We start from the raw sequence: 222,070 nt of genomic DNA, 5'->3' as shown, positions 1-222,070 counted from the left end.
ACAGCACCGCGATGTCGATCTCCGGGTCGAACACCACCACGGTCGCCTCGTACGACTGCCCGTTCACCTCGACCTGCGGCGAGTCGACACCGGCCACCACGTGCGCGTTCGTCATCACCCGCTGCGGCGCGTAGACGAACCCGCTGCCCTCGAGACCACGCGAGCAGTTCGCCACGCCGGTGATCTTGGCGATCCGGGTGTACGCCGCGCGGACGGCGGACTGCCGGGCGATCTCCCCGTCCGGCGGCTGCGTCTCCCGGATCCGCTCCGGCACGAACGGGTCGAGGAACCGCGGGAACAGATCGGTGTTGACCACGTCGTTGAACGCCTGCAGCGTCTGGTCGGCACGACTGGGCAGAACCTGGTCGACCTTCGCCAGCACCTGCGAGCCGCGCACCGCGGACGTCACGCTCGGGATCCGGGCACCGCTCACCGCGACCCCGAGCACCCAGGACACGATCAGGACCGACACCGCGGCCAGCGCGGCGCCGCCGAGCGCGTCGACGAACTTCACCGGGCGCCAGGACACCTTGTTTCTCAGTCTGGACCCGAGTACGGCGCCGAGCGTGCGGCCGATCGAGGCCAGGATCACCACCAGCACCAGGGCCGCGAACGACACCGAGACGCTCGGCGAGAAGTTGTCCAGCACCCGCGGCACGACCCAGACACCGACCGCGGCACCGCCGAGCAGGCCGAGGGTGGCGCAGGCGCCCAGCACGAAGCCCTCGATGTACCCCGAGATCGCGACCAGACCAGTGATGATCAGCAGCGCGTAGTCGAGCTTGCTCACTCCACACCTTCCGGATCGTGACCTCTCGACCGGCCGAGGTCGTGCTCGATGGCGGTCAGCCGCCGTACGTCCTCGGACCGCCGTCCCTCGCTCCGCCAGGCCGCCTCGACCAGCCGGTCGGGCAACGGTACGACGACCGAGGGGTCCCAGTCGCGCGACCATCCACCCAGGATGAGCAATTTGTCCAGCAACCCGGCGGTGAAACCCCAGATGTAGAGCTCGCCGATGGTGAACGCCGGACCGGTGAACCCAGAGGGGTGCAGGCAGCTGATCCGGTTCGCCGGATCGGCCAGCGCGTGCACGGACACGGTGTGCACCGACGCGACCTCGGCCGGGTCGACGACCGCCACCGGCGACGGCTCCCGCCACCAGGCCAGCACCGGCGACACGCCGAAGTTGCTCACCGGCACCCACAGCGCCGGCCAGACCGCGAACGGCACCACGCCGGCCGGGTCCAGCCCGGTCTCCTCCTCGGCCTCGCGCAGCGCGGTCCGCACCAAACCGGCCTCACCGGTCCCGTCCGCCGGGTCGACACCACCGCCGGGGAACGACATCTGGCCGGCATGCCGGCGCAACGTCCAGGCCCGCTCGGTGAGCAGCACCTCCGGCCCGTCGTTGCCGTCAGCAAGCAAGATGAGTACGGCGGACTTGCGCACGGACGGATCGTCCGGCGGCAGGAACCTGGATAGCTGGTTCGGGTCCACCTCCTCGGACGCCTTCGCCAACGGCCTGAGCCAGCCCGGGACCTCCACACCTTCGAAGGTCATGGGGTTACCCCCAGCTTCTCCTGCACCAGCTGGTCGAGCTGCGACTGGGAGGTGAACGCGCCGTGGTGCACGTGGACCACCACGCCGTCCTTGTCGACGAACGCGGTCACCGGCGGGCCGCCGATCTTCAACGGCTGGTGCACCGCCTTCTCCGCGTCGACCAGGTGCGGGTAGGTGAGCTGATGCTCGACCGCGAACTTCACCGCCAGTTCGGGCCGCGGGTCGTCGTAGTCGATGCCGATCAGCTGGAGCTTCCCGGCGGACTTCTTCTGCAGCTCAGCCAGGTACGGCGCTTCGTCCCGGCAGGGCGGGCACCACTGCGCCCACACGTTGACGAGCAGCGGGCCGCGCAGGTCGGCGAGCCGGATGTCCGGGCCGTTGCCCAGGCACGGGAGGCTGACGTCCGGGAGCCCGCCGCTGACCGGCGGTTTCGAGGCCGTCGCCGGGCAGGCGGTGAGCTTCTCCGCCCCGGCCACCGCGGTCCGGCTGGTCGAGGCCGCCGGTTTCGGGCCGTCGGCCTGCTCGGGTCCGCACGCCACCAGGCCGATCAGGGCAACCAGTCCGACGATCAGGCACAGCGGCGTACGGGATCCGAGCTTGTGGTTCACGCCGGGACCTTCACCAGCTTCGCGGCGACCTCGGGGTCGGTCGGGCCGGTGCCGTACGACGGGCACCACTGGGCCACCGGGCAGGCGCCACAGGCCGGCTTCTTGGCGTGGCAGCGGCGGCGGCCGTGGAAGATCAGCCGGTGCGACAACATCGTCCAGTCCTTCTTCGGGAACAGGGCGCCGATGATGTGCTCGACCTTGACCGGGTCCTCCTCGGTGGTCCAGCCGAACCGGCGGACCAGCCGGCCGAAGTGTGTGTCGACGGTGATGCCGGGGATCCCGAACGCGTTGCCGAGGACGACGTTCGCCGTCTTGCGGCCGGTGCCGGGGAGCTTGACCAGCTCCTCCAGCCTGTCCGGCACGACCCCGTCGTACTCGTCGACCAGGGCCTGGCCGAGTTTGATCACGCTGTTCGTCTTGGCGCGGAAGAAACCGGTCGGCTTGAGGATCGCCTCCAGCTCCTCCCGGTCGGCCTCGGCGTACGCCTGGGCGGTCGGGTACTTCGCGAACAGGACCGGGGTCACCTTGTTCACCATCACGTCGGTGGTCTGGGCCGACAGGATGGTGGCCACCAGCAACTCGAGCGGGTTGGTGAAGTCCAGCTCGCAGTGAGCGTCCGGATACGCCTCGGTGAGCACCCGGTGCATCTTGCGGGCCCGGCGGACCAGCTGCGCCGGGGTCTCGTCGGCGTACACCGGCGCCTTGCGGGGGAGCTTGACAGGCGGCCCGGAAACCGGCACTGCGACACGCTGGGATGGCATGGAGGCAAGCCTACGTGGCGGTGCCGACACCCGAGGGGCTACGGTTTTGGGGCAACCGGGTGGTAACGGCCCGGTGCCGGGCGAGGCCGGACCCCGCCCGTCAGTCGTGGTCGAAGGTCCGAGGAGGCCCAAAGGTGGATGCCGCAGTACTCCGACAGGCACCGCTGTTCAGTCAGCTCGACGACGAGGCGGCCGACGCGCTGGCCGCGTCGATGACCGAGAACCGGCTGCGTCGCGGCCAGGTCCTGTTCCACGAGGGCGACTCCGGTGACCGGCTGTTCGTCGTGGTCGAGGGCAAGGTCAAGCTGGGCCGCACCTCCGCCGACGGCCGGGAGAACCTGATCGCCGTCCTCGGCCCCGGACAGATGTTCGGCGAGCTGTCGCTGTTCGACCCGGGTCCTCGGTCCGCCACCGTCACTGCCGTCACCGACGCCTCGCTGATGTCGCTGACCCACGACGAGCTGCTCCGCTGGCTGGCCGGCCGCCCCGAGGTGGCCCGCGGCCTGTTGCTGCAGCTCGCCTCCCGGCTCCGCAAGGTCTCCGACGTGGTGGCCGACCTGGTGTTCTCCGACGTACCCGGCCGTGTCGCCAAGGCCCTGCTGGACCTGGCCAGCCGCTTCGGCCGGACCGCCGACGACGGCGTCCACGTCCACCACGACCTCACCCAGGAGGAGCTCGCCCAGCTCGTCGGCGCCTCCCGCGAAACCGTCAACAAGGCCCTCGCCGACTTCGCCTCCCGCGGCTGGGTCCGCCTCGAACCCCGCTCCGTCGTACTCCTCGACGTAGAACGCCTCCAACGCCGCGCCCGCTAGGAACCGAGGTAGTCCAGCTGGGCGCGGACCGAGCGTTCGGCGGCGGGCCAGAGGGTGGGGTCTACGTCGGCGTAGACGTGTTCGACGACCGCTTCGGGGGTGGTGTGGCCGGCGGCGACGGCGGCTCGGACCTGGTCGAGGCGTTCGCGGCGGTGGGTGATGTAGAAAGTGAGGACGTCGGTCGGGTCCTCGATGACCGGGCCGTGGCCGGGGAGCAGGCGTTCGACGCCGGCGGCTGAGTTGGCGAAGGCCCGGAGGCGGTCGAGCGAGTCGAGGTAGGGGCCGAGGGCACCGTCCGGGTGGGCGACCACCGAGGTGCCGCGGCCCAGGACGGTGTCGCCGGTCAGCAGCGAGCCGTCCTGCGGGAGCCAGAAGCAGACCGAGTCCATCGTGTGACCGGGCGTCGGCAGGACCTCGACCCGGAGGCCGCCGACGGTGATGACGTCGCCCTCGGCGAGTGCGTGGGCGTGGTCGGTGGGGATGCGGAAGGCCGGATCCACCGCACGAACCCCGCAGCCGGCCTGATTGGCGAACCACGCGGCACCCTCGGAGTGGTCCGGGTGCTTGTGCGTGAGCAGTACGACGGCCACGTCGCCGGCCGCATCCAGCACGGCCCGTAGATGCTCCTCCAGCATCGGGCCGGGGTCGACCACCACCGACTGGTCGGCGTCCGGGGCCCGCAGGATCCAGGTGTTCGTCCCGTCCAGCGTCATCAGTCCGGGGTTGTCGGCCCGCACCAGGGTGGCGAAGTCCGTGACGGCGTTCGACCGGGGCGGTGGGGCGGCGAAGGTGTTCATCCAGTCTCCAGATAGGCCTGGTCGCCGTCGACTCGCACCGTCGGCAGGATCGGCCGGATCTCGCGCTCGCCGGCCGCGGCGAGGATAGCGGCCACATCGGCGTACGGCGTGAGGTCGCGGCAGCAGACGTACGTCGGGGGAAGCATCAGCAACTCGCCGGACTCGACCGCGTCGACCGCGTCCGCCGGACGCATCCAGGCGACCTGGTCGGACTCACTCGTCACGTCGCGGGTCACCTGGCCGGCCGGGAGGGCGGCGACGAAGAAGCGGGTGTCGTACCGCCGGGGCTCGAACTCCGGGGTGATCCAGTGCGCCCAGGCACCGAGCAGATCGGCCCGCAGCACCAGCCCACGCCGATGCAGGAAGTCGGCGAACCCGAGCTCACGGGTCTCCAGCGCAACCCGGTCGGCCTCCCAGTCGTCACCCGTGGTGTCCCCCACGACCGCTTCGCCGGACGAGCCGGCGAGCAGCACACCGGACTCCTCGAACGTCTCCCGGACCGCGGCCGCGACGTACGCCGAGGCCGTCGGCTCGTCGCAGCCGAGCCGGTCGGCGAACCAGGCCGGTGACGGCCCCGACCACGAGTCGGCGACCGTCGCGTCGGTCGCGTCGACCCGGCCGCCGGGGAACACGGACATCCCGGCCGCGAACGCCATCGTCCGCTGCCGCCGGAGGAGGTACACCTCCGGCCCGGCGGCAGTGTCACGGAGCAGGATCACCGTCGAGGCCGGCCGCGGCTCGGCCGGCGTCCGACCTTCGCGGACGAACTCCAGTGCGGCCGAGGCCATCCGGCCGGACAGCAGTTGCGACTTCAGGTCCCGGATCATGCCGTGGTCAGGCGACCTCGACGATCAGTTCGACCTCGACCGGAGCGTCGAGCGGCAGGACCGGGACGCCGACCGCACTGCGGGCGTGCTGACCGGCCTCGCCGAACACCTGGCCGAACAGCTCGGAGGCGCCGTTGGCGACCTGCGGCTGGCCGGTGAAGTCCGGAGTCGACGCGATGAACGCGACCGCCTTGACGACCCGCCGTACGTTCGCCAGGTCACCGATCTCGGCCTTGACCGCGGCCAGCGCGTTCAGCGCGCACTGCTGGGCGCACTGGCTGGCCACCTCCGCGGTGACGGCGTCGCCGACCTTGCCGGTGGCGATCAGGGTGCCCTCGCGCAGCGGCAGCTGGCCGGACGTGTAGACCAGGTTGCCGGTCCGGACCGCGGGCACGTAGGCGGCGACCGGCTTGGCCACCTCGGGCAGCTTCAGGCCGAGCTCGGCCAGCTTCTCCTCGGGGTGGCTCATTTCTCTTCGATCTCCCGCTTCAGGTAGGCGACCAGGGATTCCGGGTTCGGACCCTGGACGACCTGGACCAGCTCCCAGCCGTCCTGGCCGAAGTTGTCCAGGATCTCCTTGGTCGAGTGGACCAGCAGCGGCGCGGTGAAGTACTCGAACTTCTTCATGAGAGGGACTCTAACGGGCTGTGCAGACACCTTCCCCCGCCCCACCACCCGGTCGAAACCAGTGTGCTGTGGGCCACGCCCTACGCTGGACCGTATGGCGAGGCTGCATGTGGTCACCGGCAAAGGGGGCACCGGGAAGACGACTGTGGCGGCTGCTATGGCGCTTTCGCTGGCCGATCAGGGCAAGCGGGTCCTGCTCGTCGAGGTCGAGGGGCGGCAAGGGCTCGCCCAGTTGTTCGACGTACCACCTCTGCCGTACGTCGAACGCCGGATCGCCCACGGTCCGGGCGGAGGCGAGGTGTTCGCGCTGGCCGTGGACGCCGAGGCCGCGCTGCTGGAGTACCTCGACATGTACTACCACCTCGGCCGGGCCGGGAAGGCGCTCGACAAGGTGGGCGCGATCGACTTCGTCACCACGATCGCACCAGGTCTGCGCGACGTACTGCTGACCGGCAAGGTCTACGAGGCGACCCGGCGGAAGTCGCACGGGCGGCTCGCGTACGACGCTGTCGTGCTGGACGCACCGCCGACCGGGCGGATCGCGCCGTTCCTGAACGTGAACCACGAGGTCGCCGATCTGGCCAAGGTCGGGCCGATCCGCAACCAGGCCGACGCGATCATGGGCATGCTGCGCTCCGACGTGACCCGGATCCACCTGGTCACGCTGCTCGAGGAGATGCCGGTCCAGGAGACGCTGGACGCGGTCGAACAGCTGGAGGCCCTCGACCTGCGGGTCGGGTCGATTGTGGTCAACATGGTTCGCAACAGTCCGCTCGACGACGACGCGCTCGCCCTCGCGGTCAAGGAGAAACTGCCCGCGACCGAGCTCAGCAAGGGGCTGCGGGCAGCTGGTGTTGCCGCCGGCAAGGAACTGGTCACGACGCTGATGGCGGAGGCGCGTGACCACGCCGTCCGGGTCGGGCTGGAACGTGAGAACCGCGACCGAATAGATGCCCTGGGCAAGCAGGTGACCGAGCTGCCGTTGCTGCCGGAGGGGATCGACCAAGGCGCCCTGTTCGACCTGGCCGAGGAGTTGCGCCGATGAACGGGCTCGATCTGGACGCACTGATCGACGATCCGGCCACGCGCATCATCGTCACCTGCGGCGCCGGTGGGGTCGGCAAGACGACGACGGCGGCCGCGCTGGGCCTGCGGGCCGCCGAGCGCGGGCGGAAGGTCGTCGTACTCACCATCGACCCCGCCCGGAGGCTGGCGCAGTCGCTCGGGCTGACCGAACTGGACAACATCCCGCGGGCCGTGGCCGACGTGAACGCCGCGAACGGCGGCCGGCTGGACGCGATGATGCTGGACATGAAGCGGACCTTCGACGAGGTGGTGCTCGCGCACGCGACGCCCGAGAAGGCCGAGCAGATCCTGGCGAATCCCTTCTACCAAGCGCTTTCCTCGTCGTTCGCCGGCACGCAGGAGTACATGGCGATGGAGAAGCTCGGCCAGTTGCACAAGCAGGCCGAGCGCAGCGGCGACTGGGACCTGATCGTGGTGGACACCCCGCCGTCGCGGTCGGCCTTGGACTTCCTGGACGCACCCGAGCGGCTGGCGTCGCTGCTGGAGGGCCGCTTCTTGCGGCTGCTGCTGGCGCCGGCTCGCGGGCCGTTCAAGCTGATGTCCGCCGGTGTGAATCTGGCGATGTCGGTGATGAACAAGGTGCTCGGCGCGCAGGTGCTGACCGACGTACAGACGTTCGTCGCGGCCTTCGACACGTTGTTCGGCGGTTTCCGGCAGCGGGCCGAGCAGACCGTGGCGCTGTTGCGGGAGCCGCACACCGCCTTCCTGGTGGTGGCCGCTCCGCAGAACGACGCGCTGCGGGAGGCGTCGTATTTCACCGAGCGGTTGCGCGAGGAGGGCATGCCCCTGGCCGGCGTGGTGTTGAACCGGGTGACCACGACACACGCGGCGGAGTTGTCGGCCGAGCGGTCGCTGGCCGCGGCGGAGCGGCTCGAGGAGGGTGACAAGTCTCCGCTGACGGCCGCCGTACTGCGGTTGCACGCCGACAAGATGCAGCAGGTGGTCGGGGACCACAAGCGGGCCGACCGGTTCCGCCGCGGGCACCGCTCGATCCCGACCGTCGAGGTGCCGGCGCTGGCCGACGATGTCCACGACCTCACCGGTCTACGCCAGATCGGCGATCTGCTCACGGCCTGACGGTCCGTTTCACCCTGAGCGAACGATCGTTCCCCTCGGGAATGACCTGATGGGGACTGCGGTTGAGCCTGTCAGACTCAATCTTGAAAAGGGTGTGACAGCGTGACCGATACGTTGAATCTTCCCGTTCTGCCGCTGGACGACGTCGTGGTGCTGCCGGGAATGGTGGTGCCGGTCCGACTGGCCGACACCGAGGCGCGCGCGGCGATCGACGCGGCCCAGGCGTCCGGTCAGGACAAGGTCCTGCTGGTTCCGCGACTGGACGGGAAATACGCCAAGGCCGGGACGCTCGGTGAGATCGAGCAGATCGGCCGGCTGCCGGGCGGTGCCCCGGCTGCCGTCATCCGCGGTACGGCGCGCGTCCTCATCGGCGCCGGGACCACCGGTCCGGGCGCCGCTCTCTGGGTCGGCGCGACCGTTCTGCACGAGATCACCGACGCCCGCTCGGCGGAGCTCTCCCGGGAGTACAAGACCCTGGTGACGTCGGTGCTGCAGCGTCGCGGCGCCTGGCAGGTCATCGACTCGGTGAAGCAGGTGAGCGACCCGGCGGAGCTGTCCGACCTGGCCGGCTACGCGTCGTACCTGACCAACGAGCAGAAGTCCTGGCTGCTGGAGAACGCCAATGTCTCCGAGCGGCTGGAGAAGCTGATCGGCTGGGTGAAGGACCACCTGGCCGAGCTCGAGGTGTCCGAGACGATCCAGAAGGACGTCCAGGAGGGCATGGAGAAGCAGCAGCGGGAGTTCCTGCTGCGCCAGCAGATGGCCGCCATCCGCAAGGAACTGGCCGAGCTGGACGGCAAGGCCGAGTCCGAGGAAGAGGACTACCGGGCCCGCGTCGAGGCCGCCGACCTGCCCGAGCACGTCCGCAAGGCCGCGCTCGCCGAGGTCGACAAGCTGGAGCGGACCGCCGAGCAGTCCCCCGAGGTCGGCTGGATCCGGACCTGGCTGGACACGGTCCTGGAGATGCCGTGGAACGAGCGGACCGAGGACAAGTACGACATCCGCGAGGCCCGGGCCGTGCTGGACGCGGACCACGCCGGTCTGGACGACGTGAAGGAGCGCATCACCGAGTACCTGGCGGTACGGCGTCGCCGTGCGGACCGTGGTCTCGGTGTGGTCGGCGGACGCCGCAGCGGCGCCGTACTGGCCCTGGTCGGTCCGCCCGGTGTCGGTAAGACCTCACTGGGCGAGTCCGTGGCGCGGGCGATGGGCCGGAAGTTCGTCCGGGTCGCGCTGGGCGGTGTCCGGGACGAGGCCGAGATTCGCGGTCACCGGCGGACGTACGTCGGTGCGCTGCCGGGCCGGATCGTCCGGGCCATCACCGAGGCCGGCTCGATGAACCCCGTCGTACTGCTGGACGAGATCGACAAGGTCGGTGCGGACTACCGGGGTGACCCGACGGCCGCGCTGCTGGAAGTGCTCGACCCGGCGCAGAACCACACCTTCCGGGACCACTACCTGGAGGTCGAGCTGGACCTGTCCGACGTGGTCTTCCTGGCCACGGCGAACGTGCTCGACTCCATCCCGGCTCCGCTGCTGGACCGGATGGAACTGGTGCAGCTCGACGGGTACACCGAGGACGAGAAGGTCACCATCGCCCGTGACCACCTGCTCCCGCGTCAGCTGGAGCGGGCGGGCCTGACGGCGGACGAGGTGACCATCGACGACTCGGCGCTGCGGGTGCTGGCCGGCGAGTACACGCGTGAGGCCGGCGTACGGCAGCTGGAGCGGTCGATCGCGCGGGTCCTGCGGAAGGTGACGGCTCGACTGGCCCTGGGTGAGGACGTCGGCTCGGTGACCATCGGCGCCGGCGACCTGAAGAGCTACCTGGGCACACCGAAGTTCACACCGGAGTCGGCGGAGCGTACGGCGCTTCCGGGTGTGGCGACCGGATTGGCCGTGACCGGTGCAGGTGGTGACGTGCTCTTCGTCGAGGCGTCGCTGGCCGACAAGGAGACCGGCCCGACCGGGGTCACGCTGACCGGGCAGCTCGGTGACGTGATGAAGGAGTCGGCCCAGATCGCCCTGTCGTACCTGCGTTCGCACGGTGCCGAGCTGGGGCTGCCGGTCGGCGACCTGGCCGAGCGGAACGCGCACATCCACGTTCCGGCCGGTGCGGTCCCGAAGGACGGACCGTCGGCGGGTGTGACCATGACGACCGCGCTGGCGTCGCTGCTGTCCGGACGGCCGGTCCGCTCCGAGGTCGCGATGACCGGTGAGGTGTCGCTGACCGGACGGGTCCTCCCGATCGGTGGGGTGAAGCAGAAGCTGCTCGCTGCCCACCGGGCCGGGCTGACCACGATCCTGATCCCGAAGCGGAACGAGCCGGACCTGGAGGACGTGCCGGAATCCGTGCTGGCGGAGCTGACCGTGCACCCGGTCAGCGACGTCCGCGAGGTCCTCGACCTGGCGCTCGAACCGGCCCAGGTCGACGCACACCAGTACGCCGCCTGATCGTCGTACGAACTGGAGGGCCCGAGCGTCGTGCTCGGGCCCTCATCCTTTTGAACGAAAGTTCTCCGGGGCCCACCGAAAAGCGTGACCGAAGTCACAACCGACGCGGTAACCCACTAACCCGATCCCGTAGTCTCTATAACCATGCGCGTACGGGAGAAGGGCGACCGGGGAGTCGTCCAATCGGTGGTTCTGTTCCTCGGGGTGAGCGTGCTGTCGGGGGCGTTGGCCGCCGGTCTTGCCATCCCCTTCGCCGGCCTGGCCGGCTTCACCACCGAGAAGACCCACGAGACGCTGCAGGAACTGCCGCAACAGTTCGACGAGGTGCCGCTCAAGCAGAAGAGCACCATCCTCGCCGCCGACGGCAGCCTGATCGCCACCCTGGCCGAGCAGAACCGGGTGCCGGTCAAGCTCAGCCAGGTCGCGCCGATCATGCAGAAGGCGATGGTCGCGATCGAGGACGACCGGTTCTACGAGCACGGCGCGCTGGACCTCAAGGGCACCCTGCGCGCGCTGCTGCGGAACCAGTCCGAGGGCTCGGTGCAGCAGGGTGGTTCGAGCATCACCCAGCAGTACGTGAAGATGAGCCTGGTCGAGAAGGCGAACACGCCCGAGGAGGTCGCCGCCGCGACCGCGGAGACGTACCAGCGCAAGGTCGCCGAGCTGCGCTACGCGATCGCCGTCGAGAAGGAGTACTCGAAGAACGAGATCCTCGAGAAGTACCTGAACCTGGCCAACTTCGGCGACGGTGCCTGGGGCATCGAGGCCGCCGCCCAGCACTACTTCGGGGTGCACGCGTCCCAGCTGAACCTGCAGCAGGCGGCGTTGCTGGCCGGCCTGGTGAAGAACCCGACCGGGTACGACCCGACCAACAACATGAAGCGCGCCAAGGACCGCCGCGACCTGGTGATCAAGCGGATGCTCGAACTCAAGGTCATCTCGGTCGCGCAGGCCAACGCCGCGCTGAAGACGCCGGTCGTCGACCTGAAGAAGATCAAGCCGAACAAACTCGGCTGCGCGAACTCGAGGTACCCGTTCTACTGCGAGTACGTGGTCGCCCAGCTGACCAAGAACCCCGCGTTCGGCAAGACCGAGGTCGACCGCCGGAACTACCTGAAGACCGCCGGCCTGACCATCCGTACGTCGCTCGACCCGAAGATCCAGCTCGCCGCCCAGAAATCCATCGACGAGCACTCGCGTCCGACCGACCAGGCGATCGCGGCGATCACGATCGTCGAACCCGGCACGGGCCTGGTGAAGGCGATGGTCCAGAGCCGCAAGTACGGCAACAAGCGCGGCCAGACGGCGTACAACTACAACGTCGAGAAGTCCTATGCCGGTGGATACGGCGGCTTCCAGAACGGCTCGACCATGAAGGCCTTCACGATCGCAGCGGCAATCCAGAAGGGCTTCCCGCTCAACTACAAGATCAACTCGCCCAACCGGATCGACCTGAGCGGCAAGAAGTGGAGCACCTGCGACGGGACTGTCACGGCCGAGCGGGGCTACGACCCGAGCAACTCGACCCAGAACGTGCCGGTGCCGACCATGATCCAGGCGGCGCAGAAATCGACCAACACCTACTTCCTCTTGCTGTCCCAACAGGTCGGTCTCTGCCCGATCGCCAAGGTCGCCTCCTCGCTGGGAATGTACGACGCCCAGTCGAACGAGCCGCTCGGCCAGTACCCGTCCATGACGCTGGGCGTCGGGTACGTGACCCCGCTCCAGATGGCCGGCGCGTACGCAGCGTTCGCCGCCCGAGGCATGTACTGCAAGCCGTGGCTGGTCACCGCGATCAAGGGCCCGAACGGCAAGGCGATCAACACACCTGGAGCGGACTGCAAGCAGGCATTGGCTCCTGAGGTGGCCGACGGCGTCAACGCCGTACTGCGCCAGGTGATGGAGCCGGGCGGCACCGGCTCGAGGCTCAAGTTCGGCAAGAGCGACCTGGCCGGCAAGACCGGAACGATCCAGGAAGCCAGGGCGGTGTGGTACGCCGGCTACTCCACCAAGCTGGCCGGAGCGTCAGTCGTGGCCGATGCCTCGCTGCCCTACGACCCGCTGCAGGGCCAGACGCTGGACGGTCGGGACATCAACGACCCGTCGGGTTCCGGCACCGCGGGTCCGTTGTGGATGACGGCGATGCAGGGGGCGCTGCGCTACTACCCGACGACGAAGTTCGTCGCGCCGTCCGACAAGACCGTGCGCGGTGACGTGAAGGACCTGCCGTTCGTCAACGGCATGAACCCCGAGGACGCCGCCAACAAGCTCCGCCAGGCCGGCTTCCAGGTCGCGATCGCCCCCGGCACGGTCAACTCCGAGGAGACCGCGGGCACCGTCGCCTACACCACCCCGCGGCAGCGCGAGGGCGCCCCCGAGGGCTCCACCGTCACCATCCATATCTCCAACGGCAGCAAGAAGAACCAGCCGACGCAGCCGGCCACCACGACCACGACCCAACCCCCGGCAACCACCAAACCGCCGAACAACAACCCACCCACCATCAACCCCAACTGCCCACCGTGGAACCCGAAGTACCCCAACTGCGGCGGGGGCGGCAGATAGCGAAAGAGCCTCGTCCACACCCGGACGAGGCCCTTCGTCGTACGGCGTCAGGCGCCCAGTTGGCGTTTGACCTCGGCGGAGACGACGGAGCCGTCGGCCTTGCCCTTGATCTTGGGTTGGAGGGCGCCCATGACCTTGCCGATGCCGCGGGGGCCGAGTTCGTCGGCGCCGGTGGCGGCGATGGTCTCGGAGACCAGGGCGACGATCTCCTCCTCGGTGAGCTGCGCGGGCAGGTACTCGGCCAGGATGTCCGCCTCGGCCTGTTCCTTGTCGGCGAGTTCGTCGCGGCCCGCGTCGCGGTAGGCGATGACGGACTCGCGGCGCTTCTTCGCCTCCGAGCTGAGGACGTCGACGATCTCGGCGTCGGTGAGCTCACGGGCCTCCTTGCCGGCCACCTCCGCCTTGGTCACGGCGGTGAGCGCCATCCGCAGGGTCGATTTGCGGATCTCGTCGCGCGCCTTCAGGGCGGCGGTCATGTCGTCGTGCAGCCGCTGCTTCATACCGGAGTTGGACATGATCACGATTGTGGCAGGCTGGTGCAATGAGTTTCAGCGGGCTTGCCGCCACCACCCTGAAGGCCGCGGCGGTCGTCGGCGCCGTCGGTGCCGCTTGTGTCGCGTACGCGGCCGGGATCGAGGTGCGCTGGTTCACGCTGCGCAGGGTGACGGTCCCGGTGCTGCCGCAGGGTGCCGAGCCGCTGAAGGTGCTGCACCTGTCCGATCTGCACCTGATGCCGACGCAGGAGCGCAAGATCGCCTGGGTCAACGACCTGGCCGCGCTCGAGCCCGACCTGATCGTCAACACCGGTGACAACCTCGCCCACGAGCGCTCGGTGCCGCCGCTGCTCCGGGCGTACGGCGACCTGCTCGACCTGCCCGGTGTGTTCGTGTTCGGCTCCAACGACTACTGGAAGCCGCACTTCAAGAACCCGGGCAAGTACCTGCTGCCCGCGAACAAGCAGCGGCACAAGCCGCACGGCCCGGACCTGCCGTACGAGGAGATGCGCCGGGCCTTCACCGGCGCCGGTTGGACGGACCTGAACAACGCCAAGGCGACGCTCAAGGTGAACGGCCTGCGGCTGGACTTCGCCGGCACCGACGACCCGCACATCAAGCGGGACCGGTACGACGAGGTCGCGGGTGAGGTGGACCCGGCGGCCGACCTCTCCATCGGTGTCACGCACGCGCCGTACCAGCGGGTGCTGAACGGTTTCGTCGGCGACGGGTACCCGCTGGTCCTGGCTGGCCACACCCACGGCGGCCAGTTGGCGGTGCCGTTCTACGGCGCGCTGGTGACGAACTGCGACTTGGACACGTCGCGGGTGAAGGGCCTCTCGACCTGGGGCCATGCCGGCCGCCAGGCGGCTCTGCACGTCTCGGCCGGCCTCGGCACCTCGCCGTACGCACCGGTCCGTTTCGCCTGCCGGCCGGAGGCGACCCTCCTCACCCTGGTGCCCCGGAACAATCCGATTTCGTCCCAGCCCTAGGCGCATGTAAGCTATCCGAGGCTTCGGGCTGTGGCGCAGCTTGGTAGCGCGCTTCGTTCGGGACGAAGAGGTCGCAGGTTCAAATCCTGTCAGCCCGACCAATCGAGGGCGGTGACTCCGGTCACCGCCCTCGTGCTATCTGTCCACGCTGCAGCGATCGCGCACTCCCTGGGTGCCGCCTGATCCGGATAATGTGCGGCCATGAGCCACCAGGACGACGGCGGGATGCCCGAGGACCTCGAGGCCGTCCTGGAGGCCGCGGACGAGGACGCCGACGAGGACGCCGCGGAGGAGGCCGACGAGGGCCGGTACGACGCCCCTCCGTTGCCGCCGCCGCTGATCCTGGCGGTCGTCGGGCTGCTGTGCGGGTTCGCGACGATCGCACTCGTCTGGTTGAGCGAGCGCGGCTGTGAACGGGTCCGCGACACCACGAACTGCGGTGCGCTCGGCCTCCCGTTGCTGGTCGTGATCGTGGCGGTCACCATGGTGCTCGGCGGGCTCGCGCTGAGCCGGCTGGCGATGCCGCACCCCGCGGTGGTGGCGTTCCTCGGTGTCGCCTTCATGCTGATCGTCGTCCTCGCCTTCCTGACCGAGCACCTGTCGTCGCCTTGGGCCCTGGCCGTCATCCCGGCGCTGACCGCGATCACCTTCCTCCTCGCCAACCTCGTCGCCCGACTGCTGGAGCGTGCCGATGCCTGACCTGCCCGTCTACGACTGCCCGCGTACGCCGACCGCCCCGAACCTGGACGGGACCCTCACGGACCCGGCCTGGAACATCGCGCCCTGGACGACGCCGTTCGTCGACATCACCGGCGACGGCCCGGTCCCGCGGTTCCGGACCCGGGCGAAGCTCATGTACGACGACGAGTACCTGTACGTCGGCGGGCTGCTCGAGGAACCGCACGTCTGGTCGACGATGCGGGAGAAGAACACCAAGTTGTTCGAGGAGAACAACTTCGAGCTGTTCCTCGACCCAGACGGCGACGGGCTCAACTACTACGAGTTCGAGATCAACCCGCTCGGCACGATCTGGGAGCTCACCCTGCCGAAGCCGTACGTCGACGGCGGCGTACCGGTGGACCCGACGAACCTGCCCGGGCTGCGGACGGCTGTCCACATCGACGGTACGCTCAACGACCCGTCCGACATCGACACCGGCTGGTCGGTGGAGATCGCCGTACCGTGGGCCGAGCTGGCGTCGTACAACGAAGGCCGGGCGACCCCGCCGGACCAGGGCGACGAATGGCGGATGAATCTGATGCGGTGCGAGTGGCCGCACGAGGTGGTCGACGGTGCGTACGTGAAGGGCACGGAGCTGAGCTTCTGGGTCTGGTCGCCGCAGCACGTGGCCGACATGCACCGACCCGACCGCTGGGGTGTGTTGCGCTTCTGACGCCCCGGTGACCGAGCGTTAACCCGCCGGGGTCACAATGAGCTACGTGGACTCAGGGGGTGACCGGTACGGCGATCAGGTCGTGAGCGCGATCGAGCGCGCCTGTGAGAAGGACCCCCGTACCGCACTGCGACTCGTCGCGAAGTACTCCACCTACTGGTGGTCCCACGGCCTCCAGGACGAGGCTGCCGCGGCTGCGGAGCGTGTGCTCAGCATGGTGGGCAGATCCGTGCCGGTCGGCCTGGACGAGGAGTACCTGCTGGCAGTGCTCCACAGCGCCTCGTCAGCCGAGCAGGAGCAGCTGGAGTTGGCTCAGCAGATCGTGCTCGCCACGACCGGGCCGTTTCGGTACTCCGTGACCGTGCTGCTGTGGTCGCTGGTGTTCGGACCGTTCGAGTCCCCCTCAGTGGTGGAGGACGTGCTGACGCGGAACGAGACAGGTGATGCCTGGGCTCGCGCGGCTGTCGAGCTCTGTCGCGGGTATCCGGGGCTGACCAACCTGCCGCCGGGTGAGGCGGCTCAGGCGCTGCGTACGGCGCTGGGACGCTTCCGGATGCTTGACGACGCCTGGGGAATGTTCCTGGCACTGACTGCGCTCCAGCAGACGGTGGATGACCCACTGGACCTCACCACCGAGGCTTTGGCGCTGGCGGAGCGGCTCGGCCTGGAGGAGGAGACCGGTCTGCTGCTCTGTCAGCGGGGTGACCTCCACCGTGCCCTCGGGAAGGTCGAGGACGCTCGCGAGGACTACGCCCGCGCCCTGGAGGTCGGCGAACAGGCCGACCTCCCTGAGACGGCCGCGGCGGCCCGGATCGGTCTTGCCCGCACTGCCCGCCTCTGCGGCAACCTTCCCGCCGCACGGGCCCACCTGTCTGCCGTCCTCGCCTTCCCGGAACTCGAGGACGCCCACGTCGAGGCGATGCACGAACTCGCCGTACTGAACGCCTCCGAGGCCTCGGCGTAGGCTCCGGCCACACGTCGTTGTAGGACCGGGGCACACCCTGTGGCGGCGACCACAGGAGGTGGCTCTCGCCGGACTCGCGGGTGGCTGGTTAGAGTCGACAACGACCCAGCCCCGACACTGCAACGGAGCAGCCGGATGGACAAGACGTACGACTCGCCGCAGGCCGCGGTCGACGACATCGGCGACGGCGCGAGCCTCGCGGTCGGCGGCTTCGGGCTCTGCGGCAACCCGATGGAGTTGATCCGCGCCCTGCACGACAAGGGGGTGACCGGACTGCGTGTGGTGTCGAACAACTGCGGTGTCGACGACTGGGGTCTGGGCATCCTGCTCGCGGACAAGCGGATCGCCAAGATGACGTCGTCGTACGTCGGGGAGAACAAGGAGTTCGCCCGGCAGTTTCTGTCCGGTGAGCTCGAGGTCGAACTGACCCCGCAGGGCACGCTGGCCGAGAAGCTGCGAGCCGGCGGCTGCGGGATCGCGGCGTTCTACACCCTGGCCGGCGTCGGCACCCAGGTCGCCGAGGGCGGGCTGCCGCAGCTGTACAACACCGACGGCACCGTCGCCAAGGCCTCGGAGCCGAAGGAGACCCGGGAGATCAACGGCAAGACCTACGTGCTGGAGGAGTCGATCACCACCGACTTCGGCCTGGTGCACGCGCTGAAGGGCGACACCCACGGCAACCTGGTGTTCGACCGGAGCGCGCGGAACTTCAACCCGCTGGCCGCGATGGCCGGCCGGATCACCGTCGCGCAGGTCGAGGAGCTGGTCCAGCCTGGTGAGCTGGACCCGGACGAGATCCACCTGCCCGGCGTCTTCGTCCAGCGCGTCGTTGCCGTCGGCAAGGACATCGAGAAGCGGATCGAGAAGCGCACCGTCCAACCCCGCGAGGCCTACGAGGCCCAGCGCGAGAAGCTGGAGGCCTGAGATGCCACTCACCCGTGAGCAGATGGCCGCCCGCGCCGCCGCCGAGCTGGAGGACGGCTCGTACGTGAACCTCGGCATCGGCCTGCCGACCCTGGTGCCGAACTACATCCCGGACGGCGTGACCGTCGTCCTGCAGAGCGAGAACGGCATCCTCGGCGTCGGGCCGTACCCGGTCGAGGGCGAGGAGGACCCGGACCTGATCAACGCCGGCAAGGAGACCGTCACGACGATGCCGGGGGCATCGTTCTTCGACTCCGCGCTGTCGTTCGGGATGATCCGTGGCGGCGCGATCGACGCCGCCATCCTGGGCGCCATGCAGGTCTCGGCCACGGGCGACCTGGCGAACTGGATGATCCCGGGCAAGATGGTCAAGGGCATGGGCGGCGCGATGGACCTGGTGCACGGCGCCAAGAAGGTGATCGTGCTGATGGAGCACGTGGCCAAGGACGGTTCGCACAAGATCCTCGAGGAGTGCGACCTGCCCTACACCGGCCGTGGCGTGGTCAACCGGATCATCACCGACCTCGCCGTCCTCGACGTCACCGAGGACGGCCTGAAACTGGTCGAGCTCGCCGACGGGGTCACCTTCGACGAGCTGCAGTCCAAGACGGGCGCACCGATCAAGCAGTGAGCGGTACGCCGGTCGGCCGACGAACGGTACGCCGGGGCGAGTCGCCGCCGAACAGGTGACTCCCCTGGCCCCGCACCTGTGACGCCTGGCGAAAGTCGGGTATGACGGAACGCATGGAACTGGACGTGTTCGTGATCGGCGGGGTCGGGATCGACACGATCGTGCGTGTGCCGGAATTGCCGCTGCCGACGGTCGAGACGATCCACGTCGAACCGGTCGAGTCGTACGTCGGACACACCGGCCACGGCGTCGCACTCGGCTGTCACCTGCTCGGGTTGCAGGCCGGTCTCGCGGACGTGATCGGCGACGACGCCGAGGGCCGCCGGATCCTGCAGTTCTACAACGACCTGCGGATGCCGCTGCACGTCGCCCTCCACCCCAGCGGGACGCGCCGGTCGGTCAACCTGGTCGCACCGGACGGGCGGCGGCTGTCCCTGTACGACGGCCGCCACCCCGCCGGCCTGCGGGTCGACCCGGACCTCTGGCGGACGAACGTCGTACGGGCGCGGCACGTGCACGTGTCGGTCATGGACTTCGCGCGGGACGCACTGCCCGACGCCCTCGCCGCGGACTGCACGATCTCCACCGACCTGCACGACTGGGACGGCCGGAACGACTATCACAAGGACTTCGCGACCGCCGCCGACATCGTGTTCGTCTCCACGAGTGCGCTGCCGGACGACGCGATCGACTGGATCTTCGCCAACGGCCGGGCCGAGGTCGTGGTCGCGATGGCCGGCGCGGACGGCAGCCACCTGCATGTCCGGAACCAGGAACCGCAGCACATTCCGGCCGTCGAGCTGCCCGATCGCCCGGTGGTCGACACCAACGGCGCCGGTGACGCCTACGTCGCCGCGTTCCTGGCCCGCCGACTCGACGGCGTCAGCTGGTACGACGCCGCCCACGCGGGATCCGTCGCGGGCGCGTGGGCCTGTGGCTCCCCCGGCACCCACACCGACCTGATCACGGCCGAGGACCTGGCGGTTCGGAGCCGGACGTTCTGACCGTCAACCGCGGGTCATCGGCGGGTACAGCGTGGTGGCGGCGCCGCGGCGGAAGAGCTGGGCCGGGCGTCCGCCGTCGCGGGTGGTGGTGGCGCCGACCGGTTCGACGAATCCGGGGGTCTTGGTGACCTTGCGATGGAAGTTGCGCGGGTCGAGCGCCGTGCCCCAGACCGCTTCGTAGACACCGCGCAGTTCGGAGATGGTGAACTCGGGCGGGCAGAAAGCGGCGGCGAGCGGTGAGTACTCGAGCTTGGCCCGTGCCCGCTCCACCGCGTCGGACAGGATCCGGTGATGGTCGAACGCGAGCCGTCGCGGGTCCTCCAGCACCTCGGTGACGCCGACCCAACTGGCCGACGCCGCGTCCGTCCCCGCGACCGGCGCCGGCAGGTCCGGCACCAGCGCCAGGTAGGCGACGCTGACCACGCGACCCCGCGGATCCCGGTCCGGAGCGCCGTACGTCGCGACCTGCTCGAGGTGGATGCGGTCCGACGACAGCCCGGTCTCCTCCGCGAGCTCGCGGCGGGCGGTCTGCTCCAGATCCTCGTCCGGCCGCACGAATCCGCCCGGCAGCGCCCAGCGACCCCGGTACGGCGCGATACCGCGGCGGATCAGCAACACCTGCAGGGCGCCGTCGCGAACGGTCAGGATGACCAGGTCGGCGGCCACGCCGAGGGGCACGAAGTCCATGGCAGAGCACTCTAATCGTCAGCTTGACGAAAAGCCACCGACCCCCTTATCGTCAATTTGACGACAAAGAGGAGAACGACCGATGGCAGACATCACCCGGTTCCGATTCATCAGCCACCTGCGGGCCAACCCGACCACCCATGTGCGGCACCTACGCAACGGCAGGCTCGTGCACGACGGCGCCGGGCAGGCGTTCTGGTTCCGTGCGCTGAACTCGTCGCTGAGCGAGATTCCGGTCGACGACCGCGAGCAGCCGCTGTTGTTCCACGGCCGGACGCAGGACTTCCAGGACGTCACCGTGCAGGCGACGGTCACGTACCGGGTGATCGACCCCGGACTGGCCGCGACCCGGCTGGACTTCGGCATCGACCCCTACACCGGGCTGTGGCGGTCGACGCCGCTCGAGCAGCTCGGCGGTCTGCTGACCGAGCTGGCCCAGCAGACGGCTCTCGACCTGCTCGCCAGGATGAGCCTCACCGAGGCACTGTCCGACGGCATGACCGCTCTTCGCCGCGCGGTCAGCACCGGGCTGCGGGAGGACCAGCGGCTCACTGGGCTGGGCATCGGCGTCGAGGACGTTCGCGTGGTCGCCGTACGGGCCGAACGCGACGTCGAGAAGGCGCTGCAGACGCCGACGCGGGAGATGGTGCAGCAGGCCGCGGACAAGGCGACGTACGAACGGCGGGCGATGGCGGTCGAGCGGGAACGGTCGATCGCGGAGAACGAACTGCAGAACCAGATCGAGCTCGCCCGGCGCGAGGAGCAGCTGGTCGACCAGCGCGGTCAGAACGAGCGGCTCCGGGCCACCGAGGCGGCCGCGGCCGGGCAGATCGAGACCGACGCCGCCGCGGCCCGGAAGCGGACGCTGAGCCAGGCCGAGGCGGACGCGAAGCGGGTGATCGGTGCCGCCGAAGCGGCCGCGGAGAAGGCGCTGCTGGAGGCGTACGCCGAGCTGGACCAAGGGACGATCCTGGCGATGGCGATCAAGCAGGGCGCCCTGCCGGAGATCGGGACGCTGAACCTCACGCCGGATCTGCTGACCCCGCTGCTGAGCAAGCTGACCGCCGGGGAGCGCGCATGAGTACGACGCTCGTCCGGCCGGCGACCGGTGTACCAGGATGAGCCTCCCGCCGCGGGCGGTGCTGGTGCACCGGGCGACCGAGCTCACCGAGCTGGTCGCCCGGCACGGGACGCGGCAGCAGGCCGGGTTCTTCCTGGCCGGCCGAGGACGTGACCTCGCCGAGCTCGACACCCGCCACCAGGCCCAGCAGGAGGCGCTCGCCACCGTCTCGTCCGCGATTCCGCTGGACTGGCGCCGGGCCGTTGTCGAGCGCAACGACCTGGACCGGTTCGGATTCGGGCCGGAGGACGTGGTGATCGCGGTCGGCCAGGACGGTCTGGTCGCGAACGTGGCGAAGTACCTGGACGGTCAGCCGGTGATCGGGATCAATCCCGAGCCGGGCCGGAACCCCGGCGTGCTGGTCCCGCACGAGCCGGCCGCGATCGCCGAGCTGCTGGTGACGCAGCACGTCGTGGAGCGGACGATGGTTGCCGCCGGCACCGATGACGGACAGCAGCTGGTCGCGCTCAACGAGGTCTACATCGGGCACCGGACACACCAGTCTGCGCGCTACCGGCTGAGCTCACCGGACAGCCTGCCGGAGCGGCAGTCCTCGTCCGGCATCCTGGTCGGCACCGGCACCGGGTCGACCGGCTGGTGCCGGTCCGCCTGGCAGGAACGGCGCAGTCCGCTGCCCCTTCCCTCGCCGACCGACCCGACGCTGTGCTGGTTCGTCCGCGAGGCGTGGCCGTCGCCGGCGACCGGGACCGACAACACCGAGGGGCTTGTGAAAGCCCCGGACACCTTGACGATCACGGCCGAGTCGGACCTCGTCGTCTTCGGCGACGGCATGGAGTCTGACACGTTGACCGTCACTTGGGGTCAGCGCGTCGACGTCGGCGTCGCCCCGGTCAAGCTGCGTCTGGTTGTCTAGAGGACGCGATCGTCACCTGCCACGCGGAGTACAGGCGCCGGGCCGACCCACCGACCGGTTCGACCAGACGTGAACGTCATGGGAGAACTAGACCTCTTTCGACGGCTGGATGATCAGGTCGGGGAGGTTCACGTCGCGCGGACGGCCGACGACGTACGCGATCAGGTCGGCGACCTCGGAGGGTGGCACGGCCGGGAGGCTGGTGCGGAGGTCGTCGACCATCGAACGCAGCTCTTCCGGGAACTGATCGGCCAGTTCGGTGCCGTCGATCATGCCGGGCTCGACGTTGGTGACGCGGATCCCCTCACCGGCGAGCTCGGTCCGCAGCGCCCGGGACAAGTAGCTCACACCGGCCTTCGAGGCGCCGTACGCCGCCATGCCGGGCATGAAGCGGTCGGCGGCGATCGAGGAGATGTTGACGAGGTCGGTGGTCCGGGTCGCGGCCGACCGCTTCAGCGCCGGCAGGAACGCGTGCGTGACGGTCAGTACGCCGCTCAGGTTCACGTCAACGGTACGACGCCAGTCCTCCGCGGGCGCGTCACCGAACGGGACCACCTTCATCAATCCGGCGTTGTTGACCAGCAGATCGAGGTCGCCGAAGCGGTCCTGCACGAGGTGAGCCGCGTGGGCGACCTCGTCGGGGTCGGTCACATCGGCCGGTACGACGAACGCCGTACCGCCGGACTCCGAGATCTCGGCGGCGAGCTTCTCCAGGCGGTCGCGGCGGCGGGCCAGCAGGGCGACCGCGGCGCCGTCGGCGGCGAGACGGGTGGCGACGGCGGCGCCGATTCCACTGGCGGCGCCGGTGACGAGTGCGATGCGTGAAGTTGTCATGGCTCCACATTCCGACGGTGGCCGTCGGCGCAGAAGGTCCGCCTCGTCCCTAGGTCTGGCAGTACCACCCAGGTCGTTCGCGGCCCGGGGATACTGGTCGTGTGAGTGCGCGACCACAGCTGGGAGAGTTCCTGCAGACCCGCCGGGCCCGGGTGCGGCCGGAGGAGGTCGGTCTGCCGCCCGGTCGGGATCGGCGGGTGTCCGGGCTCCGCCGCGAGGAGGTTGCGATGCTGGCCAACGTCAGCGTCGACTACTACATCCGGCTGGAGCAGGGACGGGCCGAGAATCCGTCCGCGGCGGTGCTGACCGCGGTCGCGGATGCGCTGCGACTCAATCAGCCCGAGCGCGATCACCTGCGGTCGCTGGCATGCACCGCTCCACCGGCGGTCCCACCGCGGGCGTCCGTCCGGCCGCAACTGGAGGCCATGATCCAGGCGATGCGCGACGTACCGGCGATCGTGGTCGACCGGTTGAGCACCGTGCTGGCGTGGAACCGCGGCGCCACCGCGGTGATCGCGGACTTCGACGCCCCGCAGAACCGGAACCTGGCCCGCCTCTACTTCCTGGACCCGCACGCCCGGGAGTTCTACGCGGACTGGGAGACGGTCGCGCGGGACGCCGTCGCACTACTCCGGCGCACGTCGGCCGAGTACGCCACCGACCCGGAGCTGGCGGCGCTCGTCGACGAACTCCGCGCCGCCAGCCGCGATTTCGACCGTTTCTGGACGTCCCAGGACGTCACAGCCCGCTCGCACTGCCCGAAAGTCCTGAACCACCCCGTCGCCGGCCAGCTCACCTTCTCGATCGAATCGCTCCAGGTGCCCGGTGACGATGGGCAGTTCGTCCTCACCTACACCCCGGCCGACCCGACCACCCAGGCCGCCCTGGAAGCCCTGCTCGCCGCTCAGGCGCCGTTGAGTGGGTCGTACTGGGGAGCGAAGCGGAAGTAGTTCCAGTCGCTGAACGTGAGAGGGACCTTTCCGAGGCCCTTGATCACCGTGCTGGTGCCTGCCGCGTGGCCGACGGCGTACAGGTAACCGTTCCCGGTGTCCCGGTCGATGCCGAGCACGATCGACCCGGTCTTGCCGCACGGGGCCGCGATCAGCTGCTCGAAGACCTGCCAGCTCGAGGTGCGCACCGGCGTCACCACCGGCTTGAGCGGGCTCGACGTGGGGATCTTGACCGTGTACAGCCCGCCGGCCCGGTTGTTGGCCAGGAAGGTGTCGTACGTCGGCGTCGCGGCGATCAGCGCGAACGACTTCATCGTGCTGAGACCGGTGACGTACCCGGTGTTGCGGAACCCGCTGCCCAGATCCGTCCAGCGCCCGAAGCGCCCGTACTGATCCTGCTGGTACAGCATCGTCCGAGTCGGCGCGCTGGTGGCGGAGGCCCGGTACTGCGACTGGTGCAGGAAGCGGCCGCCCCAGCCGTTGCCGATCCGGCGCATCACGGACGGGCCGACGAGCTTGCCGTCCGGCCCGATGGTGTACCGGTTCTCGTACAGGTAGCCGGCGCCGTACACGACCTTGCCGATCCGGGTCGTCCTGCCCGCGCCCGCAGGGATCGCAGTGAACGTTGTGGGCTGGCTGACGCCGTACGGCGGTGTGTACACGTTGGGTGTGGTGATCACCGGGCTGACGGTCGGTGGCGCAGTGGCGCTGACGACTCGGCTGTTGTGACCCCAGTCCTGGGTGAACGAGCCGAGTCCGAGCGCACAGGCCGCGGTCACCGCCACCGGCGCGGCCTGCGCCGGCTGAACGGCCGGTCCGAGTATCAGCACCAGCGCCGTGGCGCCGGTGACGCTGATGGTTCTGCGGTGCATCCCGGATTCCTTTCGATCCCCGAACGGACTACTCGCTGTTGAGCGCGTCGGCGAAGGACGCGGGACCCCAGCGGAAGTCGACCGGGTCGGGGAAGGTGGTGGCGACCTGGCCGATGCCCTTGATCACCGTCGACGTGCCGTTCGCGCGGCCGACGGCGTACAGGTAACCGGTCTTGGTGTCCTTGTCGATGCCCAGCAGGAGCGTGCCGTACTGGCCGCACTTTGCGGCGATCAAGGATTCCAAGCCCTGCCAGGTGCGGGTGCGCACCTGCTTCACCACCGGCTTCATCGGCGTGGCGACGGGGATCCGGACCGTGTAGAGCGCGCCGCCGTGGGTGTTCGCGAGGAAGGTGTCGTACGTCGGCTGCTTGCTGATCAGCGCCATCGTCTTGACCGCGCCGAAGCCCGGGTAGGAGCCGGTCGCGCGCCAGCTGCCGTTCGCGATGCGCCAGCGGAACAGCACGCCGTCCTTGCGCAGGCCGTAGAACTCGGTCCGGGAGCCGTACGACGCCCACTCGATCAGGCTGAAGTTCGACCAGCCGCCGCCGATCCGGGTCAGGAAAGCGCCCGGCGGCTCGACCTGGTCACGACCGTCGACGGCGTACCCGCTGCTGTACAGCGTGTCTCCGATGACCACGTACCCGTGTCGCACACTCCCGGCACCGGACTTCGGGTAGTCCTCGAAGTGGCTGCTGATCCGGACCTTCCCCGGTGCGTACACCCCGGCGGACGTGCTGTTGCGATTCAGCGACGGAGGCGTCGTCGCCGAGATGACCTTGAACGTGTGTGCGCCCGTGGCGGTCACCGAACCGGCCCACGCCGTACAGGGTGCGGTCACGGCCGTCCCCGCCGCCTGAGCGGTCGCCGGCACCAACCCTAGCCCCAGCACAGCCCCACACCCGACACCCATCAACCGTCGCCACATGTTCCAGCTACTCCCTCGCCCTCGACTCGAACTGTCTCGCATCCACTCGATGCGCCACCAACCCCAGAAGTTGCGGCGAAGTAGTGCCCCGGCTGTGCGACTCACCTCGGCCGACCGCCCCCGCGAGACCGTACGCTCTCGGGCAACCAGGTGGTGATCACAAACCTTGAGAAGCCGGACGGAAAGGCGATCTGCGATGCCCTCCGGGCGCGCCTGCTCGAGGCGCGGCGACCGTCCGCCGGCGATGGCCGACCGGTCGCGGCCGAGCCGGACGTCCTCGATCAGCTCGCGAAGCTCGGTGAGCTGCATAGTGCCGGAGTGCTCACAGCCGCCGAGTTCGCGGCGAAGAAGGCCGAGCTGCTCGACCTGATCTGATCCGATGCCTGCACAGCCGGCGGGCGCCACGGGCGTCCACCCGACGCCCCGCCGGGCGGGTCAGCGGGCGAGTTCGGCGTAGGCGGCCAGGAGGGTGGCCGAGTCCTTTTCCCAGTTGAGGTCGGCGGCTGCGGTGCGGATGCCGTCGGCGTAGGTGGGGTAGTTGTCGATCAGGTCGCGGACGGCTGTGGCCAGGGAGGCCGGATCGCCTGGTTTGTAAAGGGTTCCGAGCTTGTACTGCGTGACGACCGCCCGCATCTCGGGTAGGTCGGCCGCCACGACCGGGACCCCGGCGCGGACGGCGTGGAAGAGTTTGTTCGGCAGCGCCAACCTGTGGTTCTCGCAGGTGTCGGTGAGCGTGACCAGCGAGATCCCGTAGGACCGCAGCGTGTCGTCGACCTCGTCGATGGAGCGCTCCGCGACCGTCTCCACCGGCCCGAGGTCCAGCCGGTAGTTCGGGTCGACCGACCCCATCAGCACGGTCCGGAACGGCGCCAGTCGACGCGCCGCGGCCACCACGGTCGGCAGGTCACGCCCGGCTCCCACCCGACCGGCGTACAGCAACCCTTCCGGCCGATCCGGCAGGGCCGGTACGTCGTCAGCCCGCGGGAACGTGTTCCGTACGACGCGAACGTCGGTCAGTCCACGTTCGCGCAACCGCCGCGCGATCCCGTCCGAGACCGTGATCACGAACCGAGCCTTCGACGCCAGGGAAACCTCGAACCGCCGCCCCAGCGCCCGCCACACCGGCGTCGGCCGACCAGGCAGAGCCCGGTCGAACCAGAGCTCGTGACTGTCGTAGACCAACGTCGCCGACCACTGCTCGGCGTACGTGGCCGCCAGTTCGAGCGTGTTGAAGTCGTGCGCGTGAACCACGTCGAACGGCCCCGCGGCGGCCACTCGAGGGGCCGCCGCGGTCCGCCACTGCTTCTCGGTCCGGTTCCGGTGCTCCGGCAGCAGCAGCCACCGGCCGAACCGCTGGACCAGCACCTTCGGCCCGTTCCGGCCGTGGCCGACCGCGGGGCCGCCGTTGCTGCCCCGCAGTCCGGCCGAGCGGGAGACGGACTCGACCGTGACGCCCGGCCCGACCTCGAAGTTCTCCGGAACGTCGCGGCCGATCACGTGCACCACGTGACCGCCCCCGGCGAGAGCCGTCGCCTCCCGCAGGATCCGCGAGTCCCCGGCGATCGGAGACTGCGCGATCATCAGAACCCGCATGTCACCGTCCGCCAAGGAACGGCAGCAGCACCTCGACCGACCTGCGCCCGTCGTGCACCTCGCGGACGTACTCCGGACCCGCGTCGGCGATCTTGCGGGCCGAGTCGCGCTCGGCGACCAGCCGCTCGATCACCTCGGACAGGTCGTCCGGGGTCGCCTCCGCGATCGGCAGGTCGGTGGGCAGCAGGTCGCGGACCGGCTCCGCGATGTGCCCGACGGTGACCCGGCCGGCCGCCATCGCCTCGCAGGCGAACACGCCGTACGAGCCGAGCAGCAACTGGTCGACCACGATGTCGGCGCTGCGCACCATCTCGGCGAGCTCGGCGTGCGGCACACCCTGGACCCGCTGGTACTTGATCAGGCCCCGCGCATCCAGGTCCGTGAGCACCGGGTCGACGTACGCCGATCCCTTCAACGCGCTGGCCGACGGCGCGTGCAGCACCACCGGCACCTCCCGCTCGAGCACCGGCTGGGTCGAGGTGAACTCCTCGACGTCGACGGCCAGCGGCAGCCAGATGCCGTCCTCGACGAACTCCAGCAGGTCCGGCGTGGTGACGAACACCGGGCCTTCGTAGCCCTCGAGGTGCCTGCGCATCAGGTCGTTCGCGGCCTGCAGCCGCACGGTCAGCTCGTCGTCGGCGTTGCGGAACGGCGACCACCGGTACTGCGCCCGGTGCTGGGCCGGGTCGCGGATCTCCGAGCCGTGGAAGACCAGGCCGTGCTTGATACCCGCCTGGTCCAGCATCGGTACGTCGGTCGTCCACATCTGCCCGCGCTGCTGGCCGAACATCGGCCGGCCGGCCTCGAACAGCACGTGGGTGACCTCGCGCAACGCGTACGCCGTCAGCTCCAGCTGCCAGCGCAGGTCGGACCGGTACTGGCGGTAGGTCCCCGTGCGGTGCACGCGGAAGTCGAACGCGCCGCTGCCCGTGGTCAGCGACTCCGCCTTCAGGTCCGGCACTTCACGCTCGAGTGCGGTTGCCCACAGCCAGGCCTGCCCGGCACTGTTGACCGGGCCGAGCAGCAACCGGCGATGCTTCTTGACCACGCGGCCACCGGGCTGGACGACCTCCAGCTGACGGCCGACCAGTTCGCCGTACAGACCGCGCAGCTTCGCCGCCTGCCCGGCCCAGGAGACCTCCTGCTGGTAAGCCGGGTCCGCAACCCGCTCGCGGTAGGTGTCCAGGTCACCGAGGACCGTGCGCACCTTCGACGCCAGATCGTGCGCGTCCGCCGCGACGAAGACCTCGCCGATCCGGGTCCGGTCGACGAACTCCTTCATGCTCGGCATGTCGCTGACCACCACCGGCAGGCCGGCGAAGGCGTACTCGAACAGCTTGTTCGGCAACGCCATCTCGTGACTCGGGTAGCGCAGGATCGGGATCAGCCCGACGTCGGCCGTCCGCAGGAACGCGACCACCTCGTTCGGCTCCACCGGGTCGAGGCAGTGCAACCGGTCCTGCACCTCGAGTGTCGCGGCCTGCGCCTGCAACTCCCGTACGGCGTCCGTCGCGACGCCCGGGACACAGACGACGGCCAGGTGCACATCCGGCAGGTCTACCAGCGCCTGCACAGCGGTCTCGATACCGCGGGCCCGGGTGACACCACCGCTGTAGACCAGCAGCGGGACGTCCGGGGGCAGTCCGATCCGCCTGCGGATGTCCGGCGCCTCGACCGAGACGTCCGACGGGTTCGGCGTGTTCATGATCACGGTCGGCTCGCGGTCGAGCTTGTGTTCCTGCTGCAGCCGCTTCGCGATCGCCGGGCTGACCGTGACCACCCGGTCCGCCTGGCCGATGTACTCACGCTCGTGGTTGGCCCAGGCCGCGATCGAGCGACGGGTCCGGGCGCCGTACCGGGACAGGCCGGCCACGTACTCGTGCGCGTCGTAGACGACCTTCAGGTGCTTGCCGCGCAACTTGGCCCGGCCGGCCGCACGGGTGGCGACACCGATCACGTGCATGTCGTGCGCGTGCACCACGTCCGGCTCGAGCCGATCGATCAGGTCACCGAACGCGATCTCCAAGTCCAGCGCCTCGGGGTGCAGCGCGCGCCACGGCGCCGGCCAGGGCAGCCGGTGGATCACCCCGTCGTACGCCCGCCAGCCGAACTTGAACGGGGCGTCGGCCTTGTTGCCGATGCCCTTGCGCACCCAGGTCGCCTTCTTCGCGGCCTGCCAGCGGGCCCGGCGCGCCAGCCGGGTGGCGACCCCGAGCTTGAACTTGACCGGGTTGCCCTTGCCCGCCTTCGCCGCCGCGATCGCGTGGCCGGAGTCGGACTTCAGCTCCTTCAGCTCGGCCTGGATCCGCTGGCTGCGGGCGACGTACGTCGACTTGTGTTTGTACCCCACCAAGGGCGGCCGCCAGTCCCGGCGGGCCTTCCGGCTGCGTTTCCGCTCCTCGCGCAGGCTGAACGGCACGGCCACCCGGACGATCAGCGCGCCGTCGAGCATCTCCCTCGACGGCAGACCGCTGGCCGAGACCCCGAGCACAGTCACCTCTGCTCCGGTCTCGGCCAGTGCTGCGGCCTCCTTGCGGACCCGACTGTCGTTGGTGACGTCGTTGGCGACCATCATCACGACCCGCAGGTCGGCAGTTGTCACTGTCGAACCGACCTTCCGATCACAATCCGGCGCACGCCCGCCCAACGAGCCGGGTCGGTACGGTCACGGCCGTCGACGAGCACCTTCACGCCCGGCAGGTCCGCCGGGCTCAGCTGCCCGTACTCCGCGTGGTCGGCCTGCAGCACGGCCGCGTCCACCGGAGCACCCAGCGCGTACGGCGTGAAGCCGAGCTGCCGGAGCTCCTCTTCGGTGTACAGCGGGTCGTGCACGGATACCTCCGCACCACGGGCCTTGAGCGCCTCCACGGCCGGGAAGACCCCGGAGAACGCGGTCTCCTTGACACCACCACGGTACGCCGCGCCGAGCACGACCACCTTGGCTCCGGCCAGGTCGCCGTACGCGCCCTCGAGCAGACCGACGGTGTACTCGGGCATGCCGAGGTTCGCCTCGCGGGCGGCGCGGACGACGGTGGCCTCGGGGTCGGTCCACAGGTACAGCCGCGGGTAGACCGGGATGCAGTGGCCGCCGACCGCGATACCGGGCCGGTGGATGTGGCTGTAGGGCTGCGAGTTCGAGGCCTCGATCACCTGGTGCACGTCGATGCCGTGCTCACCGGCGAACCGGGCGAACTGGTTGGCCAGGCCGATGTTGACGTCGCGGTACGTGGTCTCGGCGAGCTTCGCCAGCTCGGCCGCCTCGGCCGAGCCCAGGTCCCACACGCCGTTGCCGCGCTCCAGGTCCGGGCGCTCGTCGAAGTCGAGCACGGCCTCGTAGAACGCGGTGGCGCGCTTGGCGCCCTCCTCGGACAGTCCGCCGACCAGCTTCGGGTACTTGCGCAGGTCCGCGAAGACACGACCGGTGAGCACCCGCTCCGGCGAGAACACCAGGTGGAAGTCCTCCCCCTCCTTCAGGCCGGAGACCTCCTCCAGCAACGGCTTCCACCGGTTCCGGGTGGTGCCGACCGGCAGGGTGGTCTCGTAGCTGACCAGGGTGCCCGGGCTCAGGTGCTCGGCCAGCGACCGGGTGGCGTTCTCCATCCAGCCGAACTCCGGCTCACCGGTCTTCTCGTCGACGAACAGCGGCACGACCAGCACCACCGCGTCGCTACCGGGGATGGCGTCCGCGTAGTCGGTGGTCGCCCGCAGACGGCCGTCGGCCACGGTCTCGGTGAGCAGTTCGGCCAGGTGTGCCTCACCCGGGAACGGCTCCTGCCCGGCGTTCACCTGCTCGACCGTCTTCGGGTTGATGTCGACGCCGACGACCTGATGACCCTTGGCGGCGAACTGGACCGCCAACGGCAGCCCGATCTTGCCTAAGGCAACAACACTGACACGCACAGGAACTCCACTAGGTAGTGATTCTTCATCGGGGACCTCGCAGCTTCCGTTCCAGCGGGTGCTCGACGAACTTGTACAGCAGCCACGAAGCGAGGATCGAGATGGCGCAGACACCGGCGTACCAGGTCAGGTTGGACCAGCCGATCGGCCCGGCCACACCGTGGTACTCCTTGATCGCGTACAGGATGGTGGCGTGCACCAGGTAGAAGGCGTACGACCACTGGCCGAGCGCGACCAGCGGCTTGCTGCGCAGCCAGGACCGGCCACCGCGGGTGTCCCGGGCGGCGACGGCAAGGATCAGGAAGCCGTACAGCAGGGTGAGAACTTCTTTCTGGCACAGTCCCATGGTGACCGCGAACGGAAACTGCGCCGGGTGCTCACCGGAGTAGTACAGGGTGAACAGGCCGCCGGCGGTGACCAGGAACGCGAACCACACCGGGATCCGCGGCTTCCAGCCGGTTCGCAGCGCGATCGCCAGGCCGATGCCGAACAGGAACGCGACCGAGTGCAGGATCGGCTGCGGCAGCACCGGTACGACGTCCCGGTTGTGGAACAGCGCCAGCCGATAGGCGCCGCCGGCGACGAGCACGGCCGCACACAGGATCAGGCCGCCGGCCACCTTGAGCTTCTTCGTGGCCCGCCAGACGAACGGGAAGTACGCGTAGAAGAAGGCTTCCACGGACAGCGTCCAGCCCGCCGGGTTACCGCCGTACAGCACGGTCGGGTTGTTCGACCAGCCCTGCAGCAGGAACGCCGACAGCACCAGCACGGTGACCGAGACCGGCTTGATCCAGGCCATCCCGGCCGGCGGCTCGAACCGGTAGAACACGAAGATCGCCGCGAGCAGGGTGAGGAGGTACAGCGGGACGATCCGGGCGAACCGGCGCCGGTAGAAGGTGCGGATCTTCGTCCCCGGCTGCGCCGACCAGGTCAGCACGAAACCGGACAGCACGAAGAAGAACGTGACGCCGGACGTGCCGTACTTCAGGAAGTCGTAGACCGGCAGCGGCGCCAGGTTGGTCATGTGGTGCGCGAACACGAAGAACGCCGCCCACCAGCGCAGGCCGGTGAGCGACTCCACTCGCGGCAGCCGCTTGCTCGGCTCGGCCGGCGGCGACCCTGCCTCCCCTGGGAACGCGCTGACCGGAGCGCCGGGCGGCACCTCCGCCGCACCGGCCTGCCGATCGTCCGCCGTGGCGACCGCCGACCCGCCGTGGTCCGGGGCGGCATCCGCCGCCCCGCGCCCTTCGCCGGCGGCACCTGCCGGCACGGCAGCGGCCGCCGAACCGGTGAGGTTCGGCGGCTGCGTCTGGTCTTCTTCGGCGGCCTTCGTCATGTGGTGGTTTACTCCGTGAGAGCGGTGACGACACGCTCGGCGGCGTGGCCGTCTCCGTAGGGCATGGGGCGGTCTCCGCCCGGGACCGGCCGGGCGGCCAGCTCGGGCAGCTTGCTCACGTCGGACGTGAGGACGTTCCAGCCGTCCTCCAGCGTCTCGACCCACTCGGTCTCGGTGCGCAGCGTGGTGCAGACCCGGCCGAGCAGGAAGGCCTCCTTCTGCAGGCCGCCGGAGTCGGTGACCACACCTGCCGAGCCGAGCACGGCCGCGACCATCTCCGGGTAGGCCAGCGGCTCGCGGACGTGCAGCGAACCGTCCGGACGCTCCAGCTTGATGCCGTGCTCCGCGCACTTGGCGACCAGCCGCGGGTGCGCCAGCAGCAGCACGGGGTGGCCGGCGTTGGCCAGGCCCTCCACGATGGCGGCCAGCCGCGCCGGGTCGTCGGTGTTCTCGGCCCGGTGAATGGTCGAGACGACGTACTTGCCGGGCTCGACACCCTCCGGCAGGTCCAGCGGCTTGTCCTGCACCGCGTCGCGGACCCGGAAGCACACGTCGGTCATCACGTCGCCGACCAGCCGGGCCCGGTCCTTCAGGCCCTCGTTCGCCAGGTGGTCCATCGCCACCTGGGTCGGGGCCAGCAGGATGTCGGCCGCGTGGTCGGTGAGGACCCGGTTGTGCTCCTCCGGCATCCGCCGGTTGAACGACCGCAGCCCGGCCTCCAGGTGCGCCACCGGCAGGTGCATCTTCACCGCCGACAGCGTCCCGGCCAGCGTCGAGTTGGTGTCGCCGTACACGAGCACCCAGTCCGGCCGGTGCTCGTCCAGTACGGCGTCCATCGCGGACAGCATCGCGCCGGTCTGAACCCCGTGGCTGCCGGAGCCGACACCGAGGTGGACGTCCGGGGCCGGGATCCGCAGGTCGGCGAAGAACACGTCGGACATGTTCTTGTCGTAGTGCTGGCCGGTGTGCACGATCACGTGCTGGTGGTCGGTGGCGGCGAACGCCTCCGCCACCGGCGCCAGCTTGACGAACTGCGGTCGTGCCCCGACGACGCTCAGGACCTTCATGACTCGGCGGACTCCCCGGCGATCGTGATGGTGCGGTCCTCGGCGGCGGACTGGATGACGGCCTCGGCCACCCGGACGGTGGTCAGACCCTGCTGCAGCGTGACGATGTCGGCCTCCTTGCCGAGCACCGCGTCGCGGAACGCCTCGTGCTCGGTGCGCAGCGGCTCCGGCTTGCTGATCGCGTAGCGGATCATGTCGCCCTCGCTGACCCCGCGGAAGTGCGCGACGTCGTCCCACGCGGTCTGCACGGTGCCGTTGGCGTGGAAGGACAGGTCGGCCAGCAGCGTGTCGGCGATGAACGCGCCCTTCTCACCGGTGACGACGGTGAGCCGCTCCTTCATCGGGGACAGCCAGTTGACCAGGTGGCTGGTCACGGTGCCGTCGGCCAGCCGGCCGGTCACCGCGATCAGGTCCTCGAACTGCCGGCCGCTCTTGTGCGCGCTCTGCGCGGCCACCGCGGCGAACGGCGACTGGGTCACCCAGGCGGTCAGGTCGATGTCGTGGGTGGCCAGGTCGAGCACCACGCCGACGTCGGCAATCCGGGCCGGGAACGGGCCCTGGCGGCGGGTGGTGATCTGGTAGATGTCGCCCAGGTCGCCGTTCTCCAGCCGCACCCGCAGCGCCTGCAGCGCCGGGTTGTACCGCTCGATGTGGCCGACCGCGCCGATCACCCCGGCCGCCTCGAACGCCTTGGCGATGTCGGTCGCCTCGGCCGAGGACCCGGCCAGCGGCTTCTCGATCATCGCGTGCACACCGGCCTCGGCCAGCGCCTTGGCGACCTCGGCGTGGTACTGGGTCGGGACCGCGACCATGCAGTAGTCGATCCCGGCCGCGATCAGCTGCTCGATGTTGTCGTACACCGGACGGCCGCCGGCCACGCCGAACTTGTCACCACCCGGGTCGGCGACGGCGACCAGGTCGACGCCCTCGAGGGAGGCGAGCACGCGGGCGTGGTGCCGCCCCATCATGCCCAGGCCGATCAGTCCGGCTCTCAGGTTCGCCATGTCACGCACCAGCCTTCGCCACGGTGTTCACCGCGGACACGATCCGGTTCAGGTCGTCCTCGGACAGCGAGGGGTGGACCGGCAGCGAGAGCACCTCCGCCGCGGCCTTCTCGGTCTCCGGCAGGTCCAGGTCGCGCTGGAACGACGGGAGCCGGTGGTTCGGGATCGGGTAGTAGACACCGCAGCCGACGCCGTACTCGTTGCGCAGCGCGTCCGCGAAGCCGTCGCGGTCCTCGGTCACCCGGATCGTGTACTGGTGGTACACGTGGGTCGCCTCCGACGCCACCGCCGGCACGCCGACACCCTGCAGGTTCGCGTCCAGGAAGGCCGCGTTCTCCTGCCGCTGCTTGGTCCAGCCGGCCAGCTTGGTCAGCTGCACCCGGCCGATCGCGGCGTGCAGGTCGGTCATCCGGTTGTTCAGGCCGACCAGCTCGTTCTCGTACTGCTTGAGCATGCCCTGGTTGCGCAGCAGCCGCATCCGGCGCTCGATGTCCGCGTTCGCGACCGAGTTCATGCCGCCCTCACCCGACGTCATGTTCTTGGTCGGGTAGAGGCTGAACATGGCGAACTCGCCGAAGGTGCCGACCGGCGCGCCGTTCCAGGTCGCGCCGTGGGCCTGCGCGGCGTCCTCGTAGATCTGCAGGCCGTGCTTGTCCGCGATCGCCTGCAGGGCGGTCATGTTCGCCGGGTGACCGAACAGGTGCACCGGCATGATCGCCTTGGTCTTCTCGGTGATGCTCGCCTCGACCGACGCCGGGTCCAGGCAGTAGTACGTCGGCTCGATGTCGGCGAACACCGGGGTCGCGCCGGTCAGCGCGACGCTGTTCGCGGTCGCGGCGAAGGTGAAGGAGGGCACGATGACCTCGTCACCCGGGCCGACGCCCGCGGCGAGCAGGCCGAGGTGCAGACCCGACGTGCCCGAGTTCGTCGCGACGCACGCCCGGCCGGAGACCAGCGCTGCGCCGAACTCCTGCTCGAACGCCGCCACCTCGGGGCCCTGGGCCAGCATGCCGGACTGCATCACCCGGTCGACGGCCTCGCGCTCCTCCTTCCCGATGATCGGCTTCGCGGCCGGAATCGGCTGCACCATCAGTTCTCCTCCATGTCCTCATCGGCCGGCCGCAGCCGTCCGTCGGTTTCGATGTACATCTCGCCCGTGGTCGGGCACTTCCACTCGCCGTCGCCGACGTCGAGCAGCGGGACCCCGGCCTTGCCGACCCACTTGATCCGGCGGGCCGGAACCCCGGCGACCAGCGCGAAGTCTGGCACGTCCTTGGTCACCACCGCACCCGCGGCGACGGTGGCCCAGCGGCCGACCGTGACCGGCGCCACGCAGACGCTGCGCGCACCGATCGAGCAGCCCTGCTTCAGGGTCACGCCGACCGGCTCCCAGTCGTGGCCGCTCTTCGGCGTACCGTCCGGGTTCACCGCGCGCGGGAAGTAGTCGTTCGTCAGCACCACGGCCGGGCCGATGAACACCCCGTCCTCGAGCGAGGCGGGCTCGTAGACCAGGGCGTAGTTCTGGATCTTGCAGTTGTCGCCCATCCGGACCCCGGTCCCGACGTAGGCGCCGCGGCCGACGATGCAGTTCTTCCCCAGCACCGCGTTCTCGCGGATCTGGGCCAGGTGCCAGACCGACGACCCCGCACCGATCTGGGCGCGGTCGTCGACGTCGGCGGATGGCGCGATGCGGGACGTCACAGGATCTCCTTCGAAGTGAGCCAGCTGGTGAGTGCCTGGGCCGAGCGGCTTCCGTCGTGCAGCTCCGCCACGTAGCCGGGGCCGGCGGCCGCCCGCTCGGCGGCGGCGTCACGGTCCGCGATCAGGCCGGTGACGACGTCACCCAGGGTGTCCGGGTCTGCCTCCACGATCGGCACCTCTCGCCCAGTCAGACTACGCACCTTCTGGCGCACACTTTCACCGACGTACGACACGACGATGCGCCCGGCGGCGAGGGCCTCGGCGGCCGCCACGCCGTACAGGCCGATTCTGAGCTGGTCGACAACGATGTCGGCGTCACCGATGACGGTCGCCATGTCGCTGTGCGGTACGCCGGTGATGCGCCGGTACTCGATCCGGCCGTTCTGGTGCAGACCGGTGAGGACGGCGTCGATCACCTCGGTGCCCTTGAGCTTCGCGTTCGACGGGACGTGCGCGACGACGGGCTTGTCCTTGCCGAACAGCGGACGGGCGGCCTGCTGCCACGGCGCCGGGTCGATCGCGACCGGCAGCCACTGGGCCTCGGGTACGTCGTCCAGCAGGTCGACCGTGGACACGAACACCGGCAGGCCGAGGCTCTCGACGAGCTCGGCGTGCCGCCGGGCCTGCTTCTCCAGCCGCTCGGTCAGGTCGTCACCCGGCGTGAACGGCGACCAGCGCTCGCGCTTCGCGTGCCGGCTGGGCAGGCGGATGTCGGAACCGTGGAACACCAGGCCGACGTTGAGCCCGGCCGCGCGCATCGCCGCGATGTCGGCAGACGCGTCCGGGAAGCCGCGCGCACCGAACAGCGGGCGCAGCGACTCCACCAGGACGTGGGTGAACGAGTTGACGACGTACTGCTCCTGCGCGCGCTGCCAGCGGGGCTGGCCGAACCACGCGAGCTGGACGCCGTAGTCGGTGGCGAACTGGAACTGCCCCTTGCGGTGCAGGGCGAACGAGACGGCGCTGACCTCGGGCAGGGTCCGGGCGGCCTGCGCCCAGGCGTAGCCCTGGCCGGCGGAGTTGGTCGGCCCGACCAGCATCCGCGATCGCGTCGTCGCCACCGGCGGGAACGCCGGCAGCTGCGCGTACGAGTACCGCAGGCCGCGCAGGCGCCGCCGGACCGCTCCCGCGGTCCGGGCGAGTGGCGCCGGCAGGTGCTCGCGGATCGAACGCGACACCGTCATCGAATCACCCATTACCTGCCGGTGCCTTCAGCATGTCCAGCTCGCGGCGGGCGGCCGGGATGCCGAGCACCACCGGGGTGCTCGCCTTCCGCTGGCCGAGGTTCCAGCCGGCCCAGATCGCACCGGCGTCCAGGGCGACGACGACGTCGGCCTGGTCGATCGTGCTCATCACGTCGCGGCGGCTGAGGATCCTCGCCCAGTAGGTCTTGCCGAGGTCCTTGCCGGCCCGGTTCCCGCGCAGGAACTTCACCGGCGCCGAAGTCTTCACTGCCTTCGGCACCACCCGCCCCGCAACCTTCCGAACCCGCCGATACCGCCACTGCAGAGCCTTCACTACCCGCTTCGCCCCCGTAGGCCGCGGCTTCGCCGCAGCAGCAGAGCCGGCGCCTGCGGCGCCGGCTGTGGAGGGAGCCGCCCCGGTGCTGGTAGCAGAGCTCTCGTCGCCAGCGGTCTTTTCCTCGACGGGACCGGCGGCGGCCTCTCCCGCCGCATCGGCGGGGACCTCAGCCGCAGCCGGCGCGACGTCGGCTTTGCCGACGACGGACTCCGGCTCGGCGACGGCTTCGGGGGCTATGACGGCGTCTGTGGAGTCGTCGGTCGGGGTGGTCTCGGCGGGCGGCTCCGGGATGGTGGGGGCGGCCGGCATGCGGCCGGGGCCGATGAGGGTGAAGGAGTTGACCTTGTCGGCCACCCAGCCGGCCGGGGCCACCCAGCCGACGACGTCCAGCGTCACATCGGGTTCGCCGAGGTCCTCGCGCACGGTGTCGAAGTACGCCGGGGGAAGCCGGCGGGTGCTCAGCAGTACGACCTTGCTCACGCCCGAACCCCCTTCACAGCCGCGGCGAGCGATTCGATCCGCGGATCGAGTTGCAGATCCCGCCGGAACGACGCCCCGAACTCCCGCGCCTTCGCCCGGATCCCTTCGTCGGCCGTCCGGGCCGCATGCGCCGCCTCGGTCAGCGCGGTCGCGATCGCCTCCGGTGTCACCTCCGACACGGGGAACCACAGCGGATGCCCGCGCAGTACGTCGGACGCCGCGTTCTCCGGGTCGTGCACGGACACGATCGGCAGCCCGGTCGCCAGGTACTCGAACACCTTGCCGCTGGTCACGTACCGGCCCTTGCCCAGCATCAGCAGCTGGACGTCGAACTCGTCGTACGCCTTGGCGATCTCGGCCTTGCCGACCGGACCCTCGTAGCTGACCCCGTCGTCCTTGGCGTTGTTGATCGTGGCGAGCATGTCGGCCCGCGGCTGGGCGTAGTACCCCAGGTAGCCGTGGATCCTGGCCCTCGCACCGGCGAGCTCCTCCGACGACGAGCGGGCGATCTGCCAGCCCTCGACGAACTCCGCCAGCGGCACCTTCGGCGACACCGTGCCGACGTACCCGAACACCAGCGGCCGGTCGGTGACCGGGCCGCGGTCGTCGGTGTCCGGCACCAGGTCCGGGTCGAAGCCGTTGGCGACGGTGTGCATCTTGCCGGCCTGGGCCGGGTAGAGCTTCTCGTGCCAGTCCTTGATCGGGTCGTTCACGAACCAGACCTCGTGCGCCGACTCGACCAGCTTCTTCTCCCACTTGGCCGCCCGGCTGTTCGGCTCGTGCAGCCGGTCACCGGTGAAGACGTCCAGCAGCCACGCGTCGCGGTAGTCCATCACGTACGGCACGCCGTGCTTCTTGTGCAGCCGGTACGCCGCGGTGAACGCGACGTGCGGGTTGGCGGTGGCGACCGTCAGGTCGACCTTGTGCGCCTGGTGGATCCGCTCGGCGGCCTTCTCGATGATCGGCCGCCACGGCCCGTACCCGGTCTCCGGGAACGGGATCTGGTCCTGCTTGGTCCGCCACTTGCTCCACAGCTTCGGGTTCGAAGCGCGGGTCTTGGACCACTTGCGCAGGTCGGCCTCGAGGATCGGCCACTCGAATGGCACCCGGACGACCTCGACCGACGGGTCGACCCGTTCCTCCAGGGTCGGGTCGGCACCGGTGAACCGGTGGAAGGTCTCGCGTTCGGCCGTCAGCACGGTCACCTTCCAGCCGAGCGCGGCGAACCGGTTGGCCGTGGCCAGGGCCCGGTAGACACCGCCGCCTCGGCAGGGCGGGAAGCCCCAGGCGACGTACAACATGTGTGGGCGGTCGGTCATGCCCGTCCTTTCGGAAAAGATGGGCCTCTTAGCAGGTCGAGAATCGCGTCGGCCAGTTCGTCGTACGGCGTGGTCGTGGGCAGGTGGTCGGCCGCCCACTGCAGCGCGTGGTCACGCAGTTTCTCCAGCTCACCGGGATCCGCGGACCAGCGCCGAAGGACATCGGCCGCCTCAGCCACCGAGTCCACCAGGACTCCGCCACCGGACTCCTCGATCACTCTGCTCTGCCGGGGCAGCCGGGTGGAGAGGACGGGAAGACCGCTGGCGAGGTACTCGTAGATCTTGGACGGCATCGCTTCCACGAACGCCGGGGTGGGCTGCAGCATGGCCAGGCTCGCCCAGGCGCCCCGGGTGAGACGCCACGCGTCGGCAGGTGGTTGGCGGCCGTGCAGCCTCACTCGGCCGGCCAGGTCGGGCCGCTCGATCCGGGCCTCGAGCTCGGCCCGGTCCGACGGTGCGACCGGGCCGATCAGGTCGAGTGACCAGCCCGTCGCCGCGGCGACGGTCTCGACCATGTCGAACAGGCCGCGGCTGGCCCGGAGGTCCCCGACGTACACGGCCCGCGGCGGTCCCGACGGCGGCGCCGGGGCCAGGAACGGCAGGTAGGGGAAGTTCTGCACGACCAGCCGGCGCTTCGCCTCGTGCGGGGCGAGATGCGAGTCGGCGACCACGGTCAGGTCGGCGCCGGCGGCGAGTTTCGAGCTGGCCCGGACGATCAGCCGGGCCGGCAGACCGGCCGGCCCCTTCGCCCAGGCCCGGTCGGCGAGCAGCCGGCCGTAGTCCTCGTGCACGTCGGCGACCATCTTGCGGCGGCGCACGGTGGTGACCAGGCGGGTGATCGGAATCATGTCCGGGTCGACCGTCATCACCACCTTCGCGCTGGTCCGCCACGGCAGCACCGCGGTCCGGGCCAGCCGCTGCACCAGGTTGCCGCGCGGACCGGCGTGCACGGTCGCACCGGCCGGCCCGCCCTCGGCCTCGCCGAGGCCCCAGAGCTCGACGCTGAGGTCCCGGTGCTGCAGGGCCGCGGTGATCTTGTGCAGGCGCGCGTCCGCCACGTCGTGACCGGTCGTGATGATCCCCACGTCCGGCGCCGCGCTGCGTGCCCCGGCATCGGACATGGTTACAGGTCCTCGAGGGAGACGGATTCCGCTTCGCCGACCTGGAGGAACTTGGTGTACGCCGCGATCACCTCGTCGGGCTCGCCGCGCATCATCACCTTGCCCTTGTGCAACCAGATGCAGTCGCTGCACAGCTCGCGCACACTGCTCATCGCGTGGCTGACCAGGAACATGGTCCGGCTGTTGGTGACCAGGTCCTTCATCTTGGCCGCGGCCTTGGTCTTGAACTTCGCGTCACCGGCGGACAGCGCCTCGTCGATCAGCAGGATGTCCGGGTCCATGTGGACGGCGACGGAGAACGCGAGCCGGCTGAACATGCCGGACGAGTACGTCCGCATCGGCATGTCGATGAAGTCCTCGAGCTCGGCGAATGCGGCGATCTCCTCGTACCGGGCCTGGATCTCCTTGCGGCTCAGGCCGGCCGCCAGGCCGCCGAGGACGACGTTCTCCCGGCCGGACAGGGCCGCGTTGAAACCGACGCCGAGGGACAGCAGGGTGGAGACCCGGCCGTGCACCTCGATCCGGCCGGAGGTCGGCGGCAGGATGCCGGCGATGGCGCGCATCAGCGTCGACTTGCCGGCGCCGTTCGCGCCGATGATGCCGATGGTGGTGCCGTGGTCGACGTCGAAGGACACGTTCTGCACGGCCTTGACCTCGCGGATGGCCCGCTCGCCGCGGCCGAACCGGACGATCGCGCTCTTGAGCGTCGGGACCCGCTCGAACGTGGTCCGGTAGGTGATGGACACGTCCTGGACCTTGACGGCGGGGACGCCGGGCTGGGTCTTCTGCATCGGCTTCTTCTCTGCCTCAGAGACGGACAACGAACTCACGCTCCCTCGACATGAAGAACAGGCCGCCGATCAGGGCCGCGGCGAGCGCCCAGGCCGTCGCACCGATCCAGATCTCCGGCTTCGGGATCGTGCCGCGGACCAGCAGGTCGGTCCAGCCACCGAGCAGGGAGTAGAGCGGGTTGAACTGGATGAAGGCCTGGAACTTCTTCGGCGCGTCCTCGGCGAACCACAGCACCGGCGACAGGTACAGCCAGATCCGGACGAAGTACGGCAGGAAGCTGGTCGTGTCGCGGAAGTACACCTGCAGCGCGGCGAAGATCATCGCCATCCCGGCGCCGAAGATCGTCAGCAGGAACAGGAAGACCGGGGCCAGCAGCATCTGCCACTTCAGTGGCTGCCGCATGATCAGGTGGATCGCACCGTAGACGACCAGCGTCGGCAGGAAGCGGAAGAACGCCGTCCGCAGCGCCGACAGCGGCAGCAGCATCCGCGGGAACGACATGTTCATCAGCAGCTTGCCGCCGCCGACGACACTCGACGCTCCGGTCGTCATCGCACCCGAGAAGTAGTAGAAGGCGAACAGGCCCGCACACAGGTGGACGAACCGCTCCGCCGCGTCGTCCCGTGCGCCGGCGCCACTGAGGATGTCGACCAGGACGTAGTAGACGCCGGCCAGCAGCAGCGGGTTCAGCACCAGCCAGATCTGGCCGAAGAAGGTGTTGGTGTTGGCCGCCCGGATGCCGGTCCGGGACATCTCGGCCGCGAACTCCCGCCGCTGCCACAGCGCCTTGAAGTAGGGACGCAACGGCGGCAGGCCGACCTTGTGTGGCTCGTACACGTGCACCGACGGGTTGAACTCCTCGTCGACGCTAGTCGCGTTCATTCAGGCGACGCCTCTCTTTGCCCGGTGTCCGACTGGGGCTCGGCGGCTGCCGCCCGGTACGACGGCGGGCCACGCAGACCGGGAAGCAGAGTAGCGGATCGGCGTCAATGCCGACGACACAGTGGTCCTCCATAGTGAGCAACGACGTACAGACGGCTACCAAACGTCGCGCCCGGCCCTGTGGGTCGCCCTTCGCCGATCGTTATCTGGAATATACATTTGACAGCCTTCGACGGCCAAAACGCCTTCCACAGCACGAAAACTCCGGCGGTTTCATGCTCATGACAGCAGCGTGCGAACAACAGCGATCAAGGTCAAATCGCGGTCAATTCAGTGGTACGACGTCCGCCGTACCGGCGAAGTTCGCACGGCCGGGGCGTGATGCGTCACACCGGGACGGTGGCCGGCTGCGGTGACCGGTGGGGCCCCAGGGGGTGCTTCCTGGCCGGGGCGAGCCGGGCGGAGGACGTCAGGTCCCCGCTCCCCATGGACAGCCTCACCATCCACGGAGCTCCGCTCGGCACCTCCCGGGGCCCAGGCCGCGTCCTGGCGGACGCGACCCGCACCGGCGATCCGGGCGCCGGTCCGCCGTGGGCGGACGCGGACCGGGCATGCGCCGGATCGGCGGGCACGATGACCAGGGCGGCGGTCATCGCACCGAGGGCCTGTCCGCACAATCCCCGCGAACTCCGCGCGGAGCGTGCGGGGGCAGGCCCGAGGCCGGTGACGGAAGACAGCCGCTCCGCGGGGCGGACGTAGTACGACGGAGCGCTGGGAACGGCGCCGAGGCGAGCGGTGGGGTGGTGCGCAACCGGTCGCATCGGACTCTCCTCCTCATCGGCCTCACGATGGAGATGCACAGTTTGTACACCCTCAGGCACAGTCGGTGATGGCACTAACGTGCGAGGGCACCGATGCGCCGGGATCGAGACCCAACCGAAACGGGCTCCGCTGACGTGGCAACGAACTCGGGCCAGAATTGGAACAGCAGCCCGGCGGCGCTCAGGTGGTCCGTCGCCGGGCTGCTGGACCTCAATTCTCGCTCACAACCGCGCGGAAATGGTGGCCGGATGGTGACACGGCACAAGAATGCTGACAGGACAACAAATATTGCCGAGTGCATTCACGACGCCACGGACAGTGCATACTGCGCTGGAACGGCCGTCCTACCCTGGAGGGGCGGTAGCAGACGGTGACCGCACTCGGAAGGGAGGGGACGATTGTGAGCAGCACCGACACGGAGCGTGCCGCCCATCTGCGCGTGCTCGGGCTCAACGACGACGAGATCAAGGTCTACCAGCACCTGCTGCGGACCGGCCCGTCGTCGATCACCGAACTGGACGAGGCGGTCCCCGACCTCGAGGCCACCATCGACGCGACCCTCGGCGGGCTGGTGCAGGCCGGCCTGGCCCGGCGGTCCGGGTCCGACCACTCCCGGTTCCTGCCGGTGCCGCCGGACGCCGGCCTGGAGGCGATGACCCTGCGCCGCGAGTCCGAGCTGAAACAGGCCCGGATCGAGGTGCTGAACGCGTACGACGAGTTCCGCCGGACCGTGCACAACGAGTCGACCACGCACCTGATCGAGGTCGTCACCGGCAACGCCATCGTCGAGCGGATCCGCCAGATCAAGGGCGGAGCGCAGCGCGAGATCCTGGCCATCGACTCCCCGCCGTACTACATCGGCGGTCCGAACCAGGAGGAGATCGACCACCTCAAGCGCGGCGTGTCGTACCGGGTGGTGTACTCGCCCGAGTCGGTCGAGGTGCCGGGCTACCTGACCGAGAACATCCTGCCGTGTGTGGAGGCCGGTGAGCAGGCCCGGGTGCTGCCCGACGTCCCGGCGAAGCTGACCATCATCGACGGCTCGATCGCGTTCGTGTCGATGTCGGTGCGCGACACCGACGTGAACCGGTCGCTGCTGATCATCCGGCCGAGCAGCCTGCTGACCGCGCTGATCGGCATGTTCGAGCTGTGCTGGCGCAACGCGCTGCCGCTGCACGCCTCGGTCGGCACCGAGGACGATCGGCTCGAGCCGATCGAGCGCCGCCTGCTGGCCCTGCTCGCGACCGGCGCGGCGGACGACACCATCGCGCGGACGCTCGGCATCAGCCGCCGTACCTTCTTCCGCTACCTCGAGCGCCTGATGAACCGCACCGGCGCCAGCACCCGGTTCCAACTCGCCCTGCACGCGGCCCGGGAGAACTGGCTGTAGCTCAGTTGCCCAAGACAACGAAGGGCTCCCGGCAGACGCCGGGAGCCCTTTGTTTCAAGGCTTTCAGGATGCCGCCGCGGCGGCGAACTCCTTCGCCACGACCTCGGCGATCTGCGCGGTGTTCAGCGCGGCGCCCTTGCGCAGGTTGTCACCGCAGACGAACAGCTCGAGCGCGTTCGGCTCGTCCAGCGACTTGCGGATCCGGCCGACCCAGGTCGGGTCGGTGCCGACCACGTCGGCCGGGGTCGGGAACTCGCCCTCGGCCGGGTTGTCGAACAGCAGCACGCCGGGCGCGTCCCGCAGTACCTCGCGGGCTTCGTCGGCGTCCACTTCCTGGGTGAACCGGGCGTGCACCGACAGCGAGTGGGTGGTGATCACCGGCACCCGGACGCAGGTCGCGGACACCTTCAGGTCGGGCAGGCCGAGGATCTTGCGCGACTCGTTGCGCACCTTCAGCTCCTCCGACGACCAGCCGTCGTCCTTCAGCGAGCCGGCCCACGGTACGACGTTCAGCGCCAGCGGAGCCGGGAACGGCCCGAGCGCGTTGCCGATCACCCGCCGTACGTCGCCCGGCGTGGTGCCGAGGTCGCGGTTGCCGGCGACCTTCATCAGCTGGTCGTAGAGCGCGTCGATGCCTTCCTGACCGGCTCCGGAGGCGGCCTGGTACGACGCCACCACCAGCTGCTCGAGCTCGTAGCGGTGGTGCAGCGCACCCATCGCCACGATCATCGACAGCGTCGTGCAGTTCGGGTTCGCGATGATGCCCTTCGGCCGGTTCCGGGCCGCCTCGGCGTTCACCTCGGGCACCACCAGCGGGACGTCCGGGTCCATCCGGAAGGCGCCGGAGTTGTCCACCACCACGGCGCCCTTGGCGGCCGCGACCGGCGCCCAGTGCGCCGACACCTCGTCCGGTACGTCGAACATCGCCACGTCGATGCCGTCGAAGGCGTCCTCGCTGATCGCGACGACCTCGACTTCCTCGCCGCGGACCTTGAGCCGTTTGCCCGCGGAGCGCTCGGACGCGATCAGCCGGATCTCTCCCCAGACGTTCTCCCGGGTCGAGAGCAGGGCCAGCATCACCGTCCCGACGGCGCCGGTCGCCCCGACCACCGCCAGCGAGGGCAGGCCCGTCCGATCCTCGATCGTGTTCTCCACAGCGCTCACAGGTGTCACCGTCCAGTTCCTCCGTACACGACAGCTTGGGTGTGCTCGTCGTCCAGGTCGAATGCGGTGTGCGCCGCGGTCACGGCGGCGTCCACCAGGTTCTCGTCCACGACCACCGAGATCCGGATCTCCGAGGTGGAGATCATCTCGATGTTCACGCCGGCGTCGGCGAGCGCGGAGAAGAATTTCGCGGACACGCCCGGGTGCGAGCGCATTCCGACACCGACCACCGAGACCTTGCCGATCTGGTCGTCGTACAGCAGTTGCTCGTAGCCGATCTCGTCCTTCATCCGGGCCAGCGCGGACATCGCCCGGGCGCCGTCGGCGCGGGGCAGCGTGAAGGAGATGTCGGTGCGGTTGGTGGCGACCGCCGACACGTTCTGCACGATCATGTCGATGTTGGTCTCGGCGCCGGCGACCGTCTCGAAGATCCGGGCCGCCTCACCGGGCTTGTCCGGCACGCCGACCACGGTGATCTTGGCCTCACTGCGGTCGTGGGCCACGCCGGAGATGATCGCCTGTTCCATCTGATTCAGTTCCTTCGCATCGACGACCCAGGTGCCTTCCTTCTGCGAGAAGGAGGAGCGCACATGGACGGGGACGTTGTAGCGCCGCGCGTACTCCACGCAGCGCAGGTGCAGCACCTTGGCGCCGCAGGCGGCCATCTCGAGCATCTCCTCGTAGGAGATCTTCGGAATCTGCCGCGCGGCCGGCACGATCCGCGGGTCCGCGGTGAAGATGCCGTCCACGTCGGTGTAGATCTCGCAGTAGTCCGCCTTCAGCGCAGCGGCCAGCGCGACCGCCGTGGTGTCGGACGCGCCGCGGCCCATCGTGGTGATGTCCTTGGTGTCCTGGGCGACGCCCTGGAACCCGGCCACGATCGCGATGTGGCCCTCGCCCAGCGCCTCCTCGATCCGGCCCGGCGTGATGTCGATGATCCGCGCGTTGCCGTGCGCGGAGGTGGTGATCACCCCGGCCTGTGAGCCGGTGAACGAGCGCGCCTCGTACCCGAGGTTCGCGATCGCCATCGCCAGCAGGGCCGCCGAGATCCGCTCACCCGAGGTGAGCAGCATGTCCAGCTCCCGCGGCGGCGGCAACGGGGAGACCTGCTGAGCCAGGTCCATCAGTTCGTCGGTGGTGTCGCCCATGGCGGAAATGACGACCACCACGTCGTTCCCGGCCTTCTTCGTCGCGACGATCCGTTGGGCCACACGCTTGATGCAATCGGCATCGGCGACCGAAGAACCGCCGTACTTGTGCACGACGCGTCCCACAGGTGTGTCTCCTCAAACCACTGGTTGCGGTACGCCGTGCGGCGTTGCACCAGGCGTAGTCTCGGGCCTCATTCTAGCCGTGACTGTTTCGTTGCCTACCCGTTGACCAGCAGCCGAACCGGCTGTCCGGCCGATCCGCGGCCTGCGCGGAGGTTCCGCGGCCGGGACCGGCGCCCGCCGGAAACCGTCCGGCCGACGCGGACCCTTGTTCATATAAGTCATCACTGAAATACTGCGGTCCGTGCATGCGTTCGACATCCTCGGCGACCCGGTCCGGCGCCGGATCCTGGAGCTGCTGGCCGACGGCGAACTGCCGGCCGGCAGCATCGCCGCGACGATCCGGGCCGAGTTCGGCATCAGCCAGCCGGCCGTCTCCCAGCACCTCAAGGTACTGCGCGACAACGGCTTCGCCACCGTCACCGTCGACGGCACCCGCCGGCTGTACGCCGTCGACCCCGGTCCGCTGCGCGAGATCGACGGCTGGCTGGACCGCTACCGCAAGTTCTGGGTCAACCGGCTGGACGCACTGGAGACAGAGATCCACCGCGGCCGCCGGAAATAGCGGCCGGAGAACAAACCGGGCGGACCGTGCATCTGGGTTGGTAAGCAGACCCAGAGGAGCAGTGAATGCGCAACATCGTCGCCAGGCTGTGCATGTCGCAGGACGGCATCGTGGACCGGCCGGAGTACTGGCTGCCCGAGTCGAGCCTGGCCGGCGTGCTCGACGAGTTGGTGACCGGGACGGAGACGGTGCTGCTCGGACGGACCACGTTCGAGCAGTACGCCGCTTCCGTGGCCCCGCACGACGATGCCGCCGTACCGCTGGATCGTGCTCGCAAGCTCGTGATCGCGTCCAGGCCGGTGATCGCGCGACCGCGGACCGAGGTCCTGCAGGGAGATCCGCACCGGGTGTTGCGGGCGCTCAAGCACGTGCCCGGTGCCGACCTCCACGTGGTCGGCAGCGTGAAGCTGGTCCGGTCGCTGCTGCGGTGGCGGCTGATCGACGAGCTGTCGCTGGTCGTACATCCGGTCCAGGCCGGCTTCGGCTCGCCGCTGTTCCCGGACCGGCGTGGACTGCGGCTGATCTCGATGTGCGCGGGCGGTAACGGCGTCCTCGAGGCGAACTACCGGATCGACTACGCCGCGGCCGCGACCTCCTCGAGGTCGGCATCGGCCGGCCGGTGGGGTGGGACGTGGAGCACCGACAGTGTCGCCACCAGCGCGAGCACGGCCATCAGGACCCACGCGTAGCGGACCCCGAAGACCTCGACCACCGCACCGGCGACCGCGGACCCGACCGCGGAGCCGATCATCCCGCCGCTCAGCATCCAGCCGAAGATCTCGGTCTGGGCCGAAGCCGGCGTCAGTACGCCCAGCCGCTCGTAGATCGCGCCGATCGTCGGCGCGATCAGGCAGCCGGCGGCGAACAGCATCAGCGCCAGCGCGACCACGGACGAGGTGGCGAAGACGCAACCGGTGACCAGCACCGTCAACGCCAGCATCCGCCGCCAGACGTACGAATCGCGCCGGCCGGGCAGGGCGCCGCCGACGAGACCGCCGATCAGGCTGCCGAGCGCCGCCACGGTCTCCAGTACGCCGGCGATCAGCCGGTTGCCGTGCTCGTCGGCGAACGCGACGATGCCGAGCGACATCGACGCGAACCCGGTGACCATGCAGGCGAACGCGACCAGCAGCCCCAGCCGGTGGCGATGGAACACCAACTGCCGCGCGGTCGGCCGCGGCTCGTCGGACTCCTGGTGTGAGGTGCCCGGCCGCTGCTTGAGGCCGAACCACCAGATGGCCGCCGCAGCGGTGACCGCACACGCCAGCAGACCGGCTCGCGGACTGGCGAAGCTCACCGCCACTGCACCCAGCATCGGGCCGACGACGAACAGCAGTTCCTGGGCGGTCGCGTCCAGCGCGTAGATCGCCCGCAGCCGCGCACCCTGGACCAGCCGAGGCCAACTCGCCCGCAACGCCGAGGTGACCGGGGCGACGAACATCCCGGCCAGCGCAGCCGCGAACGGCATCGCCCGGTACCAACTGTCGGGCAGCAGCGCGACCACGGCCATCAGGACGCCCCACGCCATACCTGTGCCGATCAGGACCCCGCGCGCCCCCTTGCGGTCGGCTCGGCGCGCCCAGACCACGCTGGCGATCGCCGTACCGACGGAGTAGGCACCGGCCACGACGCCGGCCCAACCGAAGTTGCCGGCGGCATCCTTGGCCAGGAATGCCAGCGGCACCATCGTCGCCATCACCGGCATCCGCGCGATCAAGGCCGAGGCCAGCAGCGCCATCACGCCATGCGTCTTCCAGAGATCGCGGTACGCCGTCAGGTCCATGGACCGCATTCTGTCCTGACAAACCGGTTCGCGCGTCGGGAATTCTCCCTATCCGGACGCTGCGCGAGTATGCGAACATATGTTCGTGTCGAACGGTACGGCGAGCATCCTGCATGCCGACCTGGACGCGTTCTACGCGTCGGTCGAGCAGCGGGACGACCCGCGCCTGCGCGGCCGGCCGGTCATCGTCGGCGCCGGCGTGGTGCTGGCCTGCAGCTACGAGGCCAAGGCGTACGGCGTCCGGACCGCGATGAACGGTGGACAGGCACTCCGCCGCTGCCCCGGCGCGATCGTGGTCGAGCCCCGGATGTCGGCGTACTCGGAAGCCAGCAAGGCGGTCTTCGAGGTCTTCCAGAACACCACACCACTGGTGGAGGGACTGTCGATCGACGAGGCGTTCCTCGACGTGGGCGGGCTGGGGAAGATCGCCGGGACGCCGGTGGAGATCGCTCGACGGTTGCGAGCCGAGGTGATGTCACAGGTCGGGTTGCCGATCACGGTCGGGGTGGCGCGGACGAAGTTCCTGGCCAAGGTGGCCAGTGGGGTCGCGAAACCGAACGGTCTGCTGGAGGTGCCGCCGGACCGCGAGCTGGAGTTCCTGCATCCGCTCGACGTCGAGCGGCTCTGGGGTGTGGGTGAGGTGACCGCGGAGAAGCTGCGGAACCGCGGGCTCACCAAGGTCGGCGACGTCGCGATGCTGCCCGAGGCCGCGTTGGTGGCGATGCTCGGGCGGGCGTCCGGGCGGCACCTGCACGCGCTGGCGCACAACCGGGATCCGCGGCCGATCGAGGTGGGCCGGCGGCGCCGGTCGATCGGGTCGCAGCGCGCGCTGGGGCGTTCGCCGAAGTCGCCGGACACCCTGGACGCCGTGCTGGCCGGGCTGGTCGATCGGGTCACGCGGCGGATGCGGACGGCGGGACGCGCCGGGCGGACGGTCACGTTGCGGCTGCGGTTCGACGACTTCAGCCGGGCGACCCGGTCCCACACGTTGCCCCAGGCAACGGATCAGACGCGGGCGATCCTGGTCACCGCGCGATCGCTGCTGGCCGCGGCGCGGCCGATGATCGCCTCCCAGGGGATCACCATGATCGGGATCTCGGTCGGCAACCTGGAGAACGAGGCCGCCCTGCAACTGGCCCTGCCGTTCGACAAGGCGTCGAACGACGAACTCGACAGCGCGATGGACAAGGTCAAGGACAGGTTCGGCACCAACGCGATCACCCGCGGCATCCTGCTCGGCCGCGACCAAGGCCTGACGGTCCCCATGCTGCCGGATTAGCTGTGGCGAGCTGTCAGGAGCGCGGGTAGCCGATCTCGGCGATGCCTTCGGCGAGATCCGGTAGGCGGCGCACACGGTTGAGCGACGTCACGACGTACTCCGTGAGCGGCATCAGCGCGTAGACGTGCCGGATCGGCTCGAGCTCGAGGGCGACCTCGTAGTAGTCCTCGGCGAACGTCAGGTACGCCTCCGGCCGGCCGTCCGCGACCACCTCGAAGAGCCGATCGGCGCCGTCCTTGTCGACGCCTTCGACCGGACCACACCGCCATTCGGTGTCGGCCGTCGTACGCCAGAACGCCACCGTCGCCCGCGGCGACCCCATCGGGTCCCAGAACGCCTTGTCGTCCCGCGCGTGATGGAACACCTCGGGCACACCGTCGATCAGTCCCGGCCACGGGCGCATGTCGTTCACGTACGGCGACATCGGCGACTCGTGGTCGAACCCGTACGCGAACGCACCGTCGGCGGAGAACACGATCGAGTACTCGTTCCCCATCCCGTCCCGCATCAACGCGGTCTCCTCGGTCTCCGACCACCGTGCGTCGAACGAGAAGCAGTTCGTGTACCCGTTGTCGTTCAGGATCAGATCGAGAACGGCGAGCGCGCGACTGACCCGCTTCACGGTCTGCACGTCGGGCATCCGGCGGATCACGTCGAAAACTGACACCGGGCCATTCAACCGGCCCTGGGAGTCATGTCTCAACCGGACAAGGTCTCGTCTCAACCGGCCTAGGTCTCGTCGAGGTAGCGGCGGCCGTAGCCCATGATCGCGGCGCGGACCTCCTTCAGCTTCTGCCCCCGCTTCTTTACCGACTGGCCGTGCGCAACCGGGAAGAGCTTGTACGCGCCGTCCCGGCGGCGCGACACCGGGACGTCGACCGGGCCCTGCAGCCAGGCCACGACCCACGGCCTGCGGAGATCCCCTTCGATGCGGATCTGGCCGACCGAGTTCCACGGCACGGTGAGCTCGCGATCGCCGCGTCGCACGGTCAGCGCGGCCTGGCTCAGCCGCAGCTCGGCGGGTCGCCTGAGGACGAGGCGCCAACGGCGTACGGCCACCACCAGGCAGACCAGGCACAGCAGGTCGACGAGCACCTCGGCGGGGAGGGTCTCCCGCTCGAACGAGAACTCGCGCGGCGCCAAGGCGAGGGCGAACAGGGTCATGATCACCGCGACAACAGCCGGGCGCGTTCGCGTCGTGGTGAACGATTGCTCTTGCACACAAGCCTCCTGACCGGGGATGGAGTCCTCAACGTAGTGGTTGAGGACCCGCTCGCGGACCGGTCAGGAGCGGGCCTGTGGATAACTCGTCAGCGGCGCTGGACAACCTCTTCGGCGACCTCGACCAACTCGCGATCGGTGGCCTCGGTCTCGGCGTCGTGGGCCGGCTCCAGCCGGTCGTGCGCGATCAGCGATTGGATCGCCCGCAGTACGGCGCTCGCCGCGGCACCCCACGTGGACACGTACGAGAACTGCCACCACCACAGGGCCTCGATGATCCGGCCCTCCTCGTAGTGGGCCAGGCCGTGCACGAGGTCGGTGGCGATCGCGGTCAGGTCGTCGGACAGCCGGTTCACGGTGATCTCGGGCGGAGCGGCGTACGGGTCGAAGACCTCGGCGTACTCGTCCAGGCCTTCGAACAGCGCGGCCAGCCGGTCACGCATCGCGTCCAGGTCCGGGTCCGGGCCGGCGTCGCTCTCGAACCGCTCCTCCGGGACGAAGTCCTCGAACGCGCCGAGCCGGCCGCCGGCGAGCAGCAACTGGCTCACCTCGAGCAGCAGGTACGGCAGCGAGGCGAGACCCTCGTCGACACCGTCCTCGTCCGGCTGCGCCGCGATGTCGCGCACCGAGATCAGGAAGCTTCGCACCTGGTCGGCGATCTGCTCGGCGAACTCGGTCAGGTCCTCGGAGTCCGTGCCCAATGCGCGTTCCGCAATATCTGTTGGTTCAGTCATCGATAGATCGTCGCCCTTCAAACGCCCGTCCGAGTGTGACCTCGTCGGCGTACTCGAGATCACCGCCTACTGGAAGTCCACTAGCCAAACGTGTGACGCGCAACCCCATGGGCCGGAGCAACCGGCTCAGGTAGGTGGCGGTCGCCTCACCCTCGAGGTTCGGATCGGTGGCGAGGATGATCTCGGTCACCTCTCCACTGGCCAGCCGCTGCATCAGTTCCTTGATCCGCAGTTCGTCCGGTCCGATCCCCTCGATCGGCGAGATCGCCCCGCCGAGCACGTGGTAGCGGCCGCGGAACTCGCGGGTCCGCTCGATCGCGACCACGTCCTTGGCCTCTTCGACCACGCAAATCAGGCTCAGGTCGCGGCGCGGGTCGCGGCAGATCCGGCACTGCGCCTCCTCCGCGACGTTGCCGCAGATCTCGCAGAACTTGACCTTCTCCTTCACCTGCACGAGCACGTGCGCGAGCCGCCGTACGTCGGTCTCGTCGGCCGCGAGCAGGTGAAACGCGATCCGCTGTGCCGACTTCGGACCGACGCCGGGCAACCGGCCGAGCTCGTCGATGAGGTCCTGAACGGCCCCCTCGTACACGTCAGCCCGGGTTCTGACCGGCCGAGCCGGCCCCACTACCCGGGTTCACAAACCCGACTCCGCCACTGCTCTCGTTCCCGGGCTTTGGCGCCGGCGAGTCACCCGGCTTGGACGCGGGCGAGTCACCCGGCTTGGACGCGGGCGAGTCACCGGGCTCGGGCGCGGGCGAGTCACCCGGCTCGGACGCGGGCGTCGTCGTACCGGGCAGGCTGAAGCCGGCCGGACCGCCGGCGCCACCGAATCCGGGGATCTCCCCGCCGCCGAGGCCTTCCAGCCCACCGGCCAGCGGGCCCATCGCGCGGGCGGCGGCCTCCTTGGCGTTCTCCGAGGCGTCCCGGACGGCGGCGACGATCAGGTCGGCCAGCGTCTCGGTGTCGTCCGGGTCGACGGCTTCCTTCTTGATGTCCAGGCTGAGCAGCTCACCGGTGCCGGACACCAGCGCGGTGACCAGCCCGCCACCGGCCGACCCCTCGATCTCCTGGCTCTCCAGGTTGGCCTGGGCCTCCATCAACTGGTTCTGCATCGCCTGAGCCTGCGCGAGCAGATTGGACATGTCGAAGCCCCCAGCACCGCCACCGTCGAACACCGCGATCTCCTCGTCGAGCCGCCACCTGCTACCGAGCCTCAACCCTAGCCGGTCCGCCGGACAACCCCACGCCCCGCCAGAAACCGACCTGTCTCCCCAGGTTATCCACAACGCTGTGGACACCTCCATCCACACCCCTGTGGACACTGTGGATACCCCCGGCCGGCCACCCACACCCCACTGTGGACACACTCCTAAGTTCGGCGTCGTACCTGTCAGGGCTAAGGCTGCTCCCAGCCGGTGGTGGCGACGTAGTCGGTGTACCAGGTCGTCAGCTCGACGAGCGGGCGGAGCGCGTCGGTGATCAGGTCGACGCTGTGGGTGTCGATCGGCTTCTCGGCGTAGACAGATCGGCGTCGGAGAAGCGCTGCACGCGGGTGGTCAGGTGAACACTCACGCGGCATCCGACGCCCGGCAGGTCCGGTCAGCTCGAAGCCGTCGCGAACAAGCCGCTCGACCAGCGCATCGAGCTCACGACCGCTGTCGTCGGCGTCGACCATCGCGCGGAACAACCGCACCTGATCGCCGGTGGGAGACGCCGAACCGCCACCGAGCACGAGGCCGTCGAGGTCGAACGTGAGCGAGATACGGATCCTGCGGGCAATCCACCACGTTGCAGAATGGCGCTGCCACGCGGCCGGATGGTCCGACAAACCGCTCAGCCAGAACCTGCCGAACTCCTCCTTCTCGTCGAGCTCGTCGCACAGTTCCTGCAGCGGTCCGCGGACCAATCGCTCCACGTCGCCCCGGTGCCTCTCCAACTGCCCGGGGCTCGGATCACCCTCGAGAGCAGCCAGCTCATCGAACGCCGCACTGCTCCAACCCCGAAAACCCATAGGGGCAATCTCCCACCGCCCACCGACAGTCCGCCCGGGGTTGCGTCAGACCGCCGTCAGTTGGCTTCCACGGTGATGATCTGCGCGCCCAGGGTTTCGCGCAGGAGGTCGGTGTGGGAGCGGGAGCCCTCCTCCTGCACCAGGTCGTCCCCCGCGATGGCGTCGGCTTCGTCAGTTGGGCTCTTCGGTGATGATCTGCGCACCCAGGGTTTCGCGCAGGAGGTCGGTGTGGGAGCGGGAGCCCTCCTCCTGCACCAGGTCGCCCTCCGCGATGGCGTCGGCTTCGTCAGTGGGCTCTTCGGTGATGATCTGCGCGCCCAGGGTTTCCCGGAGGGGGTCGGTGTGGGAGCGGGAGTCCTCCTCCAGCACCAGGTCGTCCTCGCCGATGCCGTCGGCTACGTCAGTTGGGCTCTTCGGTGATGATCTGCGCGCCCAGGGTTTAGCGCAGGAGGTCGGTGTGCGACCGGGAGCCCTCCTCCAGCACCAGGTCGTCCTCGCCGATGCCGTCGGCTTTGTCAGTTGGGCTCTTCGGTGATCTGCGCGCCCAGGGTTTGGCGCAGAAGGTCGGTGTGCGACCGGGAATCCTCCTCCAGCACCAGGTCGTCCTCGCCGATGCCGTCGGCTACGTCAGTTGGGCTCTTTGGTAATGATCTGCGCACCCAGGGCTTCGCGCAGAAGGTCAGTGTGCGACCGCGAGTCCTCCACCAGCACCAGATCGTCCTCGCCGACGCCGCCGGCTACGTCAGTTGGGTTCTTCGGTGATGATCTGCGCACCCAGGGCTTCGCGCAGAAGGTCAGTGTGCGACCGCGAGTCCTCCACCAGCACCAGGTCGTCCCCCGCGATGCCGTCGGCTACGTCAGTTGGGTTCTTCGGTGATGATCTGCGCGCCCAGGGTTTCGCGCAGAAGGTCGGTGTGCGACCGGGAGTCTTCCTCCAGCACCAGGTCGTCCTCGCCGATGGCGTCGGCTTCTTCCTCTGGGCTCAGCGGGACCTCGGGGGCCGCGGGAGCCGCGGCGGCTCTCCGAGCTTGCTCGGCAGCGACGGCGGCTTCGGCTGCGCGACGCTTGCCGGCGGCCTGCTCGGCGCGATCTCCCTCGGCCGCCGGTCGGGCTGAACGGCCAGGCCGGACTGCCGGACGCGAGGCTGGGTCGTCGTCCCAGGGGTCCGGCTCCGGGGGTACATCGTTCCTCAGGTCCGGTGGTTCCTGTACGGCGATCGCCGCGGCCGGACCGTCGGACCATTGTCCGGTCCTTCCCGAGCTGCTGCCCGGCCCGGCGCTTCCCGAGCTGCTGCCCGGCCCTGCGCTTTCCGAGCTGCTGCCCGGCCCGTCGAAGCTGTTCGCGGGGTTGCCCGGGTCAGATCCCGCACGACCGGAACTGCCCGGTGAGACGCCGTCGCCGCCCGAACCGCCCGCGGCCTGGCTGCCTGACCGATCCGACGCTCCCTGCGGGCCGCCTCCTGCAACTCCGCCCGCGCCTCCTGCAACTCCGCCTACGCCACCTGCACCGCCACCGGCCGCACCCGCAGCGCCGCCCGGTGCGGTGGGACCGCTGTGCGGGCCGCCGGAGCGCTGGCTGCCACCAGCGCCGGCTCCGGGGTCGGTGGAGGGGTCGACGACTGCTTCGATGCGGCGGTTGAGGCCGATGGTGTCGATCATGGCTTGGCGGAGGATCTCGTCGCTGCCGGATCGCGCGAAGCTCTCGCGGGCGCCGGCGTTCACCAGGCCGAGCGTCAGGGTCTGGTCGTCGATGGCGATGACCTGCGCGTTCTGGCTCAGCATGATCCACGCGAACCGGCGCTTCGCCTTCACCGCCTCGAGTACCTCAGGCCACAACCGCCGAATGTCCGCCAACCCCACGGACCCCGCCGACGGAGCCGCGGCCGCCCCCGATCCGCCTGCGCCGGCATCGGATCCAGCTGATTGCGCCGCAGCCGGCGTCGATGAACCAGACGGCTGAGCACCAGACGACGGGCCGGCCGCAGAGCCCGGCATCCCCGAACCGGCAGCCGCCGAGCCAGACGCCACCGGGCCGGCACCTCCTGGGCCGGCACCCCCTGGGCCGACACCCCCTGGGCCGACACCCCCTGGGCCGACACCCCCTGGGCCGACACCTTCTGCGCCGACACCCTCTGGGCCGACACCTCCTGGGCCGACACCTTCTGCGCCGGCACCTCCTGGGCCGGCACCTTCTGGGACGGCCGATGTAGCCGAGTGCGTCGTACCGGTCGACTCGTCTGCCCATGCGCCGGTGCGCCCCGCCGTACCAGCGGCTGCCCCATCGGCACCGCGACCGGCGCCACCTGAACCCGCCCCACCGCGAGTCGGCCTTCCGGACGTCGCAGCTGCAGGACCCGCCACACCGCCAGTCGGCTGTCCGGACGTCGCACCCGCAGGACCCGCCACACCGCGAGTCGGCTGTTCGGACGTCGCACTCGCAGGACCCGCCCCACCTGCGCCGGTGGGTGCCGTACCGGCAGCTGTGGCAGCGGCGGGCGCATCACCGCCTGCTGTCGGAGTCCCGCCGCCTGCACCCGCGGCGGCGCGGGCTGCGGCTCGGCTTGTGGCGGCGGCAGGGTTCGGGCCGGCCGCGGGGGCAGCTGCGTAACCGGTCGACTGTTCCGCGTCCGCCGTACCGGGGACTGCGATGGCTAGGCGGCGTTCCAGCCGGTCGAGGCGGGCCTGGATGCCGTTGGTCGAGTCGTCGGCGCCCGGGAGCAGGACCTTGGCGCAGATGAGCTCCAGCTGCAGCCGCGGCGCCGTAGCCCCACGCATCTCCAGCAGACCGGCCGCGACGATGTCGGCGGCGCGGGTGAGTTCGGCGGAGCCGATCCCGGCGGCCTGGGTCTGGAGGCGTTCGCCCTGGTCTTCGGCGGCCTCGATCAGGCCAGAGACGACGGCGTTCGGTACGGCGGACAGGACGACCAGATCGCGCAGTCGCCGGAGCAGATCCTCGGCGAACCGCTTCGGGTCCTGCCCGGTCTCGATCACCTTCTCGATCGTCTCGAACACGGCCTTGCTGTCGTGCGCCGCGAACCCGTCCACACACGCGTCGAGCAGCGAGTCCGGCGTGAAGCCGAGCAGCGCGACGGCCAGCTCGTACGTGACGCCGTCCGGCCCTGCGCCGCCGATCAGCTGGTCGAGCACACTCAGCGAGTCACGGACCGAACCGGCACCGGCCCGCACCACCAGCGGCAACGCGGCCGGCTCGATCGCGACACCCTCGGACTCGCAGAGCGAGGCCATGTAGTCGCCGAGCACCTTCGGCGGGACCAGGCGGAACGGGTAGTGGTGGGTCCGGGACCGGATCGTCCCGATCACCTTGTCGGGCTCGGTGGTGGCAAAGATGAACTTCAGGTGCGGCGGCGGCTCCTCGACCAGCTTCAGCAGGGCGTTGAAGCCCTGCGTGGTCACCATGTGCGCCTCGTCGATGATGTAGATCTTGTAGCGGCTCTCCACCGGCGCGAAGAACGCCCGCTCGCGCAGGTCACGCGCGTCGTCGACACCACCGTGCGAGGCGGCGTCGATCTCGATCACGTCGATGCTGCCGGGGCCGCCACGGGCCAGGTCGGTGCAGGACTTGCACACCCCGCACGGCTCGGCGATCGGGCCCTTCTCGCAGTTGATCGCGCGGGCCAGGATCCGGGCGCTGGTGGTCTTGCCGCAGCCGCGTGGGCCGGAGAACAGGTAGGCGTGGTTGACCCGGTTGTTGCTCAACGCGTTCCGGAGCGGCGCGGTGACATGGTCCTGCCCGATCACCTCGGCGAACGTCTCCGGGCGATACCGGCGGTACAACGCAAGGGGTGCTTCCACGCCCGCAACCCTAGCGCCGCCCGCCGACAAATCCTCCCCACGCCCGGATATCCACAATCCCACCCACCACCGGGACCTTCCACCCCCGATGGATCAGTACTGTGGCGCGGGTGGTGGGTGGTGACGAGAGGCAGCGAGAGGCTATTGGGCGGGCGCGGCGCGTGCTGCCCGAAGATGAGCGGATCCTGGGTGTCTACCTGGTGGGTAGTTACGGGAGCGGGCAGGCGGACAGGTTCAGCGATGTCGACGTGCACTGTGTCGTCGCCGACGACGCGGTGGACTGGTTCGACGAGAACTGGGCGGACGTACTGCGGAAGATCACCGGACCGACCGTGCTCGCCGATCGGATTCCCGGGATCACGGGTGGTCTCGGTATCACGCCTGACTGGCTGCACGTCGACCTCGTCATCCACGCGCTCAGTTCGTTCGACCGATTCCAGTACGACGGCGTCCGCGTACTGTTCGACCGCGACGGCACCCTCTTCCCGGACGGCGACCAACCTCCGACGGGCGGCCGGCCCGGCACGCCGTACTGGCCGGAACAGGCCGTCAAGCTCTTCTTTTACTTCCTCGGCAACCTGGTCACCGTCCTCGGCCGCGACGAGCGCATCGTCGCCAACCAGGGCATCGGAGCCGTCCGCGACCAGCTCATCGCGCTGATGCTCGCCGAGCGCGGAGTACGCCGTACTGGCGGAGCGAAACGGCTCAACGCCCTACTCTCGGACGAACAACGCGCCACCCTCGAAGCCATTCCCGCCGCCGGCTCCGACCCCACCGACATCATCGCCGCGAACCGCTACATCGTGCGCGAGTTCATCCGCCGCGGCACCGCCTTGGCCGAGCAGACCGGCCAGCCCTGGCCACAAGCCTTCGTGGACGCCACCCTCACCCACCTCCACCGACACCTCAACGTCGACTTCACCTAGGCCCCGTGGCGCGCGAAGTCGACGGCCTCAGCGAGGAGTGTGCGCCACAGCTTCCGGTCGACCGTGGGAATCGATACCCACTCGCGGAAGACCTTGCCGGCGGGGGCGAACGGGTCGCCGGTGCCGGTCTCGATGAGCTCGGTGACGCGCTCACCGGATAGCTTCACGACCAAGGCACCGGCCTTCTCGTCGTACGACGCGACGAACCGCCCGGCAAGCCGCACGCACGGATAGCCCATCATGGTGGCGCGGCCGATGGCGGGGTCGTAGAGCAGGTCGTCGGTCAACTCGTCGAACAGGTCGCCGGCGGCGTCCCCGCCGGAATGCTCCGACGGGGACGGGCCCTGCGTGTATTTCGCCATCAGGCTTTCGGCGGGGTGAAGACGCCGAACTGGTTGCCTGCCGGGTCACGGAGGTAGGCGAAGGTCGGGCCGCCGGGGCCAGGATCGAGATGCTTGCTGACGACCGAGCCGCCAAGCTGCTCCGCGTCGGCGCAGGTCGCCTCGACGTCGGCGACCAGGATGTAGAACACGGCGTGGTTCGGCATCTGCCCGCCGGTTCCGAAGATGCCTCCCATCGGACCGTCGGCGCCGGAGGCCTTGATGTTGCGGTAGTCCATGCCGCCGGCCGCCGCGGGGCCGTCGGCGTCGAAGGTCCAGTCGAAGAGGCTGCCGTAGAACTTCTGGGCGCCGTCGGGGTCGCTGGTCGCGACCTCGAACCAGGCCAGGGTGCCAGGAGCGGGGGTGGTCATGGGATCTCCTTCTGCTCGGATCACCCGCCGCAGCGACGGGCTGAATTCACCGTCTCGCGTCCTCGCGACAGCCCTATGTCGGTGTTTGGCAGAAGACCTTCCGGACGCAACGCCGACGCCGGCAGCTTCGTCTCGTAGCCGTCGACGATCGGCTCCGGCGCGACGCGTGGCGGGCGGGGCGGGGACGGCGTTCGCTCGGCTGCCGTGATCCGGTCCATGCGGAACACCCGGTCCTCTTCCCTGAGGTGACACCAGGCGGTGAGGTAGGACCCGTTGGGCCCGACCACCACATGCTGCGGCTCGATCTCCCTGGTGGTTTCGACGCCGCCGACGTCGATGTAGTGGATGCGCAGCATGTGGTTGTCTCGCACCGCCCGCCAGATGGTCTCGGTGATCTCGGCGTCGGGGTCAGGCACCAACTGGACCAGGAGCCGCACCTTCTCTGCCGTGCTGCGCGCCTCTTCCAGGGCTCGCTCCGGCATCGCGGCCACGATCTTCTGCAGCGCACTGCGGGCATCCCGCTTGAACAAGACGTGCTCGCTGCGGCTCAACGCCACTGCGACGGCGGCCGCCTCGCGTGGTGTGAAGTTCAACGGCGGCAGGCTCATCGACCGGTCGAGCGTATAGCCGCCCCCTCGTCCTTGCTTGGTGGCCAGCGGTACGCCGGCTTGCCCGAGGGCGCTCAGGTCGCGTTCGATCGTTCGGACGCTGACCTCGAAGTGCGCGGCCAGTTGCGGAGCCGTGCGTCCGCGCGGTCCCGCCGCACGCAACTCCTCGACCAGGGCGTAGAGGCGGTCGATGCGGTTCATGATCGGAGCGTAAACGGGAGCATGGACATTCCCGGCTGTCGCTTTCAGCAGGCACTGTCGAGCCTCCTCGCTCGCTCACACTCCCCTGACCCATGACGCATCTCCTGAGCTCGGCGCCGGCTCGCGAGCCGTGAACGTCGGCGACCCCGGCTACTCCAGGTGGTAGTCGGCGAAGCGGGTCCGCAGGTCCTTCTTCGAGAACTTGCCGACTGACGTCTTCGGAACCTCGTCGATGAACTCGACGGCGTCCGGGAGCCACCACTTCGCCACCCGCGGACGCAGGTACTCCAGGATCTCTTCACCTGTTGCCGTTGCGCCTTCCTGCAGGACGACGCAGGCCAGCGGGCGCTCGTCCCACTTCGGGTGCGGTACGCCAATCACTGCCGCTTCCTTGACCGCGGGGTGGGCCATCAGCAGGTTCTCCAGCTCGACGGAGCTGATCCACTCGCCACCGGACTTCACCAGGTCCTTCGTCCGGTCGACCAGCCGCACCGAGCCGAACTGGTCGATCGCCGCCACGTCTCCGGTCTTCATCCAGCCGTCTTCCGTGCTCAACTGGACGCCTTCGTCGGGCCGGTAGTACTCGGCGGCGATCCACGGCCCGCGGACCTGCAACTCACCGGTCGCCTCGTCGTCCCACGGGAGCGGCGTGATCGTCCCAGGCTCGACGATCCGCACCTCGACACCCGGCAACGGCTGCCCCTGCCGAGCCCGGAGCCGTGCCTTCTTGTCTTCGGGAAGGTCCTCGTACCGGGCCGGCACATGGGCCGCAGTCGCCACCGGGCTGGTCTCCGTCATCCCCCACGCCTGCAGGATCGGCCGGCCGAGCTTCTCGCGGAACGCCTCCGACAACGCCATCGGTACGGCGGAACCGCCACAAGGAACCCGCCGCAGCTTGGGCAGCTCGACCCCGTCCAGCAACGGCAGCAGACCCTGCCAGATCGTCGGAACCCCGGCGGCCAGCGTGACCTCCTGCTCCTGCAGCAGCTTGAGAATCCCCTGCGGAGACATGTCCGGCCCGGGAAACACCAGACTCGCCCCGGCCATCGGAGCCGCATGCGCCAGACCCCACGCGTTGGCATGGAACATCGGCACCACCGGCATGACCGTGTCGGTCTCGGTGATCCCGAGCCCCGCGTTGGTCAGGACACCGATCGAATGCAGCCAGGTGGACCGGTGCGAATACACGACGCCCTTCGGATTGCCCGTCGTACCGCTCGTGTAGCACATCGCGGCCGCCTGGTTCTCGTCGTCGACGCGGAAGTCGACCGGCTCGGCCGCGCCCAGCAACTCCTCGTAGTCGTGGAACCGTGGATCGTCCGGCACCTCGACCCCTTCCGCGCCGGCCGGAAGGTCGTCCATCACCACGACGTGCCTGAGCAGCGGCAACCGATCGAGCAGCGGCAGGAAGAGCCCGAGCAGCGATCGGTCGACGAAGACCACCTCGTCCTCGGCATGGTTCGCGATGTACACGACCTGATCGGGGAAGAGTCTGATGTTGAGGGTGTGCAGGACCCGGCCGGTGCAGGGCGCGCCGAAGTACAGCTCGAGGTGACGGCCCGAGTTCCACGCGAAGGTCGCGACCCGGCCGTCCGCGCTGATCCCGAGCGCGTCCAGCACGCCGCCGAGTCGTCTTGTCCGCAGGGCCCACTCGGCGTACGTCAGCTTCGACGGCGCAGGACCGCCGGTGTAGACGGTCTTGTCCGGGTAGAACTGCTCAGCCCGGCGAAAGATGGTGTCCAGGGACAGCTGGTAGTTCTGCATCAGACCCTTCATGCGAACACTCTGCCAGCCGCGATATGCCCTTGACCATGACCTCAACCGGACTTTTCCACGCACTCTTCCGCACTCGCGACCACCACGCCCCGACAGTTAGCGCCACAAGCAGGACAGGTAAATGTCATGACACACATGTCGTGTAATGTGATGGTCGTGAAGAGGGTCGAGGAGCTGCGTTATCTCGTGCTGGCGATCCAGCGCGAAGGCAACCGGCTGCTCGCCGCGGAACTGCGCCCGCTCGGCATCACGCCTTCACAGGCCGAGGTACTGCGGGTGCTGCGCGAGCACGGACCCTTGACCCTCAATGCGCTCGGCGGACTGCTGGTGTGCGAAACCGGGAACAGCCCGAGCCGCCTTGTCGATCGCCTCGTCGCACAGGGTCTGGTCAAACGAGGCATCGACAAGGCCGACCGGCGTTACCTCGCACTGAGTCTGACCCCGCAGGGCCGCGCCCTGCACCGGCGCGTCGTCACCGCGGAGAACAGAGTGCACCGGACCATCGAGAACCTCGTCGCTGGCCAGCCCCTCGACGAGACCATTGCGACGCTGCGCGCCGTCGCCGACGCCTTCCCCGCCGGAGCCGCCCTGGCCCGCCGGCGCGGCCCCGAGTACGACCACGCCCTCGCCCAGGAGAGATAGTCATGGAGCAAGCCACCGACACCATCCCTGCCAGCCCGGCGGCGATCCGTCATGTCCTCCTGGACGCGCTGGCCCTACCAGAGTGGAACGAGGCGTTCCTGCGCATCGACGGCCCGGGCGACCCCAGCACCGAGGACCGCTATGCGCTCCGCGTCCGCGCCGGCCTCACCGGCGAGCTGCGGTACGCGGTGATCGAGCCGGACCGCATCGAGATCGTCTGGCAGGTGCCCGGGTTCCGCGAGGTCGGCACCTGGACGATCGCAGCGGACAGCCAGGTCACGCACACGTTCGAGCAGACCGGCCCGCTGGCCACCGTGCTGCGGCCCGCCTATCGCAACATCGCCACCATCCGCCTGGCCCGCCTCGCCAACCGGGTCCGCCAGCTCGCCCACACTGCCTGACCGAGGTACGACGGCGACTCCGCAGCCGATCGCGGCCCACCGTCGTACCAGCTGATCAGACCGCCAGTGGCACCGTGCGCTTGTGGGCAGTACGGCGGTGTGTCGCGATGATCGTGGCCGCTGCCTTCTCGCTCACCTCGCGACCCTCGAGGAAGTCGTCGATCTCGTCGTACGTGACCCCGAGCACGACCTCGTCGGGCACACCGGGGTTGTTGGTCTCCAGGTCAGCCGTCGGCACCTTGCCAGTGAGCACGTCTGACGCACCGAGCCGCGAGCCGATGGCGCGGACGCGCCGCTTGGTCAGCCCCGACAGCGGCGTCAGGTCACAGGCCCCGTCGCCGTACTTGGTGAAGAAGCCCATCACCGCCTCGGCCGCGTGGTCCGTGCCGACGACGAGACCGCCGCGCGCGCCGGCGACGACGTACTGCGCGATCATCCGCTGCCGCGCCTTGATGTTGCCGACGTGGAAGTCCTCCCGGTCGCCGAGCCCGGCGTGCCGGACCGACTCGACCATCGCGTCCGTGGCCGGCTTGATGTCGACCACCAGCGTCTCGTCCGGCCGGATGAACTCGAGCGACCGCTGCGCGTCCTCCTCGTCGGCCTGGACGCCGTACGGGAGCCGCATCGCGATGAACGTCGCCTGACCGCCCTCGGCCCGGACCCGCTCGACGGCGAGCTGGCAGAGGCGTCCCGCCGTAGCGGAGTCGACGCCGCCGCTGATACCCAGCACGTACGCCGTCGCCCCGGTCCGCCGGAGCTGGTCGGCCAGGAACTCGACTCGCCGCTCGATCTCGGTGTCGGCGTCGAAGGACGCGGTCACGCCGAGCTCGGCGATGATCAGTTCCTGCAGGTAGCGGCGTTCGTCGCTCATCGGGCTCCCTCACGATCCAGGGGTTCGGTTGCACCAGCCTAGACAGGGCCCGGACATGAGGATTCCCCGCGCACCCGGAAGAGCTCACTTACCCTTGCTGCCTTCCGGCCCTGGGGGGTTTGGGCGAGATACCGCCGCACGGGGAACCGTCGACAAGTGTACGGGATCCCGGCGCCAGACCAGGAATCGGCCCTCCCGGCCCCTATCGTCGGAACAGTAACGACGAGGGGGTCGGGGATGGGCCTGGGGTTGACGCGGATCCGGCAGGTGAAGCTGCCGGTCGGTGATCTGGAGCGCAGCACGAGGTGGTACCGCCAGGCACTCGGCCTGGACCTGGCGGCCGAGTTCTACAAGGACGGCGTACTGCGGGGGGTCGCGCTGGCGGATCCCGGGACCGGGTTCGTCATCGCGTTGCGGGAGCGGACCGCGATCCCCGGCGAACCGTCGGTGGAAGGCCTGGACGTCTTCGCCCTGGAGGTGGAGTCGGCCGACGCCCTGCACGCACTGGTCGCCCGGTGGGACGAGCAGGGCGTGGAACACACCGAGATCCTGGACAGCGGGCCGTACGGACTCGCGCTCGACGTACTGGATCCCGACGGCGTCCGGGTGCGGTTCCTGTGCGGCAATCCGATCGGTCAGGGTGGATTCCACGGCGTTGATTTCACCGCGTCCGGTCCCCTCACGTACGACGCCCCGCGCTCCGGTTTCTGAGCTGTTTTCGTGCTGGCTCGTCGGGTACACGCTGTGGGAGCGCTAGGAGGTATCTGATGGCCGAGACCCGTGTCAGCGACGAACTGTGGAACGAGTTCCACCAGCTGGTGAACATGACGTCGCGGGAGCTCGAGGAGTGGCTGCGGACCGACTCCGCCGGTGAGAACACCGAGCCGACCCCTGACGAGACCGGCCACGAGCTCGGTGAGCACGTGGTCCGTATCCTCGGCAAGCGCCGCTCCGACCTGACCGACGCGGATCTTGCCGCCATGGAGACGGTGGTACGGCGGGTCCGGAGCCAACGCGGTGAGGAACCGGAACCCACCGCCGGCGACGCGCCCTGGCGGCATCAGCTGATGTCCATCGGCCACGATCCGCTGAAACCGCTGAACGAGCGGACCGTGGGCACCTAAGCTGGTTGGGTGACGAATCACCAATTCGGCCCGTTCGGGATCACCACGGGTCTTGACAGTAGCCCCGACTCACTCGCCGCCGCGGTCGCGGCCGAGGAGCTCGGATATCCCGCGATCTGGTTGTCCGGCGGCCCGCTGCCCGGGCTGAGGACCATCGTCGACCTGGTCGAGGCGACCGAATCGATCAGGTTCGTCAGTGGCATTCTCTCTGTCGATCAATACAGCGCCTCGGACGTCGGTGCGACGTACGCGAAGCTCGAAGGCGCCGCGCCGGGACGGTTCACCGTCGGTCTCGGCGGTGCGCACGGACCGAAGCCGATCGCCACCCTCAACGCCTTCCTCGACCAACTGGACGACGTACCCGTCGAACGTCGTGTGCTCGCCGCGCTCGGCCCGCGGATGCTCGGGCTGGCCCGGGACCGGGCGTCAGGTGCGTACCCGTTCCTGATCAGCCCGGCGTACTCCGCCGAGGCGCGGAAGGTGCTCGGGCCGGACAAGCTGCTCGCGGTGAGCCACCTGGTCGTCGTGGAGGCCGACGCGGAGCGGGCGCGGAGGATCGCCCGGGACACGATCAGCTTCTTCCCGCGGGTTCCCGGGTACGCCGCCTCGCTGAAGCGGCAGGGGTTCAGCGAGAAGGACCAGGCGGAGCTGCCGGATCACATGGTGGACGCGCTGGCCGCGTGGGGTACGCCGGCGGACATCAAGGCGAAACTGAGTGAGCACCTCGACGCCGGCGCCGACCACGTCGCGATCAACGTGATCACCGGGGTGACCGGTCCGCAGCCGATCGAGCAGTGGCGGGCGCTGGCCGGCACACTGCTCGGCTAGGGACGGTTGCCGCAAGCAATCACCCGGCGCGTGGGGCCGGTACCCATCTGGTGCCGACGACCCGGCGGCCCTCGGTCAGAGCTGCTTCTCGTAGAGGCGCGCGGTCGACTCCAGCTTGTCGTACCGGTACGGCCGCTCCTCGCCGGTCGGCTCGAACCCTTGCCGCAGCCAGAACCCGGTGGCCACGTGCGCATTCGTGTCCACGATCGCCAGGCGGAGGGTCGTGACCTCCTTCCACGACGTTTCGACGTACCGCTCGATGAGTTGGTACGTCGCTGTGCCGAGACCGGCGCCTTGGTGGTTCCAGTGGACTTCGAGCAGGCCGATGAACGCGGTGTGGTCGTTCGGGTACCCGCGGAGGAGGTCGGCGACGGCGACCAGGCGGTCGTCCCGGAACGCGCCGAGCACGAGCTTCGCCTCCTCGGCCAAGTGCTCCGGCCGGCCCATCAGCAGACTCTGCGCATCCGACGCCCCGGGTGGGTACCCGGTGACCCGCTCGGTGTAGCCGGGATCCGACTCGATCAACTCCTGCAGGGCCTCCACGTCCTGAGGCTCGATCGGCCGCAGTACCAAACTCATACCGCCGACCCTAGACGAGCCACGTCCACGCCCCCGATTTCAGGTTCCCGAGCCGTCTCGCGTATCCTCTCCGCTTGGAGGATTCGCCTAGAGGCCTAGGGCGCACGCTTGGAAAGCGTGTTGGGGGCAACCCCTCACGAGTTCGAATCTCGTATCCTCCGCCACTCCCCCGGAGTCAAGAAACCGCAGGTCAGAGCGTGGTTTCGGGCTCACGGAGGACGAACACGAGCCGGGGCGGCTCCCATGTCTGGGAGCCGCCCCGCAGTGGTCTGGTCTCAGTTTTGGTCTCAGTTGTTCCTAGGTTCTGTTTGACGGTCGAGCCCTCAGCCACGTCTCCGTCTACCGCTTGCCCTCCTGAGCGCGAGACTGTTCACCATGGCCAATGACCAACTGTTCACCCGCCTGGCACCCGTCCTGAACGTCTCCGATCTTTCCGCCGAGCGCGCCTTCTACGAGAAGCTCGGTTTGCCGGTGATTTACGAGGGCGAGGAGCATCCCGACTTCATAGCCTTCGGGACGGACACGATCCACTTCGGCATCCAGCAGGCGACCGCCGAGAACGACCCACCGAGCGTCCTCACCTGGCAAATCGCCGTTTCCGACGTCGACGTGGCGGCTGAGAGGTGCCGGGCGGTAGGTCTGGAGTTCGAGCTCGAACACAACAACCCAGCCCCCGGCTGGACCTACCGCCGTCTCCTCCTCCATACCCCCAGCGGCTACCGCCTGGCCCTCGAAGGTGAATCCGAGTAGGTGTCCGGGACCCGAGCGCCTGCCATGCCGTCGTCTGGTGACTCATCTCCCGGTGCCCAGAGCAGCCCTCCGAGCCGCTTGGCGATGTCCCGCCGAATCGGGTCGGTCATGTGCTGGTAGCGAGCAGCCATCGCCGTGGACGACCAGCCCATCACTCCCATCGCGGCTCGCTCAGGGACGCCCAGAGCCAGCAGCATCGTCGCGGCGGTGTGGCGGGCGTCGTGTAGTCGCGATTCCCTGACGCCAGCTCGCCGTAGAAGCGCCTTCCATTCGTGGTGGTCGGTGTTGGGGTTCAGCGGCTCCCCGGTCGCCCGGCGAACACCCAGTCACCATCGGTCCAGAGCTGACGTGCCCGGCGTCGTTCCGCTTCCTGTGCGGCTTTGTGGTCTCGGAGCAAGGCCACGAGCCGGTCAGGCAGACCGATGACGCGTTTGCCGGCGCGACTCTTGGTCTCACCGATCAGCGGATTGACTCGGGCCTTCTGCGGGCAGAAGCCGGGTGTACGTCCGCATTTCCCGCCGCATCCGTGGTCGTAGATTGGACGGAGAGCCGTCCAATTCACTCGCAGTTGTTTAGCGTCGAGATCGACGTCCGACCAACGGAGCGCCAGCGCTTCACCTTGCCTCAGGCCCAGCGACAGCGCTACAGCCCACCGCGCACTGTTCCTGTGCTTTTCAGCCTCAGTCATGATTCGCTGGGCGTCCTCGACGGAGTACGGCTCGATTTCCTCATCGGTCAGGCGTGGTCCTTTGGCGATCTTGGCGACGTTCCTTTTCACGTGTCCGCGTCGCAAGGCCTCACCGAGGGCGACTCTTGCCGTGCGGTGAACCTGGTGAGCGGTTGCGGGCTTGCTGCCGCTTTTGATCATGCGTTGGTAGAAGGCTTCCAGGTGCTCGGGTTCGAGCTTGTGCAGTTTGTGCGCTCCCAGCCCAGGGATCAGGTGTTTGTCACTGCCACTCGGTAAGCGGAATAGCTCGTCTGGCGGAGGTGCGGGCGGGCGATATTTTCCAGCCAATGGTCAAGCCAGGTTCCGAACGTCCAGTTGCTGCCCGCCTTCGTGACTGTGCCTTCGTCGCGTTCCTTTTCCAGCTCTCTGACCCGCTTGACTACCTCAGTCTTGCTCTTGCGGTTGATGTGTCGCCGGTCCGGCGTGCCGTCGTCTTTGACACCCACAGTCACCCGGCCGTGCCACCGGCCATCTGCGGTCTGGTAGATGCTGGATCGACCGTTGGGGTTTCTCTTCATTGGGGCAGTTCCTCCTCAGGCGGCGGTCGCAGTGCGGTTCTGGGAACGAAGGCGAGCGACGTACTCGTCCAGGCATTCGGCGGGGATGCGCCGTAGACGACCGAGCGGAACTGACTCGATCTCGCCCGACTTAACGAGGGCGTAGAGACTCGTCCGCCCGATGCCGAGTCGCTGGGCAGCCTGCTCGACAGTGAGCAGTAGCGGGGCAACTGAGACGCCTTCTGAAGTAGACATTCGGTGTGAACTCCCTTGCTCAGTGATGCGCTCTGCGGACGTTTCAGAGGTGTCGGTCATGCGCTCTCGCAGTTGCGGTGCGTGTGGCTGCCGTCGTCGTCCGACATGGGTTGTCGGCAACGGATGCAGGTGGCTTGTGTGGGTGGTTGGGGGTGATCCGTCCCATCCGTCCCAACCGTCCCTGCCCAGGTCAGAGCGGGGACGGATGGATCGTTGGGACGGTTCGATCCGTCCCAGGGGACCGATCCGTCCCCGGCGTGACCTGCGATGGGACGGTTGGGACGGTTCGCGACGGTTGGTTGGCTAGAGCCGTTTTCGGCCGGATCGGGGCAGTACCTGGCCCAGGCGTCAGCGAAGTCGTCTCGGGTGTAGCCCTTGGACTGTGTGCCGTCTTCCCAGCGGTGGTTTTCGGGGTGATGTCGAACTCGCGCAGCAACGTGGCCAGTCGCCGGACTGTTAGTCCACCGGGGGCGGGCATCTCCTGCCAGGGGCGATTCTTCGTCGGCGCGTAGGCGTTGTGCGAGGACGGTTGAGGGCAGCGCGGCCGCCGCACCGAACGCGGTCCGGCAGTCGATCAGCAGCCGCACGGACTGGGAAACCTCGGTGGAGTCCTGTAGCTCGGCCAGCAGCGTCAACGGGGCCTCACGCGCTGCCTGGGGCCAGCGGCCACCGGCCAGGTCGGCAAGGGCGATCAGCGGTTCCCAGGTGTCGGCCGCTCGGTCTTCCAGCGGCATCGACGGGGCGGCGTTGGTCAGCTCGTCCAGGTGCGCGGTGATCCAGGCGTGCAGCCGGTCGCGCAGGTCGGCCAGCACCGGCCCGTCACGACGGACTCGGTACGGCTGGACGATCTCACCGGCCGCGCGGCGACGCATGCGGATCACCGCAGCCCGGTCCTCGATCGTGTCCGGCATGGTCCCAATCGTGTCCGCCGGGAAGCTGGCGCCCGATGCAGCTCGGACCATGCTGCAGGGAGTGGGCATCTTTCCGGTTCGAGACAGGTGAGGCCGATGCGGCCGACAGCAGCTCTGGCGCAGAGCTGCAGGAGTGAATGGGCACATACGATGCGCCTGGTCTCAGTTCTGTTCTCATTCGTGACCGTTCACGATCGTTCAGGCCCGTACACCTCGACACGATTCACTCGTGGCCGGACAGGCAGGAAGCCTGCTGAACCCCGTTCCAAGGAATTGGAAAGCGTGTTGGGGGCAACCCCTCACGAGTTCGAATCTCGTATCCTCCGCCACTCCTCCGGAACGTAGGTCAGGGCGGGTCCTCGGAGGGCAGATGAGAGCCCGGGCGTCCTGGTGGCGGATTGCCGGCGACCTGGGCCTCGGCCACACCGGTGAGGTCGGCGACGCCGGCGTACACCCGGAACGGGAACTTGCGGTCGAACGCGGAGCTGGGGAAGACCGGGTTGCCCGTCCGCAGGGCTGGTCGTCGTACGCCGCCTTGTTCCTCCCGATGTAGCGGGAGGGTCCTCTGACCAGCTGGATCCGCACGTACGACGGCCAGACCTTGCGCTTTGTGGTGATGGCGCCGACCTACCCGGCCCGGTTCCTGACGGTGACCGCGGCGAATTCGGCCTCACCGTTGTCGTCACCAATCTCGATCTCGGTACGCCGGGGATCTTCGTCAGGCGCCTCGCCGGCATCCGTACTTCGGACGTGAACACCTTCGAGAAGATCGTCGACGGCGCCCGGACAATCCCCCAACCGAGCTGCAACTGCTGGAATCGACCGACGTCCACCAAGGTGCGAAGTAGATGCCGGCCCGGTCTCCGGGTCTCCATCCATGCAGTAGGTGCGGGTGCCCCGGGCCAGAGCGACCACCGTACCCAGCATCAGAGTGAGCAGTACGACGGTCGCCAGCCCGATCGCGACGACGAATCCCCGACTGCGGGTGCTGATGCTGACGACCTTCGACCTGGATCGCTACATGTACGCCGCTCTGGCAGCCGGAGCGAGCGGGTTCCTGCTGAAGGACGTGACGCCGGACCTCGCGGCCGCGGTGCGGTGATCGACACCGGTGACGCGTTGCTCGCTCCGTCCATCACCCCGCGTCTAGTCGAACTCTCCCGGTCGGTGATCACGTGCCGGTCCAACCCGCCGTACAGCGGGATCTCGCCGTCCTGACGCCGCGCGAGTTCGAGGTGCTCACATTGATGGGGCACGGGCTGCCCAACGCCGAGCTCGGCGGGGAACTGACGCTCAGCGAGGCGACGGTGAAGTTCCACGGCGCCCGGACCTTCGCGGAGCTGTCGCTGCGGGACCGGCCGAGGCGGTCGCCCTGGCCTGTGAAACGGGCCTGATTTCGGCCGGAGATCGCACGGGTGGCACCTGACTGACTACGCAGGGTTGCGGTCTAGGCTGGTTTGATCACTGATTGGCAACTTTTTCACCGGAATCGCGGTTCGGTCCGTACTCTCTCCCGGGATACTCAATCGACGACCTGGGGGGAATTCCATGGTCCGGAAGCTGCTGGTTGCGGCTGCCGTTCTCGCCGTCACCGCGGCGTCCGTTCTGTTCATCACGCGATCCGCCGACGCGGCGGGTGCCAACGTGACGATCACCGCCACCGCTGCCTCGAACGGCACGACGACCTTGACGTACCGGGCGACGGTGCTGCGCGCCGGGACGGTGCGCGACATCGTCTTCTCGATCCCGTCGGGCTCGACGGGCCGGATCACCTCGGTCAACGGCACGGTGAGCACGGTGTCGCCCGGCGTGCTGCGGTGGCGGCCGGCCAGGACCGTGACCGTTGCCGTGGGCGCCCGTTTCGCCATCCCGCTGTACGGGCTGCGGCTGCCCGCCGGCGGGCCGTGGACGCTGAGCTTCAAGGCGACCGGGACGGCCGGGCAGGTCCTGACCTCCGGGACCGGAACGCTGCAGCCGCTGAAAACCTACACGGCCGGCGTGCGCATCACCGCGACCAACCCGATTCCCGGTCAGACGACCTCGCTCACCTACGCGGCCACTGTGACCCGGGCCGGCGTGCTGTCCGCCGTACGGATGAAGCTGCCGACCGGCGCCCGCGGCGCTGTCACGACGGTGAACGGCACCCTGACGACGTCGAGCGGCTACGCCACCTGGGTGCCCAAGGCACCGATCAGCGTGGCTGCCGGCGCCCGGCTGGGTATTCCGATCCACGGACTCGTGCTGTCCAAGTACGGCGGCGTCATGACGCTGGACGTGTTGGCGCGGACCTCCACCGGTGTCGTGCTGAGCTCCGGCACCGGAGACATCGCGTTCATCGCACCGCCGGCCGCGATGCCGGCCATCGCGACCTCGGGGTTCGCGGCCATCCCCGCCGGATGCCCGTCGACCTGGCCGTCGACGACCGCGGAGAACGCCAAGCCGGGCACCGGCAACTGGGTCATCCCGACGTCGATGAACGGACCGCTGGCGGCGTACCTGACCAAGGTGTCGGCGTCGTGTGGCGACACCGTGAGCCTCAAGGTCACGTCGGGCAACCCGGTCAGTGTGGTCGCTTACCGGATGGGCTACTACCAGGGCCTCGGCGCCCGCGAGGTCTGGCGGCAGGACGGCGTACCGACCGTCGTCCAGGACGCACCGGTCACCGGCGGTACCGCCGACGGCAAGGACCTGCGGATGACGTCCGCGGCGCACTGGACGAAGACGCTGGACATCGCGGTGGACAAGGACTGGATTCCGGGCACCTACCTGATCAAGGTGAGCGACGGGCAGTACGCGTCGTACGCGCCGCTGACGGTCCGGGACGACACCGGGACCAAGCACGATCTGCTGATCCAGCAGGCGACCACGACCTGGCAGGCCTACAACAGCTACGGCGGCGTGGGCTTCTACTCCGGACTCAACACCGGCTCGGGCCGGCTGACGTTCGATCGCCCGTACAACGAGGGCCAGGGATCGGGCCAGTTCCTCTCACTCGAGCAGGGGCTGGTGTTCTGGGCCGAGTCCAAGGGCCTCGACGTCACGTACTGGACCAACAACGACCTCGACGAGTTCGGCGGCCAGCTGGCGGCCCGGGCCGGCACCGTCTTCCTGCCCGGACACGACGAGTACTACTCGTTGCGGATGCGCGCCGCGCTGAGTCAGGCGATCAACCGTGGCGTGAACGTCGCCAATCTCGGCGCCAACACGGCGTACCGGCTGATCACGTTCACCGACGACAGCCGGCGGGCCTGGGACATCGACCGCTACACCGACGGGTACAACTCGACGACCTGGCGCTACCTCGGTGATGCCTATGCCTCGCAGCCGCTGCTCGGGGCGGAGTACGTCTGCCCGGTGCTGGGGAACACCTTGACCACGGGCACGAGCTGGATGTTCCAGGGCATCGCCCCCGGCACCACCGTCCCCGGGTTCATCGCGGGCGAGATCGACTACGTCTGGCCCGGGCTGTACAAGCACCCGGGGCTGACCACGGTCGCCAGCGGTACCGGGAACTGCCGCTCCAACGGCCGGGCCGTGCCGATGCACACCACGGCGTACACCGCACCTTCCGGCGCCCGGGTCCTCAACGGGTCGACCTTCGCCTACGGCTGCTTCCTGGTCGGCCGCTGCCCGTCCAACTGGACGGTGCCGGCACCCAGTGCCGCGTCGCAGCGCGCCGTCGGGACGATGGTGGCGAACATCGCCGAATGGGTCAGCAACGGTACGATCCAGGTTCCGTCCGACACCACGGTGGCGCAGGTCCGGGTCGCCGTACCGAAGTACAAGCTGCAGACCGAGCAGCCCTAGCCATTGCCCTGGACAACGGGTCCGAACTACCGTTCCCAGTCCTGCCTGCAAGGGACGTGTATTCATGAGTGATGGATCGTGCATCCTGTGCGCGACGACCGGGCGGTTCCGACCGCGCTGGAGGAAGGACGGGTACGGCATCGAGGAGTGCCCGTCGTGCGGCCTCGTGCAACTCGTGCCCACGCCGAGTCCGGAGACTCTGCGCGCGCTCTACTCGCAGGACTCGTACTTCAGCGGGGACGGTGACTCGGGCTATTCGCAGTACGAGAGCCAGGAGCAGGAATACCTGGCGACCTTCAAGGAGGACGTACGCCGGATCGCCGAGTTCGTGCCCTCCGGACGGGTGCTCGAAGTGGGCTGTGGCTACGGGTACTTCCTGCGCTGCGCGGTGGACGCGGGGTACGACGCCTACGGAATCGACCTCTCGCCCACCGCGGTCAAGTGGGCCGCCGAACGCCTTCCCGGGCGGGTCTTCTGCGGTCTGCTGGAAGAGGTTCCGGAGATTCAGGGACAGCAGTACGACGTCATCTTCGGCTCGCACCTGATCGAACACCTCACCGAGCCCGGCGCGTTTCTGGAAACCGCCGCCCGGTTGTTGCGTCCGGGCGGCCTGATCGTGCTCGTGACGCCGAACATCAAGAGCCTCCTGGCCAGGGTGTCCGGATCGCGCTGGGTCTCGCTCAAGATTCCGGAGCACGTCAGCTACTACGACCCGGCGACCATCACCACGCTGCTGAACCGGGCCGACTTCACGGTCCGGGCGGTCGACCCTGCCTACCAGTACTACACCGTCCCCTTCGTCGCCTCCCGGGTGCGAGAACTCCTGTCTCCGGTCTCCCGCCTCGTCCCACGAGTCGAGAACCTCAAGGCCCTCCGCACCCGAAGGATCCGCGTCACCAGCGGCTCCATGCGAGTCATCGCCGCTCTGAAGTGACCCCACCCGCATAACCACCATGACCTGGACCTCACTCACGTGACGGTGCGCGTCTCCGTGGTGGTGCCTACGGTCGGGAAGGCGGACCTGGGGAAGGTGTTGGAGGGGTTGGCCCAACAGCAGGGTGCGCCTCGGTTCGAGGTGATCGTCGGGGTTGACGGGGACGCCGAGGTTGTGGCCGACGGGGTACGGGTGGTGCGGCTCGGGGTGGCGCAGGGGGTGAGTGTGGCGCGGAACCGGGCGGTGGACGTGGCGCAGGGCGAGTTCATCGGGTTTCTGGATGACGACACCGTCCCCGGGCCCGATTGGGTGCGAAGGTTGACGGCTGATCTGTCCGGGACCGACACGGCGGTGGCCGGTCGGGTCCTGGAGGCCGGTGACGGGGTGCTGCATCGCCTGCGGGCGCTGGCTTTCGAGCATCGGCGCGTTGAGAACCTGGGCACCAAGCAGGTCGACTACGTGAACGGCGGGAACTGCGGGTTCCGGACAGCTGTCTTCCGCCAGCTCGGCGGCTTCGACCCGACGTTCGTCAAGTCGCAGGACCGGGATCTGGCGCGGCGCGCCGTACTGGCCGGCTACACGATCGCGTACGACCCCGAGCTGGTCGTCACCCATTCCGGCAGCTACACGCTGCGCGGCTTGTGGCGCGGGCGGTTTCGCGCCGGACGAGCGGCCAAGGTCATGTACAGACGCAGTGGCAGCACCTCGGTCGGCCCCAGGGACATGCGTACGACGTACGGCGGCACCATCGTCACGTTGGCCCGGGAGCACGGCCTCCAACTGGCCTTCGCCGCCATGGTTTCCATGACCGCCCATCGCCTCGGCTGGATAACCGGCTGACCGGGCAGGGCGTCGTACGACAGACTCTTGCGCATGGACAACGTCGTGCGGAGCAATCGGGTGGCCTGGGAGAAGGCGTCGACCAAGCACATCTCGGAGTACGACGAACTCCTCGAGGAGGCCCGGAGTGGGGAGCAGCTTTTCCCGAGGGAAGCGGAACTCTTGCGGCCGTTGCTCGACGACGCCCCGACAGTCGTGCACTTCCAGAGCGGTCACGGGCTCGACGACGTCGCTCTCGTGAAGGCCGGAGCACGGCAGGTCGTAGGAATCGACTACAGCTCGGTGGCGGCCGGCGCGGCGCGGCGGAGAGCGGTCGAGCTCGGCCTGCAGTGCCAGTACGTCGTCGCGGAGGTCCCCGGCGTACCGGTGAAGGACGGCTCGGCCGACCTCGTCTACACCGGCAAGGGCGCACTGATCTGGATGCGCGACATCGGTGCCTGGGCCCGGGATGTCGCGCGAGTCCTGCGGCCGGGTGGCCACCTGTTCGTGTACGAGGCGCACCCGGCCGTACCGCTGTGGACCTGGGACGAGGACGAGCCGCGGATCCGGCCGGATCGCAGCTACTTCGCCGAATCGCACATCAACGACACGTTTCCGGCGAACGGCGCCCAGGAGTGGCAGTGGAACCTCGGCCAGATCGTCACCGCGGTTGTCGCGGCCGGCCTGCACGTCGAGCTTCTCGAGGAATACGCCGAGCCGTTCTGGCATCCGCAGGACGACACCAACGCAGCCGCCTGGTCCGGCCGCCTCCCCAACTCCTACGCCCTCCTGGCCCGCCGCTCCTGAGAACTACAAGTGAGGCAGCAGTTGGGCCTCCTCGTAGTCCAGGTGGGCGATGAGAGCGTCGATCAGCCGGTCCACCTGCACGAGGAGATCGGGCGCCGGGTTGGAGAGTTGCTTCTCCAGCTCTTCCAGGAGTACGGCGATCTGCTCGTGCTCAGCCTGAAGAGTGGCGATCGCGCCGGCCAACTCGGGACGCTGCTGCGCGAGCGCCGGGAACAGGGCCACCGACTCACCGGTGTGGTGGTTGTGCAAGCCCTGGCACAGGGTGAGGCAGTTGATCCGGAGCTGAGCGCCTAGACCGGCCGTCCCGGAACTGGCGACCTCGGTGCGGATCAAGGCCAGCTCGCGCCGGAACGCGGTGTGGATGCGCCTCAGCAACTCGCCGTACGAGCCGCCTCCGCCGGAGGGTGGTCCGGCCTGCCGGGCCAAGGCCACGACCGGGAGCGTGCGGGTGGTCCGCGACTGGTACTCACCCCAGCCCGGGTCCGCCTCGACGAGCCGGGCGAACACGTCGTCGCGCTCGGCACCCCGCAGTACGACGGCTGTGGCCGGGTAGGTGAACAGGCCGGTCTCGACGGTGACCTCGGGGTTGGCGACCAGGTTGTGGTACCAGTCCGGGTGCCTGGGACTGCCGCCGGCCGAGCCGACGACGAGGACGCGATCACCGTCCGGGTAGTAGCCGAGGATCGCGGTGTGCTGCTTGCCGGAGCGCGCGCCGGTGGTTGTCAACAGCAAGTATCTGCCGTCGCCGACCTGGCCTGCGTTCGCCCGGAACTGCTCGATGAGCTCGTTCAGGATTCACTTCTTTCCGAGAATTTGGCAGGACGAAACAGCCTGCTCTTCGAGGCAGGCGTGGAAAAGGCGGTGCAGACGAGGACATCGGTGGGCCGCGCTCGGCCCTCCCGCCGCTCAGAACGCGGCCGGGAACCCGACTCGTGAATGGCGCAAGGCCGACCCGGCAGTCACGTCCGGAATCCTAGACGGCGACGAGGTCACGACCAATCAGGAAGCCCGGCGGGCGTAGACGTCCGCGTATTCCTGGTGCGAATGCGACTGCAGTACGCGCATCAGGTGGTCGGTCGCCTGGCGGACGACCGGCTGGGTCAGCGGCCGGCCGGCGTACGGCGACAGGTCGAGCGGCGGGCAGATCTTCAGGTGGACGTGGCCCAAGTGCCAACGGCGGGTGTCCGGCGGGTTGACCTGATCGGTGCCGGTGACAACGACCGGTACGACGGGTGCGCCGGTGGCCAGCGCGACCCGCATGACGCCGGTCTTGCCGCGGTACAGCCGGCCGTCACGCGAGCGGGGCCGCGGCGCGGCCGCCTGAGCGATCGATCGGCACCTCTCCGAGCCACCCGAGCCCTGGACCTCCTGGGCACAGACGACCCAACCGCTCTCCTGACCCACATCATCCGAGCCCACCTCACCGAGCCTCTTGCAGGCTGTAGTCCAGGTCGGCGAGGACGCCGAAGTGGTCGCTGAGCCAGAGGCCGTCGACGGGGGTGTCGCCGACCAGTTCGGCGTGGAGGATGTGGGCTCGGGCTTGTGGGTGGGCGTGGGCTGAGCCGACGAAGATGTAGTCGATCCGGCGGCGGTGGTGTGGCTGGCCGACCAGGCGGTCGATCTCCTCGGCGGCGAGCGGATTGGCGACCGTCCAGGTGAACCCGGTCCCGCTGCCGGCCACGGTCCACGCGTCGTGGTAGTGCGCACTGCGACCGCCGAGTGACTGCAGTCCGGTCAGGAAACGGATTCCGGCAGACTTCGGCGTCGCGTTCAGATCACCCGCGATGATCGAAGGCAACCGGAACCGGTACAGCTCGTCCAACTGAACCGCCGACAGCAACTGCTGCTCCCGGTCCGCGGCCTGATCGAGCCGCCACGGCGTCGCGGGGTGGACGAACAACAGCTCACCAAGCTCGGGTACGTCGACCGCCGCCGCCATCGTCCACCAGTGCACGTCCGAGTCTTCGGACTCGCGATGCTCCTGTACGTCGACCACGCGATGGGGCCACCTGGTCGCCAGCGCCGTACCGTCCTGCCACTCCGAATCGAGGACGTCGGCCTGATGAGTGGTGAAGGTCAGCCCGGTTCCCTCGACGAGTTCGGCGAGTTGGTCGCTGCGGCTCGGGTAGCAGACCTCCTGCAACGCAACGAGATCAGGCGACAACCGCCGGAGTTCGGCATTGATCAGTTCGGTACGACGTGGGTCGCCGGCGTCGTGCTGGACGTTCATCGTGAGCACCCTGATCCGCATGGATCCCCGGTGCCCCTGACGATCTGTGCCTACCCACGGTCGCCCGGCGGGCGCGAAACGTAGTACGGAAGCGGCGATCGCGCAGGAATCGTCCGGGAGTGCCCAGAAAACCGGACGAATGATGTAACGGCGGCCACACTGTGACGATAAAAGGGTGAGCGACCCGGCGGGGGGACCGAGCGGGAGACTCCGGTGCTTCTTCGGGACCACCGCATGTTGTGGGGGCCTCGCAGGTGCTCACCCGGGGCGGGGTGAGCACCTGTTCGAGGTTTCAGCCCTTGATTCCGACGTTCGCCATTCCCTCGACGAACCGTTTCTGGGCGAACACGAACAACACGATCATCGGCAGCGTCGCGAGCGCCGTACCGGCCATCAGATACGGCCACTCGATCTCGGCCGGGTTCTGCGAGAAGATCGCCAGCCCCAGTTGCAGCGGCCGCATCGAGTCCGACGTGGTGATCATCAGCGGCCAGAGGAACCCGTTCCAGGCCGCCTCGATCTGGAACACCGCGATGGTGATCAAGGCCGGCTTGATCAGCGGCGTCATGATCCGCCAGAAGATGCCGAACTCACCGAGCCCGTCGACCCGGGCCGCCTGGGCCAGTTCGTCCGGCAGCGAGACGTAGAACTGCCGGGCCAGGAACGTGAACAGCGGGGCCGCGCCGAGCGGGATGATCAGGCCCCACCACGAGTTCAGCCAGCCGATACCGCCCTGGCCGAGGATGTTGTTGCCCCCGAACAGCGGGATCGACTTCACGATCAGGAACAGCGGCACCAGGATGATCTGGAACGGCACCAGCAGCAGCACGATGAAGTAGTTCAGCAGCATCTTCGACCCGCGCAGCGGCAACTTGGCCAGCGCGTAGCCGGCCGTCGTACAGACCGCGAGGGTGAAGGCGGTCTCGCCGACCGCGATCAGCAGGCTGTTGCGGAAGTACCGCAGGAACGGCGCGGTCTGCATCGCCTCGACGAAGTTGCGCCAGCGCAGCTCGCCGGGCAGCCAGCCGAACCTGGCGATCTCCGCGTTGCTCTTGAACGCGGTCAGCAGCATCCAGACGAACGGCGTGATCATCAGGATCGCGCCGACGATCAGGACGACGTACAGCAGGATCCGGCCGATCCGGGCCGAGGACGGCCTCGACGCCACCACGGGGCCGGCAACACTCACGCTAGTCATTGGCATCCGCCTTCTGGAGCAGGCGCCCGACGCCGATGAACGCCGCGATCACGATCATCATGATCACGGTCTCGGCGGACGCGTAGCCGAGTTTCAGGTCCTGGAACGCGTTCTGGTAGATGTCCATCACGAGCACCCGGGTCTCCGACCCCGGCCCGCCCTGGGTCATCACGTACACCAGGTCGAACACCTGGAACGTGCCGACGATCGAGGTGATCAGCACGAAGAACTGGACCGGGCCGATCGCCGGCCAGGTGACGTTGACGAACCGCTGCCAGCGGTTGGCGCCGTCCAGCTGAGCCGACTCCAGCAGGTCGCGGGAGACACCCTGCAACGCGGCCAGGTAGATGATCACCTTGGTGCCGAGCCCCTGCCAGATGCCGACCACCATCAGCGACGGCAGCGCGGTCGCCGGGTCGGCCAGCCACCGGTTCGGCGCGAACCCGAACAGGCTGAGGAAGCCGTTCGCCAGCCCCGAGCCGGGGTTGTAGATCCACAGCCAGATCGTGGCCACCGCAACCGTCGCGGTCACCGTCGGGATGTAGAACGCGGTCCGGAAGAAGCCGAGTCCGCGGATCTTCTGGTTCAGCGCGACCGCGACCGCGAGCGAGATCGCCATCGAGATCGGGATCACCACGATCGCGTACAGCACCGTGTGCCACAGCGACGCCTGGAAGTCGACGTCGCGGAACAGGTCGGTGTAGTTGCTGAACCCGACCCAGGCCCAGGTGTCACCGAAGCTGTAGTCGGTCAGGCTGAGCACCAGCACGGCGATCACCGGGATCACGATGAAGATGCCGGAGTGCAGCAGCGCCGGGGTCAGCAGCACCCAGCCGGCCCGGACCTGGCCGCGGATCAGCGTCCGGCCGTCCTTGGCCGCCGCCACCTTGCGCGGTGTCTGGAGTACGGGACGTTCCAGAGTTGCGCTCATCGTGACTGCCCTGCCAGGTTGGCCAGCACCTTGGCGGGATCCTTCTGTCCGAGGACCGCCTGGGTGAGCTGGATGTCGAAATTGCCCCGCATCTCGAGCCAGTTGGACGGCACCTCGTTCTCGTTCACCGCGTAGACCAGCCCGTCGGCGACGAACTGGCTCAACGGGTTCGACTTCGCCTGCGGCGAGTTGCTCGCGTCCTTGTAGGCCGGGATCTTCTTGTTCAGCTTGGCGATCGCGTCCAGCGTGGTCGGCTTGGTCAGCGCCTGGATGAAGGCCCAGGCCGCGTCCTTGTGCCGGCTGCGCGACCCGATCGACGCCAGGTCACCACCGACGTACTCGATCTCCTTGCCGCTGTTGAAGCGGAAGAACTTCAGGTCGTCGCAGACCTTCTGGCCGACACCCTTCTCCGAGCAGTCGATGCCGCCGTTGACGATCCCCATGGCGGCCTCACCGCTGAACACCAGCGGCTGCTGGGCCGCGTTCTGCTGGCCGTACGGCTGGACGTTGTTGATCATCGACTTGATCCACAGCAGCGTGTCGAGGCCGGCCTGGTTGTTGAAGTTCGGCTCGCCGCCGACGTACAGCGGCGTACCGGTCGAGGCCAGGAAGGTGGTGAAGGACTGGCGGAAACCGGTCGCGGAGGCCAGGTCGAAACCGCTGCGGGTGATGTTGCCGTTCGCATCCCGCTTGGTGAGTTTCTCGGCCGCGGTCTTGATCTCGGCCAGCGAGGTCGGCGGCTTCTCCGGGTCCAGGCCGGCTTCGCGGAACGCGCTCTTGCGCAGGGCGACCGCGCGGGCGTCCGCGACGAGCGGGTACGCGTACAGCCTCCCGTCGTACGTCGCCGCCGGGATGAGGGCCGCGATGCTCTTCTCCCTGATCACGTCCTGCGTCACGCCGTACTTGCCGAGGTCCTCGAAGATCCGCTTCGACGCGAACGGCTGGACCCACCCGACGCCGGTGACCATCACGTCGTACGGGATACCGGCCGCGATCGAGGTGGACATCTTCTCGTTCAGGTTCTTGTACGTCGCGAAGTCCGGCTCGACCTTCATCTTCGGATAGGTCTTGTTGAAGTCGGCGACGACCTTGTCGAACTCCTCCCGGCCCTTCGTACTGGGCGGGAAGGAGGGGATCAGCACCCGCAACGTGCCGGTCGCCTCGGCCGGCGGGACGCCGTCCGTGCTCTTGTCGATCACCCCGCTGCCACAACCGCCGACCACCACGCTGAGCGCGACGGCCAGCACGGTCAGTCCCACACCACGTCTCACAGGGGAACTCCTTCGCTGCCAGGCCTGGGTCCTACCCAAGTGCAGAGAAAGTATGGGAAAGGGCTTTCCCCGTCAATACCTCACCGCTCGAATGATCACATCCGATCAGTTCCGGAACTCGATCGACCATGTGTCCGGCCCCCGGTCAGCGATCGAGCGTCGGCCCCTGCCGCTCCTGACCGCTGGTCCCGGTCCGGCGCGAACCCTGCTGACCGGCGGACAACCGCGTTGCCGAACTCAGCGGCTTGGATCCGCTCAGACCCGCTCGAGCCGCGGCCTCCACATCCGGCGGAAGCCGGCCGGCGGCTGCACCGGATACCAGCTGCTCCTCTGCCCGGCTCTGTCCCGGTTGACTCGTCCGGGACTGCTCCGGACCGACTCCGCGCTGCACCTGTTGCTCCGGCGCGGGCATGCTCCACTGCTGCCGAAGGTTCCGGATCTCGTCCTGTCCCGCCCGCGCAGCCGCCGCTCCAGCCTTCGCCGACTGCCGGCGCAGCGTCCCGTCGTCCGTCCTGCTCAGGTTGTCGATGCCCGCGAACGCCGGCTTCATCGCCGCCTCGATCCGCCGGACCGCGGCCTCCCGCTCCTGGTCTGGCACCATCCCGGGCAGCTCGCTGTTGTCGTAAAGCAACTCGGCTGCGACCCGGAATTTCTGGTCCGGGTTGACCACCGCCAGTCTCCGTACGACCTCCTCGGAGTCCAGCCCGCTGTCCCGGCCGATGGCCTCGGTGAATCGTCGGGCGGCCGGCGTGAACTGGCTGTACGACGGGTTCGCGTCGGCCGTCCTGATGCCGGGCGCCACCTCATCCAGCCCGAGGTCGTCGATGTACCGGTTGAGATTGTCGTAGCTGTAGACCTCGGTGACGCCCTCTTCCAGCGCACGGACGCTGGGGTCCTGGTACGCCGCCTTGCCGTCCTTGTGCTCGGTTCCCTCAGCCGCGAGCAGGTGGGTGTTCTCGTGGAACACCGTCTTGACCGCCTCGCGGTACGACCGCAGGGTCTCGGCGTCCTGGTTGTACACACGGGCGTTGGCGAACATCTCCTTGAGCGGAGCGGTCACCTTCTCGTTGCTGTACTCGATGGTGTGGTCCCAGGCCACCGCGCCGCGAACCTTGCGTTCAGGGGCGGCGACTCCCACGCGGCCGTTCCACGACGAGTGGTGCGCACCGGAGACCCGGACGGCGGAGCGGGCCTGCTCCGCCATCAACTGCTGGTAGGTGGTGACCTTCACCTGCTGTCGGTTCTCAGCGACAGGACCAGCATGTAGAGCGACTCGTTCAGGTCGAGGATGGCGGCTTGTTCGGACGGGGGTGCGGTGTCGGCGATGCGGCCGATCTCCGCCATGCCGGCCTCGGCCCGGGCGATGCGCTCGGCCGGGGTGCCGCCGTTCGCGCCGGCCGCGGTGTGGACACGGATGGCTTCCATCATCGCGGCCGAGACAGGTGGACCTTCAGCACCCTCCGCGAGTACGCCTTCCGCGGCGGCGATGTCGTTTTCGGCCGAGCGGCGGTCGGCCGGGTCGTCGATGGCGGCTGCCAGTTCCTTCAGGCGGGCGATCGCGCCAGGCAACCAGTCCGGAAGCACCTCGTCATCGAGCACGTCGAAGACCACGTCGTACTCGGCCCTGAACTGGTCGTAGTCCATCTCCCCGTCCTCCGTCGCGCGCTACCGGCGACCGAATCTACCTGGCCGGGTGGGCCGTTGCGTCTGGACCGAGCGCGCCGAGCAGCAGGTGGAGGGACTCGTTCAGGCTGTGGATCGCGGTCTGGTCGTCGGGGGTGGCCTGGGTGGCGAGTTGGTTGAGGCGGTCGATTCCGTGCTGGACGCGGTCGATCCGCTCGGACGGAGTCCCGTCTTCGCGGACGGCTTCGGCGTACGCCTCGTTCGCGGCCTCGAGCGTCGGGGAGGCCGGTACGGCGGACGGAGCGGCGAGCAGGTCCTCCAGCATCCGCAGGTCGTGGCCCCCGTCGGCGCGATCGGCCGGATCGGTCAACTCACGAGACAGCCGACGCAGCCGCTCGATCTCCGGCCGCACCTCCTCAGCCCCAGCGCCGCCCCGCACCGCCTCCAGCACCCGCCGATACTCCCCGTCGAACTCGTCGAACTCCATCCCCTGAAGCTACCTCGCCAGGTGGGGCGTGGGGGTTGGTTTGAGGGCGCCGCAGGAGGTGCGGGTGTTTAGGTCGGGGAGGAGGCTGAGGTGCTGGACCGGGCCTGGGCCGTGTTGGAGTTTGCGGAGGAGGAGCTCGCAGGCGGTCTCGCCGAGGGCGAACTTGGGCGGGCAGACGGCGGTCAGCGGTACGACGGCCAACGCGGCGGTCACGTCGTTGTACGCGATGACCGCGAGGTCCTCCGGCACCCGCAGCCCGCGCTCCATCGCCCGCTCGACGAGTCGCGCGCCGTGCTCGTCGGAGTGCACGAGCACGGCCCGGCTGCCGAACGACTCGCACTCGGCCAGGAACGCGTCGAGTTGCGCGAGCGCGACCGGGTCCTCACCCTGCGCCGGCAGATCCACCGGGGACAGGAACAGCTCGACGTCGAGCGCGGACGCGGCCGCCTCGAGCCCCCGCCGCAGCCAGTACGCCGTCGGCGTCGCCTGCAGGTTGATCGCGATCCGCCGATGACCGAGCGCGGCGAAATGGCGCAGCGCGAGCAGCGCGCCGTACGCGTGATCGGTGCGGACGTGGTCGTACTCGCGCGCCACCTGCGGGAACCCGAACGCCCGCTCCATCAGCACCAGCGGTACGTCGATGTCGTCGAGGCGGGACCCGAGCCGGTCGGCGTCACTGTCACCGAGGACGGTGCTGATCAGCAGCCCGGCCACCCCGATCCCGAGCATCCGCTCGATCCGCTCCTGCTCCTTCACCACGTCGTACCCGGACACCCCGAGCACCAGGCGGGCGCCGTACCGGTCGGCCATCGCCTCGGCACCGCGGATCACGTCGGAGTAGTACGTCGCCGCACTCGGTACGACGATTCCGATCGTGAGCTGACTGCCGTGCGCGCCGCGGCCCTCGGGGCTGGTCCCGATCGCACCGCCGTGCACCCGGCGGAGCAGGCCGGCGGAGTCCAGTTCGGCGAGATCGCGGCGTACTGTGATCGCGGAGACGCCGAGCTCGGCGACCAGCTCGGCCACCCGGAGCCGGCCGCGCCGCCCTAGGCTCCGCAGGATCAGCTCGTGGCGCTCCGGTGCAAGCATGCAATCCCCTGAGGTCTGTCGTGATTGATCGTGATCATACGATCAACCATGTCCGCGCGGAACGAGGAGGCAATCGGTGGAAGGTGCCGGCCGGACCAACGCCGTCCTGGCGAAGCTGACGATGGTCGGCGACCTGCTGATGCTGCAACTGGTGTTCCTCGTCCTCAGCTTCGGCATCGTCACGCTGTTCCCGGCCGCGTTCGCGATGCAGCGGGTGCTGCCGGACGCGATCAGCCAGGACCGGCCGGCGCTGCTGCGGCGGTTCTTCCAGCAGTTCCGCTGGGCGTTCCGCCGGTTCTGGCTCGTCGGGCTGGTGCTGTACTTCGGCGGGATCGCGCTCGCCTTCGGCCTGGCGTTCTGGGCGTACAGCGGCGGCGTGGTGCGGATCCTCGCGCTGGCGGTGCTGATCCCGCTGACCGGGATGATCGTCGGGTTGTACCTCAGCGCACTCGCCGTACTTCCCGAAGCCGGTGACGAGACGACCACGAAGGGCCTGTTCCGGTCGGCCAACCTGTTCCTGCTCCGCCGGTCGCTGCCGGTCGCGGGCGGGGTGATCGGGCTGTTCACCTGGTTCGCGCTGCTGTCCCAGTTGCCGACGCTTTTCGTGGTCGGGTCGGGGCTGGTCCCGGCGCTGATCGCGCACTGGATCTCGAGGCCGCCGAGAAATCTTCGGAGGGCGTGTCAATCTGAGGCCTCCTGGTCCGACGTAGAGGTGAAAGGCCCCTCGGACCAAGGAGAGAACCGGATATGTACGCGACGACCGAAACCCTGGCGACGACGCCGGCCGGGCAGGGAGGCCGCTCGCGCTGGCTGGCCCTCTACACGCTGTGCGCGGGCATGTTGATGATCGTGCTCGACGTCACCGTGGTGAACGTGGCCCTGCCGGCCATTCAGGACGACCTGGGCTTCACCAGTTCCTCGCTCGCCTGGGTGGTGAACGGCTACCTGATCGCCTTCGGCGGCCTGCTTCTGCTGGCCGGCCGGCTCGGCGACCTGCTCGGCCGGCGGAACGTCTTCGTCGGCGGTCTGATCGTCTTCACCATCGCCTCGGTGCTGTGCGGGCTCGCGCAGTCGCAGGAGGTGCTGGTCATCGCCCGGTTCGTCCAGGGTGTCGGCGGCGCGCTGACCTCCGCGGTGATCCTGGGCATGATCGTGACGCTGTTCCCCGAACCGCGTGAGCAGGCCAAGGCGATCGGCGTCTACGCGTTCGTCGCGTCGGCCGGCGGCTCGATCGGCCTGCTCGCCGGTGGTGTGCTGACCCAGGCGATCAACTGGCACTGGATCTTCTTCGTCAACCTGCCGATCGGCGCGCTGACCGCCGTACTGGCCGTCAAGCTGATCGCGAAGGACAAGGGCCTCGGGCTGGGCCGCGGGACCGACGTACCGGGTGCCGTGCTGATCACCGCGGCGCTGATGGTCGGCGTGTTCACCATCGTCAAGCCGGCAGCCGAACTCGGATGGACCGCACCCCGGACGCTCGTCCTCGGCCTGGTGACGGTTGTCCTGCTGGCCGGCTTCATCGTCCGGGAGGCGACCGCGGCCAACCCGCTGGTGCCGCTGCGGATCTTCCGCTCCCGCAACCTGACCGGCGCCAACCTGATCCAGGCGCTGTCCGCCTCGGGGATGTTCGGCATCTTCTTCCTCGGCTCGCTGTACCTGCAGCGCGTGCTCGGGTACGACGCTCTGGAGATCGGACTGGCCTTCCTTCCGACCACTGTGATCATGGGTCTGCTGTCGGTGAGGTACTCCGACAAGCTGGTGATGCGGTTCGGTCCGCGCCGCCCGCTGATCGCCGGACTGGTGCTGATCGTGGCCGGTCTGGCCCTGTTCACCCAGGCGCCGGTCGGCGGCAACTACGTCGTCCACGTGCTGCCCGTGCTGGCGCTGCTGGGTCTCGGTGCCGGTGTCTGCTTCCCGGCGCTGATGGGTCTGTCGATGGCGGACGTCAAGCCCGAGGACGCCGGCCTGGCCTCGGGCCTGATCAGCACGACCGCCCAGGTCGGCGCCGCCCTGGGGCTGGCCGTCCTGGCCACCCTGTCCGCCACCCGCACCGCCACCCTGGACGCCGCCGGCGAGGCTCCCCTGGAGGCCCTGACCTCCGGCTACCACCTGTCCTTTGCCATCGCAGCCGGCATCGTCGCGGCCGCGGTAGTCATGGCCTGCACCGTCATGCGCCCGTCAAAGCAGCCCATCGAGGCCCCGGAAGAAGACCTGGCCCTCGAAGCAGCCTGAGCAGGTACGACGAACTCCCCGCACCGGTTGCGGGGAGTTCGTCTATTTGCGGTGGCGGGCCGGGGTTTCGGTGTACCACTGCCACCAGGCGAGGCCTCGGCGGCGGGCGGCGAGGGTGAGGAGGAGCATCGCGAGGAAGGCCAGGGCGAGGCCGGTGCCGAGGAGGGCGAAGCCCAGGCGCTGGGTGTTCTTGTCGGCGACCCACCTCTGCGCGTCGGCGACGGCCAGGACCGTGGACGGATCGGACTGGCGGTAGACGAGGAGCAGGGGCACGGCGTAGCGGGTGCCGGGAGCAGGTGCCTGTACACCTTCGGGCATGCCCTGGCGGTCGCTGTCGATGTACTCGAGCGTGGACCGGATCCGGTCCACGCCGGCGGTGAAGTCGACACGTACTTCCTGGATCGCCGGACGGCCGGCCCCGCCGGTGACCTCGACCTGGACCGAGTCGGCCACCGTTTCGATCCCGCTGTCGAGCAGCTCACGGCTCAGCCGCTGCCGGGACGTGACGTCGACCAGCACCAGTACGCCGAGCACGATCAGAACCACCGCCGGCAGCCCGATCCACGTCGGCCACAGCCCGCGGGACTCGGTCTCCGGGATCATCGGCACACCAGTGCGACGAGGAGACCGACGGCGTACACCACCTGGAAGGCCCGCAGCACGACACGCGGGGGCACGAACGTCCGCTCCACGTGCTTGCCGAACTGCGCCATGCGTCCTCCCCAGGCCGTGGCGAGATCATTGCACGGAACTTGTCCACAGGGCGGGGGATCGGGTTTCGGAGTGGGGGGTGGGATGGGGAAGGATATGGGCCACGCGGGTGCGAGTGGCCCGGGGTTCGTTGTCGGTAGAGGGGAACAGACAGTGGTGGTGCAGTCGGTCGAGCAGCGGATCGCCAGTGAACTGGAGGTCGCCGAGTTCCAGGTGCGGGCGGCGGTGGCGCTGCTCGACGAGGGGTCGACGGTTCCGTTCATCGCGCGGTACCGCAAAGAGGTCACCGGGATGCTCGACGACGCGCAACTGCGCACGATCGAGGAGCGCCTGCGGTACCTTCGCGAGCTCGAGGAGCGCCGGCAGACGGTGCTCGAGTCGATCGCGAGCCAGGGCAAGCTGGACGACGCGCTCGAGGAGCAGATCCTTGCCGCTGACACCAAGTCGCGGCTGGAGGACATCTACCTCCCGTTCAAGCCGAAGCGCCGGACCAAGGCGATGATCGCCCGCGAGGCCGGGCTGGAGCCGCTCGCCGACGGACTGCTCGCCGACCCGACCGTCGAGCCACTCGCGGCGGCCGCGGTGTTCGTCAACCCCGAGGCCGGTGTCGCGGACCCGCAGGCGGCGCTGGACGGCGCCCGGGCGATCCTGGTCGAGCGGTTCGCCGAGGACGCCGACCTGATCGGCGAGCTGCGGGAGCGGCTGTGGACGCAGGGCCGGCTCGCCTCGACGGTCCGGGAGGGCAAGGAGACCGAGGGCGCGAAGTTCTCGGACTACTTCGACTTCGACGAGCCGTTCACGAAGATGCCGTCGCACCGGATCCTGGCCATGTTCCGCGGTGAGAAGGAGGACGTGCTCACCCTCACCGTCGAGCCGCTCCCAGCCGGTGTCGAGGCCGACGGCCCGACCGAGTACGAGTCCGCCATCGCCCGCCGCAACGGCATCGAGAACCAGGGCCGCGCGGGCGACAAGTGGCTGGTGGAAACGGTCCGCTGGGCCTGGCGGACGAAGATCCTGGTGCACCTCGGCATCGACCTCCGAATGCGGCTACGGCAGATCGCCGAGGACGAGGCGATCCGGGTGTTTGCAGCCAACCTGCGCGACCTGCTGCTGGCCGCCCCGGCCGGCACGCGCGCGACGATGGGCCTGGACCCGGGCTTCCGCACCGGCGTGAAGGTCGCCGTGGTGGATGCGACCGGCAAGGTGGTCAACACCGGTGTCATCTACCCGCACGTCCCGCAGAACCAGTGGGACCAGTCGATCGCCACCCTGGCCGCGCTGGCCGCCGCGCACAATGTCGAGCTGATTGCCATCGGCAACGGTACGGCGTCGCGCGAGACCGACAAGCTGGCGGCCGAGCTGATCGCCAAGCACCCCGAGCTCAAGCTGACGAAGGCGGTCGTCTCGGAGGCCGGTGCGTCGGTGTACTCGGCGTCCGCGTTCGCGTCCCAGGAGCTGCCCGGGATGGACGTGTCGCTGCGCGGCGCGGTCTCCATCGCCCGCCGGTTGCAGGACCCGCTGGCCGAGCTGGTGAAGATCGACCCGAAGTCGATCGGCGTTGGGCAGTACCAGCACGACCTGCCGGAGAACGCGCTGTCCCGCTCGCTCGACGCGGTTGTCGAGGACTGCGTGAACGCGGTCGGCGTCGACCTGAACACCGCCTCCGCACCGCTGCTCACCCGGGTCTCCGGGATCACGCCGGGCCTGGCGGAGAACATCGTCCAGCACCGCGACCAGCACGGCCCGTTCAAGACGCGGACGGCCCTGAAAGAGGTGCCGCGGCTCGGCCCGAAGGCGTTCGAGCAGGCGGCCGGGTTCCTCCGGATCCCCGACGGCGACAACCCGTTGGACGCGTCCAGCGTGCACCCCGAGGCCTATCCCGTCGTACGGCGGATCCTCGACGCGACCGGTACGGACGTGAAGTCGCTGATCGGGTCGGCGGAGTTGAAGAAGCTCAACGCGGCCGACTTCGTCGACGACATGTTCGGTCTGCCGACCGTCACCGACATCCTGGCCGAGCTGGAGAAACCGGGCCGGGATCCGCGGCCGGCGTTCAAGACCGCGGTGTTCGCCGAAGGTGTCGACAAGATCGCCGATCTCAAGCCGGGGATGCGGCTCGAGGGGCAGGTCACCAACGTGGCTGCGTTCGGGGCGTTCATCGACATCGGCGTCCACCAGGACGGGCTGGCGCACGTGTCGGCGCTGTCGAAGAACTTCGTGAAGGACCCGCGCGAGGTGGTCAAGCCGGGCGACATCGTCAAGGTGAAGGTGCTGGAGGTCGACATCCCGCGGAAGCGGATCTCACTCACCCTCCGCCTCGACGACGAGCCCGGCAGCTCCGCCGGTCGTCCAGGTGACCGCGGCGCACGGGCGGGCGGCCGCGGGCCGGGTAGCGGTCAGGGCAGTGGACCGGCCGGCAGTCAGGGTCGTGGACCGGGCGGCGGTCAAGGCCGTGGGCAAGGTGGCGGTCAGGGCCGTGGACCGGATGGCGGTCAAGGCCGTGGGCAAGGTGGCGGTCAGGGCCGTGGGCCGGGTGGCGGTCAAGGCCGTGGCGGACGCGGGCCTGGTCAGGGCAGCCGGGGCGACTCGCAAGCCGACCGGCCGATGGACGAGACCTCCCTCGCGGACGCCTTCCGGAAGGCAGGCTTCACCGTCCGCTGACGACCTGATGTCGACGGGTGGCGGTGGTCTCCGGCGTACCAGCTGAAACGTAGGTGGAGGAGAGCTGATGCGGGACTTGATCGTCACCCAGAACATCACCGTCGACGGCGTCGTCGAGGCCGGTGACTGGTTCGATCCGGGCGGCGGCGGCTCGGACCTGCTGGAAGTGCTGAATGAGCAGACCTCGCGGGCGGACGGATTCCTCACCGGCCGGGTCACCTTCGAGGACATGCGCGATTTCTGGCCGCAGCAGACGGACGACACGACCGGAGTCACCGCGTACCTGAACCAGGTGCACAAGTACGTCGTCTCCAGCACCCTGCAGGAGCCGGGCTGGGAACCGACCACGATCCTCCGCGGCCTGGACGACGTACGCCGGATCAAGGACGAACCGGGCAAAGACATCGTCTGCACCGGCAGCATCACTCTCGCCCATGCGCTGATCGCGGCCGACCTCGTCGACGAGTACCGGTTGTTCGTCTACCCGACCGTCGTCGCCACGGGCCGGCGGCTCTTCCCGGACGGCACACCGCAATCATTGCGACTGACGGACACCAGGACCTTCGCCTCCGGCATCGTCCTGCTCATCTATCGCCGCACCGACTGATCGACGACAGTTGATCTGCCACGGCTGATCCGGCTACGGCTGATCGGCTACGGCTGGTCGGCTACGGCTGGTCGGTGAGTTCGTAGCCGGCGGCTTCGACGGCGGATCGGATCGCGGCCGGGTCCAACGTCCGGGCGCTGACCACCGTCACCAACTCGGCAGGCAGATCCACCGTCACCGACTCGACCCCGGGCACTGCCTCGAGTTCGTCGGTGACGAAGCGGACGCAGTGCCCACAGCTCATCCCGAGCACCCGAAACTCCTGCGTGCTCATCGCGGACTCACGTCCCGCGTCACTTGCGTCGTACGCCGAATCCGCCCGTCCGCCGCCAACTCGCCGAACAGGTACACCTCGGTCGAGATCGTCCGCCCGTGCCGCATTTCCGCATGCACGGTGAACCGCGCGGCCAGCCGGTCCCCCGACCGCATCGCCTCGTGGACGTCGTACTCCCAGGCCACCAGGTTCCTCCGCACCGGCCGCACGTGGTCGATCAACCGCTGCCGGTCCAGCCGTACGCCGTCCGCGATCTGCTCGACGTCCGGCGTGTAGTACCGATCCACGATCGCGCCGGCGTCACCACCCGCGACGACTTCCCGGGTGAACGAGTCGAAGAAGTCCGCGACGAAGTCCCGCGCAGTTAATTCTGACATGCTGTCAAACTTAGCTCCCTCGGCTAACCTTGACAAGGTGTCAAAACAAGAGCCGGTACGCCGGAGGCGGCGAGCGGACGCGGATCGCAGCCGAACGGCGATCCTGACCGCCGCGATCGCCCTGCTGGACGAGCGGATCGACGCCGGCATGGAGAGCATCGCCGAGGCGGCGGGCGTCACCCGGCAGACCGTGTACGCGCATTTCCCGTCGCGCGACGTACTGCTGAACGCGGTCGTCGACGAACTCACCCGCGAAACCGTGCAGGCGATCGACGCCCTCGACCTCGACCGCGGTCCGGCGGTGGACACCATCCTGACGTTGATCGACCTGGCGTGGCGCGGGTTCGAGCAGCATCCCTTACTGCTGCGCCTACCGATGTCGGTGGAGCAGGACGACCGGCACGGGCCTGTGGTCGAGCGGTTCGAGCGGCTGGTCCGCCGCGGTCAACGCGCCGGCGAGATCACCCGGGATCTGCCGGTCGCCTGGCTGGTTTCGGCCCTGATCGCCCTCGGTCACGCGGCCGGCGAGGCCGTGGCCGCCAACCGCCTGCCGGCCAGGACGGCAGCCGCGGCCCTCCGCGCAAGCGTCACCCGCCTGCTGGCACCGTAATCAGTCCAGAGGCCGACGGACGGCGAAGACCCGGTCGGCCAGGGTGACCAGTGCGTCGGCATGCTGCGGGCAGTTCTCCTGTGCCCAACGCCCCAGACAACCGAGCAGGCCGATCAGGTCGTTCTGAACCGACCGCAGGAGCTCTGGCACCTGTCCACGGCGTACCCGAACCGGCAGACCCTCGCGAACAAAGGAGTCCCGATGGTCCTCACCGCCCGCGGGCCAGACCGTCAGTCCTTCGTCGTCGAAATCTGCCCAGGGACCGTCATGACCGAGGTCCGGGTATGCGCCGCGGTCGACGCCGACCCACGAGCGCCAGTCCTCCAGCAGGAGACAACAGCCGGGGTCGACACGTGCACCCGTGTCGAGATCGGACAGCCGGAGACCACCGAACACACTCCAGTCCTCCGCGCGGATCAGCGCGTCCACCGCCTCAGCGGGCGTCGCGCCGTCGTCGGTGGCGCCGCGGGCCCACAGCACCATGAAACGAGCGGTTTCCTCCGGTGACAGCTCACCGCTGATCCGGAGCCATCCCGGTGGGTCTTCGGCGACGATCTCCGCGCGGAGACTCATGACTCAGCGGAGGTCGGCCAGGTGGCCGCCGGGGTCGCCGAGGTGGACCGCGGTTGCCTTCGGGGCGTAGCCGAGGCGTCGGTAGATGCGGTCGGCGCCGTCGTCGCCGGGCGTGAGCCAGGCGAGGGTCGCCCCGGCGAGTTCGAAGGCGTAATGGGTCGCGTACGCCGTCGCGATCGCGCCGAGGCCGCGACGCCGGTGGGTGTGGATCGTGCCGACGCCGGCGACCTCGGTGACCCCGTCCGCGACAGCGGTCCACGAGGCACTCGCCGCCGCCACGCCGTCCACTCGGACGAGAACACAGCCACCGTCGACCGGATCGGAGCGACGGGCGAAACCGGCTGAGGGCATCTCGTAGGCGTCGGCCGAGACCGCGTTCGCCTCGACCTGCGCCTCGTCGGTCGCGACGACCTCGGCAGTCACCCCGTCCGGAAGCTCGGGGAGATGCAGGTACGCCGGCTCGACCACGAGCAGCGGCGGACGGGAGACGATCGTCATCCCCTCGGCCTCGAGGGCTTCGGCAAGACCCGGATTGGCCTCCTCGATCAGTTCAGCACCCAGCCAACGCCCTTCGTCGGCAAACGCCTTGCGGATGACTGCAAGCGCTCCCGGTACGGCGTCCCGATCGAAGGGCCGGCCCGGTTCGGCGGCCACCATCGTGGACATGTACCAGGTGTCGTCCTCGTGCAACAACCCGACCAGCGGTCCGGCCACCACCGGCCGTCGCGACCTCGTCAAACCCGACAGATGCGCACGCGCGATCCGCGCCCCGATCTCCATGACTCGGACCCTACGGCGCCGCACTCGGACCGCTCGACCGGTTTTCGGCCAGCAGCAGGAGATCCAGCAGCCGGTTGAGCTCCGCGTCCGTCGGCGAACTGCCGAGAACCGCCGCCAAGGCGTCGAGGGTCTGGATCAGCTCGGCTCGAACGGCCGACCTGGGACGGGCCTGGTCCGACGCGAGGGTGGCGATCACCCGGGCAGCGCGGGGCGAATCGGCGACCAGGCCGGAGCCGACCGACGGCGGCCGCGGCGGTGGCTCGTCGGCGACGCTGATCTCCAGCCGAGCACCCAAAGCCGTGGCGAGGCGGTCCAGCGCGGAGACGGTCGGGTTGCCGCGGCCGTTCTCGAGGTTGGCGATGTAGGGGACGGACAGGCCGGCGTCGACGGCGACCGACGCGATCGTGCGACCGGCCGCCTTACGGCGTTCGCGCAGTACTTCGCCCAGTTCCACAGCGCTCAGCATATTCTCACAGAACACTGTTGCCTAGATCTATCTCATCAAGATAGCTTGCCAGTTCGTGAGGACACTTCGGAACCGCGACTTCCGCTACCTGTGGATCAGTGGCGGCATCTCCGGGATCGGGTCCTGGCTGCTGATCGTCGCGATCCCGTTCCACGTGTTCGACCTGACCGGCTCCGCCGTGGCGACCGGACTGGCCCTCGCCCTCGAAGCATTGCCGGCGCTGCTTGTCGGTCCCTGGGCGGGCGTCGTACTCGACCGCTGTGACCTCACCCGCGCGATGTGGCTCGCTGATCTCGTCAGTGCGGCCGCGGTCGCGCTGATCCTCTTCGCCGACGTGGACCGGATCTGGCCGATCTACGTGGCGATCCTGGTCGAGAGCACCGCCACCACGGTGTTCCGCCCGGCCTCCCGTGCGCTGTTGCCGGCAGTCGTCGGCACCGGCGACGAACTCGCGGCCACCAACGCCCTGAACGCCTTGACCGGCAGCGCGATCCGGCTCGCCGCACCACCGCTCGGCGCACTGCTGCTGGCCGGCCCCGGCATCGAGTTCGTCCTCGCCGTCGACATCGTCAGCTACTTGTTGTCAGCGGCAATCGTCGCCGCCGTCCACACCCGCCGGCATGCGAGCGCCGAGCGAGTCGGCAACCCGCTCGCCGGTTTCCGGTACGTCGCCACGCACCGAGCGCTACGCGGGATCCTGCTGGGTCAAACCGTCTTCCTCACCGCGAACGCCGGCCTGACCGCCCTGCTCGTGCCGTTCACCGTCGACCGGCTGCACGCACCCGGCTACGTCCTCGGCTACCTGATCTCGGGGCTCGGCGCCGGCTACCTGATCGGCGCCGCCCTGAGCACGAAAGCCCAGACCTGGTTGGGAATCCGCGACCTGCTCGCCGTCACCCAACTCGCGAGCGCCGCCGCCTACTTCGCCCTCTTCAACGCGCCGAGTGTGGCCTGGGCGATCGGCGCCGCAGCGCTCATCGGGCTACCCGGCAGCATCCTCCTCATCACCGCCGAGACCGCCATCCAACGCACTGCGCCGGCCGGCCTCCTCGGTCGCATCGCCGCCCTCTTCTTCGCCGCCGATTCCCTCGCCCTACTCGTCGGCGCCCTCGCGGCACCCGCGTTGACGATCGTTCTCGAGCTACCCCTCACCCTCAACGCGCTCGCGGCGTTCGCCGTACTCGCGGCTGCTCTCACCGCGGTCGCCGTACCGGGTCATCCGGCGAACTTCACGGGGACGCCTCCGCCGCGTCGTACCTGGCGCGGGCGGCGGCGATCTCGGACTGGTGGGTCTCGGTCCAGGTGACGAGGGCCTGGATCGTGTCGTGGAGGGTCACGCCGAGCGGGGTGAGCTCGTAGTCGACCCGTGGCGGAACGACCGGGTGCACGGTCCGGCTGACCAGGCCGTCGCGCTCCAGCTGGCGCAACGTCACCGTGAGCATCCGCTGACTGATCCCGTCGATCGTCTTCTTCAGCTCGGTGAATCGCATGCACCGGTTGTCCAGCAGCGCGATCACCAGCAGGGACCACTTGTCGCCGATCCGGTCCAGGATCTGCCGGACGTCGCAGTCCTCCCGGGTGTCCCACTGGAACGCGTCCTCGGTGCAGCAGGAGTGACTCGGTTCCTTTGAAGTGCCTTCTTCCACAACTCCTGATGGTTCCCGAAGATGGGGTCAGTTACAAGAGGTAACCGACATCTCGAAGGAGTCTCCGTGTCGTCAACCGTCACCCAGGACCGGCTGACCGGCCGATCCTGGGCCGTTCTCTTCGTGCTCTGCGGCGCGATCTTCCTGGAGGGCATCGACATCTCGATGATGGGCGTCGCGCTGCCGTCCATCCGGGCCGAACTCGGCCTGGCCACCGGTGAACTGCAATGGATCGTCAGCGCGTACGCGCTCAGCTACGGCGGGTTCGTGCTGCTCGGCGGCCGGGCCGCCGACCTGCTCGGCCGGCGCCGGATGTTCGTCGGCTGGCTGGTGGTGTTCCTGCTGTTCAGCGGTCTCGGCGGGTTCGCGACCGAGGGCTGGGTGCTGATCCTGGCCCGCTTCGTCACCGGCGTCGCCGCGGCCTTCATGACCCCGGCCGGCCTGTCCATCATCACCACCACCTATCCCGAGGGGCCGCAGCGGAACCGCGCCCTGCTCGTGTACGCCGGCACCGCGGCCGGCGGATTCTCGCTGGGCATGGTCACCGGCGGGCTGCTCACCGCAATCGACTGGCGCTGGGTGTTCTTCGCACCGGTGCTGGTGTCCGCCGTCATCCTGGCCGCGGCCATCGCACTGATCCCCCGGGACGTGCCGAGCGCCGCGCCACGGCAGGGATTCGACATCGCCGGGGCTCTCACCCTGACCGGCGCGATGTTGTTGCTGGTCGCCACCGTGGTCCGGGCGCCGGACGTGCCCTCCGGGCAGACGCTGGCGACCGGGCTCGGCGGGCTGGCCCTGCTGGCGGCGTTCGTGCTGATCGAGCAGCGGGTGTCCGCGCCGTTGATCCGGCTGGGGCTGTTGCGGAACCCGGCCCTGATCCGGGCCAACGTCGGCGCGATCCTGCTGGTCGGATCGTTCGTCGGATTCCAGTTCGTCGCAGTGCTGTACCTGCAGGAGTTGCGGCACTGGTCGGAGTTGGAGACCGGGCTGGCGCTGATGGTGATCGGCATCGACTCGGTGCTGGCGCCGACGCTCACGCCCTGGCTGGTGAATCGCTTCGGCAACGGACGGGTCGTGTTCGGCGGCTTCGTGCTCGCCGTCCTCGCGTACGCCGCCTTCCTGCCCCTGGGGACCACCTTTGCGGCGATGCTGCCGGCGTTCCTGCTGCTCGGGCTCGCGTTCGCCCTGGCCTACGGGCCGCTGACGATCGCGGCGACCGAGCGGGTGTCCGAGGACGAGCAGGGGCTGGCGAGCGGCGTACTGACGACGTCGTTCCAGTTCGGGTCCGCGCTCGGCCTGGCTGTCGTCGCGGCGGTCCTGACCGCGGCCGACGAGCTGACGGTCGGCGGGTTCCGCAACGGGCTGGCAGTACCGCTGGCAGCCGCCGTACTCGGAGTTCTGGTGGCCTTCGGCGGGCTGCGGACACCGGTGCGTGAGCAGGTGAGCGCAAACGGTTAGCAGGACGTCATAGATTTCGGTCCTGGTCGAAATGACAGGGCTGCCGAATCGTTATTGGCAAATCCCTGCAAACATTCTTGACAGGACATTTCGACCACCTGAGACGGGTCCGCCGCGACGGCTCTGACCAGCGGATTCGTAGGGTTTCCCTACTCTGCGTTAGGGCTCTGTAAAGGTCCCTTCGGAACTGTTCCGGAGGGACCTTCAGGTGTTGTCTTCTTTTCTCAGCACCGGACAAAGCCGTCCGGGGCACCGATCGAGATTGCTGAAGGACCGCTGATGCCCGAGACGCTCGAAACCCCCACCACGCACCGCCGCGTGCGGGTCTGGTTCGGCGCTCACCCGATCGCGGACCACACCGCCACCGCGGAGCAGGCGGCGCAGTACGAGGAAGCCATGCGGCGGCGGTTCGCCTCCCTCCGGGTGACGAGCGAGCCGGTGCTGGTGGACAACCGGGCCGACAACACCGCGGAGCCGGGACGATGACGACCCGGCCGACGGTGCTCGGCTACGTCCGGGCCGACGCGCTGAGCTGCGCGGAGGAGCTGGCCGCGGCGACGGACTCCCTCGTCGCCTTCGCCAGCGCCGAGGGATTCACCCTCGGCACCGTGTACACCGAGCGCGACGCGGCCGAGTCCGCGGCCTTCCACGCACTGCTCGAAGAGGTGAAGCGGACCGACGTCCGCGCCGTCGTCGTACCGACGATGAATCACCTCGGCCCGGTCGGCACCCCGGCGGCGATGCGGCAGCACCTCGAGTTCCACCAGGCGCACGTCTGGGCGGTCGACTCGAGATAACTCCACACAGGCAAGCGGAGCTGACGTCTTGACCCCTGCATCGGCGTCGGTTCCGCTCTCCACCTCCACAGCTGCACCGGGGATGCCCGGGCGGTAGTGGACCACCAAGGCCCCACCGGCTGCTACCGGTGGGGCCTTGTCGTACGGCGGTACCGCGCCCGGCCGCCGTACGTCGTATGGCGGGCGGCCGGGGCTCAGGCGACGATCTTGTAGCCGTAGCGCTTCATGACCGTGGCGACGGCGGAGTCGAAGGCGCCCGTGGCCTCGAGCTTGAAGTGCTGCTGCACCTTGCGGATCACCCGCTGGAAGTGCAGGTGCCACGGCACTCCCCTGGGCGGGACCGTCTCCGCCGCCGTGATCGCTCCGACCCGCGGATGCGCGGCCCAGGCGATCACCCGGGCCCGGTCCGCGCCCCACGCCCCGGTCATCACATCGTGCGTCCGGGCGTGCTCCATCGCGCCGAGCGAGATGGTCGAGTCCGGCACCGGCTGGGCCGGCGGGTGCGCCTTGAGGTAGAGCTCCCAGGTCATCCCGTAGTACCCGGGCGGCCCGTCGTCCTTGCCCCGGTTGGCCAGCCCGTTCCGCTTGCGGCGGTACTCGGCGACCTGGTGTGCCGCGCCCCGCGACAGATCCTTGTCGCCGATCGCCATCGCGTGCACGTGGTACGGCCAGTTGCCCTGGGCCGGCGTACGCAGCCAGGCCGCGAATCCGACCTGCCGCAGCGCCTTCACCACCGCCACCCGCTGCGCCGGACTCTTCGACGCGACGTCGATGTCCACCGCGCCGCCACCGTCGTGGGTGCCTGCCGACGCCGCGACGCCACCCTTGTTGTACGAGCCCTGCACGATCGCGAACTTCGACCTGTACAGCTTCTCCGCGGCCTCGATCATCGCCACGGTCCGCTTGTTCAGCTGCTTGCCCCGCCAGACGATCCTTGCTTCAGGCATCTGCTTCCCCGAGCGCCGCGGTGACGATCAGGTCCGCGTCCTCCGCGGCTCCGAGTGCCTCCAGCTCGTCCAGGTCGTCGTCGATCAGCTCGTCGTCGAACACCATCCCGGTTTCCCTCCCCCTGACGTCCGCGGCCTCCCCCGGCGCACGGAATCGCCGACCAGCGTAGGCGCGGCGAGGGTCGCGGTCCATGCCCGTCCGGACACCGAAGGTTCGGGGAACGTCAAGATGTGGCCGGGTGTGCGTGGCGGTAGGTGTGATGGCGCGGCGGGTGGGGTACCAGTAGGAGGTCCCGCGGTTCGGTCAGTGCCATTCGGGCATGGGTGGTGTTCACCGAGCCGCGAGTTCTCCCACTGAGGGGCGGGAGAACGACCGGTCCGGCGGGCGACTCCAACGGAGCGCCCGCCGAGTCCGGCTCCACTCCATCAACGTCACCGCCACGACACGGTGACGACGTAGGCGGCCGGAGCACCCACGTTAAGTAGTTGTTCCTGGCGGTCCTCTTACCTAGCCTCCACTGAGTGATCGACGTACCGGAGGGGTTTCTCGGGATGCCGCGCTGGTGGCGGGAGGGGGCCGCGTGGCTGGAGGGGTTGCCCCGGGCGGTGGAGCGGCAGTGTGCGGTGTGGGGGTTGAGCGTCAGCGGTGACGTCGCGTACGGGTCCAACGCGATCGTGGTGCCGGTGGGCGAGTTCGTGTTGCGGATGACGCCGCCCGGGCCTGAGGTCGAGGACCAGGTGCGGGCGCTGCGGTGGTGGGACGGGCGGGGGATGGTGCTGTTGTACGACGTCGACCTCGACGCCGGTGCGATGTTGCTGGAGCGGTTGTCGACGCCGTTGACGAACAGGCCGGTCGACGAGGCGGTCGCCGTACTCGGGCAACTCATGCGGCGGCTCGCCGTACCGGCGCCGGAGGATGCGCCGTCGACCGCGGTGCTCGTGGCTGAGCGGTCGGCGGAGTTGGAGCGCGAGTGGGACCGGTTGGGCCGCCCGTTCGACGTCGGCATCCTGCGTGAGGCGCTCGCCGTGGCACCGGCTCTCACCGAGACCACGTCGGACCTGGCGGTCAACGGGGACCTGCACTCCGACCAGGTGCTCGCGGGTACGCGCGAGGAATGGCTGACCGTCGACCCGGTGCTGTTGCGCGGTGACATCGAGTACGACCTGGCACGGGTGCTCTGGACCCGGCTCGACGAGATCACCGACATCCCCGCGCACTTCGACATCGCCGTACGCGAAGCGGGCCTGGACCGCGATCGCGCCCGCGACTGGGTCGTCTTCCGCACGGTCGACTACTGGCTCTGGGGCCTCTCCGCCGGCCTCACCGAAGACCCCCTCCGCTGCGCCCGCCTCCTGTCGTCCCTCTGACCTCGCACTACCCCAGAGTCGTGAGCTCGACCGGGACCTGGCAGCTCGAGGCGGCGTTCATTCGCCGGGTGATCGGGTAGCCCTCGACCGTCGGTACGGCGTACGACGGCTCGACGCCTGCCGCGAGCTCGACCACGGCCCGTTCACGCAACGACATGATCGCCTTCCAGTCCTCCAACCAGCGCCTGGACGGCACATCCCCGTCCAGGCGCTGGTCACCGACCTCGTAGACCTCCTCGAGGAAGTCCCAGATCGCCTGGTTCTGCCGCCTGATGGCGGCGACCCGGACCTCCACCGCGGTGTCGTGCGGTACGGCGGCCGCCTGCACCTCGTCGGTCATCGTCCGGCAGGCGGCCGCGATCGCATCCTCGACCACCGGGTCGTCGATGGAGTCGATGTGGTCGGTTGATGTACCTCCACAACCCGATCCCGGATCCCACCAGGAATCCTCCGCCGACCAGGACGATCACGGACCAGATCAGGAGCTGCACTCCCCGCCGCTGCACGGCATGAGGGTAGTGGTGTCAGTGGGCTGGGGCGAAGTCGTGGAAGCCGATGACTTTGGTGATGCGGCCGTCGTCGGTGCGGAGGACGATGTCGGTGCCGCCGGCGAGGGGTTCCTGGCCTTCCGCCTTCAGGTGCCAGGTCCAGCGGAGGTAGGTGTGGTGCTCGTCGATGTCGCCGATGCGGACGAACTTCAGACCGGGGAACATCTGCTGGGCGCCGCCGACCAGCTTGTTCAGGTCGTCGTGGCCGGTCGCCTCGAAGCTCGGGTCGACGAACGTCGCGTCCGCCGTCCAGCTCCCCTCGATCAGCTGGGCCCGGCGGTCGGCATCGGCCTCGTTCCACATCGCGAAGTACTGGTCGGCGAGAGCGTTGGCGTTCATGGTTTCCTCCTCGGAAGTTCGGATGACCAGAACCTTGCCGCCGCCCGCCGCCTCCGGTCGATGACCTTGGAGGTAATGGCGGTGACCACCCCAGCGGTTACGGTCGGAGCATGGCAGCGACGATCGAGGAGACGTTCCAGCGTCCGGTGGGTGAGCTTCTGCGCGGCTGGCGGGAGCGCCGCCGGCTGAGCCAGCTCGAACTGGCGAACCAGGTCGAGGTGTCGACGCGGCACGTGAGTTTCGTGGAGACCGGCCGGTCGAAACCGAGTCGGGAGATGGTGCTCCGGCTGGCCGACCAGCTCGACGTACCCCTGCGCGACCGCAACCAGCTGCTGCTGGCCGCCGGCTACGCGCCGGTGTACAGCGAGGCGTCGCTGCACTCGCCGTCGATGCTGGCGATCCGCGCGACGCTGCGCCGGTTGCTGAAGGCGCACGAGCCGTACCCGGCGCTCGTCGTCGACCGCTGGTGGAACATCGTCGAGCACAACGCCGGGATCAGCATCTTCACCGCGGACGTCGACGAAAAGTTGCTCAGGGCACCGATCAACGCGCTCCGGCTCACCCTGCACCCCGACGGCCTGGCCCGCCGCCTCACCAACCTGGCCGACGTCCGCGCCTCCGCACTCGCCGCCCTGCAACGCCAGGTCAACAGCACGGCCGATCCCGAACTCCAGGACCTGTACGACGAACTCCGCGAGTACGCCGCCGGTGACAAACCCGTCCACCCCGCGCCGAACGAGGTCGTCGTACCGATGAATCTGCGGCACGAGGGACAGGACCTGTCCCTGCTCACCACCATCGCGACATTCGGTACGCCGCTCGACGTGACCGTCTCGGAGTTGATGATCGAGTCGTTCTACCCGGCCGACGAGTCGACCGCCGAGTTCCTGCGGCGACTGTCATGACGCAGCCTCCGTCGACGCAGGAAGCCGACACCATCGCGCTGCATCTCGGGTTCCTCGACTACTACCGCGGCGTGATCGGGACCAAGCTGAACGGGATGAGCGAGGCCGACCTGCGGTCGAGCCGGCTGCCGTCCGGGTGGTCGCCGCTCGAACTGCTCCGGCACCTGGTCTACATGGAAAGACGCTGGCTGCGCTGGGGTTTCGACGGCGAGCAGGTGGACGAGCCGTGGGGCGACTCCGGTGGTGATCCCGACGGACGTTGGGTGGTCGGGCCGGAGGACACCCTTCCCGAGCTGCTCGCCCGGTTGCACGAGGGTGGCGAGACCACGCGGCGTCTGGTCACCGGGGTCGATCCCGCCACCCGTGCTGCGACCGGCGGCCGGTTCGCCGAGGATCCGCCGACGCTGAACTGGATTCTGTTCCACGTGTTGCAGGAGTACGCGCGGCACGCCGGCCATCTGGACGTGGTCCGCGAACTCGCGGATGGGGTCACCGGTGAGTAGGAGCTCGCATTCGCCTACTCACCGGTGACCCCAGGAGATTCCCTACCGGCTTGAGGAGGGGTGACCGGTGGGGAAGGCGGTCGGGAAGCTCGGGGTCTCGGTGGGGAGGCTCGGCTTCGCGGTCGGGAACGAGGGCTTCGCGGTCGGGAACGTCGGCTGCTTGCCCGGGTCGGCGGTGACCTCGGCCTCGACCTTGCCGGAGACCGTCACGGTCGGCACGGCCGGCGTCGGCGCGGACGGCTTGCCGCTTGGAGTCGGCAGCGACGGCTTGCCCGGCAGCGACGGCGTCGGCACGGGCGCGGACGGCTTCTCGGTCGGTACGCCGTGCACGCAGTCGGGGAGCGTCGGGGTCGGAACGGGCTTGCCCGGCAGCGACGGCGTGGCCGACGGCACCGAGGGCTTCCCGCTCGGCGTCGGAACCGGCACCGACGGCAGGGTCGGCTTGGTGGTCGGCAGCGAAGGCTTGGTGGTCGGCAAAGAAGGCTTGGCCGGCAGCGAGGGCTGAGTCGTCGGCACGGACGGCGTGCTCGGCAGCGTCGGCTTGCCCGTCGGGAGGCTGGGCGTCGCGGTCGGGATCGTCGGCTTGTCCGGCGTCGGCAGTGACGGCCTGGTCGTGGGGATGCTCGGCGTACCAGGCAGCGAAGGCTTGGCCGTCGGCACGGACGGCTTCGACGGCAGCGAGGGCTTGCCGCTGGGCATGGACGGCGCGGTGGGCGTCGCCGGCTGCTGGTTCGGGTCGATCGTCTTGTTCACCGACACGGTGACCGTCGGCAGCACCGGCTTGGAGGGCAGGCAGGTCGGGTCGACCGACGGCTTCGGGGTGTCGGACGGAACCACGACCTGCGGCACCGGCGGCTTGCCGTCACCGGCCAGCAGGTTCTTGGCGGCGGAAGGACCGCCGACCGCGGCGGACACCGTCGCGACGGTGCCGGCCAAGGCCGTCACGCCCGCCGCGGCCAGTCCACGGCGGAGCCAGGCCAGCCGCTTGCCACGACGCATCAACTCGGCGGCGTCCGGCTGCCAGGGCTCCAGGTCGTACTCGAGCGCACTGCGTACCCGCTGCTCGTCACTCATCAGTGTCCTCCAACTCCTGTTTCGATCAGGTCGGGTGCCAGACGCAGCTTGGCCAGCGCACGGGACGCCGTACTCTTCACGGTCCCGGGTGCCATGCCGAGCAGGTCGGCGGTCTCGGCCTCGGAGAGATCCTGCGAGTAGCGCAGCGCGACCACGGCTCTCTCCCGCACGGTCAGACCGGCGAGCGCCGAGAGCACGGCCTCCCTGGTCTGGACCTCGCCGGCGAAGTCCGCCACCGCTCGCTGGTCCCAGTCGTTGCTCACCGGGTCGCTGGGAACCTCGTTGTTCCAGCGCCTCCGGGTCTGGGAGAGGAACCGGTTGACCAGGACCCGGCGTACGTAGCGCAGCGGGTCACCGTCCAGCCGGTGCCATTTCGGATAGGACCGCATCAACGCCTGCTGCACCAGGTCCTCGGCGGTGTGCCGATCGCCGCACAGCATCTCCGCGAAGCGGAGCAAGGGCGTCGACTGCGCCACGACGAAGCGCTCGAAGTCGGCGTCCGCGGTCCGGGTCATCGAATCTCCTCTGCCTCTGTCACACCGGTCCAAACCCGCTGGGTGATCGATCAGGTTCTGTCCGTACACCAACTCCTTCGAAGAAATTTATTCACGGCCTATACAGAAGCCCAGTTGATTTGTCACATTGGGTGAACGACGCATCACACCTTCACCGCCCCGGAGGTCACCGCCATGCGTATCACCCGCAGGACGAGGCTCGCCGCCGGCCTGGTCGCGGCCCTCGCGATCGCCACCGCCACACTTCCCAGCACCGCCGCTCCCACCGATCCGGTCGCGGTCGCGGCGCAGCCCGTCGAGGGATCCAGCAACGTCCGGATCGAGGGCAGCCGGATCATCCTCGGCAGCGCCCCGGCCGCGGTCGGTTCGAGCGAGATCAGGCAGCGTTCCGGCCTGGCAGAGCTCGCCCCGGTCCGGTTTGCCGCCGCCACGTCGGCCGTCGTCGTCGGCTACACCGCCGGTACGCCGGACGGTTCGTCGGCCGAGGTCGACGTACGGGCCTGGGTGCAGGACAAGTGGACCGAGTGGACGCCCGCACGGTCCGGTACGCCGACCGCCCTCCCCGGTCCGAGCGACCAGGTCCAGCTGCGGATCATCGTCAGCGCTCCACCGGCCGGCGGCAACCCGTGGGTCGGCGACGTGACGGTGCAGCCGACCGACAAGGTCGACCCGAGCAGGATGAGCATCCAGGCCGCGCCGCTGAAGTCCCGCGTCTTCGCCACTCGCGAAGGTCTGGTCGGAGGTACGACGGCCAACGGCCATGTGATCGTGAACCGCGACCACTTCGTCGCACTGCCGTCGCGCCGTGGACTGTCCGCCAACGGTTCCGGCACCTACTCGGTCAAGGTGTGCACGGCTTCCCGGTGCGCGTTCGAGCCGGTGTGGGACGTCGGGCCGTGGAACACCAAGGACGACTACTGGAACCCGAGTGCGATCCGCGAGATGTGGAAGGACCTGCCGCAGGGCAAGCCGGAGGCGCAGGCGGCGTACCAGGACGGGTACAACGGCGGTAAGGACCAGTTCGGCCGGACGGTCGCCAACCCGGCCGGGATCGACCTCGCGGACGGGACCTTCTGGGACGCGCTGGCGCTAACGAACAACGCGTGGGTCGACGTGACCTACCTGTGGACCGGCGACGGCGGCCGTGGCACGGTGGCCATCTCGTCCGGCTACCTGAACGTGCGGAACGCGGCCAGTTCCTCCGGAGCGATCGTCGGCATGGCGGGCAAGTCGGCCCAGGTGACGGTCGAGTGCCAGACGACCGGCCAGAGTGTCACCGGCTCCCAGGGCACCAGCAACATCTGGCTCCGTGTGCACCCAGGCATGTACGTCGCGAAGGCCTGGATCTCGGCCGGCACCTTCGCCTCCTGCTGACCCGATCCACTCCCGTACGCCGCTCTACCCGGCGTACGGGAGTGTTCTGTTCAGCAGCCGTGGCTGACCTGAGCGCAGGTGTCGTCGCCCCAGACCAGTAGGAACGTCCGCAGCGACCTGCCGTTCGTTCCGAACAGCGTGACCTTGATCATCGGGCCGGGATCGGACGTGGCAGGGGTACGGCGTCGGCGGCGAGGCGGACGCGGTTGCGGCCGGCGGCCTTGGCCGCGTACATGGCCCGGTCGGCCCGGAGCAGCAGGTCGTCGACCGTGATCCCGTCGGCCGGGTAGACGGCGACGCCGATCGACACGGTGAGGTGGAAGGTGTCCGGATCGAGGTCCGGGTCGTCCAGGACTCCCGCGCACATCGCGGCGAGCGGGCTGGCGGCGACCGCGTTGCGGAGCCGGTCCGCGGTCACGGTCGCGTCGTCGAGCCCGGTGCCGGGCAGGGCGATCACGAACTCCTCGCCGCCGAACCGGCCGATCACGTCCTTCGCCCGGATCGCGCTGCGCAGGATCGTCGCGACCGCCCGCAGCGCCTCGTCGCCGACCAGGTGACCGTGCCGGTCGTTGACCTGCTTGAAGTGGTCGATGTCGATGAGCAGCACCGCCATCGGCTCGTTCTGGTTCCGCGCGGTCCGCAGCATCTCCTCGGTCCGCCGCCGCCACCAGTCGACCCGGGTCAGGCTCGTCTTCGGATCGGTCTGCACCTCGGACTCGAGTTGGGTGAGCAGCAGTGCCCGCTGCGCGGTCAGCGTGACCGGGATCGCCACGAACGCGAACCACGGGCTGACCAGGCAGGCCGCCGCCAGCAGGCAGCCGAGCGTCGCAGCGGTGACGTCGGTGCACAGGTCGTCCGTCCCGCCGAAGGCCTCACGCCAACTGCTGCCGGGGATGATCAGCGAGATCGCCAGGCCGCACAGCACCGTGTCGGTGGCGACGTACGCCGTCGCCGCGGCGACCATCGACACGACCAGGCTGAGCCCGTCGCCTCCGGTCAGCCCACTGACGGCCAGGAACACGACGTGCGCGGCGCCGACCGCGAGCACGTGGACCGCGGTCGAGAACGCCCAGCGGTACGGGATGCACCTGCCGGCCCGGATCCGCCACCAGCTCCGGAGCAGGACGGCGACCAGGATGGCGAGCGCGGGGTGGAGCACGATCGCGGCCGCGATCATCCAGGCCGGGGCCAGGTCCTTGTGCAACGCGCCGCCGCGACGGCGCCGGTTCTCCACCCGGCGGGCGCCCTCGACCGAGATCAGCGCCGACACGGTCAGCGCGAACACCACGTCGAGGCCGCGCCAGCTCGGCAGATCGGTGAAGGCCTGGACGCCGTACCCGATCGCGGCGAGGTCGACGAGCACGACAACAGCGAACGCCGGGACCGTCAGGGTCCACAGCGCCCAATGCCGAACCGCTCGCCTACTCTGCGCAACCATCACGTCACACCGTACGACGAGTGAGCATTCCGTCCCAATCCGCGACGGCGCGCTGTGGATGACGATGTGGAAACGATGCGCAGTGCCTGCGAGTTCAGTCGTTTGATCAACAATCGAACGCCGGAAACCCTGCAGCACAAGCAAAAATTGGGACCGTCCGGTTCCGGAACTCCGGCCGGGCGAGTCCCGCCACCGACCGGTTCAGCGGCGGCGGCGGGCGGCGCCGAAGAGGCCGCGGACGATCTCGCGGCCGGCGGAGCGGGCGAACTGCTTGAAGGCCGACGAGCCGATCACCTGCTCGACCATGGACTTCTCCTGCTTCTGCGGCCGCGGCCGCAGCTCTGGTGCCTGTTCGGCCTGCTCCTCGGCTTCGGCCTGCTCGGCACCGGCCTGCACCTTGGCGGCGAGCTTCTCGTACGCCGACTCGCGGTCGATCACCTCGGTGTACTTCGCGTTGTTCGGCGACGCCTGCACCGACGCGGCCAACTGCTCGGCCGTGGCCGGCGCCATCAGTGACTGCGGCGCCCGCAGGCGGGTCCAGGCGACCGGGGTCGGGGCGCCCTTCTCGTTCATCACCGTGACGACGGCCTCGCCGATGCCGAGCTGGGTCAGCACCTCCTCCAGGTCGTACGACGAACTCGGGAACGTCGACACCGTCGCCTTCAGCGCCTTCGCGTCGTTCGGCGTGTGCGCCCGCAACTGGTGCTGCACCCGCGAACCGAGCTGCGCCAGCACGTCGTCCGGCACGTCCTTCGGGGTCTGGGTGACGAAGAAGACGCCGACACCCTTCGACCGGATCAGCCGGACCGTCTGTGCGATCGACTCCAGGAAGGGCTTCGACGCGTCCTTGAACAGCAGGTGCGCCTCGTCGAAGAAGAACACCAGCTTCGGCTTGTCCACGTCGCCGACCTCGGGCAGGTCGTGGAACAGGTCGGCCAGCAGCCACATCAGGAAGGTGGAGAACAGCGCCGGCCGGTCCTGCAGGTTGGGCAGCTCGAGCAGCGAGATGACGCCCTTGCCGTCACGTTGCTGCATCAGGTCCGCGGTGTCGAACTCGGGCTCGCCGAAGAACGCGTCGGCCCCCTGGTCGGCGAACCCGATCAGCGCCCGCAGGATCACCCCGGCGGTCGCGGCGGACAGCCCGCCGAGCTCCTTCAGGTCGGCCTTGCCCTCGTCGCTGGTCAGGTGGGTGATGACCGCGCGCAGGTCCTTCAGGTCGAGCAGCGTCAGGCCGTGCTTGTCTGCGTAGTGGAAGATCAGGCCGAGCGAGGACTCCTGGACGTCGTTGAGCCCGAGCACCTTGGACAGCAGCACCGGACCGAACGACGTGATCGTCGCCCGGATCGGGATGCCGGTGCCCTGGCCGCCGAGCGCGTAGAACTCGGTCGGGAACCCGGTCGCGGTCCACTGCTGGCCGATCGTCTCGGTCCGGGCCAGCAGCTTCTCGCTCTCCTGCCCGGGCTGCGAGATACCGGACAGGTCGCCCTTGATGTCCGCGGCGAACACCGAGACTCCGGCCGCGGACAGCTGTTCGGCCATCAGCTGCAGGGTCTTCGTCTTACCGGTACCGGTCGCTCCCGCGACCAGGCCGTGCCGGTTCACCATCGACAACGGGATCCGGACCGCCGCCTCCGGTTTCGGCTCGTCCCCGGCCAGCAGCGCGCCGAGCTCGATCGCCGCCCCTTCGAACGCGTACCCCTGCTTGACGGTCTCCACGACGTCGGCTGTCTCGGCCATCAGCGTGCCTTTCCCCGGTTCGACGAACTACCCGCTGCGCATGCTAGTGCCCTCAGGCGTGGTCGCGAGAGTATCCACACCTGAGGGCACCGGAGGAGCTCAGCGCATCACGACGACCCGGGTCGGGCTCGCGGCGAAGGTCCAGATGGTGGCCGCCATCGATCTCGACACCCGGATGCAGCCGTGCGACGCGCGGTAGTTCGTCCCGAGCAGCCAATCCGGGTGGATCTGCGTCCCCGTCGACTTGTACGTCGGGATCTGGTGGAACCCGATGCCACACGGCGCGAACCGAACGAAGTAGTTCAGGTACAGCCGTCCGCCGTCGGTGTTCCGCAGGATCCGGGCGGCCCGGCCACACTTGGATCCGCTGGTGTACGTCCCGGCCCGCAGGTAGCGCGGGTTGTCGATGATCCCGCCCTGGCGGACGATCTTGCCGCGGGCATCGATCAGCCAGACCCAGTTCTGCGACTGGCTGATGACGATCCGGCGGCCGCTCCCGGACCGGGCCGGCACCGGCCGGACGTCGCAGCGCTTGGCCGTGCTCGCCATCAGCCGCGAGTACGTCGTACCGCTCAGGGAACCGTTCTGGGTGAGCCGGTTGGCCGACTGGAACCGGACCGTGGCGGCCTGGGTCATCGCGCCGACCCTGCCGTCGACCGGGCCGGCGGTACAGCCGAGCCGGTTCAGCCGGGTCTGGGCGGCCTTCGTCTGGGTCACGGTCAGTGCGTCGGCCGGCAGCGTCGTACCGGCGGTGACGAGCGCGACCGTGGCGGCCGCGAGTCCGAGTTTGGCAAGAATTCGCATACGGTTTACCCCCTCGCTCGTGGCCGCGGCGAACCGCGCCCACATCTCCCTGTCCCTGTGGGACGCCGACCGTGCCCGAAAGGTTGAGCCGCGTGACCGGACTGTTCCGGTGACATTCACGACCTCTCACAAGACCTCTTACCCCGCTAGACTTCGGGGGGTGATCTTCAAGCGCGTCGGGGACGAACGGCCGTACCCGGACCACGGGCTCAAGCCCAAGGACTGGTCCGCGCTGCCGCCACGGCAGGTGCGGCTGGACGAGCTCGTCACGACCAAGGGCACCCTGGACCTGGCCGCGCTGCTCGACGAGGACTCCACCTTCTACGGCGACCTGTTCGCCCACGTCGTCGAGTGGAAGGGCGAGATGTTCCTCGAGGACGGTCTGCACCGCGCCCTGCGCGCCGCGCTGCAGCAGCGTTCCGTTCTGCACGCCCGGGTCCTGGTCGTGGACTGATCCCATGGCCGCCATCCATCCGCAGCCGAGGCCGCACTCGCGGATTCACTGGCGTACGCCGATCACGATGGTGATCCTGCTCGGCATCCTCGTCGGCGGCGCGTGGTGGGGATGGAACTCACTGATCAACAGCAGCGCCGAGCCGACCTGCGTCGAGCAGAAGCTGCCGAACAACCGCCTCGTGCCCAAGCAGGTCGTGGTCAACGTCTACAACGGCGGCGCCAAGGCCGGTACGGCGGCTGCCGTTGCCGACGTGCTCAAGAAGCGCGGATTCCACGTGGCCAAGATCGCGAACGAGCCGAAGGGCGACAAGGTCGACGTCGTCGCGGTGCGCGGCGCCGCAGACAACTCGCCTGAGCTGCTGCTGGTGGCCGGCCAACTCCGGCAGAAGGCGCTCGTCGTCGGTGACGGGCGCACCGACCACACCGTCGACCTGGTCGTGGGCGCCGGCTACACCAGCCTGAAGCCGAAGGGCCTGGCCTCCGTGACGGTCCCGCCGGACTCGACGGTGTGCCTCCCGGTCATCCACACCCCGCAGCCGATCCCCTCGGGCCAGAACCCGAACTGACCTCAGCCCCGGGCGTGGCCGGTCACCGTGCCTCGCGCCCTCGCTCACCGAACCAGCCGGCCAGGCGGCCGGCGCGGGAGACGGCCCGCAGGCGGCGCACGGTCTGGTCGCGGACCGGGCTGGGAGCCACCACGAGGAGCGAGTCACCGGCCCGCAGGACGGTCCGCAGGTCGGGGACGAAGGCCCGGTCGCCGCGGATGATCAGGGAAACCGAGACGCCGCTCGGGAGCCGGAGTTCGCCGATCTCGACGCCGGCCAGCCGGGATTCGCTGGGCACGTGCACCTGGAGCATGTCGGCGCCGAGCGACTCCAGCGGCGCAACGTCGATGTCCACCTCGTATGCCGCGTTCTCGTCCAGCACCGTGAGCCGCCGGGCCACCCAGGGCAGCGACGGCCCCTGGAGCAGCGTGAACAGCAACACCAGCACGAACACCACGTCGAAGATCCGGTCCGCCTGCGGCACACCCTCGGCCAGCGGGATGGTCGCCAGCACGATCGGCACGGCCCCGCGCAGCCCTGCCCACGAGATGAACGCCTGCTCGTTCCACGGCAGCCGGAAAGGCAACGCCGACAACCCGACCGCCGCAAACCGCCCGATCACGGTCACGGCGATCCCGATCACCAGCGCGACGACGGCGTCGTTCCACCCGATCCGGCCGGGCGACGCGAGCAGGCCGAGCATCACGAACAGCCCGATCTGCGCCAGCCAGGCGATCCCGTCCACGAACGACCGGGTCGCCATCCGGTGCGGCAACTCGGCCCGGCCGAGGACCAGCGACGTCACGTAGACCGCCGCGAACCCCGACACATGGAGCAGTACGGCGCCACCGGCGTACGAGATGATCGCCAGCGACAGGATCGCCAGCGGGTAGAGACCGGCGGAGCCGAGTGCGACCCGGCGGATCAGGCGGACGCTGATCCAGCCGATCAGGAACCCGAACAGGGCACCGACGACCAGCTCGTAGATCACCAGTCCGCTGAAGTGGAGCAGACCCTTCTCGCTGACCTCGCCGGTGCTGACCAGGGTGACCAGCAACACGGTCGGCGCGTCGTTCAGACCCGACTCGGCCTCCAGCGCACCCCGCAACCGCGGCCGGATCGGGACCCTGCGCAGGACCGAGAAGACCGCCGCGGCGTCCGTCGGCGAGGTGACGGCCCCGAGCAGTACGGCGATCTGCCAGTCCAGCCCGAGGCCGTAATGCGCCACGCAGGCGACCACCCCGACACTGATCGCCACGCCGAGAGTCGCCAGCACGACGCCCAGCGGCATCACCGGCCGTACTTCGTTCCACCGGGTGGTCAGACCGCCCTCGGTCAGGATCACCACCAGCGCCGCGAAACCGAGCGCGTGGGCCAGTTGGGCGTCCTCGAAGTGGATCCCACCCGGTCCCGACTCGCCGAGCAGCAGCCCCATCAGCAGGTAGATGAGCAGCGAAGGGAGCCCGAGCCGCCCGGTCAGCCGGACCGCGACGATCGCGACCAGCAGCACCGCCGCCCCGGCCAGCAGAATCCGGTCCAGCTCCGCAACGTCCACGTGGGGCCCTCTCCCGCATCAGGTCCCGAGAGACGAAAACCCTGACGCATCACACAGCATCAGGGTCTCCGGTCTTGCTCCGCCCGCGAGGACGGTTGGCGGTGGCGGAGGGATTTGAACCCTCGGACGGGGGTTGCCCGTCACGCGCTTTCGAGGCGCGCTCCTTCGGCCGCTCGGACACGCCACCGCCGGAGAGGCTATCAAGGTCTGTGCCGGATAAAGAAATCGCGGAGCCGCGCACCGGCTGCGTCGGCCATCACACCGCCCACCACCTCGGGCCGGTGGTTCAGCCGGCGGTCCCGGACGACGTCCCACAACGACCCCACCGCGCCCGCCTTCTCGTCGTACGCCGCGAAGATCAGCCGGTCCAGGCGGGACAGAACGATCGCACCGGCGCACATCGTGCAGGGCTCCAGCGTGACGACCAGGGTGCAGCCGCTCAGCCGCCACTCACCGAGGTGCCGGGCCGCCTCCCGGATCGCGAGGATCTCGGCGTGCGCGGTCGGGTCACCGGTCGTTTCCCGCTCGTTGTGCCCGCGGCCGATCACCTGGCCGTCGGCGTCCACGACGATCGCCCCGACCGGTACGTCGGGCAGCGCCTTCTCGCCTTCCTCCAGCGCGAGCGTCATCAGCCGGGCCCACTCCCGCTGGAGCGCCGGACTAACCAACGGCCTCGATCGCCTCGTGGAACTGGTTGCCGAAGCCAAGCGCCTCGGCGATCTCCTCCAGCATCTCCTCCGGGTAGAGGTCGACGTCGTCGCACAGCGCGCCGAGGTCCATCGCGCTCATGCCGAGGTCGGCGATGATGCCGAGGTCGCCGGCCGGGACCTGCTCGTCCTCGTCGTCGGCCAGCGGGATGTCGAGTTCGTCGACCACCTGCCGCGCGAGCGGCCACTCGGTCGCCGCGGTCACGTCGGAGATCAGCAACCGGGCCCGGCCGCCGACGACCCGGATCAGGATGAAGAAGTCCTCGTCGACGGAGATCATCCCGAGCACACCGGACTCCCCCGGGTAGCGCCGCAGCGCCGACACCAGGGCGGACAGGTCGGGTTCACCGCGCAGTACCAGCGGCGTGACGGTCCAGACCCCGTCCTCGGTGTAGGCGGCGACCGCGAAGTCGAGATCGGTGGTCATCGGCTCTGCCGTGTCAGACACCGGTTCATCGTCGCAGACTCGCGCCGAACACGGGAGGTTTTCCGATCTCGACGCGGTATCAGTCCCCTGAACGCCCGGCGATCCGGGCCGCTGCCGCGGTCGGACCACGCCGAGCGGATCGGTGCGCGCGGCCGGCTCAATGGTGGTACGTCGCTCTGCGCATGGCCTCACGGAGCTGGCGGACCTTGGCGCGGCGTGGCGCGATCCGGTCGCGGAGCGCCCGGGCCTCCTCGAGCTCGCGGAGGAATGCGGCTCGTCGGCGCAGGCGGTCGAGCTGTTCGGGCGTCTTGCCGGCGTTCTGGGTCATCGGCGTACTCCCTGGGGCGGGCAGGGTGACTTCCGGTGCACTTTCCAGTCTGACAGCGAGCACGGTTTCCCGCCGCGAATCGCCGACGGTACCGTTCCGGCTTATGCAGATCCTCGTCGTGGACCACCCGCTCGTCGCCCACAAGCTCACCGCACTGCGGGACGAGCGCACGGACTCGCCCACCTTCCGCCGGCTGACCGAGGAACTCGTCACGCTGCTCGCCTACGAGGCGACCCGCGACGTCCGGACCGGACCGGTCACTGTGCAGACCCCGGTCGCCGAGGCCCAGGGCGTCAAGCTGACCGCGCCGAAACCGCTCGTCGTACCGATCCTGCGCGCCGGTCTCGGCATGCTCGAGGGGATGACGCGACTGCTGCCGACCGCGGAGGTCGGGTTCCTGGGGATGATCCGCAACGAGGAGACGCTGACCGCGTCGACGTACGCCGAACGGCTGCCGGAGGATCTGTCCGGACGGCAGTGCTACGTGCTCGACCCGATGCTGGCGACCGGCGGCACGCTGGCCGCGGCGATCCAGTTCCTGGTGGACCGCGGCGCCGACCACATCACCGCGATCTGCCTGCTCGCCGCCCCCGAAGGCGTCGAACGCATCGAGCGTGAGCTGGCCGAACTCGCCGTACCCTGCAACCTCGTCATCGCCGGCATGGACTCCCACCTCAACGAGAAGGGCTACATCGTGCCGGGACTGGGCGACGCGGGCGATCGGTTGTACGGCGTCGCCCAGTAGCCGAGCCGTTGCGGGAAGCAACAAACGGGTCAGATCAACTTGCTGCGGTAGAAGAGGTCGGCTCGGCGGTCGCCCGCGACGCCGGAGGCGAAACCGAAGTACAGCCGGGCCTTTCCGTCCGGACCGGCGTACACCGCGAGACCCTCGGCCTCCCGGTGGATCAGGTCGGCGCCGTCGAGCACGCGAACCGACTCGACGACCTGGCCGGTGTTGATGTCGTAGCACCACAGCTTCGACGTCGCCAGGTTCGGATCAGGGGCACCGGCGTACGCCTCACCCTCCCAGAGGTAGACGTACGAGCCGTACAGCGCCCAGCCCTGGAAGTCGATGCCGGCGGTCATCGCGGGCTGCTTGAACGACGCGAGCACGTTCGAGAAGTCACCGGCCCGCGCGGCCGCGAGTGAATACACGTTGATGTGCATCCCGTCGGGCAACGAGTAGCGCACCCCGAGCCGCCCGTGCCGCTGGTCGACCGAGGGAGTGAACACGCTGCCCGCCGCGACCGGCTTCCACTTCCGCAACCCCGGCGAGTCCTTGGTCAGCGTCACCCCGTCCTGCCACCGGAAGCGGGCGATCTGCCGGCCGCGCCCGTTCGCGGTGTCCACGTCCGTCTCGGTCCACAGGTACGTCGTACGCCCGGCAGTCTCGGCGCCGATCGACACGGCGTGGCCGAACCCGGTCAGGTACATGTGCCCGAGCACGTCACCGGCGAGGTTCAGCCGGGTCAGCGTGAGATCACCGGTGGCGCCCGGCCGGCCCGACCGCAACTGGCCGGTGAAGAGCCGCTGGTTCTCACTGTCGAACGCGAACGACTGCATCACGGTCACATCGGCCAGCGGCTTGCCGCGGAACAGTTCGCCACCCGGTCCGTCGAGGGCGAAGCGCCGGGTGGCCGGGAGGACGAGGGTGCCGGCGGCGGACGGCGATCCGACGGCACCGGCCGCGAGGATCGCGCCCGCGCCGGCGAGCAGGCTACGGCGGGAGAGGTTGTCCATAGCGCACGACGGTAAGCCGCTTACCGCGAACTGTCACCACTTCGAACAGAAGTTTCTGAGAAGTGATCAGCGATGAGTGTTAGAACGCGTACGGGAACTGCGACCAATCGGCCGGGCGCTTCTCCAGGAACGAGTCACGGCCCTCGGCGGCCTCGTCGGTGCCGTACGCGAGGCGAGTCGCCTCGCCGGCGAAGATCTGCTGGCCGACCAGGCCGTCGTCGATCAGGTTGAACGCGTACTTGAGCATCCGCTGAGCGGTCGGCGACTTGGCGCAGATCTTCTTGCCCCACTCCAGCGCGGTCGCCTCCAGTTCGGCGTGCGGAACGACCTTGTTGACCATGCCCATCCGGTAGGCGTCCTCGGCGCTGTACTCGTCACCGAGGAAGAAGATCTCCCGCGCGAACTTCTGCCCCACCTGACGGGCCAGGTACGCCGATCCGAACCCGCCGTCGAACGACGCCACATCCGCGTCGGTCTGCTTGAACCGGGCGTGCTCGGCGGACGCGAGCGTCAGGTCCGCGACCACGTGCAGGCTGTGCCCGCCACCCGCAGCCCAACCCGGTACGACGCAGATGACGACCTTCGACATGAAGCGGATCAGCCGCTGTACTTCGAGGATGTGCAGCCGGCCTGCCTTCGCCGGGTCGATGGTGTCGGCTGTCGTCCCCTCGGCGTACTTGTAACCGTCCTTGCCCCGGATCCGCTGGTCGCCGCCGGAGCAGAACGCCCAGCCGCCGTCCCGCGGCGACGGCCCGTTGCCGGTGAGCAGGACGCAGCCGACGTCGGTCGACATCCGCGCATGGTCGAGCACCCGGTACAACTCGTCCACGGTGTGCGGCCGGAACGCGTTGCGCACCTCGGGCCGGTTGAACGCGACCCGCACCACCCCGGCGTCGACGGCCCGGTGATAGGTGATGTCGGTCAGGTCGAATCCGTCCACCTGCTTCCAGGCCGACGGGTCGAAGATCTCGGAGACATGCGCGGCATCGGTCACGCTTGTGAGCCTAAATCAGGCCCGCGTTCGTCCGGCGCGAGGCCCGACGTCAGCGCCGCGCGGTGCTCTCCCGCAGGACGACCTCGGCCTTGAACGTCTCGGTCGTCGCCTCGCCACCCTCGATCGCGAGCTCGAGCGCCCGCCGTCCCATCTGCTCGAGCGGCAGCCGAACCGTCGTCAACCCGGGCCACACGTCCCGCAGCGTCGCGATGTCGTCGAACCCGGCAACACCAAGCTCCCGCGGTACGTCGACGCCGCGCGACCGCAGCGCGGACATCGCACCGACCGCCATCACGTCGTTCACCGCGAACACACAGTCCAGGTCGGTCTTGCGATCCAGCAGCGCTTCGGCGGCGGCGTACCCGCCGTCCCGGGTGAACTCGCCGGTCTCCACCGCGACCGGCTCCAGACCGGACTCCGCCAGACCGGCGACGAATCCTTCCCGCCGGTCCCGCGCGGTCGCCAGCGTGTCCGGTCCACCCAGGATGCCGAACTTCCGCCAGCCGAGGCCGGCCAGCGACCGGGCCAGCTCGGCCGCACCGGCCCGGTTGTCCGGCTCGATGGTGTGCGCCGGCATACCGGACTGACTCACCAGCGCCAGGCCGGCGCCGGAGTTGAGGAACGTCTCGATCTCGTTCGCCGTCCGGGCCAGGCTCTCCGGGTCGGTCCGGCGGCTGCCGATCATCACCGCGGCCCGGGCCCGCTGCGCGCGCAGCGAGGAAAGATAGGCGATCTCACGGTCGGCGTCACGGAACGTGCTGGCCATCATCACCAGCAGGTTGCGCTCGTCGGCGGCCCGCATCACACCGTTGGCGATCGCCGCGAAGTACGGGTCCTCGATGTCGTGCACCAGGATGCCGACCACGTTGGTCGACGACTTGGCCAGTGCCTGCGCCTGCGCGTTCGGGGTGTAGCCGAGCTCGTCCGCGGCGGCCTTCACCCGTTCCTGCAGTTCAGGACGGGGAACCCGGTCCCCGCCGTTGAGCACACGAGAAGCGGTCGCGACCGACACACCCGCGCGCTGAGCCACGTCCAGCAATGTCACCGGTGCTCGCAGATTCACTGGCCTACCCTTCCGTACTCTCCCCCTGGGTGGTGGCGGTCACCCTATCGGAACCAGTCCACCATCACGCTCCGTGGCTGGGAAGTGGCTGCCAATCTCGGCGGAATCTGGCTTTAGGCCTCCCGAGTGACTAGCCTTCCCAGCCATGACGACCGTCCGCGCCAGGGTGACCATCCTGGTCTCGTCCACCGTGCTCAGCCTCGGCGCCGTCACCGGCACCGCGTCGGCTGCCCGGTTGCCGGACGACCCGGGCTCGCCGGCCGCTGCGGCGCCGGCTCCGAGCCCCGCGGTACCGCCGTACGTCGACGCTGCCACCAAGAGCACCCAGCCGATCTACGACTACACCGACGCAGTACGGGAGTCCGTGTACGTCGACACCACGATGGATACCGACTCCGACGGCACGAACGACGTGGTCGCGGTCGACATCGTCCGACCCCGCGAGACCGACCTGACCGGGCTGCGCATCCCGGTGATCATGGACGCGTCGCCGTACTACTCCTGCTGCGGACGCGGCAACGAGAGCGAGAAGAAGACGTACGACGAGAACGGTGTCATCCGGAAGATGCCGCTGTTCTACGACAACTACTTCGTCCCGCGCGGGTACGCCGTCGTCGGCGTCGACATCGTCGGCACCGGCCGCTCGACCGGCTGCGGTGACGTCGGCGGCAAGGACGAGATCGACTCCGTCGTCGCCGTGATCGACTGGCTGAACGGCCGCAACACCGCGCACACCGCGGACGGTGAGGACGTCGAGGCGACCTGGGCCAGCGGCGCAGTCGGCATGATCGGCAAGTCGTACGACGGCACGCTCGCGAACGGTGTCGCGGCCACCGGGGTCGACGGCCTGAAGACGATCGTGCCGATCTCGGCGATCTCGTCGTGGTACGACTACACGCGATCCGGCGGGGTGCCGTACTCCGACGACTACATGCCCTGGCTCGGCAATTACGTCGGCCACGACACGCCCGCGTGCGACGCCGTACGGGCCGATCTCGGCGACAACGACGATGACGACACCGGCGACTACACGTCGTTCTGGGCCGAACGCGACTACACCAAGGACGCGTCGAAGGTGAAGGCGTCGGTCTTCATCACCCACGGCCTGGGCGACTACAACGTCCAGACCAACCACTTCTCCCAGTGGTGGACCGCACTCGCGAAGCACAACGTGCCGCGCAAACTGTGGCTCGGCCTCGAGGACCACGTCGACCCGTTCGAGTTCCGCCGCGAAGAATGGGTGGACGAACTGCACCAGTGGTTCGACTACTGGCTGCAGGGCCTGCAGAACGGCGTCATGAAGGAGCCGATGGCCTCGGTCGAAACGGCGCCCGACGTCTGGCGCGACTACAAGACCTGGCCGGCCGTCAACCGGACCGTCCCGGTCCCGCTGTCCGCCGGCAAACTAGGTGCTTTGGGCAAGGGTTCCGTCACGATCACCGACGATCCGGAACTCACCGAGGACGACATCGTCGCCGACCCGTCCGAGGAGATCGCGGGCCGGCAGATGTTCCTGTCCGCACCGCTGCCCGCGCCGATCCGGATCAGCGGCACCCCGACGGTGACGCTGAAGATCAAGGCCGACTCGGTCACCACGCCGGTCACCGCGCGACTCATCGAGTACGGCGACGCGGAACGGTTCTCGGGCATCAGCCGTACCGACTCGAGCACCTGCGAAGGCGAGAGCACGGACTACGACGACGCCTGCTACTACACGGTCGAGAAACTCACCAGCCACAGCGACCACGGCATCGTCAGCCGCGGCTGGATCGACGCCGCCCACAGCAAGTCGCTGAGCAAGCCGGCCCCGCTCACACCCGGCAAGTGGTCGACAGTCACGGTCCCGCTCCGCGCTCAGGACAAGGTCATCCCGAAGGGCCGCATCCTCGGTCTCGCCGTCACCTTGAGCGACACCGAATGGACCACCCCCAACGACACCGGCGCCACCATCGACATCGACCTGTCCGCCAGCAAACTCAACCTCCCCGTCACCTCCGGCAAGATCCCCGCCCCCACCAAGATCCACCCCATCGACGTAGACATCACCACCCCCACCCAACGCCCCAACCTCCACGACCCCACCAACTAACAACCCCACCGACGCCCGCCGCGGCCGCCCCACCCGCGCTACGCGTGCGCCGGCGTCGCGCGCTACGCCGTCGCTCCCAGCCGCGCACTACCGCGCTTCGTCGACCGCCACCATCGTGGCGCCCGGCCGTGTCCTCAAACCACCGCGTGCACTGCTGCCCCACGCGCCAATACGCCCGCTCCTCCGTCTCGTGCTCGCCGCCGAGTCCCGGCGACCTCTTCTGCGCGTGCTATCGCCCGCTTGCCGACAACACCGTGACGTCACGCGTCGGCACGGCCTTGTTGCTCGAGGCAACTGCGCCTTGTCGTCCGTCGGTGCCCAGCTACGCGAAGCTCTGAGCAAGATCGATGGCGAGGCGCTCGAAGCCGGGGAGCATCGAAGGAATCTTGATCGGCCGGTGATGGACCCGCCAATGCAGATTGTCGATGGCGGCCGCTGCCGTGCAGAACGCCAGGACTTCCGGGCCGGCTACGGCTTCACCTGCGCGTTTGATCATCGTCCGGACGTCATGGTTGCCATCGGCACCGAAGTACGTGTCGCGCAGCAGCCTGCCATAGTCGATCGCCCGTGTTCCGCTCCCGCAGGCCTCGACGTCGATGACGGCACTCACACGACCGTTCCGGACAAGGACGTTGTAGAAGTGGAAATCTCCGTGCACGAACTCTCCGCTCGGCAACTCGGTCAGGCCGAGCCGATCAGCCAACTGCGCGTAGCGATCTACGACCGGGCGGAGACCGGGTGCGGCGCGGCGTAAGTCGGCAAGGCAGGCCGCGAAGTGCGAGACGACAAACGACGATACGTCGCGGTCGGGCCGGGGGTCGAAACCGGCATTGAACTCGACCAGCTCAATCAACTGTTTTCCCAGCGTCGTCGCGGGAGCGCCGAGGGGCGCCAGTTCCCCCGGAACCACCTCCTGGACGTGATACGTGTGTCCGCTCTCGATCTGCCCAACGAACAGCCATCGAGGCGTGGGGTAACCGCGTGACCTGAGCTTGTCGACAACAGCCGCGGTCGCATGCAGATCGTTCAGGCTGCCGGCATCGATCTTGAGGAAGGCACGCCCCCGGTCCGGTCCGGTGAGGAACCAGGTCTCGTTCACACCTCCAACTGGTCGCGATCCGAGGCGAAACTGCGTCGACCGACACCGATTGATCTCATCCAGCACACCCTGCGCGAGATTCCCCTCCGTACCACCCTCATCCATAGTGGCGGCACGTTACCTCTCCCCAACCTGATGGCAGCGCAGGACGACTTGGCGCGTCGCCGAGATCCCTAGGCGCTCCGCAGACAACACGAGTCACCCGACCGACCTGCCTGAATCGCAACCAGTCGTCAGTTTTCGGCCAGGCGCTCCAGCGGAGGCCCGCAGTGTTGGCATAGTGCTGCGACCGTCGGGGCGCGACCTCGCCGGCTCCCGGCACGTCGCCAAGCGTGGCGGGGTGCAAATGACCCACGATTCCCCGTCCGGAAGAACGACGAGTCGCTCAGCCGTTCTGAGGCTTCCGGCTTCCCGAGCCGGCCGACCACGCACGCTTCCGGGCCTCGGACCGCTCCCGATGGCGTTCCGCCACATCGAGGCCGACCCGCTGGTACGTGCCGCGACAGCCGGCGAATCTCGGACAACCATGGTGAGATCGAGCGGATGCAAGCGGCGCATCATCTGTTCCAGGCTCAGCACCGCGACGTCCGGCCTCGACCTTCGCCAGCCAGGACCCTGAGACACTCGCGCGCTGGGCTGCCCCTGCCTGGCTCAGTCCGAGCCGCTGCCGCCGATTGGGGGTCTTTTTCAGACTGCTCTGAGGGCCTCGCTGAAGGTTTCGACCATGCCTTCACCCCGGTAGCGGGAGCGTAGTTCTTGGTCGAGTTCGCCGGCGACCATGAGGAGGTGGACTCGGCTTTGGCGGCCCTCCCGCAGCCCGTCCAGGCCGAGTTCCAGTGCATGTTCGAGGTCGCCTTCCCGGGCGGCTACGAAGCCGAGTGTCAATCGGCATTCCGAGATCCGCATCGGGCTCAGTTCGGTGCCGTCGGGCGCAATGTTGTCTCGGATGACCGTTTGCGCATAGGCGCGGGCACGGTCGTTGTCGCCACCGATCCGATGGACGTCCATGCTGTAGTAGTCCCACTTCGCCGGATCGACCTTGAAGTGGTTGTCCGGCCGGTCGGGATACGGGAGGCGCTCGAGCATGGCCCGGCCGGATTCGAGCAGTTCACCAAGGCCGTGTTCGCCGAGGCGAGCCTTGGCTTTCGCCTCCTGGGCGATGAGTTGGACATGGACGCTGGAGAATTTCGCCACCGCCTGACCTCGCTGCGCCGCGTCGATCGCCTGCCGAAAGCGGCCTTGGGTCAGCGCGAACCACGCGGTCATCTCGTGGCCCCACCCGACGATCTCGTGATGCTCCGCCTCGAGACCGAGCTGTACGGCGGCCGTGCGCGTCGCCTCTGCTGCCGAACGCAACCCGAGGTCGTACTCGACGCATCCGGCCAGTAGAGCGAGCCATCCGCCGGCGACCAGCAATTCCTGATGGGCTTTGAGACCGATCGGACGGTGCAGGAGATCGGCGACGTGCTGAAGCCAGCCATGAGCCTCTCGGCGGAGCTCAAGCGCATCCCGCCGGTTGTACTGGCAGCACAACTCCTCGACGGTCGCATGAAGTGTTTCGATCGTCCGCGAGGTGGTGTCACTCGCCTGCATCCGCTGCACAAGCTCGGCTGTCTCCCACGGCGTCATGTCCAGCCGAGCAACAGCCTCCGCCTCAAACGCACCGATCAGTTCCCCCTTCGCACGAAGCGCGCGGTCACATGCACGCACAAGCTCTTCCGTCGGCGCCTTACGACCGTTCTCGACGTTGCTCAGGTGCCCACGGCTGTAATGCGTAGCACGAGCCAAATCCCCCAACGACCACCCGCGATGGTCGCGATACTCACGCATCCGGTCGCCGAACGTCATACAGAGAGTCTCCCTCGTCCTCTGTATTCTTGTCGCCCCTTCCTGCGGAATACAGGCGAACAGTCTGTAACGGCGTGGCGACGCGCCAAGGTTGAGGCATGGACGAGGACGGACTCGAACAGGCAGCAGCGAACGACTTGCCAGTCCTGCATGGGTACTTCCGGGAGCACCTCTTGATGACTCCCGTCGAGAAGGCCGAGATCCGTGCCGGATTCGCGGAGTTCGCCGAGAGGAACCACTATCGCCTCGGAAAGATCTTCATGGAACGCGTGGGGAGCACCCCTAAAGCCTTCAGGGCACTCGTCACAGCCGTCCTTGACGACAAGGCCGCCGCAGTTGCTGTCCCCAGCCTCGCGCACTTCTCGGTGTTAGGGCATCCGATCGCGATTCAGAAACACCTCGAAGCCGCGCTGTGCGCACCGGTGCTCTGCAGCCATGTCGTCACCTGAGCAGGCGGGGCTGCCGTGTCGATCCTGCTATCCGCGTCAGCCCTGCCGACCACTTGAACCGCTATATCCAATGCCTTCTGAAGGAGCATCGTATGTGGAGAGATCAAGATCGATTCCCGGTCAGCAACCTCGACCCCGCTGACACGAAGTCACGCCGGAAACCGCCGATCGCGGTACGACCGTTCGGCTTGCGGTTCGCAGACTATTCACCCGGACGACCGCGATTCATTCGGCCCGAAGTCACGCTCTGCCCGGAACGCCAGATCGGCGTGGTTGACGGTCAGCCGGCCAGTCAGGTGATGCCTGCGGCCGCCACGATGACATCGGTCGAATCCGACGGTAAGGACGTACTCACGGTTGACTGGGCTACGGACGACAAGTAGGGACGCAGCCGGTGAACAAGCCCGCCCGGATCCTGGTCCTCACTCATGACGACGACCCGACCGCTGATGTCGTATTGAGTGTGCTGAACGCTCGCGGAATCCCGTTCGTTCGTTGCGATCCCGGGAACTTCCCAACAGCGATGCAGTTGACAGCCCGGCTCGATGCGGGTGCGGGGTCGTGGGAAGGGTCCATGAGCGGTGCTCCCAGGGAGATCGACCTGAGATCCGTGCGGGCTATCTACTACCGGCGACCCTCGGAATTTCGCGCCCCGGACGAAACGCTGGGCCACGATAGAAGCTTCGTCACGGCTCAGGCACGCCATGGTGTGTCTGGAGTCCTGGCGGGGCTGCCTAGGGCGACGTGGCTGAATCATCCAGGCGCCATGGCTGACGCCCGCGTGAAGCCGTACCAACTCGCCACCGCCGCAAGGTGCGGTTTGCAAGTCCCTGCCACGGTGGTGACGAACGATCCGAATGCTGTCCGCGAGTTTGCGCTAGGCGTCGGTGGACGAATCATCACCAAGTCGCTGGCCACGATGATCACCATCGACGACAACCAGGGGAGCGGCGTCCTGTACACCGCGGAAGTGGCCGCGGAACTGTGGGGCGATCCCGGTATCGCTGTCACCGCCCACCTGTTCCAGGAACTGATCGACGGCGTCGATGTACGAGTGACCGTGGTTGGTGACCGGCTGTTCGCTGCCGAAATCCATCCCAGGACCCCGGACGGGCCGATCGACATCCGGGCTCATCATGAACATGTCACCTATCTGCCGACGAGCGTCCCGCAGCAAGTCAGGGCTGCGACACTCGACCTACTGGAGAACCTTCGGTTGGCGTTCGCCGCGCTGGATTTCCGGGTCGGACCGGACGGCTGGGTGTTCCTCGAGGCCAATCCCAACGGCCAATGGGCATTTGTTCCGCAATTGCGGGACTCGATCGCCGAGGCGATCGCAGACATTTTGGAGATCAGCAGCCGATGAGACAGCCGCCTCAGCAAGTGATCGACCGACAGGCCACGGAGCTCCGCGGGAAGCTGATCGACGCACTGACCGCGGATGGATCGATCAGCGATCCGGCCTGGCAGAAAGCATTCAGGACGGTTCCGAGGCACCTATTCGTCCCACGGTTCTACCAGAGCACCAGCGAGGGATCAGCCCAGATAGACGCCTCTGCAGGCGACCGGTGGCTTGCCACGGTCTATACAGATACGCACCTCGTCACCAGAGATGACGTCTCCTCATCATCCACCTCACCCAGCCTGATGGCGACGATGCTCCAGGCTCTGGATCTCTCCGGGGACGAGGCCGTCCTGGAGGTCGGAACGGGCACCGGCTACAACGCGGCGCTGCTTTCAGAGCGCCTCGGCGATAAGCAAGTCGTCAGCATCGACATCGATCCTCAGCTGATCGATGATGCTCGACGGCACCTCGCGAGTGCCGGTTATCGCCCATTGCTTGCTGCAAGCGACGGTGTCGCCGGGTTCCCTAGCCGAGCGCCGTACGACCGGATCATCGCGACCTGCCGCCTGAACTACGTCCCGCCGGCCTGGATGGCTCAACTTGCTCCCGACGGCGTCATCGTCACTCCGTTAGGCGCCGGCATCGCTCGCCTAGCCAAGCGTCACGGCGACGAAACCGCGCTTGGTATCTTTCTGCCTACTCCCGCCTACTTCATGCCATTGCGGCATCAGCCCGAGCAGGCCGCGGTCACCGGACTGATGGAAGTTGCCACAGCCGCCCTCGGTGCCGCTCGCGAGTCCGAGTACGACATTGGCATCTTTCGCGATAACGACGCCCGTTTCTGGCTGGATCTCACCGAACCCGACGTACGCACGATGCACACCGCAGCCGGCGCCATCGCCTATCATCCCGATGGCTCGTGGGCCCGGTTCACCGACGGCATGGTCTCCCAGGGCGGCCCACGCAACCTGTGGGATGACATCGAAACCACTCATCAGATCTGGCTGCGGGCGGGCAAACCTACGCGACAGCGCTATCGACTGGCCATCAGCAGCCATCACCAGCACGTGCTTCTCGACAATTCCCCCGACCCGGTTCACGAACTCCATCCACCAGAGCCGACGCCATGACGCATGGCAGTGCCCGCGGCGGCACTCCGTGGGCATGCGTGAACGGCTCGTGCGACACGTCCGCCACCACTCTTCACCGCTCTCACCCACACCGCATTTGACCGAAATGCTGCCCGCCTCCTGATAACTCGTTCCGCCACGCTCGGTGCTCCGTGGATGATGAGGCGGGCGTAGATACTTCTCCCGCCCGCCCAAGTGGCTGCCAGCTGCCTTCGCCGGCCTGATCGGCGGAGGCGGGACGGGGTCCTTGTCAGGACCGATGGGGGACCTGGACGGTTCTCCGGCGTCTTCGCCGCGATCGGTGCAACCTCTGTTCGCGCTTGGGTATTGGTGTTCGACCGGCGATGGCAGCCCTCGGCCGCGTCGGTGTTGTATTCGGGCGTTCTACCCAAGACAACTCTTCCGACGCATCGGCTGCCACGACGTGCCCGCGTTGCAGCTTCCGATGAGCTTGTCCACTCAGCCTCGGTGATTGTCTCGGTGCCGCCTAGCCTGTGGGTCCAGGGGTCGGCGGCTCCACGGTGTGGTCGACAAGCGGGCGACAGCACGCGCCCAGGGGCGGGTGGGAGCGACGGCGAGCACGCGACGTAGGAGCGCGCGTAGCAGTCGCGTTGGGGACCACAGCCCCCCGGAACGCGTTCACTTACCCCTCGGCAATGAGAGTGTCTTGTGGAGTACTCCGCAGTGTGTAGTAGTGTGGTCGGTAGAGCACCGGGAGGGTGGTCTGAGGGGTCCGGCCTCCCGGTGCGCCGAGGGAGGTCGGGATGGATACGAGCCAGTTGCTCAAGGGTGTGCTGGATCTGGCGGTGCTCGCTGTGCTGCGGGACGCCGACGGTTACGGGTACGACGTACTGCGGCGACTGCGGGCCGCCGGGCTCGAGGATGTCGCGGACGCGTCGGTGTACGGCACGTTGCGGCGGTTGTTCGCGGCCGGGGCGTTGACGTCGTACGTGCAGCCGAGTGAGGAAGGCCCGCACCGGAAGTACTACGGGCTGAACAAGACCGGCCGGGATCTGCTCGCCCAGTCGACCAAGACCTGGAACCACTTCGCCGACACGATGTCGGTGCTGCTGCTGGAGAAGGAGGCCGCGTGAACAGCACTCTGACCGGAGCGGTCGCGATCTACCTGGCCCAGGTGCGGGCCGAGTTGAGCGATCTGCCGCCGGGTGAGCTGGAGGACGTGCTCGAGGACGTCAGCGGTCACCTCACCGAGGTGGCGGCCGAGTTCGAGGAGGCGCCGACCACCGCGGCCCTGCAGGAGCGTCTAGGCACACCGCGGGAGTACGCCGACGAACTGCGCAACGCGGCCGGATACCCGCCGCGGACGCAGCCGGTCGCGGATCGCGACGCCGGCCGGAAGGCGTTGCGCTGGGGGTTGATCGCGGCGACCGCCGGGCCGTTCCTCGTTGCCATCGGCATCTTCACGTGGTCGAACGAGGAGACCTTGTTCTTCGGCGTACTCGGCCTCGCCGTCCTGTTCGGGGCGGCGTACCTCGGGGTCCGGGCACTGCGCGGCAACGACCCGCGGATCGTGCTCGAGACCCCACGCGGTCAGCGTGGCGCCGAGGCCGTCCGCGGCCTGATCGACCAGATCCCGCCGAACGTCCGCAGCGAGCTGGTCACCATCGGTCAGCCGGTCTGGTGGGTCGCCCGCGGCGCGATCGGCGGAGGAGGCTTCTTCGCGCTGTTCGGTGCGGGCGCGGTCATGGTGGTCGGTGCGCTCGCGGGCGCGGCGGTGTCGATCTGGATCGGCCGCCGGACCCAGCAGGACCCGCGCTGGCTCTGGTACGTCGTACCGCTCAACATCGTCGCCGCGATCGCCGTCCCCGCGTTCCTCGCGGCTGCCTACATGGGCGCGTCGTTCGGGTTCATGAACGACTACCGCGACTACAGCAGCCCGGCGACGTTCACCCAGGACGGTCTCGTCCTGAACGGTGCACCGATCTCGAACATCTACCCGTTCGATGCCCAGGGCAAGCAGGTCAGCGTGCGGCTGTACGACCAGGAGGGCAATCCGATCGCCCTGCCCCGCGAGGACTGCGAGACGAACTACGGCAACGTCGACCGCGGGACGACCAGCAATCTCTTCCCGCACCGGACCGTGACACCGGACGAGTTCGGCAACGTCGACGAGCAGAACTGCAAGGACACCGACAAAGCCCCCTTCGTCCCCCCGCCGGCGCCCGCGACGTCCACGACGCCGACAACAACCCCCACCACCACGCCGGCGAGCACGCCAAGGCCCAGCGTCACCCTGACTGTCCAGCCCACCCGGTGAGCATCCACACACGCTGAAGCTACACGTGCGCTGCGGCGACGCGGCGGTAGGTGTATCCCAGTCGTTGGTAGAGCGAGATGGCGGCAGCGTTCTCGCGGTCGACCATCAGGGCGGCGCGGCCGTGCTGCTTCACGAGTTCCGCTGTGACGAAGCCGCACACCTGCCTGGACAGGCCGTTGCCCCGCGCAACAGGTCGGGTGGCGACACCGGCGAGGAAGCCGACCTCCGGCGCGCTCCACGCATCCGCGGCGACGCTCAACAGTTCCCCGCGGTCCCCGGTCACCGCCGCCCAGCGCCGTACGCCGGAACGCCCGGGCCAGGCGTACGACGACGGCGCCGCTTCACTGAGAAGAGCTTCGACGCCGGCGTCGTCTTCGAGCCAGGCGGCCGTGGTCGTCACCGCCGGTAGCTCGATGGTGTCCATCCAGCCGAAGGCAGCCGAGAACGTCACTGACGGCACGCGCTCGGCGAGTTCGCGGATCAGTTGTTCGTCGCCGAACGGGCGAAAGCTCGTCCCCACCTCGGTGAAAACCTCGGCCGCGAGTCGCGCGACCGAGTCTGCCGGCCCGGCGACCGCCAGACGATCGCGCGTGGAGAGCTCGGGCGCGGCGACGGCCACGGCATCACCGTCGTACCAGGCGCGGACCCCGGGCCGAAGACCCTGCCCGGCCCAGACGATCAGCGGATCGCCCGCACTCGCCGTCACCAACTCGGCCGTCGTCAGGATCTCGCGCACACGGACAATTCTGACTCACTCCGCCCGGTGGAGGGCGTACGGGACCAGGTGGTGGTAACCGCGGACCGAGACGCGACGGAGCCGGCGCAGCCGGTAGTCGGGATGGCCGTCCAACGCTGCCGCCAGCTCACGATCGACCAGGACGCGGCCGGGTTTGCACTCCGAGGTGAGCCGGGACGCGAGGTTGACCACCTCGCCGTACACGTCACCGAGCCGGATCAGGATGTTGCCGTACGCCAGACCGATCCGCAGTTCGGGCAGGTCGTCGACGGCGGCCACCGCGTCCTGCAGAGCCAGGGCGACCGCGGCGGCCTGCGCCGCGGTGTCGGTGACGAACAGCACCTCGTCCCCGATCGACTTGATCACCCGGCCGCCGTTCAGGGCGACCACGTCCGCGGCCGTCCCCTCGAACCGTTCGATCAACTCGCCGAGCTCGGCCTCGCTCAGACGGCGGGTCAGCCGGGTGAAGCTGACGATGTCGGCGAACCCGACGGCCCGGATGCCACGGGACAGCTCCTCGGAGCCGGCCACCGCGCGACCGGCCGCGGCGGCCAGGTGCCGGCGCCAGACGTACGTCTGCAGCCGTTCCATCGCCGGGAGCAGCATCCCGGCCACCTCGATCGCCTCGTCGGCGGACAGTTTCGAGTTGCCGAGGAACTCCAGGAACATCGCGGACTGCCAGGACGCCAGCCGGGACTGGGTCTGGCCGAGTTTGCGGGCCAGCGACGACTCCACCCCGGGGTCGATGAACCCGTCGTCCTCGAGCGCCACGACGAGCCGCAGGGCCTCGACGTCGTCGTCGGTGAAGGCGATCTCGTCGTCCGGCACGGTCGCGAACCCCAGCGCGTGCCACATCCGCTCGGCTCGGGCGATCGAGATGCCGGCCCGCTCCGCCACCTGGATCCGGGTGAACTTCCGCTGCCCGCCGAGCAGCGCCTGCTCGAACTCCCGCTGGAGCCCGGCGAGATCCGCCTCGCCCGGCTCCGGGGGGTCAGGATCCACCGCGGCGCTCGGCGATGGTGGCGTCGATCGCCTCGCGGAAGGCGGGCAGCCGGTTGGTCAGGTCGTCGAACTTCTCCCGGGTGAAGTGCAGCAGCTGCAGCCGCGACTTCGCCGTCACCGTTGCCGTCCGCAACGTGTTCTTCCGGACCGCCACCTCGCCGGCGATGTCACCCGGGCCGAGCTCGGCGATCTCCTCGCCCTTCACCCGGACCGCCGCCGTACCGCTCAGGATCAGGTACGCCGCGTCCGGCGGGGTCTGCTCCAGGATCAGCGACCAGCCGGCCGGCACGGAGACCTCCTCGCCGGCCCGGAAGATGTCCCTGATGTCCCGTCCGGACAGATCCGCGAACAGCGGCAGGTCCCGCGGGGATGTCCTACCCAAAGCCACGTCGATCCTCCGAGCCCGCCGGGCCACCCCGGCGATCAGCCGATGTTTCCAGTGAGTAACTCTAACGGACGGCCACGCCCAGCCGTCACGCCCTGGTGCCGCGACCCGGGGGCCGGTGGAGCCGCACCCGGCGGAAGTCGCCCACCTCCAGCTGTTGACCGGTTGACAACGAAGGACTACCTTCGGCGGAAATCGATTTCTCAGGAACGTGCTCTGCCCCGCCCGAGGAGACAACGCATGAAGAAACGATTGCTACTCGTCCTGCCCGTCCTGATCGGCGCCGCGCTGGTCCGGGCAGACCAGTCCCCGGAAGCCCAGGCGTCCGCGGTACCCTCGCCGGCCCGGCAGGTCGCCAAACTGACCGGTCCGGGATCGATCAACGACACCGAGGCCCGGTTCGCGCTGAAGGCGACCGACCTCGGCATCCTCTGGGACAACGGCTCCGGCGAGATCCTCACCGCGTTCGGCGACAGCTACGGCAGCGGCTGGACCGGGCCGGGCGGCGGCGTCGGCGACCCGGCGACCATCGACTGGCGGTGCAACCTGCTGTTCCGCAGCAAGGACCGGAACCTGGCCGACGGGATGACGCTGGACTCGGCCGCCGAGGACCGGCCCGGCCACGCCAAGCAGTTCCTGGACTGCAAGAAGATCGACCGCGACGAGCACACCGTGATCCCGACCGGCGGCATCTCGGTCGGCAAGCGTCAGTACGTGCAGTACATGTCGGTCAACTACTGGGGCCCGGCCGGCAGTTGGTTCACCAACTACTCGGGGTTTGCGTACTCCGACGACAACGGCGAGACCTGGACCAAGCACCCGGACGCCCGCTGGCAGAACACCAAGGCGTGGGACAACAAGTTCCAGATGGTGGCCCTGGTGCGCGACAAGGGCTACGTCTACATGATCGGTACGCCGAACGGCCGCTTCGGCAACGCGCACATCGCCCGGGTCCCGGAGAAGCTGGTCCTGTCGAAGAGCGCCTGGCGCTACTGGGACGGCCGGACCTGGTCGCCGAAGGAGAGTGCCGCCGTCCCGATCGCGATCGGCCCGATCAGCGAGGTCTCGGTGCAATGGAACGCCCACGTCGGCAAGTGGCTGATGATGTACCTGGACGAGCACCGGGCCGCGGTCGTACTGCGGTCGTCCGAGTCGCTGACCGGACCGTGGAGCGGTGAGCAGGTCGTTGTCCGGGCCAAGGACTTCCCCGGGCTGTACGGAACGTACATGCACCCCTGGTCGACCGGTGCGGACCTCTACTTCACCATGTCCCAGTGGGACCCGTACAACGTGTTCCTGATGCACACCAAGCTCACCGACGACGGACAGGTCACCAACCTGGTCACCGACCCCGGCTTCGAGGAGCAGACCGGCAGTACGCCGACCGCACCCTGGCAACTGAACGGCCGCGGCGGCATCGACCGGTCGAACCTCGGCCACACCGGCACCAACAACGCCTACGTGCGTGACTCGATCGGCACCCACCAGCTGCAGCAGAACGTCGCCGTCCGCCCCCATCATCGCTACCGCTTGTCGGCCTGGATGCGTACGGCGGAGAACAACACCGAGACGATGCTGGGCGTCCGGACGCTGCGCGGTACGACGATCGCCCAGAAGACCGGCGGCCCGCATCCGGCGTACGAACGGGTGAGTGTCGAGTTCGACTCCGGCCGCGAGTCGCTGATCCAGCTGTACGGCGGCTTCTTCGGCCACGGGCAGGACGTCTGGCTCCAGCTCGACGACGTCGTCCTGGAGGAGATCCGATGAGGCGGCTGGCCCTGGCTTTCGCGATCATCGCCGCCTGCCTCACAGCACCCGCCACCGCGGGGGCCGCGACCGGTCAGCTGCTCCGGAACGACACCGGCCTCTATCCGCGGGCGATCCGGCTCGAGCACAGCGGCACGGCGAACGGCCGGATCCTGGCCGGTGTCGTCACCTTCGTGGGCAACGCGGACGGGATCGGCGCGATCTACGAGAGTACGAACGCCGGTGCGAGCTTCACCCAGGTCGGCACGGTCGACGATCCCGAAGCTGCCGACGGCCAGGGCCTGTGCTGCGCGACGCTGTTCGAGTTGCCCAGCCCGGTCGGGGCGATGCCGGCCGGCACCCTGCTCTGGGCCGCGTCGGTCGGTGCCTCGGACCGGCCGATGTCACTGCGGATCTGGAAGAGCAGCGACGTCGGCCGCACCTGGTCGTACCTGTCCAGCTGTGCGACCGCTCCGAACGCCGGCGGTCTCTGGGAGCCGGAGTTCACCATCGCCAAGGACGGACGGCTGGTCTGTCACTACTCCGACGAGACCGACCCCGCGCACAGCCAGAAGCTGATGCAGGTCCGTAGCTCCGACGGCATCACCTGGACCGACCCGACGCCGACGGTCGCCGGCCCGGTACAAGGCCACCGCCCGGGGATGTCCGTCGTACGGCGGCTGCCGAGCGGGACGTACCTGATGTCGTACGAGATCTGCGGCCAAGGTGGTCAGTACGACTGCGCCGTCTACACCCGGACGTCACCCGACGGCTGGACTTGGGGCACACCATCGGATCCCGGCACCTGGGTGCGCACCGCCAACGGCAGGTACTTCACCCACGCTCCGACCATCACTGTGGCGCCGAACGGCAACCAACTGCTGATCGGCCAGATCCTGCAGAACGCCGACGGCTCGGTTGCTGCCGGCAACGGCAAGACCATCTTCATCAGGAGCGCGAACGGCGCCTGGCGGGAACTCCCCGCGCCGGTGGAGGTCGACAACCCGTACAACAACTACTGCCCCAATTACAGCTCGTCCCTGGTCGTCTCCCCCGACAGCCGCCGCGTCCTGGAGCTCGCCTCCGACTACGACGCCGGCGTCTGCAAGACCTATTACGCGACCGGGCGAGCGACCTAGGCATCAGGTGTCGAGTAGGCGGTTGGCCATGGCCAGGTCGGTGATCAGGATGTTGACCCAGCCGCCGAGCAGGGCGGCCCGGATCGCGGAGAACTTCCGGTCGCCCCCGGCCACCCCGATCCGGCGCGGTACCGCCAGCAGTTCCTTGGCGGTCACGCCGATGACCCGCTGGTCGAACGTCGAGCGCACGTGATTTCCGTCTTCGTCGAAGAACCGGAAACAGACGTCGCCCACCGCGCCGAGCCGACGCAGCTCCTCCTGGTCGGCCTCGGCGACCGCGTTCCCGCTGCGCTGCAGCAGCGGCGAGGGCTCGAGGCTGCCGATCCCGACCAGGGCGTCGGTGAGCTGACTCCAGGTGCCCAGGACGTCCCGGACGGACACGTCGTTCATCATCGCGCGCCGGACCGCGGGCGTGCCGACCAGCCCGGGCGCGGGCAGGTAGACCGGCATCCCACCGGTCAGCTCGGCGAACCGGGCGGTCAGCCGGGTCGCCTGCATCTGTACCGCCGCGTCGCCCAGCCCGCCGACGATCTGCACGACCTTGTCCACCACCGGCACGCTCTTGCGCGGCATCCGGTCCACCGCGCTGATCAGCGTCTCGCTCCACGACGAGATCCCGATCACATGGCCGCCGGTCAGCGTCATGTCGATGTACGCCGCCGCACCCGAGCCGAGCGCCGGCAGTACGTCGTCGCCGTCTCCGAGCGTGTCCACCACGACCGCGTCCCGCAGGCCGTACCGGCCTTGCAACTCGTCCTCGAGGTCGCTGTGCACCCCGCTCGGCATCGTCACCACGGTGTGCACGATGCCGACCTCGACCGCCTGTTTGAGCATCCGCGACACGCGTGCCTGGGACAGGTTGAGCTCGGCCGCGATCTTCGGCTGCCGGATGCCCTTCTCGTGGTACATCCGGGCCACCTTCGCGAGCAGCCGCAACTCGTCCAGCCCCGGCTGACGCACCGCGCGGTTGTTCACGTCGAGACCCCCTAACAGACGACGACTATAGGTCAGCCAGACAGATGTACACGCGGGGTTCACCACCTGGATCCGGCAGCGGATCCCGCGCGGAGTCGCGCTTCCCGGACGCGACCACCGAGCCGTCGCGGGGATCCACGATCTGGTACGGCAGCGGTACGTCGTCGTCGAACACCGGGACCGGACCGCCGTTCTCGCGGTAGACGATCAGCATCCGGCCGGGCACGCTGAGCGCCCGGCCCGAGATGACCCGGGTCCAGTCCGGCTCCATGTCGGTCGTCGGCAACCCGCTCAGGATCTTGCGCAGCAGCCCGACGTACGTCGAACCCTCGAAGCCGACCGCCTCGCGCCAGCCAGCTCCCGGCGCCACGAAGTACTCCGGGTGACCGGGCTCGTCGGGATGCAGCCGCCACTGCCAGAGACTGCCGGCGCCGTACACCACGCCCATCGTCCCGCCCGCGCACAGGTTGCTCCACGCCTCGTGACCCTGCCACCACCCGGTGGCCTTGCCGCTCACACCGGAGTTCTCGTACGTCGGTTCGCCGTTCGCGACGGCTTTGACCGGGAGGTTCCGCCACATGTCGGCGACCCGCTCGGCCACGTGTTCGCCCTCGTGACCGGTCTGGCACCACTGGAAGTCCAGCCACTCGGCGTCCTGGTGTGCGTTCGCGCGGATGTGCGGTCGGTAGTGGATACCCGTCGGCTGGCCGTAGCAGTCCGTCGCGTGGACCTCGGCCCCGCCGGCCGCGATCTGGGGTTCGCGGCCCGATCCGTCCCCGCCGACCAGGTAGATCGCCGGACTCGCGCCGTACCGGGCCACGAGGTAGCGGCAGTAGCGCGCGTACTCTTCGGGCGGCACGACCGGACCGGCCACGTCGAGGCCCTTCCAGCCGAAGCCGTGGAAGACGGGCTGCAGAACCGGGACGAGGTGATGGTCTACCAGGATCCGGAGCAGTTCGTCGAGGTACTGGAAGTACTCGACATTCGGCCGGTTCAGATGCCCGTCCGGCAGGTCCTCGAAGGCGACGCCGAACCCCTCGTCCTGGGTCCGGTCGCGCGGACCGACGGCTCGCATGTCCGGCTGGACGGTCATCAGCAGGACCGCGTTGAAGCCCTTTGCCTGCCGGTCGGCGGCGTACTCGCGGACCTGCTCGGGGGTCGCGCGCCACGGCAACGCCCAGGCGGTGTCCGCGGCCAGGATCGCCGGCGTTCCGTCGGCGTGCACCAGGCTGCGGCCGCCGGGCGACATCCGCCAGAACCCGTGCGCGGAGAAGGGGTCCTGCTCGCCGGGGTCGGCCGGACGGACGTCGAGCACACCGTGGTCCGAGCCGCTGCTCCACCGCCAGCGTCCCGGCTCGGGCGCAGCGAAGCGCACCCGCCAGGTGTCATCGCCGTCCCAGAACGCGGGCCGCCGCAGCGTCGTACCAGTCTCGTGTTCGAAGTCGGCCCACACCTCGGCGGCGTACGGCTCGGCGTGGTTCCGGCTCAGCGTGAGCTCGACCGCGCGCCAGGTGACTGAGATGGACATGACACTCCCGAGGGTGGTTTCTCTCGATAAACTCTGGACCGAACAGCAAGACCACACGTGCTCTGGGGTCGGTGAAATTCCGAGCCGGCGGTGACAGTCCGCGACCCGTACATCCGCAAGGGTGTCCGGTTGACCCGGTGGAACTCCGGGACCGACGGTGAAAGTCCGGATGGGAAGACGCACGTGGCAGTCTTCGCGGTGCACGTCCGGCTGAGCTGCCGGAGGTGCCCGTGGAGCTTGTCGTTGCCCCGGAGTACCAGGCCGAGAGGACAGCGACATGAGCTCCGCGACGACAACCCGCCTGGACACCATCGACCGCGCGATCGGCGAGATCGCGCTCGGACGGCCCGTCGTGGTCGTCGACGACGAGGACCGTGAGAACGAGGGCGACCTGACCTTCGCCGCGAGTCTGGCGACGCCCGAACTGATGGCCCTCTTGGTCCGGCACACCAGCGGTTACGTCTGCGCGCCGGCCGCCCCGGAGGTGCTCGACCGGCTGGGGCTCCCGCTGATGGTGCCGGACAACCAGGACAGCCTGCGAACGGCGTACACGGTCTCGGTCGACGCGAGCACCGGCGTCGGGACCGGGATCTCGGCCGCCGACCGGGCCCGGACCGTCCGCGTGCTGGCCGACCCGGCCGCACAGCCCGCGGACCTGATCCGGCCCGGCCACATCCTCCCGCTGCGGGCGGTGGACGGCGGCGTCCGGCAGCGGCCCGGTCACACCGAGGCCACCGTCGAACTGGTCCGGCTGGCCGGACTGCCGCCGGTCGGGGTGATCGGCGAACTGATGAACGACGACGGGACCCTGATGACCGGGCCCGGCCTGCGCGCGTTCGCCGACACCCACGACCTCGCGATGATCTCGATCGCTGACCTGGTCAGTTACCTGTCTTGAGCAACTGACGGGCGGAGTCCGCGATCCCCTCCGGCGAGAGCCCGTAGTGGTCGAGCAGGTACCCGGCCGACCCCGTGGGCGCGAACTCGGGAATCCCGAGGATCGACACCCGCGCCGGATGCTGCTGGACGACGGTCTCCGCGACCGCGCCGCCGAGACCCCCACCCGTCACCGCCTCCTCGGCGGTGACGATGCCGGCCGTCTCCCGGGCGGCCGCGACCACGGCCTCGACGTCCAGCGGCTTCACCGTCGGCATCGACAGCACCCGCGCCGAGATGCCTTCGGCGGCGAGCTGTTCGGCCGCGGCCATCGCCCGCCACAGCACGGTCCCGTTGCTGATCAGCGTCACGTCGTCACCGGCCCGGACCGTGATCGCCTGGCCCAGCCGGAACTCGTAGTCGTCGTCGTACACCTTCGGCACGCTCATCCGGCTGACGCGGATGAACACCGGCCCGTCCGAGGCCGCCGCCCAGCGCAGCGCGGCCGCGGTCTCGATCGGGTCGGCCGGCACGATCACCGTCAGGTTCGCGATCGCCCGCAGCCAGGCGATGTCCTCGATCGAGTGGTGCGTCGGGCCGAGTTCGCCGTACGCGACGCCCGGACTCATCCCGCACAGCTTCACGTTGGTGTTCGAGTAGGCGACGTCGGCCTTGATCTGTTCCAGCGCCCGGCCGGTCAGAAAGCAGGACGCCGCGGAGACGAACGGGATCCGGCCACCGTTGGCCAGCCCGGACGCCACGCCGACCATGTCCTGCTCGGCGATGCCGACGTTGATCAGCCGGTCCGGGAACGCCTTGCGGAAGCTGTTCAGCTTGCTCGAACCGACCGAGTCGTTCACCACCCCGACGATCCGGTGGTCGGCGTGGGCGAGCTCGGCGAGCGTCTCGACGTACGCGTCCCGGCAGTCGTACCGCGGCTCATCAGCGATCGAAGTGGGAACGACGGTCATGGGGCCTCCCGGCCTGGACTGAGGAGCGGAGGGAGCGAAGCGACTGGAGCGACGAGGGAAGGCCGGGAGCCAAGGCCCCATGACCACGCCGGCGCCGAAGGCCCGGCCAAAAGCACGGTCATGCCTGCTCCCTGGCGTATCGGGGGACAACAGCCTCCAGCTCGGTCAGCGCCTGCTGGAACTCCGCCTGGTCCGGCACCCGGTGGTGCCAGGCGACGTTGTTGCTCATGAACGAGATCGGATGGCCCTTGTGGGTGTGCGCGATCACGAAGGTGGGTTTCCCGGGCCGGAACGGCACGGCGGAGAGCACGTCGAGCAACTCGCCGTGGTCGTGCCCGTTCACCTCGACCACCGCGAACCCGAACGCCATCGCCTTCTCCGGCAGCGGATCCAGGTCGTTGGTCTCCTTCGTGGTGGCACCCTGCTGCAACCGGTTCCGGTCGACGATCACCGTCAGCCGGTCCAGCTGGTACTGCGAGGCGGCCATCATCGCCTCCCAGTTGCTGCCCTCCTGCAGCTCACCGTCCCCGACCAGCACGTAGGTACGACGCAAGGACACGTCGAGCTTGGCCGACAACGCATGACCCACCGCGATCGGCAGGCCGTGCCCGAGCGGCCCGGTGTTGGCCTCGACCCCGGCGACCTTGTTGCGGTTGGGATGCCCGTTCAGCGCGGACAGCGGCTTGAGGAAGGTGGACAGCTCCTCGACCGGCAGGAACCCGAAGGCCGCCAGCGTGGTGTAGAGCGCGCCGGCGACGTGCCCCTTGCTCAGGATGAACCGGTCGCGCTCCGGATCGGCCACCGTCTCCGGCGTGATGTCGAGCACCGCGCCGTACAGGGTGGCCAGGATGTCGATCGCGGAGAAGTCACCGCCGATGTGGCCGGCACCGGCGTGGTGGACCAGCTTGAGGTCCTGGATCCGGATCTGCCTGGCCGCCTCGGCGATGTGAGCCACCTGCGCGGCCCGGCTGCTGTGGATCGGCAGCCGGCCGAGCACCGGCATCGTGGTGTGCTCGACGGTCAGACTCATGCGATCTCCGCCATCGAGCTCAGCAGGACCTTCTGAACCAGCCTCTGCGCGGCCAGCGCGTCGTGCGACGCCTGCGCCGCGGCGAGGGCCTCGTCGTCCAGTACGTCGAGGGCGTGGTGCACCGCCTTCAGGAACCGGATCGCCTGCTTCGCGGCCTCCACACTGTCCTCGCGGAACGGGAACTGGTCCAGCTGCCAGACGCCCTCCCAGTTGTTCTTCCGCAACGTGTGGAAGAACTCGAACGTCTCGACCAGGTGGACCGAGCCGACCACCATGTCGTCGTCCCAGCCGCGCAGGTTGTCGTTGACGTCGATCGCGAACAGCCGCCCGTAGTCGATCGCCAGCTGCGCCGCGTCGGCCGGTGTCTCCTGGCCGTAGAGCGAGTGACCGAAGTCGAGCAGGATGCCGAGGTTGGGCAGGCCGATCTTCTCGATCCCGAGCAGGGTCCGGGCGACGTTCGGGAAGATGATCTTCACCCGCGGCTCACGCGGTTTGTACTCGATCACGAAGTTGATGTCCGGGTGCGCGGAGACGAGTTCCTTCAGGCCGTCGAGGGCGAGGTTCCAGATGTCGCGGTAGTTCACCTGGAACGGGTAGTCCCAGCCGTCCTGACCGGGCCAGAGCTTCACGTACGAACAGCCCAGGTCCTTCGCCAGCTCGGTTGCCTGATGCAACAGCTCGATCGCCTGCTTGCGGACGCCGGGATCCGGGTTCGTGAAGGAGCCCTTGACGAAGTCGCGGGTGTAGATCTCCGGGGTGATCGCGATCGCCTTCAGGTCGTTCCGCTCGAGGGCCGCCTTCACCTCGTCGAGGGTCCCGTCGTACCCGGCGAACGGCCAGTTCAGGTCGACCACGGACAGGTCGCCGACGGCGCCGGCCCGGTCGATCTGCTCGAGCAGGCCGACCGGCTCGCCGTACCCGTCGGTGGCGTAGCGGTCCTTGTAGGTGGCGAAGTGCCAGATCCCGGCACCGAAGGTCGGTAGTTCAGTCATCTGTCGTCATCTCTTCCGTCGGGGCGGTTGTGGTGATCAGCCCTTGGTCGCGCCGGCCGTGAGGCCGCCGACGATCCAGCGCTGCAGGAGGGTGTACGCGATCAGGATCGGCACCACGGCGATCAGGATGCCCGCCGCGAGCCCGGTGTTGTTGTTGGCGAACTGGCCCTGGAAGTTGAGCAGCCCGACCGGGATCGTCTTGTTGGCGTCGGAGTTCAGCAGGATCAGCGCGAACAGGAACTCGTTCCAGGTCGCCACCGCGTCGAGGATCGCCACCGTGACCAGGGCCGGGGTGGACAGCGGCAGGACGATGGTGAAGAAGATCCGCCAGTCGCCGGCGCCGTCGACCCGGGCCGCCTCGAAGATCTCGTCGGGGATCTGCCGGAAGAACGACTGCAGCACCAGCACCTCGAACGGGATGCCGAAGGCCAGGTACGGACCGATCAGGCCGAACAGGCTGTCGGTCGCGCCGGCCGAGCGCATCATGATGAAGACCGGGACGATGGTGATGTAGATCGGGATGGTCAGCCCGAGGAACACCGAGAACATCACCGTTCGGCGGAACCGCATCCGCAGCTTCGCCAGTGCGAACCCGAGCATCGCCGAGATCAGCACGCCGAGCGGCACCTTCATCAGCGCCAGCAACGCGCTGTTGCGGTAGGTGGTGGCGAAGTTGCCGATCCCCCAGGCGTCCTTGAAGTTCGACCAGGTGAACTGGTCGGGCCAGGACAGCGGACCGTTGCCGATGAAGTCCGACAGCGGCCGGACCGCGGTGATCACCAGCAACGCGAGCGGCGAGATCCAGAACAGCGCCACCACCAGCAGCACCAGCGTGACGACGAGTCCCTTCCGTCCCTTCGGCGGCCGGCTCGCCGGCTCCGTCTCGGCCGGTACGACAGGTGCGTCGACCCGGACCGGTGCGATCGAACTCACGACGCCTCCTTGGTCTGGGAGCGCACGTACGGGATGCCGACCGCGATCGCGACCAGCGTGATCACCACGGCGATCGCCGTGCCGTAACCGGCCTGGTAGTACTGGAAGACGTTGGCGTACATCCACGTCCCCATCACCTGCGTCGCCGTACCGGGACCGCCGTACGTCATCGCGTAGATCATGTCGAAGACCTTGAACGAGTCGATCAGCGACAGCGCCAGCACGATGTAGTGGGCCGGCCGCAGGCTCGGCATCGTCACGTGCCAGAACTGCTGCCACCGGGTCGCGCCGTCGACGGTCGCGGCCTCGTAGAGTTCGTTCGGGATGCCTTGCAGCGCGGCCAGGTAGAGCAGCATCGGGAAACCGGTCCGCAGCCAGACGGCCGGCACCATCACCGCCCACAAGGCGGTCGAGTCCTGCCCGAGCCACGGCTGGGCCAGTCCGTCCAGGCCGATCAGCCGCAGGAACGAGTTGATCGCGCCGTACTGCGGGTTGTAGAGCCAGCCCCAGATCGAGGCGATCGACACCAGCGGCAGCACCGCCGGGGTGTAGAAGATCAGCCGCAGGATCGGTTTGCCGTGCACCTTGCCGTTCAGCGCGATCGCCAGGCCGAGCCCGAGCGCGGTCGGGACGGCGATCGTCACGACGGTCCAGATCAGGTTGTTCCGGACCGCGGTGACGACGACCGGGTCACCGGGCAGCTTGGCGTAGTTGTCCAGCCCGACGAAGTTGTACGTCGCACTGAGCCCGTCCCAGTCGGTCAGGCTGAACCACAGTGAGGACAACGCCGGGTACACCAGGAACGCGACGTACACCCCCAGGGCGGGCAGGGCGAACAGCCAGGGCGACCACTTGCCGCCCCGTTTGACCTTTGCGGGTTTCGTCAGTGCGACCGTCGCCATGACCCCGGCTCAGCCCTTCGCCCAGGCGGAGACGATCTCCTGCATCTTCTTAGCCGCCGCCTCCGGCGTGGTCTTCCCCTGCAGCAGGTTGCTCTGCACGCTGAAGTACTGGTCGGCCTCCTTCTTCGGGAAGGCCTGGTCCTGGATCGTGTAGAACGGGTTGCTCCCGTACTTCTTCGACCACTCGGCGGACAGCGGCAGTTCCTTCGGATCCGGCTCGGCACCCTTCACCGTCGACGCGGTGACCTTCAGGGCCTTCTGGGTCTCCGGCTGGGCCAGGAAGTTCAGCAGCTCGGCGGCCTTGTCCGGGTTGCCCGACTTGGCGTTGATCATGTACCCCTCGACGAAGCCCGAGTGCCGGGCCGGCGTCTGGTCGGTCGGCAGCTCGAAGTTGCCGAAGCCGGCCGGGCTCTTCTTCGCCGGCTGGATCGCGGCCGACTCGGTCCACGGACCGATGATCGTGTAGCCGTACTTGCCCTGCACGTAGCCGGGCTCGACGTCTGCCGGATCCATGCCGAGGGCACCGGCCGGGATCCACTTGCGGTCCTGCCACTTCTTGAACAGCGTGAACGCCTCGACCACCTCGGGCCGGTCCCAGCTCTCGTCGCCGACCAGCAGCTTGTCGTGCAGCTCCGGCCCGGCGGTGTGCTCGAGCAGGTACTCGAACAGGCGCATGATGTTCCAGCCGTACTTGCCGGCCAGGCCGCATGGCGTGATCCCGACGGCGAGCAGCTTGTCGTTCGCCTGCTCCAGCTCGGCGTACGAGGCCGGCGTACCGGCGATGCTCGCCTTGGCGAACAGCGACTTGTTGTACCAGGCGCCGAGCCCCAGCGACATCATCGGGACGCCGGCCTTCATGCCGTCGAAGGTCATCCCGTCGATCGCGTTCTTGTTGATCGTGTCGGCCCACTTGTACTTGTCGTAGTACGGCGAGAGGTCGAGCGCCTGCTTGGCCTTCGCGAACGGCGCCCCGATCTGGCCGCCCCAGATCCGCCAGACGTCCGGGCCCTTGCCGCCGAGCAGCTGGGTGCGCAGCTTGTCCGGATAGACCGCCGCGCCGGATCCGGGCAGGGTCTCGACCGTGGTCGTCGTACCGGCCTGCTGGTCGAACTTCTTCAGCTGCGCCTTGAACAGGCCGATCGTCTCGTCACCCTCGTAGGTGAAGACGCGCAGGTCGTTCGAGGCCGCGGCCGTGGCGCCGCCACCACTGCTGGTCGACGTACCACCGCCCGTGCAGGCGGACAGACCGGCGCCGGCGACGGCGGCGGACGTGAGGCCGAGGAAACCGCGGCGGGTGAATGAACTGCCTGTCATGACTGACTCCTTTGCCGGGCGAAGCGGCGGATCTTCGCGAACATGTCCTCCAGCAGGAACCGGACGTCAACCTGTTCGCAGACACTGATCGGGTTGCCGGTACCGGGCAGGTACCAGCCGTCGGACCCGAACCGCGGCGCGGGCCGGACCCGCATGGCACCGCTGGTCGGGTAGAGCATCAAGGCGATGGCGGGTGAGTCACCGAGCGAACGGGACTCGATCGGCTCGGGGTGGTAGGTGGCGTTCCACTCGTGCAGCTGCTCGATCAGGTACTTGCCGAGCGGGCCCGCGTCGCCGATCTTCTCGTCGAGTTCGGCGTAGCTCACCGACACCTTGCTGTAGACGTCACTCGGCACCTGCCACACGGTGATACCGGAACCGAACACCACGTTGGCGGCGTGGATGTCGTTGGACAGGTTGAACTCGATACCGGGCCAGCCCGGGGCGAGCCCGTCGTAGCCACGGCCGCCGATCCAGATCACGATCACCTCCCGGTGCACGATCTCCGGGTCCAGCAGGATCGCCGAGGCCATGTCGGTGAGCGGGCCGAGGAACGCCACGAACAGCGGGTCGCCCGTCGAGGCGAGTTTCGACTCCTCGATGATCAGTTGCGCGCCCGGCGAGTCGAGCGGGGTCCCCTCGTCCGGGATGCCGGTCGGCGCGCCGTTCGCGACCGGCACCTGGCCGGTCAGGTCGAGCAGGTCCAGCAGCAGGTCGATCTCCTCGCGGGATTCCTCCATGCTGCGGTCCGACCGGCGGGTGCCGAAGTGCGCCGCGATCAGGCCGCGGATGTCGAAAGTGGGCGACAACAGCCCGTGCACGATCGCGAACTGATCGTCCGCCTCGTTCTTCGCGTCGGTGTTGATGATCACCCGTCGCCTACTGACCTTCGCCACCTTGCGTCCTCCGCAGACTCTTTGAATAGATATTCACTAGTGCATAACCTGTCGACTTGAGTTTCACCACGACGCTAGAGTCCCGTCAAGAGCTCAGTTGAAAGTTGTCCGATCCGGGCGGCGGGTTGGGCAGCGAAGACACCGACCAGAAGGGCGCTCGACGTGGGTGGACGAGCTGTGCTGGCGATCGACCAGGGGACGACCAACTCGAAGGCCGTTCTGGTGAGCTCGGACGCCGGCGTCCTGGCGACCGGGTCGGCGTCGGTCGGCCTGTCCACACCCCAGGCGGGCTGGGCCGAGCAAGACGCCGACGACATCTGGCGCAGTGTCCTTCAGGCCGTCGCGCAGTGCCTCGCCGCCGCCGGCCCGGTCGACATCGCGGGGATCGCGTTGTCGACGCAGCGTGAGTCGGTCGTCGGCTGGAGCAGCGCGGGCGAGCCGGTCGGACCGGTCATCGGCTGGCAGGACGTCCGGACGACCGCCTGGTGCTCGACCCTGACGGCCTCGCTCGACACCCTCGTCCGTGAACGCACGGGGCTGCGCGTCGACGCGATGTTCTCCGCCCCCAAGCTGCGTTGGCTGCTCGAGCACGCGGACCCGGACTACGTCGGCACGGTGGACTCCTGGCTGATTCATCGCCTGACTGGTTGCCGAGAGCACCTGACGGACGCCGGCAACGCCTCCCGGACCTTGCTGTACGACGTTCTCGACCTCGACTGGTCCCCGTCGCTGCTCGAGGCATTCGGCGTACCGCGGTCCGTCCTGCCCGAGGTGCGGGCGTCGAACGGCGGTTTCGGTACGACGTCCGGCGTACCGGGACTGCGGGACGGAATTCCGATCGTCGCCGTACTGGCCGATTCGCATGCGGCGATGTACGGGCAGGGGTGTACGCGGGCCGGGATGATCAAGGCGACGTACGGGACCGGGTCGTCGGTGATGACGCCGGTGGAGTCGTTCGTGGCCGACGGGTGCACGTTGGCGTGGCTGACCGACGAGCCGCTCTACGCGCTGGAGGGCAACATCGTGTCGTCCGGCGCCGCGCTGGCGTGGACGGCCGCCACGCTCGGCCTGCCCGATGTGGGCGCGCTGACGGAATTGGCGGCGAGCGTTCCCGATGCCGGCGGAGTCACGCTCGTGCCCGCGTTCGCCGGGCTGGGCGCGCCACACTGGGATCGCAACGCCCGCGCCGCGCTGACCGGGATGAGTGGTTCCACCACGCGGGCACATATCGCCCGAGCCTGCGTCGACGCCGTCGCTCACCAGATCTGCGACATCGTCGACACCATCCCCGGCACGCCCGGCCGGCTCCGGGCCGACGGCGGCGCGACCGTCTCCGATCTCCTCATGCAGACCCAAGCCGACCTGCTCGGCCACCCGGTCGAGGCGGCCGACGTGGCTGAGATCTCGGCGCTCGGCGCGGCTGAACTCGCCTGGACCACCCTCGGCGAGACCACCGACTGGGCTGCCAAGCGCACCGCCCGCATCTTCGAGCCTTCCATCGACGCCGACGCCCGCGCCACCCGCCGTACCCAATGGTCCGAGGCCGTAGCCGCCGTCCGCACCTCCTGACCCGTACTTACCTGAGCGTCGACCCCGGAACCGGGGCACCGGGTGGCAACGGTGGGCGGTTGACCGGATGCGGTCGGAGATCGCTTTCCTGACAGGTTGACTCGCCGTGACAGCCCACCTAAGGTTGCGGTCACAGGCTCTGGAAAGCCCTTTCCAAGGCTCACCGGCGAGGGAGGCATCAGCATGTGCGAGTACGAGCCGGGCGCTGCCGTGGCACTCCCGGGCGGTATCGGCATCTCCCGGCTGAGTGTGTACGACATCGAGGCCCCCGACGGCCTGGTCGGCGGTACGCCGCACGTCCACCTGGCCTGCTCCGAGGGGTACTACGTGATCGCCGGCTCCGGCGCGGTTCAGACCCTCAACCCGAAGGGTTTCACCGAGACACCGTTGCAGGCCGGCACAGTGGTCTGGTTCGACCCCGGCACGATCCACCGCCTCGTCAACGCCGGCGGTCTGCAGATCCTGACGCTGATGTCGAACTCCGGTCTCCCCGAGGCCGGCGACGCCGTACTGACTCTCCCGCCCGAGCACCTGACCGACCGCGAGACGTATCTGCGGGCGACCACCCTCACCGGCGAGGGTGAAGCGCGGACCCCGTCCGCGATGGCCCGTCGCAACCTCGCCCTCGAGGGCTTCGCCGTACTGCGTGAGTCCTACGAGGCTCACGGCCCGTCGGCGCTCGACAATTTCTACGCCGCCGCGATCCGCATCGTCCAGCCGCAACTGGCCGACTGGCGGCGCCGCTGGGAGCAGGGCGCCCGCCGCCTGGCCGACGAGACCGGAGCCGCGCTCGACGCGCTGGAGGCCGGCACCGCGCCGTACCTGCAATCCGCTGAACTCCATCACCTACCCGCCCCCACCGAGTTCGGCCGGCACGGCATGTGCGGTCGCCTCGACACCTACGAGATCAATCCGTGAGAGGCATGACTGTGAACGAGCGACGCATCGGCATCGTGATGAACGGTGTCACCGGCCGGATGGGCCTGCGCCAGCACCTCGAGCGCTCCATCGTGGCGATTCGCGAGCAGGGCGGCATCCCGGCCGCCGACGGAACGCTGATCATCCCCGAACCGATCCTGGTCGGCCGCAACGAGCTGAAGCTGCGGCGGATCGCGGAGAAGTACGGACTGACCCGGTGGACCACCGACCTGTCCGAGGCGCTGGCCGAGCCGGACGTCGAGATCTACTTCGACTCCCAGCTGACCCAGCTGCGGGAGAAGGGCGTGCGCGCCGCGGTCGAGGCCGGCAAGGCGATCTACTGCGAGAAGCCGATCGCCGAGGGCCTGGACGCGGCCGTCGACCTGGCCCGGCTGGTCCGCGACTCCGGGCTGAAGAACGGCGTCGTCCAGGACAAGCTGTCGCTGCCGGGTCTGCGGAAGCTGAAGCGGCTGGTGGAAGGCGGGTTCTTCGGCCGGATCCTCTCGGTCCGCGGTGAGTTCGGTTACTGGGTCTTCGAGGGTGACTGGCAGGAGGCGCAGCGGCCGTCCTGGAACTACAAGCAGGAAGAGGGCGGCGGCATCATCGTCGACATGTTCTGCCACTGGCGGTACGTGCTCGACCAGATCTTCGGCCCGGTCACGTCGGTGTACTGCCAGGGCGCGACCCACATCCCGACCCGGTACGACGAGCAGGGCCAGGAGTACACCGCCACCGCCGACGACGCGGCGTACGGCGTGTTCGAACTCGAGGGCGGCATCATCGCCCAGCTGAACTCGTCCTGGACGACCCGGGTGTTCCGCGACGAGCTGGTCGAGTTCCAGGTGGACGGGACCGAGGGCAGCGCGGTCGCGGGTCTGCGCCGGTGCCGGGCACAGCACCGGTCGGTGACGCCGAAGCCGGTCTGGAACCCGGACCTTCCGGCCGGCGAGCAGTTCCGCGACCAGTGGATCGAGGTCCCGGACAACGAGGAGTTCGACAACGGCTTCAAGGTGCAGTGGGAGATGTTCCTGCGCCACGTGGTGGACGACGCGCCGTTCACCTGGGACTTCGTCGAGGGCGCGAAGGGTGTGCAGCTGGCCGAGCTGGGTCTGCAGTCGTGGCGTGAGGGCCGGAAGCTCGAGGTGCCGCCGCTCGACATCGAGGCCAAGCCGTGACGCTCTCACTTCGGCTGCCCGGACCTGACGGCCTGCGGACGTATCATCTCACCGGCGAACCAGTTGCCCAGGGCACCTATGAGCCGGCGCGGAGCCGGTTGGCGTTCGCCGCGGCGCATGTCGTCGCGGACCCGCTGGGCGACAACTCCCCGGGGCAGCCCGCGGTGGTCGACTGGGAGCACACGCTGGAGTTCCGCCGGCACCTGTGGTCGCTCGGCCTGTCGGTGGCCGAGGCGATGGACACCGCACAACGCGGGATGGGTCTGGACTGGGCCGCGACACAGGAGCTGATCCGGCGCTCCGCCGCGGAGGCGCCGGACGGGCGGATCGCGGTCGGTGTCGGAACAGATCAGCTTGCCGCTGGCAACCACTCGCTGGAGACCGTGATCGGCGCGTACGAGGAGCAGCTCGCGGTCGCCGAGGACGCCGGTGCGCAGCCGATCCTGATGGCCAGCCGGGCGTTGTGCGCGGCGGCGGGTTCACCCGACGACTACCGGAAGGTGTACGACCGGCTGCTGAACCAGTCGTCGCGGCCGGTGATCCTGCACTGGCTGGGCTCGATGTTCGACCCGGCACTCGACGGCTACTGGGGCAGCGACTCGCTCGACACCGCCGCCGACGTGGTGGTCGAGCTGATCGGCGACAACACGGCGAAGGTCGACGGCATCAAGGTCTCGCTGCTGGACGCCTCCCGGGAGGTTGCCCTGCGCAACCGGTTGCCCGAGGGCGTGCGCCTCTACACCGGCGACGACTTCAACTACCCGTCACTGATCAAGGGTGACGAGAACCGCTACAGTGACGCGCTGCTGGGGATCTTCGCCGCGATCGCACCGGCGGCCGCGGCCGCGCTGAAGGCGCTGGACGACGGAGACCTGCAGCGGTACGACGAGGTGTTCGAGCCGACCGTGCCGCTGGCCCGGCAGATCTTCTCGGCGCCGACGTACTACTACAAGACCGGAATCGCCTTCCTGGCCTGGCTGAACGGGCACCAGCCCGGGTTCTCCATGGTCGGTGGACTCCAGACCGGACGATCGCTGCCACACCTGGCCGACACGTTCCGGCTCGCCGACCAAGCCGGCGTACTGACGAACCCCGAACTCGCCGTGTCGCGGTTCCGTCAGCTGTTGCGGGTGAGTGGAGTCGACGCGTGAACCGCTACAGCCTCAACCAGGCCACGACGAAGTACTGGCCGCTCGAGGACGTCGTCGCGGCCAGCGCCAAGGCCGGGCTGTCCTGGATCGGCCTGTGGCGTGAGCCGATCCAGGAGTACGGCGTCGACAAGGCGGCCAAGCTGGTCGCCGACGCCGGCCTTCGGGTGTCGTCGTTGTGCCGGAGCGGGTTCTTCACGTCGACCGACGCCGCCGAGCGGAAGGCGAAGATCGAGGACAACCGCCGCGCGATCGACGAGGCGGCGACGATCGGGACGTCCGTGCTGGTGCTCGTGAGCGGCGGGTTGCCGCCGGGGTCCCGCGACCTCGACGGCGCTCGTTCGATGGTCCGCGACGGGCTCGCCGAACTGGCGCCGTACGCGGCCGAACGGGGCGTGAAGCTCGCGGTCGAGGCGTTGCACCCGATGTTCTGCTCGGACCGGTGCGTGGTGTCGTCGTTGTCCGGGGCGCTCGACCTGGCCGAGCAGTTCCCGGCCGCACAGGTGGGCGTGATCGTGGACGCCTATCACCTGTGGTGGGACGCCGACATCTACCGCCAGATCGAGCGGGCCGGCGAGCGGATCCTGTCCTACCAGGTGAGCGACTGGATCGTGCCGCTGCCGGCGGACACGCTGCTCGGACGCGGCATGATGGGCGACGGCTGCATCGAGCTGCGCCGGCTGCGCGAGGCCTGCGACGCGGCCGGGTACGACGGGCCGATCGAGGTCGAGATCTTCAACCAGGAACTGTGGGACGCGCCGGGTCAGGACGTGTTCGACCTGGCGCTGGCGCGATACCAGGAGCACGTCGTCTAGATTCTGGGGAGCTTTGTGCATGAGTGACCGGACCATTCCCGCCGACGGTATCGGGATGCACCTCTACACGATGCGGGACGTGCTCGCCGAGGACTATCCAGGGACGCTGAAGCGGCTGGCCGGGATCGGGTACCGGACCGTCGGTGTGAGTGGGCGGTTCGGTCACTCCGCGGACAAGATCCGCTCCTTCGCGGACGAGGCCGGGCTGTCGATCGTGCTGGAGCACGTGAGGTACGACCGGATGGCCGACGACTGGGCCGGGGCGCTGGCCGACGTCCGCACGCTGGGTGCCCGGTGGATCGTCGTACCGTCGATTCCGTCCGAGCTGCACTCGGTGGAGGGCTTCCGTACGGCGGCCGCCGCGTTCACCGAAGCCGGCAAGGCGGCTCGGGACGCCGGGCTGAAGCTGCTCTTCCACAACCACGGGCGCGACTTCGACTCGGTCGACGGGCAGGTGCTGTTCGACATCCTGCTCGACGTGGACCCGGAGCTGCTCGGGTTCGAGCTCGACCTGTACTGGGTGGTGAACGGCGGTCACGACCCAGCGGAGTACTTCCGCCGGCACCCCGGACGCTTCCCGGCGCTGCACGTGAAGGACATGGCCGAGGACGGGTCCTGGGAAGACGTCGGCGCCGGCACGCTCGACTTCGCGGGCATGTTCGCCCACGCCTCCGACGGCGGGGTTGAGCAGTGGCTGGTCGAGCACGACCAGCCGCTGGACGCCTGGCAGTCGGCCGAGCGGAGCTACCGCGGCCTGTCCGAACTCCGGTACTGAATGAACGCTTAACCGGGTCAGTTTGCTCACAACTGCTCACGTCCGGTGAGATCGGCCTAAGCTCGACGCGTGCAGAACGAACCCACCGTTCGGTTGACTGCCGTACGCCGCCTCTACGAGGTGAGCGCCCGGATGGGCGCGGGCCGGAGCCTGGCCGAAACCCTGCAGGCGGTCGTCGACGGCGTCGTCGACGGGCTCGGGTTCGGGATCGCCGTACTGAACCTGCGCCAGCCGGACGGGAAATTCGAGGTGATCGCGGTCGCCGGATCCCCCGAGGCGCGCGAGGCGCTGCTCGGCACGGTCAGCTCGGCGGACATCTTCGACGCCGAGTTCGCGATCGCCGACCACTGGGGCCGGCTGCGGTTCGTGCCGCACGAGCGGCTGCCGGAAGGCGAGGTGATCGGCTGGGTGCCCGACGTACCGGTGTCGGACGACCCGGCCGCCTGGCACCCGCTGGACGCGCTGTTCGCACCGCTGTACTCGCCGGACGGCGAGCTGGTCGGGATGCTCTCGGTCGACCTGCCGGAGGACAACCGGCGGCCGGGACCGGTCCACCGCGAGTTGCTGGAGATCTTCGCGACCCAGGCCGGGCTGGCGATCGACAAGGCGCGGCTGACGGATCAGCTGCTGGCCGAGAAGGCGCGGCTGGAGGCGAGTGAGACCACGTTCCGGATGGTCTTCGAGGGCGCCGGGAACGGGATGGCCACGATCGCCTTCGACGGGCCGGAGGCGGGCCGGATCCTGCGGGTCAACGACGCGTTCTGCCGGATCACCGGCTACACCGCCGACCAGCTGGTCGGCGCGCCGATGCTCGACTTCCTCCGCGAGGAGGACCCGGCCCGGTCCCGGGACGAACTGGAGAAACTTGCTGACGACAACCGGACGTACCGGTTCGAGCGGATCTTCTTCCAGCCCAGCGGCAACGCCATCTGGCTCGGCGGTACGGCGGCCATCGTCGGCGCCACCGGCCAGCCGCGGATCCTGCTGATCCAGATCGACGACGTGACCGCCCGCAAGGACGCCGAACGCGAACTCCGCCACCACGCGGCACACGACCCGCTGACCGGCCTGCCGAACCGGCGGCTGCTGCAGCACCGGTTCGCCGCGGCCCTCGAGCGGACCCGCGCCACCGGCCGTCGTGGCGCCCTGCTGTTCTGCGACCTGAACCACTTCAAGCTGGTCAACGACAGCTACGGTCACGAGGCCGGCGACCGCGCCCTCCGGGAGATCGCCGAGCGGCTGGCGGGCGAGGTCCGCCACGGCGACACCGTGGCCCGCCTCGGCGGCGACGAGTTCGCCATCCTCGCCGAGGATCTCGCCGACGACGATCTGGCCGCCCTGATCTCGCGCCTCGAAGCCGCGGTCAGCCGCCCGCTTCCCAACATCACCGTCCAGGTCACCGCCAGCATCGGCACCGCCCTCATCACCCCCGAGTCCACCGACCTCGACACCCTCCTCCACACCGCCGACCAGGCCATGTACACCACCAAACAGCGCCGCCCTTGAAACCGGCTGGACCACCGGTCAGGTCATGCGGAAGGGTGTCGGGGTGGACGAGGTGGAGCTGGCAGGCGGGTTCGTGAACACGGTGGTACGGCGAGGAGACGCCGTACTGCGGAAGCCGGGCGAGCGGTCGGAGTTCGTGCACGAGTTGCTGCGGCTGCTGGATGCCTGGCCGGGCGCGCCCCGCTTCCTCGGGGTTGAAGACGGTCGTGAACGCCTGAGCTTCATCGACGGGTACGTCGCGTGGGAGCGCCCCTGGAAGCCGGCCGTCACGTCTCCGGCAGCCCTCAGGTCGGTGGGCGCCCTGGTGCGTGAATTCCACGACCTGACCGCGGGTACGGCGCTCGCCGGCGAGCACGAGGTGGTCTGCCACAACGACCTCTCGCCGAAGAACACCGTCTACACCCCGGACGGGTCGCGGGCGATCGCCTTCATCGACTGGGACATCGCCGCGCCGGGTGAGCGCATCCACGACCTCGCCTTCATCTGCTGGCAATACGCCGAGCTGGGCGACGTTGCGCGCGTCGTACCCCAGTGGAAGGCCCTCCTGGCCGGCTACGGCCCCACCGACACCTCCGAGCTCATCCCCACCATCCTCTGGTGGCAAGCCCGAGCCGCCGACGGCATAGAAACCGCCGCCCACTCCGGCGACCCAGCCATGCAACACCTCCACCACCTCGGCATCCCCACCAACATCCGCCACCTCAGCGACTGGGTGCAGGAGAATGCGACACGCCTGGCTGGAGAGATCAACGCCTGAACGGCGCCTTCGCACACAGGTAGCCGGCCGAGTCGAGCAGCTCCGGCATCAACCGCTCCTGCGCGGTCATGAGCCGAGGGCCTGGAGGGCTTTGTCGGTGAGGCGGTAGGTGGTCCAGTCGGGTTGGGGGTGGGCGCCTAGGGCGGTGTAGAAGTCGATGGCGGGGGTGTTCCAGTCGAGGACGGACCATTCGAGGCGTTCGTAGTTGTTGCGGACGCATTCCTGGGCGAGGGCTGCCAGGAGGGCTTTGCCGAGGCCGGCGCCGCGGGTTTCGGGGCGGACGAAGAGGTCTTCGAGGTAGATGCCGTGGACGCCGCGCCAGGTGGAGAAGCTGAGGAACCAGATCGCGCAGCCGGCCACCTCGCCCTGGTGTTCGGCGACGTGGCAGAAGACCTTCGGGGACTCGCCGAAGAGGGCGGTCCGCAACTGGTCGGCGGTCAGCTTGCACTCGTCGGGGGCGCGCTCGTATTCGGCCAGGCCGTGGACCAGTTCCACGATCGCCGGGACGTCTTCCGGCCGCGCGCGCCGTACGCGTTCGTCAGTCTGCATTGGACCATCCTGCACTCCGGCCCAGCTATCGAGCATTCCTGTTAACTTACCGAGCACCTCCGCGACAAACCCCAGTCACCCGGCGACTGAAGACTGACGACCTCCCGCCCGTCACAGGAGGAATTCCATGTCCGTTTCCCGCCGTCGCTTCCTCGGCCTGAGTGGTGCGGGCTCCGCCGCCGTACTCCTAGGCACCGGAGCCTGGGACGCCTCGACCACGTACGCCGTCCCGTCCGGCAGCGGCAACCCGTTCACCCTCGGCGTCGCCTCCGGCGATCCGCAGTACGACGGTGTCGTGCTCTGGACCCGGCTCGCCACCGACTCGTTCGCCGTCGACGGAAAGGGCGGGATGCCCGCCCGGCCGGTCCGGGTCGAGTACGAGATCGCCCGGGACGAGCAGTTCCGGCACGTCGTACGGCGGTCCAGCGTCGTGGCGACCCCGGAGCTCGGCCACTCGGTCCACCCGGAGGTCCGCGGCCTGCAGCCGGATCACGTGTACTACTACCGCTTCCGCACCGGCGGCGAGGTCTCGCCGACCGGCCGGACCCGGACCACGCCGCACCCGTTCGCCTCGCCGCGTGAGCTGAAGTTTGCGTTCGCGTCCTGCAACGCCTGGCAAGACGGTTTCTTCACGGCCTACGACCACCTGGCCGCCGAGGACCTCGACCTGGTCGTCCACCTCGGCGACTACCTCTACGAGTACGGCGTGAAGTCCAACCGGCGTGGTGTCGTCACCGACCCGCGGTTCGACGGCGAGACCTTCGATCTCGCCCGCTACCGGCTGCAGTACTCGCTCTACAAGTCCGAGGCGCCGTTGCAGGCGGCCCACGCCCGCTTCCCGTGGATCCAGACGATCGACGACCACGAGGTGGAGAACAACTGGGCCGGCGACCTGTCGCAGCAGGACACCGAGCCGGACCAGGACCCGGTGGTGTTCCGGGCCCGCCGCGCGGCCGCGTTCCAGGCGATGTACGAGAACATGCCGCTGCGACACGACCAGATGCCGTCCGGTCCGTCGGTCCGGCTGCACCGCCGTCTTCCGTACGGGCGTCTGGCCGACATCACCATGCTGGACACCCGGCAGTACCGCTCCGACCAGCCGTGCGGTGATGGCGACTCGTCGACCTGCACCGACCGGTTCAACCCGGACAACACGATGCTGGGCGGCAAGCAGCGCACCTGGCTGCTTGACGGGTTCAAGCGGTCGAACGCGCGCTGGCACATCCTCGGCAACCAGGCGCCGATGGGCCAAACCGATTGGACTCCCGGCCCGGAGACGCGCGTATGGCTCGACCCGTGGGACGGCTACGTCGCCGAGCGCAACCAGGTGCTGGGCGCCGCACAGGACAGCGGGGTCCGCAACCTGGTCGTCATCACCGGCGACCGGCACCAGAACTACGCCCTCGAGCTCAAACGCGACTACGCGAACCCGGACTCGGCCACTGTCGGCACCGAGTTCGTCGGTACGTCGATCACCAGCGGCGGCGACGGTGCGGACATGACCGACCAGGGCCGGCAGTTCCTGGCCGCCAACCCACACCTGAAGTTCTTCAACTCCCAGCGCGGCTACGTCCGCGTCACCGTGAACCAGAAGCAGTGGCGCTCCGACTACCGCGTCGTCCCGTACGTCACCAAACCCGGCGCCCCGATCAGCACCCGCGCGTCGTACGTCGTCGAGGACCGCGACCCGCACGTCCACGCGTCCTGACCCGACGAGGCCCCCGGCTCACTCGCCGGGGGCCTCGTCCTCATGTCCGCGCGTAGATCCCGAAGGCGTCGTACGCGATCCAGGAACCGTTGTCCTTGAACAGCTCGATCACGTTCTGACCGGCCTTGAAGAGGGACCTGGGCAACGGCTTCTCGATGTACGACGGCTTCAAAGGCGAGCCGGGGTAGGTGCTGTCGGCAATCGTGGAGCCCTTGGTGGCGCCGTTCGCGAAGGCCAGCCGCTCGACCTGTGTCCCGTTGACGCTCAACACCGCCGAGCCCGGGATGGTCGCGTGACTGTCGATCAGCCACAACGCCAGGTCGAGATCCTGATCCGGTACGGCGGCCAACTCGAAACGGAACCTGGCCCGATGGCTCTTCGACCCCGCCCACCTGTCCGCCGGGCCGGGCAGCAGGTACGACCAGTCGGCCGACGGCGTCGACGTACCGAACAGGTAGTCCACATCGGCAGGGAACCGGGTCGGGTAGCTGGCGTAGCCGTTCGGGGACAAGGCCAGCTCCGAGCCCTTGCCGTCGAACTCACCGACCCGAGCGACCGGCAGGCCCGACACGGTGACCGACGTCAGGTTGGCGGCGGCAACTGGTGCCGACGGCTTCGACCGGTTGCCGGCGGCATCGAGGGTCACGACCCGATACGACCTGGTGACACCGGTGAATCCCAGTCCGCGGTGGACGAAGTGCGGATACACGGTCTTGCCGAGCAGCTCCCAGGAGCCTGCGGTCAGGACGTGGACGGCGTAGTGGTCGACGACCGTTGCCCACGACACCGGCTTCCAGTCGAGCGTCACGCTGCCGAGCTGGCCGCTGCCCCGCAGCTCGGTGACGGCAGGGGGACGAGTCATCACAACGCCTCCAGACGGGGAGAGCCGACGGGCGACCGGAAGGACGCGAACACCCGCGGCGCGGCGTTCGCGTCGGCCTCGACGTACGGGAAGTTGACGAACTCCGTGGTCAGCTCGGACCGGGTCAGCGTCGTGTGCACGTACCCGCGCCGCGCGTTGTACAGCTTCACGTACGGATGCCGCAGCCAGTCCGGCGCGTACCTGTCGGTGTCGGCGCCGTCCCCGTCGGAGCCGATCGAGGAGCACACCAGCTCCACCCCGATCGTCGGCGAGGCCGGGTCGGCGAAGTCCGCCTTCAGTTCGGAGGCCACGTGCCGGTGGATGTCGCCGGTCAGCATGACCGCGTTGCCGGCCCGGTGCAGTTCCGTCAGCAGCCGTCGCCGGTTCGCCGGGTAGCCGTCCCACTGCTCGATCCGGTCGTCACTGATGGCCGTGAGTACGACGCCGCCCGCCAGGACGTTCCAGGTCGCGGGTGAGTTGCGCAGACCGTCGTACAGCCATTTCTCCTGTTCGGCGCCCAGCATGGTCCGCGTCTCGGACCGGCGGTCGGCCTCGTCCACCGGCACCGGGTCGCGGTACTGCCGGTTGTCTAGCAGGTGGACCCGGGCCAGGGAACCGACGTCGTACCGGCGATAGACCTGGGTGTCCGGTCCCTTCGGCAGGCTACCGAGCCCGATCGGCAGGTTCTCGTAGAACGCGCGATAGGCGACGGCCCGGCGATGCACGAACAGCTCGGGCGGGATCCCGTACAGCGAGTTCGCCGAGCCGTAGTTGTTCTGCACCTCGTGGTCGTCCCAGACGTGCAGCCACGGGGCGGCGGCGTGCGCGGCCTGCAACTCCGGGTCGGACTTGAACAGGCCGTACCGCAACCGGTACTGCTCGAGCGTCTCGATCTCCACCCCGTGCTCCGGCCCGACCGAGACACCCTGGCGCCACAGGTTGCCGCCAGCAACGATTCCGTACTCGTAGATGTAGTCGCCGAGGAAGAACACTGCGTCCGGCGCCCGGCGGGCGATGTCGCGGTACGCCGGGAAGTAGCCGTGGTACCAGGCCTGACAGGACGCGGTGGCGAAGCTGAACCGCGACCCGTAGACCGGCAGTGTCTTGGTCCGGCCGACCGGGCTGATCTCGGTGCCGACCCGGAAGCGGTAGAAGTACTCACGTTCCGGCCGCAGCCCACTGACCTCGGGATGGACGGCGTGCGCCAGTTCGGCGGTCGCGATCGCGAGCCCTCGCCGTACGACCCGTCGGAAGCCGCTGTCCTCGGCCACCTCATACTGCACGGGCACGTGGTCGGCGCGCATCCCGCCGTGACCATCGACGGCCAGCGGCGTCGGTGCCAGCCGGGTCCAGAGGACGAAGCCGTCGGGGCGCGGATCACCGGATGCGACGCCGAGCCCGAACACACCGGACGGGACCGGCCGCGCAGGGGTGGCGTCCGCACTCGCCGGCGCGGAGACGCCGAGCGCGACGGACGCAGCACTCAGGCCGGTGAGTTGGAGAAAGGTACGGCGGGAGGGAGGCGGAGGCACGGGCGGGACTCCAATCGGTGGACTTGCGTCACATTCTTACGTAATTCCCCGTCTTGATGTCAGTGGTTGTCGGAATGTCGCCAAGGATTCAGCAATCGGATTGCTGGGTGTTTGCGAAGATTCCTGTTGGAAGTCTGAGTCGCGGCGCGCAAGGCTGGAGCCCATGGCAGCTCAGACGAACACAACGCGTCGGATCGGTGACGTCGAGGTCAGTGCGATCGGACTCGGCGCGATGCCGATGTCGATCGAGGGACGCCCCGACGAGGCCCGGTCGATCGCGACCATCCACGCCGCCCTCGACGCCGGGATCACCCTGATCGACACCGCCGACGCCTACCACCTGACCGCGACCGACGTCGGTCACAACGAGACCCTGATCGCCAAGGCCCTCGCGTCGTACGGCGGTGACACCTCCGGCGTATTCGTCGCGACCAAGGGCGGGCACCTGCGACCGGGCGACGGCTCGTGGACGCTCAACGGCTCGCCGGAGTACCTCGAGCAGGCGGCCGATGCGTCGCTCAAGCGGCTCGGCGTGGACGCGATCGGGCTGTACCAGTTCCACCGGCCGGACCCGAAGACGCCGTACGAGGAGTCGATCGGCGCGATCCGCGACCTGCTCGACGCGGGCAAGATCCGGATGGCCGGCATCTCCAACGCGAACCCGGCGCAGATCCGGCAGGCGAACGAGATCCTCGGCGGCCGGCTCGTCTCGGTGCAGAACCAGTTCTCCCCCGCGTTCCGGTCGAGTGAGCCCGAGCTCGAGCTCTGCGACCAGCTCGGGATCGCGTTCCTGCCCTGGTCGCCGCTCGGCGGCATCTCCAACGCCGGCGAGCTGGGCAGCAAGCACCCCGCCTTCCACCAGCTCGCTTCCCAGCTGGGCGTCAGCCCCCAGCGGGTGACACTCGCCTGGATGCTGGCCAAGTCGCCGTACGTGATCCCGATCCCCGGCTCCAGCCGCCCGGAGACGATTCTCGACTCGTACGCCGCGATCGACCTCGAACTCACCCCCGAGCAGATCGCCACGCTCGACGCGGCCTGAGACCGACAGGTGACGCCCCGCCACGCGGAATAGGTCCGCGCGGCGGGGCGTTCCTGTGGTGTTCTCGGGTTGAAGGAGGTCTCGGCGGTGGAAGACATGCGGGCGTTGAGCTACGGGCTTGGGCAGCAGTACTTCGAGGAGCGGGACTACCGAGGTGCGATCCGGGCGCTGCGGCCGGTGGTCGAGGAGACGCCGGACGACGTCGGCACCCGGCTGTTGCTGGCCCGCGCGTACTACCACGCGGCGCTGCTGAAGCCTGCCGAGGAACATCTCCTGGAGGTCATCGAGCGCGCCCGACCGAGTACTACGCCCACCTGATGCTGGCCCGGACCCTCGAGCGCCAGTCCCGCGCCGACGAGGCCGTCAAGCACCGCCGCATAGCCGCAGCCCTCACCGGCAACGAAGACCTCCTCAAGCCTCACAGCGCCTGAATTGGCGGTCCGGTTCTGGGACAGCTGGAGTGCCCGAGCTGGGAATGCCGGACGATGGATTGGCGTTGTGCGGTGTGAAGGTAGTTAAATAGTTAACTACCCAGCCTGAGGAGGACAGATGCAGTTCGGGGTGTTCACCGTCGGTGACGTCACCGAGGACCCGACCACCGGTCGGACGGTGAGCGAGGCCGAGCGGATCAAGGCGATGGTGACGATCGCACTGAAGGCCGAGGAGGTCGGCCTCGACGTGTTCGCGCAGGGTGAGCACCACAACCCGCCGTTCGTCCCGTCCTCCCCGACCACCCAGCTCGGGTTCATCGCGGCGAAGACGTCGAAGCTGATCCTGTCCACCGGGACCACGCTGATCACCACCAACGACCCGGTGAAGATCGCCGAGGACTACGCGATGCTGCAGCACCTGGCCGACGGCCGGGTCGACCTGATGATGGGTCGCGGCAACACCGGCCCGGTGTACCCGTGGTTCGGCCAGGACATCCGCAACGGCATCGCGCTCGCGATCGAGAACTACGCCCTGTTGCGCCGGCTGTGGCGCGAGGACGTGGTCGACTGGGAGGGCAAGTTCCGCACACCGTTGCAGGGCTTCACCTCGACGCCGCGGCCACTGGACGGCGTACCGCCGTTCGTCTGGCACGGGTCGATCCGGTCACCCGAGATCGCCGAGCAGGCGGCGTACTACGGCGACGGGTTCTTCCACAACAACATCTTCTGGCCGGTCACCCACACCAAGCGGATGATCGAGCTCTACCGCACCCGCTTCGAGCACTACGGCCACGGCGCCGCCGACCAGGCGATCGTGGGACTCGGCGGCCAGGTCTTCATGCGGAAGAACTCCCAGGACGCCGTCCGCGAGTTCCGGCCGTACTTCGACAACGCGCCGGTGTACGGACACGGGCCGTCGCTGGAGGACTTCAGCCGGGAGACCCCGCTGACGGTCGGGAGCCCGCAGCAGGTGATCGAGCGGACGCTGACGTTCCGGGAGCACTTCGGTGACTACCAGCGGCAGCTGTTCCTGATCGACCACGCCGGGCTGCCGTTGAAGACCGTGCTGGAGCAGCTGGACATTCTCGGGTCCGAGGTGGTCCCGGTGTTGCGCAAGGAGTTCGCGGCGCTGAAGCCGGCCCACGTGCCGGACGCGCCGACGCACGCTGCACTGAAGGCCGCGGCCGAGCGGGCGCGCGACCTGGAGACGATCGAGGAGCCGACGGTATGACCGAGCGTTTGATCGCCGTGGTGACGGCCGGGCTGACGACACCTTCGTCGTCCCGGCTGCTGGCCGACCAGCTGGCCGCCGCCGTACGCGACGAGCTGTCCGGCCGTGGGATCGCGTCGCGGGTCGAGCTGATCGAGGTGCGCGACTACGCCCACGACCTGACCAACAACCTGCTCACCGGCTTCCCGTCGGAGCAGCTGGGGACCGTGCTCGACACGGTGACCCGGGCGGATGCGGTGATCGCGGTGACGCCGACGTTCAGCGCGTCGTACAGCGGGCTGTTCAAGATGTTCTTCGACGTTCTCGACGACAAGGCGCTGGCCGGCAAACCGGTCCTGCTCGCCGCGACCGGCGGCACCGAACGCCACTCGCTCGTGCTCGAGTTCGCCCTCCGGCCGCTGTTCGCGTACCTGAAGGCGCTGCCCGTTCCCACCGGCGTGTACGCCGCCTCCACCGACTGGGGCACCGGCGCCGCCAAACTCGGCACCCGCATCACCCAGGCCGCCACCGAACTCGTCGCCGCCCTCCACCACGAACCCCCCACCCAAACCGACCCCTACGAAAACCCCACCCCCTTCGAAGAGCTACTCAAGGGCTAATTCCATAGCTCCCTCGCCGCGTCGGCCGGATACTCGGGGGATGGTGATCCTCGGCGGCTACGTGATCGCGGCGCCCACCACGTTGGGTCCGCGCGATCTGCCGAGTCCGCTGCGGACGATCAGCCATTGCCTGTTGGACGATCTGCCTCGGCCGGCGTACGCGGGCTGGTTCACCGACCGGGCCGAAGCCGAGAAGGCTCTGGCCGCGCGCCACGCACCCGCCGACGTCCTGGCTGTGGGCCTGGAGGAGCACCTGGCCGACGCACTCCGAGCCGAGTACGCCGACGACGAGTCGGCGTACTTCTTCCGCCTCCTGGACCTGCGCCTGCCACTACCCACGGACGCCGTGTTCCTCGGGCACGAGATCGTCGGCTGCGAGACGGACTTCACCTTCCATTCCTGGCACTGTCACGGGTATGCCGACCAGGTCCGGCGGGAACTCGGCGTCGTCGTGGACCACGTCAGGCTGCTCGCCGACTTCGCCGACGCCCTCCGAGTCCTCGACTACCTCCGCACCCGCCCCGCCGACGACGCGCCCTACGAGATCCCGTGGACAGTCGCCACCCTCGCCCGGCGCATCTGAGGAGCCGCTGCCGGGACGATCAGTGGGGTTGGATCGCTGCCGGTGTTGGGTCAGCTGTCGTCGGTGGTGGTTTGCTCCTTCGGCGACGCCGGGCTGCGCTCGGTGATGAGTAGGGAGATTCCGTCGAGGATTCGGGTTAGGCCGAAGGTGAGGGTGTGGGCGGGGTCTATGACGGACTGGAAGTGTTCGCCGACGGCGGTGCCTACGCGGCCGGCGGTGGGGAAGTGCTGGTGGGTGCCGGCCATCACGTGGGTGAGGGTGGGGGAGATCTGACGCCACCACTCCTCGTCGGAGAGGCCGGATTCGCGTTGGGTGCGGAGGTGTTCAGCGCCGGCGCGGGCTGTGCCCTGGACGTGGGTGAGGACCAGGGTCAGCGCGGAATCCATCTCCACGTCGGTCAGGCCCAGACCGTCCAGCGGGCGTAGTTCCGCCTCGTACTTCAACGTGATGTTCGGGCCGAGCGCCGTACGCATCGTCGCGACGTCGTGGATCCACGGGTGCTTGGTCAGCACCTCCCAGTTGCGCTGGGCGATGAACTCCAGCGCACCCCGCCAGCCGCCCGGTTGCCGGACCGGCTCGTCGACGTCGGCGTACAGGTCGCCGTACACGGTGTCGAACATCAGGTCGGTGAGCTCACCCTTGCCCGGGACGTGGGTGTAGAGCGACATCGTGCCGACCTTCAGCTGCTCGGCCACCGTGCGCATGGACACCGCGTCGAGGCCCTGGGCGTCAGCCAGCTCGATCGCCGTGTCCACGATCGAACGCACCGTCAGGCCGGACCGGCCCGCCTTCGTGTGACTGCCCCAGAGCAGGGCGAGACTGCGCGCCGGATCGGACCCGGCCGCCTTCTTCGGACTCAACGGAACCTTCTCCCACCGGTCGTCGTTGACTTGATCGTACACCAAGCCGTACGGTGTACGGTACACTCTACGGTTCAACCGGCGAGAGGTGGGAAGTGACTGCGGAACGAGTGATCGAGGCCGTCGACGTACGGAAGAACTACAAGGGCGGCACCGAGGGGGCAGGGCTGAACGGTTTCGACCTGGAGGCCATGGCCGGCACCGTGACGGGGCTGCTCGGCCCCAACGGCGCAGGCAAGACGACAGCGGTGCGGATCCTGTCCACACTGCTCGAGCTGGATTCCGGTACGGCGCGGATCGCCGGGTACGACGTACGCCGTCAGGGCGCGGAGGTACGACGCCGGATCGGGCTGGTCGGCCAGTACGCGGCGGTCGACGAGATCCTGACCGGCCGGCAGAACCTGGTGATGTTCGGCCGGCTGAACCACCTGGGCCACGCGGCCGCGGTCCGGCGTGCGGACGAACTGCTCGAGCGGTTCAGCCTGACCGAGGCGGCCGGGCAGGCGGTGTCGAAGTACTCCGGTGGCATGCGGCGGCGGCTCGACTTGGCCGCGAGCCTGATCGTGGCACCGGCCGTGCTGTTCGTCGACGAGCCGACCACCGGGCTGGACCCGGCCGGCCGGATCGAGGTGTGGAACGCCGTACGGCAACTCGTCGACGGCGGGACGACGGTGTTGCTTACCACGCAGTACCTGGAGGAGGCGGATCAACTGGCGAACCGGATCTCGATGCTCAAGGCGGGGAAGGTCGTTGCCGAGGGCACGCCGGACGAACTCAAGACCCGGCTCGGGTCGGACTGGCTGGACCTGGTGCTGGCGGATCCCGCGGACGTTCCGCGGGTGGTCGCGTTGGCGGAACCCCTGGCGGACGGGGAGATCCGGGTGACCGACGTACGGATCAGTGTGCCGGTGAAGGACCGGACCCGGGCGCTGGTGGCGATGGCGACGTCGTTGCATGAGGCAAAGATCGAACCGGAGGACATCACCTTGCGGAGGCCGACGCTGGACGAGGTGTTCCTGCACCTGACCGGGACGGGGGTGGCGGCATGACGGCGTTCGGTTGGGCGCTGGCGGACAGTTGGACGATCGCGCGGCGGACGCTGGTGCACTGGCGGATGCAGCCGGGGCTCGTGATCTTCAACTGGTTCTTCCCGGTGCTGATGCTGCTGCTGTTCGGCGGGCTGCTCGGCGGGGCGATGGACTTCCCGGAGGGCGAGTCGTACTACGAACTGCTCGTGCCGGGCATCTTCGCGCTGGCGATGCTGTTCGGGCTGGAAGGAACGATGACGGCGGTCACCCAGGACAAGGAGAAGGGGGTGACGGACCGGTTCCGGTCGCTGCCGATGAGCTCGGCGGCCGTCGTCCTCGGGCGATGCATCGCGGACATGCTCGACTCGGTCGTGACGCTCATCGTGCTGGCCACGGCCGGGCTCGCGCTGGGCTGGCGGTGGCATGAGGGATTGCCGTCGGCGCTGGCGGCGTTCGGGTTGCTGCTGTTACTGCGGTTCGCGTTGCTCTGGGTGGGGATCTTCATCGGGCTGACAGTGAAGAACGCGCAGAGTGTGACGATGGTGCAGGTGCTGGTCTGGCCGGTCGGCTTCCTCTCCAGCACGTTCGTCGCCACCTCCACGATGCCGGACTGGCTGGGCACCATCGCCCAGTGGAACCCCCTCTCGGCAACGGCCACCACCTCCCGGGACCTCTTCGGGAACCCGGACCCGTCGGCCACCGCCACCTGGATCGGAACCCACGCGGAGGTGGCCGCAATCGTTGCCCCGCTCCTCCTGATCGCCGTCTTCCTCCCCCTCTCCGCCCACCGGTTCCGCACCTTGTCGCGATAGACCGGCGCGTATTCGGGTATCGGGTGTGAGTGACGGACCAACTGCTGTGGCGCTCAGCGCACGCGATCGGGCGTGCGCTGGGCGCCCGGGCTGCTCGTCGTACGGCGCGCGTAGCCGGGGCGATCGAGGGCCTGACCGACGCTGGGGTGCACCGGGTTGCGTTGCGGATCTCGCCGCGGTTGGCCCAGGAGAATCCTGAGCTCGTCAAGGTCTCGCCGGCCTGGGCAGACTCCAGCGTTCGGGTACGGCGGCAGGGTTTGCGGCTGGACTTGGATCTGCGGGACAACCTGCAGGCGGTGTTGTACTACGCGGGCCGATACGAGCCCGCGGTACGGCGGTTTCTGGTGAGCGAACTGCGGCAGGGCGACGTCGTACTGGATGTCGGCGCGAACATCGGGCTGCACGCGCTGACAGCGGCCAACCGGCTGCGGGAGCTGGGTGGTGGCCGGGTGATCGCGTTCGAGCCGGCTGCCGACTGTCTGGCCAAGCTACGGACCGCTGCCGACCACAACGACCTACAGGTGGAGGTCGTGCCGGCCGCGCTGGGTGAGCGGCAGTACTACGCGGAACTACGAGCGGACAGCCGGTACGACGAGGCTGACGCCGGTGTGCGCTCCCTCTACGGCGACGGAGCCGTGGTGCAGGAGGTGCCGGTGATCCGGCTCGACGACTGGGTCCGTGAGCACGGACTGCAACGCCTGGACGTGGTCAAGCTCGACATCGAGGGCAGTGAGGTCTCGGCCCTGTCCGGTGCAGCCCACACGCTGACTCGGCTGCGGCCGCGCGCCGTACTCGTGGAGGACAAGCGCAGCGAGTCGAGCGCGCGGCTGCACGCCGTACTGGACGAGCTCGGCTACCGGCCGACCGATGACGTGCTGGACCACAACGCGCTGTTCCGGCCGGACACGGGTGCCTAAGGCATCAACTGGCCGCCGTTGACCTCGATGATCTGGCCGGTGACGTAGGAGCTCATCGCGTCCGACGCGAGGTAGAGGATCGTGCCGACGCACTCGTGCGGGGTGCCGGTGCGACCCATCGGGATGGTCGCGATCATCCCGTTCAGCTGCTCCGCCTTGGTGTGCCGGTCGTGGAACGCGGTCTTGATCACGCCGGGCGCGATCGCGTTGACCCGGATGCCGTCGGGGGCGAGTTCCTTGGCCAGGCCGCGGGTGAACGTGCTGACCGCGCCCTTGCTGGTCGCGTACACGACCGACCCGCCGCCACCACCGTTGCGGCCGGCGATCGAGGTGACGTTGACGATGCAGCCGCCGTCCTGGGCGCGGAACACCGGCACGATCCGGCGGGAGAGCGCGAACACCGAGGTCAGGTTCACGTCCAGGATCCGGTGGAACTCGTCGTCCGAGACGTCGGTCACCGGCGAGCGGTTGACCAGGTCACCGGCGTTGTTCACCAGCACGTCGATCCGCCCGTGCTCGGCCAGGACCTCGTCGATCAACAGGCCCGCCGAGGCCGGGTCGGCCAGGTCCGCCTGGTGTACGGACGCCGTACCTCCCGCCGTCTGGACCGCGCCCAGCGTGTGCTTCGCACCCTCGGCGTTGTGGTGGTAGTGCAGCGCGACCGTCGCCCCGGTTTCGGCGAACCCAACCGCCGCCGCAGCCCCGATCCCACTACTCGCCCCGGTCACCAGAACAACCCGATCCCTGAAATCCAGATATCCCATGCGCCTATCCTCTCCCAGTGCCGCGCTTTGTCTTGATCGCTGCGTACGTCGCCTGGCCCGTCGGGGTGTTCCTGGCGCGCTTGACGACACCGGTGAGACGCCGTTGCTTGATGGCTGCCGCCGGCGGTTGGCTGGCTGCCCTCGCGGTGGGGACAACCGGCACACCGGCTGAGCGGGCGATGCCGGCGGGCCTCCTCGTCGGTGCCGGACTGGGGCTGGCTGCCCAGCTGATGGTGGCGCGTGGGGTGACGTTCGAGTGGGAGCCGGCGCGAACGTACGACGCGTACGACGGGAAGATTGCCGTCGGCGAATGGGTGGTGCTGGGGCTCGCCGGGGTCGTCTGCCTGGTGGGCGTGGCCGGTCTGGTCTGGCGTTGACGTGTACGCGCCGAGTGAGGGGTTGTGGACGGGGAGTCGGCGGTAGATTCGTGGGATGGGATATGCGCTGGGGCGGCTGGATCTTCGGCGGTGGCGGACGGCTGACGCGCTGCGGTTGTCGGCGGCGCATCAGGATCCCGAGATGGTCAACCAGGGCGGGATCGTGGACAAGGCGTCGGCCGTCGACTGGATCGGCCGGGTGGCCGACCTCGACAACGGGCACGTGTACGCCGTCGTGGACGCCGAGGACCACCCGGTCGGCTGTGTGGCGGTGACGAACATCGACCGGCACCAGGTGGGCTGGACGTGGTACTGGACGCTCGCCGAGGTACGCGGCCAGGGCATCGCCCGCGACGCCCTCCGCGCACTGGCCAACTGGGCACACCAGGAGGCCGGCCTCTACCGGCTCGAACTCGGCCACCGGACGAACAACGCGGCATCGTGCGCGGTGGCCGCCGGCGCCGGCTTCCTCTACGAGGGCGTGGAGCGCCAGCGCCTGGCCTTCGACGGCAGCCGCTTCGACGTCGAACGCCACGCCCGCCTCGCCACCGACCCCCTCACCCCACCCCAACGCCCGGTCACCATCAGCCTCTAGGAAGGCGTCAGAGGGTCAGCTTGGGGTGGCGGTTGACGTCTTTGTAGAGGAGGTAGCGGAAGCGGCCGGGGCCGCCGGCGTAGCAGGCCTGGGGGCAGAAGGCGCGCAACCACATGAAGTCGCCCTCCTGGACCTCGACCCAGTCCTTGTTCAGCAGGTAGACCGCCTTGCCCTCGAGCACGTAGAGGCCGTGTTCCATCACGTGCGTCTCGGGGAACGGGATCACGCCGCCGGGCTCGAAGGTGACGATGTTGACGTGCATGTCGTGGCGTACGTCGTCCGGGTCCACGAACCGCTGCGTCTTCCACCGACCGGCAGTGTCCGGCATCTCCACACCCTCGACGTCGACCTCGTTGGTGACGAACGCCTCGGGTACGTCGATCCCGTCGACCCGCTCGTACGCCTTCCGGATCAGATGGAACCGGGCGACCTGCTCGCCGGCGTTGTGCAGCGTCCAGTCGGCCGACGGCGGCAGGAACGCGTACCCGCCCGGCCCGAGGTCGTGCTTCTCACCGCCGACCGTCAACGTCACGTTGCCTTCGACAACGAACACGACCGCCTCCGCGCCGGGGTCGGTCTCCGGCTTGTCGCTGCCGCCGCCGGGCGCGACCTCGACGATGTACTGCGAGAACGTCTCGGCGAACCCGGACAGCGGACGGGCGATCACCCACAGCCTGGTGTCGTTCCAGAACGGGAGCCGGCTGGTGACGATGTCCCGCATGGTCCCGCGCGGCAGGACGGCGTACGCCTCGGTGAAGACGGCGCGGTCGGTGGTCAACTCGGTCTGCGCGGGCAGACCGCCGCTCGGGGAGTAGTAGCGCGGTGCTGTCATCGTTGGTCTCCTCGGGTCAGCAGCCGGCCCCTGGGGGCGGCCTCGATGTCGACGGGTGTGCCGCGCAGCCAGGTGCTGCGGACGACGCCGTCGAGCGGCCGGCCGTCGTACGGGGTGATGGCGTTCTTGTGGTGCAGCGTGCTGACGTCCACCACGAAGGTCTCGTCCGGCGCGAAGACGCAGAAGTCGGCGTCGTACCCGACCTCGATCCGGCCCTTGTGCCTCAGCGCGGTCTGGGCCGCGGGCGCCTGGCACATCCAGCGGGCGACGTCGGTCAGCGTGAACCCACGTCGGCGCGCGCCGGTCCAGACTGCTGACAACCCGAGTTGGAGCGAGGCGATTCCGCCCCACGCCTCCCCGAAGTCGCCGGTGTCCAGGCGTTTGAGGTCGGCGGTCGACGGCGAATGGTCGGAGACGACCAGGTCGATCACGCCGTCGCGGAGGCCGTCCCAGAGCCGGTCGCGGTTCTCCGCTTCCCGAATGGGTGGACAGCACTTGTACTGCGTCGCGCCGTCGGGGATCTCCTCGGCGCTGAACGTGAGGTAGTGCGGGCAAGTCTCGGCGGTGACCCGGACCCCGTCGCGGCGGGCCTCGGCGAGGATGGGCAGTACGTCGGAACTCGACACATGCAGGATGTGGACGCGACACCCGGTCCGGCGGGCCAGGTCGACGACGGCGGCGACCGCGGTGTTCTCGGCCTCGCGCGGACGGGAGCGCAGGAAGTCGAGGTAGCTCGCGCCCTGCGCGGCCGGTGCGCTATCGATGCCATGCGCGTCCTCGGCGTGGACGATGAGGAGGCCGTCGAATGCCGCGAGTTCACGCATAACCGGCTCGAGCTCGTCCGGACCCAGCGGGGGAAACTCGTCGACGCCGCTGTGCAGCAGGAAGCACTTGAAGCCGAAGACGCCGGCGTCGTGCAGCGGACGCAGCTGGGCGAGGTTGCCCGGAATCGCGCCGCCCCAGAAGCCGACATCGACGTACGCCTGGCTAGCCGCGGTCTTCCGCTTGAGCTCCAGCGCCGGTACGTCGCAGGTCGGCGGAATGCTGTTGAGCGGCATGTCGATGATGGTCGTCACGCCGCCCGCCGCGGCCGCTCGGGTCGCGCTGGTGAAGCCTTCCCAGTCGGTGCGGCCCGGGTCGTTGACGTGCACGTGCGAGTCGACCACGCCCGGCATCAGCACCTCGTCGTCGCCCAGCACGAGCTCCTCGGTGGCCTCGAGTTGGGCGTCGTACGGCGCGACGGCGACGATCCGGCCGTCTCGCACCCCGACGGCGCGCTCCACCTCGCCCGCGGCGCTCACCACCCGGCGGGCCCTGACGACGAGGTCCACCGCTGTCATGCCAGTCCCCTCTCAGTTGCTGTCATCGTAGAACTCGGCAGGTGGTCGGCCGCGATCCTTTCCCCGAGTTGCCGCAACAACGGGATCGGCTCGGCGATACAACGCCGTACGTCGCGCTCGAGGTCGGTCAACGCGTACGCCGCGGCGATCCCGGCCCGACGGAGGCGGTCGGACTCGAGCCGGTTGCTGCCGCAGACCGCGACCACGGGTACCCCGGCCTTCTGTGCCGCCGCAGCCACCCCGACGGCCGCTTTACCATGCAGGGTTTGCTCGTCCAGGGCACCTTCGCCGGTGACCACCAGATCCGCGCCGACAAGGTGCTGGTGAAAACCGACCAGGTCGAGCAGGAGATCGATGCCGGGTCGCAACTCAGCGTCAAGCAGAGCAAGAGCGGCAAAACCCACCCCACCCGCCGCCCCAGCCCCGGGGCTGTCCCGAAGATCGGCCGCCGGGCTGGTGCAGGTGGTGTGAGGAAGGTCGGACCCCGGGCCGGTGCCGGTGGCGGGACGGAGATCGGACCCCGAGCCGGTGCCGGCGGTGGGACGGAGATCGGACGCCGGGCTGGTGCGGGGGGTGTGGCGGCGGGCGTTGGCGACTAGATCGGCCCAGTGGGTCAGAGCGGAGTCGAGTTGGGCGACCTGTGCGGGGTCGGCGCCCTTCTGGGGGCCGTACACCGCGGCCGCGCCGGTCGGCCCGGTCAGCGGGTTGTCCACGTCGCACGCCACCACCACGTCCACGCCCTTCAGGCGCTCGCGGAGAGGGCTCAGGTCGAGGGCAGTCAGGTCCTTCAAGGCGGCGCCGCCCTCGGCAAGGTGGGCGCCCGAGGCGTCGAGCAGCTTGGCGCCCAGGGCGCGGACCAGGCCTGCGCCGCCGTCCGTGCTGGCGCTGCCGCCGATCCCGAGGATGATGCGGGTGCAGCCGGCGTCGATCGCCGCGGCGATCACCTCGCCGGTGCCCCGAGAGGTCGCGGTCATAGGCGCCGGCCGACCACCGGGCAGCCGCACCAGGCCGGAGACGTCGGCGAGCTCGACAACAGCAGTCTCACCGCGCCGTGCATAACCGCTGCGGACCGGCTCCCCGGTAGGCCCGCACGCGGTGACCGGCACGAACTCGAACCCCGCGGCGACGGCCGCGGCGAGAGTGCCGTCACCGCCGTCCGCCACAGGCACAGCATCCACAACCACACCAGGACAGGTACGACGTAACCCTTCCCCCACCGCGGTTGCCACCTGATTGCTGGTCAGACTCCCTTTGAACTTGTCCGAAGCAACAACCACCCGAAGCCCCGCCCCTCGCTCCGCTCGGGGCGGGGGAGATGAAGAAGCCGGCGCAACCGGGACGGGACACCCTCCGACGGGTCGCCCCCGGGCCGGGGGCGTGGAAGCCGACGTCGTCGGTGCCGGACGACCCCCGACCGGGCACCCCCGGGACGGGGGTGTGGAGGCCGGGGTTGTCGGTGGGGGGTGGCTCCCGGAGGGGCGTGGGGGGATGGCGGCGTCTGGCATCAGCTGACCGGGGTTGGCCCGCCGGGAGCCGGGGCGGCCGCGGTGGCGGAGGCCTGCGCCGGGGCGAGGGGGGTGATTGCGGTGGGGGCGTCTTCGGGGTGTTGGGCTAATTCTTCGAATTCGGTGATGTTGTTGATTTCTTGGCCCATGGAGACGTTGGTGACGCGTTCGAGGATGACTTCGACGATGATCGGGACCTGGTGTTCGATCATCAGTTTCTTGGCCAGTTCCAGGGCGGGGAGGATCTCGTCGGGTTCGGTGACCCGGACCGCCTTGCAGCCGAGGCCTTCGGCGACCTTCACGTGGTCGACGCCGTACCCGTTGACCTCGGGGCTGTTGATGTTCTCGAACGACAGCTGCACGCAGAAGTCCATGTCGAACCCGCGTTGCGCCTGACGGATCAACCCCAGGTAGGAGTTGTTCACCACGACATGGATGTACGGGATGTTGAACTGCGCACCCACCGCCAGCTCCTCGATCAGGAACTGGAAGTCGTAGTCACCGGACAGCGCCACCACGGTGCTCTCCGGGTCGGCGACCGCGACGCCCAATGTGGCGGGCACGGTCCAGCCAAGTGGTCCCGCCTGACCGGCGTTGATCCAGTGCCGCGGCCGGTACACGTGCAGCATCTGCGCCGCCTGGATCTGCGACAACCCGATCGTCGACACGTACCGCGTGTCGGGTCCGAAGGCCCGGTTCATCTCCTCGTAGACGCGCTGCGGCTTGATCGGCACCGTGTCGAAGTGAGTCTTGCGCTGCAGCGTCGTACGGCGTTCCTGACACTCGGCGACCCAGGCCGAACGGTCCGCCAGCCGTCCCTCGGCGGACCATTCGCGAGCCACCTCGACGAACATCTCGAGCGCCAGGCGGGCGTCGGAGACGATGCCGTAGTCGGGTGCGAAGACCCGGCCGATCTGCGTCGGCTCGATGTCGACGTGGATGAACTTCCGGTCGGCCCGATACACGTCCAGCCCACCGGTGTGCCGGTTCGCCCACCGGTTGCCGATGCCGAGGACGAGGTCCGAGGCCAGCAGGGTCGCGTTGCCGTAGCGGTGCGAGGTCTGCAGACCGACCATGCCCGCGGTCAGCGGGTGGTCGTCCGGGATCGCGCCCCAGCCCATCAGGGTCGGCACGACCGGTACGCCGACGAGCTCGGCGAATTCGACCAGCAGATCGGCCGCGTCCGCGTTGATGATCCCGCCACCGGCGACGATCAGCGGCCGTTCCGCGGCGTTGAGCAGCGCGAGGGCCTTCTCGGCCTGAGCCTGGGTCGCGGCCGGCCTGGCCACCGGCAGCGGTTCGTACGTGTCGATGTCGAAGTCGATCTCGGCCAGCTGGACGTCCAGCGGCAGGTCGATCAGGACGGGACCCGGACGGCCCTCGCGCATCAGCTGGAAGGCCTTCTGGAACGTGCCCGGGACCTGGGCGGCCTCCATCACGGTGACTGCCCACTTCGCGACCGGCTTGGCGATCGACGCGATGTCGATCGCCTGGAAGTCCTCCTTGTGCAGCTTGGCGACCGGCGCCTGACCGGTGATGCACAGGATCGGGATCGAGTCGGCCGCGGCCGAGTACAGCCCGGTGATCATGTCGGTCCCGGCCGGTCCCGACGTACCGACGCAGACCCCGATGTTGCCGGCCTTGGCCCGGGTGTACCCCTCGGCCATGTGGGAGGCGCCCTCGACGTGCCGGGCGAGCACGTGCTTGATGCCGCCGTGCTTCCTCATCGCACTGTAGAAGGGGTTGATCGCGGCACCGGGCAGACCGAACGTCTGGGTGGCGCCTTCCTTCTCCAGGATCAGGACCGCGGCGTCGACCGCGCGCAGGCGGGCCATCAGTCCGACGCCTTACCGGACAGGCGCTCGACACCGCGCAGCAGAGCGGAATGGTCGAGGCCGCCGTCACCGTTCGCCCGGGCGGAGGCAACCAGCTGGGCGACCAGGGCTCCGAGCGGTACGGCGACCCCGGCCTCGCGCGCGGCCGCGGTGACGATGCCCATGTCCTTGTGGTGCAGGTCGATCCGGAAGCCGGGCTGGAAGGAGCGCGAGAGCATGTTCTCCTTCTTCTGGTTCAGCACCGACGAGCCGGCCAGGCCGCCGCCGAGGACCTCCAGGGCGGCCTTCGTGTCGACGCCGTACGCCTCCAGGAAGATCACGGCCTCGGACAGCGCCTGGATGTTGGCGGCGACGATCAGCTGGTTGGCGGCCTTCACGGTCTGGCCGGAGCCGCTCGGGCCGACGTGGACGACGGTCTTGCCGACCGCGTCGAACAGCGGCTTGGCGGCCTCGAAGTCGTCCGCGTCGCCGCCGACCATGATCGACAGCGCGGCGTTCTTCGCCCCGGCCTCACCGCCGGAGACGGGGGCGTCCAGGATCCGGAAGCCGAGCGCGCGGGCCTGCTCGGCCAGCTGCTGGGTGACATCGGGCCGGATGCTGGAGAAGTCGATGATCAGCGAGCCGGTCTCGGCGTGCTGGAAGACGCCGTCCTCACCGGCGAGCACCTGCTCGACGTCGGGCGAGTCCGGCACCATCACGCAGATCACGTCGGCGCCCTTGACCGCGTCGGCGACCGAGGTCGCGTAGCGGCCGCCGGCCTCGACCAGTGGAGCGCCGCGCTCAGGACTGCGGTCGAGGCCGGCGACGGTGTGACCGGCATTCGTCAGGTGCACAGCCATCGGGCTGCCCATGATGCCGAGACCGATGAAGGCGATGTTCGTCATGTCGGAGATCTCCAAAGATGTGTCAGCGGGCGGCGCGCGGCAGCCAGCCGAAGCTGTCGACGGTGGTGGTGGACGGCTTGTACTCCAGGCCGATCCAGCCGGAGTAGCCGTTGGCGGCGAGGGCAGTGAGCTGCCGGTCGAGCGGGAGCGTGCCGGTGCCGGGCTCGCCGCGGCCGGGGGCGTCGGCGATCTGCACGTGCGCGATCCGGTCGGTGTGCTCGGCGATCACCCGGTCGACGTCGTCGCCGTTGACCGCGAGGTGGTAGAGGTCCGCGAGCAGCCCGACGTTCGGCTCCCGGACCCGATCGATCACGGCGAGCGCGTCGGCCGCGGTCAGCAGCGGATAACGGTCCGCGCCGCTGACCGGCTCGACGAGCACGGTGGCGTCGATCCGGGCCGCGGCCTGAGCGGCGAGGGTGAGGTTCTCGACCGCGAGGTCGTCCTGCTCGGTCGAGGAGTGGTCGTCGTCGCGGTTGCCGTAGAGCGCGTTGAACGCCCGGCAGCCGAGCCGCTCGCCGATGCCGACGGTCACGTCGATGTTGTCCCGGAACTCACCGGACCGCTTCGGCCACGACACCAGGCCGCGGTCGCCGCCGGGCATGTCGCCGGCGAAGAAGTTCAGGCCGGTCAGCTGGACGCCGGCGTCCTCGATCGCGGTCACGAACGCGTCAACGTGCCGGTCCGGCGGGACCGCCTCGACGAACGGCCACCAGAACTCGACGGCACCGAAGCCGGCCCGCCGGGCGGCCGCCGGGCGCTCCAGCAACGGCAGCTCGGTGAACAGCAGCGAGCAGTTCACCGTGTAGCGCAGCGGGTTGGTCATGACATTTCTCGACTTTCCGTATTGCGGAAGTTGACTTCTGTTCTGCGAAATGACCATAGGCGCGGGTCCGGGATGCCGTCAAGGGTGTGGTGGTTCCGGCCACGCGGGCGGGCGTTGTACGTTCCTCTGAGGGACCGGTCGTCGTGCCGGGCCGGAGGAGGTGCGCCGTGCTGCTGTCCGAGCTGCTCGACGCGCCGGAGCTCGGCCTGCGTCTGCTGCACCTGGCCGAGGACGCGCTCGAGCGTCCGGTCGGCCGGCTGGTCACCACCGACCTGCTCGAACCCGGCCGCTACCTGAGCGGCGGCGAGGTGGTTCTGACCGGCCTGGTCTGGCGTCGCAGCGACGCCGACAGCGAGACGTTCGTGGCCTCGATCGCCGGCCGGGGAGCCACCACGATCCTGGCCGGCAAGGCGCTGCTCGGGGACGTCCCGGCCGACCTGCTCGAGGCCTGCCGCCGCCACCAGGTCACCCTCGTCGAGGTACCGACCGAGGTCGCGTTCGCCGATGTGACGGAGTACGTCGCCGCCGCCGGCTCGGCCGACACCGGTGCGCGGCTGTCCGCGAGCCTGGTGCGTCAGCGGCAACTGCTGTCGTCGATCGCGGCCGGCCGGAGTCTGGACGAACTCGCGGACCGGATCTCCGCCGAGATCGGGCACGACTGCCGGCTGATCACGCCGACCGGCCGGCACGTCGTCCCGGGGCCTGGTGAGCTGGACGACGAGATCCTCGACGTGATCTCACGGCGCTTCCTCACCGCGGATCGCACTCCCGCGGTCGCCGATGCGAGAGGCACGCCGTACAGCCTCTTCCCGGTCGGGTCCGGACTTGGCAACCGGTTGACCGCCTGGCTGCTGGTGATCGAGGGCGACCACACCGAGTGGTCCCGCGACCATGTCGAAGCGGTGCACGAGTTGTGCGCCATCGCCGCGCTGGACCGGGCGCGCAGGGACGAAGGGCGACACGCATTGCGGCCGTTGGTGGCGGACGCGCTGGCTCTGGTCGAGTCGGGTGCACCGCACGCGGAGGTCGCCACGCGGCTCCGGCAGGCGGGTGCGCGGCCGGATCTGCCGATGGTGGTCGCCGTCGCCGACCTTCGGGACGACGGGCCGAGCGAGGTCGCGATCACGCTGCTGGAGGACGTCGCGTTGACGGTTGGGCCGGCTGTGGTGGCGCCGGGCCGTGACGGCGTGCTCGTTGCTCTGCTGCCGTTCACCACAGGACTCCCGGATCAGTTGCGCAGGGCATTCGGCCGGCTGTCGCCCGGACTGGTCAGGGCGAGGCTTGCGGTCGGTGTCAGTGGTGAGACCGGTCTCGATGCGTTGGCGGGTGCGCTCGAGGAGGCACGGTTCGCCCACCGGGTGGCTCGGTCCGGCAGTACGCCGGTGTCGGTGGTGACGTCGGACGAGGTCGCCTCGCACGTGTTGCTGCTGGCAACGTTGCCCGACGACGTACGGCGTACCTACACCCATCGGGTGCTCGGGCCGGTGCTCGAGCACGATCGGCGGACCAACGCGGACCTGCTGACCACGCTGCAGGAGTTTCTCGCCTGCGACGGCTCGTGGTCGCGGGCGGCCGAGGCGTTGCACCTGCACGTGAACACGGTTCGGTACCGGATCGAACGCGTTGAGCAACTGACCGGACGCGATCTGTCCCGGCTCGAGGACCGGGTGGACGTGTTCCTGGCACTGAAGTCGCTCTGAACCGCCCGGTTTGGGTGATCGTACAGATTCGGCCCTGCCGGAGCGGGCCAACTTCGGATGTTCATCGGGTTAAAACGCGGTCGGCGTACGTCGATGCTGTCGTGCGGATCACTTGTGCCGCCGCGCTCCCGTGCCATCCGAGGAAGGTGCCCGATGAAGGCAATCCTGCGACCGAGCCGCCGAGCCGGCCGTCATCCCGTCGACGAGGTCCTGCCGCCGGTCAAGCTCGCCGTGTACGGCTTCCAGCACGTCCTGGCGTTCTACGCCGGCGCCGTGATCGTACCGATCCTGCTGGCCAACTCCATCGGGCTGAGCACCCAGGAACTCGTCCACCTGATCAACGCCGACCTGTTCACCTGCGGGATCGCCTCGATCATCCAGTCCGTCGGGTTCTGGAAGGTGGGCGTCCGGCTGCCGCTGCTGCAGGGCGTGACGTTCACGGCGGTGTCGCCGATGATCGCGATCGGCCTGGCCGCGGGCGGCGGGACCGACGGCCTGCTGGTGATCTACGGCGCGGTGATCGTGGCCGGCCTGGCCACCTTCTTCCTGGCGCCGTTCTTCAGCAAGCTGATCCGGTTCTTCCCACCGGTCGTGACCGGGTCGGTGATCACGATCATCGGCCTGGCGCTGCTGCCGGTGGCGGCGGCGGACGCGACCGGGGGCGCCGGCCCGACGTCGGACCCGACCAGCGGCAAGAACCTGGCCTACGCGCTGGGCACGCTCGCGCTGATCGTGCTGATCCAGCGGGTCTTCAAGGGGTTCATGGCCACCATCGCCGTCCTGGTCGGCCTGGTCGCCGGCACGCTGGTCGCGTGGGCCTTCGGGGACGCCCACTTCGACGCCGTCGCCGGGTCCGGCTGGGTCGGTGTGACCACGCCGTTCCACTTCGGCTGGCCGCAGTTCTCGGTGGCGGCGATCATCTCGATGGTCGTGGTCATGCTGATCACCGCGGTGGAGACGACTGGTGACGTCTTCGCGACCGGTGAGATCGTCGAGAAGCGGATCGGCCGCGACGACGTCGCCCGCGCGCTGCGCGCCGACGGCCTGGCCACCACCGTCGGCGGTGTCTTCAACTCCTTCCCCTACACGTGCTTCGCGGAGAACGTCGGCCTGGTCCGGCTGACCCGGGTGAAGAGCCGGTGGGTGGTGGCGTCGGCCGGCGTGATCATGATCCTGCTCGGCCTGGTGCCGAAGGCCGGTGCGATCGTGGCCGGCATCCCGCACCCGGTGCTGGGCGGCGCCGCCCTGGCGATGTTCGCCACCGTGGCCGTGGTCGGCTTCCAGACGCTGGCCAAGGTCGACTTCCACGACCACCGCAACGTGGTCATCGTGGCCACCAGCGTCGGCCTGGCCATGTACGTGACGGCGCAGCCGCAGGTCGCCCAGGCGGTGCCGGGCTGGGCCGAGATCATCTTCGGCAGCGGCATCACGCTCGGCAGCCTGACCGCGATCCTGCTGAACATCGTCTTCCACCACGTGGGCAAGGACTACGGTCCCGCGGTGGCCGGCCAGCCGGGTGACTCGGTGCGGCTGGACCAGGTGAACCAGATGTCCCGCGACGAGTTCGTCGAGACCTTCGCCGGCCTGTTCCAGGGCCCGCGGTGGATGGTCGAGCGGGCCTGGGAGATGCGGCCCTTCACCGACACCCACGCCCTGCGCCGCTCGTTCCAGGAGGCGCTGTTCTCCGGCTCGCACGAGGAGCAGCGGCAACTGATCGAGGCCTACCCGCAGCTCGGCTCGCAGCTCGTCGCCGACGGGCTCAGCGGGGAGGCGTCGCTGCGCGACCAGTCCGCCCGCGGTCTGACCTTCCTGGCCGAGCCGGAACGCGACCAACTGGCCGCGATCACCGAGGCGTACCGCGAGCGGTTCGGCTTCCCTCTGGTCATCTCGGTCCGCGACGCCGAGTCCCTCGACCGGATCATCGAGCAGGGCCGCGACCGGCTGGGCAACTGCGAGAACCAGGAGCACGCCGCCGCCCTGCTGGAGATCGCGAAGATCGCCGGGTACCGGTTCGACGACTTCCTTTCCGAGGCCAACCCGATCCATAGTGCAAGAACCCGCTGGAGCAGCAGCCGATGAGTACGACGACGACGCAGGCCCCCTCGATCACGGTCAACGGTGAGCAGACCGCCATCGGCACCGTGGCCGTCCACACGACCGTGCTGGACTGGCTGCGCGACCGTGGGCTGACGGGAGCCAAGGAGGGCTGTGCCGAGGGTGAGTGCGGCGCCTGTTCCGTGCTCGTCGCCCGCCCCGGGACCGACGCACCGACCGAGTGGACCGCGGTGAACGCGTGCCTGGTGCCGATCGCATCCCTCGACGGTCAGGAGCTCGTCACGTCCGAGGGTCTGGGTTCGCCGTCCGAACTGCACCCGGTCCAGCGGGAGCTCGCCGTACGCGGCGGATCGCAGTGTGGCTACTGCACTCCGGGCTTCGTGTGCAGCATGGCCGCCGAGTTCTACCGATCCACGCGGACGACGTCCAACGGGCACTGCGACCACGAGCACGGACCGAACGGGTTCGACCTGCACGCCTTGAGCGGGAACCTGTGCCGGTGCACGGGTTACCGCCCGATCAAGGATGCGGCCTACGCCTTGGGCGAGCCGGCGGTGGACGACGCGCTGGCGGCTCGCCGGTCCGCGCCGCCGCCTCCGCCGGCGAGCACCAGGATGTCGGTCGACGGGGCCGAGTTCCTCCGGCCGGCCGACCTGGACGGCGTACTCGAAGTACTGGCCGAGAACCCCGAGGCGCAGATCGTCGCCGGGTCGACCGACGTCGGCGTGGAGGTGAACCTCCGGGGTGCCCGCAAGCCGCTGATCGTCGCGGTGGACCGGCTGGCCGAACTGCGGGAGTTCAGCTTCGGGCCGGACGAGGTGCGCATCGGCGCCGCGCTGACGCTGACGGAGGTCGAGCGGCTGCTGGCCGGCCGGATTCCTCTGCTGGCTCAGCTGTTCCCGCAGTTCGCGTCCCGGCTGATCCGCAACGGCGCGACGATCGGCGGCAACCTCGGTACGGCGTCGCCGATCGGTGACACCCCGCCCGCCCTGCTCGCCCTGGACGCCTCACTCGTTCTGGTCTCCCGCCGCGGCGAGCGGGTCGTGCCGCTCGCGGACTACTTCACCGGTTACCGCCAGACCCTGAAGGCACCGGACGAGCTGATCCGGACCGTCGTCGTACCGCTGCCGCTCCAGCGGCTGACCGCTTTCCACAAGATCGCCAAGCGCCGCTTCGACGACATCTCGAGCGTCGCCGTCGGGTACGCCGTCGACGTCGAGGACGGCGTCGTACGACGGGCAAGGATCGGACTCGGCGGTGTCGCCGCCACACCCTTGCGTGCCCTGGCCACCGAGCAGGCGCTGATCGGCAAGCCGTGGACCGAACGGACCGTCCGGGAGGCGGCCGCGGTGATGGCGACCGAGGGTACGCCGATGGACGATCACCGGGCGAGTGCGTCGTACCGGTCCGCGATGCTCGGTCAGTCCCTCCTCCGGTTCTACGCGGAAGGAGCAAGCGCATGAGCTCCCTGTCAGAACGTCCGCAGCAGGCCGTGGTCGGGCTGCCGCTGCCACACGAGAGCGCGGCACTGCACGTGACCGGCCAGGCCCTCTACACCGACGACCTCGTCGTCCGGACCCGCGACGTCCTGCACGCCTGGCCCGTGCAGTCGCCGCACACCCACGCCCGGATCACGGACCTTCGGGTCAAACCGGCGTACGACGTACCCGGCGTGGTGCGGGTGCTCACCGGCGACGACGTACCCGGAGTGAACGACGCCGGCGTCAAGCACGACGAGCCGTTGTTCCCGACCGAGGCGATGTTCCACGGACACGCGATCTGCTGGGTGCTCGCGGAGACACTGGAGGCCGCGCGACTCGGTGCGGCAGCCGTCGAGGTGGACTACGAGCCGCTCGATTCGCTGGTGACGGTTCGCGAGGCCATCGCCGCCGGGAGCTTCCAGGGGACCGGGCGGCACCTGTCACGTGGTGACGTCGACGCCGCGTTCGGCCAGGCGGCGCACGTGTTCAGCGGCGAGTTCGAGTTCGCCGGCCAGGAGCACTTCTACCTCGAGACCCACGCCTCGCTGGCATTGGTGGACGAAGCGGGTCAGATCTTCGTCCAGAGCAGCACGCAGCACCCGTCCGAGACGCAGGAGATCGTCGCCCACGTTCTCGGCGTACCGAGCCACGAGGTGACTGTGCAGTGTCTCCGGATGGGAGGGGGGTTCGGAGGCAAGGAGATGCAGCCGCACGGGTTCGCCGCGATCGCCGCACTGGGGGCGACGCTGACCGGACGGCCCGTGCGGCTGCGGCTCAACCGGACGCAGGACATCACGATGTCGGGCAAGCGGCACGGGTTCCACAGCCAGTGGCGGGCCGGCTTCGACGACGACGGCCACCTGGTCGCGCTCGACGCCACGCTGACCTCGGACGGCGGCTGGAGCCTGGACCTGTCCGAGCCGGTGCTGGCCCGCGCGATGTGCCACGTCGACAACGCCTACTGGATTCCCAATGTCCGCGTCGACGGCCGGATCGCCAAGACGAACAAGACGTCCCAGACCGCGTTCCGGGGCTTCGGCGGCCCGCAGGGCATGCTCGTCGTCGAAGACATCCTCGGCCGGTGCGCACCTCTGCTCGGGTACGACGGGACCGAACTGCGCAGGCGCAATCTCTACCGCCTCGGCGACACCACGCCGTACGGGCAACCCGTCCGGCATGCCGACCGGCTGGTGTCCTGCTGGAGCCAGGTGTCGGCCGACGGCGACGTCGTCCGGCGCCAGGCGGAGATCGAGGCGTTCAATGCTTCGCACACGCACCGCAAGCGGGCGCTGGCGATGACGCCGGTGAAGTTCGGGATCTCGTTCAACCTGACCGCGTTCAACCAGGCCGGTGCGCTCGTGCACGTCTACAAGGACGGCTCGGTGCTGATCAACCACGGCGGCACCGAGATGGGGCAGGGCCTGCACACGAAGATGCTGCAGGTCGCGGCCACCACACTCGGCGTCCCGCTGGCCCGCGTTCGGCTGGCCCCGACCCGCACCGACAAGGTGCCGAACACGTCGGCGACCGCGGCCTCGTCCGGGGCGGATCTCAACGGTGCCGCGATCAAGAACGCGTGCGAGCAGATCCGCGAACGGCTCGCGCAGGTTGCCGGCGGCCGGCTCGGGATCAGCCCGCACGACGTACGGTTCACCGACGGCGAGGTGCGCGGCCTGTCCGGCGACAGCGCGACGTGGGAGGAGGTCGTCCACAGCGCCTACTACCAGCGCGTCCAGCTGTGGGCGGCCGGTTTCTACCGCACCGAAGGGCTGCACTGGGACGCCAACGCGATGCACGGCGAGCCCTTCAAGTACTTCGCGTACGGCGTTGCCGCGGCCGAGGTCGAGGTGGACGGGTTCACCGGCGCCTACACGCTGCGGCGGGTCGACATCGTCCACGACGTCGGCGACAGCCTCAGCCCGCTGATCGACATCGGCCAGATCGAGGGCGGCTTCGTCCAGGGCACCGGCTGGCTGACCCTGGAGGATCTCCGCTGGGACGAGAGCGACGGACCGCAGCGCGGCCGGCTCGCGACTCAGTCTGCGAGTACCTACAAGCTGCCCAGCTTCTCCGAGATGCCTCCGGAGTTCAACGTTCGTCTGCTCGAGAAGGCCCACGAGGACGGTGCCGTCTACGGCTCGAAGGCCGTCGGCGAACCGCCGCTGATGCTGGCGTTCTCGGTCCGCGAGGCGCTGCGGCAGGCCGCGGCCGCGTTCGGGCCGGCCGGGACGAGCGTGGAGCTGCCCTCACCCGCTACCCCCGAGGCCGTCTACTGGGCGCTGGACCGCGCCCGGTCGTCGGTTCGGGCGGAGCGGCTCGAGGCGAGTGGGGTGTGACGACCGAGATGGAATGGATGAAGGCGGTCGAGCGGCTCCGCGAGCAGCGGAAGCCCGGCGTACTGGTGACGGTGATGTCCGTCCGCGGGCACGCGCCGCGCGAGGCCGGAGCCAAGATGGTGGTCGCGGCCTCGGCGACCTGGGCGACCGTCGGTGGCGGCAACTTGGAGGCGGTCGCGGTCGAGCGTGCGCGGGCGATGATCGCGACCGGTGTGAGTGAGCCCGAGGTGCTCGAGGTCGGCCTGTCGGACAAAGCGCCGTACCAGCACGGGGTTCAGTGCTGCGGCGGCGAGGTGAAGCTGTTACTCGAACCGCTGCCGGTGGTGCCGTCGGTGGCGATCTTCGGCATCGGTCATGTCGGGCTCGAACTCGCCCGGATCCTGGCCCGGCACGACATCGAGTTGCACCTGATCGACTCGCGGCCCGACCAGCTGGTGGCGGAGCGGCTGGCGGTCCTCGACGACGCGGTCGCCAACCTGCACGTGCACCACGTGCCGGTGTTGCCTGAGCTCGTGGTCGGTGAGCTGCCGCCCGGCACGCACGTGCTCGTGATGACCCACGACCACGCGGAGGACGCCGCACTGTGCGACGCCGCCATCCGCCGGGAAGACCTGGCGACCATCGGGCTGATCGGGTCCAGTGCCAAGTGGTCGCGGTTCCGCCGCAAGCTCGCGGAGGACGGCAACCCCGCCGAGGCGATCGCCCGGATCACCACCCCCATCGGCCTCCCCGACCTCGCCGGCAAGGAACCAGCCGTGATCGCGGTCAGCGTCGCCGCGTCACTCCTCCAGCAATTCGTCGCCGAACGCACCCCTGCCCTGGCCGATCCCCCGCCGCCCGCGTCGACTCGATCCACCGAGCAGACATCCGCGCCGGCCGAGTCGGCTGCGCACACTCCCGCGTCGGCTCGACCCGCGGGGCAGACTCCCGCGCCGCACGCGTCCGCCGAGCAGGGTGCCGGGCGGGCTGGATCCGCCGAGCGGCAGTCCGCGTCGGCTCAACCCGCCGAGCGTCGCCCTGCGCCGGCTCATCGTGAGGCGAAGGCATGACCATCTTCCGTGGCACGTTCATCGACACCCCCGAGAACCCGTTCAGCGGCGGCGGCCTCCGGGTCGACTCCGACGCCGGCCTGCTGGTCTCGGACGGTGTAATCGTTGCCCGCGGCCCCTTCCTGGAGATCCGCCGGGCACATCCCGCCGAACAGATCGTGGACCTGACCGGCGGCGTCGTACTGCCAGGCTTCGTGGACACCCACGTCCACTTCCCGCAGATCCGTGCGGTCGGCGGCCTCGGTCTGCCGCTGCTCGAATGGCTCGACCGCTATGCACTGCCCGAGGAGGCCCGCATGGCCGACGCCGGCTACGCGGCGGGCGTCGCAGCCGAGTTCGTCCGGGGCCTCGCAGCGGCGGGGACGACGAGCGCACTCGTCTTCGGAGCACACTATGCCGACGCGGTCGACGTACTGTTCTCAGCCGCGTCGGAGGTCGGTCTGCGCGTCACCAGCGGACTGGTCGTCAGCGACCGACTCCTGCGTGAGGACCTGCTGACGACGCCCGAGCGGGCTTACACCGAGTCGCTCGCTCTGGCCGACCGCTGGCACGGCGTCGGACGCAACAGGTACGCCGTGACACCACGATTCTCGCTGTCATGCACCGACGACCTGCTCGCAGCCTGTCGCACGATGCTCGACGAAGTCCCCGGCTCACTGTTCACCTCACACGTCAACGAGAACGAGGCCGAGATCACCACGGTGTCCGAGCTGTTCGGCGGCTGCGACTACGTGACGACGTACGACAAACACGGCCTGGTCGACCGCCGAACCGTGCTCGCGCACAACGTGCACCCGACCGACGTCGAACTCAAGATGCTGGCCGAGGGCGGAGCGGCGGTCGCCCACTGCCCGACCAGCAACGCGGCCCTGGGCAGCGGCTTGTTCCCACTTGCACGTCACCTCCAGTACGGCGTACGGGTCGCGCTGGGGTCGGACGTCGGAGCCGGCACTGGCTTCTCGTTGCTGAAGGAGGGTTTGCAGGCGTACTTCGTGCAGCGTCTCCTCGGCGACCAGGGTTGCGCTTTGTCGGCCGCGCATCTGCTCTACCTGGCGACCGCTGCCGGCGCCGAAGCCCTCGGCCTGGACGATGTAGGCGACCTCAGCGTCGGCAAACGCTTCGACGCCCAGTTGCTGCGCCCAACCGACGGCTCCCCCCTCGCCGTAGGCGTCGCCCACGCCGACGACGCCGAGGAAGCCCTCGCCCGAATCTTCACCCTCGGCACCCCCGCCGACGTCCACGCAGTCTGGATCGACGGCGAACTCCTCCACCGCTGACGAACACCGGAAGCCGGCTGACCGAACCCCGGTCAGCCGGCCGTCCGTACGTCACGGACCCAATCGGAGGTGCCTTCCGGCTTGGAGGCCGCTTGTTGCTGGTCTGCTTGATCCGTTTGCGCGCCAGAGGCGGCTCGTCCGACGTTCTGATCCGTCGGACCCTGCACCACCGACCGCCATTCCGCCTGCCCAGGCCGAGCCACCCCGGCGCCGGCGGTGCGGTGGGTCGGGGATCAGCCGCCGCTGCCGTACGGTCGGGTGATGATCTCCAGCCAGTGCCCGTCCGGCCCCTCCCAGTAGAGGCCGCGGCCACCATCCCCGTGGTTGATCTGCTGCGGTTGGCGCTTGAAGGGATCGGCCCACCACTGGCGGCCGTCGTCCCGCAAGCGACCGAGGATGAGGTCGAACTCCTCCTCACTCACCAGGAAGGCGTAGTGCTGGCCGCGGATCTCGCCTTCGGTGTCCATGAAGTCCAGGCTCGCCCCGTTGTCCAACTTCAGCTCGGCGAACGGGCCGTACGCTCTCGCCTCCGGCAGACCGAGTACCTCGCTGACATCGCGAGCAGCAGCCCATCGGTCCTTCACGTGCACGATCGTGTGGTTCAGCTCGACACTCATCGGCCCCCTCCTGACAGATGCCAATCCTCAACTGGCGCGTCTCCCCACTCTGCACCCCGAACCCCGTTCCAGTGAAGACCTCCCCGGTTCCGCCCATGCTCGAGAGTGTCCGCACAACAGTCGGGAACCGGCTGCCGGAAGTACTCGTCATAGGTCAGAACGTCGAGCCGGAACACACATCTGTTGACCCGACACGATGAGAATATGTCGCAACCGTAAGCCACGAGGTCACGCTTCGGCCTCGCCCGAACTGCACTGGAGTTGACTTGAGCAAGAGAAAAGACGACGCGGCGATGCAGAAGGCGATGGACCTTCTCAAAGCTCACGGCGAGGTGCCCAAAAAGCTCAGAGACCTCGGCCACCTGAAGGCGGCGAAGAACATCGAGGAGAAGGGCGGCCGCTGGGACTCCCCCGAAGTCCGCGACGCCTCGAAGCGCGGCAACGGCCGCGAAGGCGGCCGCGGCTGATCTTGCCGCACGCCACAGTCAGTTTCCCCGGCGAGGCCAGGGCGTCGTCGACCCCAGGTCGCACGCCCGCGCCTCGCCGCAATTCTCGAATACCATTCCCACAGCGGTGCCCGGAATTTTCCCGTGCAGGGTGTCGCCTTTCACAGCCATGCACCTGGCAATTGACACCAGCCATTCCCGGCCAACCCCAACCCGGTTGCCACGAGCAACTTCAGCATCCACCGCGACCTACCCCAGGGCGGTCGACAGGCGGGCGACAGCCCGCAGACACCAGCGGCGATAAGCCGCGCGAAAGGGTGGATGGGGCTGCCGGGCGAGCACGCGACGCAGGAGCGCGCGTAGCCGGCTGCGAGGGTGTTCAGCCGGCCTTGGCGAGTAGATGTTTTTGGACTTTGGCTACTTGGAGGGCGAGGTCTGACTCGTCGACGGTGAGGACGGTGTCGTGCTCGACTACCGGTCGGCCGTTGATCAGGAGTAGGTCGAGGGGTGGCGGCGTACCTAGGACCAAGGCGGCCACCGGGTCGGGGATGCCGGCGTGCTCCAGGGTGTCGAGGCGCCAGAGGGCGAGGTCGGCCAGTTTGCCTTCTTCGATGGAGCCGATCTCGTTCTCGCGGCCGAGGATGCGGGCGCCGTCGAGGGTTGCCATTTCCAGGGCGGCGCGGACGTCGAGGGCCTGAGGGCCACCTCGGGCTCGGGCGAACAACAACGCGTGGCGCAGTTCCTCTACCAGGCTTCCGGCTTCGTTGCTGGCGGCACCGTCCACGCCTAGGCCGACCGGGCTCCCGGCGGCACGCAGGTCGGCGGCGCGGGCGATCCCGGCGCCCAGGCGGGCGTTGGAGCTCGGGCAGTGCGCGACCCCGGTGCCCGACGCCCCTAACTGAGCGATCTCGGAGTCGGCGAAATGGATGCCGTGGGCGAACCACACGTCCGGCCCGGTCCAGCCGAGTTCAGCGGCGTACTCCAGCGGGGTGGAGCCGAAGTGTTCGCGGCAGTAGTCGGTCTCGTCGGTGGTTTCGGCGAGGTGGGTGTGCAGCCGGACGCCCTCGCGGCGGGCCAGTTCGGCGGCGTCGCGCATGAGGTCGCCCGTGGCGGTGAACGGCGAGCATGGTGCGACCACGAGTTGGAGCATCGAGCCGGGGCCGGGGTCGTGCCAGCGGTTGATCGCGGCTTCGGTCGCGGCCAGGATCTCGTCGCGGTCCTCGACCACCGAGTCCGGCGGCAGACCGCCGTCCTTCTGGCCCAGATCCATCGATCCTCGCGCCGGGTGGAAGCGCATCCCGACCTGCGACGCGGCGAAGATCTCCGCCTCGAGCAGGTCCTTGCCGTGGCGGGGGAAGACGTAGTGATGATCGGCCGCGGTCGTGCACCCGGTGCGTGCGAGCCGGGCCAGTGCGGCCTGGGCTGCGACGTGGACCGACTCGTCGTCGATGCCGGCCCACACCGGGTACAGGGTCGTGATCCACTCGAACAGAGTCGCGTCAGCGGCGAGTCCACGGGTCGCCCACTGGTACAGATGCTGGTGGGTGTTGACGAACCCGGGCGTCAGCAGACACCCGCGTCCGTCGATCACCCGTGCGCCGTCGTATGCCGGCGCGGACCCGGCACCGACTGCGACGATGCGATTGCCCTTAGCAACTACATGCCCGGTGAACTCCCGGCGCGTCCGGTCGAGCGTGACCACAACCGCTCCGTCGATGACGATCGGCGTTGAATCCATGGGGTCAGTCAACTCACCCACCCACCGAACCGTCACCGGCAAGTCCTACGAAGTTCCCCCCGCCCCAACCAACCCCAGTTGGAGGTTCCTCCGACTCAGCAGAAGCCGGGGACGGCGTGCCAGGCGCTGCCTGCGTCGGTGGCGTTGTCGCGGACCACGGTTGCCTCGATGAGGCCGTAGGGGCGGTCGGCGGCGATGAAGACCTCGTTGGGGTTGTCCAGGCCGAACGGGCTCAGGTCGACCACGAAGTGGTGCTTGTTCGGGGCCGAGAACTTGATCTCGGCGACCTCCGGGTGCCGTTCGAGCACCGCCTCGCCCATGCCGTACAGGGTCTGCTGCAGCGCGAGGCTGTGGATCCTGGCGAACTGTTCGAGCAGCAGCGCCTTGATCTCCTCGTACGACTTGTCCCAGTCGACGTCGGTGTGGTCGTAGCGCCACCGGGCGACCAGCGAGGTGGCGAGGATGCGGTCGTCGGTCTCCTGCAGCGTCGTGTACTTGTCCTTCAGGAACCCGTGGAACTCCGACCCGGTGGACTTCAGCACGACCAGATCCTTGATCCCGGAGACGACGTACGCCTTCCGTTCCGCACCACGTCCCTCGACGTTGACGACCGTCGTACGAACACCGCTGCCGGCTCGGACGAACGAGTGGTCGTGGCCCTGGCCGTCGACCTGGATCCGTTCCCAGGAGTACTCCTCGACCTCGATCCGGGCGCCGTCGGCGGCCGGGGTGGAGTCGACGAAGTGGCTGCCAAGGGTCAGCGCGTAGTCCTCGATCGCGCCGACGCCCTTCTCCTTGGCGAACGCGAACGCGGTGTTCTTCTGCGTGTCGGTCGGCAGTACGTCGCCTTGGTCGCCAGTGGTGTGCGCGGCCTCGAAGTTCCCGCGCAGGGCGGACGAGACGTTCAGGTCGCGGATCTGGTGGCGCGGTGTGTCCCGGTAGATGCGGACGACCCGGCTCTCGGCCTTGCCGTACTGGTTGGCGCCCAGGTGGATGGCCATGGGTCAGCTCCCTCGATAGGTGGAATAGGCGAACGGGCTGAGCAGCAGCGGGACGTGGTGGTGCCGCTCGTCGGTGATCGTGAAGGTCACGGTGACCTCGGGGAAGAAGGTGTCCTGGCCCGACGCGGCCGCGTACGCCGCGGTGTCGAACCGGAGCTGATACGTGCCGGGCTCGAGCCCTGGTTCGAAGTCGGTGATGCGGCCGTCGTCGTCCGTCGTACCTTTGGCCAGTACGACGGCCCCATCGGCGCCGACCCGGGACAGACTGACCGGGACCCCGGTCGCCGGTAGCCCGCGGGCGGTGTCGAGAACATGCGTGCTCACCGTACTCATGCAGCGACCTCCAAGACTTTGCCGAGCCGGAGCAGTGTGATCTTCCGGAGCTCTTCCCGTACGACGGCCTTCTCGGTGACCGGATCGTGGTTGAGCCGCTCGCGCAGGCTGGCGAGCATCTCCGCCGCCGACAGACCGGTCGCGCAGATCAGGAAGACCCGGTCGAACCGCTCCTCGTACTCGCGATTGCCCGCCGCGAGCGCCGCCCGGATCTCCGGATCGTCGCCGACGCCGGACTGCTCGTTGCGCGACCAGGCCGCTTCGGTGCTCTGCCCGGCCGCCCGGTCGCCGATCCGCGGGTGGGCGGCCAGCGCCCGGTCGACCTCGCTGTCGTCGAGCTCGCGCAGGCCCCGATCGGCGACCTGCTTCAGCGCCGCCTCCTCGGTGTACGGGCGGCCGGCCAGGACGCCGTCGACCCAGCGCGGGACGTCACAGCAGGCCGTCAGCAGCGGGCGCAGCCGGTCGTCGGGAGCGGAGTTGAACTCCTGCAGATCCACGGATCACACCTTCTCGAATCACGAAATCCAGTTTCCGTATGACGAGAGTGGCACGCTGCCCGATGGTGCGTCAACAGTTTGTTGAAATTCAGTCGCGCGCCCTGTTCAGGTAGTTGTAGACGGTGAAGCGGGTGACGCCGAGGGCCTCCGCCACGATCTCCGCCGACTTCCGGTACTCGAACGCTCCCCTGGCCTCGAGCAGCAACACGGCCCGCTGCTTCTCACTGCGGGACAACTCGCTCAACGGCCCCCCGAGCTCGGCCGCAACCTCCGCCAGCAGCCCGTTCAGCCCACTGGCTTCGCGTGACACCTTGACCGCCCCGTCACGGCGTACCTGCAGGGTCACCTGGCTGGCGCCGTTCGCGAATGCGGCCTCTAGCACCCGGCTCACCGCCGGCAGCAACAGCTCGTCCTCACCGCGGACCGTCGTACCCAAGGGTCCGAAGTCGGGCTCCAGACCTGCTTCCCGGGCAGCCTCCAGCGCCTGAGTCGCATGAGCGGGCGGCCGACCCTCGACATCGAAGGGCTCGGTGGTGAACTCGGCTACCAGTCGCATGTCGCGAGGCTAGCCCGGCGTGGTCACGACCGCACCGGTCTCCGGGCCAACTTCGCCAAACCCGCGGTGTCCACGCCGATCAGCTCGTCGACCTCCGCTGCATCGACAGCACCGCACTCGAGGCCGCGCAGTACGTAACCCGCGAGCGCCGCGGCCGTCGCCGGCTCGTCCAGGTAGCCGGAGTCGCCGCCGCCGACATACGCGCGCAATCGGGCGCCGGCCGATTCGAGTCCCTCGCGGTAGAAGAGGTACGTCGCGGCGTACCGGCTCGGCAGCTGGGCCGGGTGTATGTCCCACCCCTGATAGATGCCGCGGGCAAGCGATCGCCGGACCAGGCCGAAATGCAGTCTCCAGGCAGCATGCACGGCCTCCCGGTCGCCGACCGGCAGAACGTTCGTGGAGCCGTCGGAGACGAACACCCCGGTGCCCGCCGCGGCCAGTTGCATGACGTCCTTGGCGTGGTCCGCCACCGGGTGATCCATGCTCTGGTACGCCGCCGCGACGCCGAGCGAAGCCGAGTAGTCGTAGGTCCCGTAGTGCAGACCGGTGACGCGACCGCCGCCGGCGCGGATCATCCGCGCGATCAGCGCACTGCCGTCGGGACCGAGGATCGCCTGCGGCGTCTCGACCTGGATCTCGAACTTCAGCGACCCGCTGGGCAGGTCGTGCGCCTTCTCGATCGTCGTCAGCACCAGCAGCATCGCCTCGACCTGCTCCACCGAGGTGACCTTGGGCAGCGTGATCACGAAGCCGTCCGCCGGACCGCCGGACAGCTCTCTGATGAAGAGATCGAGCGTGCGCAGCGCGCGCCGACGGGTCGGCGCCTCGAGGGACTTGATCCGGAGGCCGTGGTACGGCGTCGCCGTACCGTCGCCGACCGTCTTGGCCAGCGCACGGGCCGCGTCGACCGCGGCGGCGTCCTCCTGCTCGTCCGGCCTGCTGCCGTAGCCGTCCTCGAAGTCGATCCGCAGGTCCTCGATCGGCTCGCGGTCGAGTTTGGCGCGGACCCGGTCGTACAGGCCTTCCGGCAGCTCCAACGCTTCGGTCAAGTCGGGCGACGCGGCAGCCTTCGCCGCCTCGCCCCACTCGCGAACCGTGCCGGCGTGGAAGCGGTCGGCGGGCACATAGATGGTGTGCACCGGCTGCCGGACGCCGCGATCGCCGGGGTACAGCGCGGTCAGTTCCGCGTCGGCCGCGGCGAGCAGCCGATCCAGTTCGCCGGCGAGATCGTCCACGTGAGTCATCAGAGCACACCTCGTTCGCTATGACGGGATTTCCGTATTGCGGATAGTATTATCTACTTTGCGGAAGACGCAATGTCCGGTATCTGTCGGTAAACTTCCGGGATCCGGAAAGTGCCGAACAAAGTGGGTGCGCAGTGACGGAGAACAACGAAGGCAAGGGCCGCTCCGGCAGCGTCCAGTCGATCGAGCGGGCCTTCGGGCTGCTCGAGACGATGGCCGATGCGGGCGGGATGATGGGCCTGTCCCAGCTGGCCACGGCCTCCGGCCTGCCGCTGCCCACGATCCACCGGCTGGTCCGCACGCTCGTCGACCTCGGCTACCTGCGCCAGGAGCCGTCGCGGCAGTACGTGCTCGGTCCGCGGCTGATCCGGCTCGGCGAGAGTTCCTCGAACATGCTCAGTGTCTGGGCCCGCCCGCACCTGACCCGGCTGGTCGACGAGCTCGGTGAGTCGGCGAACATGGCGATGCTCGACGGCGACCAGATCGTGTACCTCGCACAGGTCCAGTCGCGGCACTCGATGCGGATGTTCACCGAGGTGGGCCGCCGGGTGCTGCCGCACTGCACCGCCGTCGGCAAGGCGATCCTCGCCCAGCTGCCCGAGGCCGAGGTGCGGGACCTACTGCACCGCACCGGTATGCCGAAGCACACCGACAACACCATCACGGACCCCGACGCGTTCACGGCCCAGCTGCGCAACGCCGTGGAGCACGGCTACGCCACCGACGAGGGCGAGCAGGAACTCGGCGTGCGCTGTGTCGCAGTGGCAGTGCCCGACGCACCGTCCCGCCTGGCAATCTCGATCTCCGGCCCCGCCGGCCGCATGACAGAGGACCTCGTCGAGCGCGCCGTCCCCCTCCTAACCCAGGCCGGCAAGTCCTTCTCGGAGGATCTCCGTTAACCCAGCTCCCGCAGTACTTCGGACCAGCGTCCGCCAGCTCGGGGGACGGGACTGTGGTCTGCCCACGCGGTGCTACGCCCGTCTCCTTCGTCGCCGCGCCACGCGCCGCTCCCACCCGCCCCGGCTTATCGCCGGTTGTACTTCTCGCCGGCTACCGCCGCCGGTTACCCGCTGCCGCGCGCCCACAACCGCCCGGTGGCGTGCGACCGTGGTTAGGAAGCTGACACGTGCTGACCGGGACGCCGTGCTTCCCCGGGGAAGCGCCAGACGCAGACCAACCCTCGGTGTCCTGGCTCGGGCGACAGCACGGCCGTGGGGTGGATCGGTTGGCGAATGCTTTGCGGCGTGAGGATTGCCGGCGATAGCACCTGGGCCAGCCACTGTCACACGCGCCATAGCCACTCTTTCGCGCTTCGTGCGGTCTCTCAACGCCGAACCTACTCAGCGAACAGGCCGGGCAACCGCACACCGGCATGAGCGCTCGGAATCCGGCATGTGCGATCACTCATAGACTGTCGCGGCCTTCAGAGCATCGTTTACGACTTTCCAGCCGTTGCCGGGCGGCACGGTTGTTCGATTCAGGTAGTAGCCGTCCGAATCGGCAAGCCAAGACGCGAAGGCTTCGAGGTACTCGTGGAGCGCTGCATTTGTCCAAGGCGCACCGCAGGCCGCCTCTTCAGCGAGGTCACGGGCTGTTGCTATGACCCGGTCCCGGCCCTTCGCCAGGGAGGCGGAAGGGCATCCGCCAGCCGTGCACTCCTCATCTACGTCAAACTCACCATGCTCGAACTCGTAGTGGAAGCACACGTAGTGCATCCGCTCGAAGACCTCGAACTGGGCTGCGGAGACCTTGACGGGTCGGTGGCATCGTCGGCACTCGAGCTCCATTCCCGCAGCATGCCACGGCACGCCCTTTCGCGGTTGGTAGCAGTTCGGATGAACGCTCGCACATCGGGCATGACCGCGCCTTACCATCGGCGGCTTGTTCGGACGTTGCGTCCCGCTTCAACAACACGGGGCGGCGCAGTTGCGTCAATCGCGGCGATACGACGCTGGCTGTCGAGATGAACGGCGCGAAACTGACCGAGGCTGTGGGCTCCTCGACGTCGGCAGCCTCTGGCAGTCTGGGCGCGTGAACGTGAACGAGTCGCTGACCGTCTGGGACCGATTGCGGGAGTACGCAGCGACCCAGTCTGGACCCTTCACGTCTCAAGAGCCGCTCTCGTGGTTTCGGCGTCACGCGCCTTCGCAAGCTAATGATCGAACAGTGCGAACGCATATCCGCGGCGCGTGCTGGAACGTTGGCGACCGTTCCCAGTTCTCGAAGAAGGAACCGTTCCTCACCCGAATCGATCGCGGACTATTTCGGCTAGCCACTCTCGATGAAATCGAGTACTGGCGCCGCGGCCGAGGTAATGAGGAAGGGGCGGATGGCGAGCGACTTCCGGTCGGGCGTGGTACCGAGTCGGCCACATCCGGCCTCTCGACGTCAGAGGAGATCTCGTCCGAAGAAGCGTCGCTGCCGATGACACCGTCGGCGAGCGAATGGCATTCGGAAGCCAACATTCAATCCATGCTGGTCACTGCCCTCGCGGCCAACGGCTGGAGCATTCTGTCCGTCGCCAACACTGCTACCAAGGAGCGCGGTATCGACGTGATTGCTACTCGGGACGGGCAGACGATCGGCATCGAAGTGAAGGGTTTCCCGAGCCGCACCTACGCGAATCCCGAGCGTGCACGCGAGCAGAAGCGCACGAGCCCAAGCACCCAAGCTGGGCACTGGTTTGCGCAAGCCGTGCTTGCTGCGATGCGACTCCGGGGGAAGGAGCCGACTTGGCGCAGTGTCATCGCCCTTCCCGACTTCCCGCGATATCGGGACTTGCATTCTGAAACGGTTGCGTCGCTGGAAGCCGCGGGAGTCGAGGTGTGGTGGGTCGACCGAACCGGCGCGCTTCATCGCCCGTAAATCCGACTCGCGGCGGAAAGACGTAGATCGAAAGGGAAGGGCACGACGACCACCCCGAGCCCTGTCCCTCGTCCGAAGCGCTCGGGAGTGCCACCAATCCGCTCCACTGCCAGACTGGGTCCCATGCGCCACATCCTTCTGACGTGGAACCCTGGACCGAACAACGACGAGCAATGGTCTCCCGAGGAATGGGCGGTCGACATGGTGGACGGCACCTCCGAAGGCCAGACCTATGACGGCCGTTGGAGCGTCGGCAACCGCGTCCGGGGCATCGAGCCCGGCGACCGCGCTTATTTGCTTAGGCAGGGCACGCATGGGCGCGGCGTTCTCGCGATCGGTGAAATCATGAGCGAGCCGTACGCCGACGACTCTTGGCGTGCCGACGGCGGCACAGCACAGTACGTCGACGTGACGTGGCTCGAAGCGGTGCCTCTCGAAGAGCGGATAGACATCCGAGATCTAAGGACGGCAGTGCCCGACTTCAACTGGGACAGCGTCTACAGTTCCGGGCGCGACATCACCGAGTATGGCGCCGCCCTCGAAGAACTGTGGGTCGGGCACGCGACCGAGGCGGCTCCACTCCCGCCAGTAGTCCAAGGTGCCGGATTCGGAACGGCGGAGCAGAACCGGAAGGTCGAGAAGGCCGCTGTCCAACACGTCACCGACGCGTACGAGGCGGAGGACTACCAAGTCACGAGCGTCGAGGCCGGGCGCTTCGGCTGGGACCTGACCGCCACGCGAAGCAACGAGGAGCTCCACCTGGAGGTGAAGGGAGTCGCCGGCTCACTGGTCCGGTTCTTCCTGACGGCGAACGAACTCAAGGCCGCGCTGGTGGACCCGAACTGGCTTCTCGTCGTCGTGACGGATGCTCTCGGTGAGCCGGGTTGGCACGAGCTGGACGGCCCGACCGCGGCCTCCTACGCCGAGCCCGCGCTCTTCCAGGTTCGCATCCCCGACGAAGCGTTCGCCGACTGACATATGCGTAGGCGGCCTTCCGCGGCGGCGGAAGGCCGGGCTATGGAGCGTGGGCAAGAATTCCGGGGACTCCCACGCGCCCCACGCTTCGGCCGGTCATCGGGATGCCCGACAGGGGCATCACCTTCAGCGGCTCGGCTCGGCTCGCGGCAGTGTACGCCAGTCGCGGCGCGGTACTAGAACGAGCAGAATGGCATGCTTGGTGCCGGAGTTCATCGGACTACAGGCCTAGGGCGTCGGCCACCCTGTGCGCAGCGTCCGGTTCACCGGCACGTCAGCATGCAGTCCATCCAGAGTTCGCTCTGCGACCGGGCGCCAGCCTCGCAGGCACTGGCGAGCGACAGCGAGCAAAGCCCCGGCGGCAGCCGGTAAGGATGCACCGGCGACAGCCGGGCGGTGGGTGGGAGCGGGCGTAGCAGTCGCACCGAGGAGCGCAGCGACGAGAATGCGGCTGCGCAGCACGCGTGGGTTACACCAGTCCCTCGCCCAGTCGTCGGCCCCCCGCCCGGGCGTAGCAGTCACTCGCGAGCGATAGCGAGCAAAGCCCCGGCGGCAGCCGGCAAGGATGCACCGGCGACAGCCGGGGGGTGGGTGGGAGCGGGCGTAGCAGTCGCGCCGAGGAGCGTGGCGACGAGAGTGCGGCTGCGTAGCACGCGTGGGTTCCCCAGTCCCTCGCCCAGTCGTCGGCCCCCCCGCCCGGGCGTAGCAGTCACTGGCGAGCGATAGCGAGCAAAGCCCCGGCGGCAGCCGGCAAGGGTGCACCGGCGACAGCCGGGGGTGGGTGGGAGCGGGCGTAGCAGTCGCACCGAGGAGCGTGGCGACGAGAGTGCGGCTGCGCAGCACGCGTGGGTTACCCGCGCTCAAGACAATTCGCGCAGGAGAGGGAGGACGTCGGTGGTGAACTGGGTCAGGAAGCGTTCCTGGTCGTGGCCTGGGCCGTGGACGACGAAGTGGTTGAAGCCGGCGTCGAGGTAGGGCTGGAGCTGCTTGACGACCTCTTCGGGGTCGGACGCGACGATCCAGCGCTGTGCGACCTGCTCGATCGGCAGCTCGTCCGCGAGTCGCTCCATCTCGGTTGCGCTGGTGACGCTGTGCTTCTGCTCCGGCGTCAGCGACAGCGGCGCCCAGAACCGGGTGTTCTCCAGCGCGAGCTCCGGGTCTCGGTCGTAGGAGACCTTGACCTCGAGCATCCGGTCCAGGTCCTCGAACTTCTTGCCGGCCTTCTCCGCACCTTCCTTGACTGCCGGGATCAGCTTCTCGGTGTAGAGGTCCATGCCCTTGCCGGACGTCGCGATGAACCCGTCCCCGGCACGGCCGGCGTACTTCGCGACCAGCGGTCCGCCGGCGGCGACGTACACCTTGAGCGGGGTCTGCGGACGGTCGTAGATGAACGCGTCGACCGTCGGGTAGTACGGCCCCTCGGAGCTGACACCTTCCTTCGTCCACAGGTCGCGGATCAGTTGCACCGCCTCGCGCAGCCGGGCGAACCGCTCCTTGAACTCCGGCCACTCCTGCCCGGAGACGGCGATCTCGTTCAGCGCCTCACCGGTGCCGACGCCGAGCATCACCCGGTCCGGGTACAGCACGCCCAGGGTGGCGAACGCCTGCGCGATCACCGCCGGGTTGTACCGGAAGGTCGGCGTGAGCACCGACGTCCCCAGCAGGACCCGGTTGGTCCGCTCACCGACGGCCGCCAGCCAGGCGAGCGCGAACGGCGCGTGGCCGCCCTCGTGCCGCCACGGCAGGAAATGGTCCGACACGGTCACACTGTCGAGCCCCAGCTCCTCGGCCCGGACGGAGTACTCCACCAGCTCCCGTGGCCCGAACTGCTCCGCCGACGCCTTGTACCCGACTCGAATGCTCACCCTCTGCTCCCAACCTCGTCTGCCCGTACTCCGAGGACAACCGCGTCCAGGTCCGACTTTATGCCGCCGGTGGTGAGTACCATCCGGAGCGTGTACGCCGAGGACGCGCAGACGCTGGGTGAATTGGGTACGACGTTCCGCGCCGCCGGGCTGCCGCCGGTCCGCGTCGTCGTACCGCGCGAGCTGGCCGAGCGGGCCGTCGCCGCGTGGCGCCGGGACGACGAGGGCGCCGTACCGCAGCCGGAGGATCCCGGTCAGCGGGTTCTGCGGCACCGGGCCGGGACGCTCGCGCTGATCGGCCTCGCCATCACCGAACGTGGACAGACCGACGCCGACGGGAACACGGTCGTGGAGCTGAGTCCCGAACTGGTCGGCGTGGCGATGGACGCCGCGGACGACATCGCCCGACGCTGATCGACGGTGATTGACCGGCGGACCGGCGTCGGGAAAGATGTGGTCCCGGCGCGGCCCGCGCCTCACCTTCGTTGACCGGCCCCGGCCCGGTCTCCTCCAGAAGGCAAAGGGACTTCCTGTCTCGGGTCGCTCGTCCTGGTCAACCGCCTCGGACGGGATCGCCGGGGGATCGCGTGCGAGTGCGTGGAAGGCCAGATGACAGCGCACAGGAACTTCAAGCGACGGGTCAGAGCCCGCGCCGCCAAAACGGGCGAGTCCTACACGGCTGCCCTCCGGCACTTCCGTCCGACTCCACCAGGAGAAGATATGCCGGAAAACCCGACCCTACGCCTCGCCGTCGTCCAGTCGACGATGTGCGACGACCCGACGAACGCCGCTCTGCTCCGGCAGAGCGGTGCCGAGATCCGCGGCTTCCTGCGGCAGGCCGCCGAGGGCGGTGCCCGCCTGGTGCACTTCACCGAGGGCGCGATTTGCTTCCCGAGCAAGCACGTGATGTCCGAGCTCGGCCCGGACGAGGTCGGCGCCGCGGATTGGACGAAGGCCGACTGGACCGTGTGGCAGGAAGAGCTCGACCGGATCGCCGCCCTCGCGGGTGAGCTCGGCATCTGGGCCGTGATCCCGTCGGTGCACCGTCTGCCCGCACCGGAGCGCCCGCACAACAGCATGTACGTCGTCTCCGACCAGGGGAAAGTGGTCGCACGGTACGACGAACGCATGCTGTCGACCACGAAGGTCACCTGGATGTACACCCCGGGCAAGCAGCCGGTGACCTTCGACGTCGACGGGTTCCGGTTCGGTCTCGCGCTCGGGCTGGACGTGCTGTTCCCGGAACTGTTCACGGAGTACGACCAACTCGGCGCCGACGGCGTCCTGGTGTCGTACGCGACGAACGGTGTCTCGCACCACGAGCACGTGGCGGTTCAGGCCCGTGGGTCTGCCGTGAACAACACGTGCTGGATCAGCTTCGCGGTGCCGGCGAACCCGACCGGCGGACTCCGGTCGGGCGTGAGCGACCCGCGCGGGGAGTGGGTCGCGCAGGCCCCGGCGGACGGTTCGCCGGCGGTCGTGCTGACCGATCTGCACCATGCCGAGACGACCGCCATCGGCCGGGAGTTCCGGCGCCGGACCCGGGAGCGCGTCAGCTGAGAACGGTCACCGCCCGGCTCTGCTGAGGTCACCGACCTGCTGGGCGTACCACTCGGACTCGGTCAGGTGTTCCGCGATCTGGCGCAGGGACCAGTTGGGACTGCGGTCCTTGTCCCACTCGGCCGGATCGAGCGCGGCGTACCGCAGCGCGAAGGTCCGGCCGAGCCGCCGCAGCCGCTGCTCGGCCTCCTTCGCATCCTCGACCGTGAACGGCGCCAGGTCGGCCTGCGAGGTGAGCGCACTGGCGTGCCACTCGTCCGGTTGGGTCGGTACGCCGGCCAGCAGCGCCTCGACCTCGGCGAGGTGGTCGACGAGGTGGTCCGCGATCCGGCGGACCGCCTTGTGCGGGGTGTAGACCCGGTTGTCGTCCGAGGTGAGGGGCTGCCCGTTCCAGGCCGGCCAGGTCTCGATCAGCAGGAGCGACCGCTCGACCGCCTGCTCCACCAGGGTTCCAGGATTCTCAGTCATGCGGCTCACGCTAAGCGCGTGATACTTCGGGCTACGCCGAAGTGATCTTCAGGCGTTGTGCCAGGCCTTCGGCGTCGAACGGGGCGCGGACCTTGACGTCGTTGTCGAAGTACACATAGACGTCTCGGGACCGCCGCGGCGCGCGGGATGTCGCCACCGTCTTCCCGTCGGTCGGCGTCCCGCCTTTGTGCCAGGTGCGGATCTTCGCCGCCCAGCGGTCGAGGGCGTCGTCGTCGTACCCGCTCACGTAGAGTTCTTCGGCACCGTGGAGGCGGACGTAGACGAAATCGGACGTGACGTCGTCGAGCATCGGCCACTTGCCGGCCGTGTCCGCGCAGACCAGCGCGATGTCGTGCTCACGGAGCAGTTCGACGAACTCGTCCTTCTCGAAGCTGGAGTGGCGTACTTCGATCGCGTGCCTCATCGGGATGTCGACCGGGCAGTCCAGGTACGCCCGGCCCTCCATCCGCTGGTCGTGCCGCTTGGCGACCTCCAGGGCCTCGGCGGTTGTCCGTGGCAACGACGCGAAGAAGTGCGCGCACCGCTCGGCGTCGTACCCGAGGGTCGGCGGCAGCTGCCACAGTACCGGGCCCAGCTTGTTGCCTAGCGCAAGCACTCCGGAGGCGAAGAAGTTCCCCATCGGCGCGTCCACGTCGACGAGCTTCTTCATGTGCGTGACGAACCGCGGCCCCTTCACCGAGAAGACGAATCCTTCCGGCGTCTGGTCGTACCACCGCTGGTACGACGACGGGCGCTGCAACGAGTAGAACGACCCGTTCAGCTCGATCGAGTTCAGCCGGCGCGACGCGTACTCGAGCTCCGCCCGCTGCGGCAGACCCTCGGGGTAGTACACCTTCCGCCAGGGCGCGTACCGCCACCCGGAGATCCCCACCCGGTAAGCACTCTTCCGCCAACGCTCCACAATCACGACAGTGCCCAACCGCGGAGTCACTCACTCCTTGATTATGGTTGAGGACGTGGCTGAGGCGCTGGTGGTTGCCGGGGTGCTGGCCGGGCTGTGGGCGCTCAGCTGCGGACTGATGATGCTGTTCGCCCATCGGCTCCCGAACGGCTTGCTTCGCCAGGTCGCCGAGTTCCTGCCGTCGTGTGTCACAGCGGCTCGCACGCTCCGGAAGGATCCCGCCGTACCCCGCCGAGCCAAGATCGCGCTGCTGGTCGCGGTCCTCTGGGTGCTGTCCCCGATCGACCTTCTGCCCGAGTTCCTTCCCGTCATTGGTCCCCTCGACGACGTGGTGGCCGTCGTCCTGCTCCTCCGCTACGCCGCCCGGTCCATCCCCCGCGACACCTTGCTCACCGCCTGGCCCACCGACCCCCGCCTGCTGGAACGTCTCCTCGGCCGCCCTGGCTGAGCAGGGCTTTGGCTCCCGCGGCGTGGTACGAAGGTGGACGTGACGATCACCGACAGTCTCCCGCCCGCGGACCGCGCCAGTGCGTTGCTCGACGGCGGCCTGCGGATGCTCATCACGTCGATCGTCGACAACGCCGGCATCACCCGGGCGAAGTCGGTGCCTGCCCATCGGCTGCGTACGGCGATCCGCGACGGGATCGGCCTGTCACCGGTGTTCGCGATCATGTGCACCGACGACGGGATCACCTCGTCGCCGGCGGTCAACGGCCCGGTCGGTGACAACCGCCTGATGCCGGACCTCGACGCGGCGGCACCGCTCGGCCCGGACAACACGGTGTACTGGGCGCCGGCCGATCAGCTGTCCCAGGACCACCAACCGGTGGACATCTGCCAGCGCGCGGTCCTGCGACGGCAGGAGGAACGGGCGATCGCGTCCGGGCTCGACGTGAAGCTCGGGTTCGAACTCGAATTCACCGTGTTCACCGGTGACCCCGACGATCCCAGGGTCGCCACCCTTGGTCCGGCGTACGGCGTACTTCCGACGCTGAAGCTGGAGGACTTCGCGGTCGACCTGCTCGCCGCACTCGAAGCGGCCGGCGTCCTGGCGGAGCAACTGCATCCCGAGTACGCACAGGGGCAGGTCGAGGTGTCGCTGCCGCCGGCGTCGCCGGTGACCGCGGCCGACCAGTCGCAGCTCGCTCGGCTCGTCGTCCATCGGGTGGCGCGCAAGCACGACCTGCTGGTGTCGTTCGCGCCGATCACGGTGGCCGGGTTCGTCGGGAACGGTGCGCACATCCACTTCTCCGCGGCGCTGAACGGCGTACCGTTCGGGGACGACGGCGGTCCGTCGGAGCACGCGCGGCATCTGATCGCGGGTGTGCTGGCCGAGATCGACGGGCTCACCGGCGTACTCGCGCCGAGCGTAGTCAGCGCCGACCGGCGCATCCCGGGGAACTGGGCGGGTGCGTTCGCGTGCTGGGGGCCGGAGAACCGTGAGGCGGCGCTGCGGTACGTGCCGGGCAGCGTCACGAGCCGGCCGGACTCGGCCAACTGCGAGATCAAGATCGGCGACCCGTCCGCCAACGCCTACCTCTGCGCTGCCGCCGTACTCGCGAGCGCGCTGACCGGGCTCGAGCGGAAGTCGGTGCTGCCGGCCGGGCTGGACCACGACCCGGCGTCGTACACCGAGGCCGAGCTCGAGCGGATGGGCGTCCGCCGGCTGCCGCTCACGCTGGAGGACGCGCTTGTCGCCTTGGAGCGGTCCAGTGTGATCCGCAGTGCTCTCGGCGAGGCGATCGTCGACCCGTTCCTCGCCGTACGACGTCATGACGCGCAATCCCTCGGCGCGCTGTCCCTGGAGGACCGGGTTCGCGCGTTGCGGTGGCGCTACTGAGCTGGTCGAGCTGAAGTGGACGCCGACATCACTTACGGTGATCCACATGGCGTTTGCTGCGAAGGGGAGCCGGGGCGAGTCGTTCCTGACCGTGGTCGTCGGCGGAGGGGCGGCCTTCGGGCTGATCGTCATCACGTCGCGGGCGTGGAAGGACTGTCAGGTCGACGTCGCCGGCAGCGTGCCCAACGGCCTGACCCTGCTGTTCCTCGGTCTGCCGCTGGCCCTGATCGTGAACCTCGTCCTGTTCAACCTGGTCTTCCGGTACGCCGGGAAGACCTTCCTCTTCTCGCTGGTCGCCGCCGCCATCGCGATCACCATCGCCGACCTGGCCCTCTTCTCCTGGCAGGGCACCCCGGCCGCCTCCCCCGGCATCTGCCCCGCCAACGTCCCGCCCTGGTGGCCCACCTGGATCCCGACCTGAAAGCCCTTTGAAAGCCGGGTGCGGTTAGGTGGGGGTATGAGCGGACCGACGCGGCTGTACATGGCGATGTCACTGGACGGCTTCATCGCGGGACCGGACGATCGGCCGGGCAGGAGTTGGGGCGCGGTGGCGGGCGGTTGTTCAACTGGCTGGACCACCGCGGGGAGCCGGGGGTGGACGGTCAGATCTTCGGTGAGGCGATGTCTACCAGGGCGGTCATCGCGGGACGGCGTACGTTCGAGCTCGCCGGCCGGTGGAACGGCGACCACCACGACGGTGTCCCGATCCACATCCTCACGCATCACGTCGACGAGAACGACGTACCGCCCGGCAGCGCGAAGTTCTACACGGACGTCGACACCTGCGTCGCCGATGCCCGAGCCGCGTCCGGCGACAGCCCCATCCTCGTCCACGGCGCCGGCGCCGCCCAGTCCCTGCTCGCCGTCAACCAGCTGGACGAGCTGGAAATCCACCTGGTCCCGGTCCTCCTCGGCGAGGGTCGCCGCCTCTTCGACTCGCACCACGCAGAGCTGGAACTGACCCGCTCCCTGCAGGGCCGCGACGCCATTCACCTCCGCTACCGCGTCGTGAAGCCTTAGCGGCGGCCGCCGAAGGTCCAGGGGTGAGCGTCGGCAGGTGCGGGGAGGAGAGCTGCGGCGGCTGTCGGGGTGGGGGCTTCCACGAGCGCTGCTTGGCCTACATGGGTTCGGCCGTCGGGGGTGTGCAGGTCGCCGTGGAGGATGAAGTGTTCGGAGGGCGCGGGGGCGGTGGTGTCGGTGGTGAGGACCAGGTAGCGGTGGTAGTCCTCGACCGCGTTGGTGAAATCCCACATGGTGCGGGCGGAGTGGTTCTCGAAGCGGTAGATGCCGACGGACTCGAAGGCGCCGGCGCGGTAGTACGGCTCGTCGAAGGCGAACCGGCGTACGGCGTCCTCGTCGGGAAGATCCACGATGTGCAGACTGCCGGTGGTCTCGGCGTCGTCGTCATGTGACGTCAGCGTCGGCCCGCGAGCGATCAACTGCTCGGCGTACCCGTCCATGAAGGCCCAGTGCTCTTCCTTCAACGCCAGCTTGAGCTGATAACCACCCGGCCGATCCCGCCCCCACACGAAGAACTCCACAGCTGCACCCTAGTCCGGTCCGAGGGTGGTCAGAGCTTCGCGCCGATCAGCTGGTAGATGTCGTCGTGGGCGCCCGGCAGGCCGTCGTGACCGAAGTCGGGGTAGACGCGGACCGACTTGGGCGACGTGATCTTGTTGTAGGCCGCGTACTGCGTCGACGGTGGGCAGACCTGGTCCTCGAGACCGACGAACAGCGTCACCTCGGCCCGGATCCGCGGCGCGAGGTGCTGTACGTCGATGTAGCCGAGTGTCGTGAAGACCTCGTCCCGGCGGAGATGCCGCGGGTCGCGCTTCCTGAACCAGGTGACGATCTCGTCGTACGGCGCCTTCTCCAGGTTGAGCTCCCACGCGCGCTGGTAGTCGGTCAGGAACGGGTAGACGCTCGCGGTGTACTTGATCGAAGGCGTCAGCGCGGCAGCCACGAGGGAGAGCCCGCCGCCCTGGCTCCAGCCGGTGGTCGCGATCCGCGCCGAGTCCACCTCGGGCAGCCCGCCGATGATGTCCGCGAGCCGCCGGGTGTCCAGGAACACGTGCCGGTACAGCAGCCCGTCGGGCCCATCGTCGAGACCGTGGACGAGGTGGTGGTGCAGGGAGAAGCTGTTCGGCGCCTGCGACTCGGTCCGGAACCCGACCTGCTCCCGCACGTCCAGAGCGGCCACGGTGAACCCGCGCGCGGCGTACGGCAGCAAGTCGACCCACTGCGGCTGCTCACCGCCGTACCCGTGGAACATCAGCACGGCCGGACCCGTGGGTTCCGCGGGGCGGATCACCTTCGCGTGCACGCGATAGCCACCGGTGCCGGTGAAGTACAGGTGCTGGGCGGTCGCCGTGGTCAGCGGGAAGTCGGTCGCGTCGGCGAACTCGGTCTCCGGGTCGACCGCGTCGAGTTCGAGCAGCGCCTTGTCCCAGTACTGGTCGAAGTCGGCCGGCCTCGGGTTGGTGCCCTGGTAGACGGCGAGTTCCTCGGGCGACATCTCGAATGAAAGCACAAAGACTCCAAACCTCGCGGGTGACCTATTCTGCGTGATCGCCGTCGTCGGGAGCAGTGCCGTCCCAGATCGTGTAACCGTGCGCCTTGTTCAGCCGGTCCCGCAGCGCGGTCTCCAGCTCCCCGACCTGCGCGGGCACCAGCCAGCCGACCGGCACCAGGATCGAGTGCTCCTGCTGCTTCGTCCGCAGCACGATCGCCTCGCCGTGCGTGGTCTCCACGCGTCCCGCCTCGGTCACGTCCGTCCACGCCGTGCGTACGCCGCGCACCTCGACGTCGTCGTCGCGCAGTGTCAGTACGGCGGGGGGCCGGGCGAGGACCGCGAGACCGGCCACCACCACCAGCCCGCCGAGGACGAGGAAAACGGTGATCACCGCGGCCGGCAGCCCGATCGCCCACGCGATCGCGGCCACGCCGAAGAGGATCAGCCCAGCCGCCGGGATCCCGAGGAACCGCCCCGGCCGCATCCGGTACGTCGTACGCATCGGGCAAGTTTCTCATCCGCCGTCGCGCCGCGGCGCCGTACCTCGGGAAGAGTCAGAAGGCGTCGACCTCCGAGGTGGGTGCGTTGCCGAGCGGCGTCCGCGCCAGACTGATCGACCAGTCGAACGAACCGTCGAAGCGGTCGTCGTACCGCTCGTACGAACAGTCCTCGGTGAACCGCCGGTTGGCCGCGTCCCAGTTCGTGCCGGACTTGAAGTACACGTAGTAGCTGCCGCGGATCCCGCGCAGCGTCGCCTTGTGGTTCGCGCGCACGTAGATCGACACCTGCGGCTTGCGCGGGCTGCTGTTCGTCACCACGATCACCACGTCCGACGAGCTGCTGTTGTCGATCTCCAGCCGCCCCGGACCACGCGCGCCGGACCGCTGGACGATCTGCCCGTTCTTGCCCCGCCCGTTCACCGACGGCGGCGCCTTCGGAGCAGGCGGTACGACGAGCGCCCCGAACCGCAGCCCCCTGCCGACCGACCTCGACACGTCCTGCGTCAGCTCGGCGACCGAGCTGCGAATCCCGGTCTTGGCCTGGTACAGCCGGACCGCCGGCGCCTTCGGCAGACCGCAGCTGGTCTTGGTCGCCCCGGCGTCGCCGAGGTTGTCGGTGACGTTCTCCGGGTAGCTGTCGAACGACTCGAGGACGGTCTTGTGGGCGGCGTCGAGGGCCTTCGGCGGATTCACCTTCGCGAGCGCCTGCCGTTGGAGTACGACGGCCGCCGCGAGCTGGGCCCGGGTCGCGTCGAACGCGGGCAGCGTCTTCGCGTTCATCACCCGGACGACGTACGTCCTGAGGACCTTCTCGACGTTCGTCAGCGCCCGTTGGTACATCGGGACCGACAGCCGCACCGGACTCGGCGCTGGCGGCGGCGGTGCCGGTGTGCTGCTCACCGTGGTCGTCGTACTGCCCGCCGAAGGAGCGGCTGCGTTGCCGTCCTCCGGTTCAGCGCTGCAGCCCGCAACCGCCAGTACCGTGATCCCGATCGTCGCCGCCGTCCAACGCCGCACAGTCACCCCCAGTGACTCGTTCCAGTGCGGTCAATGCTTCCCGGCCGGACGGGGGTCCAGACCTGAATGGCCGGTTGATGTCAGTTGCCGCCGGTCTCGCTCGGGTTGTAGGCGCAGGCGTCGTCGAGGCTCTGGGCGGCACCCGGCGTGATCGCCGGCTTCTTCGGGGTCGGCTTCTTGGTCGTCGTACCGCTGGACGGCTTCTTCGTCGGTGTGGTCGACGGGGTCGACGACGCGACCGACTTGCTCTTCGGGTTGATCGCCTTCTGCACGATCTCCCGCATCGCCTCGTAGTTCGGGTTCTTACCGGTCGGGAAGTTCCTGCTCTTGTCAAGGTCGACGTTGGAGACGTTCGCGTTCTTCACCTTGAGGCCGAGTTCGATGAACGCGGGCAGGATCTCCTGCGGGATGTCGGTGCGCAGCAGTTCCTTGCCGGCCGAGGCGATCTGCTGGTACTTCGTCACCAGGGTGGCCGGGTTGACGCCGTTCACCAGCGCGTGGATGGTGCAGCGCTGCCGCTCCTGCCGGGACGGGTCGCTCAGGCCGTAGCGGCCGCGGGCGAACCAGAGCGCGTGGTACCCGTCCAGCTTCTGGTTCGGTCCCGGCTCGATGTAGCCGGACGGCTTCCGGGCGGTGTTCGAGCCGGGCCCGTCACCGTAGTCGCCGCCGATCGGCACCCGGTAGTTGACGTTCACGGTGATCCCGCCGAGCGCGTCGATGATCTGCCGGAACCCGGCCAGGTTGACCTGCATGTAGTAGTCGATGTCCAGGCCGAGCGCCTCGCCGACCGAGACCTTCAGCACGTCGGCGCCCTCGTTGTCGGTCGGGCCGAGGACCCCCGGGTGCTGCTTCGGGATGTTCTCGTACATCGAGTCCAGGTAGAACTCCGGCTGCTCGACGTTGCCCAGGCTCGGGTCCCAGTAGCCGTCCGGGTAGATCTTGTGCAGCGGCGAGTCGGCCGGGAACGGCATCCGCATCCAGTTCCGGCTGAGCGAGATCAGCGACGTGTCACCGGTCTTGGTGTCGATACTGGCGACGATCACCGTGTCGGTCCGGGTCCCCTCTCGGCCCGCGCCGTCGTCGGCGCCCAGCAGCAGCAGGTTCAGCCGCGGCGTGTTCGCCCACGGGTCCTTCTTGTCCACCTTCGGCCGGGTCGCGCTCTTCGAGTCGCCCTCGGACTGGAACACGCTGCCGACCAGGTCGCGCTGCGCCATCACCGTCTGCGCGGCCACGGTCGTCGGTACGGCGATGCCGAAACAGAGCAGTCCGACGAACATCGACCCCGCCAGCCGGGCGGTGTACGTCATGCTCACCGGGCGGAGCAGTTTGTGCGAGGCCACCACGACCCAGATCCAGCAGAGGCCGAGCCCGACCACGGCCGCGCTCGCGATCAGCAACTGACGCGGCGACACCGCGAACGCCAGGATCGAGTCACGCCGGGTCAGGCCGACGTACGCACCGACCAGCAGCAGGCCGATGCTGATCGTCAGCACGAAGGCGCCGAGTTTCTTCCGGCCGCCGATCAGCAGCCCGGAGCCGGGGACCAGCGCGCTGAGCAGGGTGAGGCCGATCGCCTTCGACGCCGTACGGGCCCGGGGTGTGCGGTGCCGGGACCGGGTGGCTCGAGGCGCGGACCTTCGTCCGGCAGCGCGAGTACTCCGCGACATGGCTCCGTTCCCTGATCGACGACGTGGCAGCCCTCCGTCGGCCGCATGCAGCGGCCCACGGTACTTCAGACGCCCACGGCACCCACTCGGTTGACGTGATGCTGGCGACCCCCGTCGATGCACGCCAGATTACAGGTGCACCGGCCCACCACCACAAAGTGCCGTCCCCACCACCCTCGGTGGCGGAGCCCCGCTTTGCTGCCGGGCGGGTGGAGCGGATAGTCTTGGCCGTCGTCGTGTTCCCCCTGGGGACCGTCGGAGGAGGCGTCGCCTAGTCCGGTCGATGGCGCCCGCCTGCTAAGCGGGTTGAGGGTAACCCCCTCTCGCGGGTTCAAATCCCGCCGCCTCCGCAAGTAACTGAGAGAGGGCCGCCAAGTGGCGGCCCTCTTCTCACTTGCTCATCAACTGCTTCGCTTCGGCGATGCGTTCCACCGACCGCGGGGTCATCGGCTCGGGTGAGACGATCAGCTGATCGATGCCGAGGTTCTGGTACGCCGTGAAGGCCTCGGCCAACTCGGGGATCGTGCCTTCGATCGCCCCCGGCTCGGGCTGAGGCACGCCCGGCTGTTCGGTGTCGCGGACAACCACACCGACCGTCGCCGCGACCGCGCCGTCCGGCTTGCCGGCCGCCTCCACCGCGTCGCGCAGGGTGCCGAGTCGCTCCTCGACCTTCTCACCGGCGGCGCCGTACCAGGCGGTGTTCCAGACGTCGGCCCACTCGGCGGTCAGGCGCATCATCCGCGGCCGGTGACCGGCGACGAGGATCGGGATCCGGCGGGACGGCGCCGGGTCGAGCACGGCTTCGCGCACGCGGTGGTACTTCCCGTCGTACGTGACGGTCTCCCCGCGGACCAGCCGGGCGACGATCTCCAGCCATTCCTCGAAGCGCCCGACCCGGTGGTCGGTCGGCAGCCCGAACGCCTCGTACTCCGGGTCGTGCCAGCCCGCGCCGACACCGAGCACCAGGCGACCGCCGGACACCTCGTCGAGCGTCACCGCCATCTTGGCCGTCAGCCCGGGGTCCCGGAACGACGCGCAGAGCACCAGGTTGCCGAGCTCCACCCGGGTCGTGATCGCCGCGACCGCACTCAGCAAGGTCCAGGCCTCGTGCATCCCGAACACCGTGCCGTCGGGCGCCTTGTAGAGGAAGTGGTCGGCCAGCCACACCGCGTCCAGCCCGCTCCGGTCGGCCGCCTCGGCGACCGCCCTGACGTCCTTCCACCCCGGCATCGAGCCGCCCGGCCCGTCCTCACCACCGAACGGCAACATCACACCGATCTTCATGGCCTCAACCTATCCATCAATCGGCAGGCAAACTGGGCCGTTTCTGTGATCCCACGGTGGCGTGTCCGCAACGCCCGCGGGTACTAAGAGCCGCCCGGGTGGGTGATCACGGTGAGGTGCGGGCGCGTCGGAACTCGAAAGGTGATGACGATGACGGCTCCCGCATTGCCGAGGACCGTGGATCACCGGCCGGAGGCACCGGTGTTCGATCCGCGGGCCATCCTCGGTCTCGGTCTGCCCGCACACGTGATGATCCAGCTCGGCGACCGCCGGTCACCGGCCTGGCTGATCGGCCGCCTGCACTGCGCGAACGGCTGGGTCGCGCTCGTGCAGTACACCGACCCGACCGGCCGGGAACAGACCCTCCGCCTCCCCGCCGACCAGGTCGAACCGATGTAGATCCGCAGTACGCCGGAAGTCGGGGGGCACCCACCGTGCACCTCGGACCCCGGTCGGTGGATCATGCTGGGTATGAGGCCGTACCCGGATCGGGCGGCTGCGGGCCGGGCTCTGGCCGAGGAGCTCGGCGAGGTCGCCGGATCGGTTCTGGTGCTGGGGCTGGCGCGTGGCGGTGTGCCCGTGGCGGCTCCGGTCGCGGACGCCCTCGGCGCGGAACTGGACGTGCTGATCGTCCGCAAGCTCGGCCTGCCGCAGCAACCGGAGCTCGCGATGGGCGCGATCGCGGGTGTCGGCGGCGAGACCCAGACGGTCCGGAACGAACCGGTTCTCGCCGAAGCCGGTGAACACGCGCTGGCCACCGTACTCGCGGAGGAGACCCGCGAGCTGAAGCGACGCGAGCGGGCTTACCGTGGTGACCGCCCGGCGATCGACGTCCGCGGCAAGGTGGTCATCCTCGTCGACGACGGCCTGGCCACCGGGTCGACGATGCGTGCCGCCGTGGCAGCGGTACGGCGCCAGGACCCGGAACGCATCATCGTCGCCGTACCGGTGGGCGGCTCGGACGGCTGCCGGCGGCTGGCCCAGGTCGCCGATGAGGTCGTCTGCGTGTGGAAGCCGCTGTACTACACGGCCGTCGGCCAGGCCTACCGCGACTTCTCCCCGGTCGAGGACGACGAGGTACGACGCATCCTGGTCGAGCGGACGTGAGTCCGCGGGCTCTTCACGGATACAGCGCGGCGCCCCGGCCGGGTGAGCCAGGGCGCCGCGCTGTGTCCAACCTGGTCCGACCTGCCGGCTTCCGATTCGGCAGGTCGGGGTCTGATGTCAGCCGAGCCGCGCGCGCAGGTTGTCGAGCTCGACCCTCAGCGTGGCCGGCACCTTGTCCCCGAGCTTGGCGAACCACTCCTCGATCAGCGGGATCTCGGCCTTCCACTCGTCGGCGTCGACCCTGAGCGCGATCTCGAGCTGCTCCGGGGTCAGCTCCAGCCCGGTCACGTCCAGGGACTCCGGCGTCGGGACCCGGCCGATCGGGGTCTCGACCGCGTCGGCCTGCCCCTCGATCCGCTCGATCACCCACTTCAGCACCCGGCTGTTCTCGCTGAAGCCCGGCCAGACGAACTTGCCGGCCTCGTCCTTGCGGAACCAGTTCACGTAGAAGATCCGCGGCAGCTTCGACGCGTCGTGCTCCTTGCCGACGGTCAGCCAGTGGTCGAAGTAGTCACCGGCGTTGTACCCGAGGAACGGCAGCATCGCCATCGGGTCACGCCGTACGACGCCGACCTCGCCGACCGCGGCCGCGGTGGTCTCGGACGACAGCGTCGCGCCCATGAACACACCGTGCGCCCAGTCGCGCGACTCGGTCACCAGCGGCACCGTGGTGGCCCGGCGTCCGCCGAAGATGATCGCCGAGATCGGTACGCCGTTCGGGTCCTCGTACTCGTCGGCGATGATCGGGCACTGCTTGATCGGGGTGCAGAACCGGCTGTTCGGGTGGCTGGACAGCTCGCCCGAGTCCGGCGTCCACTCCCGGCCCTTCCAGTCGATCAGGTGGTCCGGCGGGGTCGGCGAGTAGCCCTCCCACCAGACGTCCCCGTCGTCGGTGAGGGCGACGTTGGTGAAGACCGAGTTGCCCTTCTCGATCGTCCGCATCGCGTTCGGGTTCGTCTTCCAGCCGGTCCCGGGGGCCACCCCGAACAGGCCGAACTCGGGGTTCACGGCGTACAGGCGCCCGTCCGGGCCGAACCGCATCCAGGCGATGTCGTCGCCGAGCGTCTCGACCTCCCAGCCCTCCAGCGTCGGGTCGAGCATCGCCAGGTTGGTCTTGCCGCAGGCGCTCGGGAACGCGGCGGCGATGTAGTGGACCTTCTTCTCCGGCGAGATCAGCTTGAGGATCAGCATGTGCTCGGCGAGCCAGCCCTCGTCCCGAGCCATCGCCGACGCGATCCGCAGCGAGTAGCACTTCTTGCCGAGCAGCGAGTTGCCGCCGTACCCGGATCCGTACGACCAGATCGCCCGCTCCTCGGGGAACTGGACGATGTACTTCTCGTCGTTGCACGGCCACGGCACGTCCTGCTGCCCCGGCTCGAGCGGTGCGCCGACCGAGTGCAGGCAGGGCACGTACGGCGCGTCTGTGCCCATCTTCGCCAGCACCTCGGCACCCGTGCGGGCCATGATCCGCATCGACGCGACGACGTACGCCGAGTCGGTGATCTCGACCCCGAACATCGGCTTCTCGGCGGTCAGCGGACCCATGCAGAACGGGACGACGTACATCGTCCGGCCGCGCATCGAGCCGCGGTACAGCTCGGTCATCAGGGCCTTCATCCGGCCCGGGTCCATCCAGTTGTTGGTCGGACCGGCGTCCTCCTCGTCGACCGAGCAGATGAAGGTGCGCTGCTCGACCCGGGCGACGTCCGAGGGATCGGTGCGGACCCAGAACGAGTTCGGCTTCTTCTCCTCGTTCAGCCGGACCATGGTGCCGGCCGCGATCAGCTCGTCGGTGAGCTTCTTGTACTCCGCCTCCGACCCGTCCATCCAGTGGATCCGATCCGGCTGGGTCAGTGCGGCCACCTCGGCGACCCAGGCCAGCAGGCCGGCGTGCTCGGTCGGGGCGTCACTCAGGTCGTAGCTGCGAGCCTCGGCGTTGAGGGGTACCGAATCAGCCGCGGGGCCGGCGGGGGCGGCTGGCGCTGAATCAGGGTCGGTATGGGTCGGGCTGGCGGTGGTCGTCATCGGCGGCTCATTCCCTCTCGGCTGTCGGGCCCGGCAGCCGTCCCGCCCCTCGACACTGAGAGGAGGTACGGCTCCGGCCGCCGGGGTCTCCGGCGGTTCGATCCAGCTGGCTGGCGGTGTGATCTGTCGCATACCAGTGCGTCCAGTGGACGTATACCAGTGTGCAAGTGGTACTAACCGTACGCGACTCGACGGCGTGGTGAGAACCGCCAGCACGTGAGGCCGATCACAAAGTTGTGACGACAATCGCTTTCCGGTGAACCTTGTGAAAACGAGAACGGCCCGCGCTGTCGCGCGGGCCGTTCCGAAGGATTTTCGGCGAATCAGCTGGTCTGCCACCAGATGTCGTTGACGATGCGCTGGACGTCCTGCTCCTCACCGGCGACACCGGTCCCCGCGACGCCGACCAGCCACCACCGGCCGCCGCTCATGAACGTGCGCGACATCGTCAGGGCGTATGACGACTTCTGCCCGGCCTTCTCCTCGGTGAACCAAGTCCGTGCGTCCTTGGCCGTGGCCGGCGCGGGCACCTTGAACGCCGTCGACCATGCGCGGTCGAACGCCTCCCGGTCCGCGAGGCAGCCGGCCAGGTCCCGGCAGGGGTGCAGTGCGATGCGCGCCTCCAGAGTCCCCCGCGGCCGGTCCTTCATCGCTGCGGTCCGCACCCGGCGGTAGATCGCCGTACTGGATTCGCCGAGTGACGAGACGTCCGGCGGCCGCGGCCAGCCGAAAGCGAACGGGAGCCCGGCGGTGAGGATCGGCTGGACGTCGGCACCGGGCGGGTAGGCGGCACCGAGCACGCCTGCGACGCCGGTCGACGGCTTGTACTTCGCGGTCGTGACCGGCTCGACGCCGGGCAGGAGCGCCGGCGACGGGAGCGGGCCAGGGCTGACCGCGGCGGGGACCGCCTCGACCGGTTCGTCCTTGACCGAACTGCCGATCGCGGAACCGATCGAGTAGGTGATGGAGAAGACGATCAACACCCCGACGACGGCGACCAGGTAAATCCAGCCGCCGATCTTGTGCCGGTACTGGCGGGCGATCTCGACTTTCGATGGCTTTGGGGCGGTTTGCTGCGGCCGGGCCTGCGGGTGGGTGGCGCTCTGCGGTTGGGCTGCGGTTCGTGGTTGGGCTGGGTTGTGCGGTTGGGCGGCGCTGCGTGGCTGGTCGGCGCTGTGTGGTTGGGCGGCGTACGTCGGGAAGGCCGTGTCGGCGGGTGGCGGCGCGGCGCCGTACTGACTGAGCTGGGACCGGGCCGTCCGCAGGAGGTCCTCGTCGTTGCCGAGGATGCCGTCGAGCGGGTCGATCAACCGCTCGGCGCCGGACCGGCCGGGGATCAACTGGGTGATCGCGTACGGGCGGTCGGAGCTGAAGTTCGCCGCCCACAGCGGCGCATCGTCCTGTCCCGGTTCGAGCGCGGCGTCGCGGCCGGCCTTCACGAGGCGGTCGCATACGACGGCATCGCGGGCGCCGGCGTCGCTGAGCACCAGCGCGACGACCTCCATCCCGGTGAAGCTGCGGCCGCGCCAGACCTCCGCGAGCGGATGCGTCAGAAGTTGGTGGTCGAACCGGTACCCGGGGATCTGCGGGGTGCTGGTCACTTCGTCTCCCAGATCGCGCGATCCGCCAGGACCAGCGCCGCCTGCTCGGCCGTCTTCTGCCCGATCGGGTTGACCGTGTACAGCACGTGCACGGTCACGTCACCGCGCTGCACGAGCGCGTTGACCGTCCACGACTGACCGGCCAGACCCCGGGCCGTCGAGGCGAGCTTGGTCGGGTACGGACGGCCAGGGACAGCCTCCAGCGCGCTGCGTTCCCAGGTCCGCTTCGCGTGCTGCGCCGGGTTCAGCGGAGCCCGGCCGGCGCCGGCGTCCTTCCCGCCGTACGGCGTGATGGTCACCTTCACCAGGGCGCTGCTGAACGTGGGCTGACCAGGCTCCGACTGCGCCGAACACGTGACCGTCGACATCCCCGCCTGGGCCAGCGTGACCGGCTTCTTCGATGCCTGCGGCAACAGACCGGACACATCGCCGATCCGGGCACACACCCCGTCGGACAGCTTCCGGGCCGGCACGATGTCCTCCGGCTGAACCGGATCCCCAACCGCAAACCCGATCCCACCCCCCGCCACAGCAGCCACCCCACAAGCAACCGCCGTACCCCGAACCAGTCGACTCGCCACACCCGCGACCCTAACCAAGCAAAGGTCCTCCCTTCCCCCTCAACAACACCCCCTTGGACCCCACCACCCCACCCCCGGTTCCTCCCACCACTACACAAGGGCCTTGAACCAAACGAGTGGAGTCCCCAACCGGTCGCGCCACCACCCGCCGGTCCCCCACCCCGCCAGCCGATCAATCCAGAAGGACTTGAGCCGAGCGGCTGGAATCCCACACCGATCGCCCCACCACCCGCCGGCAGGTTGTGTAGGTCGCCGGCCGGTTAGTCCAGGAGGGTTTTGACGGAGCCCCCGGACTCGGTCAGCTTCGTGCCGAGACCCTTCAGCGCGTCACCGACGGTCGACAGGATCCCGGAGAGGTCCTGCAGGTTCCCGGCCAGGCTCTCGATCTCGTTCGCCACCCCGCCGACCTGGCCGCTGCCGTCGTTAAGCTTCTTCGCCGCCGCGTCCCCGATCCCCGGGATCTTGTCCAGCTCACCGGCCAACCCCGCCAGCATCCCGGCCGCGTCCGTCAGCTTGCCCTTGGCCGCGTTCAGCGTCGTAGCACTCCCGGCCAGCGCCTTCCGCGCCCCACCTTCCCCATCGTCCCCAACCAGCGCCCCCGCCGCCCGCGCCGCCTGCTCCCCCGCCTCGACCAGCCCGGACCCGATCGTCTTCAGCAACTCGGGCAACTTCCCGATGAACCCGACCGCATCATCCGGCAGCCCCCGCACCAGGTTCAGCACTTTCTCGAAGTCATCCGAGTTCTCCATCACAAACCCGACGGCCTTCTTCACGTCCCCCAACTCCCGCCCGCCGAGCAAATCCTCAATTCCCATCCCCGGATCGTAGAGCCGCAACCCCCACCCCACCCCCCGCCGCACCGCCCGCACCACCCGCACCACCGCACCGCCCGCAGCGTCCGCCCACGCCTCCTCTCGCCCACGCCTCCTCTCGCCCGCTGCACCGTCCGCCGCCACACCGTCCGCCGCCGCATCGTCCGCCCGCGGCACCTCCCACCCCGCACCGCACCGCCCCGCCCCCGTCCCGTTGGCGACCCCACCGCACCCGCCCCGGAGCCGATTGGCATCCACCGCCCTCCCCCATGTATCGTTACTCGACGTTGTCCAGCGCTCGTAGCTCAACGGATAGAGCATCTGACTACGGATCAGAAGGTTGGGGGTTCGAATCCCTCCGAGCGCGCTTCGTGAAAGCCCAGGCAGACACTCTCTGACCTGGGCTTTTGTGTCTCCGGAGGCAGCGGCAGAGAGGGCGGCTGTCGTGCTCGCCGCGTTCTGACCCCCACGATTGACCCCAACGTCCCCAGTCGTGCTGACCTGCGCATCTACCGTTCGCCACCCGTTACGTTCGTAGCATGTCGCGAGCCAATGACCTCGACTTCGTCAGCACGTTGTTACCCGCTTGGAGTCCGCCGGCATCAGGACTTGGCTGTTCGGCGGATGGGCAGCCGAGTTGCTCGGCCTGAGCCTGCCGAGACCACACAATGACGTCGATCTGCTGTATCCAGCCGACAGCTTCGAAGCTGTGGACGCTTTTTTTTGCGACCGGGAGCGCGGACGAGATAGCCGCGAAGCGATTCCCGCACAAGCGGGGTTTCGAGACCGACGGAATCATGGTCGAACTCTTCCTAGTACAAACCCCAGAAGCCGGTCCGTTCACCGACTTCTGGGGTCCTAAATCGCCACGAGTGGCCTTCCAACGTGTTCGACGTCCGGGCGGGAGGCTTTCGGGTGGCCAGCGCCATGTCAGTGCTTGGTTACCAGGCTGCATGGGACGCCCTGCAGGACAGCAACTACCCGATGGATATCTCGCAGGAGTGCGGCTTGCTCACGCCGCACGATGTGCCCGGTGGCGTCATCCGAGCCATGGCCGCGAAGGGACACGAGGAAATGGGTACGTCGATGAGTTGACGACCCGGATGCCCCAACCGGATGAGGCTCGGAAGCTCGGACTCGGCCAAGGCACGCCCGTGCTTGTCTATGTCCGCACGACTTACAGCGACAAACGACCGCTGCGCCTCACGCTCACGATCTTCGCCGGCGACCGCAACCGAGTCGTCTACGAGCTGGGCGATCTGACCGCGTACCCCGAGAACGGAGGCGCGTCGTGATCGTCGAACAGGCCACGATCGAGGACTTGCCCGTCATCCTCGCGATGCGGACCGAGGCCAGCCAGTGGCTTGCGAAGCGCGGCATCGATCAATGGGCGGTTGCGTGGCCGAACCCCGAGGCTCAGTCCGAGCGCATCCTGTCCAGCATCCGTGCAGGCGAGACATGGATGATCCGCACCAACAACGGCGACACCGCCGCCACGGTCGCACTCGACTCGTTCTCCGACCCCCAACTCTGGACCCCGGAGGAGCAGGCCGAACCCGCCATGTACCTGCACCGGCTCATCGTCCGACGCAAGTACGCCGGCCTCGGTGACGACGTGATCGACTGGGCATGCGACCGCGCCGGCCAACTCGGCAACCGCTGGGTCCGCATCGACGTATGGACCGACAACATCGGCCTCCACCGCTACTACGAGAACCGCGGCTTCAAGCACGTCCGGACCCTCGACCTAGCCCACTACCCGTCCGGCGCGCTCTTCCAGCGTCCAGCCACCGACTGGCGAGACCGCAAGGCGTCTGAAGTGCTCATCGAGAGGCCGCAGACTATGCCGACCAAGAACAGCCGGTTCGAGCCCTTCGAACGGGCACTGTGGCCGGTCCTCAACGAGCAGACGATCTGAACGCAGTTCGTAAGGTGACCGGGGACGCCGCTACTCAGTCGAGACCGAGTGTCCTGAGGGCGTCCTCGGGAGCGCCTTGCAGCAGCTCCCGCAAGTTCATCTTGAGCGCACCACAGAGCGCCACGGCATCCGCCAAGGTCACGCGCCGTGTCCCGTTCTCCAGCGAACCAACAACCGAGCGGCTCCAGTCCAGCTCGTCCGCCAGGTCTTCCTGCCGCATCCGGTGCCGAGCGCGGGCAGCACGGACGTTGCCAGCGATAAGCTTGTCTAACTCGTCCGGCGTCATGCGCAGATCTTCCCGCGCCGCTCAGCCCGACGTCATCCGGCCAAACGCAACGGCATGCCGCAATTAACGTCCTATGGCCTGTTATAGCATCGCCGCGATATTACTTCCGGTGTGGCACCTGAAATCAGTCACGTGGGAATCGCCTCTTGACCGCCGCGCGGATGCGCACGGTGTCGCGCAGCGCGCCCGGACGACGATGAGCCGCAAGGAGCTCGCCCAACGTGTGGCCGAGCTGCTATACGCGGTCAACACCAAGAGGTACCCGATAACAGGCCACTACATCGCCAAGCTTGAACGCGGCGCGGTGTGGTGGCCCTGCGAGGAGTACCGAGCAGCCCTCTGCCTCATCCTCGGCGCGAGCAACGACGCAGAACTGGGCTTCCGTCCGCCGGAGAGCCGCCGACCAGCGCCACCCGGCTATGTCGGGTGAGGCCTGAGCCAGTTGGTCAGACACGGCTCACCTGGCTCGACCGAAAGCGGTGTCGGCGTTCCGATGCACAGCGCTCCGCGGCACTGAGGTCAATTTCGATGCCTGCCGCTATCCTCGGGCCCATGGACATGTGCGACGCCTGCCGGACCTTGAAAACGGCCGGTCGGCGCACCCCGCCGCATTCCGCGCTTGTGGCAGTCGGGCCGGTCCGTTCCTGCTCCGTCATGGGTATGCGCGCCGACGAACAGGACTACCGCTGCAACGCGTGCGGGCAGCGGTGGATGCACGAGACCGGGAACTCAGGCTACGGCTGGATTGCTGAGTCTGCGGACGCCGACTGACTTCCGACCTGTGCTCTGCCAACAGACCCGCGACACATCTCCGTCTGCTGATCTGCGACGGGCTAGGCGTCTAACGTCCCACCTGAGGGAGCCGGCCAACGCACGGATCTAGCCGATGAGCGAGCCGCTCTCCGGCGGCGAGGCAGGCGAGCCCGCTGGCGTGAGAACGATGGCCGCTGCTGCATCTAGGCTACGAACAGTGGAAGACGCGAGGGGGAGCAGAGCATGGCGCTGGTGGACTCGGTGGCTGATTGGGCGCAGGTTGCCCTGAACGCGGGTGCGTTGCTCACCGGCGGGGTCGTTTGGAAGATGTACTTCGAGAACCTCAAGGCGACGATCGGGACCAAGGATGCCGAGGTATCCCTGGCGAACAAGCAGGCTGACTACTGGCGCGAGAAGGCCGAGGAGCTGGAGAAGCGCAGCCCCGAGGCGGTCGAGCGCGTCCTGGCCGATCGGATCTCCATCCGCGAGCAGGAGATCGAGAGGCTGTCGAGCGATCGGGAGCACAGTACCCAAGAGCTGGGACGCATCAAGGAGGAAGTGCGCGTGCTGAACCAGACCCTGGAGCAGACCAAGGGCTTCCTCGCGGTCCTGAAGATGGAGGCGCCTGACGCCCGACGACCCCGACTACGACGAATACATGGAGTACCTAAAGGACCGGGAGGACCGGGTCGTGGAGGTCGAGGTGGAATACCTGGGGGTGGCCTGCGTCGACAGCGGCCAACTGATGATCACGGACCCCTGCTACATCGCGGCAGAGTGGCTGGACGAGCCGTATGACTACGTGCGCAAGTACCGCGACACCCAGACCGGAGACGTCGTCGCGTGGGACCCGGGCGAGGTCAGGTACACCGAGCCCTTGGAGCCCTACGGCCAAACCGTCCCGGCTCTCGTCGAGGCCGGACGACTCGTGCAACTGCCGCCGCCTCCGGCGCCGGAGGAGTTCCACTACTCGTACAACGGCGCCTGCCAGGCCACGCTCTCTAAGGACGGCTTCGGGGAGCTAGTCTTTGGCGACGGGAACCCCGGCGCTGGGGTCGTCTTCCAGAGCGGTTGGGGGGACGGGTACTACGAGGTCTACGGGGAGAAGCACGACGGCCGCATCATGCGCGTCTACATCAACTGTGGGGCCGAGCCGATCCCCCTCTCGCAAGGTCCGCGTGACGCGAGCCGGCCGCCGGACTAACCGTGCCGTTGCGCAGCTCGACCACCTGGAGGCCGCCCGGGTCAGCCTTGGTTGGCAGAGGCGCCCTGTCATGCCGCGATTCCCGCTTCAGACCGTCGCACGTCACCTGGCGGACGAGTGTCGCGCATCTGTCGACGGAGGACACCGACAGTCGCGCCTTCTCTGCCGGATTGACCTCTTATGGATCAAGGGCGCGCCTTCGGCGCGCCTCCCGCGCGGGGTGGGCGAGCCCATGCGGCCTGCCGGCCGAACCACGCCCACCCCGCGCGGAGAACGGCCGGCTACCTATCGCATGAGGCACCGGCATCGTCCGAGGCCTGGCGTCTGACCGCCGGTTAGCCCCGTCCCCCTGGCCGCTCGATCGTACGGCCACCACGACACGCATCAAGAGCGCTCCGCGTCCCTACGGGATCGGCAAGCCGACTCTTGACACGCGCCGCGCTGACCTTGGTTGGCAGCTATCAGGGGGACGGGGCAGGTGTGGGCCATCAGCCTCTGAAACCGTTTAGGTCGTCACGCACACGGTTCGCTCGGACGTAGGCAGAGTAGAGCTTCGGGACGGCCATGAGGAGTAGTAGCAAGAGGTAGACACCAAGGCCCAAGATGACTCCGGACAGACCGCGTCTGAGCCAATCGAGGATCGGCGGCAGATCCTTGCTGCCTGACGTTTCCGAAGCAACAACGATGAGCGGTACCTCAACGACCGCGATCCACGTCGACCAGAGTAGGTGCGCCACCGCTTCATCGATCGAGTCGCGCTCAGGGAGTTCCACAGGCTGAGCATGCTCGCGCTCCGTCAAGCGACTCCGCCACGCCCCGAGCTGCCCGAACGCGGCTAAGCCTCCCCCCACCAGGAAGGCGACGCCGGCCAGCAGTGTCTCCGCATCAGTGATCGTCCAGTCGAACCATGTGACGGCGAGGGCGGTCATCAAGGGAAGGCCTAGCAAGAAGAGTCGGATTCCTATAGTCGGCTTGCTTGGGAGTCCATCCTTCGTGTAGTCGCGTGCGCCCAGTGACTTCCAGTGGCCCCGCAGGAGTGCTCTTGGTGTGAAGCGATCCGATACCACGTACTCCCCACCTTTACTAGGACAAGTCGAGGTTCACCTCGAGCGTGGTGGCCATCCCACCGATGACTCGCTTTACTTCCTTCAACCACACGTCGTCTGTTGGCCGGTGCTCTTCAGAGACCGGGTATACGAAGATTCGATCGAGGTGGCGGGGACCGATCTTCTTGGTGCCGGCATCGGACTCGATCGCCACGTAACCCTCATTGAAGCCTGGGTCACCGACATTTTCGTCGACGAGATCGACCAGCTCGACAACCCCGTGCCCCTTCGCTTCCTCTACGTCCATGCCGAGCACCATCTTGGCGTAGTCGAACACGCCCTGGCGCTTGGCCTCGGTGGTGATGGTCTCTTCCAGGACGATCTGCTTCTCCCACCGATCACTCGTCGGCGACAGCGTCTTCTTCGCAAGGTGGATCCTGGTCTTGTTCGCCTGTCCCAGCATCTCCTTCAGACGCTCAAGGTCGAGAACGCCATGCATGCCGAGACCGTATGGGTCGCGTTTCGGGATGCTGGCATTAGCGATCTCGTGACTCATTCGCTTCAGCCATCGAGGCACCATCGCGGCCGGGCTAGATCCTCGGATGTTCTCCACAGCCATGACGCCCTTGATGCCTGTCTTGGGGAGAAATAGGCAGCACCTATACAGCCGGTTGGTAGACATATCGGCGATCGCTGCGTCCTTCGTGGCGTCCGCCCCCGCCGCTGTCTCGTATCGCCCGACAGTGCCGTAACTGACCGTAAACAGTACTGTGTGGCTCCCATGTCGGGTCGGATTCGAGAAGGCCACGCGAGGGTCATCCTGGACGCCCTCGGTCATGTAGTCGCTCAGTGGTGGCAGTTCCTCGCCCACTAAAGTCAACCTCGGGTTGCCTGTCAGATTGCCCAGACTGTGGAGCTCCGGCAGCAGCACGTCAGCAAGATAGTCCGCGTAGTGCAGATCGCCATCTTGACCGAGAGTGCTCACGTCGAGCGCGGCGCGGCCTCGCAGACCTCTGACCACCTTGGCTGAGTAGAGCTTGAATCCATGTTTCACGTTGCCCCCCATTCTTCAGTCTCACGTCGGTTTCCCCCGCGCGACTGTAACCCCTAGTGACGGAAAGGTCATCGGGATAAGGCGGCTCTGCGTTACGAGTTGTGCCAAACGGTGAGCTAGAGGAAGGCGACGCTCGCCCGCGCAATGTCGGATGATCGCTGAGGAGGACTCGCGGGGAGTGGTAGGGCCGCACAGTCCTGATTCACACGTGGGATGCTGATGCGGCAAGGAGCACGCTCGGTCAGGTCGGAGAGTCCGGCTAGTTCTCAGCGTCGTGATCAGGGCTGTAGTGGATGCCCAGGATCCCGACAACAGGGTCGCCGTCGTCGTTTGGTTCCTCGTACATCAGGATATGGAGCCCAGGACGCGGCTGGCAGTCGTAGACATCCTCCGACGGGTCATACAGCGTGTACCAACGCGTTGTACGCCAGGTGTCCGCTTCAATGCTCTGTACGAGCTCTATCAGCAGCTCGCGGTCTCCCTCGGCGACGGCCGAAGATCCATCAAGCCACCAATCAAGCCAGCGGAGCGCATCTACGTCGATCCGCGCCATGACGGGCTTACTTTCGAAGTGCGGCTAACGCTTCCTGCGCGCTGACGCTGCCTCGCGTATGGTGGCGTGCCTCCGATACCCGCTTCCCATAGTGTTCATCACGGTTCGCGCGAACCATGTAGAAGAGGCTATCCACAGCAGCGTGAAGGGCATCAACATTCTTCGTGCGGCGGAAGTAGATGCCTACCCTCAGGAGATGGCGCACCACTCGATCAACCGCCTCACGCGGCATCCGGTCAACGATCTTCATCGCGCGATCGAGGGCAATGAGTTCGTCTTCGGTCAGGTCTCGGTCACTGACGTTCATCTGGCTCGCCTCCGCGTCATCGCTCGTGGTGCCCACCGTACGCCGGACAACCGACAGTCTCTGTCATCGTGCCATGTATCCGGCCCAGCCGGGGCGACAGGCGGCGCGGAGTCTGCCAACACGTCTGCTAAGCACCTAGAACGCCGGTCGTCGTGCGTGAACTTGTGAGGTCTGAATGACCACGATCCAGCCGCCCTGGCCGGTGGTGTAGTCGGTAGGTCACAGGTGACCCCAGTCCGACCCCAACGGGCCCGAACAAGGTGCGTGCGTTGGCAACACTGAGACCACCAGTGCGCGAGGCGGCGGGAGCATCATCGAGGTGTGCAGGGTCCTACGGATCAGAAGGTTGGGGGTTCGAATCCCTCCGAGCGCGCAAACAAACCCCAGGTCACGAGGTAGATGACCTGGGGTTTCGCACGTCCGGGGCTCCCGGTTGCTAACAGCCTTGCTAACACGGTGCCAGGGCTGAGGGCTCCGGCCCGTCTCCCGGGTCGTCACTTTCCGGCTCGACGGCGGCGGCAAACACGTCAGCGATTCCGGCCGCGTGCTGTCGGATCACATGCGCGTAGACCCGAAGCGTGATCGACGGATCGGCGTGCCCGAGCCGGTCAGCGACAACGTGCACCGGCACCCCGGCCAGCAGCAGCATCGTCGCGTGAACGTGGCGTAGGTCGTGCAGCCTTGCGTGTGGCAGAGGGTGAGGAGGTCGGGCGGCGGCGTCCCCCGGGTCATTGTACGCCTTGATCGACTTGGCCATGAGCTGGCTCACCGTGTCCGGGTAGCGCCGACGGTGCGCGATCATGACTATGTGCAGGCACCTATCGCGGGCGATGACCTGGTCGAAGTCGAGCTGCGGCGCTCCGGATTCGTTGACTGGAACTACGACCTGGGCAACGGTCACGCGGTCGATCTTCTTGTCGCTCCGACCCTCTGGCTTGTCAACTGGCTAACCCATCTCACCGTGTTCGGCGGCGGTTGGACCCTTCGTGTCTGGCGGGCCGGTGCGGATGGCCGACCGATCAGCAAGACGACGTATCGCCGCAAGGCCCTCGCGCTCGCAGACGTTCACCGTCGGATGCACCTAGCACGGGCAACGCTTGATTCCTCCAACGGCGATCGGTGAACGGGCGGTCGACCGATCTTCCACGCTGGCGCTGCCTGCTAACTCTCGTGCTAACACCGGCCCTGGATGAGGGTGTACGGGCGTGGACAACCGCGCCGCCAGAAACGCGCGTTGAAACCCGGCGTGGACGCCGGTGGACCAATCGAACTCGACTACGGATCAGAAGGTTGGGGGTTCGAATCCCTCCGAGCGCGCAATGTGATGTCTCAGGACATCGGCGACAGGTGAACCCACGATTTGTGGGTTCACCTGTTC

The 222,070-nt window shown here is 68.8% G+C and carries 236 protein-coding genes, 5 tRNA genes, 1 other RNA gene, 1 pseudogene and 1 riboswitch (1 of these 244 cut by a window edge); of the genes and pseudogenes, 107 read left to right on the top strand and 136 right to left on the bottom strand.

Translation table 11 applies throughout. The features are described 5' to 3' along the window. The 4 genes in view from ACYVOK_RS23970 to nth are tightly spaced (each overlapping or abutting the next) and all read right to left on the bottom strand, a layout consistent with a single transcriptional unit that may run on beyond the window. Positions 1-790, bottom strand: the 5' portion of a protein-coding gene (locus tag ACYVOK_RS23970) for a MarP family serine protease (protein WP_460664758.1). 383 nt of this gene lie to the left of the window's left edge; 790 of the gene's 1,173 nt are visible here — the first part of the coding sequence; the start codon lies at positions 788-790; the stop codon falls past the left edge of the window. After that, a complete protein-coding gene (locus tag ACYVOK_RS23965; RefSeq protein ID WP_460664757.1) occupies positions 787-1,557 on the bottom strand; it encodes an NUDIX hydrolase in 771 nt (256 codons plus the stop codon). The genes ACYVOK_RS23970 and ACYVOK_RS23965 overlap by 4 nt, the downstream gene beginning before the upstream one ends. Continuing rightward, complete coding sequence (locus tag ACYVOK_RS23960; protein ID WP_460664756.1) at positions 1,554-2,165, bottom strand: TlpA family protein disulfide reductase; 612 nt, start codon at positions 2,163-2,165, stop codon at positions 1,554-1,556. Before ACYVOK_RS23960 ends, ACYVOK_RS23965 begins: the two co-directional genes overlap by 4 nt. Continuing rightward, positions 2,162-2,926, bottom strand: coding sequence for an endonuclease III (gene nth / locus ACYVOK_RS23955; RefSeq protein ID WP_460664755.1), 765 nt, complete (start codon positions 2,924-2,926; stop codon positions 2,162-2,164). Before nth ends, ACYVOK_RS23960 begins: the two co-directional genes overlap by 4 nt. Positions 2,927-3,060: 134 nt before the next feature. On the opposite strand from nth, the gene ACYVOK_RS23950 reads away from it, so the two are divergent. Beyond that, entirely contained in the window at positions 3,061-3,738 is a 678-nt protein-coding gene (locus tag ACYVOK_RS23950; protein ID WP_460664754.1) for a Crp/Fnr family transcriptional regulator, read from the top strand. On the opposite strand, the gene ACYVOK_RS23945 is transcribed toward ACYVOK_RS23950, so the two are convergent. From ACYVOK_RS23945 to ACYVOK_RS23930, 4 genes are read right to left on the bottom strand one after another with little or no spacing between them, the layout of a single operon-like run. Then, positions 3,735-4,535, bottom strand: coding sequence for an MBL fold metallo-hydrolase (locus ACYVOK_RS23945; protein WP_460664753.1), 801 nt, complete (start codon positions 4,533-4,535; stop codon positions 3,735-3,737). The genes ACYVOK_RS23950 and ACYVOK_RS23945 overlap by 4 nt on opposite strands. Beyond that, on the bottom strand, positions 4,532-5,362 hold the full coding sequence (locus tag ACYVOK_RS23940; protein WP_460664752.1) for an NUDIX hydrolase: 831 nt from the start codon (positions 5,360-5,362) through the stop codon (positions 4,532-4,534). The genes ACYVOK_RS23945 and ACYVOK_RS23940 overlap by 4 nt, the downstream gene beginning before the upstream one ends. Positions 5,363-5,369: 7 nt before the next feature. Then, positions 5,370-5,831, bottom strand: coding sequence for a RidA family protein (locus ACYVOK_RS23935; protein ID WP_460664751.1), 462 nt, complete (start codon positions 5,829-5,831; stop codon positions 5,370-5,372). After that, positions 5,828-5,989, bottom strand: a complete 162-nt coding sequence (locus tag ACYVOK_RS23930) for a DUF4177 domain-containing protein (RefSeq protein ID WP_460664750.1) — start codon at positions 5,987-5,989, stop codon at positions 5,828-5,830. Before ACYVOK_RS23930 ends, ACYVOK_RS23935 begins: the two co-directional genes overlap by 4 nt. Before the next feature lie 94 nt (positions 5,990-6,083). Between ACYVOK_RS23930 and ACYVOK_RS23925 the strand changes: the two genes are divergently transcribed. From ACYVOK_RS23925 to ACYVOK_RS23910, 4 genes are all read left to right on the top strand, one after another. Continuing rightward, the gene (locus ACYVOK_RS23925) at positions 6,084-7,034 is read left to right on the top strand and encodes an ArsA-related P-loop ATPase (RefSeq protein WP_460664749.1); all 951 of its coding nucleotides are present in this window, start codon (positions 6,084-6,086) and stop codon (positions 7,032-7,034) included. Further along, positions 7,031-8,152 (top strand): ArsA family ATPase, encoded by a 1,122-nt coding sequence (locus ACYVOK_RS23920; RefSeq protein WP_460664748.1) that lies wholly within the window; start codon positions 7,031-7,033, stop codon positions 8,150-8,152. The genes ACYVOK_RS23925 and ACYVOK_RS23920 overlap by 4 nt, the downstream gene beginning before the upstream one ends. 102 nt (positions 8,153-8,254) lie before the next feature. Next, complete coding sequence (lon, locus tag ACYVOK_RS23915; RefSeq protein WP_460664747.1) at positions 8,255-10,606, top strand: endopeptidase La; 2,352 nt, start codon at positions 8,255-8,257, stop codon at positions 10,604-10,606. 144 nt (positions 10,607-10,750) lie between these two features. Next, on the top strand, positions 10,751-13,171 hold the full coding sequence (locus ACYVOK_RS23910; protein WP_460664746.1) for a penicillin-binding protein: 2,421 nt from the start codon (positions 10,751-10,753) through the stop codon (positions 13,169-13,171). A 47-nt stretch (positions 13,172-13,218) separates the two neighbouring features. On the opposite strand, the gene ACYVOK_RS23905 is transcribed toward ACYVOK_RS23910, so the two are convergent. Then, positions 13,219-13,686, bottom strand: coding sequence for a GatB/YqeY domain-containing protein (locus ACYVOK_RS23905; RefSeq protein WP_460664745.1), 468 nt, complete (start codon positions 13,684-13,686; stop codon positions 13,219-13,221). A 26-nt stretch (positions 13,687-13,712) separates the two neighbouring features. Here ACYVOK_RS23905 and ACYVOK_RS23900 point away from each other — a divergent pair, with 26 nt between their 5' ends. The 8 genes from ACYVOK_RS23900 to ACYVOK_RS23865 all read left to right on the top strand — a co-directional run bounded on the left by ACYVOK_RS23900 (position 13,713) and on the right by ACYVOK_RS23865 (position 19,573). Then, a complete protein-coding gene (locus tag ACYVOK_RS23900) occupies positions 13,713-14,657 on the top strand; it encodes a metallophosphoesterase (protein ID WP_460664744.1) in 945 nt (314 codons plus the stop codon). Positions 14,658-14,681: 24 nt separating this feature from the next. Next, positions 14,682-14,758, top strand: a tRNA-Pro gene (locus ACYVOK_RS23895). A 100-nt stretch (positions 14,759-14,858) separates the two neighbouring features. Further along, the gene (locus ACYVOK_RS23890; RefSeq protein WP_460664743.1) at positions 14,859-15,356 is read left to right on the top strand and encodes a hypothetical protein; all 498 of its coding nucleotides are present in this window, start codon (positions 14,859-14,861) and stop codon (positions 15,354-15,356) included. Next, positions 15,349-16,050, top strand: a complete 702-nt coding sequence (locus ACYVOK_RS23885; protein ID WP_460664742.1) for a carbohydrate-binding family 9-like protein — start codon at positions 15,349-15,351, stop codon at positions 16,048-16,050. The genes ACYVOK_RS23890 and ACYVOK_RS23885 overlap by 8 nt, the downstream gene beginning before the upstream one ends. Before the next feature lie 46 nt (positions 16,051-16,096). Next, the gene (locus tag ACYVOK_RS23880) at positions 16,097-17,014 is read left to right on the top strand and encodes a hypothetical protein (protein ID WP_460664741.1); all 918 of its coding nucleotides are present in this window, start codon (positions 16,097-16,099) and stop codon (positions 17,012-17,014) included. Between the two features lie 135 nt (positions 17,015-17,149). Next, entirely contained in the window at positions 17,150-17,938 is a 789-nt protein-coding gene (locus ACYVOK_RS23875; protein WP_460664740.1) for a CoA transferase subunit A, read from the top strand. A 1-nt stretch (position 17,939) separates the two neighbouring features. Next, on the top strand, positions 17,940-18,569 hold the full coding sequence (locus tag ACYVOK_RS23870) for a CoA transferase subunit B (protein ID WP_460664739.1): 630 nt from the start codon (positions 17,940-17,942) through the stop codon (positions 18,567-18,569). A gap of 113 nt (positions 18,570-18,682) precedes the next feature. After that, on the top strand, positions 18,683-19,573 hold the full coding sequence (locus ACYVOK_RS23865) for a carbohydrate kinase family protein (RefSeq protein ID WP_460664738.1): 891 nt from the start codon (positions 18,683-18,685) through the stop codon (positions 19,571-19,573). A gap of 3 nt (positions 19,574-19,576) precedes the next feature. Here the strand turns inward: ACYVOK_RS23865 and ACYVOK_RS23860 are convergent, their stop codons facing one another. Further along, positions 19,577-20,260: an NUDIX domain-containing protein gene (locus ACYVOK_RS23860; RefSeq protein WP_460664737.1), complete on the bottom strand. Its 684-nt coding sequence runs from the start codon at positions 20,258-20,260 to the stop codon at positions 19,577-19,579. Between the two features lie 82 nt (positions 20,261-20,342). Between ACYVOK_RS23860 and ACYVOK_RS23855 the strand changes: the two genes are divergently transcribed. Both ACYVOK_RS23855 and ACYVOK_RS23850 read left to right on the top strand, forming a co-directional pair. Beyond that, complete coding sequence (locus ACYVOK_RS23855; protein WP_460664736.1) at positions 20,343-21,341, top strand: SPFH domain-containing protein; 999 nt, start codon at positions 20,343-20,345, stop codon at positions 21,339-21,341. 37 nt (positions 21,342-21,378) lie between these two features. Continuing rightward, a complete protein-coding gene (locus ACYVOK_RS23850) occupies positions 21,379-22,254 on the top strand; it encodes an NAD(+)/NADH kinase (protein ID WP_460664735.1) in 876 nt (291 codons plus the stop codon). An 87-nt stretch (positions 22,255-22,341) separates the two neighbouring features. Here the strand turns inward: ACYVOK_RS23850 and ACYVOK_RS23845 are convergent, their stop codons facing one another. Continuing rightward, entirely contained in the window at positions 22,342-23,088 is a 747-nt protein-coding gene (locus tag ACYVOK_RS23845; protein ID WP_460664734.1) for an SDR family oxidoreductase, read from the bottom strand. A 101-nt stretch (positions 23,089-23,189) separates the two neighbouring features. Here ACYVOK_RS23845 and ACYVOK_RS23840 point away from each other — a divergent pair, with 101 nt between their 5' ends. Then, entirely contained in the window at positions 23,190-24,038 is an 849-nt protein-coding gene (locus tag ACYVOK_RS23840) for a helix-turn-helix transcriptional regulator (protein WP_460664733.1), read from the top strand. On the opposite strand, the gene ACYVOK_RS23835 is transcribed toward ACYVOK_RS23840, so the two are convergent. Together ACYVOK_RS23835 and ACYVOK_RS23830 are read right to left on the bottom strand one after the other, a co-directional pair. Beyond that, entirely contained in the window at positions 23,993-24,910 is a 918-nt protein-coding gene (locus tag ACYVOK_RS23835; RefSeq protein WP_460664732.1) for a hypothetical protein, read from the bottom strand. The genes ACYVOK_RS23840 and ACYVOK_RS23835 overlap by 46 nt on opposite strands. Before the next feature lie 28 nt (positions 24,911-24,938). Further along, complete coding sequence (locus tag ACYVOK_RS23830; protein WP_460664731.1) at positions 24,939-25,799, bottom strand: hypothetical protein; 861 nt, start codon at positions 25,797-25,799, stop codon at positions 24,939-24,941. Positions 25,800-25,988: 189 nt separating this feature from the next. Between ACYVOK_RS23830 and ACYVOK_RS23825 the strand changes: the two genes are divergently transcribed. Beyond that, positions 25,989-26,210: an SHOCT domain-containing protein gene (locus ACYVOK_RS23825; protein WP_460664730.1), complete on the top strand. Its 222-nt coding sequence runs from the start codon at positions 25,989-25,991 to the stop codon at positions 26,208-26,210. 60 nt (positions 26,211-26,270) lie between these two features. Here the strand turns inward: ACYVOK_RS23825 and ACYVOK_RS23820 are convergent, their stop codons facing one another. The 14 genes from ACYVOK_RS23820 to ACYVOK_RS23755 are packed head-to-tail and all read right to left on the bottom strand — an operon-like array spanning position 26,271 to position 42,551. Further along, the gene (locus ACYVOK_RS23820) at positions 26,271-27,428 is read right to left on the bottom strand and encodes a glycosyltransferase (RefSeq protein WP_460664729.1); all 1,158 of its coding nucleotides are present in this window, start codon (positions 27,426-27,428) and stop codon (positions 26,271-26,273) included. 1 nt (position 27,429) lies between these two features. Then, on the bottom strand, positions 27,430-30,030 hold the full coding sequence (locus tag ACYVOK_RS23815; RefSeq protein ID WP_460664728.1) for a glycosyltransferase family 4 protein: 2,601 nt from the start codon (positions 30,028-30,030) through the stop codon (positions 27,430-27,432). Continuing rightward, the gene (locus ACYVOK_RS23810; protein ID WP_460664727.1) at positions 30,027-31,328 is read right to left on the bottom strand and encodes a nucleotide sugar dehydrogenase; all 1,302 of its coding nucleotides are present in this window, start codon (positions 31,326-31,328) and stop codon (positions 30,027-30,029) included. The genes ACYVOK_RS23815 and ACYVOK_RS23810 overlap by 4 nt, the downstream gene beginning before the upstream one ends. A gap of 25 nt (positions 31,329-31,353) precedes the next feature. Further along, positions 31,354-32,664, bottom strand: a complete 1,311-nt coding sequence (locus tag ACYVOK_RS23805) for an acyltransferase family protein (protein ID WP_460664726.1) — start codon at positions 32,662-32,664, stop codon at positions 31,354-31,356. Positions 32,665-32,672: 8 nt separating this feature from the next. Beyond that, positions 32,673-33,731, bottom strand: a complete 1,059-nt coding sequence (wecB, locus tag ACYVOK_RS23800) for a non-hydrolyzing UDP-N-acetylglucosamine 2-epimerase (protein ID WP_460664725.1) — start codon at positions 33,729-33,731, stop codon at positions 32,673-32,675. Further along, positions 33,728-34,735, bottom strand: coding sequence for a Gfo/Idh/MocA family protein (locus tag ACYVOK_RS23795; protein ID WP_460664724.1), 1,008 nt, complete (start codon positions 34,733-34,735; stop codon positions 33,728-33,730). The genes wecB and ACYVOK_RS23795 overlap by 4 nt, the downstream gene beginning before the upstream one ends. Position 34,736: 1 nt before the next feature. Further along, positions 34,737-35,828, bottom strand: a complete 1,092-nt coding sequence (locus tag ACYVOK_RS23790) for a DegT/DnrJ/EryC1/StrS family aminotransferase (protein WP_460664792.1) — start codon at positions 35,826-35,828, stop codon at positions 34,737-34,739. Continuing rightward, entirely contained in the window at positions 35,825-36,436 is a 612-nt protein-coding gene (locus tag ACYVOK_RS23785) for an acyltransferase (protein ID WP_460664723.1), read from the bottom strand. Before ACYVOK_RS23785 ends, ACYVOK_RS23790 begins: the two co-directional genes overlap by 4 nt. Next, on the bottom strand, positions 36,433-37,620 hold the full coding sequence (locus ACYVOK_RS23780; protein WP_460664722.1) for a hypothetical protein: 1,188 nt from the start codon (positions 37,618-37,620) through the stop codon (positions 36,433-36,435). Before ACYVOK_RS23780 ends, ACYVOK_RS23785 begins: the two co-directional genes overlap by 4 nt. A gap of 4 nt (positions 37,621-37,624) precedes the next feature. Next, entirely contained in the window at positions 37,625-38,437 is an 813-nt protein-coding gene (locus ACYVOK_RS23775; protein ID WP_460664721.1) for a hypothetical protein, read from the bottom strand. Then, on the bottom strand, positions 38,434-39,756 hold the full coding sequence (locus tag ACYVOK_RS23770; RefSeq protein ID WP_460664720.1) for a glycosyltransferase: 1,323 nt from the start codon (positions 39,754-39,756) through the stop codon (positions 38,434-38,436). Before ACYVOK_RS23770 ends, ACYVOK_RS23775 begins: the two co-directional genes overlap by 4 nt. Continuing rightward, positions 39,753-40,877, bottom strand: coding sequence for a glycosyltransferase family 4 protein (locus ACYVOK_RS23765; RefSeq protein ID WP_460664719.1), 1,125 nt, complete (start codon positions 40,875-40,877; stop codon positions 39,753-39,755). The genes ACYVOK_RS23770 and ACYVOK_RS23765 overlap by 4 nt, the downstream gene beginning before the upstream one ends. 2 nt (positions 40,878-40,879) lie before the next feature. Further along, the gene (locus ACYVOK_RS23760) at positions 40,880-41,668 is read right to left on the bottom strand and encodes an ABC transporter ATP-binding protein (protein WP_460664718.1); all 789 of its coding nucleotides are present in this window, start codon (positions 41,666-41,668) and stop codon (positions 40,880-40,882) included. A 16-nt stretch (positions 41,669-41,684) separates the two neighbouring features. After that, complete coding sequence (locus tag ACYVOK_RS23755) at positions 41,685-42,551, bottom strand: ABC transporter permease (protein ID WP_460664717.1); 867 nt, start codon at positions 42,549-42,551, stop codon at positions 41,685-41,687. 1,222 nt (positions 42,552-43,773) lie between these two features. Between ACYVOK_RS23755 and ACYVOK_RS23750 the strand changes: the two genes are divergently transcribed. Next, a complete protein-coding gene (locus tag ACYVOK_RS23750) occupies positions 43,774-44,763 on the top strand; it encodes a TrmB family transcriptional regulator (RefSeq protein ID WP_460664716.1) in 990 nt (329 codons plus the stop codon). 63 nt (positions 44,764-44,826) lie between these two features. Here the strand turns inward: ACYVOK_RS23750 and ACYVOK_RS23745 are convergent, their stop codons facing one another. After that, positions 44,827-45,936 carry an aspartate-semialdehyde dehydrogenase gene (locus ACYVOK_RS23745; protein WP_460664715.1) on the bottom strand — a complete coding sequence of 370 codons (1,110 nt, stop codon included), beginning with the start codon at positions 45,934-45,936 and terminating at the stop codon, positions 44,827-44,829. Beyond that, complete coding sequence (locus ACYVOK_RS23740) at positions 45,933-47,201, bottom strand: aspartate kinase (RefSeq protein WP_460664714.1); 1,269 nt, start codon at positions 47,199-47,201, stop codon at positions 45,933-45,935. The genes ACYVOK_RS23745 and ACYVOK_RS23740 overlap by 4 nt, the downstream gene beginning before the upstream one ends. Positions 47,202-47,442: 241 nt before the next feature. On the opposite strand from ACYVOK_RS23740, the gene ACYVOK_RS23735 reads away from it, so the two are divergent. Next, positions 47,443-47,763: an ArsR/SmtB family transcription factor gene (locus tag ACYVOK_RS23735; RefSeq protein ID WP_460664713.1), complete on the top strand. Its 321-nt coding sequence runs from the start codon at positions 47,443-47,445 to the stop codon at positions 47,761-47,763. A gap of 65 nt (positions 47,764-47,828) precedes the next feature. After that, positions 47,829-48,452, top strand: a complete 624-nt coding sequence (locus ACYVOK_RS23730) for a dihydrofolate reductase family protein (protein WP_460664712.1) — start codon at positions 47,829-47,831, stop codon at positions 48,450-48,452. Here the strand turns inward: ACYVOK_RS23730 and ACYVOK_RS23725 are convergent. Beyond that, positions 48,338-49,546 (bottom strand): MFS transporter, encoded by a 1,209-nt coding sequence (locus ACYVOK_RS23725; RefSeq protein ID WP_460664711.1) that lies wholly within the window; start codon positions 49,544-49,546, stop codon positions 48,338-48,340. The two genes, ACYVOK_RS23730 and ACYVOK_RS23725, sit on opposite strands and share 115 nt — an antisense overlap. A gap of 79 nt (positions 49,547-49,625) precedes the next feature. Here ACYVOK_RS23725 and dinB point away from each other — a divergent pair, with 79 nt between their 5' ends. Next, complete coding sequence (gene dinB, locus ACYVOK_RS23720; RefSeq protein WP_460664710.1) at positions 49,626-50,825, top strand: DNA polymerase IV; 1,200 nt, start codon at positions 49,626-49,628, stop codon at positions 50,823-50,825. Between the two features lie 13 nt (positions 50,826-50,838). On the opposite strand, the gene ACYVOK_RS23715 is transcribed toward dinB, so the two are convergent. The 8 genes from ACYVOK_RS23715 to ACYVOK_RS23680 all read right to left on the bottom strand — a co-directional run bounded on the left by ACYVOK_RS23715 (position 50,839) and on the right by ACYVOK_RS23680 (position 58,606). Then, on the bottom strand, positions 50,839-51,492 hold the full coding sequence (locus tag ACYVOK_RS23715) for a hypothetical protein (protein WP_460664709.1): 654 nt from the start codon (positions 51,490-51,492) through the stop codon (positions 50,839-50,841). Between the two features lie 62 nt (positions 51,493-51,554). Continuing rightward, on the bottom strand, positions 51,555-52,046 hold the full coding sequence (locus ACYVOK_RS23710; RefSeq protein WP_460664708.1) for a hypothetical protein: 492 nt from the start codon (positions 52,044-52,046) through the stop codon (positions 51,555-51,557). A gap of 89 nt (positions 52,047-52,135) precedes the next feature. After that, positions 52,136-52,780: a DUF5063 domain-containing protein gene (locus ACYVOK_RS23705; RefSeq protein WP_460664707.1), complete on the bottom strand. Its 645-nt coding sequence runs from the start codon at positions 52,778-52,780 to the stop codon at positions 52,136-52,138. Beyond that, entirely contained in the window at positions 52,773-53,372 is a 600-nt protein-coding gene (recR, locus tag ACYVOK_RS23700; protein WP_350853180.1) for a recombination mediator RecR, read from the bottom strand. Before recR ends, ACYVOK_RS23705 begins: the two co-directional genes overlap by 8 nt. Before the next feature lies 1 nt (position 53,373). Beyond that, on the bottom strand, positions 53,374-54,000 hold the full coding sequence (locus ACYVOK_RS23695; protein WP_460664706.1) for a YbaB/EbfC family nucleoid-associated protein: 627 nt from the start codon (positions 53,998-54,000) through the stop codon (positions 53,374-53,376). A 179-nt stretch (positions 54,001-54,179) separates the two neighbouring features. Beyond that, on the bottom strand, positions 54,180-54,794 hold the full coding sequence (locus tag ACYVOK_RS23690) for a DUF2461 family protein (protein ID WP_460664705.1): 615 nt from the start codon (positions 54,792-54,794) through the stop codon (positions 54,180-54,182). A gap of 171 nt (positions 54,795-54,965) precedes the next feature. Continuing rightward, the gene (locus ACYVOK_RS23685; protein ID WP_460664704.1) at positions 54,966-55,163 is read right to left on the bottom strand and encodes a hypothetical protein; all 198 of its coding nucleotides are present in this window, start codon (positions 55,161-55,163) and stop codon (positions 54,966-54,968) included. Between the two features lie 488 nt (positions 55,164-55,651). Further along, a complete protein-coding gene (locus tag ACYVOK_RS23680) occupies positions 55,652-58,606 on the bottom strand; it encodes a DNA polymerase III subunit gamma and tau (protein ID WP_460664703.1) in 2,955 nt (984 codons plus the stop codon). 161 nt (positions 58,607-58,767) lie between these two features. Here ACYVOK_RS23680 and ACYVOK_RS23675 point away from each other — a divergent pair, with 161 nt between their 5' ends. Continuing rightward, positions 58,768-59,532, top strand: coding sequence for an aminoglycoside 6-adenylyltransferase (locus ACYVOK_RS23675; protein WP_460664702.1), 765 nt, complete (start codon positions 58,768-58,770; stop codon positions 59,530-59,532). Here the strand turns inward: ACYVOK_RS23675 and ACYVOK_RS23670 are convergent. The 4 genes from ACYVOK_RS23670 to ACYVOK_RS23655 form a co-directional block, all read right to left on the bottom strand. Continuing rightward, entirely contained in the window at positions 59,529-59,894 is a 366-nt protein-coding gene (locus ACYVOK_RS23670) for a hypothetical protein (RefSeq protein ID WP_460664701.1), read from the bottom strand. The two genes, ACYVOK_RS23675 and ACYVOK_RS23670, sit on opposite strands and share 4 nt — an antisense overlap. Next, entirely contained in the window at positions 59,894-60,283 is a 390-nt protein-coding gene (locus tag ACYVOK_RS23665) for a VOC family protein (protein WP_460664700.1), read from the bottom strand. Before ACYVOK_RS23665 ends, ACYVOK_RS23670 begins: the two co-directional genes overlap by 1 nt. Positions 60,284-60,303: 20 nt before the next feature. After that, positions 60,304-61,092, bottom strand: coding sequence for a helix-turn-helix transcriptional regulator (locus tag ACYVOK_RS23660; protein WP_460664699.1), 789 nt, complete (start codon positions 61,090-61,092; stop codon positions 60,304-60,306). 150 nt (positions 61,093-61,242) lie between these two features. Then, positions 61,243-62,868 carry a long-chain fatty acid--CoA ligase gene (locus ACYVOK_RS23655; RefSeq protein WP_460664698.1) on the bottom strand — a complete coding sequence of 542 codons (1,626 nt, stop codon included), beginning with the start codon at positions 62,866-62,868 and terminating at the stop codon, positions 61,243-61,245. A gap of 156 nt (positions 62,869-63,024) precedes the next feature. On the opposite strand from ACYVOK_RS23655, the gene ACYVOK_RS23650 reads away from it, so the two are divergent. Beyond that, positions 63,025-63,510, top strand: coding sequence for a MarR family winged helix-turn-helix transcriptional regulator (locus tag ACYVOK_RS23650; RefSeq protein ID WP_460664697.1), 486 nt, complete (start codon positions 63,025-63,027; stop codon positions 63,508-63,510). Between the two features lie 2 nt (positions 63,511-63,512). Beyond that, positions 63,513-63,911 (top strand): SRPBCC family protein, encoded by a 399-nt coding sequence (locus ACYVOK_RS23645; RefSeq protein WP_460664696.1) that lies wholly within the window; start codon positions 63,513-63,515, stop codon positions 63,909-63,911. Between the two features lie 55 nt (positions 63,912-63,966). Here ACYVOK_RS23645 and nadE read toward each other — a convergent pair whose 3' ends face one another. Both nadE and ffs read right to left on the bottom strand, forming a co-directional pair. After that, complete coding sequence (nadE, locus tag ACYVOK_RS23640) at positions 63,967-64,782, bottom strand: ammonia-dependent NAD(+) synthetase (protein WP_460664695.1); 816 nt, start codon at positions 64,780-64,782, stop codon at positions 63,967-63,969. 54 nt (positions 64,783-64,836) lie between these two features. Further along, an RNA gene (gene ffs, locus ACYVOK_RS23635) (signal recognition particle sRNA small type) lies at positions 64,837-64,933 on the bottom strand. Positions 64,934-65,019: 86 nt separating this feature from the next. Here ffs and ACYVOK_RS23630 point away from each other — a divergent pair. From ACYVOK_RS23630 to ACYVOK_RS23620, 3 genes are read left to right on the top strand one after another with little or no spacing between them, the layout of a single operon-like run. After that, positions 65,020-65,493, top strand: coding sequence for a VOC family protein (locus tag ACYVOK_RS23630; protein ID WP_460664694.1), 474 nt, complete (start codon positions 65,020-65,022; stop codon positions 65,491-65,493). A gap of 56 nt (positions 65,494-65,549) precedes the next feature. Then, a complete protein-coding gene (locus ACYVOK_RS23625) occupies positions 65,550-65,906 on the top strand; it encodes a DUF3140 domain-containing protein (protein WP_460664693.1) in 357 nt (118 codons plus the stop codon). 9 nt (positions 65,907-65,915) lie between these two features. Next, positions 65,916-66,734 (top strand): TIGR03620 family F420-dependent LLM class oxidoreductase, encoded by an 819-nt coding sequence (locus ACYVOK_RS23620; RefSeq protein ID WP_460664692.1) that lies wholly within the window; start codon positions 65,916-65,918, stop codon positions 66,732-66,734. 75 nt (positions 66,735-66,809) lie between these two features. On the opposite strand, the gene ACYVOK_RS23615 is transcribed toward ACYVOK_RS23620, so the two are convergent. Beyond that, complete coding sequence (locus tag ACYVOK_RS23615) at positions 66,810-67,313, bottom strand: GNAT family N-acetyltransferase (protein WP_460664691.1); 504 nt, start codon at positions 67,311-67,313, stop codon at positions 66,810-66,812. A 76-nt stretch (positions 67,314-67,389) separates the two neighbouring features. Between ACYVOK_RS23615 and ACYVOK_RS23610 the strand changes: the two genes are divergently transcribed. Together ACYVOK_RS23610 and ACYVOK_RS23605 are read left to right on the top strand one after the other, a co-directional pair. Next, positions 67,390-67,477 (top strand) — tRNA-Ser (locus tag ACYVOK_RS23610). 211 nt (positions 67,478-67,688) lie between these two features. After that, positions 67,689-68,063, top strand: a complete 375-nt coding sequence (locus ACYVOK_RS23605) for a VOC family protein (protein WP_460664690.1) — start codon at positions 67,689-67,691, stop codon at positions 68,061-68,063. Here the strand turns inward: ACYVOK_RS23605 and ACYVOK_RS23600 are convergent. From ACYVOK_RS23600 to ACYVOK_RS23580, 5 genes are all read right to left on the bottom strand, one after another. Next, complete coding sequence (locus tag ACYVOK_RS23600) at positions 68,030-68,359, bottom strand: tyrosine-type recombinase/integrase (RefSeq protein WP_460664791.1); 330 nt, start codon at positions 68,357-68,359, stop codon at positions 68,030-68,032. The genes ACYVOK_RS23605 and ACYVOK_RS23600 overlap by 34 nt on opposite strands. Further along, positions 68,356-68,931, bottom strand: a complete 576-nt coding sequence (locus ACYVOK_RS23595; protein WP_460664689.1) for a site-specific integrase — start codon at positions 68,929-68,931, stop codon at positions 68,356-68,358. The genes ACYVOK_RS23600 and ACYVOK_RS23595 overlap by 4 nt, the downstream gene beginning before the upstream one ends. 68 nt (positions 68,932-68,999) lie before the next feature. After that, entirely contained in the window at positions 69,000-69,308 is a 309-nt protein-coding gene (locus tag ACYVOK_RS23590; protein ID WP_460664688.1) for a hypothetical protein, read from the bottom strand. Between the two features lie 15 nt (positions 69,309-69,323). Then, the gene (locus tag ACYVOK_RS23585; protein ID WP_460664790.1) at positions 69,324-69,542 is read right to left on the bottom strand and encodes a helix-turn-helix domain-containing protein; all 219 of its coding nucleotides are present in this window, start codon (positions 69,540-69,542) and stop codon (positions 69,324-69,326) included. A 56-nt stretch (positions 69,543-69,598) separates the two neighbouring features. Further along, the gene (locus ACYVOK_RS23580) at positions 69,599-70,453 is read right to left on the bottom strand and encodes a DUF3631 domain-containing protein (RefSeq protein WP_460664687.1); all 855 of its coding nucleotides are present in this window, start codon (positions 70,451-70,453) and stop codon (positions 69,599-69,601) included. Between the two features lie 370 nt (positions 70,454-70,823). Here ACYVOK_RS23580 and ACYVOK_RS23575 point away from each other — a divergent pair, with 370 nt between their 5' ends. From ACYVOK_RS23575 to ACYVOK_RS23545, 7 genes are all read left to right on the top strand, one after another. Beyond that, positions 70,824-71,006: a hypothetical protein gene (locus ACYVOK_RS23575; RefSeq protein ID WP_460664686.1), complete on the top strand. Its 183-nt coding sequence runs from the start codon at positions 70,824-70,826 to the stop codon at positions 71,004-71,006. A gap of 378 nt (positions 71,007-71,384) precedes the next feature. Then, positions 71,385-71,555: a response regulator gene (locus ACYVOK_RS23570; protein WP_460664685.1), complete on the top strand. Its 171-nt coding sequence runs from the start codon at positions 71,385-71,387 to the stop codon at positions 71,553-71,555. Between the two features lie 73 nt (positions 71,556-71,628). Further along, positions 71,629-71,847 (top strand): response regulator transcription factor, encoded by a 219-nt coding sequence (locus ACYVOK_RS23565; protein WP_460664684.1) that lies wholly within the window; start codon positions 71,629-71,631, stop codon positions 71,845-71,847. 154 nt (positions 71,848-72,001) lie between these two features. After that, a complete protein-coding gene (locus tag ACYVOK_RS23560) occupies positions 72,002-74,260 on the top strand; it encodes a N,N-dimethylformamidase beta subunit family domain-containing protein (RefSeq protein ID WP_460664683.1) in 2,259 nt (752 codons plus the stop codon). Positions 74,261-74,324: 64 nt separating this feature from the next. Next, positions 74,325-75,194 (top strand): class I SAM-dependent methyltransferase, encoded by an 870-nt coding sequence (locus tag ACYVOK_RS23555; protein ID WP_460664682.1) that lies wholly within the window; start codon positions 74,325-74,327, stop codon positions 75,192-75,194. 39 nt (positions 75,195-75,233) lie between these two features. Then, positions 75,234-76,034: a glycosyltransferase family 2 protein gene (locus tag ACYVOK_RS23550; RefSeq protein WP_460664681.1), complete on the top strand. Its 801-nt coding sequence runs from the start codon at positions 75,234-75,236 to the stop codon at positions 76,032-76,034. 33 nt (positions 76,035-76,067) lie between these two features. Further along, positions 76,068-76,820, top strand: coding sequence for a class I SAM-dependent methyltransferase (locus ACYVOK_RS23545; RefSeq protein ID WP_460664680.1), 753 nt, complete (start codon positions 76,068-76,070; stop codon positions 76,818-76,820). Positions 76,821-76,823: 3 nt separating this feature from the next. Here the strand turns inward: ACYVOK_RS23545 and ACYVOK_RS23540 are convergent, their stop codons facing one another. The 10 genes from ACYVOK_RS23540 to ACYVOK_RS23495 form a co-directional block, all read right to left on the bottom strand. Further along, positions 76,824-77,600, bottom strand: a complete 777-nt coding sequence (locus ACYVOK_RS23540; protein ID WP_460664789.1) for a nitroreductase/quinone reductase family protein — start codon at positions 77,598-77,600, stop codon at positions 76,824-76,826. 219 nt (positions 77,601-77,819) lie between these two features. After that, on the bottom strand, positions 77,820-78,239 hold the full coding sequence (locus ACYVOK_RS23535) for a hypothetical protein (RefSeq protein WP_460664679.1): 420 nt from the start codon (positions 78,237-78,239) through the stop codon (positions 77,820-77,822). Between the two features lies 1 nt (position 78,240). Next, complete coding sequence (locus ACYVOK_RS23530; protein ID WP_460664678.1) at positions 78,241-79,050, bottom strand: endonuclease/exonuclease/phosphatase family protein; 810 nt, start codon at positions 79,048-79,050, stop codon at positions 78,241-78,243. Between the two features lie 292 nt (positions 79,051-79,342). Next, the gene (locus ACYVOK_RS23525) at positions 79,343-80,248 is read right to left on the bottom strand and encodes a carbohydrate ABC transporter permease (protein ID WP_460664677.1); all 906 of its coding nucleotides are present in this window, start codon (positions 80,246-80,248) and stop codon (positions 79,343-79,345) included. Then, positions 80,241-81,179, bottom strand: a complete 939-nt coding sequence (locus ACYVOK_RS23520) for a carbohydrate ABC transporter permease (RefSeq protein WP_460664676.1) — start codon at positions 81,177-81,179, stop codon at positions 80,241-80,243. Before ACYVOK_RS23520 ends, ACYVOK_RS23525 begins: the two co-directional genes overlap by 8 nt. Next, positions 81,176-82,450, bottom strand: coding sequence for an extracellular solute-binding protein (locus ACYVOK_RS23515; RefSeq protein WP_460664675.1), 1,275 nt, complete (start codon positions 82,448-82,450; stop codon positions 81,176-81,178). Before ACYVOK_RS23515 ends, ACYVOK_RS23520 begins: the two co-directional genes overlap by 4 nt. A 145-nt stretch (positions 82,451-82,595) precedes the next feature. Then, positions 82,596-83,681 (bottom strand): hypothetical protein, encoded by a 1,086-nt coding sequence (locus ACYVOK_RS23510; RefSeq protein WP_460664674.1) that lies wholly within the window; start codon positions 83,679-83,681, stop codon positions 82,596-82,598. After that, a complete protein-coding gene (locus ACYVOK_RS23505; protein ID WP_460664673.1) occupies positions 83,678-84,094 on the bottom strand; it encodes a hypothetical protein in 417 nt (138 codons plus the stop codon). Before ACYVOK_RS23505 ends, ACYVOK_RS23510 begins: the two co-directional genes overlap by 4 nt. 37 nt (positions 84,095-84,131) lie before the next feature. Then, entirely contained in the window at positions 84,132-84,560 is a 429-nt protein-coding gene (locus ACYVOK_RS23500; RefSeq protein ID WP_460664672.1) for a hypothetical protein, read from the bottom strand. A 9-nt stretch (positions 84,561-84,569) separates the two neighbouring features. Next, positions 84,570-85,649 carry a LacI family DNA-binding transcriptional regulator gene (locus ACYVOK_RS23495; RefSeq protein WP_460664671.1) on the bottom strand — a complete coding sequence of 360 codons (1,080 nt, stop codon included), beginning with the start codon at positions 85,647-85,649 and terminating at the stop codon, positions 84,570-84,572. A gap of 76 nt (positions 85,650-85,725) precedes the next feature. On the opposite strand from ACYVOK_RS23495, the gene ACYVOK_RS23490 reads away from it, so the two are divergent. Together ACYVOK_RS23490 and ACYVOK_RS23485 are read left to right on the top strand one after the other, a co-directional pair. Next, complete coding sequence (locus tag ACYVOK_RS23490; RefSeq protein ID WP_460664670.1) at positions 85,726-86,493, top strand: YesL family protein; 768 nt, start codon at positions 85,726-85,728, stop codon at positions 86,491-86,493. Continuing rightward, positions 86,397-87,881: a DHA2 family efflux MFS transporter permease subunit gene (locus ACYVOK_RS23485; protein WP_460664669.1), complete on the top strand. Its 1,485-nt coding sequence runs from the start codon at positions 86,397-86,399 to the stop codon at positions 87,879-87,881. The genes ACYVOK_RS23490 and ACYVOK_RS23485 overlap by 97 nt, the downstream gene beginning before the upstream one ends. Positions 87,882-87,923: 42 nt before the next feature. Here ACYVOK_RS23485 and ACYVOK_RS23480 read toward each other — a convergent pair whose 3' ends face one another. Further along, on the bottom strand, positions 87,924-88,484 hold the full coding sequence (locus ACYVOK_RS23480) for a hypothetical protein (protein WP_460664668.1): 561 nt from the start codon (positions 88,482-88,484) through the stop codon (positions 87,924-87,926). A gap of 261 nt (positions 88,485-88,745) precedes the next feature. Here ACYVOK_RS23480 and ACYVOK_RS23475 point away from each other — a divergent pair, with 261 nt between their 5' ends. Both ACYVOK_RS23475 and ACYVOK_RS23470 read left to right on the top strand, forming a co-directional pair. Beyond that, the gene (locus tag ACYVOK_RS23475) at positions 88,746-91,253 is read left to right on the top strand and encodes a Tex family protein (protein ID WP_460664667.1); all 2,508 of its coding nucleotides are present in this window, start codon (positions 88,746-88,748) and stop codon (positions 91,251-91,253) included. A 67-nt stretch (positions 91,254-91,320) separates the two neighbouring features. Further along, entirely contained in the window at positions 91,321-91,860 is a 540-nt protein-coding gene (locus tag ACYVOK_RS23470; RefSeq protein WP_460664666.1) for a dihydrofolate reductase family protein, read from the top strand. Between the two features lie 61 nt (positions 91,861-91,921). Here the strand turns inward: ACYVOK_RS23470 and ACYVOK_RS23465 are convergent, their stop codons facing one another. Then, positions 91,922-92,134, bottom strand: coding sequence for a heavy-metal-associated domain-containing protein (locus tag ACYVOK_RS23465; RefSeq protein ID WP_460664665.1), 213 nt, complete (start codon positions 92,132-92,134; stop codon positions 91,922-91,924). Continuing rightward, the gene (locus ACYVOK_RS23460) at positions 92,131-92,511 is read right to left on the bottom strand and encodes a nuclear transport factor 2 family protein (protein ID WP_460664664.1); all 381 of its coding nucleotides are present in this window, start codon (positions 92,509-92,511) and stop codon (positions 92,131-92,133) included. Before ACYVOK_RS23460 ends, ACYVOK_RS23465 begins: the two co-directional genes overlap by 4 nt. A 37-nt stretch (positions 92,512-92,548) precedes the next feature. Between ACYVOK_RS23460 and ACYVOK_RS23455 the strand changes: the two genes are divergently transcribed. After that, positions 92,549-93,121: a TetR/AcrR family transcriptional regulator gene (locus tag ACYVOK_RS23455; RefSeq protein WP_460664663.1), complete on the top strand. Its 573-nt coding sequence runs from the start codon at positions 92,549-92,551 to the stop codon at positions 93,119-93,121. Here the strand turns inward: ACYVOK_RS23455 and ACYVOK_RS23450 are convergent, their stop codons facing one another. Genes ACYVOK_RS23450 through ACYVOK_RS23440 form a run of 3 tightly spaced genes read right to left on the bottom strand, consistent with a single transcriptional unit; the run spans position 93,122 to position 94,940 of the window. After that, positions 93,122-93,694 carry a hypothetical protein gene (locus tag ACYVOK_RS23450; RefSeq protein WP_460664662.1) on the bottom strand — a complete coding sequence of 191 codons (573 nt, stop codon included), beginning with the start codon at positions 93,692-93,694 and terminating at the stop codon, positions 93,122-93,124. It abuts the gene before it with no gap. Positions 93,695-93,697: 3 nt separating this feature from the next. Then, a complete protein-coding gene (locus ACYVOK_RS23445) occupies positions 93,698-94,474 on the bottom strand; it encodes a GNAT family N-acetyltransferase (RefSeq protein WP_460664661.1) in 777 nt (258 codons plus the stop codon). A 10-nt stretch (positions 94,475-94,484) separates the two neighbouring features. Beyond that, a complete protein-coding gene (locus tag ACYVOK_RS23440) occupies positions 94,485-94,940 on the bottom strand; it encodes a helix-turn-helix domain-containing protein (protein WP_460664660.1) in 456 nt (151 codons plus the stop codon). Positions 94,941-94,995: 55 nt separating this feature from the next. Here ACYVOK_RS23440 and ACYVOK_RS23435 point away from each other — a divergent pair, with 55 nt between their 5' ends. Beyond that, positions 94,996-96,246 carry an MFS transporter gene (locus ACYVOK_RS23435; protein ID WP_460664659.1) on the top strand — a complete coding sequence of 417 codons (1,251 nt, stop codon included), beginning with the start codon at positions 94,996-94,998 and terminating at the stop codon, positions 96,244-96,246. Here ACYVOK_RS23435 and ACYVOK_RS23430 read toward each other — a convergent pair. Then, on the bottom strand, positions 96,170-96,586 hold the full coding sequence (locus ACYVOK_RS23430) for a winged helix-turn-helix transcriptional regulator (RefSeq protein ID WP_460664658.1): 417 nt from the start codon (positions 96,584-96,586) through the stop codon (positions 96,170-96,172). The two genes, ACYVOK_RS23435 and ACYVOK_RS23430, sit on opposite strands and share 77 nt — an antisense overlap. Positions 96,587-96,652: 66 nt before the next feature. Between ACYVOK_RS23430 and ACYVOK_RS23425 the strand changes: the two genes are divergently transcribed. From ACYVOK_RS23425 to ACYVOK_RS23415, 3 genes are all read left to right on the top strand, one after another. Next, on the top strand, positions 96,653-98,044 hold the full coding sequence (locus ACYVOK_RS23425; protein WP_460664657.1) for an MFS transporter: 1,392 nt from the start codon (positions 96,653-96,655) through the stop codon (positions 98,042-98,044). A gap of 279 nt (positions 98,045-98,323) precedes the next feature. Beyond that, positions 98,324-98,530, top strand: coding sequence for a hypothetical protein (locus ACYVOK_RS23420; RefSeq protein ID WP_460664656.1), 207 nt, complete (start codon positions 98,324-98,326; stop codon positions 98,528-98,530). Then, a complete protein-coding gene (locus tag ACYVOK_RS23415) occupies positions 98,527-98,841 on the top strand; it encodes a hypothetical protein (protein WP_460664655.1) in 315 nt (104 codons plus the stop codon). Before ACYVOK_RS23420 ends, ACYVOK_RS23415 begins: the two co-directional genes overlap by 4 nt. A gap of 194 nt (positions 98,842-99,035) precedes the next feature. Here the strand turns inward: ACYVOK_RS23415 and ACYVOK_RS23410 are convergent, their stop codons facing one another. Next, positions 99,036-99,788 (bottom strand): hypothetical protein, encoded by a 753-nt coding sequence (locus ACYVOK_RS23410; RefSeq protein ID WP_460664654.1) that lies wholly within the window; start codon positions 99,786-99,788, stop codon positions 99,036-99,038. A 522-nt stretch (positions 99,789-100,310) separates the two neighbouring features. Here ACYVOK_RS23410 and ACYVOK_RS23405 point away from each other — a divergent pair. After that, positions 100,311-101,156, top strand: a complete 846-nt coding sequence (locus tag ACYVOK_RS23405; RefSeq protein ID WP_460664653.1) for an aminoglycoside phosphotransferase family protein — start codon at positions 100,311-100,313, stop codon at positions 101,154-101,156. A gap of 7 nt (positions 101,157-101,163) precedes the next feature. Here the strand turns inward: ACYVOK_RS23405 and ACYVOK_RS23400 are convergent, their stop codons facing one another. Beyond that, positions 101,164-101,532, bottom strand: a complete 369-nt coding sequence (locus ACYVOK_RS23400) for a hypothetical protein (protein WP_460664652.1) — start codon at positions 101,530-101,532, stop codon at positions 101,164-101,166. Positions 101,533-101,680: 148 nt separating this feature from the next. Beyond that, on the bottom strand, positions 101,681-102,043 hold the full coding sequence (locus ACYVOK_RS23395; RefSeq protein WP_460664651.1) for a nuclear transport factor 2 family protein: 363 nt from the start codon (positions 102,041-102,043) through the stop codon (positions 101,681-101,683). Positions 102,044-102,153: 110 nt separating this feature from the next. On the opposite strand from ACYVOK_RS23395, the gene ACYVOK_RS23390 reads away from it, so the two are divergent. Further along, entirely contained in the window at positions 102,154-102,948 is a 795-nt protein-coding gene (locus tag ACYVOK_RS23390) for a helix-turn-helix domain-containing protein (RefSeq protein WP_460664650.1), read from the top strand. Then, on the top strand, positions 102,945-103,451 hold the full coding sequence (locus tag ACYVOK_RS23385; protein ID WP_460664649.1) for a DinB family protein: 507 nt from the start codon (positions 102,945-102,947) through the stop codon (positions 103,449-103,451). The genes ACYVOK_RS23390 and ACYVOK_RS23385 overlap by 4 nt, the downstream gene beginning before the upstream one ends. 42 nt (positions 103,452-103,493) lie before the next feature. On the opposite strand, the gene ACYVOK_RS23380 is transcribed toward ACYVOK_RS23385, so the two are convergent. Further along, the gene (locus ACYVOK_RS23380) at positions 103,494-104,525 is read right to left on the bottom strand and encodes a hypothetical protein (RefSeq protein WP_460664648.1); all 1,032 of its coding nucleotides are present in this window, start codon (positions 104,523-104,525) and stop codon (positions 103,494-103,496) included. Beyond that, positions 104,525-105,040, bottom strand: coding sequence for a SigE family RNA polymerase sigma factor (locus tag ACYVOK_RS23375; protein ID WP_460664647.1), 516 nt, complete (start codon positions 105,038-105,040; stop codon positions 104,525-104,527). The genes ACYVOK_RS23380 and ACYVOK_RS23375 overlap by 1 nt, the downstream gene beginning before the upstream one ends. 174 nt (positions 105,041-105,214) lie before the next feature. Here ACYVOK_RS23375 and ACYVOK_RS23370 point away from each other — a divergent pair, with 174 nt between their 5' ends. Next, positions 105,215-106,414, top strand: a complete 1,200-nt coding sequence (locus ACYVOK_RS23370; protein WP_460664646.1) for a hypothetical protein — start codon at positions 105,215-105,217, stop codon at positions 106,412-106,414. A gap of 148 nt (positions 106,415-106,562) precedes the next feature. On the opposite strand, the gene ACYVOK_RS23365 is transcribed toward ACYVOK_RS23370, so the two are convergent. From ACYVOK_RS23365 to ACYVOK_RS23355, 3 genes are all read right to left on the bottom strand, one after another. Next, positions 106,563-107,852, bottom strand: a complete 1,290-nt coding sequence (locus ACYVOK_RS23365; RefSeq protein ID WP_460664645.1) for a GGDEF domain-containing protein — start codon at positions 107,850-107,852, stop codon at positions 106,563-106,565. A 201-nt stretch (positions 107,853-108,053) separates the two neighbouring features. Then, positions 108,054-109,589: a helicase HerA-like domain-containing protein gene (locus ACYVOK_RS23360; RefSeq protein WP_460664644.1), complete on the bottom strand. Its 1,536-nt coding sequence runs from the start codon at positions 109,587-109,589 to the stop codon at positions 108,054-108,056. A gap of 99 nt (positions 109,590-109,688) precedes the next feature. Further along, positions 109,689-110,393 (bottom strand): L,D-transpeptidase family protein, encoded by a 705-nt coding sequence (locus ACYVOK_RS23355; protein WP_460664643.1) that lies wholly within the window; start codon positions 110,391-110,393, stop codon positions 109,689-109,691. A gap of 160 nt (positions 110,394-110,553) precedes the next feature. Between ACYVOK_RS23355 and ACYVOK_RS23350 the strand changes: the two genes are divergently transcribed. After that, positions 110,554-110,847, top strand: a complete 294-nt coding sequence (locus ACYVOK_RS23350) for a type II toxin-antitoxin system VapB family antitoxin (protein ID WP_460664642.1) — start codon at positions 110,554-110,556, stop codon at positions 110,845-110,847. A gap of 4 nt (positions 110,848-110,851) precedes the next feature. Further along, entirely contained in the window at positions 110,852-111,415 is a 564-nt protein-coding gene (locus tag ACYVOK_RS23345) for a LytR C-terminal domain-containing protein (RefSeq protein ID WP_460664641.1), read from the top strand. Positions 111,416-111,437: 22 nt separating this feature from the next. On the opposite strand, the gene ACYVOK_RS23340 is transcribed toward ACYVOK_RS23345, so the two are convergent. The 5 genes from ACYVOK_RS23340 to ACYVOK_RS23320 all read right to left on the bottom strand — a co-directional run bounded on the left by ACYVOK_RS23340 (position 111,438) and on the right by ACYVOK_RS23320 (position 114,411). Next, entirely contained in the window at positions 111,438-112,949 is a 1,512-nt protein-coding gene (locus ACYVOK_RS23340) for a potassium/proton antiporter (protein ID WP_460664640.1), read from the bottom strand. Between the two features lie 96 nt (positions 112,950-113,045). Beyond that, a tRNA-Ser gene (locus tag ACYVOK_RS23335) sits at positions 113,046-113,136 on the bottom strand. A 13-nt stretch (positions 113,137-113,149) separates the two neighbouring features. Continuing rightward, positions 113,150-113,578 carry a nucleoside deaminase gene (locus tag ACYVOK_RS23330; RefSeq protein WP_460664639.1) on the bottom strand — a complete coding sequence of 143 codons (429 nt, stop codon included), beginning with the start codon at positions 113,576-113,578 and terminating at the stop codon, positions 113,150-113,152. 31 nt (positions 113,579-113,609) lie between these two features. Continuing rightward, a complete protein-coding gene (locus ACYVOK_RS23325) occupies positions 113,610-114,104 on the bottom strand; it encodes a tRNA adenosine deaminase-associated protein (protein ID WP_460664638.1) in 495 nt (164 codons plus the stop codon). 136 nt (positions 114,105-114,240) lie between these two features. Beyond that, positions 114,241-114,411, bottom strand: a complete 171-nt coding sequence (locus ACYVOK_RS23320; RefSeq protein ID WP_460664637.1) for a hypothetical protein — start codon at positions 114,409-114,411, stop codon at positions 114,241-114,243. Positions 114,412-114,514: 103 nt separating this feature from the next. On the opposite strand from ACYVOK_RS23320, the gene upp reads away from it, so the two are divergent. Then, entirely contained in the window at positions 114,515-115,156 is a 642-nt protein-coding gene (gene upp, locus ACYVOK_RS23315) for a uracil phosphoribosyltransferase (RefSeq protein ID WP_460664636.1), read from the top strand. Between the two features lie 29 nt (positions 115,157-115,185). On the opposite strand, the gene ACYVOK_RS23310 is transcribed toward upp, so the two are convergent. The 3 genes from ACYVOK_RS23310 to ACYVOK_RS23300 form a co-directional block, all read right to left on the bottom strand. Beyond that, the gene (locus tag ACYVOK_RS23310) at positions 115,186-116,151 is read right to left on the bottom strand and encodes a phage baseplate protein (RefSeq protein ID WP_460664635.1); all 966 of its coding nucleotides are present in this window, start codon (positions 116,149-116,151) and stop codon (positions 115,186-115,188) included. A gap of 79 nt (positions 116,152-116,230) precedes the next feature. Next, positions 116,231-117,145 carry a 1,4-dihydroxy-2-naphthoyl-CoA synthase gene (locus ACYVOK_RS23305; RefSeq protein WP_460664634.1) on the bottom strand — a complete coding sequence of 305 codons (915 nt, stop codon included), beginning with the start codon at positions 117,143-117,145 and terminating at the stop codon, positions 116,231-116,233. 49 nt (positions 117,146-117,194) lie between these two features. Next, positions 117,195-118,190, bottom strand: a complete 996-nt coding sequence (locus ACYVOK_RS23300) for a LacI family DNA-binding transcriptional regulator (RefSeq protein ID WP_460664633.1) — start codon at positions 118,188-118,190, stop codon at positions 117,195-117,197. A 163-nt stretch (positions 118,191-118,353) separates the two neighbouring features. Between ACYVOK_RS23300 and ACYVOK_RS23295 the strand changes: the two genes are divergently transcribed. Beyond that, entirely contained in the window at positions 118,354-120,297 is a 1,944-nt protein-coding gene (locus tag ACYVOK_RS23295) for a Xaa-Pro dipeptidyl-peptidase (protein WP_460664632.1), read from the top strand. Positions 120,298-120,619: 322 nt separating this feature from the next. On the opposite strand, the gene ACYVOK_RS23290 is transcribed toward ACYVOK_RS23295, so the two are convergent. The 3 genes from ACYVOK_RS23290 to ACYVOK_RS23280 all read right to left on the bottom strand — a co-directional run bounded on the left by ACYVOK_RS23290 (position 120,620) and on the right by ACYVOK_RS23280 (position 123,244). Continuing rightward, positions 120,620-121,396 carry a phosphotransferase gene (locus ACYVOK_RS23290; RefSeq protein ID WP_460664631.1) on the bottom strand — a complete coding sequence of 259 codons (777 nt, stop codon included), beginning with the start codon at positions 121,394-121,396 and terminating at the stop codon, positions 120,620-120,622. Positions 121,397-121,781: 385 nt separating this feature from the next. After that, positions 121,782-122,087 carry a helix-turn-helix domain-containing protein gene (locus ACYVOK_RS23285; protein ID WP_460664788.1) on the bottom strand — a complete coding sequence of 102 codons (306 nt, stop codon included), beginning with the start codon at positions 122,085-122,087 and terminating at the stop codon, positions 121,782-121,784. Beyond that, positions 122,084-123,244 (bottom strand): helix-turn-helix domain-containing protein, encoded by a 1,161-nt coding sequence (locus tag ACYVOK_RS23280; RefSeq protein ID WP_460664630.1) that lies wholly within the window; start codon positions 123,242-123,244, stop codon positions 122,084-122,086. Before ACYVOK_RS23280 ends, ACYVOK_RS23285 begins: the two co-directional genes overlap by 4 nt. Positions 123,245-123,342: 98 nt before the next feature. Between ACYVOK_RS23280 and ACYVOK_RS23275 the strand changes: the two genes are divergently transcribed. From ACYVOK_RS23275 to ACYVOK_RS23250, 6 genes are all read left to right on the top strand, one after another. Beyond that, positions 123,343-123,693, top strand: a complete 351-nt coding sequence (locus ACYVOK_RS23275) for a hypothetical protein (RefSeq protein ID WP_460664629.1) — start codon at positions 123,343-123,345, stop codon at positions 123,691-123,693. Positions 123,694-123,785: 92 nt separating this feature from the next. Continuing rightward, positions 123,786-124,076 (top strand): putative ATP-grasp-modified RiPP, encoded by a 291-nt coding sequence (tgmA, locus tag ACYVOK_RS23270; RefSeq protein WP_460664787.1) that lies wholly within the window; start codon positions 123,786-123,788, stop codon positions 124,074-124,076. A gap of 11 nt (positions 124,077-124,087) precedes the next feature. Beyond that, entirely contained in the window at positions 124,088-125,059 is a 972-nt protein-coding gene (locus tag ACYVOK_RS23265; RefSeq protein WP_460664628.1) for an MvdC/MvdD family ATP grasp protein, read from the top strand. 17 nt (positions 125,060-125,076) lie between these two features. Continuing rightward, entirely contained in the window at positions 125,077-126,168 is a 1,092-nt protein-coding gene (locus tag ACYVOK_RS23260) for a methyltransferase domain-containing protein (RefSeq protein ID WP_460664627.1), read from the top strand. Positions 126,169-126,932: 764 nt separating this feature from the next. Then, positions 126,933-127,262 carry a PadR family transcriptional regulator gene (locus tag ACYVOK_RS23255; RefSeq protein ID WP_130445805.1) on the top strand — a complete coding sequence of 110 codons (330 nt, stop codon included), beginning with the start codon at positions 126,933-126,935 and terminating at the stop codon, positions 127,260-127,262. Beyond that, positions 127,259-128,446, top strand: coding sequence for an HAAS signaling domain-containing protein (locus ACYVOK_RS23250; protein WP_460664626.1), 1,188 nt, complete (start codon positions 127,259-127,261; stop codon positions 128,444-128,446). The genes ACYVOK_RS23255 and ACYVOK_RS23250 overlap by 4 nt, the downstream gene beginning before the upstream one ends. 19 nt (positions 128,447-128,465) lie before the next feature. Here ACYVOK_RS23250 and ACYVOK_RS23245 read toward each other — a convergent pair whose 3' ends face one another. From ACYVOK_RS23245 to ACYVOK_RS23235, 3 genes are read right to left on the bottom strand one after another with little or no spacing between them, the layout of a single operon-like run. After that, entirely contained in the window at positions 128,466-129,182 is a 717-nt protein-coding gene (locus tag ACYVOK_RS23245) for a GNAT family N-acetyltransferase (protein ID WP_460664625.1), read from the bottom strand. 15 nt (positions 129,183-129,197) lie between these two features. Then, entirely contained in the window at positions 129,198-130,184 is a 987-nt protein-coding gene (locus tag ACYVOK_RS23240; protein ID WP_460664624.1) for an adenylate/guanylate cyclase domain-containing protein, read from the bottom strand. Next, positions 130,174-130,572 (bottom strand): cyclic nucleotide-binding domain-containing protein, encoded by a 399-nt coding sequence (locus tag ACYVOK_RS23235; RefSeq protein WP_132149510.1) that lies wholly within the window; start codon positions 130,570-130,572, stop codon positions 130,174-130,176. The genes ACYVOK_RS23240 and ACYVOK_RS23235 overlap by 11 nt, the downstream gene beginning before the upstream one ends. A 237-nt stretch (positions 130,573-130,809) precedes the next feature. On the opposite strand from ACYVOK_RS23235, the gene ACYVOK_RS23230 reads away from it, so the two are divergent. After that, positions 130,810-132,336, top strand: coding sequence for a DUF4185 domain-containing protein (locus tag ACYVOK_RS23230; RefSeq protein ID WP_460664623.1), 1,527 nt, complete (start codon positions 130,810-130,812; stop codon positions 132,334-132,336). After that, positions 132,333-133,454 carry a sialidase family protein gene (locus ACYVOK_RS23225; RefSeq protein WP_460664622.1) on the top strand — a complete coding sequence of 374 codons (1,122 nt, stop codon included), beginning with the start codon at positions 132,333-132,335 and terminating at the stop codon, positions 133,452-133,454. The genes ACYVOK_RS23230 and ACYVOK_RS23225 overlap by 4 nt, the downstream gene beginning before the upstream one ends. 3 nt (positions 133,455-133,457) lie before the next feature. Here the strand turns inward: ACYVOK_RS23225 and ACYVOK_RS23220 are convergent, their stop codons facing one another. Next, positions 133,458-134,429: a sugar-binding transcriptional regulator gene (locus ACYVOK_RS23220; RefSeq protein WP_460664621.1), complete on the bottom strand. Its 972-nt coding sequence runs from the start codon at positions 134,427-134,429 to the stop codon at positions 133,458-133,460. A 25-nt stretch (positions 134,430-134,454) separates the two neighbouring features. Next, the gene (locus ACYVOK_RS23215; RefSeq protein ID WP_460664620.1) at positions 134,455-135,957 is read right to left on the bottom strand and encodes an apiosidase-like domain-containing protein; all 1,503 of its coding nucleotides are present in this window, start codon (positions 135,955-135,957) and stop codon (positions 134,455-134,457) included. Between the two features lie 53 nt (positions 135,958-136,010). After that, positions 136,011-136,144: riboswitch (FMN riboswitch) on the top strand. A 90-nt stretch (positions 136,145-136,234) separates the two neighbouring features. Between ACYVOK_RS23215 and ribB the strand changes: the two genes are divergently transcribed. After that, entirely contained in the window at positions 136,235-136,855 is a 621-nt protein-coding gene (gene ribB, locus ACYVOK_RS23210; protein ID WP_460664619.1) for a 3,4-dihydroxy-2-butanone-4-phosphate synthase, read from the top strand. Here ribB and ACYVOK_RS23205 read toward each other — a convergent pair. From ACYVOK_RS23205 to ACYVOK_RS23175, 7 genes are all read right to left on the bottom strand, one after another. Continuing rightward, positions 136,839-137,804 carry a transketolase family protein gene (locus ACYVOK_RS23205; protein ID WP_460664618.1) on the bottom strand — a complete coding sequence of 322 codons (966 nt, stop codon included), beginning with the start codon at positions 137,802-137,804 and terminating at the stop codon, positions 136,839-136,841. The genes ribB and ACYVOK_RS23205 overlap by 17 nt on opposite strands. Positions 137,805-137,922: 118 nt before the next feature. Further along, positions 137,923-138,834 carry a transketolase gene (locus ACYVOK_RS23200; RefSeq protein WP_460664617.1) on the bottom strand — a complete coding sequence of 304 codons (912 nt, stop codon included), beginning with the start codon at positions 138,832-138,834 and terminating at the stop codon, positions 137,923-137,925. Next, entirely contained in the window at positions 138,831-139,826 is a 996-nt protein-coding gene (locus tag ACYVOK_RS23195; protein ID WP_460664616.1) for a sugar phosphate isomerase/epimerase family protein, read from the bottom strand. The genes ACYVOK_RS23200 and ACYVOK_RS23195 overlap by 4 nt, the downstream gene beginning before the upstream one ends. 36 nt (positions 139,827-139,862) lie before the next feature. Next, positions 139,863-140,759 (bottom strand): carbohydrate ABC transporter permease, encoded by an 897-nt coding sequence (locus tag ACYVOK_RS23190; RefSeq protein WP_460664615.1) that lies wholly within the window; start codon positions 140,757-140,759, stop codon positions 139,863-139,865. Beyond that, entirely contained in the window at positions 140,756-141,661 is a 906-nt protein-coding gene (locus ACYVOK_RS23185) for a carbohydrate ABC transporter permease (protein ID WP_460664614.1), read from the bottom strand. The genes ACYVOK_RS23190 and ACYVOK_RS23185 overlap by 4 nt, the downstream gene beginning before the upstream one ends. A gap of 9 nt (positions 141,662-141,670) precedes the next feature. Then, a complete protein-coding gene (locus ACYVOK_RS23180) occupies positions 141,671-142,975 on the bottom strand; it encodes an ABC transporter substrate-binding protein (RefSeq protein WP_460664613.1) in 1,305 nt (434 codons plus the stop codon). Next, the gene (locus ACYVOK_RS23175) at positions 142,972-143,871 is read right to left on the bottom strand and encodes a nucleoside hydrolase (protein WP_460664612.1); all 900 of its coding nucleotides are present in this window, start codon (positions 143,869-143,871) and stop codon (positions 142,972-142,974) included. Before ACYVOK_RS23175 ends, ACYVOK_RS23180 begins: the two co-directional genes overlap by 4 nt. Positions 143,872-144,033: 162 nt before the next feature. On the opposite strand from ACYVOK_RS23175, the gene ACYVOK_RS23170 reads away from it, so the two are divergent. The 8 genes from ACYVOK_RS23170 to ACYVOK_RS23135 all read left to right on the top strand — a co-directional run bounded on the left by ACYVOK_RS23170 (position 144,034) and on the right by ACYVOK_RS23135 (position 152,534). Continuing rightward, positions 144,034-145,440: an FGGY family carbohydrate kinase gene (locus tag ACYVOK_RS23170; RefSeq protein WP_460664611.1), complete on the top strand. Its 1,407-nt coding sequence runs from the start codon at positions 144,034-144,036 to the stop codon at positions 145,438-145,440. A gap of 183 nt (positions 145,441-145,623) precedes the next feature. Continuing rightward, positions 145,624-146,358: a cupin domain-containing protein gene (locus ACYVOK_RS23165; protein ID WP_460664610.1), complete on the top strand. Its 735-nt coding sequence runs from the start codon at positions 145,624-145,626 to the stop codon at positions 146,356-146,358. Positions 146,359-146,363: 5 nt separating this feature from the next. Then, the gene (locus ACYVOK_RS23160) at positions 146,364-147,533 is read left to right on the top strand and encodes a Gfo/Idh/MocA family protein (RefSeq protein ID WP_460664609.1); all 1,170 of its coding nucleotides are present in this window, start codon (positions 146,364-146,366) and stop codon (positions 147,531-147,533) included. After that, positions 147,530-148,684: a dihydrodipicolinate synthase family protein gene (locus ACYVOK_RS23155; RefSeq protein ID WP_460664608.1), complete on the top strand. Its 1,155-nt coding sequence runs from the start codon at positions 147,530-147,532 to the stop codon at positions 148,682-148,684. Before ACYVOK_RS23160 ends, ACYVOK_RS23155 begins: the two co-directional genes overlap by 4 nt. Further along, positions 148,681-149,496 carry a sugar phosphate isomerase/epimerase family protein gene (locus ACYVOK_RS23150; RefSeq protein WP_460664607.1) on the top strand — a complete coding sequence of 272 codons (816 nt, stop codon included), beginning with the start codon at positions 148,681-148,683 and terminating at the stop codon, positions 149,494-149,496. Before ACYVOK_RS23155 ends, ACYVOK_RS23150 begins: the two co-directional genes overlap by 4 nt. 19 nt (positions 149,497-149,515) lie before the next feature. Next, a complete protein-coding gene (locus ACYVOK_RS23145) occupies positions 149,516-150,271 on the top strand; it encodes a sugar phosphate isomerase/epimerase family protein (RefSeq protein ID WP_460664606.1) in 756 nt (251 codons plus the stop codon). 69 nt (positions 150,272-150,340) lie between these two features. Beyond that, complete coding sequence (locus tag ACYVOK_RS23140; protein WP_460664605.1) at positions 150,341-151,777, top strand: diguanylate cyclase domain-containing protein; 1,437 nt, start codon at positions 150,341-150,343, stop codon at positions 151,775-151,777. A 43-nt stretch (positions 151,778-151,820) separates the two neighbouring features. Next, positions 151,821-152,534, top strand: coding sequence for a phosphotransferase (locus ACYVOK_RS23135; RefSeq protein ID WP_460664604.1), 714 nt, complete (start codon positions 151,821-151,823; stop codon positions 152,532-152,534). Between the two features lie 66 nt (positions 152,535-152,600). On the opposite strand, the gene ACYVOK_RS23130 is transcribed toward ACYVOK_RS23135, so the two are convergent. Next, positions 152,601-153,083 carry a GNAT family N-acetyltransferase gene (locus ACYVOK_RS23130; RefSeq protein ID WP_460664603.1) on the bottom strand — a complete coding sequence of 161 codons (483 nt, stop codon included), beginning with the start codon at positions 153,081-153,083 and terminating at the stop codon, positions 152,601-152,603. 127 nt (positions 153,084-153,210) lie between these two features. On the opposite strand from ACYVOK_RS23130, the gene ACYVOK_RS23125 reads away from it, so the two are divergent. Further along, complete coding sequence (locus tag ACYVOK_RS23125; protein WP_460664602.1) at positions 153,211-154,791, top strand: alkaline phosphatase D family protein; 1,581 nt, start codon at positions 153,211-153,213, stop codon at positions 154,789-154,791. Between the two features lie 40 nt (positions 154,792-154,831). Here ACYVOK_RS23125 and ACYVOK_RS23120 read toward each other — a convergent pair whose 3' ends face one another. Continuing rightward, complete coding sequence (locus ACYVOK_RS23120) at positions 154,832-155,653, bottom strand: polysaccharide lyase family protein (RefSeq protein ID WP_460664601.1); 822 nt, start codon at positions 155,651-155,653, stop codon at positions 154,832-154,834. After that, positions 155,653-157,185 (bottom strand): alkaline phosphatase D family protein, encoded by a 1,533-nt coding sequence (locus ACYVOK_RS23115; RefSeq protein ID WP_460664600.1) that lies wholly within the window; start codon positions 157,183-157,185, stop codon positions 155,653-155,655. Before ACYVOK_RS23115 ends, ACYVOK_RS23120 begins: the two co-directional genes overlap by 1 nt. A 163-nt stretch (positions 157,186-157,348) precedes the next feature. Here ACYVOK_RS23115 and ACYVOK_RS23110 point away from each other — a divergent pair, with 163 nt between their 5' ends. The 5 genes from ACYVOK_RS23110 to ACYVOK_RS23090 all read left to right on the top strand — a co-directional run bounded on the left by ACYVOK_RS23110 (position 157,349) and on the right by ACYVOK_RS23090 (position 161,068). Beyond that, a complete protein-coding gene (locus tag ACYVOK_RS23110; protein ID WP_460664599.1) occupies positions 157,349-158,224 on the top strand; it encodes an aldo/keto reductase in 876 nt (291 codons plus the stop codon). Positions 158,225-158,320: 96 nt separating this feature from the next. Then, positions 158,321-158,542, top strand: a complete 222-nt coding sequence (locus tag ACYVOK_RS23105; RefSeq protein ID WP_460664786.1) for a tetratricopeptide repeat protein — start codon at positions 158,321-158,323, stop codon at positions 158,540-158,542. A gap of 231 nt (positions 158,543-158,773) precedes the next feature. Beyond that, a complete protein-coding gene (locus ACYVOK_RS23100) occupies positions 158,774-159,886 on the top strand; it encodes an LLM class flavin-dependent oxidoreductase (RefSeq protein WP_460664598.1) in 1,113 nt (370 codons plus the stop codon). After that, entirely contained in the window at positions 159,883-160,485 is a 603-nt protein-coding gene (locus ACYVOK_RS23095; protein WP_460664597.1) for an FMN reductase, read from the top strand. The genes ACYVOK_RS23100 and ACYVOK_RS23095 overlap by 4 nt, the downstream gene beginning before the upstream one ends. Positions 160,486-160,525: 40 nt before the next feature. Further along, positions 160,526-161,068 carry a hypothetical protein gene (locus tag ACYVOK_RS23090; RefSeq protein ID WP_460664596.1) on the top strand — a complete coding sequence of 181 codons (543 nt, stop codon included), beginning with the start codon at positions 160,526-160,528 and terminating at the stop codon, positions 161,066-161,068. 50 nt (positions 161,069-161,118) lie between these two features. On the opposite strand, the gene ACYVOK_RS23085 is transcribed toward ACYVOK_RS23090, so the two are convergent. Beyond that, complete coding sequence (locus ACYVOK_RS23085) at positions 161,119-161,970, bottom strand: TetR/AcrR family transcriptional regulator (protein ID WP_460664595.1); 852 nt, start codon at positions 161,968-161,970, stop codon at positions 161,119-161,121. Positions 161,971-162,023: 53 nt separating this feature from the next. Between ACYVOK_RS23085 and ACYVOK_RS23080 the strand changes: the two genes are divergently transcribed. The 3 genes from ACYVOK_RS23080 to ACYVOK_RS23070 are packed head-to-tail and all read left to right on the top strand — an operon-like array spanning position 162,024 to position 164,685. Then, positions 162,024-162,977, top strand: coding sequence for an ATP-binding cassette domain-containing protein (locus tag ACYVOK_RS23080; protein WP_460664594.1), 954 nt, complete (start codon positions 162,024-162,026; stop codon positions 162,975-162,977). After that, the gene (locus ACYVOK_RS23075; protein WP_460664593.1) at positions 162,974-163,768 is read left to right on the top strand and encodes an ABC transporter permease; all 795 of its coding nucleotides are present in this window, start codon (positions 162,974-162,976) and stop codon (positions 163,766-163,768) included. Before ACYVOK_RS23080 ends, ACYVOK_RS23075 begins: the two co-directional genes overlap by 4 nt. A gap of 29 nt (positions 163,769-163,797) precedes the next feature. Further along, positions 163,798-164,685: an FkbM family methyltransferase gene (locus ACYVOK_RS23070; RefSeq protein WP_460664592.1), complete on the top strand. Its 888-nt coding sequence runs from the start codon at positions 163,798-163,800 to the stop codon at positions 164,683-164,685. On the opposite strand, the gene ACYVOK_RS23065 is transcribed toward ACYVOK_RS23070, so the two are convergent. Further along, positions 164,682-165,449 carry an SDR family NAD(P)-dependent oxidoreductase gene (locus ACYVOK_RS23065; protein WP_460664591.1) on the bottom strand — a complete coding sequence of 256 codons (768 nt, stop codon included), beginning with the start codon at positions 165,447-165,449 and terminating at the stop codon, positions 164,682-164,684. The two genes, ACYVOK_RS23070 and ACYVOK_RS23065, sit on opposite strands and share 4 nt — an antisense overlap. A gap of 17 nt (positions 165,450-165,466) precedes the next feature. On the opposite strand from ACYVOK_RS23065, the gene ACYVOK_RS23060 reads away from it, so the two are divergent. Both ACYVOK_RS23060 and ACYVOK_RS23055 read left to right on the top strand, forming a co-directional pair. Then, positions 165,467-165,826, top strand: a complete 360-nt coding sequence (locus ACYVOK_RS23060; RefSeq protein ID WP_460664590.1) for a hypothetical protein — start codon at positions 165,467-165,469, stop codon at positions 165,824-165,826. A gap of 55 nt (positions 165,827-165,881) precedes the next feature. Further along, positions 165,882-166,421 carry a GNAT family N-acetyltransferase gene (locus ACYVOK_RS23055; RefSeq protein WP_460664589.1) on the top strand — a complete coding sequence of 180 codons (540 nt, stop codon included), beginning with the start codon at positions 165,882-165,884 and terminating at the stop codon, positions 166,419-166,421. A gap of 7 nt (positions 166,422-166,428) precedes the next feature. On the opposite strand, the gene ACYVOK_RS23050 is transcribed toward ACYVOK_RS23055, so the two are convergent. The 6 genes from ACYVOK_RS23050 to ACYVOK_RS23025 form a co-directional block, all read right to left on the bottom strand. Next, positions 166,429-167,253, bottom strand: coding sequence for a bifunctional allantoicase/(S)-ureidoglycine aminohydrolase (locus tag ACYVOK_RS23050; protein ID WP_460664588.1), 825 nt, complete (start codon positions 167,251-167,253; stop codon positions 166,429-166,431). Next, positions 167,250-168,593 carry an allantoinase AllB gene (allB, locus tag ACYVOK_RS23045; protein ID WP_460664587.1) on the bottom strand — a complete coding sequence of 448 codons (1,344 nt, stop codon included), beginning with the start codon at positions 168,591-168,593 and terminating at the stop codon, positions 167,250-167,252. The genes ACYVOK_RS23050 and allB overlap by 4 nt, the downstream gene beginning before the upstream one ends. After that, entirely contained in the window at positions 168,590-169,870 is a 1,281-nt protein-coding gene (locus ACYVOK_RS23040; RefSeq protein WP_460664586.1) for a glycerate kinase, read from the bottom strand. The genes allB and ACYVOK_RS23040 overlap by 4 nt, the downstream gene beginning before the upstream one ends. A 227-nt stretch (positions 169,871-170,097) precedes the next feature. Then, positions 170,098-171,933 carry a glyoxylate carboligase gene (gene gcl / locus ACYVOK_RS23035; protein WP_460664585.1) on the bottom strand — a complete coding sequence of 612 codons (1,836 nt, stop codon included), beginning with the start codon at positions 171,931-171,933 and terminating at the stop codon, positions 170,098-170,100. Continuing rightward, on the bottom strand, positions 171,933-172,817 hold the full coding sequence (locus ACYVOK_RS23030; protein WP_460664584.1) for a 2-hydroxy-3-oxopropionate reductase: 885 nt from the start codon (positions 172,815-172,817) through the stop codon (positions 171,933-171,935). The genes gcl and ACYVOK_RS23030 overlap by 1 nt, the downstream gene beginning before the upstream one ends. A 22-nt stretch (positions 172,818-172,839) precedes the next feature. Continuing rightward, positions 172,840-173,640 (bottom strand): hydroxypyruvate isomerase family protein, encoded by an 801-nt coding sequence (locus ACYVOK_RS23025; RefSeq protein WP_460664583.1) that lies wholly within the window; start codon positions 173,638-173,640, stop codon positions 172,840-172,842. Between the two features lie 167 nt (positions 173,641-173,807). Between ACYVOK_RS23025 and ACYVOK_RS23020 the strand changes: the two genes are divergently transcribed. From ACYVOK_RS23020 to guaD, 6 genes are all read left to right on the top strand, one after another. Then, entirely contained in the window at positions 173,808-175,340 is a 1,533-nt protein-coding gene (locus ACYVOK_RS23020) for a PucR family transcriptional regulator (protein WP_460664582.1), read from the top strand. Positions 175,341-175,493: 153 nt separating this feature from the next. After that, positions 175,494-177,419: a 2-oxo-4-hydroxy-4-carboxy-5-ureidoimidazoline decarboxylase gene (uraD, locus tag ACYVOK_RS23015; RefSeq protein WP_460664581.1), complete on the top strand. Its 1,926-nt coding sequence runs from the start codon at positions 175,494-175,496 to the stop codon at positions 177,417-177,419. Continuing rightward, entirely contained in the window at positions 177,416-178,858 is a 1,443-nt protein-coding gene (locus ACYVOK_RS23010; protein ID WP_460664580.1) for a xanthine dehydrogenase small subunit, read from the top strand. Before uraD (ACYVOK_RS23015) ends, ACYVOK_RS23010 begins: the two co-directional genes overlap by 4 nt. Beyond that, on the top strand, positions 178,855-181,212 hold the full coding sequence (xdhB, locus tag ACYVOK_RS23005) for a xanthine dehydrogenase molybdopterin binding subunit (RefSeq protein WP_460664579.1): 2,358 nt from the start codon (positions 178,855-178,857) through the stop codon (positions 181,210-181,212). The genes ACYVOK_RS23010 and xdhB overlap by 4 nt, the downstream gene beginning before the upstream one ends. Further along, positions 181,209-182,261, top strand: coding sequence for a xanthine dehydrogenase accessory protein XdhC (gene xdhC / locus ACYVOK_RS23000; RefSeq protein ID WP_460664578.1), 1,053 nt, complete (start codon positions 181,209-181,211; stop codon positions 182,259-182,261). Before xdhB ends, xdhC begins: the two co-directional genes overlap by 4 nt. Then, positions 182,258-183,538 carry a guanine deaminase gene (gene guaD / locus ACYVOK_RS22995; RefSeq protein WP_460664577.1) on the top strand — a complete coding sequence of 427 codons (1,281 nt, stop codon included), beginning with the start codon at positions 182,258-182,260 and terminating at the stop codon, positions 183,536-183,538. Before xdhC ends, guaD begins: the two co-directional genes overlap by 4 nt. 233 nt (positions 183,539-183,771) lie before the next feature. Here guaD and ACYVOK_RS22990 read toward each other — a convergent pair whose 3' ends face one another. Then, entirely contained in the window at positions 183,772-184,155 is a 384-nt protein-coding gene (locus tag ACYVOK_RS22990; RefSeq protein ID WP_460664576.1) for a VOC family protein, read from the bottom strand. A 266-nt stretch (positions 184,156-184,421) separates the two neighbouring features. Here ACYVOK_RS22990 and ACYVOK_RS22985 point away from each other — a divergent pair, with 266 nt between their 5' ends. Then, complete coding sequence (locus ACYVOK_RS22985; protein WP_460664575.1) at positions 184,422-184,622, top strand: hypothetical protein; 201 nt, start codon at positions 184,422-184,424, stop codon at positions 184,620-184,622. Positions 184,623-184,980: 358 nt separating this feature from the next. Here ACYVOK_RS22985 and ACYVOK_RS22980 read toward each other — a convergent pair whose 3' ends face one another. The 6 genes from ACYVOK_RS22980 to ACYVOK_RS22955 form a co-directional block, all read right to left on the bottom strand. Next, a complete protein-coding gene (locus tag ACYVOK_RS22980) occupies positions 184,981-186,339 on the bottom strand; it encodes an 8-oxoguanine deaminase (protein WP_460664574.1) in 1,359 nt (452 codons plus the stop codon). Positions 186,340-186,434: 95 nt separating this feature from the next. Next, the gene (pucL, locus tag ACYVOK_RS22975) at positions 186,435-187,340 is read right to left on the bottom strand and encodes a factor-independent urate hydroxylase (RefSeq protein ID WP_460664573.1); all 906 of its coding nucleotides are present in this window, start codon (positions 187,338-187,340) and stop codon (positions 186,435-186,437) included. Positions 187,341-187,343: 3 nt separating this feature from the next. Further along, positions 187,344-187,673 carry a hydroxyisourate hydrolase gene (gene uraH / locus ACYVOK_RS22970; RefSeq protein WP_460664572.1) on the bottom strand — a complete coding sequence of 110 codons (330 nt, stop codon included), beginning with the start codon at positions 187,671-187,673 and terminating at the stop codon, positions 187,344-187,346. Continuing rightward, positions 187,670-188,170 carry a 2-oxo-4-hydroxy-4-carboxy-5-ureidoimidazoline decarboxylase gene (gene uraD, locus ACYVOK_RS22965; protein WP_460664571.1) on the bottom strand — a complete coding sequence of 167 codons (501 nt, stop codon included), beginning with the start codon at positions 188,168-188,170 and terminating at the stop codon, positions 187,670-187,672. Before uraD (ACYVOK_RS22965) ends, uraH begins: the two co-directional genes overlap by 4 nt. An 88-nt stretch (positions 188,171-188,258) precedes the next feature. Then, positions 188,259-188,726: a helix-turn-helix domain-containing protein gene (locus tag ACYVOK_RS22960; protein ID WP_460664570.1), complete on the bottom strand. Its 468-nt coding sequence runs from the start codon at positions 188,724-188,726 to the stop codon at positions 188,259-188,261. 23 nt (positions 188,727-188,749) lie between these two features. Continuing rightward, the gene (locus ACYVOK_RS22955) at positions 188,750-189,970 is read right to left on the bottom strand and encodes a DUF6986 family protein (protein ID WP_460664569.1); all 1,221 of its coding nucleotides are present in this window, start codon (positions 189,968-189,970) and stop codon (positions 188,750-188,752) included. A 134-nt stretch (positions 189,971-190,104) separates the two neighbouring features. Here ACYVOK_RS22955 and ACYVOK_RS22950 point away from each other — a divergent pair, with 134 nt between their 5' ends. Further along, positions 190,105-190,869 (top strand): IclR family transcriptional regulator, encoded by a 765-nt coding sequence (locus ACYVOK_RS22950; protein WP_460664568.1) that lies wholly within the window; start codon positions 190,105-190,107, stop codon positions 190,867-190,869. A gap of 501 nt (positions 190,870-191,370) precedes the next feature. On the opposite strand, the gene ACYVOK_RS22945 is transcribed toward ACYVOK_RS22950, so the two are convergent. After that, a complete protein-coding gene (locus tag ACYVOK_RS22945; RefSeq protein ID WP_460664567.1) occupies positions 191,371-191,757 on the bottom strand; it encodes a DUF7660 family protein in 387 nt (128 codons plus the stop codon). 244 nt (positions 191,758-192,001) lie between these two features. Between ACYVOK_RS22945 and ACYVOK_RS22940 the strand changes: the two genes are divergently transcribed. After that, the gene (locus tag ACYVOK_RS22940) at positions 192,002-192,835 is read left to right on the top strand and encodes a DUF7669 domain-containing protein (protein ID WP_460664566.1); all 834 of its coding nucleotides are present in this window, start codon (positions 192,002-192,004) and stop codon (positions 192,833-192,835) included. 201 nt (positions 192,836-193,036) lie between these two features. Continuing rightward, the gene (locus tag ACYVOK_RS22935) at positions 193,037-193,810 is read left to right on the top strand and encodes a protein NO VEIN domain-containing protein (protein WP_460664565.1); all 774 of its coding nucleotides are present in this window, start codon (positions 193,037-193,039) and stop codon (positions 193,808-193,810) included. 860 nt (positions 193,811-194,670) lie between these two features. Here ACYVOK_RS22935 and fgd read toward each other — a convergent pair. Further along, the gene (fgd, locus tag ACYVOK_RS22930; RefSeq protein ID WP_460664564.1) at positions 194,671-195,675 is read right to left on the bottom strand and encodes a glucose-6-phosphate dehydrogenase (coenzyme-F420); all 1,005 of its coding nucleotides are present in this window, start codon (positions 195,673-195,675) and stop codon (positions 194,671-194,673) included. 72 nt (positions 195,676-195,747) lie between these two features. On the opposite strand from fgd, the gene ACYVOK_RS22925 reads away from it, so the two are divergent. Both ACYVOK_RS22925 and ACYVOK_RS22920 read left to right on the top strand, forming a co-directional pair. Beyond that, positions 195,748-196,089 (top strand): hypothetical protein, encoded by a 342-nt coding sequence (locus tag ACYVOK_RS22925; RefSeq protein WP_460664563.1) that lies wholly within the window; start codon positions 195,748-195,750, stop codon positions 196,087-196,089. A gap of 306 nt (positions 196,090-196,395) precedes the next feature. Beyond that, positions 196,396-197,235 (top strand): carbon-nitrogen hydrolase family protein, encoded by an 840-nt coding sequence (locus ACYVOK_RS22920; RefSeq protein WP_460664562.1) that lies wholly within the window; start codon positions 196,396-196,398, stop codon positions 197,233-197,235. A 6-nt stretch (positions 197,236-197,241) separates the two neighbouring features. On the opposite strand, the gene ACYVOK_RS22915 is transcribed toward ACYVOK_RS22920, so the two are convergent. Next, positions 197,242-197,703 (bottom strand): hypothetical protein, encoded by a 462-nt coding sequence (locus ACYVOK_RS22915; protein WP_460664561.1) that lies wholly within the window; start codon positions 197,701-197,703, stop codon positions 197,242-197,244. A gap of 31 nt (positions 197,704-197,734) precedes the next feature. Further along, positions 197,735-198,625 (bottom strand): DUF72 domain-containing protein, encoded by an 891-nt coding sequence (locus tag ACYVOK_RS22910; RefSeq protein WP_460664560.1) that lies wholly within the window; start codon positions 198,623-198,625, stop codon positions 197,735-197,737. 55 nt (positions 198,626-198,680) lie between these two features. Here ACYVOK_RS22910 and ACYVOK_RS22905 point away from each other — a divergent pair, with 55 nt between their 5' ends. From ACYVOK_RS22905 to ACYVOK_RS22890, 4 genes are all read left to right on the top strand, one after another. Beyond that, the gene (locus ACYVOK_RS22905) at positions 198,681-199,073 is read left to right on the top strand and encodes a YkvA family protein (RefSeq protein ID WP_460664559.1); all 393 of its coding nucleotides are present in this window, start codon (positions 198,681-198,683) and stop codon (positions 199,071-199,073) included. 39 nt (positions 199,074-199,112) lie between these two features. Then, entirely contained in the window at positions 199,113-200,465 is a 1,353-nt protein-coding gene (locus ACYVOK_RS22900; RefSeq protein ID WP_460664558.1) for a glutamine synthetase family protein, read from the top strand. A gap of 46 nt (positions 200,466-200,511) precedes the next feature. Beyond that, positions 200,512-200,886, top strand: a complete 375-nt coding sequence (locus ACYVOK_RS22895) for a hypothetical protein (protein WP_460664557.1) — start codon at positions 200,512-200,514, stop codon at positions 200,884-200,886. 173 nt (positions 200,887-201,059) lie between these two features. Continuing rightward, positions 201,060-201,485, top strand: coding sequence for a dihydrofolate reductase family protein (locus ACYVOK_RS22890; RefSeq protein WP_460664556.1), 426 nt, complete (start codon positions 201,060-201,062; stop codon positions 201,483-201,485). Here the strand turns inward: ACYVOK_RS22890 and ACYVOK_RS22885 are convergent. From ACYVOK_RS22885 to ACYVOK_RS22865, 5 genes are all read right to left on the bottom strand, one after another. Then, positions 201,482-202,006, bottom strand: a complete 525-nt coding sequence (locus ACYVOK_RS22885) for a YciI family protein (RefSeq protein ID WP_460664555.1) — start codon at positions 202,004-202,006, stop codon at positions 201,482-201,484. The two genes, ACYVOK_RS22890 and ACYVOK_RS22885, sit on opposite strands and share 4 nt — an antisense overlap. A 29-nt stretch (positions 202,007-202,035) precedes the next feature. Further along, a complete protein-coding gene (locus tag ACYVOK_RS22880; protein ID WP_460664554.1) occupies positions 202,036-202,995 on the bottom strand; it encodes an acetylxylan esterase in 960 nt (319 codons plus the stop codon). A gap of 25 nt (positions 202,996-203,020) precedes the next feature. Next, a complete protein-coding gene (locus tag ACYVOK_RS22875; RefSeq protein WP_460664553.1) occupies positions 203,021-203,479 on the bottom strand; it encodes a hypothetical protein in 459 nt (152 codons plus the stop codon). A 52-nt stretch (positions 203,480-203,531) separates the two neighbouring features. Then, on the bottom strand, positions 203,532-204,500 hold the full coding sequence (locus tag ACYVOK_RS22870; RefSeq protein ID WP_460664552.1) for a hypothetical protein: 969 nt from the start codon (positions 204,498-204,500) through the stop codon (positions 203,532-203,534). A gap of 74 nt (positions 204,501-204,574) precedes the next feature. Further along, positions 204,575-206,161, bottom strand: a complete 1,587-nt coding sequence (locus ACYVOK_RS22865) for an LCP family protein (RefSeq protein WP_460664551.1) — start codon at positions 206,159-206,161, stop codon at positions 204,575-204,577. Between the two features lie 260 nt (positions 206,162-206,421). Here ACYVOK_RS22865 and ACYVOK_RS22860 point away from each other — a divergent pair. Then, positions 206,422-206,511: transfer RNA gene (locus ACYVOK_RS22860), tRNA-Ser, on the top strand. Positions 206,512-206,551: 40 nt separating this feature from the next. On the opposite strand, the gene ACYVOK_RS22855 is transcribed toward ACYVOK_RS22860, so the two are convergent. Then, a complete protein-coding gene (locus ACYVOK_RS22855) occupies positions 206,552-207,445 on the bottom strand; it encodes an LLM class flavin-dependent oxidoreductase (RefSeq protein WP_460664550.1) in 894 nt (297 codons plus the stop codon). A gap of 150 nt (positions 207,446-207,595) precedes the next feature. Here ACYVOK_RS22855 and ACYVOK_RS22850 point away from each other — a divergent pair, with 150 nt between their 5' ends. Both ACYVOK_RS22850 and ACYVOK_RS22845 read left to right on the top strand, forming a co-directional pair. Continuing rightward, positions 207,596-207,844, top strand: coding sequence for a hypothetical protein (locus ACYVOK_RS22850; protein ID WP_460664549.1), 249 nt, complete (start codon positions 207,596-207,598; stop codon positions 207,842-207,844). 72 nt (positions 207,845-207,916) lie between these two features. Next, positions 207,917-208,552 carry a phosphoribosyltransferase gene (locus ACYVOK_RS22845; RefSeq protein ID WP_460664548.1) on the top strand — a complete coding sequence of 212 codons (636 nt, stop codon included), beginning with the start codon at positions 207,917-207,919 and terminating at the stop codon, positions 208,550-208,552. Between the two features lie 117 nt (positions 208,553-208,669). On the opposite strand, the gene ACYVOK_RS22840 is transcribed toward ACYVOK_RS22845, so the two are convergent. The 4 genes from ACYVOK_RS22840 to ACYVOK_RS22825 form a co-directional block, all read right to left on the bottom strand. Then, a complete protein-coding gene (locus tag ACYVOK_RS22840; RefSeq protein WP_460664547.1) occupies positions 208,670-210,577 on the bottom strand; it encodes a phosphoenolpyruvate carboxykinase (GTP) in 1,908 nt (635 codons plus the stop codon). A gap of 323 nt (positions 210,578-210,900) precedes the next feature. Then, positions 210,901-212,178 carry a hypothetical protein gene (locus ACYVOK_RS22835; RefSeq protein WP_460664546.1) on the bottom strand — a complete coding sequence of 426 codons (1,278 nt, stop codon included), beginning with the start codon at positions 212,176-212,178 and terminating at the stop codon, positions 210,901-210,903. Beyond that, the gene (locus tag ACYVOK_RS22830) at positions 212,175-212,759 is read right to left on the bottom strand and encodes a hypothetical protein (protein ID WP_460664545.1); all 585 of its coding nucleotides are present in this window, start codon (positions 212,757-212,759) and stop codon (positions 212,175-212,177) included. Before ACYVOK_RS22830 ends, ACYVOK_RS22835 begins: the two co-directional genes overlap by 4 nt. Before the next feature lie 260 nt (positions 212,760-213,019). Then, positions 213,020-213,574, bottom strand: a complete 555-nt coding sequence (locus ACYVOK_RS22825) for a hypothetical protein (RefSeq protein ID WP_460664544.1) — start codon at positions 213,572-213,574, stop codon at positions 213,020-213,022. Positions 213,575-213,865: 291 nt separating this feature from the next. Here ACYVOK_RS22825 and ACYVOK_RS22820 point away from each other — a divergent pair. From ACYVOK_RS22820 to ACYVOK_RS22800, 5 genes and pseudogenes are all read left to right on the top strand, one after another. Continuing rightward, positions 213,866-213,938, top strand: a tRNA-Arg gene (locus tag ACYVOK_RS22820). 216 nt (positions 213,939-214,154) lie between these two features. Beyond that, positions 214,155-214,433: pseudogene (locus tag ACYVOK_RS22815) on the top strand (nucleotidyltransferase domain-containing protein); the annotation flags it as partial. A 23-nt stretch (positions 214,434-214,456) separates the two neighbouring features. After that, positions 214,457-214,666, top strand: a complete 210-nt coding sequence (locus tag ACYVOK_RS22810) for a hypothetical protein (protein ID WP_460664543.1) — start codon at positions 214,457-214,459, stop codon at positions 214,664-214,666. Positions 214,667-214,674: 8 nt separating this feature from the next. Next, positions 214,675-214,866 carry a UTRA domain-containing protein gene (locus tag ACYVOK_RS22805; RefSeq protein ID WP_460664542.1) on the top strand — a complete coding sequence of 64 codons (192 nt, stop codon included), beginning with the start codon at positions 214,675-214,677 and terminating at the stop codon, positions 214,864-214,866. Beyond that, the gene (locus tag ACYVOK_RS22800; RefSeq protein WP_460664541.1) at positions 214,863-215,489 is read left to right on the top strand and encodes a GNAT family N-acetyltransferase; all 627 of its coding nucleotides are present in this window, start codon (positions 214,863-214,865) and stop codon (positions 215,487-215,489) included. Before ACYVOK_RS22805 ends, ACYVOK_RS22800 begins: the two co-directional genes overlap by 4 nt. 34 nt (positions 215,490-215,523) lie before the next feature. Here the strand turns inward: ACYVOK_RS22800 and ACYVOK_RS22795 are convergent, their stop codons facing one another. Continuing rightward, entirely contained in the window at positions 215,524-215,775 is a 252-nt protein-coding gene (locus ACYVOK_RS22795; protein ID WP_460664540.1) for a helix-turn-helix domain-containing protein, read from the bottom strand. Between the two features lie 109 nt (positions 215,776-215,884). Between ACYVOK_RS22795 and ACYVOK_RS22790 the strand changes: the two genes are divergently transcribed. Next, complete coding sequence (locus tag ACYVOK_RS22790; protein WP_460664539.1) at positions 215,885-216,205, top strand: hypothetical protein; 321 nt, start codon at positions 215,885-215,887, stop codon at positions 216,203-216,205. Positions 216,206-217,186: 981 nt separating this feature from the next. Next, positions 217,187-217,732 carry a hypothetical protein gene (locus tag ACYVOK_RS22785; RefSeq protein ID WP_460664538.1) on the top strand — a complete coding sequence of 182 codons (546 nt, stop codon included), beginning with the start codon at positions 217,187-217,189 and terminating at the stop codon, positions 217,730-217,732. Between the two features lie 488 nt (positions 217,733-218,220). On the opposite strand, the gene ACYVOK_RS22780 is transcribed toward ACYVOK_RS22785, so the two are convergent. The 5 genes from ACYVOK_RS22780 to ACYVOK_RS22760 form a co-directional block, all read right to left on the bottom strand. Continuing rightward, positions 218,221-218,661 (bottom strand): hypothetical protein, encoded by a 441-nt coding sequence (locus tag ACYVOK_RS22780; protein WP_460664537.1) that lies wholly within the window; start codon positions 218,659-218,661, stop codon positions 218,221-218,223. A 154-nt stretch (positions 218,662-218,815) separates the two neighbouring features. Beyond that, positions 218,816-219,832 carry a hypothetical protein gene (locus ACYVOK_RS22775; RefSeq protein WP_460664536.1) on the bottom strand — a complete coding sequence of 339 codons (1,017 nt, stop codon included), beginning with the start codon at positions 219,830-219,832 and terminating at the stop codon, positions 218,816-218,818. 259 nt (positions 219,833-220,091) lie between these two features. Further along, complete coding sequence (locus ACYVOK_RS22770) at positions 220,092-220,385, bottom strand: hypothetical protein (RefSeq protein WP_460664535.1); 294 nt, start codon at positions 220,383-220,385, stop codon at positions 220,092-220,094. Positions 220,386-220,392: 7 nt separating this feature from the next. Continuing rightward, a complete protein-coding gene (locus ACYVOK_RS22765; protein ID WP_460664534.1) occupies positions 220,393-220,692 on the bottom strand; it encodes a transcription antitermination NusB family protein in 300 nt (99 codons plus the stop codon). 448 nt (positions 220,693-221,140) lie between these two features. Then, positions 221,141-221,593 (bottom strand): tyrosine-type recombinase/integrase, encoded by a 453-nt coding sequence (locus ACYVOK_RS22760; RefSeq protein ID WP_460664533.1) that lies wholly within the window; start codon positions 221,591-221,593, stop codon positions 221,141-221,143. Between the last annotated feature and the right edge of the window lie 477 nt (positions 221,594-222,070).

It is taken from the genome of Kribbella swartbergensis (assembly GCF_054784135.1).
The sequence above is the reverse complement of the archived record's forward strand: the minus strand, read 5'-3'. Positions and strand labels throughout refer to the sequence as shown.

Excerpts from the sequence above, each read along its gene's own strand:
- ACYVOK_RS23965 (WP_460664757.1), bottom strand. The coding sequence starts at position 1,557 with ATGACCTTCGAAGGTGTGGAGGTCCCGGGCTGGCTCAGGCCGTTGGCG.
- nth (WP_460664755.1), bottom strand. The coding sequence starts at position 2,926 with ATGCCATCCCAGCGTGTCGCAGTGCCGGTTTCCGGGCCGCCTGTCAAG.
- ACYVOK_RS23945 (WP_460664753.1), bottom strand. The coding sequence starts at position 4,535 with ATGAACACCTTCGCCGCCCCACCGCCCCGGTCGAACGCCGTCACGGAC.
- ACYVOK_RS23940 (WP_460664752.1), bottom strand. The coding sequence starts at position 5,362 with ATGATCCGGGACCTGAAGTCGCAACTGCTGTCCGGCCGGATGGCCTCG.
- ACYVOK_RS23935 (WP_460664751.1), bottom strand. The coding sequence starts at position 5,831 with ATGAGCCACCCCGAGGAGAAGCTGGCCGAGCTCGGCCTGAAGCTGCCC.
- ACYVOK_RS23930 (WP_460664750.1), bottom strand. The coding sequence starts at position 5,989 with ATGAAGAAGTTCGAGTACTTCACCGCGCCGCTGCTGGTCCACTCGACC.
- ACYVOK_RS23925 (WP_460664749.1), top strand. The coding sequence starts at position 6,084 with ATGGCGAGGCTGCATGTGGTCACCGGCAAAGGGGGCACCGGGAAGACG.
- ACYVOK_RS23920 (WP_460664748.1), top strand. The coding sequence starts at position 7,031 with ATGAACGGGCTCGATCTGGACGCACTGATCGACGATCCGGCCACGCGC.
- ACYVOK_RS23910 (WP_460664746.1), top strand. The coding sequence starts at position 10,751 with ATGCGCGTACGGGAGAAGGGCGACCGGGGAGTCGTCCAATCGGTGGTT.
- ACYVOK_RS23905 (WP_460664745.1), bottom strand. The coding sequence starts at position 13,686 with ATGTCCAACTCCGGTATGAAGCAGCGGCTGCACGACGACATGACCGCC.
- ACYVOK_RS23900 (WP_460664744.1), top strand. The coding sequence starts at position 13,713 with ATGAGTTTCAGCGGGCTTGCCGCCACCACCCTGAAGGCCGCGGCGGTC.
- ACYVOK_RS23890 (WP_460664743.1), top strand. The coding sequence starts at position 14,859 with ATGAGCCACCAGGACGACGGCGGGATGCCCGAGGACCTCGAGGCCGTC.
- ACYVOK_RS23885 (WP_460664742.1), top strand. The coding sequence starts at position 15,349 with ATGCCTGACCTGCCCGTCTACGACTGCCCGCGTACGCCGACCGCCCCG.
- ACYVOK_RS23875 (WP_460664740.1), top strand. The coding sequence starts at position 17,150 with ATGGACAAGACGTACGACTCGCCGCAGGCCGCGGTCGACGACATCGGC.
- ACYVOK_RS23870 (WP_460664739.1), top strand. The coding sequence starts at position 17,940 with ATGCCACTCACCCGTGAGCAGATGGCCGCCCGCGCCGCCGCCGAGCTG.
- ACYVOK_RS23865 (WP_460664738.1), top strand. The coding sequence starts at position 18,683 with ATGGAACTGGACGTGTTCGTGATCGGCGGGGTCGGGATCGACACGATC.
- ACYVOK_RS23860 (WP_460664737.1), bottom strand. The coding sequence starts at position 20,260 with ATGGACTTCGTGCCCCTCGGCGTGGCCGCCGACCTGGTCATCCTGACC.
- ACYVOK_RS23855 (WP_460664736.1), top strand. The coding sequence starts at position 20,343 with ATGGCAGACATCACCCGGTTCCGATTCATCAGCCACCTGCGGGCCAAC.
- ACYVOK_RS23850 (WP_460664735.1), top strand. The coding sequence starts at position 21,379 with ATGAGCCTCCCGCCGCGGGCGGTGCTGGTGCACCGGGCGACCGAGCTC.
- ACYVOK_RS23845 (WP_460664734.1), bottom strand. The coding sequence starts at position 23,088 with ATGACAACTTCACGCATCGCACTCGTCACCGGCGCCGCCAGTGGAATC.
- ACYVOK_RS23835 (WP_460664732.1), bottom strand. The coding sequence starts at position 24,910 with ATGCACCGCAGAACCATCAGCGTCACCGGCGCCACGGCGCTGGTGCTG.
- ACYVOK_RS23820 (WP_460664729.1), bottom strand. The coding sequence starts at position 27,428 with ATGCGGGTTCTGATGATCGCGCAGTCTCCGATCGCCGGGGACTCGCGG.
- ACYVOK_RS23805 (WP_460664726.1), bottom strand. The coding sequence starts at position 32,664 with ATGACGAAGGCCGCCGAAGAAGACCAGACGCAGCCGCCGAACCTCACC.
- wecB (WP_460664725.1), bottom strand. The coding sequence starts at position 33,731 with ATGAAGGTCCTGAGCGTCGTCGGGGCACGACCGCAGTTCGTCAAGCTG.
- ACYVOK_RS23795 (WP_460664724.1), bottom strand. The coding sequence starts at position 34,735 with ATGGCGAACCTGAGAGCCGGACTGATCGGCCTGGGCATGATGGGGCGG.
- ACYVOK_RS23780 (WP_460664722.1), bottom strand. The coding sequence starts at position 37,620 with ATGACGGTGTCGCGTTCGATCCGCGAGCACCTGCCGGCGCCACTCGCC.
- ACYVOK_RS23770 (WP_460664720.1), bottom strand. The coding sequence starts at position 39,756 with ATGACCGACCGCCCACACATGTTGTACGTCGCCTGGGGCTTCCCGCCC.
- ACYVOK_RS23765 (WP_460664719.1), bottom strand. The coding sequence starts at position 40,877 with ATGTCCGATGCCGGGGCACGCAGCGCGGCGCCGGACGTGGGGATCATC.
- ACYVOK_RS23760 (WP_460664718.1), bottom strand. The coding sequence starts at position 41,668 with ATGCAGAAGACCCAGCCCGGCGTCCCCGCCGTCAAGGTCCAGGACGTG.
- ACYVOK_RS23755 (WP_460664717.1), bottom strand. The coding sequence starts at position 42,551 with ATGAACGCGACTAGCGTCGACGAGGAGTTCAACCCGTCGGTGCACGTG.
- ACYVOK_RS23730 (WP_460664712.1), top strand. The coding sequence starts at position 47,829 with ATGCGCAACATCGTCGCCAGGCTGTGCATGTCGCAGGACGGCATCGTG.
- ACYVOK_RS23725 (WP_460664711.1), bottom strand. The coding sequence starts at position 49,546 with ATGGACCTGACGGCGTACCGCGATCTCTGGAAGACGCATGGCGTGATG.
- dinB (WP_460664710.1), top strand. The coding sequence starts at position 49,626 with ATGTTCGTGTCGAACGGTACGGCGAGCATCCTGCATGCCGACCTGGAC.
- ACYVOK_RS23705 (WP_460664707.1), bottom strand. The coding sequence starts at position 52,780 with ATGACTGAACCAACAGATATTGCGGAACGCGCATTGGGCACGGACTCC.
- ACYVOK_RS23690 (WP_460664705.1), bottom strand. The coding sequence starts at position 54,794 with ATGGGTTTTCGGGGTTGGAGCAGTGCGGCGTTCGATGAGCTGGCTGCT.
- ACYVOK_RS23670 (WP_460664701.1), bottom strand. The coding sequence starts at position 59,894 with ATGGCGAAATACACGCAGGGCCCGTCCCCGTCGGAGCATTCCGGCGGG.
- ACYVOK_RS23665 (WP_460664700.1), bottom strand. The coding sequence starts at position 60,283 with ATGACCACCCCCGCTCCTGGCACCCTGGCCTGGTTCGAGGTCGCGACC.
- ACYVOK_RS23660 (WP_460664699.1), bottom strand. The coding sequence starts at position 61,092 with ATGAACCGCATCGACCGCCTCTACGCCCTGGTCGAGGAGTTGCGTGCG.
- ACYVOK_RS23655 (WP_460664698.1), bottom strand. The coding sequence starts at position 62,868 with ATGAAGGGTCTGATGCAGAACTACCAGCTGTCCCTGGACACCATCTTT.
- ACYVOK_RS23645 (WP_460664696.1), top strand. The coding sequence starts at position 63,513 with ATGGAGCAAGCCACCGACACCATCCCTGCCAGCCCGGCGGCGATCCGT.
- nadE (WP_460664695.1), bottom strand. The coding sequence starts at position 64,782 with ATGAGCGACGAACGCCGCTACCTGCAGGAACTGATCATCGCCGAGCTC.
- ACYVOK_RS23630 (WP_460664694.1), top strand. The coding sequence starts at position 65,020 with ATGGGCCTGGGGTTGACGCGGATCCGGCAGGTGAAGCTGCCGGTCGGT.
- ACYVOK_RS23625 (WP_460664693.1), top strand. The coding sequence starts at position 65,550 with ATGGCCGAGACCCGTGTCAGCGACGAACTGTGGAACGAGTTCCACCAG.
- ACYVOK_RS23615 (WP_460664691.1), bottom strand. The coding sequence starts at position 67,313 with ATGAGTTTGGTACTGCGGCCGATCGAGCCTCAGGACGTGGAGGCCCTG.
- ACYVOK_RS23605 (WP_460664690.1), top strand. The coding sequence starts at position 67,689 with ATGGCCAATGACCAACTGTTCACCCGCCTGGCACCCGTCCTGAACGTC.
- ACYVOK_RS23595 (WP_460664689.1), bottom strand. The coding sequence starts at position 68,931 with ATGATCAAAAGCGGCAGCAAGCCCGCAACCGCTCACCAGGTTCACCGC.
- ACYVOK_RS23590 (WP_460664688.1), bottom strand. The coding sequence starts at position 69,308 with ATGAAGAGAAACCCCAACGGTCGATCCAGCATCTACCAGACCGCAGAT.
- ACYVOK_RS23585 (WP_460664790.1), bottom strand. The coding sequence starts at position 69,542 with ATGTCTACTTCAGAAGGCGTCTCAGTTGCCCCGCTACTGCTCACTGTC.
- ACYVOK_RS23580 (WP_460664687.1), bottom strand. The coding sequence starts at position 70,453 with ATGCCGGACACGATCGAGGACCGGGCTGCGGTGATCCGCATGCGTCGC.
- ACYVOK_RS23575 (WP_460664686.1), top strand. The coding sequence starts at position 70,824 with ATGAGAGCCCGGGCGTCCTGGTGGCGGATTGCCGGCGACCTGGGCCTC.
- ACYVOK_RS23560 (WP_460664683.1), top strand. The coding sequence starts at position 72,002 with ATGGTCCGGAAGCTGCTGGTTGCGGCTGCCGTTCTCGCCGTCACCGCG.
- ACYVOK_RS23555 (WP_460664682.1), top strand. The coding sequence starts at position 74,325 with ATGAGTGATGGATCGTGCATCCTGTGCGCGACGACCGGGCGGTTCCGA.
- ACYVOK_RS23545 (WP_460664680.1), top strand. The coding sequence starts at position 76,068 with ATGGACAACGTCGTGCGGAGCAATCGGGTGGCCTGGGAGAAGGCGTCG.
- ACYVOK_RS23530 (WP_460664678.1), bottom strand. The coding sequence starts at position 79,050 with ATGAACGTCCAGCACGACGCCGGCGACCCACGTCGTACCGAACTGATC.
- ACYVOK_RS23525 (WP_460664677.1), bottom strand. The coding sequence starts at position 80,248 with ATGACTAGCGTGAGTGTTGCCGGCCCCGTGGTGGCGTCGAGGCCGTCC.
- ACYVOK_RS23520 (WP_460664676.1), bottom strand. The coding sequence starts at position 81,179 with ATGAGCGCAACTCTGGAACGTCCCGTACTCCAGACACCGCGCAAGGTG.
- ACYVOK_RS23505 (WP_460664673.1), bottom strand. The coding sequence starts at position 84,094 with ATGGACTACGACCAGTTCAGGGCCGAGTACGACGTGGTCTTCGACGTG.
- ACYVOK_RS23500 (WP_460664672.1), bottom strand. The coding sequence starts at position 84,560 with ATGGAGTTCGACGAGTTCGACGGGGAGTATCGGCGGGTGCTGGAGGCG.
- ACYVOK_RS23495 (WP_460664671.1), bottom strand. The coding sequence starts at position 85,649 with ATGCTTGCACCGGAGCGCCACGAGCTGATCCTGCGGAGCCTAGGGCGG.
- ACYVOK_RS23485 (WP_460664669.1), top strand. The coding sequence starts at position 86,397 with ATGTACGCGACGACCGAAACCCTGGCGACGACGCCGGCCGGGCAGGGA.
- ACYVOK_RS23480 (WP_460664668.1), bottom strand. The coding sequence starts at position 88,484 with ATGATCCCGGAGACCGAGTCCCGCGGGCTGTGGCCGACGTGGATCGGG.
- ACYVOK_RS23470 (WP_460664666.1), top strand. The coding sequence starts at position 91,321 with ATGCGGGACTTGATCGTCACCCAGAACATCACCGTCGACGGCGTCGTC.
- ACYVOK_RS23465 (WP_460664665.1), bottom strand. The coding sequence starts at position 92,134 with ATGAGCACGCAGGAGTTTCGGGTGCTCGGGATGAGCTGTGGGCACTGC.
- ACYVOK_RS23460 (WP_460664664.1), bottom strand. The coding sequence starts at position 92,511 with ATGTCAGAATTAACTGCGCGGGACTTCGTCGCGGACTTCTTCGACTCG.
- ACYVOK_RS23450 (WP_460664662.1), bottom strand. The coding sequence starts at position 93,694 with ATGAGTCTCCGCGCGGAGATCGTCGCCGAAGACCCACCGGGATGGCTC.
- ACYVOK_RS23445 (WP_460664661.1), bottom strand. The coding sequence starts at position 94,474 with ATGGAGATCGGGGCGCGGATCGCGCGTGCGCATCTGTCGGGTTTGACG.
- ACYVOK_RS23440 (WP_460664660.1), bottom strand. The coding sequence starts at position 94,940 with ATGCTGAGCGCTGTGGAACTGGGCGAAGTACTGCGCGAACGCCGTAAG.
- ACYVOK_RS23420 (WP_460664656.1), top strand. The coding sequence starts at position 98,324 with ATGCCCGAGACGCTCGAAACCCCCACCACGCACCGCCGCGTGCGGGTC.
- ACYVOK_RS23415 (WP_460664655.1), top strand. The coding sequence starts at position 98,527 with ATGACGACCCGGCCGACGGTGCTCGGCTACGTCCGGGCCGACGCGCTG.
- ACYVOK_RS23410 (WP_460664654.1), bottom strand. The coding sequence starts at position 99,788 with ATGCCTGAAGCAAGGATCGTCTGGCGGGGCAAGCAGCTGAACAAGCGG.
- ACYVOK_RS23395 (WP_460664651.1), bottom strand. The coding sequence starts at position 102,043 with ATGAACGCCAACGCTCTCGCCGACCAGTACTTCGCGATGTGGAACGAG.
- ACYVOK_RS23390 (WP_460664650.1), top strand. The coding sequence starts at position 102,154 with ATGGCAGCGACGATCGAGGAGACGTTCCAGCGTCCGGTGGGTGAGCTT.
- ACYVOK_RS23385 (WP_460664649.1), top strand. The coding sequence starts at position 102,945 with ATGACGCAGCCTCCGTCGACGCAGGAAGCCGACACCATCGCGCTGCAT.
- ACYVOK_RS23380 (WP_460664648.1), bottom strand. The coding sequence starts at position 104,525 with ATGAGTGACGAGCAGCGGGTACGCAGTGCGCTCGAGTACGACCTGGAG.
- ACYVOK_RS23375 (WP_460664647.1), bottom strand. The coding sequence starts at position 105,040 with ATGACCCGGACCGCGGACGCCGACTTCGAGCGCTTCGTCGTGGCGCAG.
- ACYVOK_RS23370 (WP_460664646.1), top strand. The coding sequence starts at position 105,215 with ATGCGTATCACCCGCAGGACGAGGCTCGCCGCCGGCCTGGTCGCGGCC.
- ACYVOK_RS23365 (WP_460664645.1), bottom strand. The coding sequence starts at position 107,852 with ATGGTTGCGCAGAGTAGGCGAGCGGTTCGGCATTGGGCGCTGTGGACC.
- ACYVOK_RS23360 (WP_460664644.1), bottom strand. The coding sequence starts at position 109,589 with ATGGCCGAGACAGCCGACGTCGTGGAGACCGTCAAGCAGGGGTACGCG.
- ACYVOK_RS23355 (WP_460664643.1), bottom strand. The coding sequence starts at position 110,393 with ATGCGAATTCTTGCCAAACTCGGACTCGCGGCCGCCACGGTCGCGCTC.
- ACYVOK_RS23345 (WP_460664641.1), top strand. The coding sequence starts at position 110,852 with ATGGCCGCCATCCATCCGCAGCCGAGGCCGCACTCGCGGATTCACTGG.
- ACYVOK_RS23330 (WP_460664639.1), bottom strand. The coding sequence starts at position 113,578 with ATGACGCTCGCGCTGGAGGAAGGCGAGAAGGCGCTGCCCGACGTACCG.
- ACYVOK_RS23320 (WP_460664637.1), bottom strand. The coding sequence starts at position 114,411 with ATGACCCAGAACGCCGGCAAGACGCCCGAACAGCTCGACCGCCTGCGC.
- upp (WP_460664636.1), top strand. The coding sequence starts at position 114,515 with ATGCAGATCCTCGTCGTGGACCACCCGCTCGTCGCCCACAAGCTCACC.
- ACYVOK_RS23310 (WP_460664635.1), bottom strand. The coding sequence starts at position 116,151 with ATGGACAACCTCTCCCGCCGTAGCCTGCTCGCCGGCGCGGGCGCGATC.
- ACYVOK_RS23295 (WP_460664632.1), top strand. The coding sequence starts at position 118,354 with ATGACGACCGTCCGCGCCAGGGTGACCATCCTGGTCTCGTCCACCGTG.
- ACYVOK_RS23280 (WP_460664630.1), bottom strand. The coding sequence starts at position 123,244 with ATGACGTTCGGCGACCGGATGCGTGAGTATCGCGACCATCGCGGGTGG.
- ACYVOK_RS23275 (WP_460664629.1), top strand. The coding sequence starts at position 123,343 with ATGGACGAGGACGGACTCGAACAGGCAGCAGCGAACGACTTGCCAGTC.
- tgmA (WP_460664787.1), top strand. The coding sequence starts at position 123,786 with ATGTGGAGAGATCAAGATCGATTCCCGGTCAGCAACCTCGACCCCGCT.
- ACYVOK_RS23255 (WP_130445805.1), top strand. The coding sequence starts at position 126,933 with ATGGATACGAGCCAGTTGCTCAAGGGTGTGCTGGATCTGGCGGTGCTC.
- ACYVOK_RS23230 (WP_460664623.1), top strand. The coding sequence starts at position 130,810 with ATGAAGAAACGATTGCTACTCGTCCTGCCCGTCCTGATCGGCGCCGCG.
- ACYVOK_RS23225 (WP_460664622.1), top strand. The coding sequence starts at position 132,333 with ATGAGGCGGCTGGCCCTGGCTTTCGCGATCATCGCCGCCTGCCTCACA.
- ACYVOK_RS23215 (WP_460664620.1), bottom strand. The coding sequence starts at position 135,957 with ATGTCCATCTCAGTCACCTGGCGCGCGGTCGAGCTCACGCTGAGCCGG.
- ribB (WP_460664619.1), top strand. The coding sequence starts at position 136,235 with ATGAGCTCCGCGACGACAACCCGCCTGGACACCATCGACCGCGCGATC.
- ACYVOK_RS23205 (WP_460664618.1), bottom strand. The coding sequence starts at position 137,804 with ATGACCGTCGTTCCCACTTCGATCGCTGATGAGCCGCGGTACGACTGC.
- ACYVOK_RS23200 (WP_460664617.1), bottom strand. The coding sequence starts at position 138,834 with ATGAGTCTGACCGTCGAGCACACCACGATGCCGGTGCTCGGCCGGCTG.
- ACYVOK_RS23195 (WP_460664616.1), bottom strand. The coding sequence starts at position 139,826 with ATGACTGAACTACCGACCTTCGGTGCCGGGATCTGGCACTTCGCCACC.
- ACYVOK_RS23185 (WP_460664614.1), bottom strand. The coding sequence starts at position 141,661 with ATGGCGACGGTCGCACTGACGAAACCCGCAAAGGTCAAACGGGGCGGC.
- ACYVOK_RS23180 (WP_460664613.1), bottom strand. The coding sequence starts at position 142,975 with ATGACAGGCAGTTCATTCACCCGCCGCGGTTTCCTCGGCCTCACGTCC.
- ACYVOK_RS23165 (WP_460664610.1), top strand. The coding sequence starts at position 145,624 with ATGTGCGAGTACGAGCCGGGCGCTGCCGTGGCACTCCCGGGCGGTATC.
- ACYVOK_RS23160 (WP_460664609.1), top strand. The coding sequence starts at position 146,364 with ATGACTGTGAACGAGCGACGCATCGGCATCGTGATGAACGGTGTCACC.
- ACYVOK_RS23145 (WP_460664606.1), top strand. The coding sequence starts at position 149,516 with ATGAGTGACCGGACCATTCCCGCCGACGGTATCGGGATGCACCTCTAC.
- ACYVOK_RS23130 (WP_460664603.1), bottom strand. The coding sequence starts at position 153,083 with ATGCAGACTGACGAACGCGTACGGCGCGCGCGGCCGGAAGACGTCCCG.
- ACYVOK_RS23125 (WP_460664602.1), top strand. The coding sequence starts at position 153,211 with ATGTCCGTTTCCCGCCGTCGCTTCCTCGGCCTGAGTGGTGCGGGCTCC.
- ACYVOK_RS23120 (WP_460664601.1), bottom strand. The coding sequence starts at position 155,653 with ATGACTCGTCCCCCTGCCGTCACCGAGCTGCGGGGCAGCGGCCAGCTC.
- ACYVOK_RS23110 (WP_460664599.1), top strand. The coding sequence starts at position 157,349 with ATGGCAGCTCAGACGAACACAACGCGTCGGATCGGTGACGTCGAGGTC.
- ACYVOK_RS23105 (WP_460664786.1), top strand. The coding sequence starts at position 158,321 with ATGCGGGCGTTGAGCTACGGGCTTGGGCAGCAGTACTTCGAGGAGCGG.
- ACYVOK_RS23100 (WP_460664598.1), top strand. The coding sequence starts at position 158,774 with ATGCAGTTCGGGGTGTTCACCGTCGGTGACGTCACCGAGGACCCGACC.
- ACYVOK_RS23095 (WP_460664597.1), top strand. The coding sequence starts at position 159,883 with ATGACCGAGCGTTTGATCGCCGTGGTGACGGCCGGGCTGACGACACCT.
- ACYVOK_RS23090 (WP_460664596.1), top strand. The coding sequence starts at position 160,526 with ATGGTGATCCTCGGCGGCTACGTGATCGCGGCGCCCACCACGTTGGGT.
- ACYVOK_RS23075 (WP_460664593.1), top strand. The coding sequence starts at position 162,974 with ATGACGGCGTTCGGTTGGGCGCTGGCGGACAGTTGGACGATCGCGCGG.
- ACYVOK_RS23065 (WP_460664591.1), bottom strand. The coding sequence starts at position 165,449 with ATGGGATATCTGGATTTCAGGGATCGGGTTGTTCTGGTGACCGGGGCG.
- ACYVOK_RS23055 (WP_460664589.1), top strand. The coding sequence starts at position 165,882 with ATGGGATATGCGCTGGGGCGGCTGGATCTTCGGCGGTGGCGGACGGCT.
- ACYVOK_RS23050 (WP_460664588.1), bottom strand. The coding sequence starts at position 167,253 with ATGACAGCACCGCGCTACTACTCCCCGAGCGGCGGTCTGCCCGCGCAG.
- allB (WP_460664587.1), bottom strand. The coding sequence starts at position 168,593 with ATGACAGCGGTGGACCTCGTCGTCAGGGCCCGCCGGGTGGTGAGCGCC.
- gcl (WP_460664585.1), bottom strand. The coding sequence starts at position 171,933 with ATGGCCCGCCTGCGCGCGGTCGACGCCGCGGTCCTGATCCTGGAGAAG.
- ACYVOK_RS23030 (WP_460664584.1), bottom strand. The coding sequence starts at position 172,817 with ATGACGAACATCGCCTTCATCGGTCTCGGCATCATGGGCAGCCCGATG.
- ACYVOK_RS23025 (WP_460664583.1), bottom strand. The coding sequence starts at position 173,640 with ATGACCAACCCGCTGCGCTACACGGTGAACTGCTCGCTGCTGTTCACC.
- uraD (WP_460664581.1), top strand. The coding sequence starts at position 175,494 with ATGAAGGCAATCCTGCGACCGAGCCGCCGAGCCGGCCGTCATCCCGTC.
- ACYVOK_RS23010 (WP_460664580.1), top strand. The coding sequence starts at position 177,416 with ATGAGTACGACGACGACGCAGGCCCCCTCGATCACGGTCAACGGTGAG.
- xdhB (WP_460664579.1), top strand. The coding sequence starts at position 178,855 with ATGAGCTCCCTGTCAGAACGTCCGCAGCAGGCCGTGGTCGGGCTGCCG.
- guaD (WP_460664577.1), top strand. The coding sequence starts at position 182,258 with ATGACCATCTTCCGTGGCACGTTCATCGACACCCCCGAGAACCCGTTC.
- ACYVOK_RS22990 (WP_460664576.1), bottom strand. The coding sequence starts at position 184,155 with ATGAGTGTCGAGCTGAACCACACGATCGTGCACGTGAAGGACCGATGG.
- ACYVOK_RS22980 (WP_460664574.1), bottom strand. The coding sequence starts at position 186,339 with ATGGATTCAACGCCGATCGTCATCGACGGAGCGGTTGTGGTCACGCTC.
- pucL (WP_460664573.1), bottom strand. The coding sequence starts at position 187,340 with ATGGCCATCCACCTGGGCGCCAACCAGTACGGCAAGGCCGAGAGCCGG.
- uraH (WP_460664572.1), bottom strand. The coding sequence starts at position 187,673 with ATGAGTACGGTGAGCACGCATGTTCTCGACACCGCCCGCGGGCTACCG.
- ACYVOK_RS22960 (WP_460664570.1), bottom strand. The coding sequence starts at position 188,726 with ATGCGACTGGTAGCCGAGTTCACCACCGAGCCCTTCGATGTCGAGGGT.
- ACYVOK_RS22955 (WP_460664569.1), bottom strand. The coding sequence starts at position 189,970 with ATGACTCACGTGGACGATCTCGCCGGCGAACTGGATCGGCTGCTCGCC.
- ACYVOK_RS22945 (WP_460664567.1), bottom strand. The coding sequence starts at position 191,757 with ATGGAGCTCGAGTGCCGACGATGCCACCGACCCGTCAAGGTCTCCGCA.
- ACYVOK_RS22935 (WP_460664565.1), top strand. The coding sequence starts at position 193,037 with ATGGTGGACGGCACCTCCGAAGGCCAGACCTATGACGGCCGTTGGAGC.
- ACYVOK_RS22920 (WP_460664562.1), top strand. The coding sequence starts at position 196,396 with ATGCCGGAAAACCCGACCCTACGCCTCGCCGTCGTCCAGTCGACGATG.
- ACYVOK_RS22915 (WP_460664561.1), bottom strand. The coding sequence starts at position 197,703 with ATGACTGAGAATCCTGGAACCCTGGTGGAGCAGGCGGTCGAGCGGTCG.
- ACYVOK_RS22895 (WP_460664557.1), top strand. The coding sequence starts at position 200,512 with ATGGCGTTTGCTGCGAAGGGGAGCCGGGGCGAGTCGTTCCTGACCGTG.
- ACYVOK_RS22875 (WP_460664553.1), bottom strand. The coding sequence starts at position 203,479 with ATGCGTACGACGTACCGGATGCGGCCGGGGCGGTTCCTCGGGATCCCG.
- ACYVOK_RS22865 (WP_460664551.1), bottom strand. The coding sequence starts at position 206,161 with ATGTCGCGGAGTACTCGCGCTGCCGGACGAAGGTCCGCGCCTCGAGCC.
- ACYVOK_RS22855 (WP_460664550.1), bottom strand. The coding sequence starts at position 207,445 with ATGAAGATCGGTGTGATGTTGCCGTTCGGTGGTGAGGACGGGCCGGGC.
- ACYVOK_RS22850 (WP_460664549.1), top strand. The coding sequence starts at position 207,596 with ATGACGGCTCCCGCATTGCCGAGGACCGTGGATCACCGGCCGGAGGCA.
- ACYVOK_RS22845 (WP_460664548.1), top strand. The coding sequence starts at position 207,917 with ATGAGGCCGTACCCGGATCGGGCGGCTGCGGGCCGGGCTCTGGCCGAG.
- ACYVOK_RS22840 (WP_460664547.1), bottom strand. The coding sequence starts at position 210,577 with ATGACGACCACCGCCAGCCCGACCCATACCGACCCTGATTCAGCGCCA.
- ACYVOK_RS22825 (WP_460664544.1), bottom strand. The coding sequence starts at position 213,574 with ATGGGAATTGAGGATTTGCTCGGCGGGCGGGAGTTGGGGGACGTGAAG.
- ACYVOK_RS22805 (WP_460664542.1), top strand. The coding sequence starts at position 214,675 with ATGCCCCAACCGGATGAGGCTCGGAAGCTCGGACTCGGCCAAGGCACG.
- ACYVOK_RS22795 (WP_460664540.1), bottom strand. The coding sequence starts at position 215,775 with ATGACGCCGGACGAGTTAGACAAGCTTATCGCTGGCAACGTCCGTGCT.
- ACYVOK_RS22785 (WP_460664538.1), top strand. The coding sequence starts at position 217,187 with ATGGAGTACCTAAAGGACCGGGAGGACCGGGTCGTGGAGGTCGAGGTG.
- ACYVOK_RS22780 (WP_460664537.1), bottom strand. The coding sequence starts at position 218,661 with ATGACCGCCCTCGCCGTCACATGGTTCGACTGGACGATCACTGATGCG.
- ACYVOK_RS22770 (WP_460664535.1), bottom strand. The coding sequence starts at position 220,385 with ATGGCGCGGATCGACGTAGATGCGCTCCGCTGGCTTGATTGGTGGCTT.
- ACYVOK_RS22765 (WP_460664534.1), bottom strand. The coding sequence starts at position 220,692 with ATGAACGTCAGTGACCGAGACCTGACCGAAGACGAACTCATTGCCCTC.